Source organism: Streptomyces sp. NPDC096105 (assembly GCF_044763335.1).
In the GTDB taxonomy this organism is placed as follows: domain Bacteria; phylum Actinomycetota; class Actinomycetes; order Streptomycetales; family Streptomycetaceae; genus Streptomyces.
The window spans coordinates 1-225,210 of sequence record NZ_JBIWGC010000007.1; the positions used below are offsets into that span (position 1 = coordinate 1).

The 225,210-nt window shown below is 74.5% G+C and carries 204 protein-coding genes and 9 pseudogenes (1 of these 213 only partly in view); 117 read left to right on the plus strand and 96 right to left on the minus strand.

Annotation, left to right across the window (positions count from 1 at the left end):
- Positions 1-418: pseudogene (locus tag ACIQ8B_RS13565) on the plus strand (hypothetical protein); the annotation flags it as partial.
- A gap of 11 nt (positions 419-429) precedes the next feature.
- Positions 430-1,020 (plus strand): hemerythrin domain-containing protein, encoded by a 591-nt coding sequence (locus tag ACIQ8B_RS13570; protein ID WP_403546785.1) that lies wholly within the window; start codon positions 430-432, stop codon positions 1,018-1,020.
- Positions 1,021-1,260: 240 nt separating this feature from the next.
- Here ACIQ8B_RS13570 and ACIQ8B_RS13575 read toward each other — a convergent pair whose 3' ends face one another.
- Together ACIQ8B_RS13575 and ACIQ8B_RS13580 are read right to left on the minus strand one after the other, a co-directional pair.
- The gene (locus ACIQ8B_RS13575) at positions 1,261-1,860 is read right to left on the minus strand and encodes a hypothetical protein (RefSeq protein WP_403546786.1); all 600 of its coding nucleotides are present in this window, start codon (positions 1,858-1,860) and stop codon (positions 1,261-1,263) included.
- Positions 1,861-2,217: 357 nt separating this feature from the next.
- A complete protein-coding gene (locus ACIQ8B_RS13580) occupies positions 2,218-2,475 on the minus strand; it encodes a hypothetical protein (RefSeq protein ID WP_106411748.1) in 258 nt (85 codons plus the stop codon).
- A 392-nt stretch (positions 2,476-2,867) separates the two neighbouring features.
- Between ACIQ8B_RS13580 and ACIQ8B_RS13585 the strand changes: the two genes are divergently transcribed.
- From ACIQ8B_RS13585 to ACIQ8B_RS13600, 4 genes and pseudogenes are all read left to right on the plus strand, one after another.
- Positions 2,868-3,287 (plus strand): hypothetical protein, encoded by a 420-nt coding sequence (locus ACIQ8B_RS13585; protein ID WP_403546787.1) that lies wholly within the window; start codon positions 2,868-2,870, stop codon positions 3,285-3,287.
- Positions 3,288-3,411: 124 nt separating this feature from the next.
- A complete protein-coding gene (locus tag ACIQ8B_RS13590) occupies positions 3,412-3,864 on the plus strand; it encodes a DUF1360 domain-containing protein (protein ID WP_403547093.1) in 453 nt (150 codons plus the stop codon).
- Between the two features lie 348 nt (positions 3,865-4,212).
- A complete protein-coding gene (locus ACIQ8B_RS13595) occupies positions 4,213-4,626 on the plus strand; it encodes a hypothetical protein (protein ID WP_403546788.1) in 414 nt (137 codons plus the stop codon).
- Between the two features lie 92 nt (positions 4,627-4,718).
- Positions 4,719-4,892, plus strand: a pseudogene (locus ACIQ8B_RS13600) (transposase); the annotation flags it as partial.
- A 16-nt stretch (positions 4,893-4,908) separates the two neighbouring features.
- Here the strand turns inward: ACIQ8B_RS13600 and ACIQ8B_RS13605 are convergent.
- The 3 genes and pseudogenes from ACIQ8B_RS13605 to ACIQ8B_RS13615 form a co-directional block, all read right to left on the minus strand.
- The gene (locus ACIQ8B_RS13605; RefSeq protein ID WP_365415680.1) at positions 4,909-5,361 is read right to left on the minus strand and encodes a DUF4383 domain-containing protein; all 453 of its coding nucleotides are present in this window, start codon (positions 5,359-5,361) and stop codon (positions 4,909-4,911) included.
- Between the two features lie 318 nt (positions 5,362-5,679).
- Entirely contained in the window at positions 5,680-6,243 is a 564-nt protein-coding gene (locus ACIQ8B_RS13610) for a hemerythrin domain-containing protein (RefSeq protein WP_403546789.1), read from the minus strand.
- 642 nt (positions 6,244-6,885) lie between these two features.
- Positions 6,886-7,124: pseudogene (locus ACIQ8B_RS13615) on the minus strand (transcriptional regulator); the annotation flags it as partial.
- Positions 7,125-7,412: 288 nt separating this feature from the next.
- Between ACIQ8B_RS13615 and ACIQ8B_RS13620 the strand changes: the two are divergent.
- Positions 7,413-7,787 carry a hypothetical protein gene (locus ACIQ8B_RS13620; RefSeq protein WP_403546790.1) on the plus strand — a complete coding sequence of 125 codons (375 nt, stop codon included), beginning with the start codon at positions 7,413-7,415 and terminating at the stop codon, positions 7,785-7,787.
- Between the two features lie 209 nt (positions 7,788-7,996).
- The gene (locus ACIQ8B_RS13625) at positions 7,997-8,362 is read left to right on the plus strand and encodes a helix-turn-helix transcriptional regulator (RefSeq protein WP_106411752.1); all 366 of its coding nucleotides are present in this window, start codon (positions 7,997-7,999) and stop codon (positions 8,360-8,362) included.
- 39 nt (positions 8,363-8,401) lie between these two features.
- On the opposite strand, the gene ACIQ8B_RS13630 is transcribed toward ACIQ8B_RS13625, so the two are convergent.
- The 5 genes from ACIQ8B_RS13630 to ACIQ8B_RS13650 form a co-directional block, all read right to left on the minus strand.
- Positions 8,402-10,936, minus strand: coding sequence for an SWIM zinc finger family protein (locus ACIQ8B_RS13630; protein WP_403546791.1), 2,535 nt, complete (start codon positions 10,934-10,936; stop codon positions 8,402-8,404).
- The gene (locus tag ACIQ8B_RS13635) at positions 10,933-13,899 is read right to left on the minus strand and encodes an SNF2-related protein (RefSeq protein ID WP_403546792.1); all 2,967 of its coding nucleotides are present in this window, start codon (positions 13,897-13,899) and stop codon (positions 10,933-10,935) included. Before ACIQ8B_RS13635 ends, ACIQ8B_RS13630 begins: the two co-directional genes overlap by 4 nt.
- Positions 13,900-13,985: 86 nt before the next feature.
- Positions 13,986-14,600 carry a sugar kinase gene (locus ACIQ8B_RS13640; protein WP_290009083.1) on the minus strand — a complete coding sequence of 205 codons (615 nt, stop codon included), beginning with the start codon at positions 14,598-14,600 and terminating at the stop codon, positions 13,986-13,988.
- Positions 14,597-15,745: an ROK family glucokinase gene (locus tag ACIQ8B_RS13645; RefSeq protein WP_290009082.1), complete on the minus strand. Its 1,149-nt coding sequence runs from the start codon at positions 15,743-15,745 to the stop codon at positions 14,597-14,599. The genes ACIQ8B_RS13640 and ACIQ8B_RS13645 overlap by 4 nt, the downstream gene beginning before the upstream one ends.
- 200 nt (positions 15,746-15,945) lie before the next feature.
- Complete coding sequence (locus tag ACIQ8B_RS13650; protein ID WP_403547095.1) at positions 15,946-16,683, minus strand: GntR family transcriptional regulator; 738 nt, start codon at positions 16,681-16,683, stop codon at positions 15,946-15,948.
- Between the two features lie 128 nt (positions 16,684-16,811).
- On the opposite strand from ACIQ8B_RS13650, the gene ACIQ8B_RS13655 reads away from it, so the two are divergent.
- Entirely contained in the window at positions 16,812-17,834 is a 1,023-nt protein-coding gene (locus ACIQ8B_RS13655; protein ID WP_403546793.1) for a Gfo/Idh/MocA family oxidoreductase, read from the plus strand.
- A 41-nt stretch (positions 17,835-17,875) separates the two neighbouring features.
- On the opposite strand, the gene ACIQ8B_RS13660 is transcribed toward ACIQ8B_RS13655, so the two are convergent.
- The 3 genes from ACIQ8B_RS13660 to ACIQ8B_RS13670 form a co-directional block, all read right to left on the minus strand.
- The gene (locus ACIQ8B_RS13660) at positions 17,876-18,076 is read right to left on the minus strand and encodes a hypothetical protein (protein ID WP_403546794.1); all 201 of its coding nucleotides are present in this window, start codon (positions 18,074-18,076) and stop codon (positions 17,876-17,878) included.
- Positions 18,077-18,351: 275 nt separating this feature from the next.
- Positions 18,352-19,026, minus strand: a complete 675-nt coding sequence (locus ACIQ8B_RS13665) for a response regulator (protein ID WP_403546795.1) — start codon at positions 19,024-19,026, stop codon at positions 18,352-18,354.
- 78 nt (positions 19,027-19,104) lie between these two features.
- Positions 19,105-20,355, minus strand: a complete 1,251-nt coding sequence (locus tag ACIQ8B_RS13670) for a sensor histidine kinase (protein ID WP_403546796.1) — start codon at positions 20,353-20,355, stop codon at positions 19,105-19,107.
- 179 nt (positions 20,356-20,534) lie between these two features.
- Between ACIQ8B_RS13670 and ACIQ8B_RS13675 the strand changes: the two genes are divergently transcribed.
- On the plus strand, positions 20,535-20,738 hold the full coding sequence (locus tag ACIQ8B_RS13675) for a hypothetical protein (RefSeq protein WP_403546797.1): 204 nt from the start codon (positions 20,535-20,537) through the stop codon (positions 20,736-20,738).
- Positions 20,739-21,133: 395 nt separating this feature from the next.
- Entirely contained in the window at positions 21,134-21,886 is a 753-nt protein-coding gene (locus tag ACIQ8B_RS13680) for an SDR family NAD(P)-dependent oxidoreductase (RefSeq protein WP_403546798.1), read from the plus strand.
- 57 nt (positions 21,887-21,943) lie between these two features.
- Here ACIQ8B_RS13680 and ACIQ8B_RS13685 read toward each other — a convergent pair.
- Positions 21,944-22,472: pseudogene (locus ACIQ8B_RS13685) on the minus strand (allantoicase); the annotation flags it as partial.
- A gap of 129 nt (positions 22,473-22,601) precedes the next feature.
- On the opposite strand from ACIQ8B_RS13685, the gene ACIQ8B_RS13690 reads away from it, so the two are divergent.
- Positions 22,602-23,405, plus strand: coding sequence for an IclR family transcriptional regulator (locus ACIQ8B_RS13690; protein WP_290009070.1), 804 nt, complete (start codon positions 22,602-22,604; stop codon positions 23,403-23,405).
- A 182-nt stretch (positions 23,406-23,587) separates the two neighbouring features.
- On the opposite strand, the gene ACIQ8B_RS13695 is transcribed toward ACIQ8B_RS13690, so the two are convergent.
- Entirely contained in the window at positions 23,588-23,890 is a 303-nt protein-coding gene (locus ACIQ8B_RS13695; protein ID WP_403546799.1) for a DUF5955 family protein, read from the minus strand.
- A gap of 216 nt (positions 23,891-24,106) precedes the next feature.
- Between ACIQ8B_RS13695 and ACIQ8B_RS13700 the strand changes: the two are divergent.
- Together ACIQ8B_RS13700 and ACIQ8B_RS13705 are read left to right on the plus strand one after the other, a co-directional pair.
- A pseudogene (locus ACIQ8B_RS13700) lies at positions 24,107-24,705 on the plus strand (NTP transferase domain-containing protein).
- The gene (locus tag ACIQ8B_RS13705) at positions 24,702-24,833 is read left to right on the plus strand and encodes a hypothetical protein (RefSeq protein ID WP_403546800.1); all 132 of its coding nucleotides are present in this window, start codon (positions 24,702-24,704) and stop codon (positions 24,831-24,833) included. The pseudogene ACIQ8B_RS13700 and the gene ACIQ8B_RS13705 overlap by 4 nt, the downstream one beginning before the upstream one ends.
- A 73-nt stretch (positions 24,834-24,906) precedes the next feature.
- Here ACIQ8B_RS13705 and ACIQ8B_RS13710 read toward each other — a convergent pair whose 3' ends face one another.
- From ACIQ8B_RS13710 to ACIQ8B_RS13720, 3 genes are all read right to left on the minus strand, one after another.
- Positions 24,907-25,836 carry a HipA family kinase gene (locus tag ACIQ8B_RS13710; protein WP_403547097.1) on the minus strand — a complete coding sequence of 310 codons (930 nt, stop codon included), beginning with the start codon at positions 25,834-25,836 and terminating at the stop codon, positions 24,907-24,909.
- A 498-nt stretch (positions 25,837-26,334) separates the two neighbouring features.
- The gene (locus ACIQ8B_RS13715; RefSeq protein WP_290009062.1) at positions 26,335-27,336 is read right to left on the minus strand and encodes a TerC family protein; all 1,002 of its coding nucleotides are present in this window, start codon (positions 27,334-27,336) and stop codon (positions 26,335-26,337) included.
- A 103-nt stretch (positions 27,337-27,439) separates the two neighbouring features.
- Positions 27,440-28,984: an IucA/IucC family siderophore biosynthesis protein gene (locus ACIQ8B_RS13720; RefSeq protein ID WP_290009060.1), complete on the minus strand. Its 1,545-nt coding sequence runs from the start codon at positions 28,982-28,984 to the stop codon at positions 27,440-27,442.
- A gap of 109 nt (positions 28,985-29,093) precedes the next feature.
- On the opposite strand from ACIQ8B_RS13720, the gene ACIQ8B_RS13725 reads away from it, so the two are divergent.
- From ACIQ8B_RS13725 to ACIQ8B_RS13735, 3 genes are read left to right on the plus strand one after another with little or no spacing between them, the layout of a single operon-like run.
- On the plus strand, positions 29,094-30,608 hold the full coding sequence (locus tag ACIQ8B_RS13725) for an IucA/IucC family protein (protein ID WP_403546801.1): 1,515 nt from the start codon (positions 29,094-29,096) through the stop codon (positions 30,606-30,608).
- Between the two features lie 45 nt (positions 30,609-30,653).
- Positions 30,654-31,928 carry a VWA domain-containing protein gene (locus ACIQ8B_RS13730; protein WP_403546802.1) on the plus strand — a complete coding sequence of 425 codons (1,275 nt, stop codon included), beginning with the start codon at positions 30,654-30,656 and terminating at the stop codon, positions 31,926-31,928.
- Positions 31,928-32,728, plus strand: a complete 801-nt coding sequence (locus tag ACIQ8B_RS13735; RefSeq protein ID WP_403546803.1) for a hypothetical protein — start codon at positions 31,928-31,930, stop codon at positions 32,726-32,728. The genes ACIQ8B_RS13730 and ACIQ8B_RS13735 overlap by 1 nt, the downstream gene beginning before the upstream one ends.
- A 603-nt stretch (positions 32,729-33,331) precedes the next feature.
- Here ACIQ8B_RS13735 and ACIQ8B_RS13740 read toward each other — a convergent pair.
- Positions 33,332-33,958: a winged helix-turn-helix transcriptional regulator gene (locus ACIQ8B_RS13740; RefSeq protein WP_403546804.1), complete on the minus strand. Its 627-nt coding sequence runs from the start codon at positions 33,956-33,958 to the stop codon at positions 33,332-33,334.
- A gap of 81 nt (positions 33,959-34,039) precedes the next feature.
- Between ACIQ8B_RS13740 and ACIQ8B_RS13745 the strand changes: the two genes are divergently transcribed.
- From ACIQ8B_RS13745 to ACIQ8B_RS13755, 3 genes are all read left to right on the plus strand, one after another.
- On the plus strand, positions 34,040-35,248 hold the full coding sequence (locus tag ACIQ8B_RS13745; RefSeq protein ID WP_290009051.1) for a pyridoxal phosphate-dependent aminotransferase: 1,209 nt from the start codon (positions 34,040-34,042) through the stop codon (positions 35,246-35,248).
- Between the two features lie 109 nt (positions 35,249-35,357).
- Positions 35,358-35,633 carry an ankyrin repeat domain-containing protein gene (locus ACIQ8B_RS13750; RefSeq protein WP_403546805.1) on the plus strand — a complete coding sequence of 92 codons (276 nt, stop codon included), beginning with the start codon at positions 35,358-35,360 and terminating at the stop codon, positions 35,631-35,633.
- A gap of 143 nt (positions 35,634-35,776) precedes the next feature.
- Complete coding sequence (locus ACIQ8B_RS13755) at positions 35,777-36,061, plus strand: hypothetical protein (RefSeq protein WP_403546806.1); 285 nt, start codon at positions 35,777-35,779, stop codon at positions 36,059-36,061.
- 107 nt (positions 36,062-36,168) lie between these two features.
- Here the strand turns inward: ACIQ8B_RS13755 and ACIQ8B_RS13760 are convergent, their stop codons facing one another.
- Positions 36,169-36,969, minus strand: a complete 801-nt coding sequence (locus ACIQ8B_RS13760; protein ID WP_403546807.1) for a GNAT family N-acetyltransferase — start codon at positions 36,967-36,969, stop codon at positions 36,169-36,171.
- Positions 36,970-37,174: 205 nt separating this feature from the next.
- On the opposite strand from ACIQ8B_RS13760, the gene ACIQ8B_RS13765 reads away from it, so the two are divergent.
- On the plus strand, positions 37,175-39,346 hold the full coding sequence (locus tag ACIQ8B_RS13765) for a TerD family protein (protein ID WP_403546808.1): 2,172 nt from the start codon (positions 37,175-37,177) through the stop codon (positions 39,344-39,346).
- A gap of 154 nt (positions 39,347-39,500) precedes the next feature.
- Here ACIQ8B_RS13765 and ACIQ8B_RS13770 read toward each other — a convergent pair whose 3' ends face one another.
- Both ACIQ8B_RS13770 and ACIQ8B_RS13775 read right to left on the minus strand, forming a co-directional pair.
- Positions 39,501-40,403 carry a GNAT family N-acetyltransferase gene (locus tag ACIQ8B_RS13770; protein ID WP_403546809.1) on the minus strand — a complete coding sequence of 301 codons (903 nt, stop codon included), beginning with the start codon at positions 40,401-40,403 and terminating at the stop codon, positions 39,501-39,503.
- A gap of 128 nt (positions 40,404-40,531) precedes the next feature.
- Positions 40,532-40,837 (minus strand): hypothetical protein, encoded by a 306-nt coding sequence (locus ACIQ8B_RS13775; RefSeq protein WP_403547099.1) that lies wholly within the window; start codon positions 40,835-40,837, stop codon positions 40,532-40,534.
- 14 nt (positions 40,838-40,851) lie between these two features.
- Here ACIQ8B_RS13775 and ACIQ8B_RS13780 point away from each other — a divergent pair.
- A pseudogene (locus ACIQ8B_RS13780) lies at positions 40,852-41,310 on the plus strand (MBL fold metallo-hydrolase); the annotation flags it as partial.
- A gap of 24 nt (positions 41,311-41,334) precedes the next feature.
- The gene (locus tag ACIQ8B_RS13785) at positions 41,335-42,111 is read left to right on the plus strand and encodes an aminoglycoside adenylyltransferase family protein (protein ID WP_403546810.1); all 777 of its coding nucleotides are present in this window, start codon (positions 41,335-41,337) and stop codon (positions 42,109-42,111) included.
- Positions 42,112-42,316: 205 nt separating this feature from the next.
- Here the strand turns inward: ACIQ8B_RS13785 and ACIQ8B_RS13790 are convergent, their stop codons facing one another.
- Positions 42,317-42,778: a pyridoxamine 5'-phosphate oxidase family protein gene (locus ACIQ8B_RS13790; RefSeq protein WP_403546811.1), complete on the minus strand. Its 462-nt coding sequence runs from the start codon at positions 42,776-42,778 to the stop codon at positions 42,317-42,319.
- Between the two features lie 128 nt (positions 42,779-42,906).
- Between ACIQ8B_RS13790 and ACIQ8B_RS13795 the strand changes: the two genes are divergently transcribed.
- The 6 genes from ACIQ8B_RS13795 to ACIQ8B_RS13820 all read left to right on the plus strand — a co-directional run bounded on the left by ACIQ8B_RS13795 (position 42,907) and on the right by ACIQ8B_RS13820 (position 46,456).
- The gene (locus ACIQ8B_RS13795; protein ID WP_403546812.1) at positions 42,907-43,212 is read left to right on the plus strand and encodes a Scr1 family TA system antitoxin-like transcriptional regulator; all 306 of its coding nucleotides are present in this window, start codon (positions 42,907-42,909) and stop codon (positions 43,210-43,212) included.
- Positions 43,209-43,400, plus strand: a complete 192-nt coding sequence (locus tag ACIQ8B_RS13800; RefSeq protein WP_403546813.1) for a DUF397 domain-containing protein — start codon at positions 43,209-43,211, stop codon at positions 43,398-43,400. Before ACIQ8B_RS13795 ends, ACIQ8B_RS13800 begins: the two co-directional genes overlap by 4 nt.
- Entirely contained in the window at positions 43,397-44,047 is a 651-nt protein-coding gene (locus tag ACIQ8B_RS13805) for a hypothetical protein (protein ID WP_290009037.1), read from the plus strand. The genes ACIQ8B_RS13800 and ACIQ8B_RS13805 overlap by 4 nt, the downstream gene beginning before the upstream one ends.
- A gap of 58 nt (positions 44,048-44,105) precedes the next feature.
- Positions 44,106-44,528 carry an acyl-CoA thioesterase gene (locus ACIQ8B_RS13810; protein WP_403546814.1) on the plus strand — a complete coding sequence of 141 codons (423 nt, stop codon included), beginning with the start codon at positions 44,106-44,108 and terminating at the stop codon, positions 44,526-44,528.
- A gap of 286 nt (positions 44,529-44,814) precedes the next feature.
- Complete coding sequence (locus ACIQ8B_RS13815; RefSeq protein WP_403546815.1) at positions 44,815-45,699, plus strand: lysozyme; 885 nt, start codon at positions 44,815-44,817, stop codon at positions 45,697-45,699.
- Positions 45,700-45,802: 103 nt separating this feature from the next.
- Entirely contained in the window at positions 45,803-46,456 is a 654-nt protein-coding gene (locus tag ACIQ8B_RS13820; RefSeq protein ID WP_403546816.1) for a peptidoglycan recognition family protein, read from the plus strand.
- 135 nt (positions 46,457-46,591) lie between these two features.
- On the opposite strand, the gene ACIQ8B_RS13825 is transcribed toward ACIQ8B_RS13820, so the two are convergent.
- The 3 genes from ACIQ8B_RS13825 to ACIQ8B_RS13835 all read right to left on the minus strand — a co-directional run bounded on the left by ACIQ8B_RS13825 (position 46,592) and on the right by ACIQ8B_RS13835 (position 48,783).
- Positions 46,592-47,971 carry an 8-oxoguanine deaminase gene (locus tag ACIQ8B_RS13825; protein ID WP_403546817.1) on the minus strand — a complete coding sequence of 460 codons (1,380 nt, stop codon included), beginning with the start codon at positions 47,969-47,971 and terminating at the stop codon, positions 46,592-46,594.
- A gap of 237 nt (positions 47,972-48,208) precedes the next feature.
- Positions 48,209-48,547 (minus strand): helix-turn-helix domain-containing protein, encoded by a 339-nt coding sequence (locus ACIQ8B_RS13830; RefSeq protein ID WP_403546818.1) that lies wholly within the window; start codon positions 48,545-48,547, stop codon positions 48,209-48,211.
- Complete coding sequence (locus tag ACIQ8B_RS13835) at positions 48,544-48,783, minus strand: hypothetical protein (RefSeq protein ID WP_403546819.1); 240 nt, start codon at positions 48,781-48,783, stop codon at positions 48,544-48,546. The genes ACIQ8B_RS13830 and ACIQ8B_RS13835 overlap by 4 nt, the downstream gene beginning before the upstream one ends.
- Positions 48,784-49,017: 234 nt before the next feature.
- Here ACIQ8B_RS13835 and ACIQ8B_RS13840 point away from each other — a divergent pair, with 234 nt between their 5' ends.
- The 5 genes from ACIQ8B_RS13840 (at position 49,018) to ACIQ8B_RS13860 (ending at position 52,260) form a co-directional block, all read left to right on the plus strand.
- Positions 49,018-49,254 carry a hypothetical protein gene (locus ACIQ8B_RS13840; RefSeq protein ID WP_106411784.1) on the plus strand — a complete coding sequence of 79 codons (237 nt, stop codon included), beginning with the start codon at positions 49,018-49,020 and terminating at the stop codon, positions 49,252-49,254.
- Positions 49,255-49,418: 164 nt separating this feature from the next.
- On the plus strand, positions 49,419-50,099 hold the full coding sequence (locus tag ACIQ8B_RS13845; RefSeq protein WP_290009024.1) for a TIGR04222 domain-containing membrane protein: 681 nt from the start codon (positions 49,419-49,421) through the stop codon (positions 50,097-50,099).
- Positions 50,100-50,517: 418 nt separating this feature from the next.
- Positions 50,518-51,192 (plus strand): hypothetical protein, encoded by a 675-nt coding sequence (locus tag ACIQ8B_RS13850; protein WP_403546820.1) that lies wholly within the window; start codon positions 50,518-50,520, stop codon positions 51,190-51,192.
- A 43-nt stretch (positions 51,193-51,235) separates the two neighbouring features.
- Positions 51,236-51,781: a GNAT family N-acetyltransferase gene (locus ACIQ8B_RS13855; RefSeq protein WP_403546821.1), complete on the plus strand. Its 546-nt coding sequence runs from the start codon at positions 51,236-51,238 to the stop codon at positions 51,779-51,781.
- Positions 51,778-52,260 carry a GNAT family N-acetyltransferase gene (locus ACIQ8B_RS13860; protein ID WP_403546822.1) on the plus strand — a complete coding sequence of 161 codons (483 nt, stop codon included), beginning with the start codon at positions 51,778-51,780 and terminating at the stop codon, positions 52,258-52,260. The genes ACIQ8B_RS13855 and ACIQ8B_RS13860 overlap by 4 nt, the downstream gene beginning before the upstream one ends.
- Before the next feature lie 7 nt (positions 52,261-52,267).
- On the opposite strand, the gene ACIQ8B_RS13865 is transcribed toward ACIQ8B_RS13860, so the two are convergent.
- Together ACIQ8B_RS13865 and ACIQ8B_RS13870 are read right to left on the minus strand one after the other, a co-directional pair.
- A complete protein-coding gene (locus ACIQ8B_RS13865) occupies positions 52,268-53,860 on the minus strand; it encodes an AMP-binding protein (RefSeq protein WP_290009019.1) in 1,593 nt (530 codons plus the stop codon).
- Complete coding sequence (locus ACIQ8B_RS13870) at positions 53,857-55,530, minus strand: AMP-binding protein (RefSeq protein ID WP_403546823.1); 1,674 nt, start codon at positions 55,528-55,530, stop codon at positions 53,857-53,859. Before ACIQ8B_RS13870 ends, ACIQ8B_RS13865 begins: the two co-directional genes overlap by 4 nt.
- A gap of 158 nt (positions 55,531-55,688) precedes the next feature.
- Here ACIQ8B_RS13870 and ACIQ8B_RS13875 point away from each other — a divergent pair, with 158 nt between their 5' ends.
- The 3 genes from ACIQ8B_RS13875 to ACIQ8B_RS13885 all read left to right on the plus strand — a co-directional run bounded on the left by ACIQ8B_RS13875 (position 55,689) and on the right by ACIQ8B_RS13885 (position 59,930).
- Complete coding sequence (locus ACIQ8B_RS13875; RefSeq protein WP_403547101.1) at positions 55,689-56,519, plus strand: response regulator transcription factor; 831 nt, start codon at positions 55,689-55,691, stop codon at positions 56,517-56,519.
- 153 nt (positions 56,520-56,672) lie between these two features.
- Positions 56,673-59,483 carry an ATP-binding protein gene (locus tag ACIQ8B_RS13880; RefSeq protein WP_403546824.1) on the plus strand — a complete coding sequence of 937 codons (2,811 nt, stop codon included), beginning with the start codon at positions 56,673-56,675 and terminating at the stop codon, positions 59,481-59,483.
- A gap of 303 nt (positions 59,484-59,786) precedes the next feature.
- Positions 59,787-59,930: a hypothetical protein gene (locus ACIQ8B_RS13885; protein ID WP_403546825.1), complete on the plus strand. Its 144-nt coding sequence runs from the start codon at positions 59,787-59,789 to the stop codon at positions 59,928-59,930.
- A 109-nt stretch (positions 59,931-60,039) separates the two neighbouring features.
- Here the strand turns inward: ACIQ8B_RS13885 and ACIQ8B_RS13890 are convergent, their stop codons facing one another.
- Entirely contained in the window at positions 60,040-61,158 is a 1,119-nt protein-coding gene (locus ACIQ8B_RS13890; protein WP_290009013.1) for a winged helix DNA-binding domain-containing protein, read from the minus strand.
- A 188-nt stretch (positions 61,159-61,346) separates the two neighbouring features.
- On the opposite strand from ACIQ8B_RS13890, the gene ACIQ8B_RS13895 reads away from it, so the two are divergent.
- From ACIQ8B_RS13895 to ACIQ8B_RS13905, 3 genes are all read left to right on the plus strand, one after another.
- Positions 61,347-61,763, plus strand: coding sequence for a hypothetical protein (locus tag ACIQ8B_RS13895; protein WP_403546826.1), 417 nt, complete (start codon positions 61,347-61,349; stop codon positions 61,761-61,763).
- A gap of 83 nt (positions 61,764-61,846) precedes the next feature.
- A complete protein-coding gene (locus ACIQ8B_RS13900; RefSeq protein WP_403546827.1) occupies positions 61,847-62,776 on the plus strand; it encodes a polysaccharide pyruvyl transferase family protein in 930 nt (309 codons plus the stop codon).
- Positions 62,777-62,838: 62 nt separating this feature from the next.
- Positions 62,839-63,180 carry a DUF3040 domain-containing protein gene (locus tag ACIQ8B_RS13905; protein WP_290009007.1) on the plus strand — a complete coding sequence of 114 codons (342 nt, stop codon included), beginning with the start codon at positions 62,839-62,841 and terminating at the stop codon, positions 63,178-63,180.
- Between the two features lie 227 nt (positions 63,181-63,407).
- Here ACIQ8B_RS13905 and ACIQ8B_RS13910 read toward each other — a convergent pair whose 3' ends face one another.
- From ACIQ8B_RS13910 to ACIQ8B_RS13940, 7 genes are read right to left on the minus strand one after another with little or no spacing between them, the layout of a single operon-like run.
- Positions 63,408-64,304 (minus strand): glycosyltransferase family 2 protein, encoded by an 897-nt coding sequence (locus tag ACIQ8B_RS13910; protein WP_403546828.1) that lies wholly within the window; start codon positions 64,302-64,304, stop codon positions 63,408-63,410.
- Complete coding sequence (locus ACIQ8B_RS13915; protein WP_403546829.1) at positions 64,301-65,176, minus strand: glycosyltransferase family 2 protein; 876 nt, start codon at positions 65,174-65,176, stop codon at positions 64,301-64,303. Before ACIQ8B_RS13915 ends, ACIQ8B_RS13910 begins: the two co-directional genes overlap by 4 nt.
- The gene (locus ACIQ8B_RS13920) at positions 65,173-66,132 is read right to left on the minus strand and encodes a glycosyltransferase family 9 protein (protein WP_403546830.1); all 960 of its coding nucleotides are present in this window, start codon (positions 66,130-66,132) and stop codon (positions 65,173-65,175) included. Before ACIQ8B_RS13920 ends, ACIQ8B_RS13915 begins: the two co-directional genes overlap by 4 nt.
- The gene (locus ACIQ8B_RS13925; protein WP_290009001.1) at positions 66,129-67,079 is read right to left on the minus strand and encodes a glycosyltransferase; all 951 of its coding nucleotides are present in this window, start codon (positions 67,077-67,079) and stop codon (positions 66,129-66,131) included. The genes ACIQ8B_RS13920 and ACIQ8B_RS13925 overlap by 4 nt, the downstream gene beginning before the upstream one ends.
- The gene (locus tag ACIQ8B_RS13930; protein ID WP_290009000.1) at positions 67,076-68,065 is read right to left on the minus strand and encodes a glycosyltransferase family 9 protein; all 990 of its coding nucleotides are present in this window, start codon (positions 68,063-68,065) and stop codon (positions 67,076-67,078) included. The genes ACIQ8B_RS13925 and ACIQ8B_RS13930 overlap by 4 nt, the downstream gene beginning before the upstream one ends.
- Positions 68,062-68,718, minus strand: a complete 657-nt coding sequence (locus ACIQ8B_RS13935; protein WP_403547103.1) for a D-glycero-alpha-D-manno-heptose-1,7-bisphosphate 7-phosphatase — start codon at positions 68,716-68,718, stop codon at positions 68,062-68,064. Before ACIQ8B_RS13935 ends, ACIQ8B_RS13930 begins: the two co-directional genes overlap by 4 nt.
- Positions 68,715-69,722: a glycosyltransferase gene (locus ACIQ8B_RS13940; protein WP_403546831.1), complete on the minus strand. Its 1,008-nt coding sequence runs from the start codon at positions 69,720-69,722 to the stop codon at positions 68,715-68,717. The genes ACIQ8B_RS13935 and ACIQ8B_RS13940 overlap by 4 nt, the downstream gene beginning before the upstream one ends.
- 466 nt (positions 69,723-70,188) lie before the next feature.
- Between ACIQ8B_RS13940 and ACIQ8B_RS13945 the strand changes: the two genes are divergently transcribed.
- Entirely contained in the window at positions 70,189-70,629 is a 441-nt protein-coding gene (locus ACIQ8B_RS13945; RefSeq protein ID WP_290008996.1) for an SRPBCC family protein, read from the plus strand.
- Between the two features lie 21 nt (positions 70,630-70,650).
- On the opposite strand, the pseudogene ACIQ8B_RS13950 reads toward ACIQ8B_RS13945, so the two are convergent.
- A pseudogene (locus tag ACIQ8B_RS13950) lies at positions 70,651-70,836 on the minus strand (hypothetical protein); the annotation flags it as partial.
- A 354-nt stretch (positions 70,837-71,190) separates the two neighbouring features.
- Here ACIQ8B_RS13950 and ACIQ8B_RS13955 point away from each other — a divergent pair.
- On the plus strand, positions 71,191-72,882 hold the full coding sequence (locus ACIQ8B_RS13955) for a PucR family transcriptional regulator (RefSeq protein WP_403546832.1): 1,692 nt from the start codon (positions 71,191-71,193) through the stop codon (positions 72,880-72,882).
- A 157-nt stretch (positions 72,883-73,039) separates the two neighbouring features.
- A complete protein-coding gene (locus ACIQ8B_RS13960) occupies positions 73,040-73,807 on the plus strand; it encodes a hypothetical protein (RefSeq protein ID WP_198602701.1) in 768 nt (255 codons plus the stop codon).
- A gap of 129 nt (positions 73,808-73,936) precedes the next feature.
- Here ACIQ8B_RS13960 and ACIQ8B_RS13965 read toward each other — a convergent pair whose 3' ends face one another.
- On the minus strand, positions 73,937-74,791 hold the full coding sequence (locus ACIQ8B_RS13965) for a GntR family transcriptional regulator (protein ID WP_290008993.1): 855 nt from the start codon (positions 74,789-74,791) through the stop codon (positions 73,937-73,939).
- A 167-nt stretch (positions 74,792-74,958) separates the two neighbouring features.
- On the opposite strand from ACIQ8B_RS13965, the gene ACIQ8B_RS13970 reads away from it, so the two are divergent.
- Together ACIQ8B_RS13970 and ACIQ8B_RS13975 are read left to right on the plus strand one after the other, a co-directional pair.
- Positions 74,959-75,831: a (2Fe-2S)-binding protein gene (locus tag ACIQ8B_RS13970; protein WP_403546833.1), complete on the plus strand. Its 873-nt coding sequence runs from the start codon at positions 74,959-74,961 to the stop codon at positions 75,829-75,831.
- Between the two features lie 337 nt (positions 75,832-76,168).
- Complete coding sequence (locus ACIQ8B_RS13975) at positions 76,169-77,215, plus strand: DUF2637 domain-containing protein (protein ID WP_403546834.1); 1,047 nt, start codon at positions 76,169-76,171, stop codon at positions 77,213-77,215.
- A gap of 53 nt (positions 77,216-77,268) precedes the next feature.
- On the opposite strand, the gene ACIQ8B_RS13980 is transcribed toward ACIQ8B_RS13975, so the two are convergent.
- Both ACIQ8B_RS13980 and ACIQ8B_RS13985 read right to left on the minus strand, forming a co-directional pair.
- Positions 77,269-77,682 carry an ATP-binding protein gene (locus tag ACIQ8B_RS13980; RefSeq protein ID WP_403546835.1) on the minus strand — a complete coding sequence of 138 codons (414 nt, stop codon included), beginning with the start codon at positions 77,680-77,682 and terminating at the stop codon, positions 77,269-77,271.
- Between the two features lie 216 nt (positions 77,683-77,898).
- Positions 77,899-78,549, minus strand: a complete 651-nt coding sequence (locus ACIQ8B_RS13985; protein WP_403546836.1) for a hypothetical protein — start codon at positions 78,547-78,549, stop codon at positions 77,899-77,901.
- Positions 78,550-78,808: 259 nt separating this feature from the next.
- Here ACIQ8B_RS13985 and ACIQ8B_RS13990 point away from each other — a divergent pair, with 259 nt between their 5' ends.
- The gene (locus ACIQ8B_RS13990) at positions 78,809-80,353 is read left to right on the plus strand and encodes a helix-turn-helix domain-containing protein (protein ID WP_403546837.1); all 1,545 of its coding nucleotides are present in this window, start codon (positions 78,809-78,811) and stop codon (positions 80,351-80,353) included.
- Positions 80,354-80,359: 6 nt separating this feature from the next.
- On the opposite strand, the gene ACIQ8B_RS13995 is transcribed toward ACIQ8B_RS13990, so the two are convergent.
- Positions 80,360-82,105 carry a pyruvate dehydrogenase gene (locus ACIQ8B_RS13995; protein WP_403546838.1) on the minus strand — a complete coding sequence of 582 codons (1,746 nt, stop codon included), beginning with the start codon at positions 82,103-82,105 and terminating at the stop codon, positions 80,360-80,362.
- 66 nt (positions 82,106-82,171) lie between these two features.
- On the minus strand, positions 82,172-83,122 hold the full coding sequence (locus ACIQ8B_RS14000) for a protein phosphatase 2C domain-containing protein (RefSeq protein WP_403546839.1): 951 nt from the start codon (positions 83,120-83,122) through the stop codon (positions 82,172-82,174).
- A gap of 852 nt (positions 83,123-83,974) precedes the next feature.
- Here ACIQ8B_RS14000 and ACIQ8B_RS14005 point away from each other — a divergent pair.
- A complete protein-coding gene (locus ACIQ8B_RS14005) occupies positions 83,975-84,457 on the plus strand; it encodes a DUF456 domain-containing protein (protein WP_106411814.1) in 483 nt (160 codons plus the stop codon).
- A gap of 8 nt (positions 84,458-84,465) precedes the next feature.
- Here ACIQ8B_RS14005 and ACIQ8B_RS14010 read toward each other — a convergent pair whose 3' ends face one another.
- Both ACIQ8B_RS14010 and ACIQ8B_RS14015 read right to left on the minus strand, forming a co-directional pair.
- Complete coding sequence (locus tag ACIQ8B_RS14010) at positions 84,466-84,969, minus strand: methylated-DNA--[protein]-cysteine S-methyltransferase (RefSeq protein WP_403546840.1); 504 nt, start codon at positions 84,967-84,969, stop codon at positions 84,466-84,468.
- A 5-nt stretch (positions 84,970-84,974) separates the two neighbouring features.
- A complete protein-coding gene (locus tag ACIQ8B_RS14015) occupies positions 84,975-86,360 on the minus strand; it encodes a bifunctional transcriptional activator/DNA repair enzyme AdaA (protein WP_403546841.1) in 1,386 nt (461 codons plus the stop codon).
- A gap of 143 nt (positions 86,361-86,503) precedes the next feature.
- On the opposite strand from ACIQ8B_RS14015, the gene ACIQ8B_RS14020 reads away from it, so the two are divergent.
- Both ACIQ8B_RS14020 and ACIQ8B_RS14025 read left to right on the plus strand, forming a co-directional pair.
- On the plus strand, positions 86,504-87,211 hold the full coding sequence (locus tag ACIQ8B_RS14020; RefSeq protein WP_403546842.1) for a HEAT repeat domain-containing protein: 708 nt from the start codon (positions 86,504-86,506) through the stop codon (positions 87,209-87,211).
- A gap of 7 nt (positions 87,212-87,218) precedes the next feature.
- Positions 87,219-88,223, plus strand: coding sequence for a HEAT repeat domain-containing protein (locus ACIQ8B_RS14025; protein WP_290008975.1), 1,005 nt, complete (start codon positions 87,219-87,221; stop codon positions 88,221-88,223).
- Positions 88,224-88,270: 47 nt separating this feature from the next.
- On the opposite strand, the gene rsgA is transcribed toward ACIQ8B_RS14025, so the two are convergent.
- The 3 genes from rsgA to ACIQ8B_RS14040 form a co-directional block, all read right to left on the minus strand.
- Positions 88,271-89,374: a ribosome small subunit-dependent GTPase A gene (rsgA, locus tag ACIQ8B_RS14030; protein WP_403546843.1), complete on the minus strand. Its 1,104-nt coding sequence runs from the start codon at positions 89,372-89,374 to the stop codon at positions 88,271-88,273.
- A gap of 688 nt (positions 89,375-90,062) precedes the next feature.
- Positions 90,063-90,374, minus strand: coding sequence for an STAS domain-containing protein (locus tag ACIQ8B_RS14035; protein ID WP_403546844.1), 312 nt, complete (start codon positions 90,372-90,374; stop codon positions 90,063-90,065).
- Positions 90,375-90,822: 448 nt separating this feature from the next.
- Positions 90,823-91,323, minus strand: coding sequence for a MarR family winged helix-turn-helix transcriptional regulator (locus ACIQ8B_RS14040; RefSeq protein ID WP_290009104.1), 501 nt, complete (start codon positions 91,321-91,323; stop codon positions 90,823-90,825).
- Between the two features lie 257 nt (positions 91,324-91,580).
- On the opposite strand from ACIQ8B_RS14040, the gene ACIQ8B_RS14045 reads away from it, so the two are divergent.
- From ACIQ8B_RS14045 to ACIQ8B_RS14055, 3 genes are all read left to right on the plus strand, one after another.
- On the plus strand, positions 91,581-91,955 hold the full coding sequence (locus tag ACIQ8B_RS14045) for a DUF1330 domain-containing protein (RefSeq protein ID WP_403546845.1): 375 nt from the start codon (positions 91,581-91,583) through the stop codon (positions 91,953-91,955).
- Between the two features lie 481 nt (positions 91,956-92,436).
- Positions 92,437-92,823 carry a DUF1622 domain-containing protein gene (locus ACIQ8B_RS14050; protein WP_290008968.1) on the plus strand — a complete coding sequence of 129 codons (387 nt, stop codon included), beginning with the start codon at positions 92,437-92,439 and terminating at the stop codon, positions 92,821-92,823.
- Positions 92,823-93,098, plus strand: coding sequence for a hypothetical protein (locus ACIQ8B_RS14055; RefSeq protein ID WP_403546846.1), 276 nt, complete (start codon positions 92,823-92,825; stop codon positions 93,096-93,098). The genes ACIQ8B_RS14050 and ACIQ8B_RS14055 overlap by 1 nt, the downstream gene beginning before the upstream one ends.
- A gap of 151 nt (positions 93,099-93,249) precedes the next feature.
- Here the strand turns inward: ACIQ8B_RS14055 and ACIQ8B_RS14060 are convergent, their stop codons facing one another.
- From ACIQ8B_RS14060 to ACIQ8B_RS14070, 3 genes are all read right to left on the minus strand, one after another.
- Positions 93,250-93,639 (minus strand): four-helix bundle copper-binding protein, encoded by a 390-nt coding sequence (locus ACIQ8B_RS14060; RefSeq protein WP_290009102.1) that lies wholly within the window; start codon positions 93,637-93,639, stop codon positions 93,250-93,252.
- Positions 93,640-94,299: 660 nt separating this feature from the next.
- Positions 94,300-95,811 carry a cellulose binding domain-containing protein gene (locus ACIQ8B_RS14065; RefSeq protein ID WP_403546847.1) on the minus strand — a complete coding sequence of 504 codons (1,512 nt, stop codon included), beginning with the start codon at positions 95,809-95,811 and terminating at the stop codon, positions 94,300-94,302.
- Positions 95,812-96,051: 240 nt separating this feature from the next.
- The gene (locus tag ACIQ8B_RS14070) at positions 96,052-97,374 is read right to left on the minus strand and encodes a radical SAM protein (protein WP_106411826.1); all 1,323 of its coding nucleotides are present in this window, start codon (positions 97,372-97,374) and stop codon (positions 96,052-96,054) included.
- A 154-nt stretch (positions 97,375-97,528) separates the two neighbouring features.
- Here ACIQ8B_RS14070 and ACIQ8B_RS14075 point away from each other — a divergent pair, with 154 nt between their 5' ends.
- Positions 97,529-98,782 (plus strand): FAD-binding protein, encoded by a 1,254-nt coding sequence (locus ACIQ8B_RS14075; protein ID WP_290008963.1) that lies wholly within the window; start codon positions 97,529-97,531, stop codon positions 98,780-98,782.
- A gap of 40 nt (positions 98,783-98,822) precedes the next feature.
- Here the strand turns inward: ACIQ8B_RS14075 and ACIQ8B_RS14080 are convergent, their stop codons facing one another.
- Both ACIQ8B_RS14080 and ACIQ8B_RS14085 read right to left on the minus strand, forming a co-directional pair.
- Positions 98,823-99,353, minus strand: a complete 531-nt coding sequence (locus ACIQ8B_RS14080; protein ID WP_403546848.1) for a hypothetical protein — start codon at positions 99,351-99,353, stop codon at positions 98,823-98,825.
- The gene (locus ACIQ8B_RS14085; protein WP_403546849.1) at positions 99,335-101,074 is read right to left on the minus strand and encodes a PHP domain-containing protein; all 1,740 of its coding nucleotides are present in this window, start codon (positions 101,072-101,074) and stop codon (positions 99,335-99,337) included. Before ACIQ8B_RS14085 ends, ACIQ8B_RS14080 begins: the two co-directional genes overlap by 19 nt.
- Before the next feature lie 215 nt (positions 101,075-101,289).
- Between ACIQ8B_RS14085 and ACIQ8B_RS14090 the strand changes: the two genes are divergently transcribed.
- Complete coding sequence (locus ACIQ8B_RS14090; RefSeq protein WP_290009101.1) at positions 101,290-101,868, plus strand: TetR/AcrR family transcriptional regulator; 579 nt, start codon at positions 101,290-101,292, stop codon at positions 101,866-101,868.
- A gap of 18 nt (positions 101,869-101,886) precedes the next feature.
- Here the strand turns inward: ACIQ8B_RS14090 and ACIQ8B_RS14095 are convergent, their stop codons facing one another.
- Both ACIQ8B_RS14095 and ACIQ8B_RS14100 read right to left on the minus strand, forming a co-directional pair.
- The gene (locus ACIQ8B_RS14095; RefSeq protein ID WP_403546850.1) at positions 101,887-102,669 is read right to left on the minus strand and encodes an isocitrate lyase/phosphoenolpyruvate mutase family protein; all 783 of its coding nucleotides are present in this window, start codon (positions 102,667-102,669) and stop codon (positions 101,887-101,889) included.
- Positions 102,670-102,737: 68 nt separating this feature from the next.
- Positions 102,738-103,574: a class II glutamine amidotransferase gene (locus tag ACIQ8B_RS14100; RefSeq protein WP_290008957.1), complete on the minus strand. Its 837-nt coding sequence runs from the start codon at positions 103,572-103,574 to the stop codon at positions 102,738-102,740.
- A 151-nt stretch (positions 103,575-103,725) separates the two neighbouring features.
- Between ACIQ8B_RS14100 and mmuM the strand changes: the two genes are divergently transcribed.
- The 3 genes from mmuM (at position 103,726) to ACIQ8B_RS14115 (ending at position 107,104) form a co-directional block, all read left to right on the plus strand.
- Positions 103,726-104,646, plus strand: coding sequence for a homocysteine S-methyltransferase (gene mmuM, locus ACIQ8B_RS14105; RefSeq protein WP_403546851.1), 921 nt, complete (start codon positions 103,726-103,728; stop codon positions 104,644-104,646).
- A 320-nt stretch (positions 104,647-104,966) separates the two neighbouring features.
- A complete protein-coding gene (gene rho / locus ACIQ8B_RS14110; RefSeq protein ID WP_403546852.1) occupies positions 104,967-106,124 on the plus strand; it encodes a transcription termination factor Rho in 1,158 nt (385 codons plus the stop codon).
- Between the two features lie 149 nt (positions 106,125-106,273).
- Positions 106,274-107,104: a nucleotidyltransferase domain-containing protein gene (locus ACIQ8B_RS14115; RefSeq protein WP_403546853.1), complete on the plus strand. Its 831-nt coding sequence runs from the start codon at positions 106,274-106,276 to the stop codon at positions 107,102-107,104.
- Positions 107,105-107,189: 85 nt separating this feature from the next.
- Here the strand turns inward: ACIQ8B_RS14115 and ACIQ8B_RS14120 are convergent, their stop codons facing one another.
- Positions 107,190-107,723, minus strand: coding sequence for a hypothetical protein (locus tag ACIQ8B_RS14120; protein WP_403546854.1), 534 nt, complete (start codon positions 107,721-107,723; stop codon positions 107,190-107,192).
- Positions 107,724-107,764: 41 nt separating this feature from the next.
- Positions 107,765-108,289: a 2'-5' RNA ligase family protein gene (locus tag ACIQ8B_RS14125; RefSeq protein WP_241911192.1), complete on the minus strand. Its 525-nt coding sequence runs from the start codon at positions 108,287-108,289 to the stop codon at positions 107,765-107,767.
- 170 nt (positions 108,290-108,459) lie between these two features.
- On the opposite strand from ACIQ8B_RS14125, the gene ACIQ8B_RS14130 reads away from it, so the two are divergent.
- From ACIQ8B_RS14130 to ACIQ8B_RS14140, 3 genes are all read left to right on the plus strand, one after another.
- On the plus strand, positions 108,460-108,909 hold the full coding sequence (locus tag ACIQ8B_RS14130) for a hypothetical protein (RefSeq protein ID WP_403546855.1): 450 nt from the start codon (positions 108,460-108,462) through the stop codon (positions 108,907-108,909).
- A gap of 49 nt (positions 108,910-108,958) precedes the next feature.
- Entirely contained in the window at positions 108,959-109,528 is a 570-nt protein-coding gene (locus ACIQ8B_RS14135) for a DinB family protein (protein ID WP_403546856.1), read from the plus strand.
- Between the two features lie 178 nt (positions 109,529-109,706).
- Positions 109,707-109,844, plus strand: coding sequence for a hypothetical protein (locus tag ACIQ8B_RS14140; protein WP_403546857.1), 138 nt, complete (start codon positions 109,707-109,709; stop codon positions 109,842-109,844).
- 16 nt (positions 109,845-109,860) lie between these two features.
- Here ACIQ8B_RS14140 and ACIQ8B_RS14145 read toward each other — a convergent pair whose 3' ends face one another.
- The gene (locus ACIQ8B_RS14145; protein ID WP_403546858.1) at positions 109,861-111,411 is read right to left on the minus strand and encodes a carboxylesterase/lipase family protein; all 1,551 of its coding nucleotides are present in this window, start codon (positions 111,409-111,411) and stop codon (positions 109,861-109,863) included.
- Between the two features lie 388 nt (positions 111,412-111,799).
- Between ACIQ8B_RS14145 and ACIQ8B_RS14150 the strand changes: the two genes are divergently transcribed.
- On the plus strand, positions 111,800-112,963 hold the full coding sequence (locus ACIQ8B_RS14150) for a LacI family DNA-binding transcriptional regulator (protein ID WP_403546859.1): 1,164 nt from the start codon (positions 111,800-111,802) through the stop codon (positions 112,961-112,963).
- Here ACIQ8B_RS14150 and ACIQ8B_RS14155 read toward each other — a convergent pair.
- Positions 112,938-113,588, minus strand: coding sequence for a ThuA domain-containing protein (locus tag ACIQ8B_RS14155; RefSeq protein ID WP_290008943.1), 651 nt, complete (start codon positions 113,586-113,588; stop codon positions 112,938-112,940). The genes ACIQ8B_RS14150 and ACIQ8B_RS14155 overlap by 26 nt on opposite strands.
- Positions 113,589-113,811: 223 nt before the next feature.
- Here ACIQ8B_RS14155 and ACIQ8B_RS14160 point away from each other — a divergent pair, with 223 nt between their 5' ends.
- On the plus strand, positions 113,812-114,216 hold the full coding sequence (locus tag ACIQ8B_RS14160) for a VOC family protein (RefSeq protein WP_290008942.1): 405 nt from the start codon (positions 113,812-113,814) through the stop codon (positions 114,214-114,216).
- Here ACIQ8B_RS14160 and ACIQ8B_RS14165 read toward each other — a convergent pair.
- Positions 114,213-114,926: a helix-turn-helix domain-containing protein gene (locus tag ACIQ8B_RS14165; protein WP_403546860.1), complete on the minus strand. Its 714-nt coding sequence runs from the start codon at positions 114,924-114,926 to the stop codon at positions 114,213-114,215. The genes ACIQ8B_RS14160 and ACIQ8B_RS14165 overlap by 4 nt on opposite strands.
- A 10-nt stretch (positions 114,927-114,936) precedes the next feature.
- The gene (locus tag ACIQ8B_RS14170; protein ID WP_290008937.1) at positions 114,937-115,875 is read right to left on the minus strand and encodes an AraC family transcriptional regulator; all 939 of its coding nucleotides are present in this window, start codon (positions 115,873-115,875) and stop codon (positions 114,937-114,939) included.
- Between the two features lie 81 nt (positions 115,876-115,956).
- On the opposite strand from ACIQ8B_RS14170, the gene ACIQ8B_RS14175 reads away from it, so the two are divergent.
- Positions 115,957-116,796 carry an NmrA family NAD(P)-binding protein gene (locus ACIQ8B_RS14175; protein WP_403546861.1) on the plus strand — a complete coding sequence of 280 codons (840 nt, stop codon included), beginning with the start codon at positions 115,957-115,959 and terminating at the stop codon, positions 116,794-116,796.
- A 48-nt stretch (positions 116,797-116,844) separates the two neighbouring features.
- Here ACIQ8B_RS14175 and ACIQ8B_RS14180 read toward each other — a convergent pair whose 3' ends face one another.
- On the minus strand, positions 116,845-117,993 hold the full coding sequence (locus ACIQ8B_RS14180; protein WP_290007521.1) for a YihY/virulence factor BrkB family protein: 1,149 nt from the start codon (positions 117,991-117,993) through the stop codon (positions 116,845-116,847).
- Positions 117,994-118,083: 90 nt separating this feature from the next.
- On the opposite strand from ACIQ8B_RS14180, the gene ACIQ8B_RS14185 reads away from it, so the two are divergent.
- From ACIQ8B_RS14185 to ACIQ8B_RS14255, 15 genes are all read left to right on the plus strand, one after another.
- Positions 118,084-119,718, plus strand: a complete 1,635-nt coding sequence (locus ACIQ8B_RS14185) for an acyl-CoA dehydrogenase family protein (protein WP_403546862.1) — start codon at positions 118,084-118,086, stop codon at positions 119,716-119,718.
- A gap of 250 nt (positions 119,719-119,968) precedes the next feature.
- Complete coding sequence (locus ACIQ8B_RS14190) at positions 119,969-121,246, plus strand: GAF domain-containing protein (protein ID WP_403546863.1); 1,278 nt, start codon at positions 119,969-119,971, stop codon at positions 121,244-121,246.
- Between the two features lie 198 nt (positions 121,247-121,444).
- The gene (locus ACIQ8B_RS14195; protein ID WP_403546864.1) at positions 121,445-122,719 is read left to right on the plus strand and encodes a hypothetical protein; all 1,275 of its coding nucleotides are present in this window, start codon (positions 121,445-121,447) and stop codon (positions 122,717-122,719) included.
- 73 nt (positions 122,720-122,792) lie between these two features.
- Complete coding sequence (locus tag ACIQ8B_RS14200; protein ID WP_290007525.1) at positions 122,793-123,365, plus strand: GNAT family N-acetyltransferase; 573 nt, start codon at positions 122,793-122,795, stop codon at positions 123,363-123,365.
- A 127-nt stretch (positions 123,366-123,492) separates the two neighbouring features.
- Positions 123,493-123,576 carry a putative leader peptide gene (locus ACIQ8B_RS14205; RefSeq protein ID WP_310887545.1) on the plus strand — a complete coding sequence of 28 codons (84 nt, stop codon included), beginning with the start codon at positions 123,493-123,495 and terminating at the stop codon, positions 123,574-123,576.
- Between the two features lie 160 nt (positions 123,577-123,736).
- Positions 123,737-125,452: a nitrite/sulfite reductase gene (locus ACIQ8B_RS14210; protein WP_403546865.1), complete on the plus strand. Its 1,716-nt coding sequence runs from the start codon at positions 123,737-123,739 to the stop codon at positions 125,450-125,452.
- On the plus strand, positions 125,449-125,628 hold the full coding sequence (locus ACIQ8B_RS14215) for a hypothetical protein (RefSeq protein ID WP_106411849.1): 180 nt from the start codon (positions 125,449-125,451) through the stop codon (positions 125,626-125,628). Before ACIQ8B_RS14210 ends, ACIQ8B_RS14215 begins: the two co-directional genes overlap by 4 nt.
- Positions 125,625-126,335 (plus strand): phosphoadenylyl-sulfate reductase, encoded by a 711-nt coding sequence (locus ACIQ8B_RS14220; protein ID WP_403546867.1) that lies wholly within the window; start codon positions 125,625-125,627, stop codon positions 126,333-126,335. The genes ACIQ8B_RS14215 and ACIQ8B_RS14220 overlap by 4 nt, the downstream gene beginning before the upstream one ends.
- Before the next feature lie 5 nt (positions 126,336-126,340).
- Positions 126,341-126,910 (plus strand): adenylyl-sulfate kinase, encoded by a 570-nt coding sequence (gene cysC, locus ACIQ8B_RS14225; protein WP_290007531.1) that lies wholly within the window; start codon positions 126,341-126,343, stop codon positions 126,908-126,910.
- On the plus strand, positions 126,907-127,845 hold the full coding sequence (gene cysD, locus ACIQ8B_RS14230) for a sulfate adenylyltransferase subunit CysD (protein WP_290007533.1): 939 nt from the start codon (positions 126,907-126,909) through the stop codon (positions 127,843-127,845). The genes cysC and cysD overlap by 4 nt, the downstream gene beginning before the upstream one ends.
- A gap of 2 nt (positions 127,846-127,847) precedes the next feature.
- Entirely contained in the window at positions 127,848-129,182 is a 1,335-nt protein-coding gene (locus ACIQ8B_RS14235; RefSeq protein WP_290007535.1) for a sulfate adenylyltransferase subunit 1, read from the plus strand.
- Positions 129,183-129,287: 105 nt separating this feature from the next.
- Positions 129,288-130,391: an ABC transporter substrate-binding protein gene (locus ACIQ8B_RS14240; RefSeq protein WP_403546870.1), complete on the plus strand. Its 1,104-nt coding sequence runs from the start codon at positions 129,288-129,290 to the stop codon at positions 130,389-130,391.
- Between the two features lie 29 nt (positions 130,392-130,420).
- Positions 130,421-131,209: an ABC transporter ATP-binding protein gene (locus ACIQ8B_RS14245; protein WP_290007537.1), complete on the plus strand. Its 789-nt coding sequence runs from the start codon at positions 130,421-130,423 to the stop codon at positions 131,207-131,209.
- Positions 131,196-132,086, plus strand: a complete 891-nt coding sequence (locus ACIQ8B_RS14250) for an ABC transporter permease (RefSeq protein ID WP_290007538.1) — start codon at positions 131,196-131,198, stop codon at positions 132,084-132,086. Before ACIQ8B_RS14245 ends, ACIQ8B_RS14250 begins: the two co-directional genes overlap by 14 nt.
- Before the next feature lie 10 nt (positions 132,087-132,096).
- Entirely contained in the window at positions 132,097-132,837 is a 741-nt protein-coding gene (locus ACIQ8B_RS14255; RefSeq protein ID WP_403546873.1) for a sirohydrochlorin chelatase, read from the plus strand.
- A 10-nt stretch (positions 132,838-132,847) separates the two neighbouring features.
- Here ACIQ8B_RS14255 and ACIQ8B_RS14260 read toward each other — a convergent pair whose 3' ends face one another.
- Complete coding sequence (locus ACIQ8B_RS14260; protein ID WP_403546875.1) at positions 132,848-133,396, minus strand: DUF1697 domain-containing protein; 549 nt, start codon at positions 133,394-133,396, stop codon at positions 132,848-132,850.
- Between the two features lie 402 nt (positions 133,397-133,798).
- Between ACIQ8B_RS14260 and ACIQ8B_RS14265 the strand changes: the two genes are divergently transcribed.
- Positions 133,799-136,054, plus strand: a complete 2,256-nt coding sequence (locus tag ACIQ8B_RS14265; protein ID WP_403546877.1) for an MMPL family transporter — start codon at positions 133,799-133,801, stop codon at positions 136,052-136,054.
- Between the two features lie 101 nt (positions 136,055-136,155).
- On the opposite strand, the gene mgt is transcribed toward ACIQ8B_RS14265, so the two are convergent.
- From mgt to ACIQ8B_RS14285, 4 genes are all read right to left on the minus strand, one after another.
- Positions 136,156-137,355 (minus strand): macrolide-inactivating glycosyltransferase, encoded by a 1,200-nt coding sequence (gene mgt, locus ACIQ8B_RS14270; RefSeq protein ID WP_290007546.1) that lies wholly within the window; start codon positions 137,353-137,355, stop codon positions 136,156-136,158.
- A gap of 201 nt (positions 137,356-137,556) precedes the next feature.
- A complete protein-coding gene (locus ACIQ8B_RS14275) occupies positions 137,557-138,855 on the minus strand; it encodes an ABC transporter substrate-binding protein (RefSeq protein ID WP_403546879.1) in 1,299 nt (432 codons plus the stop codon).
- A complete protein-coding gene (locus ACIQ8B_RS14280; RefSeq protein ID WP_290007548.1) occupies positions 138,855-139,688 on the minus strand; it encodes a carbohydrate ABC transporter permease in 834 nt (277 codons plus the stop codon). The genes ACIQ8B_RS14275 and ACIQ8B_RS14280 overlap by 1 nt, the downstream gene beginning before the upstream one ends.
- On the minus strand, positions 139,685-140,623 hold the full coding sequence (locus ACIQ8B_RS14285; RefSeq protein WP_403546882.1) for a carbohydrate ABC transporter permease: 939 nt from the start codon (positions 140,621-140,623) through the stop codon (positions 139,685-139,687). Before ACIQ8B_RS14285 ends, ACIQ8B_RS14280 begins: the two co-directional genes overlap by 4 nt.
- 169 nt (positions 140,624-140,792) lie before the next feature.
- Here ACIQ8B_RS14285 and ACIQ8B_RS14290 point away from each other — a divergent pair, with 169 nt between their 5' ends.
- Positions 140,793-141,656, plus strand: a complete 864-nt coding sequence (locus ACIQ8B_RS14290; protein ID WP_106411862.1) for a phosphotransferase enzyme family protein — start codon at positions 140,793-140,795, stop codon at positions 141,654-141,656.
- A gap of 55 nt (positions 141,657-141,711) precedes the next feature.
- On the opposite strand, the gene ACIQ8B_RS14295 is transcribed toward ACIQ8B_RS14290, so the two are convergent.
- Complete coding sequence (locus ACIQ8B_RS14295; RefSeq protein WP_403546883.1) at positions 141,712-142,434, minus strand: 3'-5' exonuclease; 723 nt, start codon at positions 142,432-142,434, stop codon at positions 141,712-141,714.
- A 145-nt stretch (positions 142,435-142,579) separates the two neighbouring features.
- A complete protein-coding gene (locus ACIQ8B_RS14300; RefSeq protein WP_403546885.1) occupies positions 142,580-143,821 on the minus strand; it encodes an SAV2148 family HEPN domain-containing protein in 1,242 nt (413 codons plus the stop codon).
- Positions 143,822-144,118: 297 nt separating this feature from the next.
- Here ACIQ8B_RS14300 and glgX point away from each other — a divergent pair, with 297 nt between their 5' ends.
- From glgX to ACIQ8B_RS14315, 3 genes are all read left to right on the plus strand, one after another.
- Positions 144,119-146,263, plus strand: a complete 2,145-nt coding sequence (gene glgX / locus ACIQ8B_RS14305; protein WP_403546887.1) for a glycogen debranching protein GlgX — start codon at positions 144,119-144,121, stop codon at positions 146,261-146,263.
- A 92-nt stretch (positions 146,264-146,355) separates the two neighbouring features.
- Complete coding sequence (gene treY / locus ACIQ8B_RS14310; protein WP_403546889.1) at positions 146,356-148,704, plus strand: malto-oligosyltrehalose synthase; 2,349 nt, start codon at positions 146,356-146,358, stop codon at positions 148,702-148,704.
- 219 nt (positions 148,705-148,923) lie between these two features.
- The gene (locus tag ACIQ8B_RS14315) at positions 148,924-150,180 is read left to right on the plus strand and encodes a M14 family zinc carboxypeptidase (RefSeq protein ID WP_403546891.1); all 1,257 of its coding nucleotides are present in this window, start codon (positions 148,924-148,926) and stop codon (positions 150,178-150,180) included.
- 169 nt (positions 150,181-150,349) lie between these two features.
- On the opposite strand, the gene ACIQ8B_RS14320 is transcribed toward ACIQ8B_RS14315, so the two are convergent.
- Together ACIQ8B_RS14320 and ACIQ8B_RS14325 are read right to left on the minus strand one after the other, a co-directional pair.
- Positions 150,350-150,772 (minus strand): SSI family serine proteinase inhibitor, encoded by a 423-nt coding sequence (locus tag ACIQ8B_RS14320; RefSeq protein WP_403546893.1) that lies wholly within the window; start codon positions 150,770-150,772, stop codon positions 150,350-150,352.
- A gap of 277 nt (positions 150,773-151,049) precedes the next feature.
- The gene (locus ACIQ8B_RS14325) at positions 151,050-151,601 is read right to left on the minus strand and encodes an FHA domain-containing protein (RefSeq protein ID WP_403546895.1); all 552 of its coding nucleotides are present in this window, start codon (positions 151,599-151,601) and stop codon (positions 151,050-151,052) included.
- Positions 151,602-151,837: 236 nt separating this feature from the next.
- On the opposite strand from ACIQ8B_RS14325, the gene treZ reads away from it, so the two are divergent.
- Entirely contained in the window at positions 151,838-153,583 is a 1,746-nt protein-coding gene (gene treZ, locus ACIQ8B_RS14330) for a malto-oligosyltrehalose trehalohydrolase (RefSeq protein ID WP_403546897.1), read from the plus strand.
- Positions 153,584-153,670: 87 nt separating this feature from the next.
- Here the strand turns inward: treZ and ACIQ8B_RS14335 are convergent, their stop codons facing one another.
- The 6 genes from ACIQ8B_RS14335 to ACIQ8B_RS14360 all read right to left on the minus strand — a co-directional run bounded on the left by ACIQ8B_RS14335 (position 153,671) and on the right by ACIQ8B_RS14360 (position 160,836).
- On the minus strand, positions 153,671-154,639 hold the full coding sequence (locus ACIQ8B_RS14335) for an aminoglycoside phosphotransferase family protein (protein WP_403546899.1): 969 nt from the start codon (positions 154,637-154,639) through the stop codon (positions 153,671-153,673).
- A gap of 132 nt (positions 154,640-154,771) precedes the next feature.
- A complete protein-coding gene (locus ACIQ8B_RS14340) occupies positions 154,772-155,899 on the minus strand; it encodes an aminopeptidase P family protein (protein WP_403546901.1) in 1,128 nt (375 codons plus the stop codon).
- Between the two features lie 284 nt (positions 155,900-156,183).
- On the minus strand, positions 156,184-156,705 hold the full coding sequence (locus ACIQ8B_RS14345) for a PDZ domain-containing protein (RefSeq protein WP_403546903.1): 522 nt from the start codon (positions 156,703-156,705) through the stop codon (positions 156,184-156,186).
- Between the two features lie 12 nt (positions 156,706-156,717).
- On the minus strand, positions 156,718-158,874 hold the full coding sequence (cyc2, locus tag ACIQ8B_RS14350; RefSeq protein ID WP_403546905.1) for a germacradienol/geosmin synthase Cyc2: 2,157 nt from the start codon (positions 158,872-158,874) through the stop codon (positions 156,718-156,720).
- A 95-nt stretch (positions 158,875-158,969) separates the two neighbouring features.
- Entirely contained in the window at positions 158,970-160,148 is a 1,179-nt protein-coding gene (locus ACIQ8B_RS14355) for a damage-control phosphatase ARMT1 family protein (RefSeq protein WP_403546907.1), read from the minus strand.
- 40 nt (positions 160,149-160,188) lie between these two features.
- Positions 160,189-160,836 (minus strand): ScbR family autoregulator-binding transcription factor, encoded by a 648-nt coding sequence (locus ACIQ8B_RS14360; RefSeq protein ID WP_403546909.1) that lies wholly within the window; start codon positions 160,834-160,836, stop codon positions 160,189-160,191.
- A 409-nt stretch (positions 160,837-161,245) separates the two neighbouring features.
- On the opposite strand from ACIQ8B_RS14360, the gene ACIQ8B_RS14365 reads away from it, so the two are divergent.
- From ACIQ8B_RS14365 to ACIQ8B_RS14385, 5 genes are read left to right on the plus strand one after another with little or no spacing between them, the layout of a single operon-like run.
- On the plus strand, positions 161,246-162,250 hold the full coding sequence (locus tag ACIQ8B_RS14365; protein ID WP_106411876.1) for a substrate-binding domain-containing protein: 1,005 nt from the start codon (positions 161,246-161,248) through the stop codon (positions 162,248-162,250).
- Positions 162,251-162,298: 48 nt separating this feature from the next.
- Positions 162,299-164,869: a nitrate- and nitrite sensing domain-containing protein gene (locus tag ACIQ8B_RS14370; RefSeq protein WP_403546911.1), complete on the plus strand. Its 2,571-nt coding sequence runs from the start codon at positions 162,299-162,301 to the stop codon at positions 164,867-164,869.
- 22 nt (positions 164,870-164,891) lie between these two features.
- Entirely contained in the window at positions 164,892-165,323 is a 432-nt protein-coding gene (locus ACIQ8B_RS14375; protein ID WP_106411878.1) for a roadblock/LC7 domain-containing protein, read from the plus strand.
- Between the two features lies 1 nt (position 165,324).
- Entirely contained in the window at positions 165,325-165,678 is a 354-nt protein-coding gene (locus tag ACIQ8B_RS14380; protein WP_106411879.1) for a DUF742 domain-containing protein, read from the plus strand.
- Positions 165,665-166,264: an ATP/GTP-binding protein gene (locus tag ACIQ8B_RS14385; RefSeq protein ID WP_106411880.1), complete on the plus strand. Its 600-nt coding sequence runs from the start codon at positions 165,665-165,667 to the stop codon at positions 166,262-166,264. The genes ACIQ8B_RS14380 and ACIQ8B_RS14385 overlap by 14 nt, the downstream gene beginning before the upstream one ends.
- A 49-nt stretch (positions 166,265-166,313) precedes the next feature.
- Here the strand turns inward: ACIQ8B_RS14385 and ACIQ8B_RS14390 are convergent, their stop codons facing one another.
- The 4 genes from ACIQ8B_RS14390 to ACIQ8B_RS14405 all read right to left on the minus strand — a co-directional run bounded on the left by ACIQ8B_RS14390 (position 166,314) and on the right by ACIQ8B_RS14405 (position 169,836).
- On the minus strand, positions 166,314-167,270 hold the full coding sequence (locus ACIQ8B_RS14390) for an ABC transporter substrate-binding protein (RefSeq protein ID WP_403546913.1): 957 nt from the start codon (positions 167,268-167,270) through the stop codon (positions 166,314-166,316).
- Between the two features lie 75 nt (positions 167,271-167,345).
- The gene (locus tag ACIQ8B_RS14395) at positions 167,346-168,011 is read right to left on the minus strand and encodes an ABC transporter permease (protein WP_403546915.1); all 666 of its coding nucleotides are present in this window, start codon (positions 168,009-168,011) and stop codon (positions 167,346-167,348) included.
- Positions 168,008-168,706 (minus strand): ABC transporter permease, encoded by a 699-nt coding sequence (locus tag ACIQ8B_RS14400; protein ID WP_290007586.1) that lies wholly within the window; start codon positions 168,704-168,706, stop codon positions 168,008-168,010. Before ACIQ8B_RS14400 ends, ACIQ8B_RS14395 begins: the two co-directional genes overlap by 4 nt.
- Positions 168,703-169,836, minus strand: a complete 1,134-nt coding sequence (locus ACIQ8B_RS14405) for an ABC transporter ATP-binding protein (RefSeq protein ID WP_403546917.1) — start codon at positions 169,834-169,836, stop codon at positions 168,703-168,705. The genes ACIQ8B_RS14400 and ACIQ8B_RS14405 overlap by 4 nt, the downstream gene beginning before the upstream one ends.
- Before the next feature lie 290 nt (positions 169,837-170,126).
- Here ACIQ8B_RS14405 and ACIQ8B_RS14410 point away from each other — a divergent pair, with 290 nt between their 5' ends.
- A complete protein-coding gene (locus ACIQ8B_RS14410) occupies positions 170,127-170,816 on the plus strand; it encodes a response regulator transcription factor (RefSeq protein ID WP_106411884.1) in 690 nt (229 codons plus the stop codon).
- 38 nt (positions 170,817-170,854) lie between these two features.
- Positions 170,855-172,261 (plus strand): sensor histidine kinase, encoded by a 1,407-nt coding sequence (locus ACIQ8B_RS14415; protein WP_403547107.1) that lies wholly within the window; start codon positions 170,855-170,857, stop codon positions 172,259-172,261.
- 108 nt (positions 172,262-172,369) lie between these two features.
- Here the strand turns inward: ACIQ8B_RS14415 and msrB are convergent, their stop codons facing one another.
- From msrB to ACIQ8B_RS14435, 4 genes are all read right to left on the minus strand, one after another.
- Complete coding sequence (gene msrB / locus ACIQ8B_RS14420) at positions 172,370-172,777, minus strand: peptide-methionine (R)-S-oxide reductase MsrB (RefSeq protein WP_106411886.1); 408 nt, start codon at positions 172,775-172,777, stop codon at positions 172,370-172,372.
- Between the two features lie 14 nt (positions 172,778-172,791).
- On the minus strand, positions 172,792-174,180 hold the full coding sequence (gene murC / locus ACIQ8B_RS14425; RefSeq protein ID WP_403546920.1) for a UDP-N-acetylmuramate--L-alanine ligase: 1,389 nt from the start codon (positions 174,178-174,180) through the stop codon (positions 172,792-172,794).
- Positions 174,181-174,262: 82 nt separating this feature from the next.
- Positions 174,263-174,736 carry an indole-3-glycerol phosphate synthase gene (locus ACIQ8B_RS14430; protein ID WP_198602422.1) on the minus strand — a complete coding sequence of 158 codons (474 nt, stop codon included), beginning with the start codon at positions 174,734-174,736 and terminating at the stop codon, positions 174,263-174,265.
- Positions 174,737-174,953: 217 nt separating this feature from the next.
- On the minus strand, positions 174,954-175,757 hold the full coding sequence (locus ACIQ8B_RS14435; RefSeq protein ID WP_403546922.1) for a pyrimidine reductase family protein: 804 nt from the start codon (positions 175,755-175,757) through the stop codon (positions 174,954-174,956).
- Here ACIQ8B_RS14435 and zapE point away from each other — a divergent pair.
- The 3 genes from zapE (at position 175,756) to ACIQ8B_RS14450 (ending at position 180,809) form a co-directional block, all read left to right on the plus strand.
- Positions 175,756-176,904, plus strand: coding sequence for a cell division protein ZapE (zapE, locus tag ACIQ8B_RS14440; RefSeq protein WP_403546924.1), 1,149 nt, complete (start codon positions 175,756-175,758; stop codon positions 176,902-176,904). The two genes, ACIQ8B_RS14435 and zapE, sit on opposite strands and share 2 nt — an antisense overlap.
- 587 nt (positions 176,905-177,491) lie before the next feature.
- A complete protein-coding gene (locus tag ACIQ8B_RS14445) occupies positions 177,492-178,946 on the plus strand; it encodes a SulP family inorganic anion transporter (RefSeq protein WP_290007593.1) in 1,455 nt (484 codons plus the stop codon).
- 465 nt (positions 178,947-179,411) lie between these two features.
- Positions 179,412-180,809, plus strand: coding sequence for an alkaline phosphatase PhoX (locus tag ACIQ8B_RS14450; protein WP_403546926.1), 1,398 nt, complete (start codon positions 179,412-179,414; stop codon positions 180,807-180,809).
- Positions 180,810-180,867: 58 nt separating this feature from the next.
- Here the strand turns inward: ACIQ8B_RS14450 and ACIQ8B_RS14455 are convergent, their stop codons facing one another.
- The gene (locus ACIQ8B_RS14455; RefSeq protein WP_403546928.1) at positions 180,868-181,353 is read right to left on the minus strand and encodes an SRPBCC domain-containing protein; all 486 of its coding nucleotides are present in this window, start codon (positions 181,351-181,353) and stop codon (positions 180,868-180,870) included.
- Positions 181,350-181,745 (minus strand): ArsR/SmtB family transcription factor, encoded by a 396-nt coding sequence (locus tag ACIQ8B_RS14460; protein WP_403546930.1) that lies wholly within the window; start codon positions 181,743-181,745, stop codon positions 181,350-181,352. The genes ACIQ8B_RS14455 and ACIQ8B_RS14460 overlap by 4 nt, the downstream gene beginning before the upstream one ends.
- A gap of 118 nt (positions 181,746-181,863) precedes the next feature.
- On the opposite strand from ACIQ8B_RS14460, the gene ACIQ8B_RS14465 reads away from it, so the two are divergent.
- The 3 genes from ACIQ8B_RS14465 (at position 181,864) to ACIQ8B_RS14475 (ending at position 184,591) form a co-directional block, all read left to right on the plus strand.
- The gene (locus tag ACIQ8B_RS14465; RefSeq protein ID WP_403546932.1) at positions 181,864-183,390 is read left to right on the plus strand and encodes an FAD-dependent oxidoreductase; all 1,527 of its coding nucleotides are present in this window, start codon (positions 181,864-181,866) and stop codon (positions 183,388-183,390) included.
- Between the two features lie 149 nt (positions 183,391-183,539).
- Positions 183,540-184,382 (plus strand): polysaccharide deacetylase family protein, encoded by an 843-nt coding sequence (locus ACIQ8B_RS14470; protein ID WP_290007600.1) that lies wholly within the window; start codon positions 183,540-183,542, stop codon positions 184,380-184,382.
- A 17-nt stretch (positions 184,383-184,399) separates the two neighbouring features.
- A complete protein-coding gene (locus ACIQ8B_RS14475; RefSeq protein ID WP_403546934.1) occupies positions 184,400-184,591 on the plus strand; it encodes a hypothetical protein in 192 nt (63 codons plus the stop codon).
- Positions 184,592-184,710: 119 nt separating this feature from the next.
- Here the strand turns inward: ACIQ8B_RS14475 and ACIQ8B_RS14480 are convergent, their stop codons facing one another.
- The gene (locus ACIQ8B_RS14480; protein ID WP_106411896.1) at positions 184,711-185,076 is read right to left on the minus strand and encodes a gas vesicle structural protein GvpA; all 366 of its coding nucleotides are present in this window, start codon (positions 185,074-185,076) and stop codon (positions 184,711-184,713) included.
- Positions 185,077-185,195: 119 nt separating this feature from the next.
- On the opposite strand from ACIQ8B_RS14480, the gene ACIQ8B_RS14485 reads away from it, so the two are divergent.
- The 6 genes from ACIQ8B_RS14485 to ACIQ8B_RS14510 all read left to right on the plus strand — a co-directional run bounded on the left by ACIQ8B_RS14485 (position 185,196) and on the right by ACIQ8B_RS14510 (position 194,007).
- Positions 185,196-185,915, plus strand: coding sequence for a peptidyl-tRNA hydrolase (locus ACIQ8B_RS14485; protein WP_403546936.1), 720 nt, complete (start codon positions 185,196-185,198; stop codon positions 185,913-185,915).
- 69 nt (positions 185,916-185,984) lie between these two features.
- Positions 185,985-187,580, plus strand: coding sequence for an alpha/beta hydrolase (locus ACIQ8B_RS14490; RefSeq protein ID WP_403546938.1), 1,596 nt, complete (start codon positions 185,985-185,987; stop codon positions 187,578-187,580).
- A 257-nt stretch (positions 187,581-187,837) separates the two neighbouring features.
- Positions 187,838-189,898 carry a neutral/alkaline ceramidase gene (locus tag ACIQ8B_RS14495; RefSeq protein ID WP_403546940.1) on the plus strand — a complete coding sequence of 687 codons (2,061 nt, stop codon included), beginning with the start codon at positions 187,838-187,840 and terminating at the stop codon, positions 189,896-189,898.
- A gap of 200 nt (positions 189,899-190,098) precedes the next feature.
- Positions 190,099-191,412 carry a DUF692 domain-containing protein gene (locus ACIQ8B_RS14500; protein WP_403546942.1) on the plus strand — a complete coding sequence of 438 codons (1,314 nt, stop codon included), beginning with the start codon at positions 190,099-190,101 and terminating at the stop codon, positions 191,410-191,412.
- 127 nt (positions 191,413-191,539) lie between these two features.
- A complete protein-coding gene (locus tag ACIQ8B_RS14505) occupies positions 191,540-192,316 on the plus strand; it encodes a TIGR04222 domain-containing membrane protein (RefSeq protein ID WP_403546944.1) in 777 nt (258 codons plus the stop codon).
- A gap of 119 nt (positions 192,317-192,435) precedes the next feature.
- Positions 192,436-194,007 (plus strand): alpha/beta hydrolase, encoded by a 1,572-nt coding sequence (locus ACIQ8B_RS14510; RefSeq protein WP_403546946.1) that lies wholly within the window; start codon positions 192,436-192,438, stop codon positions 194,005-194,007.
- Between the two features lie 13 nt (positions 194,008-194,020).
- Here ACIQ8B_RS14510 and hemQ read toward each other — a convergent pair whose 3' ends face one another.
- On the minus strand, positions 194,021-194,752 hold the full coding sequence (gene hemQ, locus ACIQ8B_RS14515; RefSeq protein WP_106411903.1) for a hydrogen peroxide-dependent heme synthase: 732 nt from the start codon (positions 194,750-194,752) through the stop codon (positions 194,021-194,023).
- Between the two features lie 5 nt (positions 194,753-194,757).
- Positions 194,758-196,215 (minus strand): protoporphyrinogen oxidase, encoded by a 1,458-nt coding sequence (gene hemG, locus ACIQ8B_RS14520; RefSeq protein ID WP_403546948.1) that lies wholly within the window; start codon positions 196,213-196,215, stop codon positions 194,758-194,760.
- Between the two features lie 157 nt (positions 196,216-196,372).
- Between hemG and ACIQ8B_RS14525 the strand changes: the two genes are divergently transcribed.
- The 5 genes and pseudogenes from ACIQ8B_RS14525 to ACIQ8B_RS14545 all read left to right on the plus strand — a co-directional run bounded on the left by ACIQ8B_RS14525 (position 196,373) and on the right by ACIQ8B_RS14545 (position 201,347).
- The gene (locus ACIQ8B_RS14525) at positions 196,373-197,380 is read left to right on the plus strand and encodes a DUF4349 domain-containing protein (protein WP_403546950.1); all 1,008 of its coding nucleotides are present in this window, start codon (positions 196,373-196,375) and stop codon (positions 197,378-197,380) included.
- Between the two features lie 38 nt (positions 197,381-197,418).
- Entirely contained in the window at positions 197,419-198,801 is a 1,383-nt protein-coding gene (locus ACIQ8B_RS14530) for an FAD-dependent oxidoreductase (RefSeq protein WP_403546951.1), read from the plus strand.
- Positions 198,802-199,004: 203 nt separating this feature from the next.
- Positions 199,005-199,829, plus strand: a complete 825-nt coding sequence (locus ACIQ8B_RS14535; protein ID WP_290007618.1) for a rhomboid family intramembrane serine protease — start codon at positions 199,005-199,007, stop codon at positions 199,827-199,829.
- A gap of 68 nt (positions 199,830-199,897) precedes the next feature.
- Positions 199,898-200,235 (plus strand): annotated as a pseudogene (locus tag ACIQ8B_RS14540) (glycoside hydrolase family 43 protein); the annotation flags it as partial.
- Positions 200,236-200,288: 53 nt separating this feature from the next.
- A complete protein-coding gene (locus ACIQ8B_RS14545) occupies positions 200,289-201,347 on the plus strand; it encodes a LacI family DNA-binding transcriptional regulator (protein WP_403546953.1) in 1,059 nt (352 codons plus the stop codon).
- On the opposite strand, the gene ACIQ8B_RS14550 is transcribed toward ACIQ8B_RS14545, so the two are convergent.
- The 5 genes from ACIQ8B_RS14550 to hemE form a co-directional block, all read right to left on the minus strand.
- A complete protein-coding gene (locus tag ACIQ8B_RS14550; protein WP_403546955.1) occupies positions 201,336-203,105 on the minus strand; it encodes a CocE/NonD family hydrolase in 1,770 nt (589 codons plus the stop codon). The genes ACIQ8B_RS14545 and ACIQ8B_RS14550 overlap by 12 nt on opposite strands.
- Before the next feature lie 24 nt (positions 203,106-203,129).
- Positions 203,130-204,017: a carbohydrate ABC transporter permease gene (locus tag ACIQ8B_RS14555; RefSeq protein ID WP_403546957.1), complete on the minus strand. Its 888-nt coding sequence runs from the start codon at positions 204,015-204,017 to the stop codon at positions 203,130-203,132.
- Positions 204,017-205,033, minus strand: coding sequence for a carbohydrate ABC transporter permease (locus ACIQ8B_RS14560; protein ID WP_403546959.1), 1,017 nt, complete (start codon positions 205,031-205,033; stop codon positions 204,017-204,019). Before ACIQ8B_RS14560 ends, ACIQ8B_RS14555 begins: the two co-directional genes overlap by 1 nt.
- A gap of 10 nt (positions 205,034-205,043) precedes the next feature.
- Entirely contained in the window at positions 205,044-206,327 is a 1,284-nt protein-coding gene (locus ACIQ8B_RS14565; RefSeq protein ID WP_403546961.1) for an ABC transporter substrate-binding protein, read from the minus strand.
- Between the two features lie 306 nt (positions 206,328-206,633).
- Positions 206,634-207,701: a uroporphyrinogen decarboxylase gene (gene hemE / locus ACIQ8B_RS14570; protein ID WP_403546963.1), complete on the minus strand. Its 1,068-nt coding sequence runs from the start codon at positions 207,699-207,701 to the stop codon at positions 206,634-206,636.
- Between the two features lie 246 nt (positions 207,702-207,947).
- Between hemE and ACIQ8B_RS14575 the strand changes: the two genes are divergently transcribed.
- The 8 genes from ACIQ8B_RS14575 to ACIQ8B_RS14610 all read left to right on the plus strand — a co-directional run bounded on the left by ACIQ8B_RS14575 (position 207,948) and on the right by ACIQ8B_RS14610 (position 219,939).
- Positions 207,948-208,577 carry a DUF3000 domain-containing protein gene (locus tag ACIQ8B_RS14575; protein ID WP_198602423.1) on the plus strand — a complete coding sequence of 210 codons (630 nt, stop codon included), beginning with the start codon at positions 207,948-207,950 and terminating at the stop codon, positions 208,575-208,577.
- Between the two features lie 350 nt (positions 208,578-208,927).
- Positions 208,928-209,590, plus strand: a complete 663-nt coding sequence (locus tag ACIQ8B_RS14580) for a LuxR C-terminal-related transcriptional regulator (protein WP_403546965.1) — start codon at positions 208,928-208,930, stop codon at positions 209,588-209,590.
- Between the two features lie 197 nt (positions 209,591-209,787).
- Positions 209,788-211,068: a ribonuclease D gene (locus ACIQ8B_RS14585; protein WP_290007624.1), complete on the plus strand. Its 1,281-nt coding sequence runs from the start codon at positions 209,788-209,790 to the stop codon at positions 211,066-211,068.
- 395 nt (positions 211,069-211,463) lie between these two features.
- Positions 211,464-212,777 (plus strand): Trk system potassium transporter TrkA, encoded by a 1,314-nt coding sequence (trkA, locus tag ACIQ8B_RS14590; RefSeq protein ID WP_403546967.1) that lies wholly within the window; start codon positions 211,464-211,466, stop codon positions 212,775-212,777.
- A complete protein-coding gene (locus ACIQ8B_RS14595) occupies positions 212,774-214,321 on the plus strand; it encodes a TrkH family potassium uptake protein (RefSeq protein WP_403546969.1) in 1,548 nt (515 codons plus the stop codon). The genes trkA and ACIQ8B_RS14595 overlap by 4 nt, the downstream gene beginning before the upstream one ends.
- A 298-nt stretch (positions 214,322-214,619) precedes the next feature.
- Positions 214,620-216,443 (plus strand): hypothetical protein, encoded by a 1,824-nt coding sequence (locus ACIQ8B_RS14600; protein WP_403546971.1) that lies wholly within the window; start codon positions 214,620-214,622, stop codon positions 216,441-216,443.
- Between the two features lie 152 nt (positions 216,444-216,595).
- Entirely contained in the window at positions 216,596-217,813 is a 1,218-nt protein-coding gene (locus ACIQ8B_RS14605) for an acetyl-CoA C-acyltransferase (protein WP_290007630.1), read from the plus strand.
- Positions 217,810-219,939, plus strand: coding sequence for a 3-hydroxyacyl-CoA dehydrogenase NAD-binding domain-containing protein (locus tag ACIQ8B_RS14610; RefSeq protein ID WP_290007632.1), 2,130 nt, complete (start codon positions 217,810-217,812; stop codon positions 219,937-219,939). Before ACIQ8B_RS14605 ends, ACIQ8B_RS14610 begins: the two co-directional genes overlap by 4 nt.
- Before the next feature lie 432 nt (positions 219,940-220,371).
- On the opposite strand, the gene ACIQ8B_RS14615 is transcribed toward ACIQ8B_RS14610, so the two are convergent.
- A complete protein-coding gene (locus ACIQ8B_RS14615; RefSeq protein ID WP_403546973.1) occupies positions 220,372-221,391 on the minus strand; it encodes a hypothetical protein in 1,020 nt (339 codons plus the stop codon).
- A gap of 102 nt (positions 221,392-221,493) precedes the next feature.
- Here ACIQ8B_RS14615 and ACIQ8B_RS14620 point away from each other — a divergent pair.
- Positions 221,494-221,853, plus strand: a pseudogene (locus tag ACIQ8B_RS14620) (NTP pyrophosphohydrolase); the annotation flags it as partial.
- Positions 221,854-221,856: 3 nt separating this feature from the next.
- Here ACIQ8B_RS14620 and ACIQ8B_RS14625 read toward each other — a convergent pair.
- A protein-coding gene (locus ACIQ8B_RS14625) for an SDR family NAD(P)-dependent oxidoreductase (protein WP_403547109.1) crosses the window boundary here: on the minus strand, positions 221,857-225,210 show its 3' end. Its footprint extends 4,101 nt past the window's final position; the window shows 3,354 of its 7,455 coding nt (coding positions 4,102-7,455); its start codon lies off the right edge, out of view — the gene reads right to left on this strand; the stop codon is at positions 221,857-221,859.

The window sequence follows — 225,210 nt, forward strand, 5'->3', positions numbered from 1 at the left end:
GTGCTACCTGTACTACTCGTTCATGGAGCAGGAGAGCGACCCGAAGGTCAAGGCGATCTGGGAGCTGCACCTGAACATGGAGCTGGAGCACCTGCGCATCGCGTGCGACCTGATGCGCCGCCACGACGGCCGCGAACCGGCCGAGGTGCTCGCCCCCGAACTGCCCAACGTGCTCACGTTCGAGCCGAACAAGGCCTACATCCGCGAACTGCTGGACACCCAGATGGACCTCACGACCCTCGGCGCGGGCTACGTCCGCGAGGCGCACGAGCGGTTCGAGAAGATGCAGGAGCAGATCCACGGCGGGGAGAATCCGCCGAGCGACCGGGTGATGCACGAGCACCACGAGATGTTCGGCCGCGAGTACCGCCTCCAGACCGAGGGCGAGCACCCCGACCCCGCCCAGCGCGAGAAGTGAGGACGCCCCACATGCCCGAACCGCAGACACCTCAGGCCGGCGACGACCAGGCACCCGACATCGACGTAGTGGCGCTGCTGATGCGTCAGCACGGTGACATCCGCAACCTCTTCGACGAGGTCGAGCAGAGCCGGGGTGAGGAACGCCGGGACGCCTTCCGTCACCTCGTGCGCCTGCTGGCCGTGCACGAGACCGCCGAGGAAGAGGTCGTCCACCCCTTCGTCCGCAGGGCGGTCGAGGGCGGCGAGCACGTCGTCAGGGATCGCCTGGCGGAGGAGAAGTCGGCGAAGGAGACGCTGGCGGCCCTGGACGACATGGACACCGACGACCCCAAGTTCATGCCCCTGCTGATGCGGCTGCGCAAGGACGTCCAGGAGCACGCGCGGGCCGAGGAACGCTACGAGTTCGCCCATATCCGCCGCAGCACCGACGCCACCGGCCTCGCCGCCATGGCCAAGGCCGTCAAGGCCGCCGAGGCGATGGCTCCCACCCGGCCGCACCCCGGTGTCGAGTCGGCCACCGCCAACGTGGCCCTCGGCCCGGTGGCCGCACTCATGGACCGGACGAAGGACGTCATCCACAAGGCCATGGGGAAGAGCTGACCTACCAGGGAGTCGTCGAGTCCGCCGACCTCGAGATCGCCGAGGGGAGTACAGGGGCGCCACCGCCTGCGCCTCCCCGGCCGCCGCGAACCGGGCGACGCCGGCGGAGGCGGGCGGTCCGCCCACGATGGTGAAGGCACTGTGCGCGACCGCGGGCGTGCGGACGGGCTCCCGCACCGCGGTTCCGCTCGAGGGACGCCCCTCCGTCGGCTCCGGCCGGGTCCCCCTGCCCAGGCGCCCTCACTCCGGGCCGAGCTCGACCGTCGTCGTGACCCGGGTGACGGAGGGGTTCCTCGGCACCGAACCGAACCCGAAGCGCACGGGCGGCTCGACGGGTGCCATCGCCCCGAGGCCCGCGCCCTCGTAGTCCGCCGACACGGCACGGATCGGCAGCAGGTCCCGGGCGCCGTACCACTCCCGGCGGCCCCGGCCGGCGCTGCCGCGGGTGCGCACGCCGGGCAGCAGCAGGCGGGCGGGCCGCTCCGTCAGCGCGCTCCACGCCGGACGGCGGGCGAGCGCGCCGGGCACGGCCCGCAGCGCGAAGCCCGAAAGCCCTCGCCGGCCGGTGGTGAAACGCAGGCCGAGGGGCCCGGCGGTGACGGTCCAGACGCCGTCCGTGACACTCACCTCGACCGGGACGACGCGGACCGTGTCGAAGAGGTAGGTGCCGCTGATGAAGTCCGCCGTCGCGGGTGTGGGGGCCAGCAGCAGCCTGTCCCCGTCGGGCCGCTCCACCATCACGTCGCTGAACGCTCCGAAGGGTGACCGTTGCCAGTGGCCGAGCACGATCCGTGTGCCGGAGGAGGTGCCCGTGCCCGCGATCCAGCCGTCGAAGCGCACGCGCGGACGTCGCGTGGCGGTGCCGGAATCCGGGCGGGGGGTGTCAGGAGGGCTGGGGGGCGCGCTCCGGGACGCACGGCCTGGAGGTCCCGAGCCGTCCATGCCTGACTCCTTCCGGGAAGTGCGCCGAGAGCTCGCCGGGGAGGGCTCGCCGGAGGCCCGCCGCTGCGGTCAGCGTCTCCTCCAGCACACCGACGCCGGCGGGCGCACCCGCCGCTCCGCTCCGTATGCCACCACGGGCTCGGGTCCCCCGCGGACGATCGCAGGAAACCCGCGGCGCCCGGCGCGGCGGACGGAACGGCCAGATCATGAAGAGGGCCGGCACGCCGGGTGGCCGGGCGAGACGCCTCGCCCGGCTCAGGGAAGGTAGTAGGTCTGCCGCAGGAACGCGGCCGTGTCCCGCAGGGCCTGGGTGTAGCCCGCCTTGTAGCGCGCGTCCGTGTCGGTGCGCCGGTCTTCGGCCTCCGCCCACTGGTCGAGGTGCAGGGCGATGTCGAGGTGGTTGCGGTAGAGCGCGCCGTGTTCGCCGTCGAGGGCCGCTCGTGCGCGCTCCTCGTCCCAGTCCTCCAGTTCGCCGGTGTCGAAATCCAGCAGTTCCTCGTCAGGCCGCTGCACGGTTTCCTCCTTCGTTCCCCTCGAACCGATGACGAGCAGCCCCCGTCGTCCTCCCAGGTACCCTTCATCGGATCCCAGCCGCGTCCGACGACCGGCTTCCGGACGACGGGCTTCTGGTCGACGGACAGAGGGACAGGAAGCAGCGTCGCTTCTCCTCTCGGTCTGCCGCCGCACCTGGCTGAGGCCGAGTGCGCGCGCTTCGGCCGGCACGGCCTCCCTCAGCACCGGACCCGCTTCCGTGGCCCCGGTGACCGTCCCCCGGGAACAGTCGGTCCCTGCCGCCCGGCCGCGGCGGGTCCTCGCCCGCCCGCTCCTGACCCGGGGCCGTCGCAGGGGGCTCGTCCGGCCTGGTCGGCCGTTTGCGACATACGCAGGTGGGGACCCGGCTGCTCATGACCACGACGCCACGCCGTCGGATGCGGCAGAACCGGGTCCTGTGGCCGCCGGACCGCCTGGAACGAGATCACCGGGCCGACGCGGTGATCGACGCGATCGGCCGGGGTGTGCGTGCCCTGCCGTCCGGCCACGGCCGGGGCGCGCTGCACGGAAGGTGGCTGGGCCACCCCCTGCATCCGCTGAGGGTGCAGGTGCCGATCGGCAGCCGGCGGTCCGCGGCCCTGCTCGATCCACGGCCCGGCCGCTCCCGTGAAGCGGAAGTGCTCGTCGGCGTCGGCCTGACCGCCGCCGTCCCCGCGGCCCTGGCAGGCTGGGCCGACCGGGCGGAACACACGGACAACAACCGGGAGACGGAGCGGCGACCGGGCGCCGCGGAGGAGGGTGTGACCCATGGATCCCCTGACCGCCACGTCTGACGACAGGGCTGGCACCACAGGCGACGCCGCAGCCGGTGAGACGGCTGACAGCCGTCTCGCATCACGCCTGCGCGAGCTTGCCCGGCGCACCGGACGACGGTACTCCGCGGGGCACGACCGGCCGCTGGGCGGCTATCTCGCGTCCATGGCGGGGTTCGGGGCGTACACGGCGGCTTGGGCCACGGCGGTACGGCTGCGCGGGACCCCCGTGCCCGACCGGCCCCAGCCCTGGGACGTGGTCCTGACCTCGGTCGCCACCTTCCGGCTCAGCAGGCTGCTGAGCAAGGCGTCCGTCACCAGTCCGCTGCGCGCGCCCTTCACGCGGTACGTCGGCCCGCAGGGCCCCGCCGAACTGCACGAGGAGGCGGACCCGGAAGGCGGCAAGGACGCCGTCGGCGAGCTGGTGACCTGCCCGTTCTGCACGAGCGTGTGGGTGGTGTCCACCCTGACCGCCGGCCAGTTGCTGTGGCCGAGGGCGACCCGGACCGCCATGGGCGCGCTCACGGCACTGGCCGGCGCGGACGCGCTGCAACTGGCGTACGGCGCACTGGTGAGCCGGACCACCGGGGACGACTGACCTGGCCCGCGAAGTGACGGAGTGCGGCGCCCACGCCGGCCGCCGCACTCCGTCACACCCCTGTGCGCGGAGGCCCCGCCGAGCCCCGGCGGGGCTCCGTCCGGTCTGTCCAGCCGTACTCCGCGGTTCCTGACGGGACGACCGGCCGTGCGCCGCGAGAGGGCGGTTCGTAGCTTGGTGTTCGGTTCATCGCTGAGCTCGGGTGGGAGATGCCGTTCGGCCCTCCGTGCCGGAGAAGAGCGCGAGGCGGCCCGCCAGGGCTTCATCAGCAGCCTCAGTGCCGTCGCCGGTTCCCCGGCCGAGCCGCGCCCTTGACCTCAACCTTGGTTGAGGCGCAACACTCGGCGCATGGAGATCGCAAAGAGCAGCACCCTTCTCTTCCGCAACACCATGCGCATCACGGACGGTCACCTCGACGGTTTCCGGCGCGCCATCGCGCAGGCGGTGGCATTCGCCCAAGAGCACGGCCCTCAGCTCATGGTCGAGGTCTTCATCGACGAGGAGCGGATGCTGGCGCACAGCTTCCAGCTCTACCGCGACTCCGACGCCGTCCGCGCCCACTGGCGGCTCTCGGATCCCTACATCCGCGAGGTGATGAAGCACTGCACCGTGCAGCACTTCGAGATATTCGGCGCACCGGACCATGACATCGTGGCGGCCCTCAAGACCCCTGACGGCGCGTCCTTCCCCTTCGTCGTCTCGCCGCGCCTCGTCGGCTTCAACCGTCTTGGGACGCCTGGCTCGGGTGAATCACCCTCTTAGCGGGGTTCACGACTCCTTGAGTGGATCTGCTGCCGCCTGACGGTGTGGTGACGGGGCGGAACCCGCCGGTTTGCGTTTGTCGATCCGGTGAGGTGAGCGGACGCAAGCCATACCCGGGCGGCTTATCGGACGGGCAGTGGGCGTTGATCGAGCCGGTGCTCACCGCGTGGAAGGACCGGCACCGCTCGGTCAGCGTCCATCAGGGCGCCTACGACGTGCGGGAGACCGTGAACGCGATCCTCCGCCAGGGGCGGACCGGTTGCCGGCTCGGGCCGCTGTGCTTCAGCGGGCTGTCGGCGCGGCCCGGCGGGTGAGGAGGACGCCCAGGGCGATCATGCCGACGCCCAGGACGAAGTGCAGCCAGTTGTCCGCCGTGTTGACCGGCACGAAGTTCGCCGCGCTGTCGTGGTCGATGACCAGGCCGTAGATCCACAGGATCAGGTAGATCACACCGCCGCCGATGAGGAAGGCGCGGGCGGTGGAAGCCGCGCGGGCCATGACGATGCCGGCGAGGCCGAACAGCAGGTGGACGATGTTGTGCAGGATCGACACCTGGAAGATTCCCAGGAGCTTGGCCTCGGAGTGGTGCTCGGCGAACTTCATGGTGTCGTAGTCGGTCGTGACACCGGGGATGAAGCCGAGAACGCCCACCAGGAGGAATACCGCTCCGACGGCGAGCGCGGCCTGCTGGACCCTGGTCCGGCCGTCCGCGGGGGTGGTGTGGTGGGTGGTCATGACGGTGATGCTCCTTCCGACGGTGCGGCGGCCGGAGCCGCGCAGCATGATCACTGGTTGTCCTTTACCGCCCGCTTACCCCGCCTTCCCTCCTTCAGCGCACCGTTGCTTCTCAGCCTCCCGCGCCACATCCGTCCCGCGAAGCAGGGGAGCCGGACGAGCACGAAGGGGCCGCAGGCCAAGGACGTCCCACCTGCGCGAGCAACGCCCCGGCACCCCGTGCACTGCTCCGTGGTGCTGCCAGGAGCTGGGCGCGCGTTCCCGGCACGCCGCGTGCGTCTCGTGCGGCAGGTACGGCGGACACGGTCCGGTGAGTCTTCAGCCCTGTCGGCCGCGGCCGGTGAGCGCGTCGCGCAGCCGGTCGACCATGCCGACGCCGGGGGCGAGGAGTTTGTTGGCGGGCGGCGTGTCGGGTGCGGCGGGGTGCGGGCGGGTGGGCGCGGTCTCCTTGGCCGTCCGCACCTTCTCGCCCAGCTCCTGCAGGGCGTCGGCGGAACAGGCGTCGGCCAGCAGGGGGAACAGCCGGTTCTCCTCGTCGTCGATGTGTTCGGCGACGGACGTCTTCAACTGCGTGATCAAGGTGTCGAACCGGCCGTCACCGGGCTCACAGCCTTCGAGTTCCTTGAGCATGCGCTCGACTTCGCTGTGGTCGGCGATCTCCTTGTCGGCCAGATCGTCGCCCCCGTCGACGTAACGGCGCACCGCCGGGTACAGGTGTTCCTCCTCCGCCACCGAGTGGCGCACCAACTCCCTCGTCAGTTCGTCCGCCAGATCGCGCCGTCGCTGTTCACCCGTGGGCAGCGCCTCGATCTGTTCGAAGAGCGAGTCCACCTCGCGGTGGTCCGTGGTCAGTTCCTGAATGATGTTTCCGCCATGTCCCATGATCGGCCTCTCCTTCTCGGTCCCCGGGCGCGGCGTGGATCCCTGTCTTCGTCGCCTTCCGGCGGAGCCGTCCGCGTCTCGTGCGGCGTCCGGCCACCGCGGCGTCACCGCTCACCGCGCACCGCCGGCGAGCGGAACAGGCAGGAGAGCGCTTCTTCGGCACCCGACAGGGGATGAATGCCACGCGACACGCCGGTGACGCCGTGCAGCCCGCCGTTTCACTCCGACGGCCGATGCCGAGCCGCGCTCCGTGGCCGGAGCCGAAAGGCTGCCGTGGTCACGACGGCCCGGCACCGCGTGAGCCGTCCACCGGAGAACCCGGGAAGTGAAGGACACCGGGCTGCTCGCAACCGTCCGGTCCTGCCACCCCGGCACCCTGCGCCAGACGCGGTGGGCGGACGCGAAGCTGAAAGAGCCCTCCGCTCACGTCCTCGTCAGCCGACCGCGGGACGGCCGCGCACCGGTACGGTGCGCGCACAGCGCACGGACGGCGCGAGCGCACGGCGTGGACCGGCCCGCCTGCCTTCGGACGCCGCGCCACCGGGCGCCGGCGACTGCTCAGCGGTGCGTGCGTCACCGGGCACCGCCGCGCGGGTGCCGGCGTCGGGGAGGCACCCGGCGGCGGGCCTGGACGCCAGGCTCTCAGCGCGCTGCCAGTCCCTCCAGCGCGCTCACCGCCTCGGCCAGGCCCCGGGGACGGGCCGTGCCCGGGACGGGGCGGCCCGACCGGCCGGGGCCGAGGGTGTGAGGACGAGGGGGCTGCGGCGGGCGCCGCGTACGCCCCACTCCATGGTCGCCACGTGCTGGGCGAGAGGGCGGCTCGCCGTGGTGCGGAACTGGGCTCACAGGACGACCGCGGCCGGGCCGGTCCTGCGTACCGCCGTTCGAGCCCGAGCGCGGCGGCCACACCGCCAACCTCGTCGTGACGGCGGAGCCGGTGGACGCCACTTGATCGTGTGTGTCGTCGTCACGTTCGTTCGCTCGGCGCTTTTCGAACTGGTTGCGGTCACACAGCCGTTCCCGGCGCAAGCGTTCGATCAATTACGGGTCATCCCTGAAACCCGTGCCCTCCGGCACGTTCCGCCCGCCTAGCGTTCCAGCGCGGCCGAGGCGAAAGGCTTCCCCTGGAGGCCGCCGCGGCCCTCACATGACTGGAGAGGGAGACGCCCGTGGCAAGTGTGGAAGTGTCGTTGAAGGACATCATGACCAATGTCGAAGGGGCTCTGGGTGCGGCCGTCGTCGACTATTCGAGCGGCATGGCGCTGGGCACGCTGGGCGGGGGGAAGGACCTGGACCTGACCGTCGCGGCGGCCGGCAACACCGATGTGATCCGCGCCAAGGTGCGCACGATGGAACTGCTGGGCCTCACCGGGCAGATCGAGGACATCCTCATCACCCTCGAGTCCCAGTACCACCTGATCCGGCTGGTCACCGGCCGCAGCGGCAACGGCCTGTTCCTGTACCTCGTCCTGGACAAGTCCCGCTCGAACCTGGCGATGGCCCGCCACCAGCTCAGGCGGGTCGAGGAACAACTGGAAGTGTGAGCTGCCCCGGGGCCCGGCCGACGCACGCCCATGATGTGAAGACTTCTTCAAGTCGCCACATGAACATGGCCCCAAGCCGCGGGCGCGCGCCGTGCCGAGCCAGCAGGATCGGCGGCGAAGGCGAAGGACCGCACATCGTGCGGCGGCGCCCGCGGAGGGTGCCGCCGCGTTCCGGAGAACATCCCCGACGCGGCAGGGAGCGCGCACCCATGCAAGTCCCCCTCTACCAGGCCAAGGCAGAGTTCTTCCGGATGCTGGGGCACCCGGTGCGCATCCGGGTGCTGGAGCTGTTGCAGCACGGGCCGGTGCCGGTACGGGACCTGCTCGCCGACATCGACATCGAACCGTCCAGCCTCTCCCAGCAGTTGGCGGTGCTGCGCCGGTCCGGCATCGTCGTCTCCGTACGGGAGGGCTCCACCGTGACGTACGCCCTCGCCGGCGGCGACGTCGCCGAACTGCTGCGCGCGGCCCGGCGGATCCTCACCGAGCTGCTGGCCGGGCAGAGCGTGCTCCTCGCGGAGCTGCGACAGGTGGACGTGCCGGTGCCGTCGGCGTCCGGGGGCGGGGAAGGGTAGGGCAGGGCGGGGCGGGACGGGAGTCTTCCCGGCCGGCCGTCAGACGTCGCCGAAGGTGTCCAGGCCGGTGAGGGCGCCGACCGGGTCGGGGTCGGGGGTGCCTCGGGGCCACCAGTCGTCCTGGCCCGGCTCGGACTCGTACGCGTACCAGAGGTGGTCGCGGCCGAGGCGGAGCTGGACGTGGCCGCGGGGGTGGGTGAGGCGGTTGCGCCAGGGCCGGAAGGCGGGGAGGTCCGCGGCGAGCAGCAGCGGGCGGGCGCGGTCGAAGCGGCCGGCCGGCGGATCCCACGGCTCCTCCAGCACGGCCAGTCCGTTCGGCCCGCCCTGCCGCCACGCGGCGACCGCGCGCGCCAGGTCGCCGGGGGTACGGCCGGCCGCCCGCGCGAGGGACGCGTACAGCGCGCGGGTGCCGGCGGTCAGCCCCGAGCCGGGGCGGGCGGCGGCCAGGCGTACGGCGTCGTGCCACAGGGTGAGCGGGCCGACCGGGTCACGGCCGGTGGTGAGCAGGGCGTGCGCGCGGGCCGCCGCGTCGGTGGCGAGCTGGTCCAGCGCGAACGGGTCCGGGCCGCCCGGGGACTCCGGGTAGGCGGGTGGCTGCTCCGGGTGCTGGGGAGGCGGCAACGGCGCGGGCAGCGGCGGGAGTTCGGGGCCGCGCCGGGACACGGCGTCGGTGGCGCGTATGCCGGGCAGCGGTTCCGGCTCCCGTCCCTGGGCGGCGCGGGCGGCGCGGGCCGCGCTGAGCCGGGACAGCGCGTCGATCACCTCGCGTTCGCCGCGCCCGCGCAGGAGGAGCAGCACGAACGGGTCGGCGTCCAGCAGCCGGGCCGTCTGGTAGCAGAGGGCCGCCGCGTGCTTGCACGGATGGCCCGAGTCGGGGCAGCTGCAGCGCGGCACGAGGTCACCCGGACCGGGCAGCAGGGGGACGCCGCAGTCGGCGAGGGACTGCGGCATCTCCTTGTCCAACAGGGCCGCGATGTGGCCGGGGCGGTCGGCGGCGGTGTCCAGGAACCGCTCCCAGTCGGCGTCGTCGAACGTCCGCAGCCGCACCTGCACCCGGTAGGGCCGGGGGCGGCTGCCCTGCACGTACGCCAGGACCAGTCCCGGCGTGACGGTGATGGCGTCCACGTGGCCCCGCTCGGCGTAGCCGCGTCCGCGGGCGAGGCGCGCGGGGTCCAGCGCGCCGTCCTCCAACGCGGTGACCCACGCCCTCCCCCACCAGGTCTCGGCGAACGCCTCGCCGTCGCCTCCCGAGGAGCGGGGCGGGAACGGCGGGAAGGTACGGCGGTGGTCGCCGTCCCGGGCGGGGGCGGCCATGGAGCGCGGGGTGACGGGGGGCGCCGCCCGTCCGGCGGCGTCATCCGGTCCCTGGCTCGCGGCGGGAGCCGGTCCCGGATCGACAGCGGAAGCGGGTCCCCCGTCGGGGACGGCAGGCCCCCCGCCCCGGGCGGGGACCGGCTCCTGGGAAGCGGGCGTGGCGGGCCCCCCGGTGCCGGGGCCGCGCCCCGGGGTGCTTACGGGCCGGGCGTTCACGTCGGCGGAGGCGGCGGGTGTCGCGTCGTCCGCCGTGTCGGGCATGCGGAAGGCGTCGGCGAGGGTCTCCCGGATCTCGCGGGCGCGGCGGTCGGCGGCGCGGTCGCCTCGGGTGGTGCGCGGGACGCGGGGCGCGGGGTCGCGGCGGGGGCGCTCGGCCGCCTCCACCTGCTCGCGGGCACGGGCCCGCGCCCGCTCCTCACGGGCGGCGCGCAACGCCTCCCGCGCGATGTCCCCGGGGCGGGGGTCCGGGTGCGACTCGGTGTCGTCGGTCGAACCGGACGCCTCGTGCCCGCCCGGGGCGGCGGTCGGTGCCCGGCCGGCCGGGTCGGCCGCGTCCCCCGTGGAGGCATGACCGGCCGCGTCCCCCGGGGTGGCGGCCGGCGCGTCGTCGTCACCGGTGGCGCCCCCGGAGCGGGGCAGCGCGTCGGGGCGCGGCGCACTCGTCGAGGTCCCGTCCGACACCGGTGCGGCTGCGTCCGCCGCGTCGGCGGAACCCTCCTCCACGCGCGGACGCGCCGCGCCGGGCGCCCCTCCCACGGCGGGCTGGACCTCGCTCACGGAGGACGGGGCCTCGCCCGCCGCGTCCCCGGAGGGCGCCTCCCCCGCGTACGGCGGCCGATCGCCGGTTCCGGCAGGCGTCCCCTCGCCGTGCCACGCCCCTTCGTCCTCCCCGGAGCGCGCCTGCTCCGCGTGCCGCGGCCCGCCGCCCGCCGCTCCCCCAGCAGCCGTGCCCGAGGCCGCCCGGGGATGGTCCACGTCCGCGCCGACCGGCGCCGCGGAGGTCTCGCGCCGCGCCCGCAGGGTGCGGCGCAGCGCCTCCCGGGCCGCGTCGGACGGGCGGGGTGTCCGGCCGGCCGGGGAAGGCGGACCGCCCTGCGCGGCCTCCTCCGCGGGGGCGGCCGGAGCGGCCGGCTCCTCCGGGGACCCCGCGTCCCCGGACAGGGCCTCCGCTCCTCCGGACAGGGCCTCCGCTCCCCCGGGCCCCCGCTCACGCGCCGCACGCAGCGCCTCCCTCACCTGCTCCGACGGCCGGGACGTCATGCCGTCCTCCGCAGGGACACCAGGTCGGACAGCTCACGGTCGGACAGTTCCGTGAGCGCGGACTCGCCCGAGCCGAGGATCGCGTCGGCGAGGGCCCGCTTGGACTGGAGCATCTCGGCGATACGGTCCTCCACCGTGCCTTCGGTGACGAGCCGGTGGACCTGGACGGGCTGGGTCTGCCCGATGCGGTACGCGCGGTCGGTGGCCTGCTCCTCGACCGCCGGGTTCCACCAGCGGTCGAAGTGGACGACGTGCCCGGCACGGGTGAGGTTCAGGCCGGTCCCGGCCGCCTTGAGGGACAGGACGAGAACGGGGACCGCGCCGCTCTGGAAGCGGTCCACCATCCGCTCCCGCTCGGGCACCGGCGTACCGCCGTGCAGCAGGTCGACCGGGACGGCGCGTTCGGCGAGGTGGCGGGTGATCAGGCGGGCCATGCCGACGTACTGGGTGAAGACGAGGGCCGAGCCGTCCTCGGCGAGCACCGTGTCCAACAGCTCGTCCAGCAGGGTGAGTTTGCCGGAGCGGGCGGCGAGGCGGTCCCCGGCCGGGGCGTGCTCCTCCTTCAGGTACAGCGCGGGGTGGTCGCAGATCTGCTTGAGCGCGGTCAGCAGCTTCAGCACCAGGCCGCGGCGTCCCATCCCCCGCGCGGTCCCGATGGCGAGCATCGACTCGCGCACCACCGCCTCGTACAGCGCGGCCTGTTCACGGGTGAGCGGCACCGGGTGGTCCGTCTCGGTCTTGGGCGGCAGCTCGGGGACGATGCCCGGGTCGGACTTCTTGCGCCGGAGCAGGAAGGGACGGACCAGGCGGGCCAGCCGCTCGACCGCCTGCTCGTCCTCGCCGTTCTCCACCGCGCGCGCGTGCCGGGCGCGGAAGGACTTCAGGGGGCCGAGGAGGCCGGGGGTGGTCCAGTCGAGGAGGGCCCACAGCTCGGAGAGGTTGTTCTCCACGGGTGTGCCGGTGAGGGCCACCCTGGCCGGGGCCGGGACGGTGCGCAGGGCCTTGGCGGTCGCCGAGTGCGGGTTCTTGACGTGCTGCGCCTCGTCGGCGACGACCATGCCCCACCGCTGCTCCGCCAGGGCGGGCGCGGCGGAGCGCATGGTGCCGTAGGTGGTGAGGACGAAGCCGCCGTCCAGCCCGTCCAGGGTGCGGTCGGAGCCGTGGAAGCGGCGTACCGGCACACCGGGGGCGAACCGGGTGATCTCCCGCTGCCAGTTGCCGAGCAGGGACGCGGGGCAGACCACCAGGGTGGGTTCGGGGCGGGCCCTTTTGAGGTGCAGGGCGATGAGGGTGACGGTCTTGCCGAGGCCCATGTCGTCGGCGAGGCAGCCGCCCAGGCCGAGGGAGGTCATGAGGTCCAGCCAGGCCAGGCCGCGGAGCTGGTAGTCGCGCAGGGTGGCGTCGAGGCCGGGCGGGGGCGCGGCGGGCCGCACGCCCGCGGTCAGGCGGTCGCGGAGGGCGGCCAGCGCCCCGGCGGGCACCGCCTCCACCGTCTCGCCGTCGACCTCCGCCTCCCCGGTGAGGGCGACGGACAGCGCGTCGACCGGGTCGAGCAGCCCGAGGTCCCGTTTGCGGGCCTTGCGGACGAGGGCGGGGTCGACCAGCACCCACTGGTCGCGCAGCCGGACGACGGGGCGGTGCGCCTCGGCCAGGGCGTCCATCTCGGCCTCGGTGAGCGGGTCGCCGCCCAGGGCGATCTGCCAGCCGAACCGCAGCAGGTCCTCGCTCTCGAGGAAGCCGGTGCCGTCGGTCGCCGAGCCGGGGGCGGGCCGGACGACCGCCGTGGCGGTGAGGTCCTGCGCGAGGTCGCGTGGCCAGTGCACGGCGACCCCGGCCGCCGCGAGCCGGGTGGCCGCCACGCCGAGCAGATCGCTCAACTCGTCCTCGGACAGCGCCAGCACGTCCGGGACGTCCTGGTCGGCGAGCCGGTCCAGCGGGGGCCAGACGCGGGCGGCGCGGCGCACCGCGAGGGCGGCGTCCACGCGCGCGCGGGGCCCGAAGCCGTGGTCGGCCTCGCCCGACCAGAGGGCCGTCGCGTCGGCCACCAGGGTGGGGTCGGAGAGGCTGTGCACCTGCACGATCGCCGCGCCCGCGCCCCGCGCGCCGCGCCCGCCGCCTGCCGTCTCCCCGGTGTCGAAGAGGTCGTGGGCGGACAGGTCCAGACGGAGCGAGATCCGCACGCCGGCGTCCATGCCGGCCGCGACCTCGGCGGCCCAGTCGCGGGCGCCGGGCAGCCGCTGGGGCCGCCGCGCGGCGAACGGCGGTCCGGAGGCGTAGGGCGCGGCGGGTGTGCGGGGCAGGGTGTCGGCGACCGCGTCCAGGAAGGCGCGCACCAGGGCTTCCGGCTGGGGCAGCCGCAGGGGACCCGGGCCGGGCAGCGGCACCGCGTGGCCCTCGTACGGAAGGGCGGCGGCCACCGCGCGCAGGTGCGCCACGTCGTCCGGCTCGAGCGGGCCGGCGCGCCAGGCGTCGTACCCCTCCGCGGTGAGGCCGGGCAGCAGGCGGCCGCGGGCGGTGAGCCGCAGGGCCTGCAGGGCGGCGGCGCCCCAGCAGGCGGTCGCGGGGTGGGCGGCCGGATCGTGCCGGGCGCGGACCAGCAGGGGCAGGGCCTCGTCCACGGGCAGGGACAGCGCGGGGACGCTGCGGCGGCGCACTCCCGCACCGTGCGGGCGGACGACGGTGAGACCGGTGCGGCGGGCGCCGGCGGCCCCCTCGGGAGGCTCGCCGTGACCCCCGGAGGACGACCCCGCCCCCTCGGGAGGCGCTCCGGCACCCTCGGAGGACAGTCCCGCCCCTTCGGGAAGCTCTCCGGCACCCTCGGGGTCGTAGAAGACGACCCGCCCGTCGCGCGGGAGAGGCGCCGGCAGGAACACGGCCGGGAGGCGCGGGGACGGGACGGGTCCGCCGGGCCCTTCGGCCGGCACGGCCCGCTCGGCCGCCGCCGTCACGGTCGCCTCGCCCATACGCCTCGTCACCTCCCCGTCCGCCTGTCGGACCAGTCGTCCCCGACTCTACGGGCGGGGTCCGACAATCGGCTCCGGCGGCCTGGTCAGGGCACGGTGCGGGCCACGACGTACACGCGGGGGTAACCGGGTTTGTCGTGGTTGACGACCACCTCGTGCGTGGGCGCGGGGTTCTTCTGCTCGTGCACCAGGCCGGACCAGGTGCCGGGGCCGTCGAAGGTCCAGCCGGTGACGTCGCGGTCGCGCTCGGCGATGGGCAGGCGGTCCTTCCTCAGGTCCTTCTCCGACATGCCCATGCTGGTGAGGAAGGCGGTCAGGCCCGCGTCGCTGGTCTCGAACTCGACGTACAGGCGGCTGGTCTTCCAGTTGTTCGTCTCGTACGAGGCGACCCACCAGGCCGGGTGCGGCACCGGCACCTCGTAGATGCGGCGCTGGAGCTTGGACGGCCAGCCCTCGGTGAGGCCGGTCGCCGAGTACTTCGCCTCCTTGTCCTTGCCGCTGGCCCGGCTCTGGTTGGCGGAGATCACCAGGTAGCCGGCCGGGATGCCGATGAGCAGGACGATGATCAGCAGGGTGAGGGCGCGGCGGCGGATCATGTGCCGGCGGTCCTCACCTGGATGCGCCCCGCCCGCGCCACCGGGGCCGCCCGTCCCGTCAGGGCGGCCGGGGCCGCCGCTCGGCGGAGGGTGCTCGGCCGTCACAGCGCCTCCGAGATGGAGCGGCGGACCTCCGTGAACCGTTCGTAGCGCTCGTACCGCTCGACACGGCGGCGCTTGGCGCGGCGGAAGCGGCGGGCGACCAGGCGGGCGAGGTCGGCGGCGCCGACCATGCCGGCCTCGGGGCCGAGCTGGGCGCGCACGATGCGGGCCTCCGGGCGGTAGCCGCGCCCGGTGAGGTGCCGCTTGAAGGCGTCCCGGGCGGGGCCGATGAGCAGGTCGTCGGCCGCGGAGACGCCGCCGCCGACGACGAAGCAGGAGGGGTCGAGGGCGGCGGCCAGGTTGGCGATGCCCACCCCGAGCCACTGGCCGATGTCCTGGAGCAGCTCGATGCACATGGCGTCGCCCTCACGGGCCAGCTCGGTGATCATCGGGCCGCTGATGTCGGCGATGTTGCCCTTGACGTGCTCGATGATCCCGTAGGCGACCGGGGAGTCGGCGGCGGCCAGCTCGCGCGCCTCGCGCACCAGCGCGTTGCCGGAGCTGTACTGCTCCCAGCAGCCGCGGTTGCCGCAGGGGCAGCGGTGTCCGCCGGGGACGACCTGCATGTGGCCGAACTCGCCGGCGACGCCGTACTTGCCGCGCTTGACCTGGCCGTCCTCGAGGATCGCGCCGCCGATGCCGGTGCCGAGGGTGATCATGACGAGGTTGTCCTCGCCGCGTCCGGCGCCGAAGCGCCACTCGGCCCAGGCGGCGGAGTTCGCGTCGTTGTCGACGAGGACCGGCACGGCGAGGCGGCCGGCGAGGCGGTCCCGCAGGGGTTCGTTGCGCCAGGACAGGTGGGGGGCGAAGAGCACCCGGTTGCGGTCGGCGTCGACCCAGCCGGCCGCGCCGATGCCGACGGCGTGCACGTCGTGCCGGTCGGACAGGTCCAGCACCAGCTCCACGATGGTGTCCTCGACGACCTTCGGGCTCTTGGACTTGTCCGGGGTCTCCGTGCGGAGCTTCTCCAGGATGTTGCCGTCGGCGTCCACGACGCCCGCCATCACTTTGGTGCCGCCGATGTCGATGCCCACGGTCGGCACCCGGGGCGCCGACAGGTGGGAGCGGCGCTCCCGCGTGCCGACCGTTCTGAGGACGGTGGCGCGCCGGGATCCGATGGGGGCGGTGAAGTCGCGGTAGCTGCTCATCGGGTGCGATTCTGCCGCACGGGCACGCCGATCGCGGTACCGGGCAGGTGACGGGGTACGTCGGTTCCCGGCGCCGGAAGCGGGCGGAGGCGGTTCCCCGCCGTTCGCGTCCGCACCGGATCGGGTGTGCGCGCCCTCCGCCTGTGGACCGCGTCACATTGTCCGGACAATGCGACGATCACGCGCGCGAGTGGCCCGGTTCAGTTCCGTACGAGCAGCTGGAACTCGAAGGAGTACCGCGCGGGCCGGTAGGTGTGCGTGCCGTACTCCACGGCGCGGCCGGTGTCGTCGAAGGTGACCCGCTGCATGGTGAGCAGCGGGGCGCCGGGCTGTTCGCGCAGCCGCTCGGCCTCGACGGCGGTGGCGGCCCGCGCGCCGATGGTCTGGCGGGCGCTGTGCAGGGTGATCCCGGCGGCCCGCATCAGCCGGTACAGGCCGGTGGCCTCGAGCTGGCCGGTGTCCAGGTCGAGCAGGCCGGGCGGGAGGTAGTTGCACAGGTGCGCGATGGGCTCGCCGTGCGCGGAGCGCAGCCGCTCGATGCGGTGCACTTCCCCGCCCTCGGTGACCCCGAGCGCGGCGGCGACCTCGGCGGACGCGGTGACCATGGTGTTGACCAGCACGGTCGTGGTGGGGCGCTGGCCGGCGGACTCCAGGTCGTCGTAGAGGCTGCTCAGCTCCAGCGGGCGTTTGACCTGGCTGTGCACGACCTGTGTGCCGACGCCGCGGCGGCGCACCAGCAGGCCCTTGTCGACGAGCGACTGGATGGCCTGGCGGACCGTCGGACGGGACAGGCCGAGGCGCCCGGCCAGCTCGATCTCGTTGCCCAGCAGGGTGCCGGGGGTCAGGGCGCCGTGCTCGATGGCGGACTCCAGCTGCTGGGCCAGCTGGAAGTACAACGGCACGGGGGAGCCGCGGTCCACGCTCAGCTCCAGCTGCACGGTCGGGTCCATTTCTGGTTTCGGCACGGAGCGAGCGTATCGGCGTGGGCTGTTGACGGGAAGTCGGGTAGTTCGGTTGTCCGGACATGCGCGTTGACAGGGAGCGGTGCGAGCCCCACTTTGTTTCCATGCGCATCGGGGTCATCGGTACGGGCCGTATCGGCACCATTCACGCCCACACACTCAGCAGACACCGCGAAGTGGGTTCCCTCATCCTCACGGACGTCGATCCGGCGCGGGCCCAGGCCCTCGCCCACCGGCTCGGCGAGACGGCGGCGCCGGGAGTGGACGAGATCTACACCTGGGGGGTCGACGCCGTGGTGATCACCGCGGCCACCTCCGCCCACGCGGACCTGATCGCGCGGGCGGCGCGCGCGGGTCTGCCGGTGTTCTGCGAGAAGCCCATCGCCCTGGACATCGCCGGCACGTTACAGGCGATCACGGAGGTGGAGACCGCCGGGACGGTGCTGCAGATGGGCTTCCAGCGGCGGTTCGACACGGGCTACACGGGCGCCCGTGAGGCGGTACGGGCGGGCAGGCTGGGGCGGCTGCACACGGTGCGGGCGATGACCAGCGACGCGCAGCCGCCGGACGCCGGGCACCTGGCGCAGTCGGGCGGGCTGTACCGGGACACGCTCATCCACGACTTCGACATGCTGCGCTGGGTGACCGGCCGCGAGGTCGCCGACGTGTACGCCACCGGGTCGGACGCGGGGCCCCCGGTGTTCCGCAAGACCGGGGACGTCGACACCGGCGCGGCGCTGCTCACCCTCGACGACGGGACCCTCGCCACGGTCACCGGGACCCGGATGAACGGCGCCGGCTACGACGTGCGCATGGAGCTCGCCGGGGAACGCGACCAGATCGTGGTCGGCCTCGACGACCGTACGCCCATCGCGTCCACGGAGCCGACCGGGCCGCCCGCGGCGGACAAGCCGTGGACCGGCTTCCTGGAGCGGTTCGCCCCCGCGTACGAGGCCGAACTGATCGCGTTCGTCGAGGTGGTGCGGGGCGAGCGCCCCAACCCCTGCGACGGTCGTGAGGCCCTGCGGGCCCTGCTGATCGCGGAGGCCTGCGAGCGGTCCCGCCGGGAACGCCGGCCGGTCCGCCCGGCGGAACTGCTGAGCAGCGCCCAGGAGGCGCTCACGTGAGACACGGGGGGCGGTGCGCCGGGCGGCGCCCCGCCCCGGTTTCACGGGGTCCGGACCGTCACCGGGAGGACGGTCCCCTGCGCCACCGCGCGCAGCGTCTCCTCGTCGTCCTCCGTCACCGTGAGGAGGTCGCGGCGGGCGACGGCCTGGCGTCGGCCCGCGGGGACGACGGTCGCGCGGGCGCGGAGGGTGCGGCCGGTGGCCGGGCGGAGGCACGGGACGGAGGGACCGCCGGTCGGCACGGACGGGCCGAGGACCGCGCCGGCGGAGGACCCCGTCGGCGGCGGAGGTGAGCGCGTCGCCGGCGGCGTGGGCGAGGATCCCGCCGTGCGGGAAGCCGTTCCGCTGCCGGAGGCCTCGCGGACGCCGGTCCCGGGGGCGCCCCGCCGCCGCCGAAGGCGGTGGGCCGGGCGCCGAGCAGCCGGCGGAAGGGCCGCGCGGCCGGCGGTTTCCGTGCGGCGGCGAGGTCGGGCACGGGCGACGGGGTCGTACGGCAGGCGTCCTCGAAGCGGGGGAGTCAAGGGCTGTCAGTGCCCTCCAGCAGCCCCGCGTCATGGGCGAGCAGCGCGATCTGGACGCGGTTGCTGAGGTCGAGCTTGGCCAGGACGCGCGAGACGTGCGTCTTGACGGTGGCCACGCTCATGTACAGCTCGGCGGCGATCTCCGCGTTGGCGAGACCCCGGCCGACCGCCACGGCGACCTCGCGTTCGCGGTCGTTGAGGGCGGCGACGCGGTCACGGGCGCGGGCGCGCCGGGTGTCCCCCGCGTCACCGGCCGCGTGGGTCATCAGCTGCCGGGTGACCGCGGGCGACAGCACCGGGTCGCCGGCCGCGACGCGCCGCACCGCGGCGACGATCTCGGCGGGCGGGGTGTCCTTGAGCACGAACCCGGCCGCGCCCGCGCGGAGCGCGCGCAGCACCTGGTCGTCGGCGTGGAAGGTGGTGAGCACGACGACCTGCGGGGCGTCCTCGCGGCGGCGCAGCGCCTCGGTCGCGCTGAGCCCGTCGACCGACGGCATGCGGATGTCCATGAGGACGACGTCCGGCCGGGTGCGGTCGACGAGCGTCTCGACCTCGCCGCCGTCGGCGGCCTCACCGACGATCTCGATGTCGTCGGCGCCGCCCAGCATCAAGGACAGCCCGGCCCGCACCAGCGGGTCGTCGTCGACGAGGAGCACTCTGATCGCAGTCATGGGCGGTACGTAATCACGGCCGGGCGGGGCGGGGACACACCGAGGGCGGGGACGGGGCGCACCGGGGTTCCGGGGTGTTCATCGCCACGGCAGCCGCGCCCTCACCTCGAAGCCGCCGTCGGGAGTGGGACCGTGTTCCAGGGCGCCGCCTGCCAGGGTGGCCCGTTCGGTGAGGCCGATCAGACCCTGTCCGGCGCCGGGCACGGCCGGTACGTCCCCTTCCGGGGCGGGGTTGCGCACGGTCACGGTGAGGTCCTCCCCCGGGCCGCCGGCGACGGACACGGTGACCTCCGTGCCGGGGGCGTGCTTGCGGGCGTTGGTCAGGCCCTCCTGGGCGATGCGGTAGGCCGTGCGGCCGACGGAGGCGGGGACGGAGCCCGCGTCCGTGACCCGCTGCTCCAGGGTGACCCTCGTGCCCGCCCGGCGGGACTCGGCGACGAGGGTGTCGAGCGCCGCGAGCGTCGGCTGCGGGCGGCCCGCGTCCTCGCTCTCGCCGGCCCGCAGCACCCCGATGATCTCCCGCAGGTCCTGGAGCGCCTCGTGGGCGCTCTCCCGGATCACACCGGCCGCCCGCGCGATCTCGTCGCGTGGGGCGTCGGGCCGGAACTCCAGGGCGCCCGCGTGCACGCTGAGCAGGGTCAGCCGGTGCGCGAGCACGTCGTGCATCTCCCGCGCGATGGCCTCGCGGGCGAGCCGCTGCGCCTGTTCGGCCCGCAGCCGCGCCTCCGTCTCGGCCCGCCGGGCCCGGTCCCGCAGGCTGAGCATGAGCTGCCGCTTGGACCGGACGAACATGCCCCAGCCGACGACGGCGACCGTCAGCACCACGAACAGGACGACGACGGCGGCGTACGGCAGATCGGGGTCGGGGCGCCACCAGAAGTACAACGGCACGAGTACCAGTTGGGCGCCGGCCACCCAGGCCACGTACCGGAACGGCCGGTGCACGGCGAGGGTGAACAGGGCGATGACCGCGACCCCGCCGGAGGTCTCGGAGACGAAGCTGACCGGCCCCATGGCGGCGGCCAGGCCGAGCGGCCATCGCCGGCGCAGCCAGACCACCGCGCACGACAGCGCGCCGAGCAGCTGGTCGACGACGGCGACGGCGTGCGGGAGGTCGGTGTTGTCGCGCAGCGCCTCCGCGCCGAGCACTCCGATCAGGACGGCGAGCAGGAAGCAGGAGAAGTCGACGACCCAGTCACGGGCGGTGCGCCGGGGCCGGCGGCCGGAGCGGCTCGCGTCGGGGTCGAGCTCATGGATGAGGGCGGACGGGAAGAACCACCGGGGGCCGGTGTACACCGGGGCGGTCCTCACCGCCTTGTCATCAGTCACAGCCGACCAATCTAGGCAGGGGGCGCCCGGTGCGGCGCCCCGCGGGCGGGATCGTCGACCGAAGTCGCACGACCGCAGACTTTCGGCGTCCCGGCCGGCCCCGGCCGTCCACCTCGGTCGGAAAGGGCTCGTCCCGCGGCCGATGCGGGTGGGTGGTCCGCGGGGCGAGAGTCGGTGACATGAGACGACTGCTGGAAGTGCTGGGGTTCGTGGCCGTGCTGCAGGGCGTGGCGGGTCTGGTGACGGAGTTCACCGGCCGGCACTGGGGCCTGGTGCGGCAGGCAGGGTTCCTCGACGGCCACGGGCTCTACGCGAGCGTCGCCCTGCTGGTGCTGGGCGTCGCCCTGTTCGCCGTCGCGGAGGCCGGGAAGCGCGGCGAGTGACCCGGATGCGGGGCAGGTGACCCCGCCGGGCGGCCGGCCCGGCGGCCACCGCCGCCTCTGTCCCCGCCCCCGTCCCGTCGCGCCACGTCCCGCGGCGCGGTCAGCAGGAGGGGCCGAACAGGCCGAACGGGACGTGGTGGCCGGCGGTGCGGTGGTCCTCCCGGTGCTCCTCACCGGTGACGACACGGCGGGCGCCGCGGGTGGGGGACCGGGCGTGATCACCGTGGGCTCGTGGCAGCAGCCGGTCCGCCGGCCGGGCCGGACGCCCTCCCGGTTCTGGAGGACCGTGCCGTCCCGCTCGGACGGGAACGGGCCGCCCGGGCCGGGTGACGGTGCGGCAGGTCGACGTCCGATCGCCGCCGGCGTCGCGGCGCCCCGGCCGCTGGGATGGACGCATGACCACTCACACCATGGAGAAGACCCTGCTCGGCCGGACCGCGCTGGTGACCGGCGGCAGCCGCGGCATCGGCGCGGCGACGGCGCTGCGGCTCGCCCGGGAGGGCGCGGACGTCGCGGTGACGTACGTGAACGGGAAGGAGACGGCGGACGACGTCGTGCGGGCCGTCGAGGCGCTGGGGCGCCGCGCGGTGGCCCTCCGCGCGGACGCCGGCGACCCGGAGGAGGCCGCCTCGGCGGTGACCGCGGCCGCCCGGGAACTGGGCCGGCTGGACGTGCTGGTGAACAACGCGGGCGTCGGCCTGCTCGGCCCGCTGGAGTCCCTCTCCCCCGCCGACGTCGACCGGGTGCTCGCGGTGAACGTGCGCGGTGTCTTCCTCGCCTCGCGCGCGGCGGCCTCCGTCATGCCGAGCGGGGGCCGGATCATCACCGTCGGCTCGGCTCTGACACAGCGGGTGGCCGGCCCCGGCGCCACGCTCTACGCCATGAGCAAGGCGGCGCTGGTGGGGCTGACCAAGGCGCTGGCGCGGGAGCTGGGCGAGCGTGGGATCACCGCGAACATCGTCCATCCGGGTCCCACCGACACGGAGATGAACCCGGCGGACGGCCCGTACGCGGCAGGCCAGGCGGCGGCGACCGCGCTGGGCCGGTTCGGCACGGCCGCGGAGGTGGCGGAGATGATCGTCCACCTGGCGGGCGCGGCGTACGTGACCGGCGCGGAGTTCACGGTGGACGGCGGGCACGCGGCCTGAGGCCTTCGCGGAGGGCGCTCGGCGTCCCCTCCCCGGGGGCCGGGCGCGCTCCCCGCGTCAGCCCTCGAGCTCCCGCCGCCGTGCCTCCGGGGCGGCCGCCCCCGGTCCGCCAGGGAGCCGAGGAGGCGCAGGCGGGAGATGCCGCCGCCGGGGCGGACGTCCATGCGCGCGTGGGCGCCCGCCGCCGGTTCCGGGAGGACGAACCGGTGGCCGGTGTCGGGCTGGAGGCGGGTGCGGGGCAGGATCTCCCGCCAGCCGCCGTCCTCGCCGTCCCGCACGGACACCGAGGCCCGGCCGGCCGCGTCGCCCTTCAGGCAGGCGGTGTCGATCTCCACGGCGCGGACCTGGGCCCGGGCGGGAAGGCGGTACGTGATCCAGTCGTGGCCGTGGTCGCGGCGGCGCCGGGGCTCCCGGCCGTCGTCCGTCCTCCGGGAGCGGCCGGGCCGGATGGTGGGGCGGCGGGCGGGTGGAAGCGGTCGGAGGCGTCCTCGGCCCGGCCGCCGTTCCCCAGGGCGACGACGTCGAAGGTGCCGAGCGCCGTGAGCCACGCCGGGTCCGGGACGCCCTCGCCGTGGCCGCGCGACCGTCACGCCTGGGCGATTCCACGAGACGGAGTCGTGCTTCCGTCACGCAGAACGCGGATCCGTACGAGCGGGCCGCCGACCGGCCGCCGGGTAGGCTTCTGACCTCCTGCCAGTCCCGAAAGGAACGCGCCGTGCCGACGTCCAGCGCCAGCACCACCGACTCCGCCCGGCCCGCCGCCAGTGGGGGCGTGCAGTCCCTCGAGCGCGCCTTCGACCTGCTGGAGCGGATGGCGGACGCGGGCGGCGAGGTCGGCCTGAGCGAGCTGTCCGCCGGCAGCGGCCTGCCGCTGCCGACGATCCACCGCCTGATGCGCACCCTCGTCGCCTGCGGCTACGTGCGCCAGCAGCCCAACCGGCGGTACGCGCTCGGCCCGCGCCTGATCCGCCTCGGCGAGTCGGCGTCCCGGCTGCTCGGCGCCTGGGCGCGGCCGTACCTGGCGCGGCTGGTGGAGGAGACCGGTGAGACGGCGAACATGGCCCTGCTGGACGGGGACGAGATCGTGTACGTGGCGCAGGTGCCGTCGAAGCACTCGATGCGGATGTTCACCGAGGTGGGGCGGCGGGTGCTGCCGCACTCCACGGGGGTGGGCAAGGCGCTGCTGGCCGGGTTCCCGCCGGAGGAGGTGCGGGCGCTGCTGGGCCGCACGGGCATGCCGGCGGCCACGGAGAAGACCATCACCACCCCGGAGGGCTTCCTCGCCGCCCTGGAGGAGGTGCGCCGGCAGGGGTACGCCGTCGACGACAACGAGCAGGAGATCGGCGTGCGCTGCCTGGCGGCGCCGGTGCCGGACGCCCCCACGGCGGCGGCCGTCTCCGTCTCCGGTCCGGCGGGCCGCCTCACGGAGGCGGCGACGGAGCGGATCGTCCCGGTGCTGCGGCAGGTCGCGGCGGAACTCTCCGAGGCCCTGACGACCCCGGGCGGACCGGCCGCCTGAGGCCGCTCCGCCCGCCCACGGCCATCACGTCCGGCTCCGGAGGCCGCCAGGCGCCTCGGACCGGACGGAGGCGGCGTCGTCAAGGCGAAGGATCCGCGTGTCCGAGCGGGCAGGCATCCGCCCTGGGGCCGGATCGCGCCGGAAGGATCACCCGCGGGGCCGGCGCCTCGTACACCTGCGCGTCAGGGGCGGGACGACGGACCGAAGAGGTCGACCGCCTCGCGGAGCTGACGCAGGCCGTCCCCCAGGGCGCTCACCGAGCCGATGGCACCGGCGACGAGCAGGAGGGAGCGCCGCAGCATCGGTATGTCGGGGCGGTCGGCGGCGGCCAGTCCGGCCAGTGTGGCGAGCGCCTCCTCCGCGATGCTCCGGTCCCGGAAATCGGCACGGTGGGCGGCAAGTTGGCGGCGCAACCGGGCCACGGCGGAGCGCAGCTCCGTCACGCGCGGGTCCACCTGGCTGCCGGGCACACACCTCTGGTCCACGCCTCGCACCACAGTCCTCCCCCTGGCAGGTCGTCGCGCGCCTCCCCTGACCGGTCCAACGCGCCCCCGCGGACCGGTGCGCGCCAGTAAACGCCACCTCGGGGCCTTTGCGCCAGTCCGCTGCGTCATCGGTTTGTTCCACAGCGTGACACCGCGGCCCGAGGCGCCCTCCGGCACAGGGCGGCCGGACGGGCGGACGTGGGGTATGCGGAACCCATGACGGACGAGGACGGCCGGGTGGCCGGCCTGCTGCTGGCCGCGGGCGGCGGACGCAGGCTCGGCGGACGCCCCAAGGCCCTGCTCCCGCACCGGGGACGGCTCCTCGTGGAGCACGCGGCGGAGGCGCTCCGCGCGGGCGGCTGCGCGAGCGTGCACGTGGTGCTCGGGGCGCGCGCCGAGGAGGTGCCCGCCCGCGTCGCGCTGCCGGGCTGCGTGCTGGTGGACAATCCTGACTGGGAGCAGGGCATGGGCGCCTCCCCGCGGGCGGGGCCGGACTCGCCGGCGGGCACGGACGCGCGGGCCGCGCTCGTCCTGCTGGTGGGCCAGCCGGGGATCGGCCCCGAGGCGGTCGCCCGGGTGCGGCGCGCGTACCGGTCGCCGCACTCGCTGGTCCCGGCCGCGTACGACGGCGCACGCGGCCATCCGGTGCTGTTCGGCGCCGCGCACTGGGCGGGGACCGCCGCAACCGCCACCGGCGACCGAGGGGCCCGCGCCTGTCTCAGGGAGCACGCGGCCGGCGTGGAACCGGTCGAGTGCGGTGACATCGCGCAGCCGTACGAATCGACACGGAGGCCGATCCGGCGCGTCTTGAGTGAGCCGGAACCTCCCCGGCGCACAGGGCAGGCACCGCGCGCGGGCGCACGACCTGCCGCTGAAGGCCGCCCTCGACGAGGACGGCGCCGGCTTCCTCACCCCGCCGGCGCACGAGCGGCTCAAGGGCTGAAGCGGCCGGCACGTCCCGGCGGCCCGCGAGCCGTCCGGGACGCCTGCCGCCGGCGCGTCTCCGGCTCGGATCGCTAGGGCTGTCGCCCCAGGTGCACCGACCAGTCCTGTTCCACCGCCGGTTTGCCGTGCAGGTCGGGGACGCGCTTCAGCCAGTCGGGGCGCCCCCGCTGCGTCAGCGCCGCCCGCCGGGCGTTCTCCTCGTCGAGTTCCCGCGCCGAGGGGAAGTCGGTGGGCAGCCAGGACGCCGAGGACCGCGCGCGGGCGTGCAGATACGCCACGTACGCCTCCCGGACCTCGTCCGGCGTGCTGAACCGGGAGTCGTCCGCGAGCCACGCGTCCGGGACCTCGGCCGCGACCGACCGCAGCAGGTCCTCGGTCACCTTCGGCGCCAGCTCGTCGTCCGCCGCGCGGACGTCGGGCCCGTACCGGCCGAGGGCGTGGTGCCGGAAGTCGTACGCCTTGGCCGGGTCGGACCCCTCCCAGCGGTGGTGGAAGACGAGAGCGGCGCCGTGGTCGATGAGCCACAGCCTCGGCGGTGCGACTCCGAGCGTCGGCCACACCACCAGGTTGGAGCTGTGGACGGTCCGGTCCACGTTCACCGTCAGCGCGTCGAGCCAGACGATCCGCCCGGCCTCCAGCGCGTCCACCGGGAAGACCTCCGCGACCTCGGGGGTGAAGTCCCGCGCTCCCGGCAGATAGTCCATGCCGAGGTTGATCCCGGCGCTGGAGTCGTGCAGTTCGCGCACCTCCTGGTGGGGTTCGGCGTCGGCGACCGCCGGATCGAAGTGCGCCAGCACCAGCTCGGGGAAGCGCAGTCCGAGCGCCCGCGCCAGCTCCCCGACGATCACCTCGGCGACCAGCGCCTTGCGGCCCTGCGCCGACCCGGTGAACTTGACCACGTACGTCCCGAGGTCGTCGGCCTCGAAGACCCCGGGGACGGACCCTCCGGAGCGCAGGGGCGTGACATAGCGCGTGGTGGTCACATGTCTCAGCCCGTCGATCACGGTGCGCCCCTTACCTGCCGGCCTCCGGCACGAAATGAGCATAGTAACCGAGCGTGACAGCGGCTCCCGCGGCCCCGCCCGCGCCCCGGACCGACGGCGCGGGCGCCCCACGGGTCGGTGAAGGGGCGCGGCAGGTGGGAGGACGGCGCGTGGACCGGCCGGTCCGCGACACGCTGACGGGCGACCGGCTCGACGCCGCTGCCGACCAGCACGGCAAGGGCGGTCTCACCGCCCGTCAGGCGGGTGGTCCGGGCTCCTTCCGGCGCTCCACCGCCCGGGGACGGAGGGTGTCCGCCGGCGCCGTGCCGGGGACGTGGTCCTCGCAGCCGGGGCTGCGGCGGGGCCCCGCCCGTCGGCGGGGGACGTGGACGCTCATGGTCCTGTGCCGTCCGACGACGGTCTCCACCGGTTCTCCGCACGAGCCGCACCGCGGCTCGGCGGGCCGCCTCCCGTCGCGCTCGCGGTGGCGGCCCATCCGTCCGCTCGACGCCCGCTTCACATGGGTTTGTCAGATCGTTGCCCGGACTCCCCCGGCTCCCCCGGCTTCCCATCGCCGGCCTTCTCCACCGGGGGCCGCGCCATGCTGACCCCGATCGACACGGCCAGGACGACGACGATGACGGCGAGGCTGACCAGGGACGGGATCTCGGGGACGGCGGTGCTGACGGTCTTGTGGGCCGCCTGGAGGACGAGCTTGACGCCGATGAAGCCGAGGATCACCGCGAGGCCGACGCTGAGATAGTGGAAGCGGTCGAGCAGCCCGGCCAGCATGAAGTACAGGGCGCGCAGGCCGAGGATGGCGAAGGCGTTGCTGGAGTAGACGATGAAGATGTCGTCGCTGACGGCGAGGACGGCGGGCACGCTGTCGACGGCGAAGACGAGGTCGGCGGCCTCGATGGCGACGACGACCGCGAGCAGCGGGGTCGCCACCCGCCGGCCCGCCTCCTTGACGAAGAAGTGCGGGCCCTCGTACTCGTCCCGTACGGGAATGACCTTGCGCAGCAGCCGGACCGCGAGGCTCTTCCCCGGGTCGAAGCTCTCCTCCTCGCCTTTGAGGATCTTGTAGGTGCTCCAGAAGAGGATCGCGGCGAAGACGAACAGCACGGCGGTGAAGCGGCTGACCACGGCCACGCCGGCCGCGAGGAACAGGCCGCGGAAGACCAGGGCGCCGAGGACGCCGAGGAACAGCACGCGGTGCTGGTAGGCGCGGGGCACCTTGAAGTAGCCGAAGATCAGCGCGAAGACGAAGAGGTTGTCGACGGACAGGCTCTTCTCCAGCAGCCACGCGGTGGTGTACTCCACGCCCGCGTCGGTGCCGACGACGAGGAAGACGACGCCTCCGAAGAGGATGGCCAGGCCGATCCACCCGGCGCTCCAGGCGGTCGCCTCGCGGAATCCGATGACATGGGCCGCGCGGTGCGCGACGAGGTCGATCGCGAGGGACACCACCACGGTGACGCCGAACGCGATCCAGAGCCAGAACGGCACGTCATGCACGGGCCCGCCTCCTCGGGGCACGGTCGGGCGGCGGTCGCCCTCGTCCCGAGTCTGGGGCATGCGGGCGGCCGTCGCCTCTTGTCGGCCCCTGTTCGGGACGCGCTCACCGGCCGGACAGCGGGTTGGGCAGCGGGCGGTAGCGGGCGGCGGCGCCGTCGGCCGCCGTCCAGCGAAGGAGGAGGTTGGTCTTGGCGGGCAGGGCGGGGGCGGTCAGCAGGGCGGGGATCTCGGGGAGGTCGTGCCGGGCCAGTTCGCGGCGGACCGCGGGCCAGGGGTCGAGGCCGGGGTGGTGCTCGGCGAGGGCGGCGGCGATCTCCATGAGGTGGTTGACGACCAGGCAGTACACCAGGCGTTCCCACCCGGCCTCCCGGGTCACCGTCGGCACGTCGTGCGGGCGGTGCGGGGACGGGAGCAGCTTCACCCCCTCGGCGTCGCGGTAGAGGGCCTGCACCGGCATGCCGTCCCCGTCGACGGCGATCAGCGTGTTCTGCAGGTGCGCCTCCAGGACCACGCCGTGCCGGTGGAAGGCGGCGAGGGCGGGGGGGACGACCCGGGACAGGTAGGCCTCCCACCAGGCGTCCGGGCGGGCGGCGGCGGCGAGCGGATCGCCGTCGAAGCCCTCCACCAGGGCGGCGGCCAGGCAGGGGGTGGCGCCCGGCGCCAGGTGGCCGCGGAACCCGTCGCGGACCACGACGGCCAGTTGCTCGACGGCGAAGTCCGCGGTGCGGTGCCCCCGGTCGCTCAGCCAGGCCCCGCCCGCCGGACCGCCGTCGAAGGCGTCCCGGACGGCCGTGTCGGTGGCACGCAGGCGTGCCAGGTCGTGGCGCCACAGCCGGCGGATGTCGTTGGTGATGCGCACGTCGAGGCTGAACTTGAGGAAGAGGTCGTCGCCGGGCGCGTAGACGGTGCGGACGGCGGCCGTCGGCCACACCGGCCAGGGCGTCTCCCCGAGCCGGACCAGGCGGCCGTCGGCGAACGCGGGGGCGAGGTCGCCGGCGGCGAGGTCGAGCTGCCAGGGGTGGGCCGGCAGCAGCCGGTAGCCGGGCGGGGCGGCGCCCAGGCGGTCCAGGGCCGCGGTGTCGCCCTCGTCCACCACGGTGTCCTCGCGCACGCCCAGCAGGGTCAGCGGGAAGCGGGCGTACGCCTCGGGCGCGTACGGCAGCCAGGCGGCCGCGGGGCCGCCGCCGCGGGCCTTCGGGGCGGGGTGGTGGGTGTGGCCGGTGACCAGGGACTGCTCCGAGCGCAGGTACGGGTCGTCGGGCGGGTCGGCCCGGTCGCGGGCGGCGAGCAGCGCGGCGACCGCGTCGCGGCTGTCGAGCATCTCGGCGGGCAGTTCGTGGGGGGAGCGGCCGGTGTGCCGGCGCAGTTCCTCGGCGACGAGTTCGACCAGTTCGGTGTGGGTCAGCCGGTGCCAGGCCCCGGCCGTGTGCACCTCGGGCGCGGCCGGGCGGCGGGCGCCGCGCACGCGCAGCAGCCGGCGCGTGCGGGGCAGGCGGTAGGTCCGGGGGCCGTCCGGGCGGGCGGGCCCGGGCAGGGGTTCGGCCACTTCGCGCAGGAGGCAGTTCAGCAGCGGGACGGCCGCGTGGGCGTCGGCGCGCCCTGCCAGGCCGGCGCGGCTCGCCGCGTCGTCGTCTGCGTGCGGGGGCATGAGGTCCACGCGTTCTGGTTCCCTACGGTCTGTCCGGCGGAGACGATCAGTATGTCTGGCACCGTCCCTCCGGACGTCCCGCCTTTCCGCCGATGCGAGGAGCGTGTCCGTGCAGCGTCCCCCCACCGCCGAGGCCGGCATCGCCGAGGAGCTGGCCGTCGTACGGCCCGCTCTGCTGCCGGCGTACACGGGGGCGCTGCCCGGTGCCCGCGCGGCGGTGCTGACCCGGCTGTGGCGCGGGCTGACGCACGACCCGCTGCCGTGGGTGACGGGCCGGGCGGAGGGCCGGTCCGGGGTGGTCCTGCGGCTGGCGGACGGGCGGCGCCTGGAGGGGCCGTCCGTGGACCCCTACGCGACGGACGCCCACGTGACCGCCGTACGGCTGGACGGGAGGGCGTACGACGAACCGGCGCGGCTGATGACGGATCTCGCGGTGCCGCACTCGGCCTCGTTCGCCGCCGAACTCGCGCACGGGACGGCGTCGTTGGCCCTGTCACGGGCGGGACAGCAGGACGTCGGGGGTCCGGCGCCGGTGCGGGACTGGGAGTGGGAGCAGCGGGTGGTCGACGGGCACCCCTTCCACCCCGCCTGCCGTTCCCGGCCCGGCTTCTCGGTGGCCGAACAGCTCGCGTACGGGCCCGAGCACCGGCCGGTGGTGGAGCTGGTGCTGCTGCCGGTGCCGGCCGGGGAGTGCCTGGTGTCGGGGGTGTGGCCGGGGTGGCTGCGGGAGGGGGGCCGGGTGCTGGTGCCGGCGCACCCGTGGCAAGCGGCGCACGTGCTGAAGCGGGCGGGTGAGGGGGCGCTGGCGGCGCATCCGCTGATGGCGCTGCGCACCCTCGCGCTGCCGGACGGGCCGCACGTCAAGACGGCGCTGAGCGCCCGGCTGACGTCCTCGGTGCGGGACATCTCGCTCGGGTCGGTCGCCGCCTCGGCGGTGCTGTCGGACTTCGGACAGGTCGTGGCGGCGCGTACGGGCGGGCTGCTGCACATCACCCGCACGCTGGGCGCGGTGGCGGCCGGTTCGCCCGATCTGGCGGCGCTGCTGCGCGAGTCGCCGGAGGAGTACGCGGGGCCCGGGGAGCGGGTGGTGCCGGTGGCGGCGCTGGCCACCACGGAGCTGCCCCGCTCCCCCGCCCGCCTGGCGCGGCTGGCGCGGCTGGCGCGGCTGGCGCTCACGGCCGGGCTGCGGCTGCTGGAGCTGGGGGTGGCGCTGGAGGCGCACGGGCAGAACCTGCTCGTGGTGCTGTCGCCGAACGGGGAGCCGGTGCGGCTGGTCTACCGGGACCTGGCCGATCTGCGGATCTCTCCGGCGCGGCTGGCCCGGCACGGCGTCCCGGTGCCGGACGTGCCGGACCGCATGATCACGGACGACGCGGGCGCCCTGCGCTGCAAGCTGTTCGGCTCGCTGGTGGCGGGCGCGCTGGCCGGGACGGCGGGGTCCGGCGAGGCGCTGCGGACGGCGCTGGAGAACGTCGTACGGGATCTGCCGCGCACCGGCGACCTGGCGGCGCTGCTCGGTGAACCGCTGCCGGCGAAGGCGCTGACGCTGATGCGGCTCTCGCCGGGCACGGCGGGCGACCAATGGGCGGAACTGCCCAATCCCCTGCGATTCGGGTCCGGTTGACAGCCCGTTTTGGAGGGCGGCGCTCCCGGTCAATAGGATCCGCCGATGATCAGAAGAACACGGCCGGTCGCAGGCGCGATAGCCCTGCTCGCCGCCCTGACGGCCGGGATCGCCTTCCCGCCCGGGGCCGCCGCCGGTGAACCCACGGGCGAGGACGCGCCCAAGGTCGACCTCGTCCTCGACGTGAGCGGCTCGATGCGCGCCAAGGACATCGACGGCCAGTCCCGGATGGCGGCGGCGAAGCAGGCGTTCAACGAGGTGCTGGACGCGACGCCGGAGGAGGTGCGGCTCGGCATCCGCACCCTCGGCGCGGACTACGCCGGCGACGACCGCAAGGAAGGCTGCAAGGACACCGCGCAGCTCTACCCGGTCGGCCCGCTGGACCGCACCGAGGCGAAGACGGCGGTGGCGACCCTCGTCCCGACCGGCTGGACCCCGATCGGCCCGGCGCTGCTGAAGGCGGCCGACGACCTCGACGGCGGCGACGGCTCGAAGCGGATCGTGCTGATCAGCGACGGCGAGGACACCTGCGCCCCGCTCGACCCGTGCGAGGTGGCCCGCGAGATCGCGGCCAAGGGCATCGGCCTGACCATCGACACGCTGGGCCTGGTGCCGAACGCCGAGCTGAGCCGGCAGCTCAGCTGCATCGCCGAGGCGACCGGCGGCACCTACACCTCCATCAAGCACCAGGACGAACTGACCGACCGCGTCAACGAGCTGGTCGACCGGGCGGCCGAGCCGGTGGTGACCCCGGTCGCCACCGAGGGGGCCGGCTCGTGCGCGAGGGCGCCCGAGCTGACGTCCGGTCTCTACACCGACCGCGAGGAGTTCGGCCAGCAGCGCTGGTACCGCGTGGAGCTGCTCGCCGGGCAGGAGCTGCGCGCCTCGGTGAGCGTCGCCGCGGACCGCGCCGTGCGCCCCGACCACGGGATCCTGATGCGCGCGGTCACCGCGCACGGCCGGGAGATCGTGCGCGGCGAGGCCACGGGCCACGGCCGTACGGACGTGGTGTCCACGGGTCTGCGCTACCCCAAGCCGGAGCGGGACGACGACGACAGCGGCAAGCCGGCGACGGAGACGGTGTGCCTCGGGGTGACCACCTCCTTCTCGGCGGACGCCGGGGTGAAGACCACGCCCGGTCTGCCGCTGGAGCTGACGGTCGACGTCGTGGACGGCCCGGACGACGCGAACGACGTCGCCTCCTTCGGTCTCGGCCGGGGCTGGTGGCTGCTCGGCGCACTGGTCGTGACCGGCTTCCTCGCCGGTCTCGTCTGGGGCTGGCTGTCCCGCTGGCGGGTCGCTGTCTGGAGGACCGGCTGATGCGCGCCGTACGTGTACTGAGTGCCGCCCTGCTGACGCTGGGCCTGGCCGCCGCGCCCGCCGCGGCCGACTCCTCACCGTCCCCGGAAGCCTCCGGCGACGGCGGCGGGCCGACCCGCGCGGGGACGTCGTTCCGCACCGCGACGGAGGTCGAGCAGGGGCAGACCGCCACGGCGCGGGCCTCCACGGGTGACTACCTGTACTGGTCGTTCCCCGCGGACGCCGGGCAGCGGCCCACCGTCCGGGCGACGGTGAAGCTGCCGGAGAGCCACGCCGCCGAGACGTGGCAGGTCGACGTGTACGACGGGCTGCGCCGCCGCCAGGCCTGCCAGTACGGCGCGCAGACCCGCACCGCCGGGGCGGGCACGAGGAGCGTGGAGCTGGCCTGCGTGCTGCGCACGGTCCGCGCCTGGTCGGAGCCGTGGGCCGACGACCCGCTGCCCGGCACGTACTACGTGCGCCTGACGGCCCTGAAGCTGTCGGCGGACGACCTGGGCCAGCCGGTCGACGCCGAACTGCGCGTCGAGTCCAAGGACATGGGCGGCGCGGCGGCGGTCGACGGCGCGCTGTCCGAGCCGCTGGTGCCGGGCATCGCGTCCCGGCCGGAGGAGGAGTCGGACGATTCGCCGTCCGCCGTCCTGGCCGGTCTGGAACCGGAGGACGGCTGGACGTCCGGCTGGTGGTCCGACCGCTGGATCTGGACGGCGGCGGGCGGCGCGCTGGCCGCCCTGGCGGGCGTCTTCGGCTACCGCCTGACGCGGGGTCCGGGGCGGCCGCGGCATGTTCCGCCGGGGGCGTAGCCATTTAGCCGGCGTCTGGTGGGAAGGCCCGCTTCGTGCGGGCCTTCCGTCCGTCCAGCGCCTGCCTTCGGGTACGGGCCGGTGTTGGTATTCCCTCCGGGGTGAACGACCGGCTGAAGGTGAAGCGTTGGGACGTGGAGCCGTGGTGGTGGAGGCGCTCCGGCTCGTCCGCGCCCCCTGCCAGGTGGGTGCCACGCCCTCGGGGACCCGCCGGACCGCGTGAGTCGGGTGCCGTGACCTCTCGTACCAGTCGTGGCGACTGGGCAGCGCCTCGCGGTGGCGACCGGTGCGGACGGCGTCGCGGACGGACCGCAGGGCGGTCCGGCGGGAGAGGGCCGCCGCCGGGGCGGTGGTGTCCGGGGTGCGGCTGAGACGACCACCGGGGGCGGGGTACGCGTGCCCTGCGCGACGGCCTCGCCGCGGCCGGACAGGGTCACCTGCCTGGCGTGCCGGAAGCACGCGCGGCACGAGCGTCTTCGCCTCACGGAGCGGGCCGAGCGTCCGGCCGGTGTGCCGGGGGCCGCGGCCAGCCCGGGGCAGGCGAGGCGGGCCGCGGCTCGGCATCGCGGGTTCGCGGCGAGGTTCGCGGAGGCGTGGCGCCCCTCACGCCTCCCTGAGCTGCTTGGCGAGGGGGCTGTCGCCGGTCACCTCGACGCGGCCCGCGCGGATCGCTTCCGCGAGCGGCAGGTCGCCTCGGCTGACGGCGATGCAGGTGGGGGTGTCGAGGGCCAGGACGGCGTCGGGGCCGGCGGGGGCCGGGCCGTCGCCGTAGACGGGGCCCTCCACCGCGCCCGCGTGGACGTGGAAGCGGCCTTCGTTCAGCCGTACTTCGACGAGTCCCTCGCCCTCCAGCGCCCGCAGCAGCGGCAGCGCGAACCAGTGGGCACGCACCGCGTCCGTCGGCCGGCGTTCGCCCAGCTCCGCCTGGCCCCAGGCGCCGAGCGCCTGGAGGACGGGCAGCAACTCACGTCCGCGAGGGGTGAGTTCGTAGACGTAGGCCGCGCCGGGCGGGGGGAGGCGGCGGCGGGTGGCGAGGCCGTCGCGCTCCATGTCCTTCAGCCGTGAGGCCAGTACGTCCGTGCTGACGCCCGGCAGGTCCGCGTGCAGGTCGGTGTAGCGGCGCGGGCCGGCCAGCAGTTCCCGGACGATCAGCAGGGTCCAGCGGTCGCCGACGACGTCGAGCGCGCGGGCGGCGGAGCAGTACTGGTCGTAGCTTCGGCGAGGTGGCATGCCCCGCAGTCTAGACATGTCGTTGGACTTTCCAAGCAGCCACTTGGTAAAACCAAGCAACACCAGAAACCGGAGGGACGCATGGAGTTCCGGCAGTCGAGCAAGCTCAGCGAGGTCTGTTACGAGATCCGCGGCCCGGTGATCGAGCACGCCGACGCGCTGGAGGAGGCGGGGCACAGCGTGCTGCGCCTCAACACCGGCAATCCGGCCCTGTTCGGCTTCGAGGCGCCGGAGGAGATCCTCCAGGACATGATCCGGATGCTTCCCCGGGCGCACGGGTACACCGATTCGCGCGGCATCCTCTCCGCCCGCCGCGCGGTGGCCCAGCGCTACCAGACGCTCGGCCTGGAGGTCGACGTCGACGACGTCTTCCTCGGCAACGGCGTCTCCGAGCTGGTGTCCATGGCGGTGCAGGCCCTGCTGGAGGACGGCGACGAGATCCTCATCCCCGCACCGGACTTCCCGCTGTGGACGGCGGTGACCACCCTCGCCGGCGGCACGGCGGTGCACTACCTCTGCGACGAACAGGCCGGCTGGTACCCGGACCTGGACGACATGGCCGCGAAGATCACCGACCGCACCAAGGCCGTCGTCGTCATCAACCCCAACAACCCGACGGGCGCGGTGTATCCGAAGGAGGTCGTCGAGGGCATCCTGGACCTGGCCCGCCGGCACGGCCTGATGGTCCTCGCCGACGAGATCTACGACCAGATCCTGTACGACGACGCCGTGCACCACTCGGCCGCCGCGCTCGCCCCCGACCTGGTCGTGCTGACGTTCTGCGGACTGTCCAAGACGTACCGCGTGGCGGGGTTCCGCTCCGGCTGGCTGGTGGTCACCGGTCCCAGGCAGCACGCGAAGGACTACCTCGAGGGCCTGACCATGCTGGCGTCGATGCGGCTGTGCGCCAACGCGCCCGCGCAGTACGCCGTCCAGGCCGCGCTGGGCGGCCGGCAGTCCATCCGGGACCTCACCGCGCCGGGCGGCAGGCTGCGCGAGCAGCGGGACGTGGCCTGGGAGAAGCTGAACGAGATCCCGGGCGTGAGCTGTGTGAAGCCGAAGGGCGCGCTGTACGCGTTCCCGCGGCTGGACCCGAAGGTGCACAGGATCCACGACGACGAGAAGTTCGTCCTGGACCTGCTGCTCCGCGAGAAGATCCAGGTCGTCCAGGGCACCGGCTTCAACTGGCCCTCCCCCGACCACTTCCGCATCCTCACCCTCCCCCACGCGGAGGACCTGGAGGCGGCGATCGGCCGCATCGGCCGCTTCCTGAGCGGGTACCGGCAGTAGGCCACGGGGCTGCCCGGCCCGGAAGAACCCTGTTCGTGTCCGGTGCCGGGCGGGTCGGCATCCCCCGGGCCGGCAGAACGGGGGGGACAGGGGCGACGGCACGGAACCGGTGGCGGCGGTCGGACGGGGCGACGAACAGGACGTACGGCGGCTCCTGGAGGCAGGCGCGGATCCGGACACGCTCACGGAAGACGGACTGCCGGTGCTGTGCCGTGCGATCGCCGCCCACGACGCCGACGCCCTGGTCGAAGCGGGTGCCGACCCCGACCGTGGACTTCCCGACGGCACCACGCCGTTGGGGCGGGCGGTGGACGGCGGCTCACCGGCGGTGGTGACGGCCGCCCTGGGGCGCGATCCCATGCTTCGGCCTGGTCCTCCGGGGTGACGGTCCGGCCGCCCTGGCGAACCGGGAGGCAGGTGCCGCGCTGCTGGAACCCGCGGCCGACGAGGACGGGGGCGTGCGCGCACGGGCCGGCGCGGCCCCGGGCGCGGTCCTCGACGATGTCGGCCCGGGGCTCACGGACGCCGGTGGTCGTTCTGCCGGGAGACCCGGTCCCGGAGACGCGGGCGGCGGTGGCGGAAGCGGTCGCGGGCCGCACCGTCCGTGCACCCGCCGTCGCCGACGCGCTGGACGCCCTGCTCGACGCGGAGGACTTCGTGACCCGGCTGGACGCCACGTACGGCCTCCTGCGCCGCCAGGACCCGCGCACGGAGGAGGCCGTGACCCGCCTGGGCACCGTCCCGCCCGGTCACGAGGACGACCACCGCGTCCGCGCGGTCTGGCGCCGGGAGTGGGAACGGGAGCGTCCGTGACGTCACTGCCGCGCGACTCCGGCACACGGCGCCGGGCGCGCACCGGGGGCCCGCCCGCCCGGGCCGCCGGGGGTCGTGCACCGGCCCGCACCTGCGAGCCGGTCGGATCAGGGCGCCGGCGTGTAGAAGCGCATCGGGGAGTTCGGGCGGAAGCCGATGCGGGGGTACACGGGCGCGCCGGCGGCGGTCGCGTGCAGGGTGGCGCGGGTCGCTCCTGTGGCGCGGGCGCCCTCGTACAGGGCCTTGCGCGTCACCGCCTCCCCGTAGCCCCGGCGCTGCCACTGCGGATCGGTGGCGACGAGCAGGACGAAGAGGCGGCCCTGCGCCTCCACCGTGGCGGCGCAGGCCACGGGCGTGCCGTCCCGTACGCCGAGGTAGGCGTGCACTCCGTCCTTCCACAGCGTGGAGCGGGCGAGGCCGTCACGGCCGTCCTCGAGCGGGAACCCGTAGGCACGTGAGTTGATGTCCGCGTAGGCCTGAAGGTGCTCCTCGGTGGTCACGCGCACGAACGTCAGATCGGGGTGGTCCGGTGCGGGGAGGGGCAGCAGGTCCCCCGCCATGCCCGTGCCGGGGAAGGCGTACGCGAGACCGGCCCGCTCGGCCGCCGTCCCCAGCGTCGCGCGCGCCTCGTCGTCGAGGAGGTCCTCGAAGACCCAGAGGAAACCCGGACGGCTCTTCGCACGCATGATCTCCGCCGCCTCCTTCAGGCGCCGCTCCATGAGACCGGCGCCCGTGCCGACGCCGGTCAGGGTGACGCAGTTCCAGAAGGCGAACCGGCAGTCGGCCCAGCGGACGGCGATCCCGGGGAGGTCACGGACGTCCGCCTCCGGGTCGCGGTCGAGCACCATGGTCCGCCAGACGGCGGCGAGCTGTTCCATCGATTCGACCGAGTCCGCGAGATCGTGCACAGGTGTTCCCCTCCGGTCGCCGGGTGTGCTGGAGTCCTCCCAGCGCGATATCAGTTGTACACGCCGCGCCTCACGTATCGACGCGCGCGGGAGGGACAGCGGGGCGTCTCCTGGCTCTCTCCCGCCCCTTTCCGAGCTCGGGGCGTCTCACGTGCGCACGGAAACTCCCGTGCGCCGGTTCGCGCGCCTCTGCGATCATCCTCGAATGGCGCACGGTCTCGCATCACTGGTCATCCGGCACACCCACCGCATTCCCTCCCCCGAGGGCTCCGCCGGGGAAGGCGCCGCCGCCGCACGGCAGTTCGACGCGGCGCTGATGTCCGTGGGCTTCAAGCTCTCGGCGGAGCTGCTGGAGCGGTTGTCCGGACTGTCCGAGGCCGCGGTCCTGCGCACCGCCCGGCGGACACTGCCCATGGTGAGCGAGATGGCGGGCGACCACGTCCGGCACAACGCGTACTTCATCGACTTCCCGGCGAACGTTCCGGACACCGAGGAGTTCTGGACGCGGTGCGTGACGAAGGCGCTCGAAGACGACACGTCGCGCGAGAACGTGCTGAAACAGCTGACGCACGGGGTGCTGAACCTGCTCAGCCTCCCCGCGTACGGCCGCTACCAGCACACGTACGAGCAGCTGCTCGCGGCGCAGGACGAGCTGATCGCCTCGGCGGGCGACCGGGTGACCGTCCTGCACCTCGGACGGGACCTGGACGACGAACTCACCGATCTGTACCTGGCCCTGGCGGGCAGCACGACGCCGCTGGGCGAGGAACACCTGCGCGACCTCAAGACCCTCGCCCAGCGGTGCGCGCTCGGACCGCAGCCGGAGTCGATCCCGGTCAGGGAGAACCGGGCCGTCGTCAACGAGGCACGTCTCCTGGCCGGCGCGGACCTCCTGCTCGACACCGTCACCGATGTGCTGCGGCTGGCCTGCGCCCTGTCGGGCGGCGACGTGACGCTGCGGGAGCCGGCCCGGTTCCGGTCCCTCCCGCGGCCGGTGCGCCGTGCCCTGCTCGCGGGCCTCGACGCCGTGGTCGCGGCGGACCCCGCCAAACTGGCCGACGTGCACGCGCACCGCGAGCCCTTCAAGCGGCTCGGTGAGCGGCTCCACCCGCACGAGTACCCGCACCTGCCGCACGCGGCCGAGGTGTTCGCCGTGGCCCGCGGGGAGAAGGAGGCGCGGTCCTTCGACAGCCGTGTCGAGGAACTGCTCGACGAGTACGACGTACCCGGCGCGGTGCGGCTGCTCCGGTCCGCGCCCGGCAAACTGTTCAGGGCCCTGGACCTCCTGCTGCGCATCGCCTCCGGACAGGAGGAGAGGGACGCGGTGGTGGCCGCCGCGGTGCGGGTCGCGCCCCAGGTCTCCGGCCGGGTCGTGCTGTCGGTCCGCGAGCACTTCCAGAACCGGGAACGGGAGACCGGCGAACCCCGGATCTTCGTCAACCGGCGGGGCCGTGGATGGGCCGCTCCCGACGCCCGGCGGCCGGTGCCCGCGGCCGACCGCGACCGCCTCGTCGCCGCCCTCGACGCCGAGCTGCGCCGCCGGCTCCCGGCACCGGGCCGGCTGCTGCTCGACCCCGACGTCCTCGACGTGGCGCTTCCGCTCAGCGGCAGGGCGGCGGCGGCAGGACTCGGCGTACTGCCGCGGGGCTCGGTCTCGGCGGTCGACGGGGAACGGCTGCGCTTCTTCGTGTACTGGAAGGAGACCGGGAAACGGACCGACTACGATCTCTCGGCGCTGCTCCTCCACCCCGACTACAGCACCGGCTCCTGGCTGTCCTACACCTCGCTCAAGACCGTCGGGGGCGTCCACTCGGGAGACATCACCGAGGCGCCCGAGGGGGCCTCGGAGTTCATCGAACTGTCCCTGGACCGGGTGCGCGGCACCTTCATCGTCCCGCAGGTCAACATCTACGCCGGCGAGGGCTTCGACGAGGTCGAGGAGTCGTTCTTCGGTTTCATGCTGCGCGACGGCGAGCGGAAGGGCCGGCCGTTCGAGCCGCGCACGGTGCGGACGAAGTCGGACCTGCGCGGCACGGGCCGGGTGGCCCTGCCGATGGTGTTCCGGCGGGAGGACGACGGACGGTGGCGCGCCAAGTGGCTCCACCTGTACCTGCGGGGCATCTCCTCGGCCAACCGGGTCGAGGAGAACCAGGTGTCGGTGTCCAAGGTGGTGCGCGCCGTCGTGGAGCGCGAGTACCTGACGGTGCGGTACCTGACCGGTCTGATGTCCGACCGCGCCACGGCCGTGGAGCTGTGGGACGGCGGACCGGTCCCGGACGAGCCCGTGATGTACATCGGTCTCGAACGCCCCGAGGGGCTGCACCCGGACTCCCGGGTCGTCACCCTCGAAAACCTGCGCGACCTGATCCCGGACTGAGTGCTAGCGTTGTCCACGGCAAGGCCATGAAAGGGCTTCCTTCTCAACTCCATTCTGAAACAAGTTCTTTCGCTCTCCTTGCCCTCGGCGTCGCTCCGGGCGGACCCCGCGCTCACCGCGCGGGCGCCGCCCGGAGCTTCTTCACGGTGAGGGTCTAGGCCTGTCGGGCCGCCTCCGGGTGGAAGTTGACGCGTTCGCTGACGACGGGGAAGCCGGCCCTGGTGAAGGCGGCGGCCATGGGGGCGTTGCCCCGGTCCGTGGCCGCGCTGACGTACTCCGCGCCCTGCTCGACGAGGAAGCGGGTGCATTCCACGAGCAGGTCGTAGGCATAGCCGTGCCCCCGCTGCTCCGGGACGACTCCGACGAAGCCGATGACCGGTCCGGAGGGGTTGTGGGCCGGGACGTGGATGCCGGCCAGGTCACCCTCCGGCGTGTGCGCGGTCTGCCACCACTCGCGTGGGGAGGGGCACCAGTGGAAGAAGTCGAGTTCCTCCTGGGCGGCCTGGTCGAGGCCGCCCTCCTCCACGGCCTTGAGCGCGTGGGCGTCCAGGGTCACGGAGTGGATGCGGCGCAGGGCGTCGAAGAAGACGGTGTCGTCGGGTTCGGCGCTGAAGCGCAGGCGTCCGGGCCGCTCGGGCAGACCTCGCTCCGGGGTCCAGCGGTACAGGAAGCGTTCCACCAGGAGCTCGTACCCGGCGGCGCGTGCGGCGGCGAAGCGTGCCTCGGCGGGTGGGCGCAGGCCGGGCTCGTCCCGCCAGCCGCCGGGCAGGTTGATCTCGAGTTCGACCTGCCAGGGGGCGGAGCGCAGGAGTGCGGCCCCCGCCTCCTCCTCGCCCCCGGCCACGTCGAACCAGTTGATGGTGAGGGGCTCCGGGTCGTCGGGTCCGCCCCACCACGCGCCGCGTGCCACGACCTCGCCGTCGCGCAGGGCGACGCGCTTCCAGTCGGGGCGGAACCGGGTGCGCCGGTGGGCCTCACGGGCGCCGAGCGGGTCGGGGAGAACGTCGAAGAGGTGGGCGTCGCTCGCGGAGAGCGTACGGATGACCGGATCGGTCATGGATTCCTCCGGGATGCAGCTGCTGCTCGGAGCGCTCCCGGTCAGAACTCGTCAAGCACGCCGGGACAGCGGGGAAGGGAGCGCTGGAAAGGTGTGGACCGCACGGCACTCGCCTCCTTCCGTCCGTCTCAGGGCGTGGAGGCACACGGTACGCGGGCGCCCTCATCACGTCCACACATTGCGCCGGGTCCCGCCCCGTCCCGCGTCCGGTGGAGAGCCGTCAGGGCCGCCGCCGAGGGGGATCCGGGCTCGGCCGTGAAGGTGACCAGGGACCGGTGCGGTTCCGTCGGGACGTCGAACGTCTGCTGGGTGACGGTCAGTTCGCCGACGGCCGGGTGGGCGAGGGCGTGGACGTCGCGGCCGCAGGGGGCGACGGTGTGGGCGTCCCAGAGCGCGACGAACTCCGGGCTCCGGGAAGCCAGTTCGGCGATCAGGGCGGCTGCCGGCGGCCGAGGTGACGTACTGGCATCCCGACAACCTGCACCGCACGCGGTTCGGGCGGGGCAACCAGAACGTGTTCGAGGACAGCGTCCAGCCGGTGATCGACGCGGGACTCGTCACGACCTGGGAGGGCTCCTACGTCATCGACGGCAACCTCCGCCTCGCACCGGCGCCCGGCCACACCCCGGGTTCGTCGGTCGTCCACCTGGAGTCCGGGGGCGACCGGGCGGTCTTCGCCGGGGACCTGCTCCACGGCGCGATCCAGGTCCACGAACCGCACCTGAACAGCTGCTTCGAGGAGGACGAGGAGGGCGCCCGCGCCAGCCGCGCACGGATGTTCGCCTACGCGGCCGACCACCGCGCCCTCGTGTTCCCCGCCCACCTGCCGGGCCAGGGCGCCTTCGAGATCCGCCGCGAGGGCAGCGGCTTCGGGCTCTCCCGCTGGGCGCCGTTCTCCCGTACCTGAGCGTCGCCGGGAGACACTCGTGCGATGGATCAGGTACGAGGAGTCGTGGAGCTCGTCGCCCGTGTGCTGGGCCGGGAGGTCATCGGTGTCTACCTCCACGGCTCCTCCGTGCTCGGCGGGCTCAAGCCGGCCAGTGACGTGGACGTGCTGGTCGTCTCCCGGCGCCGGCTGGACGAGGGGGAACGGCGGCTCCTGCTCAGCGGGCTGCTCCGGATCTCCGGCATGCGGGACGGCGTCCGCCCGGTCGAGCTCACTGTCGTCGTCCAGTCCGAGGTACGCCCGTGGCGGTACCCGCCGACCTGCGACTTCCTCTACGGCGAGTGGCTGCGGGCGGAGTACGGGGCCGGGAAGGTGCCTCGCCCGGAGCCGATGCCCGACCTGGCCCTGCTGATCACCACGACGCTGGCCGGCGACCACCCCCTCACCGGCCGGCCTCCGGCACAGGTCCTCGATCCGGTCCCGCACGCCGACCTGATCCGGGCGAGCGTGGCGGGCATCCCCGGCCTGCTCGACGACCTGGACAGCGACACCCGGAACGTCCTGCTGACCCTCGCCCGCGTCTGGGCCACGCTCGCCACGGGCCGCATTCTGCCGAAGGACGCCGCCGCCGGCTGGGCACTCCCCCGTCTGCCGCCCGAACAGCGCCCCGTCCTCGAACACGCCAGGCAGCTCTATCTCAACTCCTCGTACGCGGAGGAGAGGTGGAGCGAGCCACTGCGCGCGCAGGTGCCTCTCCACGTGGACCACGTGCTCACCGAGATCGGCCGCCTGCACGGGCCGGGGCGATTCACCCTGCGGTAAGGGCCGAGGCCGGCGGCACGGGGGTGGATCCCCTGAAAGCGGTGGACCCCCTCGCCCGGTGGAGGAGAGCCATCTGGTCGCGTCGTTCACCGGCGGACGGAACGGGAACGCATCACCCGGGTCATCACCGGTCTGCAGAGGTCCCGCGCCGCCGCCCGCCCCGACGGGCGGGCGGGCCGTCGGGGCGAAGCCGCCGTCCGGGGGGTCACTCCAGCCACGTTCCGTCGCGCATGACGACTCTTCCGCGCAGTTCCGGCACGCCGCGCCATGCCCGCACGGTCCTCGGAACCACGCGTACGTACAGGTAGGGCTCCTCTTCCGCGCGCGGATCCCATCCGAACTTGGCGGCGAACGCCTCCGCCGCGTCGTCGGGCACCTCGCGGCCGGGGAAGCACTCCGCCTCGCCCTGGAGGAGCACCACGTCGAAGGTGTCCGGCAGCGCCAGACGCACACGCGGCTCCGTGCGGACGTTCCGCACGGTCGCGGACGCGGCACCGGTGCACATCCACACCGCTCGCCCGTCCCACAGGAACCACAACGGCACCTGATGCGGCCCGTGATCAGGGTGAGCCGTCGACAGCCACACGTCCCGCTCGGTGCCGAGCCGCTCGATCACGTCGCGCACGCGCTCCGCCGTACCGCGACGAGCGGCCTCCGTGGGTTCCATGAAGATCGACCTTAGGCGGCGATGCCGCACCACGCCTGAGGCGCGGGACCTACTCCCGGAGACCGAGGGGACCGTCCCGACCGCATGGGACAGAACAACCGGCCCCAGCGGGACCGGCCGGGGTGAGGGTGCCGGGGAGCGGGGGGGCTGCGGTCCGGGCGGGCGTCGGTGACCTCGATTACGGGCGGAACGCCGAGATCCAGGTCCTGCCCCTGGACTCCGAGGACAACGGCGGACTGGACGGTCCCTTCCGCCTGCTGCGGCTCAGGGACGGCGCCACCGTGGGGCACGGCGACATTCAGCTCGTCAGCCGGCTGACCCCGGACCGGCGAGAGATCCAGATCCTCGAACTGCGCTGTGGGATCATCCGGGCACAGGCCCTCACGCCTCGCACGTCACCGACCTACATCGAGAAGCTGCTGGGAGAGACATGACTGCGCAGTCCCGCACGGAGCCGACCTGGCGCGAGAGCAGCTACAGCAACCCCGACGGTGCCGCCTGCGCCGAGGTGGCCACGGCACCCCGCACCATCCACGTCCGCGACTCCAAGCACACAGGCGGCCCCCACCTCACCTTCGCCCCCTGGGCCGCCTTCCTCCCCCACGCCTCCGGACGCCGATGACCCGACCGCCCACCGCCGCCCAGCGCCGGCTGATCGAGGCCGCCGATCCCGGGACCGGGCGTCTCAAGGGGACCGAGGCCCAGCTCACCGCGCTGGTGAAGCGCGGGCTCGCCTTCCGGCATCCTCGGCCGCCGCACGACCACTTCCTCACGCCCGCCGGGCACCGGGTACGCGAGGCCCAGGACGAACCACCCGAGCCGAGCGGGCCGCAGGCCGGGGCTCAGGCGCCCGCCGTCACCGCGGGCGTCTTCAGCGCCCGCGTCGGCGGCGAGGCCGTACCCCCCGCCGAGGGTCCCGCCCGCACGCGGGAGGTCCGCAGCGCCTGGCACGGCATGCTCGAACTGCGCCGCATGACCAACCCCGACGGGTCGACCGACCGGCCCTGCGGCTGGGAGCGCACGCACCTCGTGCAGGCCGCCGCGCTCGCGCTGGAGGCGGCCGGGCACCGGCCGGCGGGAGCGGACGGTGAGGGCGGCTACCGGGTGCGGGACACCCCGCAGCCGGAGGCCGTCGCCGTGTACGCGCCGGACGCCGCCGCGTTGCGGGCCTGCGCACGGACGCTGGAGGGGGCCGGCTGGCAGCCCGGTGAGTACACGGAACCCAGGACGCGGAGGCGCTACCTCCTGGCCTCTCCGCGCCGCGTCTGAGGGGCGTGCCAGGATCGGTGGATCGGGCGACGATCCGGACAGGTGTGAAGGGGACGCAGTGAGCGAGCCGTATTCCGTCCGCGTGACCGTGCGCGGCTACGAGACCGACGTGCAGGGACATCTCAACCAGGCCGTGTACCTGAACTACGCGGAGCACGCGCGCTGGATGCTGCTCCAGGCGGCCGGGATCACCCAGTCCCGCTTGCAGTCGCACGGCGTGGGGCCGGTCGCCCTGGAGACCACCATCCGGTACCGGCGGGAGCTGCTCGCCGGTGACGAGGTGGACGTGAGCTGCGTCTTCGACTGGGGCGGCGGCAAGACCTTCACCATCGAGCAGACCGTCACCAGGACGGACGGCACGGTGGCGGCCGAGATCACGGCCGTGGGCGGTCTGCTGGACCTGGAGCGGCGCAAGCTGGTGGCGAACCCCCAGGACGTCTTCCGCGAGCTGACCGAGGATCCGGCCGCCCTGGGTCTGTAGGGCCGGCGGGCCGTCAGGAGAGGCCTCACCCACCGGGTTCCGGGACACCGGAACCCGGTTTCTGTTTTCATCCGATGAAATTTTCCTCCGTTCGGCTCCCAACTTTCCTGGCAGTCCGCTCCTACAGTGGACCAGACCACCAGAGAAGCAAGGAGACTCTTTACACGCTGTGAATCTACGTGCGTAACTAATGACGCGCGCACGTCAAGAAGCACGTAACTGCCCAGGTGGCAGCGGCCGACGTCACCTCCTTCTCATCCCCACATGTGCCAGGAGGCAAGCCCCCATGCAGGTACTCCCCCACCTCTCCCGCCTCGGCAGACGCACGGCCACCGCGCTCGGCGTCCTCGGCGCCGCACTGGCGCTCACGGCCACGTCCGCCGTCGGCGCGAACGCCGCACCCCAGCCCGACCCGCAGCCCCTCACCGTCAAGCCCGGCCAGGCGTACATGGGTGTCGGCGCCCGCATCCACGAGGGCGTCCCCGCCGCCGAGGAGCCGTCGCGAGGGCTGCTGGCGCCCACCGACGGCGTGCAGGGCATCGACGTCTCGAACTGGCAGGGAAGCATCAACTGGACCTCCGTGCGCAACGCGGGCATCCAGTTCGCCTGGATGAAGGCGACCGAGGGCACCAGCTACAAGGACCCGCGCTTCAACACCAACTACCCCGCCGCGCACGGCGCCGGCGTGATCCGCGGGGCGTACCACTTCGCGCTCCCCAACACCTCCAACGGGGCCACCCAGGCCGCCTACTTCGCGAGCAACGGCGGCGGCTGGTCGCGCGACAACCTCACGCTGCCCGGCGTGCTGGACATCGAGCACAACCCGTACGGGGCGATGTGCTACGGCCTGTCCACGACGCAGATGCGCACGTGGATCAACGACTTCTACACCACGTACAAGGCGCGCACGAGCCGGGACGTCGTCATCTACACGACGGCGAGCTGGTGGAACACCTGCACCGGCAACTGGACCGGCATGTCGGCCAAGAGCCCGCTGTGGGTGGCGCACTGGACCTCCGCCGCGTCGCCGACCATCCCCGCCGGCTTCCCCACCTGGACGGTGTGGCAGTACACCTCGACCGGGTCGGTCCCCGGCATCTCGGGCAACGTGGACCGCAACCAGTTCAACGGGTCCCGCGACCGGCTCCTGGCCCTCGCCAACAACACGTGACGGCCTGACAGTCCCGCACGCACGCGGCCACACGGAGGGGCCGGCCGTCCTCGGACGCCGGCCCTCCCCGTTCCCCCCACCCGTCCTCTCCCGAGGAGTGATCGTGCATCCCAGGAACCTCTTCCGGCGCCGCCTCCTGATCGCCGGCGCGGCCGGACTCGCCGCCGGCGCCGTGCCCGGTGTCGCGCACGCGCGCGGCCACGCCGCCGTGCAGCCGGACATAGACGGCACGAAGGTCTGGGGCGCCCGGGCCCCGCGCGGAACCATCAGCGTCCTGCAGTACCGGCCCAGCCGGATCGTGGTCCACCACACCGTGTCCGACAACTCCGCCGACCACTCCCGCGCCCAGGCGCACGCGCACGCCCACTGGGTGCAGGACCTGCACATGGACGGCAACGGGTGGGTGGACACCGGCTACACCTTCCTGGTCAGCCGCGGCGGCTGGATCACCGAGGGCCGGACCGGCAGCCTCACGGCGCTCGCCGGCGGGCGGACCTTCGTGCTCGGCGCCCACACCTCCGGGCAGAACAGCGCGGCCATCGGCATCGCCTGTGAGGGCGCGTACCACGCGGGCGCGCAGCCGCCCGAGGCGCAGTGGGAGGTCCTGGTGACCCTGTGCGCGTACGCCTGCGACCAGTACGGCATCGCGTCCACGCAGATCTTCGGCCACAAGGACTACGGCTCGACGCAGTGCCCGGGCGTCTACCACGACATGCTGCCGCAGCTCCGCGCGGAGGTGGCGGCGGCCCGGGCCTGACGGAGCACCGCCCGCGCGGTCTCACAGGGCGTCGGCGCCCCCGGCGCCGGCGTGGTGGCCAGGGCGGCGGTGCGGCGGGCGTGGGGTGCCGTCTCCGGGGCGCGCCCCGGGCGCGCCCCGGAGACGTGCGGGGGGTCAGGCGTGCCCGGCGATCCTGGCGAGGCGTCGCGCCTCGGCGCGGGTGGTGCGGGCGACGGCGTCCTCGTCGGCGGTGAGCAGCCGGCCGTTCTCGACGATCTGACGGCCGTTCACGAAGGACGCGGTGACCGGGGCGGCGGCGCCGAACACCAGGGCGGTGACCGGGTCGGCGACGGAGGCGTGGGCGAGGGTGTCCATCCGCCAGAGCACCAGGTCGGCGAGCTTGCCCGGCTCCAGGGACCCGATCTCCGCCGCGCGGCCCAGCACCCGCGCCCCGCCGTGGGTGCCGAGGCGCAGCGCCTGGCGTGCCGTGAGGGCCTTCTCACGGTGCGCGCCGAGGCGGTTGATCAGCAGGGCGTTGCGCAGTTCGGTGTGGAGTTCGCCGGACTCGTTGGACGCGGTGCCGTCCACGCCGAGGCCGACGGGGACGCCGGCCGCGAGCATGTCGGGGACGCGGGCGATGCCGGCGGCGAGGCGGGCGTTGGAGGACGGGCAGTGGGCGACGCCGGTGCCGGTGCGGGCGAAGGCGGCGATGTCGGAGTCGGTCATGTGGACGCAGTGCGCCATCCACACGTCCTCGCCGAGCCAGCCGGTGGACTCGAGATGGTCGGTGGGGCCCATGCCGAACGACTCGTGGCAGAACTTCTCCTCCTCCACGGTCTCCGACCCGTGGGTGTGCAGCCGTACGCCGAGGCGGCGGGCGAGTTCCGCGCCCTGGCGCAGCAGTTCGGTGGAGACGGTGAACGGGGAGCAGGGGGCGACGGCGACCTGGGTCATCGCGCCGGGCGAGGCGTCGTGGTGGCGGTGCACCGTCTCCTCGGTGGCGGCGAGCGCGTCGTCGAGCGTCTCGACCGCGAAGTCCGGGGGCAGCCCGCCGTCCTTCTCGCCGCGGTCCATGGAGCCGCGGGCGAGGGTGAAGCGGACACCCATGTCGCGGGCGGCGGTGGTGATCGCGCCGGAGAGGTCTCCGGAGCCGCGCGGGAAGACGTAGTGGTGGTCCACGGCGGTGGTGACGCCGCCGCGGGCCATCATCGCGAGGGATCCCTGGGCGGCCGCGTGCACCATCGCCTCGTCGATGTGCGCCCAGGTCGGGTAGAGCGCGACGAGCCAGTCGAAGAGGTTGTGGTCGGTGGCCAGGCCCCGGGTGAGCCACTGGTGGAAGTGGTGGTGGGTGTTGACCAGCCCGGGGGTCGCGAGATGGCCGGTGGCGTCGATCCGGCGGGCCACGTCCTCCAGGCCGCCGGGGGCCGGTCCGGGGCCGAGCGACTCGATGCGGTCGCCGGCGAGGACGAGGTGTCCGGTGGCGTACTCGGTGTCGGCCGCGTCGGCGGTGGCGATCGCGCAGTTCTCGATGACCGTGCGCCGGTCTGCTGCCATGGTGCGTCCTTTTCGCGTAAGGGGGGAGGGCACGGCAGGACCCCGGGGGGCGAGTGCCGTGACCGGTGGGGCCGGGTCCGGGTACCCGGCCACGGGTGCCGATGCGGGGGTGCGGCCAGAGGGTGGTGAGGTCCACCGGTGTCCGCGGCTCGCAGCCGTCCCGCAGGACCGTGGCCTCGATCAGGCCGTAGGGGCGGTCGGCGGCGACGTGCACCGCTCCGTCAGGGGTGTCGTTCTTCAGACGGTGAAGCGGCTGACGCCGGGCGCGCTCGCCACGGTCTCCACACCGTGCCGCACGACGAAGGCGCCGCGCGCCTCCAGACCGCGCACGATCTCCTGCTTCGCCTTGCGGTCCGGCTCCGCCGGCGGCATGCCCTCGCGCCGCTCCGGCGCGGCCAGGATGTGGTCGAGGGAGTCCGCGAGCCGCGGCAGCCGTACGGCGACGGCGGCGGCGCCCTCCCAGGGGAGCACCACGTCGTCGGGGCCGGCCTCGTCCGGCGGGATCAGCTCCCCGCCCACCGCGTCGACCAGCGGCTTCACCGCCGCGATGAAGGCGGCCTCGCCGGCCCCGCTCACCGGCCGTCCTCCCCGACCACGTTGATCTGCAGCGAGACGCGGGGGGCGCCGGCGGTCAGGGTGCGGCGCGGCAGGGCGTCCGCGGCGGCCGGCACCGCGTCGGCGCCGCCCTCGGCGGTGTCGCCGAACGGCCCGACGTCCACCGCGTCCAGGCCGGCCGTCTCGACGGCCTCACGCGCCACCACGGCGTGCTCGGGCGCCTCGTCGAGGCCGAAGGGCTCGGCCGTGAACTCCACTCGCAGTCGTACGGGGCCAACCCACCGGCCCCTCGGCCGCCCTTCACCGGCACGGACAATCGCCGGTCAGCGGGAGTATTACTTCGGCCTACGGAAAGCGGCGGAGGGAGCGCGGCCCGACGGGATGCGCGGACCAGTGCCTCACCGGCCGGCCGGCGCGGCGGCCGTCGCCGCGCCCCCGATCCCTCCCCCTCCCGGCGTGCGGATCCGGCCGGTGCGCAGCAGCCTGGGGGCATGGCACATCCGACGGAGCATCCGCACATCGTGGTCCACGCGCCGGCCCTGGACGGCTCCCGGCGGGTCACCTCCGACGACGAGACGCTGGGCATCGCCGCGCACGCCGACGACGTGGGCGAGATTCTGCGCCTGGCCGACCTGTACGTCACCGACGTCGAGGAGACGGACGTCATCGAGTGGCAGGGCGGCGGCCCGGACGACTGGCCGGGACTGTCCGAGCACCACGAGCCGTGAGCCCACCCGTACGGCACCGTCCTCAGGACGGCTGGGGCACCCTCAGATGAACCTCTGAAGACGGCACCCCGAGGCTTGGGCGGGCCCCGCGCGCGGGAACCATTCCCGCACACGGGGCCCGCCGGCACGGGGGCGGCGGGCCCTTTGTCCGAGGGGGTCCTGCCATGACCGACACCGCGCGCGTCCGGGGGACGCCGCACGAGATCGCCCTGCTGGCCGGGGGTCCGCGCGCCGCCGTCACGGTGGCCGTCGTGGCCCTGCACCTGCGCGGAGCCGTCGAGGCGGGCGCGCCGGGGACGGTGAGGGCGGTCGACAACGAGGCGGGGCGGGCGCTGCCGCCGCTGCCGGAGGACGGCGTCCCGGCCGAGTCGCGTGTCCTCCATCTGGAGGGCGCGGTCCACCGGCGCCTGCACGAGCCGTGCGACGTGCCGGAGGCGGCGCGTGACCCGGACGTCCGCTGGATGCTGGCCGAGCTGCGGGTGGGGCTCGCCGACGACGGCATGCTGGGACTGCCGCTGCTGCGTCCGACACGGGCGGCCCGCCGTCGCCTGCACGTGCTGCGCACCGCGTGTCCCGTCCCGGCGAGCCGGGCCGGCCTGTCCGACGAGGCGAAGCTGCTGGCCGTCGCCCTGCACGGCGAGGCGGCCCTGCGCGTCCTCGTCCCCCGCTTCGCCCTGCGCGCGGGCCTCGTCGAACGGGTCCGCCTGCGCCGCAGGCGCCCGCTGCGCCTGTCGTCACGCCACCACGGCAACGGAGGCGGCTGCACGGGCCACCTCTACTGCGGAGGCGGGGGCGGCTGCGGGAGCGGCTGCGGAGGGGGGTGCGGCGGGGGCGGGGGCCACTGAGGCGCCGTGCGAAGGGACCCGGCAGCCCTCGGCCACGGGGGACGCGCCCTCGACATGGCGCGCGAGGGTGCGGCTGGTGCCGCCGGACGCCTTGGGCGCCGCGTGGAACGGGTCGGTCGCCGCACCGGGGACACCGAACGCGACGCGCTCTCGCTCTCGCTCTCGCGGACTCGACCGCCGCGCGGGCAGCCGTCGTCCGAGTCGTGGAGTACTCCTGCCCCGGCTTCCCGGACGCGCACGCCCGTCGCGCCCCGCGATGGACCGCCTCCGTCGACGTCACGACACGGAATGCTTTCTCCGCTGTCCGGAACGGATGTGAGAGCGCTGGGCGGAAGCCGTCGAGAGAGCGGCACAACCGCCGGACACCGGCGCGCGGGAGGAGCACGATGGGTGTGCCTCGAGAACACGGGAGTGGACCATGCCCGAGAGCCTCCCGGTGCGCTGTCCCGCCTGTCGGCGCTCGCACCGCTGCACGGCACCGGCGTACCCCTGCGCCTGCGGTGCGCCCGTCGCCGCGCCGCTGGACCCCGACCGGGTCCCGGCCGCCGTCGGACACCGCTCCTGGCGGGAGGAATGGGTGACCGTGCGCTGCGGCAGCTGCGGCACGCGCGGCGAGTGGCCGCAGCCCGAACTGGGCTGCCCCTGCGGGACGGTGCTGCGCATCCCGGTGGCGGGCGAGCGGACGGGGGCGCCGGCTTCCGGCAGGACGCGGCGGCCCGCCGTCCCGGCTCCGCCGATCCGCACCGCCCGCGACGCGGTCACGGCCGCCGTGCTGTACCTGCGCCGCCTCGGTCACGACGACATCCGGCGCGCGGACCAGCGGCCGACGTCCGGCATCGGGCTGGCGGGCCGGAGCGTGCTGGCCCAGCTCGACCCCTCGGCGCGGCCGGCGACCCCGCGGGACGTGGAGTGCCTGTGGCTGACCGCCATGACGGAGTCCGCGGCCTGCCTGTACTTCTCCCTCGCCGGCTACACCGAGGAGGCCCGCGCCCGCGCCGACGCCCTGGACGTCCCGCTGTTCGTCCTCGGCCCTTCGGGCGCCGCCCGCCCGGAGAACGCCCCGGCCGTGACGCTGGACGCGGGCGCGTCCTGAAACTCGGACGACGCGCGGGCCGGGCGCGTCCGATACTCGTCGGATGCGCATCCGTCCCGCCGCCCCCGGCGACCTGCCCGCCCTCCAGGACATCGAACGGGCGGCCGGCGCGCCGTTCCGCGGCCTCGGCATGCCGGAGATCGCCGACGACGCACCGCCCGCCCTGGACGTGCTGGAGCGCTACCGGACGGCGGGCCGCTGCTGGGTCGCGGCCGGCGAGGGGGACGGCCGGCCCGTCGCGTATCTGATCGCCGAGCCGGTGGACGGCGCCCTCCACGTGGAGCAGGTGTCCGTCCACCCGGACGCGGCCCGCCGGGGCGTGGGCCGCGCACTGCTCGCCCACGCCGCCCGCCGGGCCCGCGAGGAGGGCCTGACCGCCCTGACCCTGGCCACCTTCACCGACGTCCCGTGGAACGCCCCGTACTACGCCCGCCTCGGCTTCCGCCCCCTGTGCGAGCCCGGCCTCACCCCGGGCCTGCGCCGCATCCGCACCGAGGAGGCCGCCCACGGCCTCGACCGGTGGCCACGCGTGTGCATGCGGCTCGAACTGCCGCAGGGCGACGAGACGTTCGGCAGACTGTCACGATGACGATCAGAGCGGCACGCGCGCACGACTTTCCCGGATTCCTCGGCCTGGCGGCCCAGGTGGAGCAGTGGTTCGGGCCGATGGTCGAGGAGCCCGGATTCCACGACGCCGTGCGCGAGCACATCGACGGCCGGGACGGCCGGGACGGCCGCGCGGCGCTCGTCGCCCCCTCCTCCGGGCCGGACCTCCTCGGCGGGCTGCTGTTCGGGACGGAGGGGCCGACGTACCACGTGCACTGGCTCGTCGTCTCCCGACGGGCCCGCGGCACGGGCGTCGGGCGTGCCCTGATGGAGGAGGCGGTGCGCCGCTGGGTGCGCGGACCCGGCGAGATCGAGGTGGTCACCTTCGGGGGCGACCACCCCGGTGCCGTCGCCGGCGGCGCCCGCGTCTTCTACGAGCGGCTCGGCTTCACCCCCGCCGAGGCCGCCGCTCCGGGGCCGGAGGGCGGCTCCCGGCAGGTGTTCCGGCGGACGGTCGGCTGAGCGGGGCTCAGCCCGTCGCGTACCGCTCGCGGAGTTCGATCTTGCGGACCTTGCCCGAGACGGTCATCGGGAAGGACTCCAGGAGTTCGAGGCGGCTCGGCACCTTGTAGTGGGCCAGGCGGCCGTCGCAGTACGCCTTCAGCTCGTCCAGGGTGAGCGGGTCGGCCGGGTCGCGGGGGACGACGCAGGCGAGGACCTCCTCGCCGTAGCGTTCGTGCGGGACCCCGACGACCTGGACGTCCGCGACCTTGGGGTGGCCGTGGAGGAACTCCTCGATCTCACGCGGGTAGATGTTCTCCCCGCCCCGGATGATCATGTCCTTGATGCGGCCGACGATCTCCACGTAGCCGTCGTCGCGCATCACCGCGAGGTCGCCGGTGTGCATCCAGCGGCCCCGGTCGATCGCCTCGGCGGTCTTCTCCGGCTCGTCCCAGTAGCCGAGCATCACGCTGTAGCCGCGGGTGCACAGCTCGCCGGAGGCGCCGCGCTCCACGGTGACGCCGGTGGCCGGGTCGACGATCTTCACCTCGATGTGCGGCAGCACCCGGCCGACGGTGCCGGTGCGGTGCTCCAGGTCGTCGTCCATGCGCGTCTGCAGGGACACCGGGGAGGTCTCCGTCATGCCGTAGCAGATGGAGACCTGTTCCATGTGCATCTCGGCGACCACCCGCTTCATCACCTCCACCGGGCACGGCGAGCCCGCCATGATGCCGGTGCGCAGGGAGGTGAGGTCGTACGAGGCGAAGTCGGGCAGGTTCAGCTCGGCGATGAACATCGTCGGCACGCCGTACAGCGAGGTGCAGCGCTCCTGCTGGACCGCGCGCAGGGTGGCCGCCGGGTCGAAGGACGGGGCGGGGATGACCACGCAGGCGCCGTGCGAGGTGGCCGCCAGATTCCCCATCACCATGCCGAAGCAGTGGTAGAAGGGCACCGGGACGCACACCCGGTCCTGCTCGCTGTAGGCGATCAGCTCACCCACGAAGTAACCGTTGTTGAGGATGTTGTGGTGGGAGAGGGTGGCGCCCTTGGGGAAGCCGGTGGTGCCCGAGGTGTACTGGATGTTGACGGGGTCGTCGCAGGACAGCTCCGGCCAGACGGGGTCCGGGGTGGCGCGGGCGGTCAGCGCGTCCCAGCCGGGGTCGCCGATGTACACGACCTCCCGCAGCTCGGGGCATCTGCCGCGCACCTCCTCCGCCATGGCCCGGTAGTCGCTGGTCCTGTGGCTGACGGAGGCGATGAGCAGCCGGACGCCGGACTGCTTGAGGACGTACTCCACCTCGTGCGTGCGGTACGCCGGGTTGATGTTCACCAGGATCGCGCCGATGCGGGCGGTGGCGTACTGTGCGAACACCCACTCGGGGCAGTTGACCGCCCAGATGCCCACCCGGTCGCCCTGGGCGATCCCGGAGTTGAGCAGGGCGGACGCCAGCTGATCGACCTGCGCGCCGAATTCGGCGTAGGTCCAGCGCCGTCCGGACGGGACGTCGACGAGGGCCTCGCGGTCGGGCCAGGCGGCGACCGTGCGGTCCAGGCCGGCGCCGATGGTGTCACCGAGCAGGGCCGTCCCGCTGGTGCCGTGGCTGTAGGAGAGCGCGGTCACCGGAAGTCCTCCTCGCGGTACTCGTGGTCCGAACCGGCCGCCGTCGCCTCGCGCAGTTCGATGCGGCGGATCTTGCCGGAGACGGTCTTGGGCAGCTCGCCGAACTCCAGCCGGCGGACGCGCTTGTAGGGGGCCAGCGTCTGCCGGGAGTGCTCGAAGAGCACCTTCGCGGTGTCGGGGCCGGGCTCCCAGCCCTCCGCGAGCACGACGTACGCCTTCGGCACGGCCAGCCGCAGCTCGTCCGGCGCGGGCACCACGGCCGCCTCGGCGACCGCCTCGTGCTCCAGCAGCGCGCTCTCCAGCTCGAACGGGCTGATCTTGTAGTCGGACGCCTTGAACACGTCGTCCGCGCGCCCGACGTAGGTGAGGTAGCCGTCCTCGTCGCGGGCGCCGATGTCGCCGGTGCGGTAGTAGCCGCCCGCCATCGCCTCCGCCGTGCGTTCCGGGTCGCCGTGGTAGCCCGTCATCAGGCCCACGGGCCGCTCGGACAGGTCGAGCGCGATCTCGCCCTCCGTCGCGCCGGGCGCTCCCGAGACGGGGTCGAGGAGTTCGACGCGGTAGCCGGGGCTGGGGCGGCCCATGGAGCCGGTCTTGAGGAGCTGGCCGGGGCTGTTGGAGACCTGCACGGCGGTCTCGGTCTGCCCGAAGCCGTCCCGGATGGTGACGCCCCAGACGCGCCGCACCTGGTCGATGACCTCCGGGTTCAGGGGTTCGCCCGCGGCGACGACCTCGCGGGGCGGGGTGCGCAGCCGGCCCAGGTCGGACTGGATGAGCATGCGCCACACGGTGGGCGGGGCGCAGAAGGTGGTGACGCCCGCCTTGTCCATCTCGGCCAGCAGCCGGGGCGCGTCGAAGCGGGTGTAGTTGTGCAGGAAGACGGTCGCCTCGGCGTTCCACGGGGCGAACAGGTTGGACCAGGCGTGCTTGGCCCAGCCGGGCGAGGAGATGTTGAGGTGCACGTCGCCGGGGCGCAGGCCGATCCAGTACATGGTCGCCAGGTGCCCGATCGGGTACGACGTGTGGGTGTGCTCCACCAGCTTGGGGCGGGCGGTGGTGCCTGACGTGAAGTAGAGCATCAGCGGGTCGTCGGCGAGGGTCGGCCCGTCGGGCGCGAACCCGTCGGCGGCGCCGTACGCGTCGGCGTACGGCAGCCAGCTCCCGCCGGGCTCCTCCCCCACCGCGATGCGGGTGTAGTCGCCGGGCACCTCGTCGAACTTCGCGGCGTCCGCGGAGCGCGCGATGACATGGCGGACCCGGCCGCGGCCGACGCGGTCGCGCAGGTCGGAGGGGCCGAGCAGCGGGGTGGCCGGGATGACCACGGCGCGCAGCTTCATCGCGGCCAGGGCGGTCTCCCACAGCTCCGCCTGGTTGCCGAGCATCACCAGCACCCGGTCCTCGGCGGCCACGCCCCGCTCCCGCAGCCAGTTCGCGAGCCGGTCGGAGCGGCGGGACAGGCCGGCGAAGGACAGCCGCGTCTCCCGGCCGTCCTCCTCGGCCAGGTGCAGGGCCGTGCGGTCATTGCCGTCGGCGATCACGTCGAACCAGTCCAGGGCCCAGTTGAACCGGTCGGGCCGGGGCCAGGCGAAGTCCCGGTAGGCGGTGGCGTAGTCCTCGCGGTGTTCCAGCAGGAAGTCCCGGGCCCTGCGGAACTGCTCCGTCCCCGTCGTCATGCGTCCTCCTCGGTGCCGGACCTTGCCGGGCGGCTCACCGCCATCGTGTAATCCGTGATGCAGGTCTCACTACCCCCGAACGGGGGTGTGCGCCCGCACAGGGGCCGCGGTGAAGGGGCGATCAGGTGACAGCAGACCCGACGGGGACGGGCGGGGCGGTGGAGATCCGGGGCGCGCTGGCCCGGCTGCGGCGTGCGACGGGGCTGCCGGTGGCGTTCGGCGGGCTGGTGGAGCCGGGGCGCCGGCAGGTGCGGATCAGCGAGCTGAGCGGCACCGCCACCCCGGCGCTCAGCTCGCTCGCGGTGACCCCGGGCAACGGCCTGGGCGGCAAGGCGGTGGCGCTCGCCCGGCCGTGCGCGGTGACGGACTACTCCGTCTCCCGGCAGATCAGCCACGAGTACGACGCCCCGGTCGCCGCCGAGGGCCTGCGCGCCGTGGTGGCCGTGCCCGTCGTCGTACGGCGGCGGGTGCGGGCGGTGCTGTACGGGGCGCTGCGCGCGGCCCGGCCGCTCGGTGACCGCACCCTCGGGGAGGCGGTGCAGGTCGCGCGGGACGTCGAGCAGGCCCTGCTGGTGCGGGAGGAGGCGGCGGAACTGCTGGTGGCGGCCGGCCCCGCGCCCGAGCCGGGGGCGGATGCGCGGTGGGAGCCGGGGGCGGGGGCGCACCGCGAGCGGGTGCGGGAGGCGCACGCGGCGCTGCGGGCGCTGGCCCCGCGGATCGCCGACCCCGCGCTGCGGGCGGAGCTGCTGGAGGCGTGCGCCCTGCTCACCGCGCGGGAGGCGCCGTCCGGGGCGGTGCGGCTCGCGCCCCGGGAGGTGGACGTCCTGGCCTGCGTCGCGGCGGGGGCGACGAACGGGGCGGCCGGCGAGCGGCTGGGGCTGACGGCCGAAACCGTCAAGGCGTATCTGCGGTCCGCGATGCGGAAGCTGGGGGCGCGGACCCGGGGCGAGGCGGTGGTCGCCGCCCGCAGGGCCGGGTGGTTGCCGTAGATTCGCGGTGTTCTCCCCCGGACGGCATGAGTACGAGTACACCTTTGATGTACAGGTGATCGGAACGTTGTCCTTTGCCTCACTCCACCGTCCGCCGGAATTGAGGACCCTGTTGCCTAATATTGGCCAGGACACGCCACACGGAGGGGAGCGGTGACCGTGCGACGGGACGACAAGGAGCCTGCCAGGTACCGCCCCGACCTGGTCATCGGCCGGGACGAGCTGTTCGCCGACGCCAGGGCGCAGCTCGCGCGCGGCGGCAGCGTGCTGCTCCACGGTCCCGCCGGAATAGGAAAATCGACCGTGCTGCGGGCACTCGCGGCGGAAAACGCGGCGGCGGCCTCCCGTGTGCTGCGCTGCTCCGCCACGGAGTCCGAATCCCATCTGCCGTTCCTCGCGCTGGCCGACCTGTTCGGGCTGGTGCTGGACGAGGTGTCCCCCCGGCTGCCCGCCGCCCAGCGCACCGCGCTGGAGTCGGCGCTCACCGGGCGCGGCGAGTCCACCCTCCAGCGGGACGGCCTCGCCCTGCGGCTCGCGGTGCTGTCCACGCTGCGCGCGCTGTCCGCCGAGGGCCCCGTCCTCGTGGTCGCCGACGACCTCCAGTGGCTCGACCCGGCCAGCGCCGAACTGCTCGGCTTCGCCGCCCGCCGGCTGGGCGACAGCCCGGTGCGCGTGCTGTGCGCGGTGCGCACCGAGGGCGAGGAGTACGACCGTCATCTGCGCGCCTGCCCGCCGGACACGCTGGCCGTGCGGCTGGGCCCGTTCTCCCGCACCCAGGTGTCCGCGCTGCTCGACCACCGCGGCTACACCAGCCTGTCCCGCTCCACCGTCCGGGACATCCACCGCACCAGCGGCGGCAACCCGCTGTTCGCGCTGGAACTCGGCCGCGCCCTCGCGGAGAGCCCCACCCGGCCCCGGCCCGGCGAGCCGCTGCCGGTGCCGACCTCGCTGCGGGCGCTGGTCCTCAGCCGCCTGGAGATGCTGTCCGACGAGGCCCGCCGCACCCTGCTGGTGGCCAGCGCCGGCGCCCGTCCCACCCTGGCCCTGCTGCACGCGGCCGGCCGGGACAACGCGGAGGCGGAGACCGCGCAGGCCGCCTCCCTGGGGCTGCTCATCACGGACCCCGAGGACCCGGCGCTGCGCTTCACGCATCCCCTGATCTCCGCCGCCCTCTACGCGGAGGCCCCGGCGCGGGAGCGGAGGGCCGCGCACACGGCGCTGTCCACGGCGGCCTCCGACCCGATCGAACGCGCCCGGCACCTGGCGCTCGCCGCCACCGGCCCCGACCCGGAGGTGGCGGCCCGGCTGGCCGAGGCCGCCGCGATGGCCCGCGACCGCGGGGCGCCGTCGGTCGCCGCCTCCCTGGGGCTGCTCGCCGCCCGGCACACCCCCGCCGACGGCACGCCCGCCCCCGACGAGCGGCGGCTGCAGGCCGCCGAGGACGCGATCACCGCCGGCGAGGTCGACCTGGCCCGGGACATCGCCCGCGAGGTGCTGACCCGGGCGACGGCGCCGGCCGAGCGGGTGCGGGCGTGGATGGTGGTCATCGAGGCGGCCGGGCAGGCGCTCGGCGAGGTCGACGCGGTGTTCCCGCAGGTGCTCGCCGACGCCGGCGACGACCCCCGGCTGCTCGCCCTGGTCCACTACCAGCTCGCCTGGCGCGAGGTGGTGGTCAACGGCGACTTCGCGAAGTCCCGGCAGGAGGCCGCGCACGCGGCGGAACTGGCCGCGCGCGGCGGGGACCGGCGCACCGAGCTGATGGCGCTCGCCTTCCAGTCGTCCACCGAGACCCTGATGGGCCACCCCGACGCCCCCGCCACCATCCGGCGCGCGCTCCAGGAACCCCAGGACCCCGACGTCGCCAGCCACCACAACGGCGCCGCGATGGCCCGGTTCCGCTGGCTGCTGATGAGCGACCAGCTCCCCGAGGCCCGTACGGCCATCACCGCGCTGCTGCGGGAGGCGCGGCGGCGCGGCATGGTCGAGAGCGAGGTGCACTTCTCCCGGCTGCTCGCCGACACCGAACTGCGCTTCGGGCACTGCGGGCGCGCCCTCGACCTGGCCGGGGAGAGCCTGCGGCTGGCCCGGGACTCCGGCATCGGCGAGAGCGCGTCCGCCATGCTCGCCTCCGTCGCGGAGGCGTCCGGCGGGGACGTGGACCGGGCGCTGGCCCTGGCGCGCGAGTCCGCCGACCACGCCGAGGTGGACGGCGACCAGCTCTACCTCTCCCTGGCCCTGGCGGCCCTGGGCTACGCGCAGCTGGTGTCCGGGGACGCGCAGGCCGCGGTGCGCTCGCTGCGCCGGGTGTGCGAGCTGGAACAGGGCATGGGCATCATCGACCCGGCGCGCGGCCGCTGGCAGGGCGACCTCGCCGAGGCGCTGGTGCGGATCGGCGAGCCCGGCGAGGCGCAGGAGCTGATCAACGTCACCCGGGTGCACGCGCTGCGGCTGAACCGGGCGGGCGTGCTGGCGGTGCTGGACCGCGCCGAGGCGCTGGTGCGCGCGGCGCGCGGTGAACACCAGCCCGCCATCGCCCAGTTGACGTCGGCGCAGGAACGCCTGGCCAAGCTGGGTTACGGCCTGGAGGAGGCGCGGGCCGCCTTCGCGCGGGCCCGGCTGCGCTCCCGCGGGCCCGGTCCCGCCGGGTACGACGAGGCGGCCCGGCTGTTCCGGCGGTGCCGCGCGCTGCCGTGGCTGCGGCAGGTGGACGAGGCCGTGGCGGCGGGACCGGCGGAGGCGGAGCCGGTGCCCGCGGCGACCCCGGCCGCGCTGGACGGGCTGGCCTCGATGGAGCGCCAGGTCGCCGCGCTGGTCATGGAGGGGGCGACCAACCGGGAGATAGCCGGGCGCCTGTTCATCAGCGTCAAGACCGTCGAGGCGACGCTCACCCGGGTCTACCGCAAGCTCGGCATACGCTCCCGCGTGGACATCGTGCGGCTCGCGGCGGGGCGCCGGGCGCCGTAGGTGACGCCCCGTGACCCGGGTCACGGGGCTTTCGCGACCCGGGTCACGACGGGGGCCGTCGCCCCGTGCCGCGAGGGCCTTCCGAGGGCGCCGTCATCGGCCGGGCCGGCCGGAAACGGGCCGGTCCGCGCCCGGCGACCGAGGGTTTTCCCTGTCCGGCTCCCTTAGGGGGTTCCCTCATTGGGACGGCTCCCGGACCGGTTCTAGCGTGTGACACGTGCCGATCGCCCGGGCACATCGGAACCACCCCCGATGCCCGGCCCCCCACCCCGTGCGACCCCCACCGGCCACTGGAGGAGACCCATGTCAGGGCTCACCCGCACCGAGCCGTCCGCTCCCGGACGCGCCACCGCCGCCGCGACCGCACCGGTCTCCTTCTCCCCCGTCCTCCCCGCCGCGGGCCGTGCCGCCGCCGCACCGCGCCGCCGCCCGGGGACGGCCCCATGATTTCCTGAGCACTCCTCAGGTCACGACCAGGGGGCGTTGCGGGCTTCCACGAGCAGCCCGCAACGCCCCCTGTCCAACGCCCTCAGGTGTCCGCCGGGCTCCTGCGGGCTCAGCCCCGCACCGTCCCGAAGCGGATGTCGTACGCCGTCCCCGGGTGCAGCACCCCGAGCATCCGCTCCGCCTCGGCCGTGATCCCCGCCCGTCGCGTCCGGTCGAGCCGCCCGAACGGCTCGATCACCAGGGCGTCGTCGTCCAGGCGCCACAGTCCCGCCAGGAAGCCGTCCACGAGCAGGGTGCGGTAGGCGATGTTCCCCTGCCGGTGCCGGCCCTTCAGCTCGGGCGGCACGACGCGGGTGCGGTCGGCGTGGGAGAGCAGCAGGTTGTCGAACTCGGGCAGGAAGCGGGGCGGGGCCGGGGTGTCCGGGCCGGGGCGGGGTGCGTCGGGGAGGTCGAAGAGTTCGGTGCCGGTCTCGTCACGGAAGGTGACGAGCCGGGGCCGCAGGCGCTCGAACGCCTCACGGAGCCGGGTGAGTCCCGCCCAGGTCTGCATGTCCTTCACGGACGCGGGACCGAAGGCGGCGAGGTAGCGCAGCACGGTGCCGTCCGGGGCCGGCGCGGGCTCGGCGGGGCGGCCCAGCCAGTGCTCGGCGGTGGTCAGCCGGACCTGGCCGCTGCGGCCCCACAGCCCGCGCGGGGTGACCTGCACCAGCGGCAGCGTGCAGCGGGCGGCGACGGCGAGGGCCTGCGGGTCGGCGTCCGGCCAGTCCTCCCGCAGCGCCTCGCGCAGCTCCTTCATGGTGCGCGGCTCCTCCTCGACGAGGGCGCGGGCGCGGGCCGCGAGGCGGTCCAGGCCGACGCCGGCGAGTCCCGCGCGGAAGTGGCGCAGCTCCCGGTCGCGGGCGGCCTGCACCAGGGGCCGCAGGGTCAGGCAGTCGTCGGCGGTGTGGGTGTGGATGGTCGAGCGCAGAGTGACGATGCGGACCGCCTCGCGGTCGGCCATGGGCCGGGACAGCGCCTCCGGGGTGAAGCCGTCGAGACGGGCGGCGAGGGCGTGGTAGGGCGGCTTGACGTTCTGCGCCTGGAGGCCGACCAGGTGCTCGACGGCGGCCGTCGCGGACATCGGGGAACGGCTCAGCAGCAACTGCCGTGCCAGGGTCGCCCGGTTCAGCGCGCGGGGGCCGAGGACGGGCTGCGACGGCGGGGCGGTGGTCCGCTTCGACTTCGTCATGGGAGTCACGCTAGCGAGGCAGTAGGCCGGATTCCGTCCGCTTTCCCCGCTCCGGACAGCACCGGGACAGCCGTCTCCTTCCTGGACGGAACGCGGCGAGGTGTAACGCCGTGGCACTCCGCGGCGCTGACTGTCTGGGGCCGGACTCCGGCCCCGGCAGAACGTCCCCCCACGAAGGAAAGACCCCCATGACTTCCTCCGCCCCCTCCCCCGACGGCCTTCCGGTCTACGACAGTCTCGTGCGTGAGCGCGGTGACGTCGTGGCCGAGGTCCGCGAGGTGGCCGAGCGGACCCAGCTCGAGGTCCGCCAGGCACTGGCGGGCACCGTCCGTCCCCGGCAGCCGCAGGCCGGCCTGCGTCAGCAGCAGGGCCCCGGCGGCCCGCGTCATCCGCAGGGGGGTCCGCGTCAGCCGCAGGGCGGGACCCGTCAGCCGCAGGAGTCCGGACTGCCGCAGGGGCGAGGCCAGGGTCATGGGCAGCCGCAGGGCGGCGCTCCGCAGGGTCCGGGTCCCCGTCGGCAGGAGAGCGATCTTCGGCAGGAAAGCGGTCCTCGCCAGGACGATGCCCCGCAGCAGCAGGAGGAGCGGCGGCCCGACGCCGGCTGATCGCCGGCCGGTGGCGCTGACCGTCGGCCGCTGATCCCGGGCGCGCCGATTGCCTCCCCGGCGGGCGGGGCACTCGGGGCGCCGTGCACCGGGAACGCCGTACGGGACCGCGCAGGGTCCTGCTGACCGGGTGGTTCAGCTTCCGCGACGGGGAGGCGACCGCCGGGGACGTGCTGGCCCTGCGCCGGGTCGAGACGGTCCTGCGCGGGTCCGGCACACCGTACGACGTCGTCTGGAGCCCCGGCTTCCGGCCGGACGCGCTGCACTTCGACGACGTACGGCCCCACGACTACTCGCACCTCGTGTTCGTGTGCGGGCCGCTGCACGGGACGCAGGTGGAGGAGCTGCACCGGCGGTTCGCGCGCTGCGTGCGGATCGCCGTCGGGACATCGGTGATCGACCCCGAGGGACCGGCGGTCACCGGCTTCCACCGGATCCTGGCGCGGGACGCGCCCGGCAGCGAACCCACCGAGGACCTGGCGGCCCGCGCCCCCGCGATGCCGCCGCGGCCGGTGGTCGGGGTGATCCTCACCCACGGGCAGCACGAGTACGGGGCGCAGCGGCGGCACGGAGAGGTCGCCGAGCGGGTGACGCGCTGGCTGGCGGGGAAGGACTGCGCCCGTCTCGAGCTGGAGACCCGGCTGGACACCCGGGACTGGCACCTGAGCGCGACACCGGCGCAGGTGCAGTCGGTGCTCGCGCGGCTCGACCTGGTCGTCACCGACCGTCTGCACGGGCTGGTGCTGGCCCTGCGGGCCGGCACACCGGCGCTCGCGGTGGACCCGGTGGCGGGCGGCGCGAAGGTGACGGCGCAGGCGCGGGCCTGCGGATGGCCGGCGCTGCTGGCGGCGGAGCGGGTGGACGAGCGGCAGCTCGAGCGGTGGTGGGACTGGTGCCTGACCTCGGGCCGGGTGGCCGCGCGGCAGGCCCGCGAGACGTTCCGCGAGGGCCGGCTGCCCGACGGGGCGGACCGTCTGCTGGAGGCGCTGACGTCCCGCGCCGACACCGGTTAGGGCGCACGTCCGCCGGGCACCCGGACGTCGCTTCCACCCTGGCGCTCGTTGGAGGAGAGACGGTGTCCCTCGGTCGGCTCCCTGAGCATGAACAGCACGTCCTCGACGAGATCGAGCGGTCGCTGCGGCGCGATCGCCGGCTCAACCGGCTGCTGCGGCGTCATCGCGTCCGCCGCGGCCCCGACCTGAAGCGGTTCCTGGGCCGGGTGGCCCGCTGCAACCCGCGCGGACGGACGGTCGCCCTCCTGCTCGCGGTGTCGGTGACCGTGATGGTGACCGGCATCGTCACCTCGGCGCCGTGGGCGCTCTGGACGTTCGCCGCGGTGTGGCCGGTGACGCTGTTCGCGGCGTTCCGGCTGCTGTGCCGCTGGTCGGGCGACGGGGAGCCGCCGGACGGGCGGTAGGTGTTCCGGGGGCGGCGGAGCACCCGGCCGGGCGGGGCGCCGGCACCTCACGGGTGGGGTCGCACGGGCCGTGCGCGACGGGACGCCCGCGCGCACGCGGGCCCGGGGCGAAGCACCCCCCGCGACAGGTCCGGCCGACACCCCCGGCCGAGGGACGGGACCGGGCCGTCCGCCGGGTGGCGGGGCAGCGGGCGCGGGCCGGGCCCGGTGGCCGGGCGCCGGGTGGGTCAGCCGGTGTAGCGGCGGGCCTTCGAGGCGCGTTGGGCCGGTTCCAGGAGGCGGAGGCGGGACTCGACCTCCCGGGGGAGGACGCGGCGTTCGCGCAGGACCCACGGGAGGGCGGCCGCCGCCTCCGTGAAGGCGAGGAGCGACGTCGTGTCGCGCGGCACCGTGCGGGCCAGGTCCAGGGTGCGGCGCAGGGCGGGGCCGACCGGGCGGCGGAGCCAGGTGAACCACAGGGTGTTGCGGATGCCGTGCCGGCGGCGCAGGGTCGCGTCGCGTGCCTCCGACGCCTGGTGGTGGATGGTGAGGTGGTCGGCGTAGACGAGCCACCAGCCGGCGGCGGCGAGGTCGGCGGCGAGCAGTTCCTCCTCCCCGCCGAGCCACAGCTTGGGGTGGAAGCCGCCCGCCTCCCGGAAGGCGTCCGTGCGCAGCACGGTCGCGGCGGCGAGGAAGGAGCCGAGCGCCGGACCCGGCAGCCACGGCGGCCCCGGCACGGGGGACTCCCGCAGTTCGCGGACGATCGGGTCCTCGGTGCCGTGCGGCTCGACGACGATCCGCGCGGTGACGGAGACGACGGCGGGGTGACGGTCGAGCAGGTCGGCGGCGCCGGTCAGGGAGCCGGGCGCCCACCAGGAGTCGTCGTCGCAGAAGGCGACGTAGGGCGTGGTGACGTCGCGGACCGCCAGGTTGCGGCCGACCGCGCCGAGGTTGCGGCCGGGGCGCAGCAGCCGGACCTCCGGATGGTGGCGGGCGACGGCGTCGGCGGTGCCGTCGGTGGAGCCGTTGTCGGTGACGATCACCCCGGGCCGTTCGGGGAGTTCGGCGAGCCGGCCGAGGGTGCGCAGCAGCTCCCGGCGGCGGTTGTGGGTGATGACGACGACCGTCGTGCGGGAGTCGGTCATGCGGTCGCCCCTTCCCGTTCCAGCAGGCGGGCGGCGCGTTCCACGTGCGGGGGCAGCGGGCGGCGGGCGCGCAGGGCGGCGGGCAGCCGGGTGAGCGTCTCGCGCAGGGCGCGCCGGGCCGTCGTGTCGGCGCGGGCCTCGGCGGCGAGGGCGCCGGTGCGGGCGAGGGCGTGGCGGACGGGGCGGCGCAGCCAGGCGGTGAGCACTTCGTTGCGGCGCTGCTGCGCGGGCCGGCCGGGCCGGCCCGAGGTGGCCGGGTGGTGGTGGGCGACGACGTCGGGGCAGTGGGTGACGCCCCAGCCGCGGGCGGCGAGGTCGTAGGCGAGGCAGGTCTCCTCGCCGCCGAAGAACAGCACCCGGTGGAAGCCGCCCGCGTCGAGGTAGGCGGTCCGGCGGACGACGGAGGCGCAGGCGAGGAAGCCGAGCACCTGGACGCCGGGGAGGTCGGTGGCGGGGCCGAGCGGGGAGGTGGCGAGGAGGTCGTTGAGCGGGTCGGGGGCGTTCTCGGGGCCGACGAGGGCGCGGGCGGCGATCAGCCCGAGCCGGGGGTGGGCGTCGAACAGGTCCGCGGCGCGGGCGAGCGCGCCGGGCGCCCACCAGGAGTCGTCGTCGCTGAAGGCGACGTACGGGGTGTCCAGGGCGCGGGCGCCGTGGTTGCGGGCGAGGGCGCCGTGGTTGACGGGGAGGGCGAGGACCCGTACGTGCGGGAAGGCGCGGGCGACCATGGCGCGGGTGCCGTCGGCGGAGGCGTTGTCGGCGACGAGGATCTCCGGCCGTTCGGGCAGGCCGGTCAGGCGCCGCAGGGTGACCGCGAGCCGTTCGCGGCGGTCGCGGGTGGCGATGACGACGCCGACGCGGCTGCGGCCGGTCATGACGCGGAATCCCCGGGGGCGGGCAGGCGGCACAGGGCGTCCAGCACCTCGTCGGGAGTGACGCGCAGCAGCGCCGGGTCGGGGCGCACGGCGTGCGGGTCGCCCTCGGGGCCGTGCCACAGGGCGATGTGACGGGGGTGCGCGGGCGGGCCCCAGCGGCTCGGCGGGACCGGGCCGAACAGGGTGACGGTGGGCGTGGCGTGGGCGACCGCGAGGTGGGCGATGCCGGTGTCGCCGCTGACGACCGCGCGGGCGCCGGCGACGAGGGCGGACAGCCGGGTGAAGGGCAGGCCGCCGGAGAACACGTCGGTGTCGGGCAGCCGGGCCTCCTTGGCGAGCCGGGCGACGAGGTCGTGCTCCCCCGCGCCCCCGGTGACCACGACCCGCAGTCCGCGCTCGCGCAGTGCGGAGGCGACGGCGGCGTACCGCTCGACGGGCCAGCAGCGGGCGGGCGCGCCCGCGCCGGGGTGCAGGAGGACCGCGCCGGGGGCGGGCGAGGGGGTGTGCGGGCGGGGCAGCAGCAGGTCGGCGGGGTCGGCGTCGACGCCGTACGCGCTCAGCAGCCGGCACCAGCGGTCCCGTTCGTGCTCGTCCCGGTGCCAGGGCGGGCCGTCGATCTCGGGGGTCTCCGGGTGCGCGAAGGCGAACAGCCGCAGGGGACGCAGGGCTTGCAGCAGGCGGTGGCTGGGCGGGCCGTTGCCGTGCAGGTCGACGGCGACGTCCGGGGGCGGCCCGGTCCAGTCGAGCGCGCGGGGGACCGCCCGTCCGGGCGCGGAGGCGGGCAGCAGCCGGTCGACGGCCCCGGTCGCCTCGGCGACGGGGGCGAGTCCGGCGGGGGCGGCCAGCACCGTCTCGTGGTCCGGGAACCCCCGCCGCAGCGCCCTCAGCGCGGGCACCCCGGCCAGCAGGTCCCCGAGCCCGAGCGCCCGCAGCACGAGCACACGGCGAGCCCTCATCGGGCGACCTCTTTGAGGAGGCGTTCCCAGTCGTCGAGGAAGCGGGGCAGGCCGTAGCGGGCGAGGGCGGCGGCGCGGGCGGCCTCGCCGGCGCGGCGGGCGCTCAGCGGGTCGGCGACGAAGTCCCGTACGGCGTCGGTGAGGACGTCGATCCGGTTGGAGACAACGCCGGCGCCGGGCGGCACCGCCTCGGTGACCTCGGTGGTGGCGAGGGCGACGACGGGCATGGCGAGGTGCATCGCCTCCAGCAGGGACAGGCCGAGGGAGGTCCAGCGCACCGGGTGGACGTAGACGCGGCGGCGGGCCATCTCGGCGTGCAGGCGGGCCTGGGTCAGTTCGTGGGACCGGCACCGTTCGGCGGGGAGGCCGAGGTGGCCGGCCAGTCCCCCGGTGCCCATGCCGAACACGTCCAGGGGCGCGGCGGCGGCGAACACCGGCAGCAGGTCGGTGCCGGTCGTACGGCCGCGCCGGACCGGTTCGTTGACGACGACGGCGGCGTGCGGCAGCTCCCCCGTCCACAGCGGGCCGGGGTCGACGATGCCGTGCTCGATGACGGCCGTGGGGGTCGGGCCGGCGTCCCACATCAGACGGTTGAAGTGGGTGACGTGCACGAGGGTCGTGCCGGGGATGTCCGCCGCGGGGTGCCGGGTGTCGGGGACGTCGCCGTGCGGGGCGTTGTGCTCCAGGTAGACCAGCGGCGGGCGGCGCCGCAGCCACCGGTCCACCAGGCCGATCTCGTGCGGGCGCTGCAGGACGACGACGTCGATGTCCTGCTCGGCCAGGCGTTCCGGCGGCACCTCGACGACCGTGTCGGGCCAGTCGAAGGTGCGGGCGCGGCCGAGTCCGTCGGGTCCGCGGTCCGGGGTGACGGGGACGACGTAGGTGTGCGGTCCCCGCACGAAGGCCGTGGTCCACGACCCGTGCACGTGCCACAGCAGGATCCTCATGCCACCTCCACGAGCTTGTCGACCGCGGCGACGACGTCGAGCGCGGTCACGGTGTCCAGGCAGGGATGGCCCGGTACGGGGCAGCGCCGGGCGCGGCTTCCGGCGCACGGGGCGTCCTGGTCGCCGAGCAGCAGGTAGGGCACGCCGTAGGGCCGCCACCGCTCGGCCGGGACGACCGGGGCGAACAGCGACACCACCGGGGTGCCGACGGCGGCGGCGAGATGGGCGGGGCCGGTGTTGCCCGCGACGACGCAGTCGGCCCCGGCGAGCACCCCGGCGAGCTGCGCGGCGTCGGTGCGGCCGCCCAGGTCGACGGCCCGGCCGCCGGCGACGTACGCGGTGAGGTCGCGCTCGCCCGCGCCGCCCGTGACGACGACGCGCCGTCCGGCGGCGGCCAGTTCCCGCACCGCCTGGGCGCACCGTCCGGGGCTCCAGGCGCGGGCGGGCACGCTGGCGCCGGGGTGGACGACGACGTACGGGCCGTCGCCGGTCAGCGCGCCGGCGGCGGGCGGCGGGAGGACCCGGAGGCGGCCGTCGTCGACGCGGGGGAAGCCGGCCGCCTCGGCGAGGTCGAGGGCGGCCTCGGCCTCGTGGGCGTGCGGGGCGCGGTGGTGGCGCACGTCGAGGAGGCTGCCGGGGTAGTCCTCGCTGTCGGCGGCGATGAAGGGGACGCCGGCCAGCCGCAGCAGCAGCGCGGTGGGCAGCGGCGACTGGTGGTACGAGGTGAGGACGAGCGCGGCGTCGGCGGTGACGGACGCGACGAGCCGGCCGATGTCGTCGCGGTCCACGGGCGGCGGCTGGAACCCGGTCCACGGCGCGTCCCAGACGAGCACCTCGTCCACGCCGGGCAGCAGCCGCGCCGCGGGCACCCCGTGCGGTCCGCACAGGAGGGTGACGTGGTCGGCGCGGGCGGCGACGGCCCGCACGGCGGGTCCGGCGAGCAGGACGTCGCCGAAGCTGTCGAGCCGGGTGACGAGGGCTTTCACAGGTACCTCCCGGTCCGGGGCGGCTCCGCTTCCGGGCCGGTCCGTACGCGTCCGGCGTGCCCGGCCGTCACCCGTTCGTGTGCGGCCCCGGCGTCCGGGCCGGGCGCGGGGGCGCCGCCGGGGGCCTCCCACGGCGGGCCGTCGAGGATCAGCCGTACGGCGGCGGGCAGGCTCCGCGCCACGTGCGGGGCGGCGGCGGTCTCCTCGGGGCGGGTCACGGGCGTGGGGACGAGGACGGCGTGCGCGCCGGCCCGGCGGGCGGCCTCGACGTCGGAGCCGATGTCGCCGACGACGACGCAGTGGGCCGGGTCGGCGCCGAGGCGGGCGGCGGCGTCCAGGACCATGCCGGGGCGGGGCTTGCGGCAGGGGCAGCCGTCGTCGGGGCCGTGCGGGCAGACGGCCCAGACGTCGAAGGGGCCGAGGAGTTCCTCGACGCGCGCGTTGACGCGGCGGACGTCGGTCTCGGTGAGCAGGCGGCGGGCGATGCCGGACTGGTTGGTGACGATCCCGGTGCGGATGCCGCGGGCGCGCAGCGCGTCGAGCGCCTCGCGCGCCCCCGCGACGGGGCGCACGCGGTCGGGGTCCGCGTTGTAGGGGACGTCGTGGACCAGGGTGCCGTCGCGGTCGAACAGCACCGCCCGCACGGGGCTCACCGGGTCGCCTCCCGCCAGGCGGGGGCGCGCCGGTGGCGCCAGGCGCCGGCCAGCCGGTGCCAGGTGGCGGCGGGCGGGATGACCACGCTGGTGGCGAGCACGGTCGCCACCTCGTCGGGGGTGCGCGGTCCGGGCACGATGCGGGCGCGGGCGAACTCGGCGGTGCCGGCCGCCCAGCCGGCCGCGCAGGCCGCGGCGGCCCTGCGGTGCCCGGTGACGGCGAGCGCGCAGGCGGCGGCGCCGGCGGCGGTGATCGCGGCGTGCCGGCGGATCCGGCCGCGCGGCGCGACCGCCTTGTCCCACCAGTCGGGGCCGTGCAGCCGCCGCATCAGGGCGTCGTCGGCGTTGCCGCGCTGCCGGCGGACCGACTCCCAGCGGGAGGCGGCGCGCACGGGGTGCAGGGTGGTGCGGTGGCCCCGGCGGATGCGCCAGCCGGCGTCGAGGAGCCGCAGCGCGAGGTCGGCGTCCTCGCGGTGGGCGCGGGGGAAGCGTTCGTCGAAGCCGCCGGCCCGGCGCAGGGCGTCGGTGCGGTAGGCCATGTCGGCGGTGATCCAGCGGGCGCGGGCCAGTCCCGCGGTGCCGCGTTCCCCGTCGGTGGGGCGGCGTCCGCCGGGCAGCGGCACGGTGATGACGCCCGGCACGCCCGCGGTGTCGGGCGTCGCCTCGTCGAGGTCCCGCTGGAGCTGGGCGCACCAGTGCGGCCCCACCTGGACGTCGTCGTCGACGAAGACCACCCAGGGCTCGGTGACGGCGCGCAGTCCGGTGTTGCGGGCGGCGGCGGGGCCGCGGACCTCCCCGGGCAGCACGGTGGTGCGGGCGCGCAGGTCGCCGAGGACGGTCAGCGCGTGCTCCAGGGGCGCCGGGTCGGAGACGGACGTCGGGGGGCGGTCGCCGACCAGGACGACGCGCTCCGGGCGCGGGCCGTGCGCGGCGGCCAGCGCGGCGAGGCAGTCGGCGAGGGTGTCCCGCACCAGGGTGGGGATCACGACGGCGTACGGCGTCATCGCGGCGCCCTCCGTCCGCGCCCGGCGCCCGGCCCGGTCGTGCGGCGCGGGCCGGAGGGGGTGGGGCGGCGCCCGGGGAACGGGGCGTGGTCACCGGGGTCGTGCATGGGGAGTGGGCTCCGTCCCTGTGTCGGGCTGGCACTGCGGGGAGCGGGTGCCGCACCCGTACCGGTTCCAAACCATGGGCCACGTCCTGTCCCGCTCTGCGTGTATATGCGGTGTTCTGCACCAGCGTGCACCGAGGCGGGGAAGCGCGCAGGTCGGAGAGGGAGGGCGCCGGGCGGGCGGCGGGAGGACGCGGGACGGGCGGCGGGAGGACGCGGGACGGGCGGCGGGAGGACGCGGGACGGGCGGCGGGAGGACGCGGGACGGGCGGCGGGAGGGTGCGGGGAGCGGTCGCGGAGCGCGGTTCAGCCGTTCGGACCAGCGGACGGCGGGACGCGGCGGGGTTCCCTAGGATCGGCCCGTGGCCACCTTCCAGCTCGAGCGCTCGGCGTCCCTGCCCTCCGACGAGGCGTGGCGCCGGCTCACCACGTGGTCCCGGCACGGCGAGGTGGTCCCGCTGACCCGGGTCACCGTCACCACTCCCCCGCCCACCGGCGAGGGCACCGTCTTCGTCGCCCGCACGGGCGTGGGCCCGCTGGCCTTCGACGACCCGATGGAGGTCACGGCGTGGCGGCCCCCGGCAGGCGGCTCCCCCGGGTTCTGCCGGCTGGAGAAGCGCGGCCGGGTCGTCCTGGGCTGGGCGGAGATCGAGGTCCGTCCGGGCCCCGGCGGCCGCAGCGGGGTGGTGTGGCGGGAGGACATCCGCGTGCGCTTCCTCCCGCCCGCGTGCGACGCGCTGCTGGCGCGGGCGGGCCGTGCGGTGTTCGGGCGGGCGGTCGGCCGGCTGCTGCGGCGGGACTGAACCGCGCGGAGGTCGGTCCCGGGCCGTGCCCGTGAGGTGCTCCGGGCGTACCGGGGTCCTGTTCAGCTCCAGGCCCGTCGCCGCGCGGATCGCTGCCAGGACGGCCGGGGCGGAGGACAGGGTGGGCGCCTCACCGACGCCTCGGAGGCCGTACGGGGCGTGGTCGTCGGCGAGTTCGAGGACGTCGGCCGACGTGGCCGGGGTGTCGGGGACGCCACGACCGGCTCTCTTCTCCGTCTCGTGGAGGCGTGCGGATCGAGCCGATCCGTGTGCGGCGGGCCGGGCTCGTTCATGTGCTCTTCTCGCGCGCTGCGTCCAGTACACCGCCGCGTACTCCGCCCGGGTCAGCCACGGAAACCATGAAGGAGTTGGCTGGCCAACGCAGGCATCTTGTAGATTCGTATGAACGAAGAGCTCCGGCAGTCTTCCGGTCTTCCTCCGGTGAGCCGGGGAGCCGACCGGGAGCCGGTGGACCGCGCCGGCCGGCCGGTCCCACGGGCCTCCTTCGACCATCCCCTCACCCGCCCACGGGTACCGAGACAAGGAACGGCGGCGACGAGAATGCGGCTGCGCGCACTGCTGGACACCGACGCGCTGGGCCTGAGGCTGCTCGGCGGGGAGGACGAGCTGAACCGCAGTGTGCGCGGGGTGATGACCACCGACCTGCGCGACCCCAGCCGCTACCTGTCGGGCGGCGAGCTGGTGCTGACCGGTCTGGCCTGGCGCCGCGACGCCGCCGACTCCGAACGGTTCGTACGGATCCTGGTGCAGGCCGGGGTGGCGGCGCTGGCCGCGGGCGAGGCGGAGCTGGGGGACGTCCCGGACGACCTGGTCGTGGCGTGCGCGCGGCACCGGCTGCCGCTGTTCGCCGTGCACGAGTCGGTGGCGTTCGCGACCGTCACCGAGCACGTCGTGCGGCAGGTGTCCGGCGAGCGGGCCGGGGACCTGGCGGCCGTGGTGGACCGGCACCGGCGGATGATGACCTCCGGCCCGGCGGGCGGCGGCCCCGACGTCGTGCTCGACCTGCTCGGCTCCGACCTGGACCTGCGGGCCTGGGTGCTCTCCCCCACCGGCCGGCTGATCGCGGCGCCCAAGGGGACCGCGGGGGCGCGCGGCGCCGCGCCCGCGCTGGACGCCGAGGCGTGCGCGCGGCTCGCGGCGGAGCACCTGGCGGCCGTGCGCACCGGACGGCACGGCCCGCACCGGGTGGTGCTGGACCGGACGACGTACAGCCTGTTCCCGGTGCGGGGCAGCGGGCACGGCACGGCGGAGCCGGGGGACCCGCGCGAGACGATGCTGACGGACTGGCTGCTGGCGGTCGAGGCGGACGCCGGGGACTGGGCCGAGGAGCGGCTGGACCTGCTCCAGGGCGTCACCCAGCTGATCGCCGTCGAGCGGGACCGGCGGGACGCGGCACGCACGGTGCGCCGGCGGCTCGCGCAGGAGGTGCTGGAGCTGGCGCAGACGGGCGCCGCGCCCGCGGAGATCGCCGCGCGTCTGCGGGTGGCCGCGCCGGTGCTGGTGCCCGGTCTCGGCACCGCGCCGCACTGGCAGGTCGTGGTCGCCCGGATCGAGTGGGAGGACGGGCGCCGCGACGGCGGCCCGGTCACCCAGGCGCTGCTCGAGGAGATCCTGGTCGACCCGGCGGCGACCGGACCCGAGCCGTCCGACCGGATCGCGGTGGCGCACACCGGGGACGAGGCGGTCGCCCTCCTCCCGCTGCCCTCGGTGACCGACGAGCACGACGAGGCCGGGCCCGGCGTGCCGGCCGACGCGCTGCTGGAGGCCGTGCGCGGACCGCTGACGGCGGGCCTCGACGGCGACGGGCGGCTCACCGTCGGCGTGTCCGCCGCGGTGCACTCGGCCGAGGGGCTGCGCGGCGCGCTGGAGGAGGCACGGCACGCGCGGCGGGTGGCCGCGGCGCGCCCCGGCCGGGTCTGCGCGGCCGGGCACCAGGAGCTGGCCTCGCACGTGCTGCTGCTGCCGTTCGTCCCCGACGACGTGCGGCGCGCGTTCACCGCCCGGCTGCTGGACCCGCTGCGCGCGTACGACCGCCGGCACCGCGCCGAGCTGATCCCCACCCTGGAGGCGTTCCTCGACTGCGACGGTTCCTGGACCCGCTGCGCCACCCGCCTCCACCTGCACGTCAACACGCTGCGCTACCGCGTCGGCCGCATCGAGCAGCTGACGGGCCGTGACCTGTCGCGCCTGGAGGACAAGCTGGACTTCTTCCTGGCCCTGCGGATGAGCTGACCCACGACCCGGACTCCCCGGTTCCGTCCCACGCCCCACGACTTTGTGAAATCCTTCACCCGCCCTCTTGGCCGGGCCCGGTGGTTCGTGCTGAGATGCGGCCACCACTCAACAGCTCGATGGCGTGCTCGGGGAGGGCAACGTGGCGCACACCGCCATGTCCGGTGACGGAACGACCGCCGAAGACGATCCCCTCCAGACAGCGGTGTGGCGGTTGCGCTCCCGCGCCTGCTGGGCGGACGCGGCCGCGCTGCTCGCCCCCGCCACCCCCCGGGCCGCCCTGCAACGGGCATCGCTGCTGGTGGAGCGGTGCCTGTACACCGAGACGGGGTGGGAGGACGCGGAGGACGCGCTGCGCACCGCCGAGGCACTGGCGCACACCGACGACGAGCGCGGCGCCGCCGCTTGTGAACGCGGGTACTTGGCCTACGCCGCCACGCTGTTCCAGGTCCGGGACCGGGCCGACGAGGCGCGTGCCGCGCTGGGCCGGGCCGCGGCGCTGATCGCGCCGGGGGCGCCGGGGCGGCCGCTGCTGGACTTCCGGCGGGGGCTCATCGCGGAGAACCTCACCCGCTCCCCGCAGGCGGCCCGCGCCGCCTACCGGCGCGCCCACGCAGGCGCCACCGCCCACGCCGACCCGCTGCTGCTCTCCGCCACCTGGCGGCATCTCGCCGGACTGGCTCTGCGCGAGGGCGAGTTGACGGAGGCCCGGCACGGGTTCGCGGAGTCGCTGCGGATCCGGGAGGAGCTGGGCTACCTGGTCGGCACGGCGCCCGCGCTGGTCTCGCTCGCGGACACGGAGACCGAGCCGGAGGCCTCGCGGCTGCGTGAGGAGGCCCGCCGCCTGTTCCGCCTGCTGGGCGGCGTCCCCACCTGGCTCGCCCACCGCCTGGCCCCGCCGCAGACGGACGCGGCCACGGCGTGAGGGCACGCCACGGGTGCCGCTTTCGGGTGAACCTGGGGCTCAGGGGGCGTGCGAGGGCGTGCGGGGGTGTCCGGAGGCACGGCCGGGGAGCGCCCCGAGGCATGACCGGGGGCGCTCAGAGCGCTCCCCTCACTTCGCGCCGTTGAAGTGCTCTCCCACCAGCGCGCGCACCACGTCCAGATCGCCCGCGATCAGCGCGTCGAGCAGCGCGGTGTGTTCATGCGCGTCCGCGACCAGCTCGGCGCGGCTGCCGCCGCCGGGGGCGCCGCCCACCAGCGGCCACTGCGCGCGGCGGTGCAACTCCTCGGCCACCCGGACCAGTTGGTCGTTCCCGGCCAGGGCCAGCACCGCACCGTGGAAGGCGCGGTCGGCGTCGGCGTACGTGGCGCGGCAGCCGTCGGACGCGGCGCGGACGGTGGCCTCGGCGAGCGGGCGCAGTCCGGCCCACCGCTCGGGCGGCACCGTACGGGCCAGCCGGAGCATCACCGGCACCTCGATCAGGGCGCGCACCTCGGCCAGCTCGGCCAGCTCCCGCGCGCTGCGCTCGACGACCCGGAAGCCCCGGTTCGGGACGACCTCGACGGCGCCCTCCTGGGCGAGCTGCTGCATGGCTTCGCGGACGGGCGTCGCGGAGACGCCGAAGCGCTCGGCCAGCACGGGCGCCGAGTGCACCTCGCCGGGCCGCAGGTCGCCGGAGACGAGCGCGGTGCGCAGGGCGGCGAGGACCTGGCCGCGTACGGACGACCGCTGGACGGCGGGCCGGGGACGGGGCGGGGCGGGCTCGCCGTGCGTGTGCTCACCGCGCGCGGAGCCCCGGCCGGCCCCGTCCGCGTCGTCGCGGAAGCGGTCGCGCCCGGTGTCGCGGCGCCGGTCCGCCTCCGCGGCGGCCGGCTGGGCGGGCACCCGGCAGCGGTTCCCCGCCGGCCGGGCGGCCTCGGCCGCCTCGCCCGTCGTCCCGGCGAAGCCCTGCGTGCCCTGCTTCACAAGGTCCTCCTGCGGACGTGTCGGTACTTGGGGTATTACGACGGGCCGGCGCCTGCGCGTCAAGAACCCTAAGCGCATCGGACGCCAGTTCACATCTCCGCGATGTTGGGTAAGGTGAGGCTTACCTTTTTATTGCCCGACTCCACGAGACGTGAAGGGGTGGTCCCATGGCCGTGCCCGGTTCGGCCGTCGCGGACGCGTACGCCCGCCTGGCGGAGGTCTTCCCCGCCTTCGCCGTCACCGAACTCGGCGCCGGAGAGGCGGTCCCCCGGGGCGGCGGCTGGGTCGCCGCCGCCGACCTCGCCGCAGGCGGGGACGCCCTCGAGGCCTTCCTCGCCCGGGACGACACCCAGGTGCGGCGGGACTACGGCATGCGGGCCCGCCCGGACGTCGTCGCCAGCTTCGGCCTGCACCGCTACGCCTGGCCGGCCTGCCTGCTGATCACCGTGCCGTGGTTCCTGCACCGCCGGGTCCCGCGCTACCCCGTGACGCACGTCTCGTTCGACCGCGGCGCGGCCGGGCTCGCCGTCGGCCGCATGGCCGTGCGCCCCGCCGGCTTCGCCTGCCTGCCGGACGACCCCGCCGCCGCCCTTCCCGGCGCGCGGGTCGTGCCCGACGAGGAGGCGCTGCGGGCGGAGGTGCGCGCGGCGGTCGCCGAGCACCTGGAGCCCGTGCTGGCCGGCTTCGGCCCCCGGATGCGCCGGCGCGGCCGGGCGCTGTGGGGCATGGCGACCGACGAGATCGTCGAGAGCCTCTGGTACGTCGCCCAGCTGCTCGGCGAGGAGGAGCGGGCCGTGCGCGAGCTGGAGCTGCTGCTGCCGGGCGCGACCAAGCCGTACGTCGGCGCGGCGGCGTTCCGCAGGCCGTCCGGCCCCGGCGGGGAGCCGGCCGCCGCCACCCGGGACCGGGTGAGCTGCTGCATGTTCTACACCCTGCGCCCGGCGGACATCTGTGCCACCTGCCCGCGCACCTGCGCCAAGGAACAGGCTCCGGCGCGGACCCGCGACCGGGAGAAGGAACTGGTCGCACAGGCCGGTTGACACGACGTCGAGAAGGGCGGGGCGGCCGGTGGCGTAAGATCGTCCGGACGCCCCGCCGTCCCGCCTGGCGTGAGGGGCGGCGATGCGGTGCCGCGGAGGTCACGAGCACTTCACAATGTCCTCACCGCTCGCGGCGGTTCCCCGCGGAACCATCCGTACGGGTAGTCTTATTCGAACTCAACTCCCGCTCCTCATGCGGCAGTTCGAGCATTGAGCCGCCCAGGGCACCCCCCTCGCACTTCATTGGCGGCCTCTTGCCCCGAAACCCCCTGAGGACCGCCGGGATTGGGCCACTATGGCGGGCGTTACGCCCTATCCCAATGCAAGGGACCCCTAGATGAGACTGACCGACATATCGCTGAACTGGTTGCTTCCGGGCGCCGTACTGCTCCTGGGCATGCTGGCGGCGGTGGCGGTGCTGGCGCGCGGCAAGCGCTCCTCGGTCAAGGACACGAGCGCCGACGACTCGTGGGAGCGCAGCGAGGAGCGCCGCAGGCGCAAGGAGGCCGTCTACGGCACCGTCTCCTACGTGCTGCTGTTCTGCTGTGCGGCGGTGGCCGCCGCCCTGTCCTTCCACGGCCTGGTCGGCTTCGGTGAGCAGAACCTCGGCCTGTCCGGCGGCTGGCAGTACCTCGTCCCCTTCGGCCTGGACGGCGCGGCGATGTTCTGCTCGGTGCTCGCCGTGCGCGAGGCCAGCCACGGGGACGCGGCCCTCGGCTCGCGCATACTCGTGTGGACGTTCGCCTTCGCCGCGGCCTGGTTCAACTGGGTCCACGCGCCGCGCGGCGCCGGCCACGCGGGCGCCCCGCACTTCTTCGCGGGCATGTCCCTGTCCGCCGCGGTGCTCTTCGACCGGGCGCTGAAGCAGACCCGCCGCGCGGCACTGCGCGAACAGGGCCTGGTGCCGCGGCCGTTGCCGCAGATCCGCATCGTCCGCTGGCTGCGCGCGCCCCGGGAGACCTACCGTGCCTGGTCGCTGATGCTGCTGGAGGGCGTGCGCAGCCTCGAGGAGGCGGTCGAGGAGGTCCGCGAGGACAAGGCGCGCAAGGACCAGGAGAAGCGGCGCCGGCGGGAGCAGGAGCGCATGGAGCGGGCCCGGCTCAAGGCGATCAGCCGCGGCCACCGGGGGTTCGGCGGCGGCCGGGGCGGGCGCGAACTGGAGACCACGGTGGAGCGGGACTCCGACGTGGTCGCCGCGGAGCCTGCCATAGCGGCGCCGGAGGCCCTGCCCGCACAGGCCCCGCGTCCCTCCCTGCAGCCGGTCCGCCGTTCCGGCGGTGAGGCGGTGACCGTCGATCTCACGGCCGAGGACGACACCCAGGCGCTGCCGCGTCTGGACAGCCTCGAGCGCAAGCTCAAGGATCTGGAGCAGCAGTTCGGCTGACGTCCGTACGACGACGCGACGCGGCGTGAGGGACGCGGTGGGAACCGCGTCCCTCACGCCGCGTCGGCGTCCGCCTCCGGTCCGAGCGCGAACCAGACGGACTTGCCCACCCCGTGCCTGCGGACGCCCCAGGCGTCGGCCAGGGACTCGACCAGGACCAGGCCCCGTCCGTTGGTGCCGTCGTTGCCGTCCCGCGGGCGCGGTCTGGGCTCGCGGGCGGTGAAGTCCCGTACCTCCACGCGGAGTCCCCAGGGGCCGACGTCCGCGGTGAGGACCGCCTCGCGGTCGGTGTGGACGAGGGCGTTCGTCACGAGTTCGCTGGTGAGCAGTTCCGCGACCGCGGACCGCTCCGGATCGCACCGGTGACGTAACAGCTCGCGCAGGGCGCGGCGGGACTCGGCCACCGCCCGCAGATCCGCACGCCCCAGTGTGCGCCTCAGCCGATCCGCCGAAGCCTGACTTCTCATGACCCCCGCCCGCGTGCCGATGCCGTTTCCCCCACCTGCTCGAACGCCTACACGGGAATGCTTGCCCGGTCGTTCACGCGGCAGTCATGCGGAGCGGCCGCGAGCCGTTGTTGGCCGAAGTGCAACGGCCACGCAACCGCGCGGGGCCGTCCTCCCGACCCCCGTGGCGAGAGGACGGCCCCGGCTTTCCCGCAGTGGTCGCGGAGCTCGGAAACCTCAGTGGAGCTTGGTGACCGCCTTCTTCGCGGTCTTCCCGAACGCCGCCAGGGGGGCGTCGTCGAAGTCGCCCGTCTGCCCCCAGCCGACGACGGTCACGGTGCGGCCGTCACGCCCCACGGACAGCAGGTGGACGTCCGTGGCCCCGTACGACGTCTCGGTGTGCAGGCCGTGCACCGTCGCCCCCTCCTCGACGGGCAGCGTGCCGAAGAACCGGCCCTCGGCCTCGATCTCCGGGTACGTCCGCTCCAGCCGGTCCGCGCAGGTGCGGATCTCCCGGTTCAGCCGGGCGGCCAGCGCCTCGCCCTTCGCGGCGGACCCGGTCACCACGGTGACCTGCGCGGCGCTGGTGTCCAGCTCCGTGTGGAACAGGCGGTGCCGGTGGTCGTGGGCGGGGACGCCCTCGCCCAGGCAGTACGCGAGCTGCTCCGGGAAGCCGTCGGTGACCGGCCCCGCGGTCCAGCCGGTCGGGTGCGGGGGCAGTTCGGACGCCGCCAGGAACCTGGGGGCGTCCGCCTTCCTCTGCGCGGACGCCTGCTTCTGCGCGGCCTCGCCCGGGGCGGCGCCGGCCGGTGCGGTGGCGGCCGCGCCCACGGCGAGGGCGGTGACGGTGAGCGCGGCGAGCGCCGCGGCACGGGTGCGGATGGGCATGGGTGTCCCCCGTGGGGTGTGCGTGGTGGAATGGCGAGGCGTGCACCGCGACGGCCGGGACGGCCCGTCCGGGCCATCGGGGCGGTTCGCCGTGGTCAGAGCATCCGCCGTCACGGACGACCGGCGCAAGCGCCACCGCCCGGTCCCCCGGCATGGAACCATCCCATCCCGTCCGACGTGCAGTGATACAGGGTGCCTGGGATGCCCGTCCCAGGCGCCCGGCCGGTCGGGACGGACGAGCCACGGGGAGACGGAGCCGGTGTCGGCACAGGACGAGGTGACGCGGTTCGCGGCGCTGCTGCGGGAGTTGAAGGGACGCACGGACCGCAGCTACGGCTCGCTGGCCCGCCGTCTCCACATGAACACCTCGACCCTGCACCGCTACTGCGCCGGCGACGCGGTCCCGGCCGACTTCGCCCCGGTCGAACGCTTCGCCGCCCTGTGCGGCGCGACGGACGCGGAACGCCTCGAACTCCACCGCCGCTGGCTCCGCGCGGCGGAGGCACGGCGCCGGCCTCGGGGCGGGGCGGCCCGGGACGCAAAGACCCCGGACCCGCCCGGTGCGGCACCCGGCACGGCCGGGCGGCGGTCCGGCGCCCCGGGGCACGGCTCAGGGCCGGACGTCCCGGGGAACGGCGCTCCGGCCGCCGGTCCAGGCACCACCGGTTCGGGCGCCGCCGGTTCGGGCGCCGCCGGTCCAGGCGCCACCGGTCCAGGCGCCACCGGTCCAGGCGCCACCGGTCCAGGCGCCACCGACCAGGCGAACGATTCAGGCCACCCCGAGGGGCCGAGCGGGGGTGACGGGCACGTCGTGCGGGGGCCCGCGGGCCACGGCGACGTGCCCACGGGGCGACGCCGGCGGCGGAGGCGGGCGGCCGTGGCCGCCGCTGCCGTGTGTGCGCTGCTCGCCGCCGTCGGGAGTCTGTCGTTCCTGCCGGACGACAGGCGGGCGGCGGCCGGGAGCAAGGCCCTCGGGGCGACGGAGGAGACAGCCGAAGGCGGCGCCGGCGACGGTGCGGGGTCCGCGCGGTCCGTCGCTCCGGCCGGGTCCCCCTCGGCCTCGGCGTCCGGCTCCCCCTCCCCCTCCGGGTCCGCCCCCGCCGGGCGGGGCGGGGACGGCGAGGCGTCCGAGGCGCGGCGTCCGTCCGGCTCGCCCGCCGCACCGGACAGGGCGCCCGCGGGGCCGCCGCCCCTCACCTGGTCCGCCGACTCCCACGCCTGGACGCACGGCTGCGGGCACGACTACGTGGTGGCGAAGCCGCCCGCCCGGGTGCCGCCGCCGCCCGTCCCGCAGGACGCCCGGACCTGGGCGGACGCCCAGGACGCCGTGCACGGCGGGGAGACCCTCGTCGAGCTGTCGGTGCAGGGGAGGTCCGACACGGCCGTCGTCCTCACGGCGCTGCGCGTCCGCGTGGCCGGCCGCTCGGAACCGGCGCCCGGCACCGCGTACGCGATGGACCAGGGCTGCGGCGGCGCGCTGACCCCCCGTTACTTCGACGTGGACCTGGACAAGGACCGGCCGATCGCCCGCGCGGTCGCCGGGAACGACACGGGCACACCGGTCCCGGCGGTCCGGATGCCGTACCGGGTGTCCGCGGCCGACCCCGAGGTGCTGCTGGTCACCGCCCGCACCGAGGGCTGCGACTGCCGCTGGTACCTGGAGCTGGACTGGTCCTCGCAGGGCCGCGCCGGCACGGTGCGGATCGACGACCGGGGCCGTCCGTTCCGCACCAGTGCCGTCGAGGGCCTGCCGCACTACGAGTACGACACGCTGAACCGCTCCTGGCGTCCGCGCGGCGGCTGAACACCGCTATGGGCGCGGCACGTTGCGCAGGTTGGAGCGGGCCATCTGCACCATCCGGCCGACCCCGCCGTCCAGCACGATCTTGGACGCGGACAGGGCGAACCCGGTCACCATCTCCTTGCTGATCTTCGGCGGGATGGACAGCGCGTTGGGGTCGGTCACGACGTCCACCAGCGCCGGCCCCTTGTGCTTGAACGCGGCCTTCAGCGCGCCCGCGAGCTCCTTCGGCTTCTCCACCCGCACCCCGTGGGCTCCGCAGGCGCGGGCCACGGCGGCGAAGTCGGGGTTCTTCATCGCCGTGCCGTGCGACGGGAGCCCGGCCACCAGCATCTCCAACTCCACCATGCTCAGCGAGGAGTTGTTGAAGAGGACGACCTTCACCGGCAGGTCGTACTGGACGAGGGTGAGGAAGTCGCCCATCAGCATGGCGAATCCGCCGTCGCCGGACATCGACACGACCTGCCGGCCCCGGTCGGTGAACTGCGCCCCGATCGCCATCGGCAGCGCGTTGGCCATCGAGCCGTGGGAGAACGAACCGATGATCCTGCGGCGGCCGTTGGGCGAGATGTAGCGGGCCGCCCAGACGTTGCACATGCCGGTGTCGACGGTGAAGACGGCGTCGTCGTCGGCCAGGTCGTCCAGCACGGACGCCACGTACTCCGGGTGGATCGGCACGTGCTTGTCCACCTTGCGGGTGTACGCCTTCACCACCCCCTCCAGCGCGTCCGCGTGCTTCTTCAGCATGCGGTCGAGGAACTTGCGGTTGTCCTTGGTGCGCACCCGGGGCGTGAGACAGCGCAGCGTCTCCTTCACGTCGCCCCACACCGCGAGGTCCAGCTTGGAGCGCCGGCCGATGACCTCGGGCCGCACGTCCACCTGGACGATCTTCACCTCGTCGCCGGGCAGGAAGGCGTTGTACGGGAAGTCGGTGCCGAGCAGGATCAGCAGGTCGCACTCGTGGGTCGCCTCGTACGCGGCGCCGTAGCCGAGCAGCCCGCTCATCCCGACGTCGTACGGATTGTCGTACTGGATCCATTCCTTGCCGCGCAGGGCGTGGCCGACCGGGGCCTTGATCTTCCCGGCGAACTCCATCACCTCGGCGTGCGCGCCCTTGGTGCCGGCGCCGCAGAACAAGGTGACCCTCTCGGCGCGGTCGATCATGTCGACGAGCTTGTCGATCTCGTCGTCGCCGGGACGGACGGTGGGCCGGGAGGTGACCAGGGCGGTCTCGGGCGCCTGGTCGGGGGCGGGTTCGTCGGCGAGGTCGCCGGGCAGCGAGACGACGCTGACGCCGGAACGGCTGACCGCGTGCTGGATGGCGGTGTCCAGCAGCCGGGGCATCTGCCGGGGGCTGGAGATCAGCTCGCAGTAGTGGCTGCACTCCTGGAACAACCGGTCGGGGTGGGTCTCCTGGAAGTAGCCGAGGCCGATCTCGCTGGACGGGATGTGGGAGGCGAGGGCGAGGACGGGCGCCATGGAGCGGTGGGCGTCGTACAGCCCGTTGATGAGGTGCAGGTTGCCGGGCCCGCAGGAGCCGGCGCAGGCGGTGAGCCGGCCGGTCACCTGCGCCTCGGCGCCGGCCGCGAAGGCGGCGGTCTCCTCGTGCCGGACGTGGATCCAGTCGATGGCGGAGTTGCGGCGCACGGCGTCCACGACGGGGTTGAGGCTGTCACCGACCACGCCGTACAGGCGTTTGACCCCCGCACGGACGAGGATGTCGACGAACTGCTCCGCGATGTTCTGTTTGGCCATGATGCCCGTCTGCCCCTCGGGTGCCGGAGATGCCTGACGGAATCCATGAATTCACACCGGGCGCGCTCACGCCTCCCAGACGGCCGCGACCGTACGGTCGTCGGCGTACCCCTTCACCCGAACCTGGGTATCGGCCAGATACGCCGTCAGCCCCGGGGGTTCCGGAGCCGACCACCGGTCGGCCAGGTGGGCACGGAGTCCGGGCTCACCGCGCAGGGGCTCGGCGAACCCGGTGCCGCACATCAGCAGCACATCACCCGGGCGGGCTACGGAGGTACGGAAACGGAAGGGCTCGCGGGGCGGTTCGGGCGCCGGTTCGTACGGGCTCGGGGGTGTGGGGATGCCGAGGTCCATGGTGCGGCGGTCGCCGTCCGGCGTCTCGTGCGGCGGCGAGCCGAAGCCGGGCACGGGCTCGCCCTTGACCTCGGCGACCTCCGGTTCGATGTCCTGCCACTCGCCGTCCCGCAGCCGGAACAGCCCTCCGGGGCCGGCCCCGAAGAACACCCGGGTGCGGCACTCGGGGTCGGCGGACAGCAGCAGGCAGCGCAGGGCGGCGGCGTGGTCGTCGGGGCCGAGGCCCTGCTCGGCCGCGCCGGCGCGCAGCCTGCCGAGGCTGCGGTCGGTGAGGCGGTGCAGGCCGGCCTTGAGGTCGGCGCGGCGGGCGGCCCGGATGTCGTCGGTGAGCCGCTCGTGGCTGCGGCCCACCGCCGCGCCGATCCAGCGGCAGACCTCGGCGGCGGCCCGGTGCGCGCCGGGGGCGGTCCGCAGGCCGGTGGCCAGCGCCACCAGCACCAGCGCCCGCTCCCCCGCCCCGAACCGCGCGGTCAGCAGCGCGTCGCGCCGGGGCTCGCCCCGGTACCTCGCGGAGTCCCCGCGCACGGAGGCGGCCCGCAGCGTGCAGGCGCCGTAGCGGGCGCCGTCCAGCACGGTGTCCGGGACGAGCGCGTCCAGGTCGTCGGGGTCGGCGGCGGGGAGGGCGGTGGGTTCCGCGTCGTAGGTGGGCGGACGGGCGCCCACGTAGGCGCGGGAGGGGGGCGGGGGCGGGAGGGGACCGAGCCTGGACCCGGGACCGTCCGCAGCGGCCCGGTCCTCCGGCGCGGCGGGGGTCCATGAACCGTGGGCGGGGGCGGCGGTGGGACCGGAGGGGGTGGAGGGGGGCGGCCGGTCGGGGAGCGTGGGGGCGGGAGCGCCGGGTGCCGGAGGGGAGGGCGGGGCGGCGGGCGCGGCGTCGGAGGAGGGTGGTCCTTGAGGCGGGTTCGGCGTGGCGGGCGCGTCGGCCGGCCGGCCCGGTCCCGGGGGGAAGACCCCCGGGAGCGGGGGCGCCGAGGGCGCCGATGCCTGACCGGGGGGCGGCTCCGGGGCGGGAGGCGCGTCGGCCGGGGTGTCCTGCCCCGGCGGGCAGGGCGCCGGAGGCGGGTCCGTGGGGGGCGGGCGCTCCCAGAGGGCGCGGGGTGACGCACCGGCGGAGGGTCCGGGAGGCATGGCCTCCGGCGACGGCGTCTGCCGCTGGGCCGGGACCACCGGGGTCCCGGGGACGTCCCGGGGGCCCGGGTCCGGCGGGAGGCGGGCCGCGTCGGACGGCCCGCCCGCGTTCACCGCGCCCGCCGCGGAGGCGAAACGGTCGTCCAGGGAATCGGCCGCGGGCGCCGGCCCCGTGTCGTCGGAGGCGTCGTCGTAGAGCCGGCCCCACCAGTCGTCCTCGGGACCGGGACCGGTGGGCCCGGCGGGTCCTCCCCCCTGCTGACTCATGCCCCCAATTGTCCACCGGACGGGCCGGATGAAAACGGGGCATCGGGAAAATCACCGCCCCGCGCGTGGACGCCACGCTTCCGGTCTGCGCCGTCCCGCGCCCTCCTGCACCCTGGACTGATGGGAGCGTGGGACCTCCTGCTGGCCGGACTGGTGCTCCTGCTCGGTCTGTGCGGAGTGCTGGCGCCAGGGGTGCCCGGGTCCTGGCTGGTGTGGGCCGCGGTCCTGTGGTGGGCGCTGAAGGACCCGCGGGCGGTCGCGTGGTGGGTGCTGGTGGGGGCGACCGGGGTGCTGTTCCTGTCGCAGGTGGTGCGCTGGGCGCTGCCGCCCCGCAGACTCCGGGCGGGCGGTGCGGACGCCCGGCTGCTGGCGTACGCGGGCGGCGGCTCGTTCGCCGGTTTCGTGCTGCTGCCGGTGATCGGCGCGGTCCCCGGCTTCCTCGCCGGGGTGTACGTCCACGAGCGGCTGCGCCTCGGCCGCCGCGGGGAGGCGAAGGCGGCGGTGCGCACGGTGATGCGGTCGGGCGGGTGGAGTGTGCTGACGGAGCTGTTCACCTGCCAGCTGATCGCGGCGGCGTGGATCGGCGCGGTGTTCTGGGGCTGAGCGGCCCTTCAAGGGTTCTGCGCGCGCGGCAGCGCACCCTCGTGGGTGAGCAGCCGCACCTTGCGCTCCAGTCCCCCGGCGTACCCCGTGAGGGAGCCGTCGGCGCCGATGACGCGGTGGCAGGGGCGGACGATCAGCAGCGGGTTCGCGCCGATCGCGCCCCCGACGGCCCGTACGGCGGCCCGGGGCGCCCCGATGCGCGCGGCGATCTCCCCGTAGGTGACGGTCCCGCCGTACGGCACGTCGTCCAGGGCGGCCCACACCTTCTCCCGGAAGGGGGTGCCGACGGCCCTCGTCGGCAGCCGGAAGTCCTTGAGGTCGCCCGCGAAGTACGCGGCGAGCTGCCGTTCCGCCTCCCGGAACGGACCGGGGTCGTGCGTCCAGTCGTCCCGCACCACGGTCGCCTTCTTCTGTCCGGGCACGGTGAGCGAGGTCAGCTCGCCGGTCGGGGCGGCGGTCAGCAGCAACGGCCCGAGGGGGCCGTCCACGTGCGTCCAGTACGTCGTCGTCATGAGGGTCACTCCAACTCCCCTGCGGCTCGCAGGTGGTTCAGGGCGTACGAGCGCCAGGGGCGCCAGCTGTCGGGGACGCCGGGGCCCGGCGGGGCCACGTCCGGGTCGCCGAGCGCACGGGTGCGGATCGCGGCGATCGTACGGTCGTCGAGGCCGGGCACGGCGGCGAGGGCGTCCCGCGCCGCGTCCCGGTCGGCGCCGGGTCCGAGCCGTACGGCGCCGTCGGCGAGGGCGGCGGCGAGCGCGCCCAGGGGGCCGCCGGGCTCGGCCTCGGCGAGGACGGCGGCCTCGGGGAACAGGTGGGTGAGGCTCCCGCAGGGGGCGTCGAGCCGTTTGCCGTAGCGGTGGACCAGTCCGGCGGCCGTGTCGCGTCCCGCCAGCGCCCGGACGGCCACCTCGTCGGGGTCGGCGGCGCCGGGCGAGCGCAGTCCGGGACGGGCCGCGACCAGCGGGGCGAGCCGGGGGTCGGCACCGAGGCGCTCGTCGACGGCGTAGGGGTCGGCGTCCAGGTCGAACAGCCGGCGCAGCCGCTGCACGGCGGTGGTCAGGTCGCGGAGGTCGGTGAGGTGGACGCGGGCGTCGAGCCAGCCGCCGGGACGGGCGCCGGTGCCGGTGTGCGGGCGCTCGTCGACGGCGGCGATGCCGGTGCCGTAGGGCAGGCGCAGGGTGCGCCGGTAGGTGCGCGCGCCGGGTACGCCGGTCACCTCCTCGATGCCGGGGACGGCCTCCCGTTCCAGCAGGTCGAAGACAGGCCGCGCCTGGTAGGGGCCCCGGTGGGCGAGGCGCAGGGGCACCCCGGCGGTGGGGGCGCCGGGGCGGGCCCGCCCCTTGCGGGGCGCGGCGGCGCGCAGCCCGGTGGGCGTGGTGGCGTACACGGCGCGGACGGTGTCGTTGAACTGCCGCACGCTGGCGAACCCGGCGGCGAACGCGATCTCGGTGACCGGCAGCCCGGTGGTCTGCAGCAGCACGCGCGCGGTGTGGGCGCGCTGGGCGCGGGCCAGGGCGACCGGCCCGGCGCCCAGTTCCGCGGTGAGCTGCCGCTGCACCTGGCGGGCGCTGTAGCCGAGGCGCGCGGCGAGCCCGGCGACGCCCTCGCGGTCGACCACGCCGTCGGCGATGAGACGCATGGCGCGGCCCACGGTGTCGGCCCGCACGTTCCACTCGGCGGAGCCGGGCACGGCGTCGGGGCGGCAGCGCCGGCAGGCCCGGAAGCCCGCGCCCTGCGCCGCGGCGGCGGTCGGGAAGAAGCGCACGTGGGCGCGTTTGGGGGTGATCGCGGGGCAGCTGGGCCGGCAGTAGATGCCCGTGGTCTCGACGGCGAAGAAGAACGCGCCGTCGAACCGGGCGTCCCGGCTGCGCACCGCCTCGTACCTGCTGTCCTCGTCCCTCACACGGTCCAGTGTCCACCGGCGGGGGCGGCGTGACCGGCGGGAATCGGACAGGGAATCCGGCGCCCCGTGCGGTGGTCCCGTGCGGCGGCGCTTGACCCTGACACGGTGAGAAGGTCTTCACTGGCGGGCCTGGAGGTGCTCCGATGACCACGCCCAAGGCGGAGACGACAACATCACGTGTGCTCGCGGGACTGCGGCACGACGATTCCTCGGTGCGCCTGCGCGCGGCGCTCGCGGCCGGCTCGGACCCGGACCCGGAGTTCGTGGAGCCGCTGGTGGAACGGTGCGGGGTGGAACCGGTGTTCCATGTGCGGGACATGCTGACGTGGGCGCTCACCCGGCACCCTGAGGCGTCGACGGTGCCCCGGGTGGTGGCCGAGCTGCGGTCGCCGCACGCCCGGGCGCGGAGTCAGGCGCTGCACACCCTGTCCAAGATCGGGGACCCTGGGGTGTGGCCGGCGATCACCCGGTCGCTGCTGACCGACCCGGACGACGAGGTGGCGCGGACCGCCTGGCGGACGGCCGTGCCGCTGGTGCCCGAGGGCGAGGCGGCGGAGCTGGCGGAGGTGCTGGTGTCCCAGCTCGGACGGGGTGGGAGGGAGACGCAGCTCAGTCTCAGCCGGGCGCTGATCGCTCTCGGCGAGCCGGCCGTCGCACCGGTGCGGGCCGCGGCGTCCGGCCCGGACCCACGGGTGCGGGAGCACGCGCTCGCCACGGAGCGGTTGCGGCGCGACCCTGAGGCGGGGTTCGCGTACGCGGTGGAGGAGGCGAAGCGCGTGGTGTCGCTGGGGCCGGAGGCCCGGGACCCGGACGGGCAGGACGCCGTGGGTCCGGACGGGCAGGAGGAGTGAGGCAGGGGTGCTGATCGGTGAGGTGGCGCGGCGGTCCGGGGTCAGCCCCCGGATGCTGCGGCACTACGAGTCGCTGGACCTGGTGCGGCCGTCGGGCCGTACGGCGGCCGGGTACCGCGCGTACACGGAGGAGGACATCCGGCGGATCTTCCACGTGGAGAGCCTGCGGTCGCTGGGGCTGTCGCTGCGGGACGTGGGCCGCGCCCTGGACGATCCCGGCTTCACGCCGTCCGGTCTCGTCGCGGACCTGGCCCGGCGGACACGGGAGAGGATCGCGCGGGAGACGGAGCTGCTGACGCGGCTCCAGCGGATCGACGCGGCGGAACCCGCCGACTGGCAGGACGTCCTCCAGGTCGTCGCGCTGCTGCGGAACCTGCGCTCCGGGGACCCCGGGATGCGGCAGCGGGCGGCGCTGTCGTCGGTGGACACGGTGCCGGTGCCGGTGGAGGCGCTGGTGGAGGCGGTGCTGAGCGAGGCGGACCCGCATGTCGCCGGGGCCCTGCGGTGGGCGCTGGCACAGGCGGGCGAGCGGGGGCCCGAGCTGCTGGCGGCGGGGCTGGAGTCGGCGCTGCCGGAGGTGCGCGGGCGGGCGGCGCGATGCCTGGCGGAGGTCCCGGGCGAGCGGGCGACGGCACTGCTGCGGGACGCCCTCGGCGACGCGGACCCGGCCGTACGCCGGACCGCGGCCCTGGAACTGGGGGCGCGCGGGGTGGCGGACGCGATGCCGGAACTGGTCGGCATGGTCGTCGAGGAGGCGAACGACGTCGACGCCGCCGACGCGCTGGGCACGCTGGCGGGCGACGCGGCGGTGGCGGACCGCATCGTGGCGGCGCTGGCGGACCGTCTGGCCGGAGGCGCGCCGGACCCGTCCGCGCGCCGCCGGCTGACACAGGCCCTCGCCGAGATCCCGGGCCCGGCGGCCACGGACACGCTGAGGTCCCTGACCGGGGACGGGGACCGGACGGTGGCGCTGACGGCGCGGTACGTCCTGGAACTGCGGGAGTCGGACTGAGCCGTCCCGCCGGGCGCCCCACGGGGCGCCCGGCGGGCAGGGTGTTCTTACCTCAGCCGTCCCCGCTTGGCCTCCATGGCGGCCTTGCCGAGGGCGCCCTTGCGCTTCCAGTCCTTGCGGATCTCCGCGCGGAGGCGGGCGTCGGTCTTGGCGACGATGTACTGGTTCTCCCGGAGCAGCTTGCGGTAGCTGTCCAGGCGGCGCCGGGGCAGCTCGCCGGCCTCGATGGCGTCGAGGACGGCGCAGCCGGGCTCGCTCTCGTGGGCGCAGTCGTGGAACCGGCAGCTCTCGGCGAGGTGCTGGATCTCGGAGAACACCTGGCCGACCCCGGTGCCGGCGTCCCACAGGCCGACGCCCCGCAGGCCCGGGGTGTCGATGAGGACTCCCCCGCCGGGCAGCAGGAGCAGGTTGCGGGTCGTGGTGGTGTGGCGGCCCTTGCCGTCGACGTCCCGGGTGGCCCGGACGTCCATGACGTCCTCGCCGAGGAGGGCGTTGGCCAGGGTGGACTTGCCGGCGCCGGACTGCCCGAGCAGGACCGAGGTCCCGCCGGAGACGACCGCCGAGAGCACGTCGAGCCCTTCGCCGTCCTGCGCGCTGACGGTGAGGACGGGCACGCCGGGCGCGCTGGTCTCCACGTCCTGCATGAGGTACGACCGGGTCACCGCGTCCGGCACGAGGTCGGCCTTGGTGAGCACCACGACCGGCTGCGCGCCGGACTCCCACGCGAGCGCGAGGAACCGCTCGATCCGGGCGAGGTCGAGTTCCACGGCGAGGGACACGGCGACGACCGCGTGGTCGACGTTGGCGGCGAGGATCTGCCCCTCGGACCGCTTGGAGGAGGTGGACCGCACGAACGCGGTACGGCGCGGCAGCAGCGTACGCACGTAGCGGGGGCGGGCGCCGTCGGGGTCGACGGCGGCCCAGTCACCGGTGCAGACGACCTTCATCGGGTCGCGGGGGACGACGTACTCGGTGTCGGCGCGGATCACGCCGTCCGGGGTGGCCATGTCGCACAGCCCCCGGTCGACCCGGACCACGCGCCCGGGCACCAGCCCCTGCGCGGCGTACGGAGCGAAGGCGTCCTCCCACTGCTCGTCCCAGCCGTAGGGAGCGAGGGGGTGCGAGGAGGCGGAAGGAGAGGAGAGGTTCAAGGGAGACCCTTCGAAGGGCGGCCCCGGCGGCGCGCGTTCAGGCACGCGCGAGAAGAGGTGAGGTCAGCCGGAGGCCACGGAGGTGGACGAAACGAACGACTGAGTGCGGGCACGGCCCCTCACAGAGACAGCCATCGGTCACACCTCCCAGGAACCTCGACTCGGACGAACAGCGCCCACGTGTGGAGCGCCTCGCGAACACGGCACAGCCTAGGGTCCCCGGTGATCGCGCGCCATCTCTTTTCGCGTCCCGTCGGCGCGAGTACGGCACTCAGGGAACCGGCACGGCGTGCACGCCGGTTGAACAGGAGAAACCAGCCCGGCGCGCTGGAGCGCCGCGCGCGCTCCTGCGCTTCCCGCTCTTCGCGGTCGTCCGTCCACGCGGGCGACCGCGCGGTTCGTTCCGCTGCGCTCTCGCCCCCTCACGACATCGAAACGCCCGACCCCTCTCTCCATACATCCCTCCATCAGCTTTAGACTATGCAAAAGTTTCGCCGATGAAGTGCTGGCATCGGACCGGTCCTACCCGGCCGAGACGGCGACGGGGCTTCGACCGCTTCTCGGGTCGTGGTCATGCTGCAGGTCTGCGCGCGGTGCGTACCGCGACGTGTTTCGACCGGGCGGCGGGCAGCCGGCCGCCTGCCCGCCGGTCCCCCTCGGCGGCCTCCGGTGCTTGACCGTGGACGCCTCACGGCGGTGCCGCAGGAGGCGGCTCCTCTCCGCCCCTGTCCACGTCCAGATCAGTGGCCAGTCCCGCCCTTCGCGCAGCGGTCCGAACGGCAGCACTGGGCTCCACGAGCCGCACGTCGACGCCGGCCAGCGGCAGGGTCCGGCAGATGCCCCGCAGGGTGTACAGGCTCGCCAGGTCGCAGAAGGTGACACCGGACAGGTCGAGGACCAGCGAAGCGACCGCCGAGCGCGCGGAAAGTACAGCCAGGTCGTCCCGCAGTGTGGCAGCGGTGTCCGCATCGAGCTCCCCGTCGAGGAGCAGGCGCAGCACGGACGAGGGGCCGTGGCCGGTCCCGGAACGGACACGGAGTCTTGTCGCGCCCCCCGTCCGGAACGGCTCGTGCCGACGGGGCGGGACGCCGTCGGCAGCCTTGTCGTGCGGCACGGGACGGGACGGTGGCATGGCCGGGCCTCCGGACGGTTCGCCTTGACGGACGCCGACCAGACTTCCCGGCACTCCAGGCGGGGCCACCAGGCCCAGCCGTCCGTGTAGTTTTGCATAGAGCAAAGAAATTCTCCATCGGGCCCCGGCGGCGGGAGCCCTCAGGACGGCCACGGCGGCCCGGGGGACCGGCTCGGCACCCGGAGCGGGCCGCGCCGTTCCCGGCACGTCCGCTCAGCGGCCCGGGACCGCGCGGACACGCACCGGAAGCGGCCCGCGCCCGTGGGGAACGGGAGCGCGTGCCTGCCTGCGGCGAGCATCGGTCCTTGCGCCCGCCTCACGGGGCGCCGGGCAGTTCGCCCGTCCACCCCAGCGGATGCGCCTGCGTGTCCTCGACGACCGGCGCCAAGGGCTCCGCCCCGGCCCTGTTGAAGGCGTTGAGCGCTTCGACCAGGGCCAGCCGCTGCACCGGGGTGAGTCTTTCGACGATGGCGGCGATCTCGGTACGCCGGCGAGCCGTGACGCTCTCGACCGTGCGCCGTCCCTCGGCGGTGAGCTGCAGCAGCGTCTCCCGACGGCTGTGGGGATTGGCGTGCCGGTCCGCCAGGCCGGCCGCGATCAGGCGGTCCACCATGCGCATGGCGGTGGACGGCGCCACCTGGAGCTGCTCGGCCAGCGTGACGAGCTTGGTGGCTCCCCTCGTGGCCAGCACCACCAGCATCCGGAACTGCGGCAGCGTCACCCGCTCCTCGACCTCGGCGAGGGAACGCGCGGACACCGCGACCAGCAGGCGTGACGCGGTCAGCACCGCCTGGGTCACGGCGTCCACATCGTCCATCGCCCTCGCGGGGCCCTCGCTCTCACGCACGACTCCTTTCTACCGCCCCACGATCACCGGGAGCACGTCGGCCGAGACCTGGCCCGCCCGCCACCACCGCGGTCACGGCCCGCTTCCGCGAGGGCCGCGGCCACATCCGGCCGCGCAACTCATACCGACCAGGTGGTATGCAGCTGGGTCCGTCGTCACCTACCCTCGTGCCAGCCGTCCGTCGGACGCCCCCACGCCCTCCACCCCGCGACGACAAGGAGACGTTCATGACTGTCGATCCCCACAAGGCAGTCCTCCAGGAACTCGGTGACCAGAAGCCCGGGGAGCCTTTCGTCATGCTCAACCTGCTGCGGTTCGCGCCTGACGGACGCACGTCGTACGAGGAGTACTCACGTCGTGCGGCGGTCTTCCTGCGACAGCACGGGGGCGAGCTCCTCTACGCCGGGGACGGCGACACCCCCCTGGTCGCCGGACAAGGACAGGCGTGGGACGCCGTGCTGCTCGTGCGCTATCCGAGCCGGGAGGCGTTCGTTCGCATGGTGACCGATCCCGGCTACCAGGAGATCACCCGGCTGAGGTCCCGCGCGCTCACCGAGGCCGTGCTCCAGCCGACCACCCCGTGGACGCGGCACGCGTCGTGACGGGAGCCGGACCGGCTCGCGGCGCCGCTGACGGGAGACTGCCGCGACCTCGGCCATGGCTGCCGTACTTCCGCCCGGGTGGGTGCACCGAGCCGGCCGGGGAGGAGCCGTCTGAGGCGGGCCAGGCATCGGGCAAGGGCTGCCGCGCCCCCACCGCCGCAGCCGTACCGGCCGCCGATGGGCGAACGGACACCGTCGGCTGCCAGTGCCGCAGCCGGCCGTCCAGCAGCGCGAAGCAGGCCGCGGTGTGACGCCGTGGCCGGCCGTCGTACCGGGCGGGTCCCACCGCTGCGATCTCCCCATGCGCGCATCGGACGGCCCCGGAACGATGGCGCGCGCCACGCCGCCGGAGTCCGGGCGGAGGGCAGGGCCGAGGCGCCGCCCAGGGAGTCGGACCAGAAGACCGGCCGTCCGGCGGCGACCGGGTGAGAACCGTGCCCGGCAGGCGAGCCGGCCCGCAGGACGGGGTACCGGCCTCACCATGCCCTTGTCGATGGAGCTCCTGCCCGAGTCGACGCTGCGCGACGTGATCGGGCTCCTTGTCAGAGTCGTCGAGTCCGCCGGCGCACTGATCATCTTCGTGGGAGCCGTCTGGGCATTCGCGCAGTTCCTCCTGGCCGGACTACGGCGCGACCGCAAGCTGTCCGGCTTCAACCGCATCCGCCTCAGCCTCGGACGCTTCCTCGTCCTGGGTCTGGAGTTCCAGCTCGCCGGTGACGTACTGCGGACGGCCGTCGCGCCGAGCTTCGCGGAGATCGGGCAGCTGGCGGCGATCGCCGCGATCCGTACCGCGCTCAACTACTTCCTGGGTCGGGAGATCGCCCAGGAAAGAGCCGAACTCGACGCGAGGGAAAAGACCGCGGCCTGATGACCCCCTGGCTCCACACCGCCGCCGCGCTCACCACCGTCCTGGGGCTGTTCAGCGCCTGCGTGGCCCACGTGGCCGTGGGCCGGTTCCGCACGTCACTGGGCGTGCTGCTCGACTTCCTCACCGCTGCCGGACTGATCAAGCTCGCCGACGAACCGTCGTGGGGGCGTGTCGCCGCCGCGGCCGGTGTGATCGCCGTCCGCAAGCTCATCACGACACGTCTCGGCCGGCCCTTGCTCGACGGCACGCGGAGGACGGACCACCGGCCGATATGACCGGACGCAGCCGTCGTCCGCTGCCGGTCACCGGCCACGGATCACCGCCCGGGAAGGGTGTGCCCGAAGCCGCGCAGGAGGTCACGGCCCTGCCGCACCCTGCTTTCCGGACTTCTCCCTCATGGCCCCGCAAACACACTCACCCGACCAGTCAGCCGAGGGAGGTGATCAGGTCGTTGCAGGCCTGCTCGCAACGTCGGCAGGCTTCGGCGCACACGCGGCAGTGGTCGTGCATGCCGGCGTGGCGTTCGCATTCGTCGCCGCAGGCCTTGCACACCGTCGCGCACGCCTGGAGCACGGCGCGCGTGACGTTCGCGTCGTAACCGGTGTGACGGGAGAGCACGGCGGCGGTGGCGGTACAGACGTCCGCGCAGTCCGCGTCGGTGCGGATGCACTTCGTCAGCTCGTCGACCGTCTCCTCCGACAGGCACGCGTCGGCGCAGGCCGTGCACGCCTGCGCGCAAGCCAGGCACTCCTCGATACAGCGCGCCAGCTTCTCCCTGTCCACACCGCCCAGATCGGCGGGGTAGGCACGGAGCATGTCCTTGACCACAGCAGCCACTATTACCTCCAGCAATGGTGCGTCTTGCGTGGATTGCCATGGAACGTGTATCCCTGGCGCACAGCCCGAACCCGGGCGCATCCGGGTGGGCGGCCCCGGCGCCCGCCATCGCCTCACCGGTGGGCCGGAGCACCCTCGACGCCCACGGTGTCGAGGGGTGCGGGATGCTCACCCGTCTCACGCCGGAGGACGTCGTCCGGGCCGACGGCTCGAAGGACACGGTCGATGCGGCCGTCCGGACCACCGGACACCGCCATGCCGTCCCTGCCCGGCCACAAGGGGCGCCCCGGACCCCGGCGGCCGCCCCGCTCCCGGGATCGGCTGTGCCGGCCCCGAGTTCCAGCGCGGCCTCTCCTCCGGCACTCTGCGCGGCGTCGGCCGCGATGCCACGCAGGTGCTGTCCCGACCCGGCGGTTGCCGGCGGAGGACGCGGAGCGGCGGATCGAGCTGTTGGCCGGGCGGCTCGCCGCCCTTTGACGCGACGTACGAGTGTGACGGACCCGCGTTGCGGTGAGCCCGGGCGTTCGCGCAGTCCGGCGCCCACGGGGTGCCTCCCCCCAGAGGGGGCGGCCCCCAGCGCCAGCCCTCCGCCAGACCCTTGAGGCACGCATGCCCGCCGGGCACGAGCGCGTCAACCGCTCACGCCACCCCGCAGGCCCTCCCGTCGACCGTGAAGTCCGACGCCCGGACGTCCGTGTCCCGCCTCGCCGCGACGAAGCCGAAGGCGAGTCTGCCGCCCGCGGCGACGCTCGCGTTGTAGTCGGGCGCGGTGGCGGTCACCCGCGCGCCGGACTGGTGGACCGAGGCGTCCCACATCTGGGTGACGCGCTGGCCGTCGGGGAGGGTGAAGCCGACCCGCCAGCCGTCCAGGGCGTGCCGGGTCGTCACGGTGACGGCCGCCTGGTAGCCCTCCGGCCACTGGTCGAGCACGTCGTAGTCGACCAGGCAGGCGGGCCGCGAGGGGCCGCCGTCCCCCGGCGTGGCGGCGGCGCCGGAGGACGTGCCCTGCGGCTCCGGGTCGGGCTCGGGCGTCGGGTCCGCCGTGCGGGAGGGCGGGGCGCTGCTCGGCGCGGCAGCGGCACTGGACGCGGGGACGGAGGGGTCCGGCGAACCGGACGGCGCCGTGCCCGCCGGCGGCAGTGACGGCACGGGCGCGGCCACCGGACCCCCGCGGTCGTTGTCGGGGGCGGCGGTCCCGGGATCCCCGCCGTCTCCGAACGGCATCAGCGACACCGCGAGCGCGAGCAGCGAGACGACGGCGGCCGCGGCCATGGGCCCGTGCCGGGCGACCCGCGCCCTGCGGCCGGGCCCGCCCACCGGGTCGTCGGCGTCCGGGTCGGCGCCGTCCGGGTGCCCGGCGCCCAGCCGCACCTCGGCGGCGCGGCGGCGGCGCTCCAGGTAGGCGAGGCCGCCCCAGCCGATGACGCCGCCGGCCAGCGCGCCGGGCAGGGTGCCGCCGTGCGGGCGCAGACAGGCGGCGGCCTCCGCGCACTGCCGGCAGACGGCGAGGTGCCGGGACAGGTCCTCGGGGGCGTCCGCGGCGGGCGAGCGGGTGACGGCGTCGAGCAGCCGGGCGTAGCTGCGGCACTCGGCGTCCATCGGGGAGTCGAGGTGGTTGCGGTGGCAGCGGTCCCGGAACAGGCGGCCGACCTGGGCGAGTTCGTCGGCCGCGGTGGCCGGGTCGAGACCCAGCCGGCGAGCCACCAGGGGCAACGGCAGCGCCTCCGCCTCGGCCAGCCACAGCAGTTCGGCGTCCGCCTGCTGGAGGTCGCGCAACCCCCGCAGGGCGATGGGGCGTCCGAGGGGCGGCCCGGTGTGGCGGGCGGCCTCCTCGGAGTGCAGCCACAGCCGGAGGCCGGGGTCGAGCTTGTGCCCCTGCCCCTCCTTCTCCCACCCGGCGGCCGTGTTCCGTACGGCGGTCAGCAGCAGGGGGATGCGGGGCAGCCGGGAGGAACGGCGGCCGGTCCCGCGCACGCTTCCCGACTCGGCCGCGCGCAGTTCCCGTATGCCCTCGGCGAAGGCCTCCCGGGCCAGTTCCGCGGCGGCGTCGGAGCCCGCCGTGCACAGGTCGGCGTAGGAGAGCACCGCGTCCCAGCATTCGGAGAACAGGGCCGCTTCGGCGGCGTCCTGGGGGCTCGGCAGGTCGGGCATGAGACTCCTGCATCCACGAGCGAGGTCAACTCGCCGTACCGGCGGGTGGAGTTGAGGGGAACCTCGCGGCAGTGGACGAGAGCTTCGCACGTCCCCGACACACCTGACAAGCGCCGTCTTCACTTTGTGTGGCGGTATCGCGACCCCTCGCAGGGACCATACGCAGGAAAGGCCGGAACGTCTCGGTTCCGGCCTTTCCTGTTCCGTCCTGCCTGGTCCGCCGCGGTGCGCGGCGGACGCTCAGACCGCCTCGACGGGCTCCTCCGCCGGGAGGCTGTCCATGAAGGAGCTGACGGAGAACACCGCGCGGCCGGGTCCGGGCGGGCCGTACCCGGGGGGCGAGGACAGACCGAAGTCCTCCATGGTCTGCCGGTACGCCTGGAGGAGCCGGATGTGGTATTCCAGCGGCGCGCCCTGCGGGTTGGCCTTGCCGAGCGGGGTGGTCGGCTCGGGACACCAGGTGGTGAAGCGGGGCGTGATCCCCTTCGACATGAAGAAGCGCAGGCCCTCGGTGGTGGACGCGATGGCCTCGTCGACCGTCTTGAATCCGAACGGCTCGGCCATCTCCACGCCCGCCACGAAGTTGGGGATCACGTTGCGCGCGCCGAAGATCTCCGCGGAGTCGAGGATGCGGCGGTGCCACTCGTCCCGGCCGACGTACCGCTCCTTGCCGGGGCAGTACATCTTGAACAAGTACTCGTCCCACACCTCGTAGTTGGGGTGGTAGATCTGCACGCCGTAGTCCTTGAAGCGCTGCACGTCGTCCTTGGGCAGCGCCTGGGCGACGACCTTGCCGATCCAGCGGCCGGGGAAGCGCTCCTCGATGGCCTTGGCGTAGTGGCCGTAGAAGTCGGCCTCGTCGCGGCCGGAGACGGTCTTGGTGATCGCGCCGCCGGTGAGGGTGTAGGCGGTGGACGCCTTCGCCGTGTCGTAGCGGTCGATGATCTCCAGGGCCTCGAGGACCTCCTCGACGTCCTTCACGCCGGTGTAGGGCCGGCCGGCCGCCTTGTGCTGGCGCCAGTTGTGATTGATGTCGCAGTACTGGCACTCCTCCTTGGCGCCGAAGTACTGGCAGACGCGGAAGACCGTCAGGTAGATCAGGTAGCCCCACTGGATGGTGGGGGCGACCTCCATCACGGACTTCCCGTTGGACAGCTTGTGCCGGTAGTACTCCGGCATCGGCGGCACGCCGACGTCGGAGATCCGCTTGCCGTCCAGGTAGAGGCCGAGCATGCCGTGCTCGTCGGCGGCGACCCGGTACGGGGACGACGGGTTCACGCGGACGGACACGACCGTGCGGCGCAGGTCGTACGGTCCTCCGGTGAGGATGATCTCCTCCGGCGGGCGGCGCAGCGCGGCCTCGCCCAGCTCCGGCAGGGTGCCGTGGTCGAAGGAGAAGATGAAGTACGACTTCGGTTTGACCTCGCCGCCCTCGTTGTCGCTGAGCGCGGACGCGTCGAAGGCCACACCGCCGCGCAGCAGGTCCTCCTTGAAGACGGCCTCGCGCGGCACGTGCGGGAACCGCTCCATCAGATCCTCGACCAGCGCGGTACGGCTGCCCATCGCGTGTTCTCCTCCCGGTGCCGACGTACGACTCCTCACGGTATGCCCCCGGCCGGACGTCCGGGGCGGCGGGGCCCCCCACCGGGTGCGGTTCACTCCCGAGGTAGGTTCCGTCGGGGCCCGTCCACGGGTCCGCCGGCGGGAGGGACGAGGGATGACCGAGAGCGTGACCAACTGGGCGGGCAACATCACCTACGCCGCCGAGGAGCTGCACCGGCCGCGCACGCTCGAGGCGCTGCGCGCACTGGTCGCGGGCTCCTCCCGGGTGCGGGTGCTGGGCAGCGGCCACTCCTTCAACCGCATCGCCGACGCGGGCGAGGGCGGTGTTCTCGTGTCCCTCGCCGCGCTGCCCCCGCTGATCGAGGTGGACGCCGAGGGGCGGACGGTACGGGTCGGCGGCGGGGTGCGGTACGCGGAGCTGGCCCGCGAGGTGCACCGGCACGGGCTGGCGCTGGCGAACATGGCGTCGCTCCCGCACATCTCGGTGGCCGGGTCGGTCGCCACCGGCACGCACGGCTCGGGCGTCGGCAACGGCCCGCTGTCGGCGTCCGTGCGCGCGGTGGAGCTGGTCACGGCGGACGGCTCGACGGTGACCCTCGCGCGCGGCGACGAGCGGTTCGGCGGCGCGGTCACCTCGCTGGGGGCGCTCGGCGTGGTCACCGCGCTCACCCTGGACCTGGAACCGGCGTACGAGGTGGAGCAGCGGGTGTTCACCGAGCTGCCGCTCGACCTCCTGGACTCGGGCACGTTCGACGCGGTGATGTCGGCGGCGTACAGCGTGAGCCTGTTCACCGACTGGCGGAAGCCGGGCTTCCGGCAGGTGTGGGTGAAGCACCGCACCGACCGGCCCCGCGCGGACTTCCCGTGGGCGGCGCCCGCGACGGAGAAGGCGCACCCCGTGCCGGGGATGCCCGGGGTGAACTGCACCGAGCAGTTCGGGACGCCGGGTCCGTGGCACGAGCGGCTGCCGCACTTCCGGGCGGAGTTCACGCCGAGCAGCGGCGCGGAACTCCAGTCGGAGTACCTGCTGCCCCGGGAGACCGCCGTGGACGTGCTGCGCGCCCTGGACGGCGTCCGGGAGACGGTCGCGCCGGTGCTGCAGACCTGCGAGGTGCGCACGGTGGCCGCCGAGGAGCAGTGGCTGGGCCCCGCGTACGGCAGGGACACGGTGGCCGTGCACTTCACCTGGATCGAGGACACGGCGGCGGTGCTGCCGGTGGTGCGGCGGGTGGAGGAGGCGCTGGCGCCGTTCGCGCCGCGACCGCACTGGGGCAAGGTGTTCACCGCCCCGCCCGCCGAGCTGCACGCCCGCTACCCGCGGCTGCACGACTTCCGCGCCCTGGTCCGCGAACTGGACCCGGAGGGCACGTTCGGCAACGCGTTCGTGCGGGGCGTGCTGGGCGGCTGACGGGACGCGGGCGCCCGTGGGCCCCCGCGTCCCTGCGTCCTCAGTGGTCCGCGCAGCAGGGGGTGGGGTCCGGCGCCTCGAAGGGCACCAGGGTGTCCCCCAGGGCCGGGGTGGCGGCGAGGACCAGCGCACCGCCCTGCCACTGCGGCCGTACGTGGTCGCGGGTCACCATGCGGGCGTCCGGCTCCGGCGGCAGGGGCGAGCCCAGCACCGTCACCCGGTCGATCGCGGAGCACTCCAGCAGCTCCCCGACCGTCAGGGTGCCCGTGAGCCGGGACGCCCCCGGATAGAGCACCGCGCGCCCCGACGGGTCCGGCAGTCCGGCCGAGACGGTGCCGTGCTCCCCCTCCGCGAGCCGCTCCCGCACGGTGTCCAGCAGGGACGCCGAAGGCAGGGACAGCGACACGACGACCCTCGGGCGGCCGTCCCGCACCAGGTGGGTGCAGCCGACGGTGTCCGCGGGCAGGGCGAGCCGGTCCGCCAGCCGGTGCAGCAGGTGGTCCGCCGTCCGCAGGTCCCGCGCGCCCGCGTCGACGGTGAGCGCGTACGCCGTCACGACGGCAGCACCCATACGGGGTTGGAGTAGAACCACAGGTCGCGCCAGGGGTCGGCGTCGCCCACGACGTCCAGGGCGGGACCGGCCGGGTCGGTCTTCGCGCCCATGACCCCGACGGCGGACCGGTTGCCGTCGGTGCCGCGCAGCCGCAGGTACACGGGACGGTCGACCCGCCCCAGGTCGAAGGTGAGCCGCACACTGCCCGCGGACTTCCCGATCTCGTACGACCGGACGACGGCCGCCGTCGGCGCGGTGAACGTGTCCCGGTCGGACACCGGGCCGGTGACGTCGCCCTGGATGACGTCGACGCGGGCCAGTGCGGGCGTGAACCCGGCCCAGTTGGGGCCGCCCGCGAGCGCCACGTCGGCGGTCAGCGTGACCTTCGTCCCCTTGCGGACGTGCAGGGCGCCGCCGAGCGTGGCCCAGCGGCCGCCTCCGGACACCCGGACGTCGAGGCCGCTGATGAGCTGCCCGTGGTCGACCCAGATGCGGCCGGCGCGGATGCCGTCCATGACGGCGGCGTAGGAGAAGCCGTCGGCGCCGACGTGGGTGCGGCTGTACTGGCCGGGCCAGAAGTCGCCCTGCCGGGTGTCGATCTTCCCGGCGTACACCGGGTCGCCGTGGCGGCCGTCGGTGGCGAAGTCGCCGGCGCCGCGGGCGGTGGTGTCGGCGTACACCTGGTGGGAGTCGGAGTTCGCGGTGATCCACCAGGGGCGGCCCTCGGCGAGGAGGCTGTCCCACAGGCCGCCGACGGTGGCGGTCATCCAGTCGAAGCCGCCCCAGGTGCGGTAGCTCTCCAGCGGGTAGCCGGGGAAGGAGTTCGGGCCGGGGCTGCCGTCGTAGATGCCGCGGGCGCCGCCCGGGCCGAGCGGGCCGGGCAGTCCGGCGGCCTGGTGGCCGGGCGCGCCCTCGAAGCCGACGGCGATCTGCCGGTCCCGGCCGGTGGCGTCGCGCCAGGCGCGGATCTCGTGCGGGGAGTCGATGCCCTTGCGAGAGGGGTGGTTGGCGAGCATCAGCACGTCCTCGACCTTGCGGCGCCGCACCTGCTCGGCGAGGAACCGGAGGCCGGCCACGGCGAGGGCCTCGTTGGCGGGGGTGGAGTCGCCCGCGCCCTTCACGCCGCCGTCGTAGTCGTTCTCGAACTGCTTGAGCACGGCGACCTCGTTGCGTCCGGGGTGGACGAAGACGGTGCCGTGCTCGGCGGCCGGGATGTTCCACTCCAGGCCCTGGAAGACGAGGGTGTCCCGGTGGGCGGCGCGCGCCTGCCTGATGTCCGGGTTGACCTTCTCGACGCCGATCCTGGCGTGCGTGGCGCTGCCGTGGTCGGTGATCACCAGCCAGTCCATGCCGTGCCGGGCGCCCTGGCGCACCTGGTCGACGACGCGGTACTTGCCGTCGCTGCTGTACTGGGTGTGGATGTGGTGGTCGCCCGCGAGCCACAGGAAGCCCTTGGCCGGGCCTCTGCCGCCGCCTCTGCGGTCGCCCGCCGCGGGTGCGGGTGCGGCGGGCGTGGCCGCGGCGGTGCTGCCGGACAGCACGGTGCCCGAGGCGAGGCCCGCGCCCAGCAGTCCGGCCCGGCGCAGCAGGGCGCGGCGGGACGCCTGCCCGGGGTCCAGTGCCTCGTCGGGCACGGAGGTGTCGAAGGCGGCGGGCAGGGGCGCGGTCGCGCCGTGCCCGTGGTCGTGCCCGTGGTCGTGGTGATGGTGGTGCGGTCCGTGTGCGTGCCCGTGACCCATGACTGGCCTCCTCGTCGTACTGCGCCGCAATGGAGGATCCGGGGGGCGCGTGAACCGGGTGCGTCCGCGGGGTGACCGGTGCGTGCCGCCGGCACGACGGCTGCGGGCCGTCGGGGACCGGCCGCCACCACGGATCAGCCGCAGGCGGGCCACCATCCCGCTCGGGTCGGCTACATTCACCTGTCCGAAGCCCGCCCGACCCTCCGGAGGCCCGCATCCCCCGCGCCGGACTCACCGCCGACCGCCTCGTGGCGGCGGCCGTCGACCTCGCCGACGAGGCCGGCTACGAGAACGTCACCCTGTCCGCGCTGGCCCGGCGTTTCAACGTCAAGGACGCGAGCCTGTACGCGCACGTACGGGGGCTGCGGGACCTGCGCACGCGGATGGCGCTGCTGGCGGGCGGCGAGATGACCGACCGGATCGCGGCGGCGGTCGAGGGCCGCACCGGCAAGGAGGCGCTGGCCGCGTTCGCCGGCGCGTACCGCGGCTACGCCCTCGCCCACCCCGGACGGTACGCGGCCGCCCAGATCCGCCTGGACGAGGCCACGGTGACGGGCTCCCCCGCGCTGCGCCGCACCGCCGAGGTCGCCTACGGCCTGCTCCGCGCGTACGGCCTGGAGGAACCCGACCTCACCGACGCGGTACGGCTGTTGCGCAGCTCCTTCCACGGCTACTGCGCCCTGGAGTCCGCCGGCGCGTTCGGCGCCCCGCGCGACCTGGAGGCGTCGTGGGACCGGATGATCGACGCGCTGCACCTGACGCTGCGGAACTGGCCCCGCCGGGCGGCGGGCTGACCCACGGCGGGGGCGCCGTCACCCGGCGAGCCGCCGCACCTCCTGGCAGGCCGGCACCGTGCCCGCCCCCGGCGCCCGCCCCTCCCGCACCGCGTCCACCGCGTCCAGGGCCGCGCCGAGGGCCCGCCGGTACAGCAGCGAGCCGAAGCTGACACCACGGCGCACGCCGAGACCGGCGAGCCGGGCGAGGGACGGACCGCCGGGCGCGTGGAGGACGTTGAGGGGACAGCCGTCCAGGGCGCGCACCAGGACGGCGAGGGCGCCGGGATCGGTGAGGCCGGGCACGAACACGCCGTCCGCACCGGCGTCGCGGTAGGCCAGGACCCGGTCCAGGGTGCCCTCGCCGTCGCCGAGCCAGTACGTGTCCGTCCGGGCGTTGACGAAGAGACCGGGTGCGGCGGCGCGCACGGCCTCGATCTTCGCCACGTGGCGGTCGACGGGCCCGAGCCCGTCCTCCAGGTTGGTCCCGACCACGCCGCGTGCTTGCAACTCCCGCGCGAAAGCGGCTACTTCACCGGGATCGTCGCTGAAGCCGTCCTCCGCGTCGACGGAGAGGAGGAAGGGCAGCGCGCCGAGGGCGCCCGCGAGCCGCAGCGTCTCCTCGCGGGTGGCCCGGGCCCCGTCGGGCAGCCCGGCCGCCGCGGCGGCCCCCAGGCTCGTGGTGCCGGCGGCGGGGAAACCGTGGGCGTGGAGGAGAGCAGCGGAGGCGTGGTCCCAGGCGTTGGGCAGCAGCAGGGGCCGGTCCTGGCGGTGCAGCGCGGCGAAGGCCTCCGCGGGGCGGCCGGAGTGGTCGTCGGTCATACGGGCCACGCCAGGGCCGGGACCGTTCGGCGCCGGCCGAACCGTCGGCGGGTCGCCCCGGTCGCGCCTCACGCCGGCTGCTCCGGCGCGAACGCGTGCATCTCGTCCCCCTCCGGCTGCACCACCCCGCACGTGCTCTCCGGGACGGCGTTCCAGGCTCCGGGGAGGTCGCCCAGGGGTTCGGAGACGATGAGGCGGGCGTCGTCCGCGATGTCGCGCAGGAACGCCACGTCGGGGTGGAGGGACTTCAGCGTCTCGACACGCGTGCTGTAGAAGAGGGACCGGGACTGGTGCTGCGTGGAGTAGCGGAACGCCCACAGCCGCTCGCCGTCGGTCACCGCGACCGTCATCTGCAGGGGGTGTTCGACGCCGTGCGCGTGGCCGGTGCGCTCCACCAGGCCCGCCATGCGGGCGACGGCGCCGCGCGGGTCGTCCTCCAGGCCGAAGGTGAGCGCCAGGTAGAACATCATCTCGGAGTCCGTGGACCCCTCGATGTACGGGAACAGGTCCGGACGGACGGCCAGGGCGAGGTCACGCCGCAGCAGGGGGAAGCCGTCGATCGCCCCGTTGTGCATCCACATCCAGCGGTCGTACCGGAACGGATGGCAGTTGGTCTGCTGCACCGCCGTGCCGGTCGAGGCGCGGATGTGGGCGAAGAACAGCGGGGAGACGACGTGCCCGGCGATCTCCCGCAGATTCCGGTCGCTCCAGGCCGGACCGATGTCCCTGACCACGGCGGGACTGTCCTTGGCCGGCAGGTACCAGCCGATCCCGAAGCCGTCGCCGTTGGTGGTCTCCACGCCCATCCGGGCGTGCAGGCTCTGGTCGATCAGGGAGTGCACCGGCCGGTAGAGCAGGTTCTCGAGCAGGATCGGGGTGCCCGAATAGGCGAGCCAACGGCACATGTCCACCGCCTTCCCGGTCGGGACCGAACCGCGTGCGCCGCCCGGCGGGCGCGAGCAGGATGCTCGCGCCCGCCCGGACACCGCACGCTCCCGCCCCGGGTACCCCTCGCGTGTGGTGCGACGCGGTGCGCGCCTCGGTTAGCGTCGCCGTATGAGCGGCAGCACCACGGGATCCCTCGTCTCGGCCCTGGCGGACGGCACGGTCGTCCTGGACGGCGGCATGTCCAACCAGCTCGCGGCGGCCGGCCACGACCTGAGCGACGGGCTGTGGTCGGCGCGGCTGCTCGCGGAGGACCCGGAGGCGGTCACGGCGGCGCACCTCGCGTACTTCGAGGCGGGCGCGGACGTGGCGATCACGGCGAGCTACCAGGCGACGTTCGAGGGGTTCGCGCGCCGCGGGATCGGCCGGGACCGGGCGGCGGAGCTGCTGGCGCTGAGCGTGGAGTGCGCCCGTACGGCGGCCCGGCGCGCCTCGGACCCGCCCCGCCCGCGGTGGGTGGCGGCCTCCGTCGGCCCGTACGGCGCGATGCTCGCGGACGGCTCCGAGTACCGGGGCCGCTACGGACTGTCGGTCGCGGAGCTGGAACGGTTCCACCGCCCGAGGGCGGAGGTGCTGGCCGCCGCCGCCCCGGACGTCCTCGCCCTGGAGACGATCCCCGACACGGACGAGGCGGAGGCCCTGCTGCGCGCGGTGCGCGGGCTGGGTGTGCCCGCCTGGCTGTCGTACTCGGCGGCCGGGGGCCGTACGCGGGCGGGCCAGCCGCTGGAGGACGCGTTCGCGTTCGCCGCGCGGGCGGACGAGGTGATCGCGGTCGGCGTCAACTGCTGCACCCCGGAGGACGCGGACCACGCGGTGGCCGTCGCCGCCCGTGTGACCGGCAGACCGGTGGTGGTCTACCCGAACAGCGGCGAGCGGTGGGACGCGCGGGCCCGCGCCTGGACCGGCGCGCCCACGTTCTCGGCGTCCCGGGTGACGGGCTGGCGGGAGTCGGGGGCGCGGCTGATCGGGGGGTGCTGCCGGGTGGGGCCGGAGACGATCACGTCGGTCGCGCGGACGCTGCGGGGCGCGTAGCGCGGACGCTGCGGGGCGCGTAGCGCGCCCGCGGGGCTCTCTTGCCCCGGGCCCGCACCGTGGTACGGTGCCATGAGTGCCGTGCAGCGCCCCGTCGGGCGCCGGGCCGGTCTTCACCGCCGAAACCTTCTTCACTTCGGCTTCTCACCTCCCAGCCGTCACGTCGGCCCTCGCACCGCCACGTACGGCTTTCCCCACGGTCGCACGGCGACCGCAGTGAGGTTCCCACCGCTGTGAGGCGCGCACACGCCCTCCCCGAAGACCGCGGTTCCCCCCTTCTTCGCCTTCTGCCTCTGTCCGTCCGTGAAAGGACCACTCACATGACCACCGCCCTGGACCGCCCCGCCCGTCAGACCGCCGGACGGCAGCAGCAGCCGCAGTCCGTCACCGTCACCGGTGTCCTCGACGTCGACGCGACCGGGAAGGGGCACCTGCGCGGCCCCGGCCTGGTCGCCGGTTCGTCCGACCCCGTCGTCTCCCCCGCCCTGGTGCGCCGGCACGGCCTGCGCACGGGCGACCTGGTGGAGGGCGTCCTCGGCGACCGGCGCGCGCTCACCGACGTCGCCCGCGTCGAGGGACGTACGCCCGGGTCGCTCGCGGGCCGCCCGGACTTCCGTGACCTGACCCCGGTCCACCCCCACCGGCGGCTGCGCCTGGAACACCGGGCGTCCGGGCTCGCCGGCCGCGTCGTCGACCTGCTCGCACCGGTGGGCAAGGGGCAGCGTGGACTGCTCGTGGCCCCGCCCAAGACCGGCAAGACGGTCCTCATCCAGCAGCTCGCGGCGGCTGTCGCGGGCAATCACCCCGAGTGCCGGCTGATGGTGGTGCTGCTCGACGAGCGTCCCGAGGAGGTCACCGACATGCGGCGCTCGGTGCACGGCGAGGTGTACGCCTCGACGTTCGACCGGCCCGCCAAGCAGCACATCGCGCTCGCCGAGCTGGTCGTGGAACGGGCCAGGCGGCTGGCGGAGGCCGGCGAGGACGTCGTGATCCTGCTGGACTCGCTGACCCGGCTGTGCCGCGCGTACAACAACGCGGCGGGCCCCGGCGGCCGCACCCTCAGCGGCGGCGTGGACGCGGGCGCGCTGATCGGGCCGAAGCGGTTCTTCGGCGCGGCCCGGCAGACGGAGGAGGGCGGTTCGCTGACGATCCTCGCCTCCGCGCTGGTGGACACGGGGTCGCGTGCCGACGAGTTCTTCTTCGAGGAGCTCAAGGGCACGGGCAACATGGAACTGCGGCTGAACCGCGAGTCGGCGTCACGGCGCCTGTTCCCGGCGGTGGACATCGCCCCCTCCGGGACGCGCCGCGAGGAACTGCTCCTCACCCGTGAGGAGCTGACGGCCACCCAGGGCCTGCGCCGCGCCCTGACCTCCCGCGACTCCGCGACCGACCTGGAAACCCTGCTGACCCGCCTGCGCGAGACGCCGGACAACGCGACGTTCCTCCGGCAGGTGCGGCCGACGCTGCCGAACGGCTGACGCCGGGGGCCTCGGCCGGGTCACCGCTATGATCTCGTTCATGGGCGCCTTCTCCTGAGCGGACCGCGACGGTCCACCGACATGCGCCCGGCGGGTGCCGGGCTCCGTCAGCGTGCCCGCACGCTCACCTCAGGAGACACGACCACACCATGTCCGTTCACTCCGCCCGTTCCGCCCTGGACGACCGCATCGCACGCCTGCGACAGCTCGCCCACGCCGACACCCGGCTGGAGGGCGTCCTGCTCTACGGCTCGTGGACCGTGGGCGAGGCCGACGCCCACTCCGACATCGAGGCGTACCTCTACGTCCAGGACGACCGCCTCGCCGACTTCGACGGCCCGGCCTTCCTGGCGCAGCTCGCACCGCTCCAGCTCTCCTACACCAACCTGTACGGCGTCCTCGCCGTCGTCTTCGACGACCTGATGCGCGGCGAGTTCCACCTCACCCCCGCCGGTCCCGGCATCGACGAAGTCCCCACCTGGCAGGGCATGGTGCACCTGCCCCGCCCCGACGACGCCGTCCTGCTCGACCGCACCGGCCGGCTCACCCGGGCCGCCCGGCAGCTGGCCGCCTTCCAGCCGCCCGAGCCGGTGACCACCGCCCAGCAGCTCACCAACGAGCTGACCAACTGGACCCTCATGCTCGCCCACGTCCTGGCCCGCGGCGAGATCGCCCGCGCCCACGCCCTGCTGCACACCGTCATCGCACCCCAGCAGCTCCAGCTCTGCCGCCTGTTGCGCAACAGCACGGCCCACTGGCTCACCCCCAGCCGCGCGCTCGAACAGGACCTGCCCGACACGGACCGTCATCGCTACGTCGCCACCACGGCCGCCGCCCGCGACCAGGACGTGCGCACGGCGGCCCGCAACAGCTGGCACTGGAGCCGCGACCTGGCCGCCGAGGCCGCCGACCGCTGGGCCGTCCACCTGCCGCACCGACTCCACGAACACATCAGCAACCGCCTGAACGGTCCTCGCTGACCACATCCGCCGGGGCTCCCGGACCCGTCCGGGAGCCCCGGCCCGGCGGCCCCGGCCGGCGCGCAACGCCGGCTGAGACCGCCTTTCACAGCCGCTCACCCACCGCGGGGGCCTCCGGCGGATGCGGTCCGCCGCCGTCCTTGATGTCGTCCTCGCAGGTCCGTCGGTCGTGGGCCGACTGATCGTTGGGGATCAGCAGCACCTCGGCGACCCGTTCGGGGTGGGCGACGCCGAGGTAGTAGTCGCCCGTGTAGGCGCCTTCGGGACCGGACGTCTGAGCCGAATGGACCGTCTGACAGCCCAGGACCGCGCGCTCCTTGTCCACCGCGCAGACGTCGACCGCGGGTTCGCGCCCCAGGACCCCGGCTCCGTGGAAGCGGATGTCGAAGTGGATGTGGTCGCCTTCCGCGGGCACCTGCGGGTGAGGTTCCCTGCGCCATCCGGGCACCTCGGCGGTGACGCCGACGGGCCGCCCGTTCTCGTCCTCGATCTCCACCCGCACCCCCGCCTCCCCGCGCTCCGCCGTCGTGTCGGTGCAGCTCCACAGGAGACCGCAGCCGGACAGGGTGAGCGTCGCCAGGGCCGATGACGTGCCGACGAGTATGCGTGCGAGGGCCATGAAGGACGACCTCCGGTGAGCCGGACGAGGATGAGGACGGGTCAGGGGCGGGGGTGCAGGATCTCCAGCGTCCCCGTCTCCGTGTCGAAGCTGCGCAAGGTCGTGAGGTGGGCCGACAGCGGGAGGGGCGGGAGGAGTTCGGGGACGCGGCGGCCGGCGAAGGCGCCGGGGCGGCGGGTGCGGCCGAGGGTGATGTGCGGGCTCCAGTTCCCCGGTGCGTGGAGGGGGTTGAGGGTCTCGGGCCGGTTCTCCGAGGTCACCGCGTCCCACACCTTGCGGTGCAGGCCGGCCAGCGCGGGGTCGAGTGCGAGCGACCAGGCCAGGACGGACGTGGGGCGCTCGAAGCGGATCACGCCCTCGAAACGGACCGGCAGAGGCAGTTCCGCCGCCGCCCCGGCCAGCTCCCAGCGGATGGGAGCCGTCAGCTCCGGGCAGGCGGCCAGGGTGAGATGGGGGCTGTTGGTGGGTGAGCGGTGGCGCGCCTGACTGGGCAGCCCGGCGTCCGCGAGCCGTCGCCAGGCCTCCCTGACCGCCGAATCCGCCGCCTCGTCCAACAGAAGTTCCACCGTGCGCACCCCGGCAGCCTACTTGTGCGCCGGTGCGCCTTCCGTGCATCGAACGGCACGTTGCGAGTGGGTCAAGGTCCGCGACTTCGCGCGCCTCCGCACGTTCCATGACAGGCATGGTGCGCAGAAGAGCAACGTCCCTTGCCGTCAACGCCGTCACCGCCGTTGCCGTGGTGCTTCTTTCCGTCGCCTCGTGCGCCTCCGGCGACGGCGGGGGCGGTGAGGACCGGCCCACGAGCGGGGCCGACGCCAGGGCGTCCACGTCGAGTTCCCCCGCACCGCCGCCCCCGCCCTCGCCGACCGGGCCCTGTGCCGACGGGTCGTGCGAGATCACGGTCGGCGCCGGGGACGTCGTGGAGGTTCCCGAGACGTACGGGCTCGGGCCGATCGAGGTCACGGCGGTCGCCGGGGACGAGGTCGAGATGGTCGCGCCGGTCCCCGGGTCGGGCTACAGCATCGCCGGCTGTTCCGGGGGCGGCGGCGTGACGTCGCACGGCGGCGGAGGCGTCCGGCTCCGCTGCGGTGAGGGGCCCGCGGCGACCCTGAACGACGTCATGAGCCTCGAGGTGGTCGAGGTGCGGGGCAGGACGGCTGTGCTCCGCATCGCACCCGCCCCCTGACCCCGGGGCGGCGAAAACCGTTGGCGGGTCCGTGCCGCCGCGGTCGAGCATGGGGCGCATGACCGACACACCCGCGCGATGGACCCAGGCCACCGTCCACCCCGACATGTGGACCGACCCGGACGACGACCCCCGGAACAACGAGGGGCCGGGCCCGGACGGTGAGCTGCCGACGCTCAAGGAGGTGCTGCGGGACTACCGTCTGACACTGCTCATGAAGTGCGAGGGTCTCACCCCGGAGCAGCTGGCGCGGCGGTCGGTGCCGCCGTCGACGATGTCGCTGCTCGGACTGGTGCGGCACCTCGCCGAGGCCGAGCGGGACTGGCGGAACTGGATCAGCGACGGCGAGCCGCTGCCGAAGCTGTACGGCCGGCGGGACGCGGACTTCGACGAGACCGTGGGCGAGCAGGCCGCGGTCGCCGCCGCGTACGCGGATCTGGAGCGGGAGCAGGCGGCCACCGACGTCGCCCTCGACGCGCATCCGGACCTCGGCGAGCGCCTCGGGCGGGAGAACGTCGCGGTGCGGGAGCTGCTCGTGCACCGGATCGAGGAGTACGCCCGTCACTGCGGCCACGCCGACCTGCTCCGCGAGTGCGTCGACGGCCGGGTGGGGCAGTAGCGGAGACGCTTCCGGCAGCACCGGCCCCGACGACACCGCCCCCGGCAGCGCCGGGCCGCCTGCACGCTGCGCTGCGGCATGCCGGTGGCGCACCAAGGGAGAGAGGTCCGCTTCGCCCGTGTCGTGCCGGGGTTGTGTCCGAGCACGGGCCGGTCGGGAGGCCGGGTCTGCCCCCCGCGTGGACGGCCGCCGCACGAAGTTCGTGCGGGTGCCGGCGGACCACTGCCCCAGCGACGGCCGGGACGACCTGGCCCTGCTCGCCCTGCGCGTCCCGGCCGGCACCCGCTGCCCGCGGCCGGGCCTCCCGGAGGGCTGAGTCTCCCCGGGACGCCTCAGGCGCGTCGCGGCGCGCCGCCGCGGCGCAGCCGGCGGATGACCGGGCGGACCTCGGGCGGGGGCGGCTCGTGCGCGGACCGCTCCGCGGCGGGCGGGGTCCACAGGGCCAGTTCGCGGTCGCGGGGGCCGTGGACGGTGTGCGGGGGGCCGTCGCCGTACACGTGGACCGGGTGGTGGGGGCCCCACGGTTCCCAGCCGGGACTGCCGTCGGTGACGAACCGTACCCACGCCCCGTGCAGGGCGTCGGCGAGTTCCTGCGGGGCGCCCTCGCCCGTGAGCCTGCGCGCGTCGGGGGTGCCGCCGCTGTCGAAGACGAAGCCCAGTTCCAGCGCGTGGCAGGCGCCCAGGCCGGGCCGGCCGGAGGACCAGGCGAACTCGTAGACGTACGAGGGTTCCGCGCGGCCGTCGGCGAGGCGGTGCAGGGGCGCGCGGAGCAGGTGGTCCGTGACCATCTGGCCGACGGTCTCGGCGGTGCCGGCGTCGGGACGCAGGGCGCGGTAGCCACGCGGGACCCCGCTGCCGCAGCGGCAGCGGGCCATCGCCCCGGCAAGGGCCACCGCGCCCAGGCGGTCGATGCGTTCCGTCAGGCCGCCGGGGACCAGCCAGAGCCGGTACTCGTCGCGGGTCCAGCCGGTCATCAGGGTGACGCCGGGGGCCGCGCCGCCGGTGAGGGCCTCCAGGGGATCACGCGGCACCAGGTCGCCGTCGACGACGATGCCGAAGGCGGGGCCGCCGAACAGCGGGCCGCCGAGACGGCCGACGTCGGCCTGGACGCGCAGCAGGTGCGCGCGGTCGACGGCGGCGAAGGCCTCAGCGGTGGCGGGCACCCCGAGGCGGGCGGCCATCCGGCGGACCATGCGCCGCACCTTGTCCCGGTCCGTGGACCCGGGCGGTCCGCTCTGCAGGACGGCCTGCCGTATCAGCCCCTGGGACTGCGGGGCCGCGACGAGCGCGCCCGCGCTGATGGCTCCGGCGGACTGGCCGGCCAGGGTGACCCGGCCCGGGTCGCCGCCGAACGCGGCTATCGACTCGTGCACCCACCGCAGCGCGGCGAGCTGATCGCGCAGGCCGGGGTTGGCGGGGGCGTCCGGGAAGAGACCGTACCCCTCCACGCCGAGGCGGTAGTTGAGGGAGACGAAGACGACGCCGTCGCGGGCGAAGGTGCTGCCGTCGTACACCGGGACCGCGGAGGAGCCCCTGGTCAGCGCGCCGCCGTGCAGCCACACCAGGACCGGAAGGCGGGCGTCCGGGGACGGGTCGGGGGTCCAGACGTTCAGGTTGAGACAGTCGTCGCCCTCGACGGCGGGGTCGGACAGGTACTCGGCGAAGGCCGGGGAGTACGGGGGTTTCGGCGCGGTGGGCCCGAAGGCGCCGGCGTCGCGCACGCCGTCCCAGGGCTCCGGCGGGACGGGCGGACGGAAGCGGTGCGGCCCGAACGGGGGCGCCGCGTAGGGGATGCCGCGGAACACGGCGACGCCCCGCTCCCACCTGCCCCGCACGGCGCCGTACGCCGTCGCGGTCACCGGGTCCTGCCGCTCCGCCGTCACCTCACCCACCACCCTTCGCCCGCCCGTGCGGTCGTCCGACGCACGTGCTCCGTGCGGTTCGGCCGCACCTGGAGGTCCGGTACTCCGGTCGCCGCCGGCCGGGCGCCTCCAGGCGCCGGTTCCGGCCGTCGTACCGACCGACCGTGGCGACCGGTTCCGCCCCGTCGGCCGCCCCCGGCGTCCCGGCCGCCGAACCGCCGGAAGCGCGCCGGAGCCCGACACCCGCGGCCCGGACCCACCGGTGACGACAAGAGCACCACACCGCTCACCGGCATTCCTGCCCGCACAGGGGGCGACCTCAGGCGCACGACAGGGTTCTTCCCGCCCCGCGACCGCGGTTCTACAGTAGGAAGCGCTTTCTATCCGGCGGGAGAGGTGGGTGGGCCCGATGGGCCGAACGGGGCGTGCGCGCACGGGGGCCGGACCGACCCTGGCGGTGGTGGCCCGCGAGGCGGGCGTCTCCGTGCCCACCGCCTCGAAGGTGGTCAACGGCCGGGAGGACGTCGCCCCCGAGACCCGCCGACGCGTCACGGAGGCCTTGGACCGGCTCGGCTACGTCCGCCGCCCCCGGTTCGACGAGGCGGGGGCGACGCCCCCGGTGGACCTGGTGGTGAACGCGCTCGACGACTCCGCCTCGGGCGCCGTGCTCCACGGCGCGGAGGAGGCCGCGCACGACGCCGGTCTGGAGGTCGTCGTCCGCGCCGCGCACACCCGCACCGGCTCGGAACGGCCCGGCCGCGCCTGGCTGGAACGCCTGGCGCTGCGCGGTTCGGCGGGCGTCCTGTTCCACCTCGCCGAGCCGAGCGCGGCGCAGTACGCCTGGCTGGAGCAGCACCGCGTCCCCTTCGCGCTGATCGACCCGGCGTGCGAACCGCCGCCCGGCGCGGTCTCGGTCGGCGGGGCGAACTGGCAGGGCGGGGTGACGGCGACCGAGCACCTGCTGGCGCTGGGCCACGAGCGCATCGCCGTCGTCGCCGGTCCCCCCGGCCGCACGCTGTCCGGCCGGGCCCGCCTCGCCGGTCACCGTTCGGCGCTCGCCTCGGCCGGGGTGCGCCACCGCCCCGAGTACGTGCGCCACGCCGACGGCCCGGACAGCGCCGACGAGGCCGGCGTACGCCGCCGGATGCGCGAGCTGCTCGACCTGCCGGAACCGCCGACGGCCGTCTTCGTCTGCTCCGACCGGATGGCGCCCGGGGTGTACGGGGCGCTGGCGGAGCGCGGCCTGCGGGTGCCGGACGACATGAGTGTGGTGGGTTTCGACGACCTGCCCGAGGCCCGCTGGCTCGCCCCGGCGCTGACGACGGTCCGCCAGCCGCTCGCCGAGATGGCGGCCACGGCGCTCCGTCTGCTGCTGCGCATGCGGGACGGGCACCGCCCGGAGAGCACCCGTACCGAGCTGTCGACCCGGCTGGTGGAGCGTGCGAGCACGGCTCCGCCCCCGCGTGCGAGCGCGCCCCCTCCCCCACGGCCGCCGGCCGGCCGGCCGGCGGCCGTGCTGCTCGGCGGTGCGGCGCCGTGGCGGGAGGTCAGCGGGCCACCGCGGCCCAGTTGATCCCGCCGCGCAGGTGGGCGCGGAAGAGCGGGTCGTCGTAGGCCTCGGCCGTGTGACCGAGGGCGGTGTAGAAGACACGGCCCGCGCCGTGCCCACGGCACCAGGCCAGGGGGTGGTCGTCCCCCATGGTGCCGCCGTCGTACGACGACTCGTCGGCGGAGAGCAGGACGTGCACGGCGTTCCGCGGGTTGGTGCGGAAGTCGTACCACTCGTCGGTCACCTCCCAGACGGCGGGCAGGTGCCGGGTCGCCGGGTGGCCGCGGTCCTCGACGAGCGCGCGGCCGGGCTGGATCGGGGGGTGGCTGGCGAAACGGGCGCCGAGGAGTTCGCCGTAGTAGGGCCAGTCGTCCTCGGTGCAGGCCGCCGCGTGCACGCCGACGAACCCTCCGCCGCCCTCGACGTACGCCGCGAGCCGTTCGCGGCCGGCCGGGGTGAGCACCTCACCGCTGGTGGAGAGGAACACGACCGCCGCGTACCGGTCGAGCGGCTCCTCCAGAGCCGCCGGGTCCTCGTGGGCGTGGACCTCGAAGCCGCCGAGGGTGCGCAGGGCGGCGATGCCGGCCGGGATGGAGTCGTGCCGGTAGTCGGTGGTGCGGGTGTAGACCAGGAGCGCGGGTTCGGCCATGGGCGGGAGCCTACGCGCGCGCGTGCGGCCCCTGGGCGCGGGGTTCCGCACCTCCGGCGGCCGCGGCGGCGGTTCGCCGCGGGAAGCGGGAAGGGGACTCGGAGCCGATGGACCGGCTCCGGTACGCGTACTCGCAGGACGGAGGCACCGCCCGCGGCATCGAGGGCTCACGGTGTCCGATTCGTTCAAGACACCCGGCGCCGGCCTCCCTACGGTGAGCCGCATGAACGCACGATTCGATGCCATCGGAATGGTCGTCTCGGACATGGCCGCCTCCGTCGCCTTCTACCGGCGGCTCGGGCTGTCGTTCCCGGAAGGGGCCGAGACGCAGGGACACGTGGAGGCGGAGCTGCCGGGCGGGATGAGGCTGATGCTGGACACCGAGGAGACGGTCCGGTCGTTCCACGCGCAGTGGAGGCCGCCGTCGGACGGGGGCCGTACCTCCCTGGCCGTGCGGTGCGACAGCCCGGCGGAGGTCGACGCGCTGTTCGCCGACATGCTGGAGGTGGCCGGCGCCCGCGCCGAGTTGAAGCCGTGGGACGCGGTGTGGGGGCAGCGGTACGCCGTCCTCCTCGATCCGGACGGCAACGGAGTGGACCTGTTCGCCCCGCTGCCCACGGGCGACTAGAGCTCCGTCCGGCTTCGCGCGCGCGAGTCGGGGGGCACCAGCTCCCGCAGCGACACCCCCGTCAAGCTCCGCACCTCGCGGGCCAGATGAGGCTGGTCGGCGTAGCCGGCGTGGGCCGCGGTCTCCGCGAAGGGGACGCCCGTGCGCGCCAGGGCCAGCGCGCGGCGCATGCGGAGGATGCGGGCCAGGGTCTTGGGGCCGTAGCCGAAGGCGGTGAGCGATCTGCGGTGCAACCGGCGTGCCCCGATGCCCAGCTCGTCGGCCGTCGCGGCGACCGGGCGGCCCGCGTCGAGGGCCGCGACCAGGCGGGTCAGCAGCGGGTCGGGCGGGGCGGCCGACGCGGCCAGGCCCAGGGTGACGTCCTCCAGGCCGCGCGCCGGGTGGTCCGCGGCGTGCACGCGGGCGGTCGCGCGCCGTACCTCCGCGGCCGGCCACAGGTCGGCCAGGTCCACGCGGCGGTCGCGCAGTTCGTGGGCGGGCACGCCCAGCAGGGCGGGCGCGGTGCCGGGGCGGAAGCGGACGCCGGCCCAGGCGCTCGCGGCGCCGGCGGCGTGCGCGCGGGTGTCGGGGCCGGCCACCAGCAGGCGGCCGTCGTGCCACAGCAGGTCCATGCAGCCGTCGGGCAGCACCCGGCCCGGCCCGCCGTCGCCCGACGGGACGCTGGTCCACACGGCCGCACCCGGCAGCCGTGACGCGCGCTCCCTGTACATGGGGGTCAGGTTATGCCGCGGCCCTGCCGCGCCACTCCTGCGGGCTGACGCCGAAGGCCCGCTTGAAGGCGGCGGACAGGGCGAAAGCGCTGCTGTAGCCGACCTGGCGGGCGATGGCGGCGAGGGTGTCGTCGGTGTCGCGCAGCCGGTCGGCGGCGAGGGCGAGGCGCCAGCCGGTGAGGTACGTCATCGGGGGTTCGCCGACGAGCCGGGTGAAGCGGCGGGCCAGCGCGGCGCGGGAGACGCCGGCCTTCTCGGCGAGGCCGGCGACCGTCCAGGGGCGGGCCGGGTCGTCCTGGACGAGCCGCAGCACCGGGCCGACGACCGGGTCGGACAGGGCCTCGTACCAGGCGGGCGGCTCCGCCTCGGGGCGCGCGAACCAGGCGCGCAGCGCGGCGATGACGAGGAGGTCGAGCAGCCGGTCCAGGACGACCTCCTGGCCGGGTGCGTCCCGCGTGACCTCCGCCGTCAGCAGCGGGGTGAGCGGGCACGGCCACACGTCGGCGCCGAGGGAGAGCAGCGGGGGCAGCGCGTCCAGCAGCCGGCCGCCGATCTCGCCGCGCATCCGGTAGGCGCCGATGAGCAGCACCGTCTCCCCGTCCGGACGGCCGCCCCAGGTGCGCACCCCGAGGTCCATCGAGCCGTTGAGGGGCCGCCCGTCGGGGTGGTGGCACGCGCCGCCGGGCAGGATCAGCGCCTGCGGCGCCGTGTCGGGGGCGTCGGCGCAGGTGTACGGGTCGGGGCCGCGCGCGATGGCGAGGTCCCCGGCGCGCAGCCGGATCCGTTCGCCCCGGTCGGGCAGCAGCCAGGCGTCGCCGCGTACCAGGAGCATCACCGTCAGCGGGGCGCGGTCCTCCACCCGCACCGCCCACGGCGGGTCGAAACACGCCCGGATCATGAACGCGCCCCGCGCCCGGGGCCCCTCCAGCAGACCGGTGAGTGCGTCCATGGGATCAGCGTAGACGCGGGCGTATGCGGGCGCGCCGCTCGACGATGGTTCCGCGCGCGGAACGGCGGTTGACTCGGAGGCATGAACGGGACGACGCGTACGAAGGACAGGACACTGGTGGTCACCGGGGCCTCGGGGCGTACCGGGAGCCGGGTGGCGCGGGCCGCGGAGGCGGCCGGGATGACGGTGCGGGCGGCCTCGCGCGCGACCGGTTTCGACTGGGCGGACCGGACGACGTGGGCGGGCGCGCTGCGGGGCGCCGACGCGGCCTGGCTGGCGCACCCGGCCGACGTGGGCGCGCCCGGGACCGCCGAGGCGGTGGCCGGGCTGGCGGAGGCCGCCCTGAGCCTGGGCGTGCGGCGGTTGGTGCTGCTGTCCGCGCGGGGCGAGGACCAGGCGCTGCCGGCGGAGGAGGCGCTGCGGGCGTCCGGCGCGGACTGGACGGTGGTACGGGCGGCCTGGTTCGCGCAGAACTTCAGCGAGGGGCCGCTGGCGGAGGAGCTGCGCCGCGGGGAGCTGGTGTTCCCGGCGGGGGAGGTGGCGGAGCCGTTCATCGACGTGCGGGACATCGCGGACGTGGTGGTGGCCGCGCTGGCCGACGGGGAGCGGTACGCGGGGCGGACGCTGACCGTGACCGGGCCGCGGCTGCTCACCTGGGCGGAGGCGGTGGCGGAGATCGCGGAGGCGGCGGGGCGTCCGCTGACGTACCGGGCGGTGCCGGCGGACGCCTACCGGGAGACGCTGACCGGGTTCGGGGTGCCGGACCGGGAGGCCGCCTTCCTCACCGAGGTGTTCGCGACGCTGCTCGACGGGCGCAACGCGCGCGTGGAGGACGGGGTGCGGGAGGTGCTGGGGCGGGGGCCGCGGGACTTCTCCGACGTCGTGCGGGAGGCGGCGGCGGACGGGGCCTGGAAGGAGTGACGTCGGGGAGTGACGTCCAAGAGGTCCGCCGGGTCCGCCCCCGGCGCGTCAGTCGTGGCGCTCGCCGTCCTCCCCCGGCCCGTCCCCGGTGCGGGGCTGGACGGGCTTGGCGTGGGCGCGGAGGCGGGCCGTGAGGTCCTCGGGGGGCAGGAAGCGCGACCAGCGCTCGGGGAACTCGGAGGGCATGTCGGGGTCCGCCTCCCCGGACGCGGCGGTGCGGGCGACGTACTCGGCGACCTGGGCCTGCCGCAGCCGCTCGTTGGCCTCGCGGGCCGCGGCGGTGGCCGCGGCCGGCCACACCCGGTCGATGGCCGCGTTGACGGCCGCGCCGACCAGCACGGCGAACGCGGACACGCCGATCCACAGCAGCACGGCCACGGGCGCCGCGAGGGAGCCGTAGATGGTGGGGCCCTCGACGGTGTTGGTCAGGTAGATGCGCAGCAGGAAGCTGCCGAGCACCCACATGGCGAGGGCGACCAGCGCGCCCGGCATGTCCTCGATCCACGGGGAGCGCACGGGCACGGACACGTGGTACAGCGTGGTCAGGAAGACCACGGACAGCAGGATCACGACCGGCCAGTAGAGGATCTGCACGACCGTCGTCGACCACGGCACGACGTCCACCACCGCGTCGGGTCCCGCGACCATCAGCGGCAGCGCGACCGAGCCGATCAGCAGGGCCACGATGAACAGCAGGAAGGCGAGCAGCCGGGTCTTGACGATGCCCCGGACGCCGTCGAGGCCGTACATGACGGTGATGGTGTCGATGAAGACGTTCACCGCGCGGGAGCCCGACCACACGGCGATCAGGAAGCCGAGGGAGATCACGTCGGGCCGGCCGCCCTTGGTGACGTCCCGCAGGATCGGCTCCGCGATCTCCGACACGCCCCGGTCGGACAGCACCGTGCGGGAGGCGTCCAGGAGGTTGCGCTGCACGCTCTGGATGGTGTCCGCGCCGGTCCACGCGTCGACGTAGCCGAGCAGGCCGATCAGGCTGAGCAGCAGCGGAGGCACCGACAGCAGCGTGAAGAACGCCGCCTCGGCCGCCAGGCCCAGGATGCGGTACTCCATGCACGAGTTGACGGTGTCCTTGAGCAGCAGCCAGGCCGTCCTGCGTTTGGAGACGTTCCGGTACAGGGCGCGTGCCCGGTGGAGCCGACCGGAGGGCGCGTCTGGGGATTCACTTGCTGGCTGCACGAACCAAAGGTATCCGCCACGCCCGGCGGCACTCACCCACAGGCCCGGTCCTCGCGTGAGGCGGGGCGGGGGCCGGGGTAGGTTCGCCTCATGGCAGGCACCACGCACACCGTGACCAACCAGGCCCCGCCGCTCGTCCAGTACGACGTGTTCGGCTCGGACCGGGCCCTGGTGGGGGCGGTCGAGCGGCACCTGGCGCCCGAGGCGCGGGAGGCCGGGCTCGCGGAGCTGTCGGCGCTGGGACACACGTGCGGGTCCGCCCAGGTGCAGGAGTGGGGCGCGCAGGCGAACGAGAACCCGCCGCGGCTGCGCACCCACGACCGCTACGGCCACCGGATCGACGAGGTCGACTTCCATCCTGCCTGGCACCGGCTGCTCGGCAAGGGCGTCTCGGCGGGGCTGACGGCGGCCTGGGGGCGGCCCGGCGGGCACGTGCGGCGGGCGGCGGCCTTCCTGATGTGGACGCAGGTGGAGGCGGGCAACTGCTGCCCGCTGTCGATGACCCACGCGGCGGTGCCCGCGCTGCGCACCGACCCGGAGCTGGCCGCCGAGTGGGAGCCCCGGCTGACGTCGGTGATCTACGACCGCGCCCTGCGGGCCCCGGGGCAGAAGCCCGGCGCGCTGTTCGGGATGGGGATGACCGAGAAGCAGGGCGGCAGCGACGTACGGGCGAGCACGACGGCCGCGCGGCCGCTGGCCGAGGACGGCGCCTACGCGCTGACGGGGCACAAGTGGTTCTGCTCGGCGCCGATGTCGGACGCCTTCCTGGTGCTGGCGCAGGCGCCCGGCGGGCTGACGTGTTTCCTGGTGCCGCGGGTGCTGGAGGACGGCAGCCGCAACGCGTTCCTGATCCAGCGGCTCAAGGACAAGCTGGGCAACCGCTCCAACGCCTCCGCCGAGGTCGAGTTCGACGGGACGTGGGCGCGCCGGGTCGGCGAGGAGGGGCGCGGGGTGCGCACCGTCATGGGGATGGTGGCGGCGACCCGGCTGGACTGCGTGCTGGGCTCGGCGGGGCTGATGCGGCAGGCCGTGGCGCAGGCGGTGCACCACTGCGCGCACCGGGAGGCGTTCGGCGGGAAGCTGCTCGACAAGCCGCTGATGCGCAACGTGCTGGCCGATCTGGCGCTGGAGTCGGAGGCGGCGACCACGCTGGCGCTGCGGCTGGCGGCGGCGTACGACGACGGCGGCGAGCAGGAGCGGGCGCTGCTGCGGATCGCGGTGCCGGCGGCGAAGTACTGGGTGACCAAGCGGTGCGCGCCGGTCGCGGTGGAGGCGGCGGAGTGCCTGGGCGGCAACGGGTACGTCGAGGAGTCGGGGATGCCCCGGCTGGTGCGGGAGTCGCCGCTGAACTCGATCTGGGAGGGCGCGGGCAATGTGCAGGCGCTCGACGTGCTGCGGGCGCTGCGCCGGGACCCGGGTGTGCTGGACGCGTACCTGCGGGAGGTCGGGCGGGCGCGCGGGGCGGACCACCGGCTGGACGCGGCGATCAAGGACCTGCTGACCGGGCTGGCGGACCTGGAGGGCGTCGAGGGACGGGCGCGGCGGCTGACCGAGCGGCTGGCGCTGGTGCTGCAGGGGTCGCTGCTGGTGCGGTACGCGCCGCCGGAGGTGGCGGACGCGTTCTGCGCGGGGCGGCTGGGCGGCGACGCGGGCGCCGCGTTCGGCACGCTGCCGCCCACCCTGGACCTGGCGTCGGTCGTGGAGCGCGCCCGGCCGGGGCTCTGAGGACGTCATGACACGGGGGTGGTGCTGCGCCGACACGGCACCACCCCCGCCGCCACGGCTCCCGAAGAGCCGTGCACGCCGCTCGGAGCGGCGTGGCTCGAGTCTCAACCGGTGAGCGGTCGTGTCACCAGAGTTGCAGGGGGTTGCAACGTACTGTTCCCGTACCGGTACTGAGCGTCCTCGTCCGGGGCAGACGGCAGTATGTGGTTCCACAGTGTGCGGTTCCACAGGTTTTCTTCCGGGAGGTCCGGTGGCGCTCTCGCCGATGGACGTGTCGCATCTGGCCGCCGTGGACACAGCGCGCGCGGCGCGGGTGCTCGACGAGGTCCGTTCCGCGGCGCTGTCGGGGCGTCCGGCGCCCGTCGCTCCCCGCCCGGTGATCGGGCAGTCCTGGGAGCGGATGCTGCGCAGCGGCGTGGACCCCGACCACGGCTGCCGCAGCGGGCTGCTGCCGATGGACGAGGTGCGGCGGCGCCGGGAGGCCTCGCCGCTGCGCCATGTGCTGCCGGTGCTGCGCGAGGGGCTGCTGTCGGTCGCGGACGTCGCCCGTCACATCATGGTGGTGGCCGACGAGGAGGGCCGGGTGCTGTGGCGGGAGGGCAGCGCGCCGGTGCTGCGCAAGGCGGACGGGCTGGGCTTCGAGATCGGTGCGGACTGGCGCGAGGACGTCGTCGGCACCAACGGGGTGGGGACGCCCGCGGTGACCGGGCGCCCCGTGCAGGTCTTCGCCTCCGAGCACTTCGTACGGTCGCACGCCACCTGGACGTGTGCGGGCGCGCCCCTCACCGATCCGCGGGACGGGCGGCTGATCGGTGTGGTGGACGTGAGCGGGCCGCTGGAGACGATGCACCCGGCGACGCTGGCCTGGGTGGACTCGGTGGCGAAGCTGGCCGAGGCGCGGCTGCGGGAGAGGCACGTGCGGTCGCTGGAACGGCTGCGCGCGGTGGCGGCGCCGGTGCTGTCGCGGATCGACGGGCGGGCGCTGGTGGTGGACCGGCACGGCTGGACGGCGGCGGTGACCGGGATGCCCTACACGGAGCGGCTGGCGCTGCCCAAGTCGGTGTCGGCGGGCCAGCGGTGGCTGCCGGCGCTGGGGCGGTGCTCGCTCGAACCGCTCGCCGGGGGGTGGCTGGTGCGGGCGGCGGCGGAGCCGTCGGCGCGTCCCGCCGCGCGGATCGTGCTGGACCTGGGCGGGCGGCACCGCCGTTCGGTGCGGGTGTCCGACGGGGCCGGCTCGTGGACCCGGGAACTGAGCCCGCGGCACGCCGAGTTGCTGTATCTGCTGGCGGTGCACCGCGCGGGCCGCAGCGCCGCCGACCTGGCCCGTGACGTGTTCGGCGACCCGGCGCGCACGGTGACGGTGCGCGCGGAGATGTCCCGCGTGCGGCGCTATCTGGGGGCGCTGCTGGAGCACCGTCCGTACCGGTTCACGGAGTCCGCCGAGGTGGAGGTGGTGCTGCCGGACGACCCCGGGGACCTCTTCCCGCGCACGGCGGCGTCCGTGGCACTGGTGCGCGGGTCGGGCTAGCATCTGGCCGGAAACCGCCGCGCCGACGGGGTACACATGTACGTGAGCGCGTACGGGTGGGCGGTCCGTGCGTGGAATTGCGGGGTCTTCGTCCCGTCCGGCGGCCGGCTGTCGTAGCATCCGGGGACGGGCCGTCCCATCTGCTCCACGGTCAACCCGGGGATCACCGGACGCAGTTGGCTCGCTCGGGAGGACGTCATGAAGCATCGCGGCAGACACCGCCGGCGCCGCAGAGGCAGGGCGCTGCGCGCCGCGCTGACCGGTACGGCCCTGGCGCTCACCGCGGCCGCCACCATGATCAGCACCTCGCAGGCCACCGACGCCGACGACCCCGGCGCGCTGCGCCCGCTCACCGCGACCGCCGACACGGCGCCGCTCCGGCTGACCGAACACGCCGTCCCGGGCGCCGAGCTGAACCGTCTCACCGCGTCGATGGGCCCGGCCGTGGGGGTGGGCGCGGTGCTCGCCGACCCGGACGGGGCGCTGGAGGACGCCGAGGGGTGCACGGACGACGACCGGCGCGCGCTGCCCGTCGAGCCGGCCGCGTCCCGGGCGTACTGCTGGCCGGAGCGGGACACCGACGGCTGGCGGCCCGGCGCGGTCACCACCTCCGGGGACGCCGACGAGGACGGCCGCTGGGGCGCGCACCGGGTGGTCCTCTCCGGCTGGACCCGCGGCACCGGCACGCCCGCCGGGCAGGGGCTCGCGCGGGTCGCCTTCGTGGCCGCCGACGACGACCGGGCGCCGCGCTACACCTGGGCGCTGCTCGCCGTGCCGGTGGACGGGGGCCGGGACTTCCGCGGGCTGGGTTCCGACGTGTCCGGCATGGTCTGGTACGGGGACAAGCTGCTCGTCACCGCGGGCCGGGGCGAGGGCGGCGCGCTGTACGTGTACGACCTGGACCGGGTGCAGCGGGCCACGGTGGACGCGGACGCCGTGGGGCGGGTGCCCGGCGGCTGGTCGGCGGCGGGCGCCCGGTACGTGCTCCCGGCGGTCGCCTCCTACGGGACGGCCGGCGCCGGCGCGCCGCGGCCGGGCGGGATCGCCCTGGACCGCAGCACCGCGCCGGACAGTCTGGTGGTGCACGAGGCGGCGCCCGCGGACGAGGAGGGGCCGACCCGGCTGTGGCGGTACGCGTTCGGCGCCCGTCCGGAGCGGGCCGGGCTGCTGGAGGCGGAGCCGGTCGCGGTGTACGAGACGGAGCTGACGCGGGTGCGCGGGGTGCTGGCGCACCGGTCGGAGTGGTACCTGAGCCGGGCCACGGGTGCGCCGGAGGAGCGCGGCACGCTGTGGCGGCAGGACACCGAGGGGGCGCGCCCGGTGCGCTGCGGGGCGGACGAGACGTACCGCTGCTGGAGCGGTCCCGCGACGTCCCTGTCGTACTGGCAGGCGACCGGGGACGTGTGGTCGCAGTCGGGGCGGATGCTGTTCGCGCTGCCGCTGGCGTCGATCGAGGAGTCGCTGGAGCGGTAGCCGGACCAGGGGGGTGCCCGGCCTCTGGTCAGGCGTTCGACAGGGGTGTGTGCCGGATGGTTGTCTTTCGGCCATGACGACCCTCTCCGTGACCACCTGGTCCCTGGAGCAGACCGCGCCCACCGATCTCCGTCCGGCCGCCGTGCCCGAGGGGGACGTGCGGGTGGTCCGCTCCGAGGTGCCCTCCCCCGAGTTCAGCCGGTTCCTGTACGCGTCGGTGGGCGGCGACATCCGCTGGACCGACCGGCTGGGCTGGACGTACGCGCGGTGGCGGGAGCATCTGGAGCGGCCCGGCGTGGAGACGTGGGTCGCCCACGACCGGGGCACGCCGGCCGGGTACGTGGAGCTGGAGGCGCAGGACGAGGGGGTCGTGGAGATCCTCTACTTCGGGCTGCTGCCCGCCTTCCGCGGCCGGCGCATCGGCGGTCATCTGCTGTCGTACGGCGTGGCGCGCGCCTGGGACCTGGCGGACCGCTGGCCCGGGGTGAAGCCGACCGCGCGGGTGTGGCTGCACACGTGCAGCAAGGACGGCGAGCACGCCCTGGACAACTATCTGCGCCGGGGATTCCGGCTGTTCGACACCACGGTGGAGGACGAGCCGGAGAGGGCCGCGCCGGGCCCGTGGCCGGGCGCTTACCCGGCCTGAGCGGTTTCGGCAAGACCGCTCGCACCGCTTGTGACCAAGGACACCCTTGTCTTGCATGACGAGACAAGGGTGTCCACATTTCGGATAATGGTGGACTGCCTCCAGATCGCCGTGCCAGGCTTCCGCCATGCCTGGAACTGGAATCGCCTTGGTGAGTCGGCGGCACGTCGACCTCGGCCGCATGTCCAGCGCCATCTGTCCGGCGCGCTGAGAGCACCCAGCAGCGCCCGACACCCTTCCCTCCTCCTTTCCTGCGCAAGGACGCGCACGCCTCTGCCCGCATGCGCGTAAGCGCAGGTCAGAGTCGTTCCCCCGGCGCGGCGCCCCGCGCCGAGAGACCATCCACCGCTGTCCCGAAGGACGTATCAACCATGGCCGCCACCCCGCAGAAGCCTGCCGCCGCGCAGAAACCTGCCACCGCGACCCCCCGCCGCAGGGCGAGCCGTCACCGCGGAGAGGGACAGTGGGCCGCGGGGCACTTCACCCCGCTCAACGGCAACGAGCAGGTCAAGAAGGACGACGACGGTCTCAATGTGCGGACACGCATTGAGACGATCTACTCCAAGCGGGGCTTCGACTCGATCGACCCCGCCGACCTGCGCGGCCGGATGCGGTGGTGGGGCCTGTACACCCAGCGCAAGCCCGGGATCGACGGCGGCAGGACCGCGGTCCTCGAGCCGGAGGAGCTGGACGACACGTACTTCATGCTGCGGGTGCGCATCGACGGCGGCGCGCTGACCACGCGGCAGCTGCGGGTCGTCGGTGAGATCTCGCAGGAGTTCGCGCGCGGGACCGCCGACATCACCGACCGGCAGAACGTCCAGTACCACTGGATCCGCATCGAGGACGTGCCCGAGATCTGGGAGCGTCTCGAAGCCGTCGGCCTGTCCACGGTCACCGCCTGCGGCGACACGCCCCGCGTGATGATCGGCTCCCCCGTCGCGGGCATCGCCGAGGACGAGATCATCGACGGCACCCCGGCGCTGGAGGAGATGAAGCGCCGCGTCCTGGGCAACAAGGCGTACTCGAACCTGCCCCGCAAGTTCAAGACGGCCATCTCCGGCTCGCCGGTGCTGGACGTGGTGCACGAGATCAACGACGTGGCGTTCGTCGGCGTCCGCCACCCCGAGCACGGGCCCGGCTTCGACCTGTGGGTCGGCGGCGGCCTGTCCACCAACCCCAAGCTGGGCGTGCGGCTCGGCGCCTGGGTGCCGGTCGAGGACGTGCCCGACGTCTACGAGGGCGTCCTGTCCATCTTCCGCGACCACGGCTACCGCCGGCTGCGCAACCGCGCCCGGCTGAAGTTCCTGGTCGCCGACTGGGGCGCGGAGAAGTTCCGCCAGGTGCTGGAGGACGAGTACCTGGGGCGCAGGCTGACCGACGGTCCGGCGCCCGCCGAGCCGGTGTCGCACTGGCGCGACCACATCGGGGTGCACCGCCAGAAGGACGGCCGCTTCTACGTCGGCTTCGCGCCGCGCGTCGGCCGTGTCGACGGCGCCACCCTCACCAAGATCGCGGACGTCGCCGAGGCGCACGGCTCGGGCCGGGTGCGCACCACCGTCGAACAGAAGATGATCGTCCTCGACGTCGAGGAGTCCCAGGTCGACTCCCTCGTCGAGTCCCTGGAGGCGCTGGACCTCAGCGCCCGCCCCTCGCCCTTCCGGCGCGGCACCATGGCCTGCACCGGCATCGAGTTCTGCAAGCTCGCCATCGTCGAGACCAAGGCGCGCGGCGCCTCGCTGATCGACGAACTGGAGCGCCGCATGCCGGACTTCGACGAGCCGGTCACCATCAACCTCAACGGCTGCCCGAACGCCTGCGCCCGTATCCAGGTGGCGGACATCGGCCTCAAGGGCCAGCTCGTGCTGAACGACCAGGGCGAGCAGGTCGAGGGCTACCAGGTGCACCTCGGCGGCGCGCTCGGCCTGGAGGCCGGCTTCGGCCGCAAGGTGCGCGGCCTGAAGGTCACCGCCGACGAACTGCCGGACTACGTGGAGCGGGTGCTGAAGCGTTTCCAGGAGGAGCGCGAGGACGGCGAGCGGTTCGCCTCCTGGGTCACCCGCGCGTCCGAGGAGGCCCTGTCGTGAGCGAGCGCGCGGCGCCGTTCCACTGCCCCTACTGCGGCGACGAGGACCTGCGCCCCAGCGAGGAAGGGCACGGCGCATGGGAGTGCGCGGCCTGCAACCGCGCCTTCCGGCTGACGTTCCTCGGGCTGCTGGCCCGGGGTCTGGACCGATCCGACACGGGAGGGGACCCGGCATGACGGCCGTATCGGACGAGCGCGGCGCCGTCGAGTTGCGGGAACTGGCCGAGCAGGCGGGCCGGGGCCTGGAGGACGCGTCCGCACCGGACATCCTCCGCTGGGCGGCCGACACGTTCGGCAGGCGCTTCTGCGTGACGTCCTCCATGGAGGACGCGGTGGTCGCCCACCTCGCCTCCCGGGCCCTGCCCGGGGTGGACGTGGTGTTCCTCGACACCGGCTACCACTTCCCCGAGACCATCGGCACCCGGGACGCCGTGGAGGCCGTGATGGACGTCAACGTCCTCACGCTCACCCCCCGGCAGACGGTCGCCGAGCAGGACGCCGAGTACGGCCCGAGGCTCCACGACCGCGACCCGGACCTGTGCTGCAGGCTGCGCAAGGTGCAGCCGCTGGAGGAGGGCCTGAAGGACTACCTGGCCTGGGCGACCGGCCTGCGCCGCGACGAGTCCCCGACCCGGGCGAACACCCCGGTGGTCGGCTGGGACGAGAAGCGGCGGAAGGTGAAGATCTCCCCCATCGCCCGGTGGTCCCAGGAGGACGTGGACGCCTACGTCGCCGAACACGGCGTCCTCACCAACCCGCTGCTGACGGACGGTTACGCCTCCGTGGGGTGCGCCCCCTGCACCCGCCGCGTGCTGGAGGGCGAGGACGCCCGCGCCGGCCGCTGGGCGGGCCGCGCCAAGACCGAGTGCGGACTGCACGGCTGACCCCCATGACCGCGCCTTCGACGAACCAGGAGAACCACGTGACGACCGGAGCCACCGTCTGGCTCACGGGTCTGCCGAGTGCGGGCAAGACCACCATCGCGCACGAACTCGCCGCCCGGCTGCGCGAACAGGGCCGGCCCACCGAGGTGCTCGACGGCGACGAGATCCGCGAGTTCCTCTCGGCGGGCCTCGGCTTCAGCCGCGAGGACCGGCACACCAACGTCCAGCGCATCGGCTTCGTCGCCGAACTGCTCGCCCGCAACGGCGTGCTGGCGCTCGTCCCGGTGATCGCCCCGTACGCCGACAGCCGCGAGGCCGTCCGCGCCCGCCACGAGGCGAACGGCACGCCGTACGTCGAGGTGCACGTGGCGACGCCCGTGGAGGTGTGCTCCGTGCGTGACGTGAAGGGCCTGTACGCCAAGCAGGCGGCGGGTGAGCTGACCGGGCTCACCGGCGTCGACGACCCGTACGAGGAGCCCGAGAAGCCCGATCTGCGCATCGAGTCGCAGCACCAGACCGTGCAGGAGTCCGCGGCGGCCGTCCACGCCGTGCTCAGCGAAAGGGGACTGGCATGACGACCGTCGCCACCACCGTCGAGGAGGGTACGGACAGCCCGTACGCCCTCTCGCACCTGGACGCCCTCGAGTCGGAGGCCGTGCACATCTTCCGTGAGGTGGCGGGTGAGTTCGAGAAGCCGGTGATCCTGTTCTCCGGCGGCAAGGACTCCATCGTCATGCTGCACCTGGCGCTGAAGGCGTTCGCGCCCGCGCCGGTGCCGTTCGCGCTGCTGCACGTGGACACCGGGCACAACTTCCCCGAGGTCCTCGACTACCGCGACCGCACGGTCGCCAGGCACGGGCTGCGGCTGCACGTCGCCTCCGTGCAGGACTACATCGACCGCGGCGTCCTCAAGGAGCGCCCGGACGGCACCCGCAACCCGCTGCAGACGCTCCCGCTCACCGACACCATCCGCGAGCAGGGCTTCGACGCGGTGTTCGGCGGCGGCCGCCGCGACGAGGAGAAGGCCCGCGCCAAGGAGCGGGTGTTCTCGCTGCGCGACGAGTTCTCCCAGTGGGACCCCCGCCGCCAGCGCCCCGAGCTGTGGAACCTCTACAACGGCCGGCACGCCCCCGGTGAGCACGTGCGCGTGTTCCCGCTGTCCAACTGGACCGAGCTGGACGTGTGGCAGTACATCGCCCGCGAGGACATCGAACTGCCGGAGATCTACTACGCGCATGAGCGCGAGGTGTTCAAGCGCAGCGGGATGTGGCTGACCGCGGGCGAGTGGGGCGGCCCGAAGGACGGCGAGACGGTCGAGAAGCGCCTGGTGCGCTACCGCACCGTCGGCGACATGTCCTGCACCGGCGCGGTCGACTCCGACGCCGACACCATCGAGAAGGTGATCACGGAGATCGCCGCGTCCCGGCTCACCGAGCGCGGCGCCACCCGCGCCGACGACAAGCTGTCCGAGGCCGCGATGGAAGACCGCAAGCGCGAGGGGTACTTCTAAGCATGAGCACGATCACGACCGAGGAGCTCTCGGCCACCACCCTGCTGCGGTTCGCCACCGCCGGCTCCGTCGACGACGGCAAGTCCACCCTGGTGGGCCGGCTGCTGCACGACTCCAAGTCCGTGCTCGCCGACCAGCTGGAAGCGGTCGAACGCGCCTCGGCCGTCCGCGGCCAGGACACCCCCGACCTCGCGCTGCTCACCGACGGGCTGCGCGCCGAACGGGAGCAGGGCATCACGATCGACGTGGCGTACCGTTACTTCGCCACGCCCCGGCGGCGGTTCATCCTCGCCGACACCCCCGGCCACGTGCAGTACACGCGGAACATGGTCACCGGCGCCTCGACCGCCGAACTGACGGTGATCCTGGTCGACGCCCGCAACGGCGTGGTCGAGCAGACCCGCCGGCACGCGGCGATCGCCGCGCTGCTGCGGGTGCCGCACGTGGTGCTCGCCGTGAACAAGATGGACCTGGTGGACTACCAGGAGCCCGTGTTCGCCGCGATCGCCGAGGAGTTCACGGCGTACGCCACCGAGCTGGGCGTCCCCGAGGTCACCGCCGTCCCGATCTCGGCGCTCGTCGGCGACAACGTGGTGGAGCCGTCCGCCCACATGGACTGGTACGGCGGCCCCACCGTGCTGGAGCACCTGGAGACCGTGCCGGTCAGCCACGACCTGACCCGCTGCCACGCCCGGCTGCCCGTGCAGTACGTGATCCGGCCGCAGAGCGCCGAGCACCCCGACTACCGGGGCTACGCCGGGCAGATCGCCGCCGGCACCTTCCGGGTCGGCGACGAGATCACCGTGCTCCCGTCGGGCCGCTCGACCACGGTCACCGGCATCGATCTGCTGGGCGAGCCCGTCGACGTGGCCTGGACGCCGCAGTCGGTGACGCTGCTGCTCGCCGACGACATCGACATCTCCCGCGGCGACCTGATCGTGCCCAGCAAGGACGCGCCGGCCACCACCCAGGACCTCGAGGCGACCGTCTGCCACGTCGCCGACGAGCCGCTGACGGTCGGCCACCGCGTGCTGATCAAGCACGGCACCCGCACGGTCAAGGCGATCGTCAAGGACATCCCGTCCCGGCTGACGCTGGACGACCTGTCCCTGCACCCGCACCCGGGCCGGCTCACCGCCAACGACATCGGCCGGGTGACCCTCCGCACCGCCGAACCGCTGCCCGCCGACACCTACGCCGACTCCCGCCGCACCGGGTCCTTCATCCTGATCGACCCCGGCGACGGGACGACGCTGACCGCGGGCATGGTCGGCGAGTCCTTCGCCTCGCCCGGCCCGGTCGTCGACGAGGCGGACGACGACGGGTGGGACTTCTGACCGCCCGCCGGCCTCCCGCCGCCTCCGTACTGCCCTGAGCCCGCCGACGGCCCGGCCGCGCGACCACCGCGTGACCGCCGGCCGCCACCGAGAGGAACGTCCCCCTTGCCTGCCACGACCGCCCTGCGCCGCGCCCTCGCGGTGACGGCCATGCTGCCGTTGCCGGCTCTGGCCGCCTGCGGTTACGGGTCCCAGGCCAAGGACACCGACACCGCGCAGGTCGCCTCGGGTCCGAGGACCGACGGTCTGGACTCCGTCCGCATCGGCTACTTCGGCAACCTCACCCACGGCACCGCCCTGGTCGGCGCCCAGAAGGGGTTCTTCCAGAAGGAACTCAAGGGCACCGAGGCGACGTACGCGGTGTTCAACGCGGGCCCGTCGGCGATCGAGGCGCTCAACTCCGGTTCCCTGGACGTCGCGTTCATCGGCCCCTCCCCCGCGGTGAACGGCTGGACCAAGGCGGAGGGCAAGAACCTGCGCATCGTGGGCGGTTCGGCGTCCGGCGGCGTGAAGCTGGTCGTGAACCCCGACAAGGTGAAGTCCGTCGAGGATGTCGAGGGCAAGCGGATCGCGACCCCTCAGCTCGGCAACACACAGGACGTGGCGTTCCTCAACTGGGCCGCCGAGCAGGGCTGGAAGGTCGACCCGCAGAGCGGCAAGGGCGACGTCACCGTGGTGCGCAGCGACAACAAGGTCACTCCCGACGCCTTCAGGTCCGGTTCCGTGGACGGAGCCTGGGTGCCCGAGCCGACCGCGTCGCGGCTGGTCGCGCAGGGCGGCAAGGTGCTGCTGGACGAGTCGTCGCTGTGGCCGGGCGGCAGGTTCGTGATCACGAACATCGTCGTCCGCCAGGAGTTCCTCGACAAGCACCCCAAGGCCGTCGAGGCGGTGCTGCGGGCGTCCGTCGAGTCCAACCGGTGGATCAACGCCCACCCGGAGGAGGCCAGGGAGGCCGCCAACGCGCGGCTCGCGGCCGACACCGGCAAGCCGCTGCCCGCCGAGGTGCTCGACCCGGCCTGGGAGTCGATCACGTTCCTGGACGACCCGCTGGCATCCACCCTCAAGGCGCAGGCGGGCCACGCCGTCGAGGCGGGCCTGCTGGAGCAGCCGGACCTGAAGGGGATCTACGACCTCTCCCTGCTCGGCAAGGTCCTCCGGGCGGCCGGCCGGCCCGCCGTCGACGACGCCGGACTCGGCGTCCAGCCCTGACCCCGCACGCTTCCCAGGAGGTGACGACCATGGCCACGACCCTCGCCAAGGCCGCCGACGGCACGCAGTCGGCCACGCACGCGGCCCGCATCGAGCACGTCTCGAAGTCCTTCGCGGGCCCCGCGGGGCAACAGCTCGTGCTGGACGACATCAGCCTCGACGTCGCCCCCGGCGAGTTCGTCACCCTCCTCGGCGCCTCCGGCTGCGGCAAGTCCACCCTGCTCAACCTCGTCGCCGGCCTCGACCGGCCCTCCGCCGGCGCCATCACCACCGACGGCCGCCCCGCCCTGATGTTCCAGGAACACGCCCTGTTCCCCTGGCTCACCGCCGGCAAGAACATCGAACTCGCCCTGAAACTGCGCGGCGCGCCCAAGAACGAACGGCGTGAGCGCGCCGAACAGCTGCTGGAGCTGGTCCGCCTGGGCGGCGCCCACGGCAAGCGCGTCCACGAGCTGTCCGGCGGCATGCGCCAGCGCGTCGCCCTCGCCCGCGCCCTCGCCCAGGAGAGCCGGCTGCTGCTGATGGACGAGCCGTTCGCCGCGCTCGACGCCATCACCCGCGACGTCCTGCACGACGAACTCACCCGCATCTGGCGCGAGACCGGCCTGTCGGTCCTGTTCGTCACCCACAACGTCCGCGAGGCCGTCCGCCTCGCCCAGCGCGTGATCCTGCTGTCCTCACGCCCCGGCCGCATCGCCCGGCAGTGGACCGTGGACATCCCGCACCCGCGCCGCATCGAGGACACCGCCGTGGCGGAGCTGTCCGTCGAGATCACCGAGCAACTCCGTGGGGAGATCCGCCGACATGGCCAGCACTGACACCACTCCCAAGGACACCGGCGATCTCGCCGGACTGGAAGCGGGCCTGGACGCACTGGAGACGGTGCAGACCACCCGCAAGCCGCTGCGGCAGACCCTCACCCAGAAGGTCCTCCCCCCGGTCGTCGCCGTCGCGCTCGTGCTGGCCGTGTGGCAGTCCCTGATCACCTTCAAGGTCGTCGACGACCCCACCAAGCTGCCCGCGCCCGCCGACGTCTGGCGCGTGCTGGAGAAGGCCTGGCTGCAGGGCGAACTCCTCGGCTACATCTGGACCTCGGTCTCCCGCGGCCTGCTCGGCTTCTGCCTCGCCCTGCTCATCGCCACCCCCCTCGGTCTCCTCCTCGCCCGCGTCAGACTGATCCGCGCCGCGATCGGCCCGATCCTGTCCGGTCTGCAGTCCCTGCCCTCGGTCGCCTGGGTCCCGCCCGCCGTCATCTGGCTCGGCCTGAACAACCAGATGATGTACGCGGTCATCCTCCTGGGCGCGGTCCCCTCCATCGCCAACGGACTGCTCTCCGGCGTCGACCAGGTCCCGCCCCTGTTCCAGCGCGCCGGCCGCACCCTCGGCGCCACCGGCCTCAAGGGCACCTGGCACATCACCCTGCCCGCCGCCCTCCCCGGCTACGTCGCCGGACTGAAGCAGGGCTGGGCCTTCTCCTGGCGCTCCCTCATGGCCGCCGAGATCATCGCCTCCTTCCCCGACCTCGGCGTCGGCCTCGGACAGCTCCTGGAGAACGGCCGCAACGCCAGCGACATGGCCATGGTCTTCGAGGCGATCCTGCTCATCCTCACCGTCGGCATCGCCATCGACCTGCTGATCTTCAGCCCCCTCGAACGACGGGTCCTGCGCACCCGCGGACTCCTGGTGAAGAGCTGAGGTGCGGATGATGCTGCGTCGTCCTGTCCTTCTCGTCGTCGCCCACGGCAGCCGTGACCCGCGGCACGCCGCGACCGTGCACGACCTGGTGCGCCGGGTGCGCGCCCAGCGGCCCGGCCTGCGGGTGGAGACCGGGTTCCTGGACTTCAACGTGCCGTCCGTCGGCGCGGTGCTCGAGTCCCTGGACGCGGAGGGGGTGCGTGACGTGGTCGCGCTGCCGCTGCTGCTGACCCGCGCCTTCCACGCCAAGGCGGACATCCCCGCGGTGCTGGCCGAGGCCCCGCCGCGGCTGCGGATCCGCCAGGCCGAGGTGCTGGGCCCGTCCCCGATGCTGCTGGCGGCCCTGGAGCGCCGGCTGTACGAGGCGGGTCTGACGCCCGCCGACAAACCCTCGACCGGGGTCGTGCTGGCCTCGGCGGGGTCCTCCGACCCGGAGGCGATCGCAGTGATCGCAGACGTCGCGCGGGAGTGGCGGCACACCGGTTGGTGCGCCGTGCGGCCTGCGTTCGCCTCCGCATCCCTTCCCCGCACCGAACAGGCGGTGCGGGAACTGCGGGAACTCGGCTGCCCCCGCGTCGCCGTCGCGCCGTACGTGCTGGCGCCGGGCCGGCTGCCGGACCGGATCGCCCGGGGCGCGGCCGGCGCGGACGTCCTGGCGGACGTGCTGGGCCCGTCGCCGGAGGTCGCCCGGGTGCTCCTGGAGCGCTACGACGCGGCGCGGACGCCGTCGCTCCAGACGCTGGGCGCCTGAGCCGGGCGGCTCAGGTCCCGGTCATCTCCACCAGCCTGCGCACCGTGTTCCAGTTGCGGCTGGTGGCGACGACGCCCTTGCTCAGACGCGGCTTGGACAGGTGGCCGGCGAGCTCGGAGCGGCCGAGGCCGTCGGGGACGTACAGGTAGAGAGCGCGGTCGCCGAGGCGGAACTCCTCCGGGAGGTACGCCTGCCGGTCGATCTCCGCGAACCGCTCGCCGGTGACGGGCGCGGAGAAGTAGGTGACGTGGAGCTGCTTCGGCTCCAGCTCGCCGGCCGGGAAGGGGCAGGCCTCGACGACGCCCTTCAGATAGGCGTGGTCGCGCACGATCACGTCCACGTCGAAGCCGAACCGCCGGGCGAGCGCCCCGGACAGCTCGGCGGCCAGCGACTCCTCGTCGCCGTGGCCGGCGGTGAACGCGGCCTGGCCGCTCTGCAGGTACGTGCGCACGTCCTCGTGACCGAGGCTCTCCAGCAGGCCGCGCAGCTCGGCCATCGGGACCTTCCGTCCGCCGCCCACGTTGATGCCGCGCAGCAGCGCCGCGTATCTCGTCGCCATGGTCCCGACTGTAGTGGGGCCGTCGTGCCCCGTGGGGGCGGGCACGACGGCCGGGGCCCGCGCACGGCGGGCCCCGCCGCTCCGGCCGGCGGGGCCGGGCCCGGAGCAACCCGAAGACGCTGCTGTGACGTGGCGACGCGGGATCCGGTGCCGCACGCGCGGCCCTCACCGGCTCCGATGTCCGGTCCCCGGCCCCGGCCCTGATCCACCGTCCCCCGGTGTCCCGGACATGTGTAGGGGGCCACGTCCTCCCCAGTGGGGAGGGGGGCCGGGCCGGTGGGATGAGTGCGGGCCCCGCGGCTTCACCGGACAGCACGACGAGACGCGCCCGCCCGGCCCATAGCTTCGGAACGTCAGGTGGCGGCAGGGGGTCGCTGCCGCACACGAGGGAGCGAACCCGTCATGGGGAACGGAGACGCGCGGGTACGGGGGCTCGCCGCCCGGGCCGGCGGCTGGAGCGCCCGGCACCGCTGGGCGGCCGTCGGCATCTGGGTGCTGTTCGTGGTGCTGGCGATGGGGCTCGGCTCGGCCGCGGGCCGGGTCGACGTCGAGGAGAGTGAGCAGCTCAAGGGGGAGACCAGCACCGCGGCCCGCATCGTCGAGGAGGCCGGGATCGAGGAGCCGGCCTCGGAGACCGTGCTCGTCCAGGCGAAGGACGGCGGTCTCACGTCCACCGACGCCGCGTTCCGGTCGGCGGTCGCCGCGGTCGTCACGGCCGTGGAGGGGACCGGCGAGGTCACGGACGTCACCTCGCCGTACGAGAGCGGCACGGTCTCGAAGGACGGGCGCAGCGCGCTGGTCCAGTTCGACGTGCGGGGCGACCCGCGGACGGCCGGTGAGCGGATCCAGCCGGTGCTGGACGCGGTGGCGGACGTCCAGAAGGAGCACGAGTCGCTGCGGATCGAGGAGATCGGCGGCGCCAGCATGATGAAGACGTTCGACGACGCGTTCGGCGACGACTTCAAGAAGGCCGAGTACTCGGCCGTGCCGGTCGCCCTCGGCATCCTGCTGATCGCGTTCGGCGCGCTGGTGGCGGCGCTGCTGCCGGTCGCGCTGGCGATCACCGCGATCATCGCGACGATGGGCCTGATGGGCCTGGTGAGCCACCTCCAGCCGATGAGCGACACCGCCAACTCGGTGATGCTGCTGGTGGGTCTGGCCGTCGGCGTCGACTACTGCCTGTTCTACCTGCGCCGGGAGCGCGAGGAGCGGGCGGCGGGACGGGACGCGCGGACGGCGCTGCGGATCGCCGCCGCGACCAGCGGCCGGGCGATCGTCGTCTCCGGTGTCACGGTGTGCGTGGCGATGGCGGGCATGCTGTTCACCGGGATCGCCGAGTTCGAGGCGATGGGCCTGGCCTCGCTGATGGTGGTGGGCGTGGCGATGGTCGGCTCCGTGACCGTCCTGCCGGCGCTGCTGTCGCTGTTGGGCGAACGGGTCGAGAAGGGCAGGGTGCCGTTCCTGCGCCGGCGGACGGGCGCCGGCAACGACAGCCGGTTCTGGTCGGCCGTGCTGAAGCGGGTCCTCGCCCGGCCGGTGCTGTCGGTGGTCGTGGCGACCGGCGCCCTGCTCGCGGTGGCCGCGCCCGCGCTCGGCATGAAGACCGAGAACCTGACCCTGGACCAGGAGTTCGGCGACTCGCTGCCGATCGTGCAGACGTACAACCGGGTCAACGAGGCGTTCCCGGGCGGTTCGGAGCCGGCCGAGGTGGTCGTCAAGGCGGACGACATCAACGCGCCGGAGGTGAAGGCGGCGCTGGCCGACTTCCGTGAGCAGGCGGTCGGTTCGGGCGCCTCGCGCGGTCCGGTCGAGATCAAGCTGCACGACCGGCAGAACCTGGCCTTCGTCTACGTGCCGCTGGTCGGCGGCTCCGACCAGGACGCGGCGGGCGCCAGCCTGGAGAAGCTGCGCGACGAGGTGCGGCCCGCGACGCTGGGCGAGGTCGACGGGGTCGAGGCGCCGATCACCGGTCAGGTGGCGGGCAACAAGGACTTCAACGACCAGCTCGTCGGCTCGGTGGTCCCGGTGTTCGCGTTCGTGGTGGTGTTCGCCTTCGTGCTGATGCTGCTGTCGTTCCGCTCGCTGACGGTCGCGGTCACCTCGATCGTGCTGAACCTGCTGTCGGTGGGCGCCGCGTACGGCATCCTCGTGGCGGTCTTCCAGCACGGCTGGGGCGCGTCCCTGGTGGGCGCGGAGGGCGTGGGCGCCATCATCAGCTGGCTTCCGCTGTTCCTCTTCGTGATCCTGTTCGGCCTGTCGATGGACTACCACGTGTTCGTGGTGTCCCGGATCCGTGAGGCGCGGGCGCGGGGCCTTCAGACGCGGGACGCGATCCGGCACGGGGTGGTCACCACGGCCGGCGTGGTCACGAGCGCCGCGGTCATCATGGTCGCCGTGTTCGCGATCTTCGGGACGCTGTCCATGCAGTCCATGAAGCAGATGGGCGTGGGCCTGGCGGCGGCGGTGCTGATCGACGCGACGGTCATCCGGGGCGTGCTGCTCCCGGCGGTGATGGCGCTGCTCGGCGAGCGCAACTGGTACTTCCCGAAGTGGCTGCACCGGCTGCCCGACCTGACCCACGACGAGGCGCCGGCGGCGCCCGCGCCGACGCCGACGCCGCGGGCGAGGGACGACGAGGGCGAGAAGGTGCCGGTCTGACCGGCGCGGACACGAACCGGGGCCCGGCGGCTGCCACCGCCGGGCCCTTCCCGTGCCGTCGGGTCCCGTGCCGTCAGCTCCGTGCCGTCGGCCCCGTGCCGTCAGCCGCGTCCGGGCAGCTCGGCCTCGATCAGGTCGGCGGCCCTGCGGGTGCCGCCCTCCTCGGCCATCTCCGCCTGGACGCTCTTGAGGCGGCGGGCGACCTCCGGGTCGTCCACCAGGGCGAGGGCGGCGGTGCGCAGCGCCTCGGCGGTCGCCTCCTCGGCGGGCAGGTGCCGGGCCACGCCGAGCGCCTGGAGCATGTCCGCGTTGCCGAACTGGTCCACGGCCTGCGGCACGGCGATCATCGGGGTCGCGGTGGCCAGACCCTCCTGGCTGCCGCCCGCACCGGCGTGGGTGACGAACAGGTCGGCCTGCTTGAGGACGGCGAGCTGCGGCACCCAGGACCGCACCTCGACGTTCGGCGGTACGTCGCCGAGCTCGGCGGGGTCGACGTGCTTGCCGATCTGCAGCACCAGGTGCCAGCCGGGCAGGCGGCCGAACGCCTCGACGCACTCCCGGTAGAAGGCGGGCCGTTTGGTGAAGGACGAGCCGAGCGACACCAGGACGACCTTCTCCGCCCCGGCGGGCCGCCGCCAGTCGCCCTCGGCGCTCCGGTCGCCCTGGCAGGCGCCCACGAAGGAGTACACGCGCTCGTCGACCCGGTCGGCGTGCGGCTGGAGCGCCTTCGGGATGAGCACGAGGGAACGGTCCGGGCGTCCCACGAAGTCGTCCGGGTGCAGGCTGATCCCGTTCTCCTCCAGCCACGCCCGGAAGCGGGCGTAGTACGCCTTGCCGCGTTCGGTCTTCTTCGGCTCCTCCCACAGCGGTTCGGCGATCTCCTTCTCGTAACCGTCCCAGGCGACGAGGTTCGGTGAGAGGGAGACGGCGGGCACGCCCCAGCGGTGGGCGAGCACGCGGGCCGGGTAGGCGGTGATGTCGTACAGCACGAGGTCGGGGGTGTCGCCCTCGTACGCCTCGATGAGCTGCGGGAGCGCCTGCACGGCGTCCGCGAGGAAGGGCTCGACGTTGTCGAGGAGGGTGGTGCCCCAGGCCTCGGGGTCGTCGTCGGGGCCGGGCAGGGTGGAGTTCCACAGCTTGGGCTCGGCGCCGGTCCCGGCGACCTTCTCGGCGAAGAGCGGCGGGATCGCGTAGGTCACCCGGTGTCCGCGCGCCACCAGCTCGCGGATCACCTCGAGGCTGGGGTTCACGTGCCCGTGGGCGGCGATGGAGAACATGGCGATGTGCGCGGGAGCGGTCATACGGCGACCGTAGGCAAGACGGCACGTCTCGTGCAACTCGTTGTCGCCCTCGCCGTCGGCGTGATCGGCGCGCGAGCCGTGCCGGGCGGCCCGGACGACTCGCACCGGAGCGGTACGCCGCGCTCACCGGTCCGTTCACCGCCGCCCGGGCCGCCGTGCCCGCGCATCCCGCCGGCCGGGCGGCGACCTCGCGGGGAGGGCTCAGCGCTGGTAGCGGGCGAGGACCAGGTTGCCGTCCTTCTCCAGGCGTTCCCGCAGCTCGCCGAGGCCGATCGCGCCGCTGTAGTACTCCTGGAGCGCCGGGGTGGCGACCTTGTCCTTCCACTCCGGGTAGCCCCGGACGGACCGGGCCGGCGCCGGGCGCAGGTGGGCGGCGAGCGCCGTGCCGGTGGCCCAGCCGTGTTCGGGGGCGCGCAGGGCCGGGTCGGCGAGGGCCCGGCGGCCGGTGGGCAGCATCCAGTCGCCGAGCGCGAGACGCACCATGTTCCGCGGCTGGAGCAGGAAGTCCAGGAAGGCGACCGCCTCCCTCTTGTGGGGGCAGTCCTCGGCGACGGACAGGGTCTGCGGGCTGACGCCCTGGGCGGGTCCGGCGGCCCCGGCCGGCGCGGGCAGCACCTGCCACTCGAAGCCCTCCGGCGCCTGCTGGACGATCTGCTGGCGGTAGGAGAAGCCGAGCGGCACCATCGCGTACTTCCCCGCGAAGAGGCCGGGCAGGGTGTCGGAGCCGCCGCTGCCGAGGGTGGTGGGCGAGGCGCTGCGGTCGGTGTTCACCTGCTCGTGGATCGTGCGCGGGACGACCTCGTCGCCCTCCTCGAACCGCACGGTGACCTTCCCGTCGGCGCCCCGGTGGAAGAGCCGGCCGCCCGCGGAGAGGGAGAGGTTGAGGGTGGCGGACACCGGCTCCTTGAGGGGCCAGGCCACCCCGTACCCGCCGTCGCCGGACAGTTCCTTCGTCACCTCGCGGAACTCCGCCCAGCTCCACGGGTGCGCGGGGGTCGGGACGCGGACGCCGGACTCCTTCAGGCGGGCGGCGTCGGCGACGAGGACGCGCGGCTCCTGGAGGAAGGGGACGCCGTAGACGCCGTCGCCGAAGGTGACGGACTCCCAGGCGAGCGGCGGGATGTCGGAGGTCAGCCGCTCGGGCAGCAGCTCCGTGAGGTCGGCGAGGTGGCCGCCGTACGCGAAGTCGGCGAGGTCGTCGGCGGCGTCGTGGACGATGTCGGGGGCCTCGCCGCCCTCGAAGGAGGTGAGGAGCTGGTCGTGGACGCTGTCCCAGCTGCCCTGGACGTACTCCACGCGGACGTCGGGGTGGGAGGCGTTCCACTCCTCGACCAGGTCCTTGGTGGCCTCGACCGACTCCTGCTGCCAGGCCAGGGACTGGAAGCGCAGGGTGATCCGGCCGTCCTCGCGGGCGCCGCCGGAGGAGCAGCCCGCGAGGAGCAGGGCGAGGACGAGGGCCGCGACGAGGACGCGGGCCCGGGAAGGCGCCGTCCGTGTCATCAGCCCTTCACCGCCCCGGCGAGCAGGGAGCCGGTGATCCGGCGCTGGATGAGCGCGAACACCAGCAGCGAGGGCAGCGTCGCGAGGAACGCGGCGGCTGCCAGCGGGCCGAGGTCGGCGACCCCCTCGGCCCCGATGAAGCGGGTGAGGAGCACCGGCAGCGTCTGCTGTTCCGGCGTCTTCAGCAGGACGAGGGCGAAGAAGAACTCGTTCCACGCGGTGACGAAGGCGAACAGCGCGGTCGCGGCGATGCCCGGCGCGAGCAGCGGCGCGGTCACCGACACCAGGGTGCGCAGCCGCCCGGCCCCGTCCACGGCCGCCGCCTCCTCCAGCTCGGCCGGCACGGCGCGGACGTACCCGGTGAGCATCCACAGGGCGAAGGGCAGCGCCCAGACGACGTGGACCAGCACCAGACCGGGCAGCGAGTCGATCAGCCGCAGGTTCTTCAGCACCAGGAACAGCGGGATGATCAGCAGCACGAACGGGAACGCCTGGCTGACCACCACCCAGCCGGTCACCGCCCGCACGAGGGCGCCGCGGTGGCGGGCCATGACGTACGCCATCGGGGTGGCCACGGCGACCGCGACGACGGCCGCGGCGGACGCGGTGAGCAGGGAGTTGAGGGCGGCCCGCAGCAGCGGCTGCTCGTCGAAGGCCTGGCGGAAGTTGGCGAGGGTGGGGTCCTGCGGGATCCAGGTGGGGTGCAGTCCGGCCAGCTCGGTGGGCGGCTTGAACGCGGTGGACGCGAGCCAGACGAGCGGGAAGGCCAGGAAGACCAGGTACGCGAGCAGGGCCGCGTACTGGCCGGCGCGGGCGGCGGGACGGGTCCTCACGGCGCGTCACCTCCCTTCAGCCGGCCGGCGAGGAACACGGCGAGCAGGACCGAGACCGCGGCGACCATCACGCAGCCCATCGCCGCCGCGTAACCGAACTGGCCGTAGCGGAAGGCCTCCTCGTAGGCGAACAGCATGGGCAGGCGGGTGCGTCCGCCGGGGCCGCCGCTGGTCAGCACGTAGACGAGGGCGAAGGAGTTGAAGTTCCAGATGAGGTTGAGCGCCGTGATGGCGAGGGCGACGGGCCGCAGCGCCGGCCAGGTGACCGTGCGGAAGCGGCGCCAGGCGCCGGCGCCGTCCACGGCGGCGGCCTCGTGCAGCTCGCGCGGGGTGTTCTGGAGTCCGGCGAGCAGCGCCACCGTGGTCTGCGGCATGCCCGCCCACACGCCGACGACGATCACCGCGGGCAGGGCGGTGGCGAGTCCGCTCAGCCAGTCCCGGTCGCCGCCGAACCCGAGGTCGCGCAGGGTCTCGTTGAGGATGCCGGCGTCCGGGTTGTACGTGAGGCGCCACATGATGCCGACGACCACCTCGGGCATCGCCCAGGGCACGATCGCCAGGGCGCGCGCCGCCCAGCGCAGCCGCAGGTCCTGGTCGAGCAGCAGGGCGAGGCCGAGCGCCAGCAGGAACTGCGGGACCGTCACGCCGACCGCCCACACCAGCCCGATGCGGAACGACTCCCAGAACAGGGTGTCCTGGAGCAGGTCCTGGAAGTTCAGGGTGCCGATCCAGCGGGTCGGCTCGGTACGGCCGGACTGGGCGTCGGTGAAGGCCAGCAGGGCGCCGTGGAGCAGCGGGCCGACGCTGAGCACCAGGATCGGGATCAGCGCGGGCAGCACCAGGAACCACGGGCCGTGGTCGACGGCACGCCGCGCGGGGCGGCCCGGGCCGGGCGCGCGGGACTCCGATCTCCTCGCCTCGGTCACCGACGCCACGGCATCAGCCCCTTCGCACGGTGGGAGTGGGCCCGGTCATGGTCGTGAACGCGGCACCGCACGTCAAGGGCCCACGCGCACCACCCGACCTGTGCGAATGCGAGACTGACCGCGAACGGCCGGACGGCGGCGCCCGGCGGGGCCCGAGACGGACACGGAGGCGGAAGCGATGGACGAGGCGCGGGCGCGGGAGGTTCTGGACACCGCGGGGGTGCTGCCCCGGGGTGCCGGGGACGCGCGGCTGCTGGCGCTCGGGGAGAACGCGGTGTTCGCCGCCGGGGACCTGGCCGTCAAGGTGGGCCGGGACGCCGAACTGCTGGAGCGGGCCCGCCGCGGGCTGGCGGTCGCCGGGTGGCTGGCGGAGCAGGGTGTGCCCGCCGTGCGGCCGGCCGTGTCCGAGGCGCTGCTGGTCGAGGGGCATCCGGTGACCGTGTGGCACCGGCTGCCGGAGCCGGTGCGGCCCGCCGAGCCGAAGGACGTGGCCGTGCTGCTGCGGCAGGTGCACGCGCTGCCCCCTCCCCCGTTCGTCCTGCCGCCCCGCGCGCTGCTGGACGGCGTGGAGCGCTGGCTGCGGCTCGCGGGCGACGCCATCGACCCGGCGGACGCGGCGTATCTGCGCGAGCGGCGCGACGGCTTCGCGGCGGCCGCCGCCGCGCTGACGCCCCGGCTGCCGCGCGGGCCCGTCCACGGCGACGCGCTGCCGCGCAACGTGCACGTCGGGCCCGACGGCCCGGTGCTGATCGACCTGGAGACCTTCTCGTCGGACCTGCGGGAGCACGACCTGGTGGTGATGGCCCTCGCCCACGACCGCTACGGGCTGCCGGACGAGGCGTACGCGTCCTTCACCGGGACCTACGGCTGGGACGTGCGGGAGTGGGAGGGCTGTGCGGTGCTGCGCGGGGCGCGGGAGACCGCCAGCTGTGCCTGGGTCGCCCAGCACGCCCCGGGCAACCCCCGGGCGCTGGCGGAGTTCCGCCGCCGGGTGGCGTCCTTGCGGGACGGGGACGAGACCGTGCGCTGGTACCCGTTCTGAGCCGTCCCCGCGGACCCTGGGAGCAGGGCCTGGGAAGCGAGGTCAGGGGGCCGGGTCAGACGGGCTCGCCCGCCGGTTCGCGCAGCGGCCAGGTGCCGTCGACCAGGGCGGCCGGGTCGCCCTTGCGGCGCAGGAAGCTCTGGAAGTCCGCCGCCCAGGCCGCGTGCCACTCGATCTGACGGCGGTGCAGCTCCGTCGGGCCGAGGGCCGCGACCTTCGGGTGGCGGCCGGCTATCGCGCAGGCCAGCCGGGCGGCGGCGAGGGCGTCGGCCGTCGCGTCGTGCGCCGCGTCGAGGGGGACGCCGTACTCCGCGCAGACCGCTTCGAGGGTGCGCTTGCCGCGGCGGTAGCGGTCGACGGCGCGGTCGATGGTGTACGGGTCGATGACCGGGGCCGGGTCGGCGCCGCCCAGACGGTCGCGCAGGGACGGCAGTCCGTACCGCCGCAGCTCGGCGGAGAGGAGGCTGAGGTCGAAGGAGGCGTTGTAGGCGACGACCGGGACGCCGGTCCGCCAGTGGGCGGCGAGGACGCCGGCGATGGCGTCGGCCACCTGGCCGGCGGGGCGCCCCTCGGCGGCCGCCCGCTCGCTGCTGATGCCGTGGACCGCGACCGCGTCCTCCGGGATCGGCACGCCCGGGTCGGCCAGCCACTCCTGGCGCCCCAGCGGCTCCCCCTCCCGGAGCTCGATCACGGCTCCCGTGACGATCCGCGCCTCGCGCGGGTCCGTCCCCGTCGTCTCCAGGTCGAAGCCGATCAGCAGCTCCCGGTGCCAGCCCATGGGCTGCCCCCCTTCTGTGCGGTGCGTTCCCCCAGTGGCTTCCACCCTCGCACGCGCCACTGACAACCAGAGGATCGCATTCCGTTTGCCGGGCGGATCAGACGGCCCCGGGACGGGTGGCACCGGTCCGCACAGGTGCGGGCGTTCAGGACACCGGCCGCGAATCCGCCCACATCTGCTCGAACTCCTCGCGGTAGGTGGGGAAGAGACCGCCCTCCTCGGTCTCGCCCGGCTTGACCACCTTCGTCCCGTTGCGCAGCACCAGCACCGGCGCCTCCATGCCGCGGGTGCGCCGCAGGTGGTTCTGCACCACGGCGACGCCGTCGGAGCCGTCGCCGTCCACCAGGTAGGCCGTGCAGCGCGGCGTCTCGTCGTAGACCTGGATCTCGAAGGCGCCCGGGTCGCGCAGCCGGGACCGCACGCGGCGCATGTGGAGGATGCTCATCTCCACGGACCGGCCCAGCTCGCCCCGCTTGATGCCCAGTTCGCGCTCGCGCCGCTTGACCGCGCTGGAGGCCGGGTTGAGGAACAGCAGCCGGACCCGGCAGCCGGACTCGGCCAGCCGCACCAGCCGGCGGCCGGAGAAGTTCTGCACGAGCAGGTTCAGGCCGATGCCGAGGGCGTCGAGGCGGCGGGCCCCGCCGAATATGTCCTCGGCCGGGAACTGGCGCAGCAGCCGCACCCGGTCCGGGTGGACGGCGACCACATCCGCGTACCGGTCACCCACCAGGTCCTCGACCGCGTCCACCGGCAGCCGGCGCGCCGAGGGCACGTCGCCGCCCGCGCCGAGCATCTCCAGCAGCCGCGCGGAGGCCCGCTCCGCCTGGTTCAGCACCGCCTCGGACAGCGCCCGGTTGCGGGAGACCACGTTGCGGGTGACCTCCAGCTCGTCCAGGGCCAGCTCGACGTCCCGGCGGTCGTCGAGGTACGGCTCGAAGCACGGCCAGTGCTGCACCATCAGCTCGCGCAGCTGCGGCAGGGTGAGGAACGACAGCACGTTGTCGTCGGCCGGATCGAGCAGATAGCCCTTGCGGCGGCTGACCTCGCGCACGGCGACCGCGCGCTGCACCCACTCCTGTCCGGCGGGCCCGGCGGCGGCGACCACCCAGTTGTCGCCGTGCACGGGCTCGTAGACCGGACGCAGCACGGCGGCGACGACCGCGCGCAGCCGCTGCTCGACCAGGTTCAGCCAGATGTAGGCCCGGCCGGCCCGCTGCGCGCGCGTGCGCACCTCGCGCCACGCGTCCGCGCCCCAGTCCAGCTCCGGTCCGATCGAACCCGCGTCCATCGGCCGTGCCAGGGACACCGCACCGGGCGGGACGTCCGTGGAGCCGCTCCTCTCGTGACCCTCGTCACCAGGGGGCAGTTCCAGCCCTCCCGAGCCCACCCGCGCACCGCCTTCCGATCCCCCGAGCACTCCCCGTCCGACGATCAAGGAGAGTACTCCGCATGCGGTGCGCGATGCAGCCCGATGCACAGGGTCGTTTCCCAACTTCCCCCGACCACGCGACCGTTCCGCCCTCCTCGGGGCGGGGAGTGATCATGTTCATAGTGGATTCACGAGGTGCGCGGTCGTCCGTCGGGGGCATGGGTACCCCATGGACCCCGCCCTTTCGGGGAGACACGGGGACACGTGGAGCCAAGGCGCCCCCACCGGCGCCGTACACCTGAAAGAGTCGTGTCCATGCAGGTCTGGCCTGGCGAGGCGTATCCGCTCGGTGCCACGTACGACGGCGCCGGAACGAACTTCGCGGTCTTCACGGAGGCCGCGGACCGAGTAGAGCTGTGTCTGCTGCACGACGACGGCTCCGAGACCGCGGTCGAACTGCGGGAGAGCGACGCGTTCGTGCGGCACGCGTACCTGCCCGGGGTCATGCCCGGGCAGCGGTACGGCTTCCGTGTGCACGGGCCGTACGCACCCGAACGGGGGCTGCGCTGCAACTCCGCGAAACTGCTGCTCGATCCGTACGCGCGTGCGATCAGCGGCTCCGTCCAGTGGGGCGAGGAGGTGTACGGCTACCACTTCGACGACCCCGGACGGCGCAACGACCTGGACTCGGCGCCGCACACGATGACGTCGGTCGTGGTCAACCCCTACTTCGACTGGGGGGACGACCGGAGCCCCCGGACGGAGTACCACCACACGGTGATCTACGAGGCCCACGTCAAGGGCCTCACCATGCGCCACCCGGCGCTGCCCGAGGAGCTGCGCGGCACCTACGCGGGCCTGGCGCACCCCGCGATCATCGAGCACCTGACCGAACTGGGCGTCACCGCGCTGGAGCTGATGCCGGTGCACCAGTTCGTCAACGACCACCGGCTGGTCGACATGGGCCTCAACAACTACTGGGGCTACAACACGATCGGCTTCTTCGCCCCGCACAACGCCTACGCGTCCTGGGGCGACCGGGGCCAGCAGGTGCTGGAGTTCAAGTCGGCGGTGAAGGCGCTGCACGAGGCCGGCATCGAGGTGATCCTCGACGTGGTCTACAACCACACCGCCGAGGGCAACCACCTGGGCCCCACCCTGTCCCTCAAGGGCCTCGACAACCCCTCGTACTACCGGCTGGCCGACGACCCGCAGTACTACATGGACACCACGGGCACCGGGAACTCGCTGCTGATGCGGTCCCCGCACGTGCTCCAGATGATCATGGACTCGCTGCGGTACTGGGTCACCGAGATGCACGTCGACGGCTTCCGCTTCGACCTCGCGGCCACCCTGGCCCGGCAGTTCCACGAGGTGGACCGGCTGTCGTCGTTCTTCGACCTGGTGCAGCAGGACCCGGTGGTGTCCCAGGTGAAGCTGATCGCCGAGCCCTGGGACGTCGGCGAGGGCGGCTACCAGGTGGGCAACTTCCCACCGCTGTGGACCGAGTGGAACGGCAAGTACCGCGACACCGTGCGGGACCTGTGGCGGGGCGAGCCGCGCACGCTCGCGGAGTTCGCGTCCCGGCTCACCGGTTCCTCCGACCTCTACCAGGACGACGGACGGCGCCCGCTCGCCTCGATCAACTTCGTCACCTGCCACGACGGCTTCACCCTGCACGACCTGGTGTCGTACAACGAGAAGCACAACGAGGCCAACGGCGAGGACAACCGGGACGGCGAGAGCCACAACCGGTCCTGGAACTGCGGGGCCGAGGGCGACACCGACGACCCGGACGTGCTGCGGCTGCGGGCCCGGCAGATGCGGAACTTCATCGCCACGCTGATGCTCTCCCAGGGCGTGCCCATGATCAGCCACGGCGACGAGCTGGCCCGCACCCAGCGCGGCAACAACAACGCCTACTGCCAGGACAGTGAGCTGGCCTGGGTCGACTGGCCGGACGAGGACGCCGAGGGGGACGAGGGGGACGAGGGGGACCTCCGCCGGCAGCTGCTGGAGTTCACCCGCGCGATGGTGTGGCTGCGCAAGGACCACCCGGTCTTCCGGCGGCGCCGCTTCTTCCACGGCCGGCCCGTGGAGGGCACCCACGACGACCTCTCCGACATCGCCTGGTTCACCCCCGAGGGCGGCGAGATGACCCAGCGGGACTGGGAGTCGGCCCGGGCGTCGGCGCTGACTGTGTTCCTCAACGGCAACGCCATCTCCGAACCGGGGCAGCGCGGGGAGCGGATCACCGACGACTCGTTCCTGCTGATGTTCAACGCCTCCCCCAGGCCGCTGGACTTCGTGGTGCCGGTGGACCACGGCGCGCAGTGGCAGGTGGTGGTGGACACCGCCCGCGCGGACGGCGTGCCGCCGGGCACGGGTCCGAAGGTCTCCGCGGGCACACGGCTGACGCTCGCCGACCGGAGCCTGACGGTGCTGCAACGGCCGGCGTGACCGCGCCTCCCGGGTTCACCCGTCCGGGCGACGGGTGACCCGGTGGGGCGAGCGGGCGCACGAAAGGCGGCGAGGCGGGTACGTAGCTAGCCATGACCCCTGAGCGTCCTGACCCGGCGGTGCCCACGGCGACCTACCGGCTGCAGCTCCAGCCCGGCTTCCCGTTCGCGGCGGCGGCCGAGGCCGTGCCGTGCCTGGCCTCGCTCGGCGTGTCCCATCTGCATCTGTCGCCCGTCCTGGAGGCGGTGCCCGGCTCCCAGCACGGCTACGACGTGGTGGACCACGCGCGCGTACGGGAGGAGCTGGGCGGTGAGGAGGGGCTGCGGGAGCTGTCCCGCACCGCGCGGCGGCACGGCCTGGGGCTGGTGGTGGACATCGTCCCGAACCACATGGCGATGTCCCCGCGCCACAACCCGGCGCTGTGGGAGGTGCTGCGCGACGGGCCGTCCTCGCGCCGCGCCCGCTGGTTCGACATCGACTGGGAGGCGCAGGACGGGCAGGTACTGCTGCCGGTGCTCGGCGGACCGCTCGGCGAGGAGGCGGACCGGCTGAAGGTCGACGGGGACGTGCTGCGCTACTACGACCACGTCTTCCCCCTGCGCGAGGGCACCGCCTCCCTGCCGTTGCCGCAACTGCTGGACGCGCAGTGGTACCGGCCGGTGTGGTGGCGGCTGGCCCGCACGGAGCTGAACTACCGGAGGTTCTTCAGCATCTCCGAGCTGATCGGGGTGCGGGTGGAGGACCCCGAGGTGTTCGAGGCGACGCACGCGAAGATCCTCGAGCTGCTCCACGAGGGCGTGGTCGACGGGCTGCGCGTCGACCACCCGGACGGGCTCGCCGAACCCGGCGGCTATCTGCGGCGGCTGCACGAGGCGACGGGCGGCCGCTGGACGGTGGTGGAGAAGATCCTCGCCGACGGCGAGGCCCTGCCCGCCTCCTGGCCGGTCGCCGGCACCACCGGCTACGACGCCCTGCGTCACGTCGACGGGCTGTTCACCGACCCGGACGGGTCCGGGGCGCTGCTGGACCGCTACCGGGCCTTCGCCGCCCCGCGGACCGACCTGGGCGGCGACTGGGAGGCCACGGTGCGGCGGGCCGCGTACCAGGTGCTCACGCACGAGCTGGCCGCCGAGACCGACCGGCTCACCCGGGTGGCGAGCCGGCTGTGCGCGACCGCCCCGGAGACCGCGCTGCGCGACCGCGCGCCCTGGGCGCTGCGCACCGCCCTGACGGAGCTGCTGGTGCGGCTGGAGGTGTACCGGCCCTACTCCCCCGAGGACGCGGCGTCGGTGGTGACCGAGGAGGCCGCGGCTCAGGCCCGGCGCGCGTTCGCCGTCCCGGAGGAGGCGGGCGCGGTGGACGTCGTACGCGATCTGCTGCTCGGGCGGTACGGGGACGGTCCCGCGCACGTGGAGTTCCGCACCCGGTTCGCGCAGACGGCGTCGGCGCTGCGGGCCAAGTCCGTGGAGGACACGGCGTTCTACCGCTACGTGCCGCTGCTGTCGGCGACGGAGGTGGGTGGCGAACCGGGCGACCCCGCGGTGCCGCCGGAGCGGTTCCACGCGTACTGCGCGCGCGTGCAGCGCGACTGGCCGGCCACGGGGACGGTGCTGTCCACGCACGACGCCAAGCGCAGCGCCGACGTGCGGGCGGCGCTGCACGTGCTCACCGAGTGCCCGGAGCGCTGGGCCGACGTCCTCACGGACGTGACCCGCGCCGGGGAGGACGTGGCCGACCCGCAGCTCGCCTGGGCGGCCTGGCAGACGGTGTTCGGGCTGGGTCCCGCCGACGAGGAGCGGGTGCAGGCGGCGCTGCTGAAGCATGTGCGCGAGGCGGGTCTGTTCACCAGCTGGACCGAGCAGCAGCCGCCGTACGAGGAGGCGGTGGCGCGGTTCGTGACGGCGGGGCCGTGCGGGGTGCCGGGCCGGAGGGCGGCGGAGCTGCGTGAGGCGCTGGAGCCGCACATCCGGGCGAACGTGCTGGGCGCGGCGCTGGTGCACCTGACGATGCCGGGCGTGCCCGACCTCTACCAGGGCACCGAGCACGAGTACCGGGCGCTGGTGGACCCGGACAACCGGCGGCCCCCGCGGTTCGGCGAGGACGGCGGCGACAAGGAGGCGGTGACCCGGGCGGCGCTGGCCCTGCGGGCGCGGCGGCCGGAGGTCTTCGGCACGACGGCGTCGTACGAGCCTCTGACCGCCGAGGGTCCGGCGGCGGACCACTGCCTGGCGTTCTCCCGCTCGGGCGAGGTGATCACCGCGGTGACCCGCCTCTCCCTGCGCCTCGCGGAGACGGGCGGCTGGCGCGACACCCGGCTGCCGCTGCCGCCGGGGCGGTGGGCGGATGTGCGGGAGCCGGGGCGGGAATTCGGCGGTGAAGCGCCCGTGGCGGAGCTGTTCGCGTCGCTGCCGGTGGTTCTGCTGGAGCGGTTGCCGGACTGAGGACGGTTCCGCCTGCGGGGACGCTGTGCGGGGTCGGCGCCCGGTCGACGCACGGTCGGTGCGGACGCCCGCGACGTGCGGCGGACTCGGGGCGGCCGACGTGCGGGGAAGAGGGCCGTGGTGTGCCTCCGAGCGCCCCCTGGCGGCTCCCCGCACTGCCTTGACACCACCTTCCGGCCGTGGGGTACTGCGCAGTGCGGATGCCGGCGGTGACGGGGGGTGGGTCCGCTGCGGGAGTCGCGCTATCCGACGGTGGCCGAGCTGGTCCTCTCCGCCCGGGGGCTGGCCGTCCAGTGGCCGGGGCTGTGCGTGCTGCGACAGGTGGGGGTGTCCCGTGGGGGACGGCCGCTGCACCTGCTGTCCGTCGGGCGCGCCCGGCACGCCGTGCTGGTCGTGGCGGGCGCCCACGCCAACGAGCCCACGGGCAACGGGACGCTGCTGGCGCTGGCCCGGCGCGCCCTGCTCGAGCGGGAGCTGCGGGACGGCGTCTCCTGGCACTTCCTGCTGTGCGCGGATCCCGACGGGGCGAGCCTGCACGTCACACCGGCGCCGCGCAGCCTGTACGACTACCACCTCGGATTCTTCCGCCCGGCCGGCCCCGAGCAGCCGGAGTGGGCGCCCTCGGTGCTGCCCGCCGACCGGCTGCCCCCGGAGACGCGGGCGCTGACCGGGGTGATCGACGAGCTGCGGCCCTTCCTCCAGGTGTCCCTGCACGGCACCGATCTGGGCGGCAGCTGGGTGCAGTTGACCCGGGACGTGCCCGGACTGGCGGAACCTTTCGCCAAGTCGGCGGCCGAGCTGCACATCCCGGTGGAGACGGGCTCCTCGGACGCGGCGGGCTGGCCCGCGTCGGGGCCCGGGGTGCACGTGATGCCCGCGCCGGAGACCGCGCCCGCCTACCCGAGCCTGACCGACGACGCCCGGCACAGCACCTGGTACCACGCGCACCGGTACGGCGGTCTGACCGCGGTGGTCGAGGTGCCGATGTGGGCGAGCGACCTGGTCGACGACCCGGCCCCGCATCCGGCGCCGGACACCGCGATGCACGCGCTCGCGCAGCGGCTGCTGCGGGACGCCGGCGAGGTGCGGCACGTGCTGGAGGACGCACGGTCCTGGCCACCGCCCGCCGAGGCCGACGGCCCGCTGCTGCGGGCGGCCACCTGGGTGCTGGAGCTGGTGCCGGGACTGGCCGCCGATCTGGTCCGCACCCCGCCGGCGGACGGCACCCGCGCCTACGTCGGCAGCGTGGACGCCTTCGCGCGGCGGGTGCCGCTGCGGGCGGCGGCGATGCTGCGACGCGCTCTGCGCGACACCGACGCCGAGGCGGCGGCCCGCCTGGACCACCTGGTCGCCCACTGGAGCGACGCCTTCGCGACCCGCTTCCGGGCCCGGTGGGTCCCGGTGCGGCACCAGGTGGAACACCAGTCCCGCACGGTGGTGGCGGCGGCGCGGCAGGCGCGGGCGGGGTTGATGTGAGGGGGGGCTCAGGGGACGCCTCCGGGGCGCTGCGGGCCCGTCCCGGCCGGGGTGGGGGGCGGGCGGTCGTCACGCCCCCCAGGGGCAGGAGGGCCCGCAGGCCGGCGCGCCGGCTGCGGCGGGCGCGCCGTGGCGTCGCGGCGCGCCCGCCGGACGGCAGGGAGGCGGCTCAGGTCCCGTCCAGCGCGAACACTGCCCCGGTGCGGGCACGCAGCGTGCACGTGTTCGGGAAGGTCTCCGACCAGCTGACCGGGCGGCCGCGCCACATGCCCTGCGCGTGGGCCGTGACCGGGGCGTGGATCATCGGGCAGAGGGCGTCCTCCGCGGGGAGGGCGGTGATGCGGCCGTCCGCCGCCGTCAGGTCCGCACAGGCCTGTTCCGCGTGCGGGTGGCTGCCGCCGGGCGGGTCGCACCGCAGCAGCGTGCCGCCCTCCGCCCCGGCCGGGGCGCCCCCGTGGCTGACGCCGAGCATCAGCCAGTTCCCGGACTCCGGCGCGGTGTCCGCGTGGGCCGTGGGTGTCGCGCCGGCGAGGAGGAGGAGCGCGGCGGCGGACAGCCCCGCCCCTGCCGTCTTCATCGAGATGTGTGTCATTCCCGGTGCATCGGCACGGTGGGCCCCGGACCCCAGCCCGGCTCACCCGAACGGGAGGCTCCGGGTGTCCGCCGTCCCGCGAGGGCGCCCACGGTGAGGACCACCCGGGCCTGGTACTCCGTCCTCAGCCGGTTCCACCGGACGTACAGGCCGTGCGGGAAGCACGGGGAGCACGGGCCGTGCGGGAAGCACGGGGAGCGCGAGGCGCCCCTGTGGTCAGTCACGGCAGCCGGGGCCGCGTCACCACCGTCACGCGTCGACCATCCCTGCGGAGTCGTCAGTTGGCGGCGAGCCGGTAGGTGATCCGGCCGAAGCCCACCTGGTCGCCCTCGCGGACGACGGCCGCGCCGACGACCCGACGGCCGTTCACCGTCGTGCCGTTGGTGGAGCCGAGGTCGCGCAGCACCCACAGGCCGCCCTGGTGGGTGAGTTCGGCGTGCACGCGGGAGACCGTCTCGTGGGCGAGCCGCAGCCCGTTGGCCGGGTCACGCCCTATCCGCAGCGGGTGGCCGTGCACGGGGTGCGGCAGCAGCAGCTTGGGCAGCTTCTCGGCCCGCCAGGCCCGGCGCAGCCGGACGGTGAACCCGGAGACCGCCTCCACCGAGCCGAACACCACGCGCGAGAAGCGGCTCTCGCGCGGGAGGTCGGCGGTGAGCGCGGCGAGTTCGTCGGCGCGCCGCGCCACGAGCGCCAGTTCCATGCGCCGGATGAACGTGTCGTGGGACAGGCGGCCCTTGGCGACGCCGTCCCGCAGCACGCTCAGCGCCTTGTCGCGCTCCGCGTCGGAGAGCCGCGCGGGGTACGTGGAGAACTCGAAGGACGACGTCACGCTGGTGATTGTCGGTCAGCGGGAGGTGGGCTGTCCAGAAACCCGGTAAGCGGAAGACCCACCCCCGCCTGCCGCCGTGCGCCGGAGCGTCCCCCACCCCACGCGGTCCCCGGCCGCCCGGCACGCACGCCTCGGGCGACACCCGCCGCAAAACGGCGGATCCCCCGGCGAATTGATCTCCGATGCCGCACGATGGAGGCGCTTCATCACGGTGAGCAGACGAAGGGGAACCGTCCGTGCAGTTCGAGGTGTGGGCACCACAGGCCGGCCGGGTGACGCTCCGGTGCGACGGCGTCACGCGCGCGTTGGAACACGATCCCGAGCGGGAGGGGTGGTGGCGGGGGGAGGCCGAGGCGCACGACGGCTCCCGGTACGGCTTCGCGCTGGACGAGGGCCCGGTGCTGCCGGATCCGCGGTCGCGCCGTCAGCCGGACGGGCCCGACGGGCTCAGCGCCGTCGTCGACCACAACCGTTTCGAGTGGCGCGCCGAGTGGCGCGGGCATCCGCTGCCCGGCGCGGTGCTCTACGAGATGCACGTCGGCACGTACACCCGTGAGGGCACCTTCGACGCCGCCGCCGGACGCCTCGGCCACCTCGTCGATCTCGGCGTCACCCACGTGGAGTTGATGCCGGTGTGTCCGTTCCCGGGCCGGCACGGCTGGGGGTACGAGGGCGTCTCGCTGTGGGCCGTGCACGAGCCGTACGGCGGGCCCGAGGGGCTGAAACGGTTCGTCGACCGGGCGCACGCGCTGGGGCTCGGCGTCGTCCTGGACGTGGTGCACAACCACCTCGGCCCGTCGGGGAACCACCTGCCGCGGTTCGGCCCGTACTTCACCGACACGCACCACACGCCGTGGGGCGCGGCGGTCAACCTGGACGCGCCCGGCTCGGACGAGGTGCGCGCGTATCTCGTGGAGAGCGCGCTGGCGTGGCTGCGCGACTACCGGATCGACGGGCTGCGTCTGGACGCGGTGCACGCGCTGGTGGACACCCGCGCGCGCCACTTCCTGGAGGAGCTGTCGCAGGCCGTGGACGACCTGGCCGCCGACACCGGCCGGCCGCTGTTCCTGATCGCCGAGTCCGACCTCAACGACCCGCGGGTGATCACCCCGCGCGAGAACGGCGGCCTCGGCATCCACGCGCAGTGGAACGACGACTTCCACCACGCCCTGCACACCGCGGTGACGGGCGAGTCGCAGGGCTACTACGCCGACTTCGCGCGGGCCCCGCTGGCGGCCCTGGCCAAGACGCTCACCGGGGGCTTCTTCCACGACGGCACGTACTCCAGCTTCCGGGGCCGGCGCCACGGGCGCCCGCTCGACCGCACCCGGGTGGCCGCGCACCGCCTGCTCGGCTACAGCCAGACGCACGACCAGGTCGGCAACCGCGCCCAGGGCGACCGGCTGGCCGCGCTGGTCTCCCCCGGGCTGCTGGCCTGCGCGGCGGCGCTGACGCTGACCGCGCCGTTCACCCCGATGCTGTTCATGGGCGAGGAGTGGGCGGCGGGCACGCCGTGGCAGTTCTTCACCGACCACACCGACCCGGGGCTGGCGAGGGCGGTCAGCGAGGGCCGGCGCCGGGAGTTCGCGGCGCACGGCTGGGCGGAGCAGGACGTCCCGGATCCGCAGGACCCGGCCACCCGTGACCGCTCCTGCCTGGACTGGTCCGAGCCGGAGCGGGAGCCGCACGCGCGGGTGCTGGCCTGGTACCGGCAGCTCCTCGCGCTGCGCCGCGACCAGCCCGACCTCACCGACCCGGACCTCGCCGACACCAAGGTGGCGTACGACGAGGACCGCCGCTGGCTCGCCTTCCGCCGCGGTGACGTCCGCGTGGCCGTGAACCTCGGCACCGCCCCGGCCGACATCCCCCTGGGCTCGCGTGACGCCCGCGTCCTGGCGGCATGGGACCCGGTCGAGGCCCCGGGGCCGGACGGCCTGCTCCGCCTGCCCGGGGAGTCGGCGGTGGTGCTGCTGCAGGAGTGAGGCGTCCGCGTCCCGGGCGCGGGGCGGGGTCACCGGCCCCGCCTCCGGGACGCCTGTGGCGCCTCGCCCCTGCGGGGCGGCCGTGCCCTACGGGGCCGCGTCGCTGTCGCGCAGGTCGGTGACGCGTTCCAGCATGATCGGCTCCCAGGCCCGGCGGAGGCGGGCGCGGTACAGGGGGAGCGACGCGGTGGCGTTGTGGACCAGGGCCTCGGCAAGCTGGACGACGCAGTCGCAGCGGGCCAGCCACAGGCCGCGCAGACAGGGGCGGGCGCCGTAGCCCGCCAGCGTGGCCGCGCGGACCGCGGCGGGGGCGCCGACGGCCCGGGCCAGGCCCGCGATGTCCTCGGCCGGGTCGCCGACCACCGCCGCGTCCCAGCCGAGCACCCCCCGCACCCGGCCGTCCGCCCCGACGACCAGGTTCTCGCCGGTGAGGGCGTGATGGACGAGCACCACCGAGCCGGCCTGCGCGGCGAGCTGCGCCGTCGCCGTCCGGGTGAACTGACGCAGCCTCGCCGCCTCGAACTCGTCCTCCTTGTCGAGCAGCGCGACGGCCTCCCCGGCGGCCCGCCGCAGGGTCTCCAGCGAACGCGGGGGCACGCGGGGCACGCCCAGCGCCTCGGCCTGCCGTACCGGCACCTGGTGCAACCCGGTGAACAGGCCCGCCAGGTCGGTCTCGCCGACGGCGGACACGGTGTTCTCCTCCGCCGTGCCGCCGGGCAGCCGGGTGTCCAGCGTGCACAGCAGCCCGGGCGCCCACTCGCCCTGCGCGACCCCGACGGGCAGCGCGACCGGGACGTGCGGGCGCACCAGCTCCCGCAGCCGCAGCTCGCGCCGCCACCGCGTGCCGGTCGCGCGGTCCGGGGCGAGGTGCAGCACATACCGGGTGCCGACCCACCAGGCGGTGGGGCCGGCGCCCTCGGCGGCGGGCCGTACGTCGAGGGCCGACCGCACGTCGGGGTCGGCGGAGGACGCGCCGGCACCCTGCCCGCTGTCCTCGAGCAGGGACCGGGCCAGTCGGCGGACGGTGTCAACGGTGGGTGTCGGTGCCTGGGTCATGGTCGCGCCATTGCCGTTCGGGAGAGGCAGGGAGGGACGGGCGGGAAAGGCAGGGAGGGACGGGCGGGAAAGGCAGGGAGGGACGGGCGGGAAAGACGGGGAGGGACGGGCGGGAGGCAGCGGCGGGGCCGCTCAGTCCACTATGACCAGTTCCCGCTCGGTGTCGTTCAGCCGCCGCCCGCCGTCCTCCGTGACGGTCACGATGTCCTCGATCCGCACCCCGAACCGCCCCGGCAGGTACACGCCCGGCTCGACGGAGAAGCACATGCCGGGGACGAGCGGCTGCTCCTCGCCCTCGATCATGTACGGCGGCTCGTGCGTGGTGACGCCGATGCCGTGCCCGGTGCGGTGGATGAAGTACTCGCCGTACCCGGCGTCGGCGATGACCTCCCGGGCCGCCCGGTCGACGTCCTGGCAGGCGGCCCCCGGCCGCACCGCGCGGAAACCCGCCTCCTGCGCCTCGCGCACCAGGTCGTGCACCCGGCGCTCCTCCTCGGACGGTTCGCCGACGTGCACCGTGCGGGAGGTGTCGGAGCCGTAGCCGTCCTTCAGACCGCCGAAGTCCAGGACGACCATGTCGCCGCACTCGATCCGGCGGTCACCCGCCTCGTGGTGCGGGTTCGCGCCGTTCGGTCCGGAGGCGACGATGGTGAAGTCGACCTGGGAGTGGCCGAACCGGCGCAGCAGGGCGGCGAGGTCGGCGGCCACCTCGGACTCCCGGCGGCCGGAGAAGCGCACGTGCCTGATCTCCTCGAACGCGGCGTCGGCGGCGGCACCGGCCGCGGCGAGCCGCTCCAGTTCCGCGGCGTCCTTCACGGCGCGCAGCATCGGCAGCGCCTCGGTGAGGGAGACGTACGAGGTGCCGGGGAGCGCCTGTTGCAGTGCCAGCAGGTGCAGCGCCCAGGCGTTGTCGCTGACGCCGAGCCGCCCCCGGGCGTCCAGCAGGGCGGCGGTGAGGGCGTAGGGGTCCTTGCCGTCGGTCCAGTCGCGCAGAGTGAGGGCGGGCGCGCCGGTGGCCCGCTCGGCGTCCGGGGCCTCCAGGGCGGGGACGACGAGCACGGGTTCCCGGCCGGCGGCCAGGACCAGCAGGGTGAGGCGCTCGGTGACGGCGGGCGGTGTGTAGCCGGTGAGCCACACCAGGTCCGGTCCCGGTGCGACGAGCAGCCCGGCGAGTCCGGCGTCGGCGGCCTGCCGCGCCGCCCGGTCCATGCGGGCCTTGTAGTCGTCGGCGGTGAAGGGCACGGGCGCGGTGCCGGTCATCCGGGGTGCCTCCCAGGGCGGACGTCGGGGCTACGGGCAGCATCCTGCCCGCCGAACGGGTGCGGCGCGAGCCGGTTGCCGGGGTTGCCCCCCGGAGATGTCCCCCACGGGGACGGGATCCCCGGCTCCGCCGCTCCGGAACTCCAGCACTCCAGTACTCCGGCACTCCGGCGCGAGGCATCCACGCCCCGCCCTGCGTCCCGCGGCACGCGCCCCGAGCCGCGCGTCCGCATCCACGCACCCCGCCACGCGTCCACAGCGTGCCGGGACGTGCCACGGAGCCGCTACGTGAGGATCCCGGGGACCGCCGTCAGCTGCCCGTACCCGCCCGTGCGGTGCCGGACGGTCAGGCGGACCTCCGTGCCCGGCCGGGTGCCGGCCACGGCGCGCGCCAGGTCCGCGGCCGAGTCGACGCGGGTGGTGCCGAAGGCGAGCAGCAGGTCGCCCTCCCGGAGGCCGGCCGCGAAGCCGGGGCCGGGCACGTGCACGCCGACCACCAGGGCCCCGGGTCCGCCGGCATCGGCCACCTCCACCCCGAGCCGGGCGGCGGCGGGCGCGGACGCGGTGACCGCGCCCGCCGGCCACCCCGGCCCCGTGAGCGCGGCGCCGAGCACGCCCAGGCCGACGCCGGACAGCAGCAGTACCAGCCCCGCCGCGGCGGCGAGCAGCGCGGTCGCCGCCCGGCGCGCCCGCGACCGCCCGGAGGGCGGCACCTCGGTGGCGGCGGGACGGACCGGACCGGGGCCCGGCCGCGTGCCGGCAGGGGCGCCGGGCATCGGCCGGGGGCGGAGAGCTGCGGGTTCCATGACGGCCGGCCGTCAGACGAGAACGGGTGGCGCCGGGGGCCGGTGCGGCAGGAAACCGTGCACGCGCCCGGACAGGTACTCGTCCTTGTACCGGTCGACGCTGCGGTGCCAGTTGAGGATGCCCGCCATCCAGTTCTGCAGGTCGGTCACATAGCCCCGCATGACCGCCCGCGCCTCCTCCGACAGCTGGAAGTCGTCGTACACGACGGGCAGTTCGTGCTCCACGACATGCTCGAACTGGCGCATGCGCTGGTTCATCAGGTCCGCGACGACGGACAGCGCGGTCGGGTAGTCGATGGTGAAGAAGTTCTGCACGACGAGGACCGCGTTGTGCATCTCCCCCTCGAACTCGATCTCCTTCTGGTACGAGAACACGTCGTTGAGCAGGCAGGCGTAGTCGATGGCCGCGTTCTCCAGGGAGCGGACGGGGCCGCTGCGGTAGACCTCGGGCGGGACCGCGGGGCCGTGCCCGGCGCGGCACAGCCCGAGGGTGAGGTCGGAGCCGAAGGTGGCGCGGCGCATCTCCAGGTAGTCCACCGGGTCCGGGACGCGGTTCTGGATCTGGTTGGACAGCTCCCACACCCACGACTCGGTCATCGTGTCCACGGCCGTCCGCAGGGGGCGGCGCTGCTCGGGCGTCATGCCGGCCGTGGTGCGGGCCCACAGGTCGGTCAGGGACCGCTCCATGGCGTTGGCCGGGGGCGGGACCTCCTCGCCGTCCAGCGGCATGCAGGCCGACAGGCGGGCCGTGGTCAGCCGGGCGGCGGCCAGGTCGCGGCGGTGGCCGTGGACCAGCGGGTAGTAGTCGTCCCCGTAGGTGCCGAAGGCCAGCCAGCCGGAGGCGAGATCGAGCTGCTCCTGGGTGGCGTCCGGGTCCAGGCCCGCCGCGCACAGCGGCAGGTCGCAGCTGGCGAGCTTGTCCTCGTCCCAGACGCCCTCGCTGAGCATGCCCATGCGGTGCGACCACTCCAGCAGGTGCCGCCGGGACCCTTCCAGGGCCGGGCTGAGGCTCAGCGGGAACGGCATCCGGATGTCAGGGATGATCGACGGCCCGACCTTCCGGTACGGCACGTGCCGGTACGGGCGCAGCCGCTCGGCGCCGGCCCTCGCGAGCAGCGCGCCGACGTCGGCGGCGGACGTGCCGGGACCGGTCAGGGTCTGCCAGGAGGCGCCGGGCCGGGCATTCTCGTTCATGTAGCGGCTGGAACGCAGGTGCCATTCGTGGCCGCCCGCCTGCCAGTCCTGCAGCCCCTTGGCGTACGCGGCGACGGCGGCGGTCCCGGCGGGGGTGAGCCCCTTCTCCAGGGCCACGGCGGGCACCTCGGTGAAGGCGGTGTGCTCGAACTGGTGCAGCCGTGAGGTGAGGACGTCGTTGACCAGGTCGGCGGCCTCCTGCGTGGTGCAGCCGAAGAAGGTCTCCAGGACGAGGACGCCGTTGCTGAGCTCGCCCTCGTCCTCGACCTCCCGCTGGTAGGAGAACAGGTCGTTGCGCAGGTGCACGGCGTCGGAGAACGTCTCCATGAGCACCCGCAGCGGGCGGGTCCCGGCGACGGCGGCCGGCACCTCGGCGGTGGCGTACTCGACGAGCCCGGCCGACCAGGGGGCGCCGCCCACCTTGCGGCGCATCTCGATGTACTCGACGGGGTTGGCGATGCGCCCCTCGTTGATGTTGGACAGCTCCCACAGGGACTCGTTGAGGAGGTGCTCGGTGGCGACGGCGAACCGGCGGCGCCAGTCCGCGGACATCGCCGGCACGGTCCGCGCCCACAGGTCCGCCAGGCCCGCCTCGACCGGGTTCTCCGGCTCGGGCACGGGCGTCCCCGGCTCCAGCGGCATGAACAGCGGCAGCCGGTCCAGGTGGGCCTTGCCGCCGACGCGGTCCTGGGTGCGCTTGTACTTCTCCAGGAAGTGGTCGTCGAAGAAGAACACCCACACGTACCAGTCGGTGATGAGGGACAGCGCGGGGCCGTCGCAGTCGGGGTGCGTGTAGGCGCAGAGCAGGCCGTAGTCGTGCGCGTCGAGGTCGGCCTGCTCCCAGACCCCGCTGCCCTCCAGCATGCCCATCTCGCGCGCCCAGGCCGTGGAGTGGGCCCGGGCCTGGTCCACGTGCGGATTGAGGCGCGCGGGGTGCGGCATGTAGAAGTGCGGGAGTTCGAAGGGCTGCGTCATGGGCGGGGGCTACCCGCGCCGCTCCGGCCGCATCCGCCGGCCGCCGCGTGATCACACCTTCGCGTGAACCCTCCCCGGAAACGGGAGTTGAGGGGTCAGGTCCGTACCTGGACCAGGGCGTGCGTGCCGCTCGTGCGCCAGCGCCCGCCTTCCTCCGCGTCCAGCGCCGCCTCGGTCCGCGGGGTCAGTCCGGTGATCACGTCGGACTTCAGGGTGCGCAGGGCGGCGACCGGGCCCGGGAAGCAGGCGGTGACGTCGGCGAAGGGGGTGGTCGGGGGCCAGTACCGGTCGCCCACGAGGCGGCGGTAGTTGAGGTCCCCCTTGAGGACGGTGAGGGTCGCCCCGGCGAAGTCGGCGCGCAGGTCGTCCGGCATGTCGCTGTACGGCAGGGGCGCGCAGGAGAAGGGGTGCGCGCGCAGGTCGAGCCGCCCGTCGGTGAGGGCGGCGCGCAGGGTGCGTCCGTACGCCCCGGCGGCGCCCTCGGCGGCGGTGAGCCGCCGCACGGCGTCGAGGACGTCGGCGGTGGTGGCGTCGGAGACGTAGTACGGGTGCGGTTTGACGTGCAGGACGGCGCGGGTGATACCGCCGTGGGCCAGCAGGTGGGCGGTCAGCAGGAGGTCCGGGACGAGTTCGCGGCCGGCGTTGTCGGCGACCAGGCAGAGGGTGCCGGGCGGGGAGCCGTCAAGCAGGGACCACAGGCGCTCGCTGTCGTCGGCCACGAGGGCGGGGACGGCGGCGGTCTCCTCGGCGCCCTCGGCGGACATGCGGAAGCCCAGGTCGGCGCGGTTGCCCCAGAGGGAGCCGTGCAGCAGTGCGCGGGCCCGTTCGTCCTCGGGGCGGTCCTCGAGGCCGTCGAGCGCGGCGAGCTCCTCGTCCGTGGCGGGCGCGTCGAGTTCGGCGAGCTTGGCGGGACGGAAGGGGTCGATGCCCTGCCAGGGGCCGGGCGTGAAGTAGTCGACCGCGTCCAGGAGCCGGCGGTAGAACCAGCTCTCCGCCCACAGCCAGGGCACGTCGTGCCAGGAGCGGCCGGCGTGGGCGTCCATGCCCCAGGCGGCCCAGCGGTCGTGGTCGTGGGCCTCGCCGGGCAGCGGGATGATCACGCCCTCGGTGCACTCGGTGCGCAGGGCGTCGAGCGCGCGGCGCTGCCGCGGGCCGTAGGGGGTGTCCTCGGCGACCTGGCGGACGATCGCGGGGTGCCGCTCGGCCAGCACGCCGTACGGGAAGGTGCCGGGCTCGTCGGCGACGATCACGGGGGCGGCGTGGGTGTCGGGCATGGGGCTCACCGTAACCCGCCACGCCGCCGCGCGCCGTGCGTCACAGCGGCGCGGTCTCCCGTTCCAGCCGTGCGGCCAGGGAGAGGTAGCGGGCGCGGCGGGTCACGGGGACCAGGCCGCGGATGAGGAGCTGCCACATCTCGGCCGTGCGGCGGGGCTGCCGGGTGACGGGTTCGCGGACACGGCCGACGACCCGGGTGCCGACGAAGAAGCAGACCAGGGAGTGGGCGACGACGTCGATGTCGGCGTCCGGGTGGACGTCGGACTCCTCGACGGCGCCCGCCAGCCGGGCCGTGACGATGTCGAGCCACTCGGTGAAGGGGTGGCTGAGCGGCGGGCGCGGCCGGGTGGTGCCGGTGGCCAGGCGCAGGCCGGCCCGCAGCACCGGGTCCTCGGCGGACGCCCGGGCCATGCAGAAGGTGAGGCGCATCAGCGCCTCCAGGGAGGTGCGGCCGCGCGCTCCGGTGTCGCGGGCCAGCCGGCGGCAGGTCGCGGACTGCAGTTCCAGGATGGCGTGGGCGAGGTCCTCCTTGGCGGCGAAGTGGAAGTAGAGGGCCCCTTTGGTGACGCGGGCGTGCGCGACGATGTCGCTGAGACTGGTCGCCTCGTAGCCCTGCCGGTCGAACAGGTCGGCGGCGGCCGTGATGATCGTCGCGCGGGTCTTCTCGGCGCGTACCTGCCTTGCCATCGACTGCACTCCTGTGGCCGGAAAGCAACGGTCCATGCCGTTTGTCGTAACGCCCCGTACACGATAACTCACTGTGTGCGGGCGTTCATCACCCCTGCGGGCGGGCCCGGTTGAACAGACGGGACACAAGGGGCGTGCGCCGTGTGGCGGAACAGCGCGTCAGGCGTCCGCACGCGCGCCCCCGCGTGCCGCACGGAGCGTGCGCGTCCGTCCCTTTCGTCCTCACGGTTCATCACAATGCGGCAGCGGCGCCTCACTTCACGTGGCTGTTCACTTGACGACCGGTGGTTCCACGCGGTTGGCTCCGGCCAGCGAGAGTCACCCGGACGGCCGTACGCCGTCGTGGCCCGGATCCGTCGGTGTCTCTCCTCCGCACTTGCTCTGCCGCACAGCGAGGTCCGCGCTCCTCATGAACACTCGTTCCCCGTCCCGCCGTATCCCGAGACGCCGCACGGCGGTCCTGGCAGCCGCGATCGGTCTGCTCGTGGCGGGCTGTTCCGCCTCCGGCGGGGACGAGGGGGACGGGGACACGAACGCGGCGCGCGGCTCCGGGGGGATGCGGGTCGCCCTCGTCACGCACGGCAGCGAGGGCGACGTGTTCTGGGACCGGGTGCGCAAGGGCGCCGAGGCGGCCGCCGCCCGGGACGGCGTCGAACTGACCTACCTCAGCGACCCGGACGGGGCCGGACAGGCCGACCTGGTGCGCGAGGCGGTCCGGGACGGCGTCGACGGCATCGCGCTCACCCTGGCCAAGCCGCAGGCCATGAAGGGCCCGGTCAACGAGGCGCGGGCCGCCGGCATCCCCGTGGTCGGCCTCAACTCGGGCCTCGACGCGTGGCAGAAGGCCGGGCTGCTGACGTTCTTCGGCCAGGACGAAAGCCTGGCCGGCCGGGCCGTCGGCGAGAAGCTGAACGAGCTGAAGGCCCGGCACGCGCTGTGCGTCGTGCACGAGCGGGGCAACGTCGGCCTGGAGGCCCGCTGCGCCGGCGTGAAGAAGACGTTCCGCGGCACCACCGAGAACCTGTACGTGGACGGCACCGACGAGCGGGCCGTCTCCGGGATCCTCGCCGCCCGGCTGCGCCAGGACTCCACCATCGACCAGGTCGTCACCAACGGGGCCGACGTCGCGCTCACCGCGGTCGACGCGGCGGCGGAGGCGGACAGCGACGCGGACGTCGCCACCTTCGACCTGAACAAGGAACTGGTGGAGGCCGTGCGCGGCGGCAACGTGCGGTTCGCCGTCGACCAGCAGCCCTACCTCCAGGGTTACCTCGCCGTGGACGCGCTGTGGCTGTACCGGACCAACGGCAACGTCAGCGGCGGCGGGGTCGCGCCCGTCCTCACCGGGCCGGCGTTCGTCACGAAGGCGGAGGCGGACTCGGTCGCCGGGTTCGCCGCCGCCGGAACCCGCTGACGGCCGCCGTGCGTACCGTCCCCACCACCCGACCGCTCTAGGACCACGATGCCTCCACGGACAGGTGCCCGGCGCCGTCTCGGCTCCATACGCCTCTCGCTGATCCTGCTCGCCCTGGTGCCCTGTGTCACGCTCGCCGGGCTGTGGGGCCTGACGACGATCCGCATGTTCTCCGAGGGGCTGGAGCTGCGGTCCCAGACCCAGCTGAGCCGGTCCACCGGCGCGATGGGCACGCACGCCGCGCTCGACCTCCAGCGGGAGCGCGCGCTGACCGCCGACTGGCTCGCCGGGCCGGACGGTTCACGGTCCGCCCTGGTCGCCCAGCGGCGCGCCACCGACCGTTCCGTGGCACGGCTCATGGGACAGGCCGACGCGATCGCCGAGGCGCCGGCGCGCATCTCGGACCGGCTGTACTCGGTGCTCGGCTCGGTGGGCAGCCTGGAGTACTACCGCGACCAGATCGACAACCCCCGCGACATCACCGCCGAGGAGGCGCTGGAGCAGTACACGTCGGTCATCGACGACCAGATCCACGCCTTCCAGGAACTGTCCCAGGTCGACGACGGCGACCTCACCTCCCAGGCGCAGCCGCTGGTGGCGCTGGAGCACGCGGTGGAACTGGTCTCCCGGGAGGACGCGTTGCTCACCCTCGCCTGGCCGTCCGGCCGCCTGGACTCCGAGCGCCGGCAGGAGTTCGCCGCGCTGGTGCACACCCGGCGCTGGCTGGTCGGCGACCAGATCGTGCCGTTGCTGAGCGGTGACATCAAGACGCAGACCGAGCGGATCCTGCAGAGCCCCGAGTGGCGCGCGCTGGAGGCGGTCGAGGACCAGGTGCTGGCCACCCCGGCCGAGGGGGAGGCGCGCGAGGTGGAACTGCCGGACCTGCGGGACCGGTGGGACGCGGCCATGGCCGAGGTCGCCCCGCAGTACAGCGAGATGATCCGGCAGCAGACCGACGCGCTGCTCGCCCGCAGCGCCGACGAGGCGCGCGGCCTGCTGGTGACGGCCGCCTCGCTGAGCGCGGCGGGACTGCTCGCGCTGCTGCTGTGCGTGGGCCTGTCCTGGCGGATCACCCGCTCGCTGTCGCGCAGGCTGCGCGGGCTGCGGCTGGCCACCCTCAGCCTGGCGCAGGAGCGGCTGCCGGACGTGGTGGCCCGGCTGGAGCGGGGCGAGAAGGTCGACCCGGAGTCGGCGACCACGCCCCTCGACTACGGGCACGACGAACTCGGCCAGGTGGCGCAGGCGTTCAACACCGCGCAGCGCACGGCGGTCCTCACCACCGTCGAACTCGCCGACACCCGGCGCGGCTTCCAGAAGATCATCCTGGGCATCGCGCGGCAGAGCCAGAACCTGGTCAACCTCCAGCTCAGCAAGCTGGACACGCTGGAGCGCCGGCACACCGACCCCGAGGTCCTCAAGGGTCTGTACGAACTCGACTCCGTCGCCAGCCAGTTGCGCCGGTACGAGGAGAACCTGGTCATCGTCAGCGGGGAGCGCCCCGGCCGCAGCTGGAGCGAGCCGGTCGCGCTGATCGACATCCTGCGCAGTGCGGTGGGCGAGGTCGCCGAGTACCAGCGGGTGGAGGTGTTCGTCGACGAGGAGGTGTCCCTCGCCCCGCCCGCGGTGGCCGACGTGATCCATCTGCTCGCCGAGCTGATCGACAACGCCACGGTGTACTCGCCGGCGCCGAGCCCCGTCACGGTGCGGGCGGCCATGGTCGCGAAGGGCCTCGCCGTGGAGGTCGAGGACCGGGGGCTCGGCATGCCGGAGGAGGACTACGCCTCCCTCAACGCCCAGTTGGCCGAGCCGCCGCAGTTCGACGTGGTGGCGCTCGCCGACGACCTGCGCCTCGGCATGTTCGTGATCTCCCAGCTCGCGCACCGGCACGGCATCGCGGTCACCCTGCGCCCGTCGCCGTACGGCGGGACGACGGCGATCGTGCTGCTCCCGCACGAGGTCGTCGTCTCCGACGGACAGCCGGACGCGGCGCGGGGGGCGTCCGCCTCCCCCACCGCCACGGAGGCGGACACGCCGAGCGCCGCCCCGCTCCGTCCCCTTCCGGCGCGGGACCGCCCGGACGCCGCGCGCAGGGCTCCGGCGAGCGCGCCGGGGGACACCGCGAGCGCGGGGGCGCAGGACGCCCCGGCCGCGGGGGAGGACGCCGGGGGCGCTCAGGACGGCCGCGGGGCCACGGAGGACCTCCCTGACGCGACCCGGGCCGGCTCCGGTCCCGGAGATCCGCGTCGCGAACCCGCCGCGTCCGCACGGAACCGCTCCGAGGCCGCCGCCGTCGCACCGGGCCCCCACGGCCCCGCGCCCCGCAAGGGCGGCCTCGCGCCCCTCCCCCGGCGCGTGCCGCAGACCAGCCTCGCCGCCGAGCTGCTCGAGGATCCCGCCGCCGCGGACTCGTGCGACGACGACTTCACCGCCGAGCGGGCCGCCTCCTCCCTGTCCTGTTTCCAGCAGGGCACGTTCCGGGCCCGGGACGCCGTCGGGGACGTGCCGGAGAGGGACGTGCCCGAGGACGACGACGCCGGCCCCACCGTCCCGGACGGGCCACCGCGCGTCCCCGCCCCCTCCTCCGGGCACCCGACACCGACCGCTGACGCCGACCGCTGAACGCCGACGAAGGAACACCGCCATGACACGCCCCCTGCCCGCCACCCACACCCAGCTGGACCAGTTGCTGACCGGACTCGTGGAACGGGTCGCCGACGTGAACCAGGCCGTGGTGCTCTCCGAGGACGGCCTGGTGGTCAGCAAGTCCACCGGCTTCCTGCGCGACGACGCCGAGCGCCTGGCAGCGACCGCTTCCGGTCTGATGAGCCTGAGCAAGGGCGTCAGCATGGACTTCCGCGGCGGCCCGGTGCGCCAGGCGCTCATCGAGATGGCGCACAGCTACCTGATCCTCACCTCGGCGGGGCCCGGCGCCCACCTGGTGGTGCTGACCGGCCCGAAGGCGGACGTCGGCGTGGTCGCGTACCAGATGAACATGCTGGTGAAGAAGATCGGCGAGCACCTCAGCGCGGCCCCGCGGGACACCAGCGGTGCCGCCGACGACCCAGGCGTGTGAGATGGGCGGCAGCGACTCGGCGGGCCGGCTGGTACGGCCGTTCACCCTGACCGGGGGCCGCACCCGGCCGAGCCGCGCCGACTTCACGCTCATCACGACGGTGACGGCGGCGGACCCGCAGCCCGAGACGGCCGCCCGGCCGCAGCCCGAGCACACGCGGATCCTGCGGCTGTGCGCCCGGCCGATGGCGGTCGCCGAGCTCGCCGCGCGGCTCGACCTGCCGGTGAGCGTGGTCGTCATCATGCTCTGCGACCTGCTGGAGGCGGGCCGGATCACCGTCCGTGCGCCGCGTCCCGTCACCACTCCGGATCCGGACCTGCTGCAGAAAGTGAGGGAAGGCCTTGGCCGGCTCTGACACCGGTGCCCGGGCATCCGCCGACCGCGGGGCGCCCGACACGGTCAAGATCCTGATCGCCGGCGGTTTCGGCGTGGGCAAGACGACCATGGTCGGCTCGGTCAGCGAGATCAGGCCGCTGCGCACCGAGGAGCCGCTGACCGTGGCGGGCCTGGACGTCGACGACCTGGACGGCGTCGAGGAGAAACGTGTCACCACGGTGGCCATGGACTTCGGCCGGATCACCGTCTCGGACGACCTGGTGCTGTACCTGTTCGGCACGCCGGGACAGCAGCGGTTCTGGTTCATGTGGAACGACCTGGCCGTCGGCGCGCTGGGCGCGGTGGTCCTGGTGGACGTGCGCAGGCCGAAGTCGAGTTTCGCCGCGATCGACTTCTTCGAGCGGCGGGGCATCCCGTTCGTGGTGGCCGTCAACGGCTTCCACGGTGAGCACCCGTACCCGGTGGAGGACATCCGGGAGGCGCTGACGCTGCCGGCGGGGGTGCCGGTGCTGCTGTGCGACGCGCGGGAGCGGGAGTCCTCGCGGGACGTGCTGATCGCGCTGATCGACCTGCTGATCGCGCAGGCGACCGCCGTCGCGGGGTGAGCCCGCGGGGTGCGGCGGGCCGGGCCGCCGCACCCTGTGCGGCGGCCTCTCAGCCCAGACCGGCGGACGCCAGCCAGGCCTTGGCCACGTCGAGCGGGTCCTTCTTCTCCAGCTGCACCTGGGCGTCCAGGTCGAGCAGCGTCTTCGTGTCCAGCTTCGCGGAGACCGCGTTCAGCGCCTCGACGCCCTCCTCGGGCAGCCCGTCCTTGCGGACCAGCGGGGTGACGTTGGCGAACCCGAAGAGGTTCTCCGGGTCCTTCAGGACGACGAACTTCTCCTTCACGATGGCCGGGTCCGTGGTGAACACGTCCGCCGCCTGCACCTCGTTCTGCGTGAGGGCCGCCTGGGTCAGCGGGCCGCCCGCGTCCAGTGCCTTGAAGGTCTTGAACTTCAGCCCGTAGACGGCCTCGAGGCCCTTGAGACCCTGCTGCCGGGTCTGGAACTCGGGCGAGCCGCCGATCACCAGCTCGGGCGCGATGTCCTTGAGGTCGGCGAGCGTGGACTCGGCGGTGAGGCCGTGCTTCCTCGCCGTCGCGGCGTTGACGCCGACCGAGTCCTTGTTCTCGGCCGGGGACGACTCCAGCAGGGTGAGCTGCTGGTCCAGCCTGGCCCTGACCGCCTCGTTGACCGCCTCGGCGGAGGTCTGCTCCGCCTCCGGGTCGAGGTGGGCGAGGAGGGAGCCGTTGTACTCCGGCAGGACGGTCACCGAGCCGTTCTTCATCAGGCCGTAGGTCGTCTCACGGCTGCCGATGTTGTGCTTGTAGGTGACCTTCAGGCCCTTGGCGCGCAGCGCCTCGCCGTAGATGTCGGCGAGCAGGGTGCTCTCGGCGAAGTTGTTCGAGCCGACGACGACGGTGCCCGCCTCGGCCTTCCCGCCGTCGAGCGGGTTGTCGGAGGTGTCGCCGGAGGAACAGCCCGTGAGCAGCGCCGCCGCGGCGGTGAGCGCGACCGCCGCCGCCCCGGTGTTCCTCGTCCTCGATCTGCTGCTCTGCGCCGTGGAAGTCATCCACCGATCCAATCCAGCCGTTTCGGGCCCGGTCAAGAACGTCAGGGCCACATTTGCCGCACAACTGATCGAATGTCAGCGGCGGCGCACTCCGGGCGACACCGCGAGCCGATCCAGGACCCAGAACAGCGCGAGGGTGACGAGGGCGAGGACCGCCACCAGCGTCGCGCCGCCGGTCACCTTCTCGTAGTCGCGCTGGTAGAGCCCGTCGACGATGTACCGGCCCAGCCCGCCGAGGCTGACGTAGGCGGCGATGGTGGCCGTGGACACGATCTGGACGGCGGCGGACCGCAGGCCGCTGAGGATCAGCGGGAGCGCCACCGGCACCTCCACCCGGAACAGGATCCGCGACTCGCGCATGCCCATCCCGCGGGCCGCGTCCACCGGGGCCGGGTCGACGGTGCGGACCGCCTCGTACGTGGTCACCAGGATCGGCGGCACGGCGAGCACGACCAGCGGGATCATCACGGGCAGCAGGCCGAAGCCGATGAGCAGCACGGCCAGCACCAGCAGACCGAAACTGGGCAGTGCGCGGGCGGCGTTGGCGACGAGGGCGATCGCGTTGCCGCCGCGTCCGGTGTGTCCGGTCAGCAGTCCGGCGGGCAGTCCGATCGCCGCGGCGACGGCGAGGGCCAGCAGCGTGTACCGGACGTGCTCCAGGAAGCGTGTGGGGATGCCGTCGTAGCCGTGCCAGTGGGCGCTGTCGCCGAAGAACGCCTGGACGAAGTGGAGGACGTTCACCGGGCGCCGCCCTTCGTGAGGAGCTCCTCGCGCGGGGCGGCGGTCCGCCGCCGTCCGGAGGGAGGCATCCAGGGCGTCAGCACCCGGCGCAGGGCGACCAGCGCGACGTCGCACAGCAGCGCCAGGGCCGCCGTCGTCAGCACGGCCGTCACCGCGAGTTCGGGCCGGTCGTACTTCTGCGCGGCGGCCATCAGATTGCCGAGGGCGCCCTGGTTGCCGATCAGGGCTCCGACGCTCACCAGCGAGATGCTGGACGCGGTGGCGACCCGCAGCCCCGCGATGATCGCGGGCGCGGCGATCGGCAACTGCACCTGCAGATAGCGCCGTACGGGGCCGAAGCCCATGGCGGTGGCCGCGGCGAGGGTCTCGTCCGGCACCGCGCGCACGCCGTCGACGATCGCCGGGACCAGCACCACCAGGCTGTAGAGGGCCAACGGGATCATCACGGTCAGCTCGGTCTGGCCGGTGTAGTCGATGAGGACGACGAAGAACGCCAGGGACGGCACCGCGTACAGCACGGTCGCCACGCCGAGCACCGGCGGGTACAGCCGGCGGAACCGGCCGCACAGCAGGGCCAGCGGCAGGGCGAGCAGCAGCCCGGCGGCCACCGGCAGCAGGGCCTCCCGCAGGTGCAGCCCGACCAGGCCGGCCCAGCTGTGCTGGAGGTCGCTGGGGACGTCGAAGAAGCCGCTCATCCGGAGGCCTTCCCGTCCCCGCCGCGCGCCGGGGCGGGTTCCGGGCCGGCCGCCGTGTGGGCGGCCCGGATCGCCTCGCCGATGGTCTGCTGGGAGACCACGCCGGTCACCCGGCCGTCCGCGTCCACGGCGACCGCCCAGCCGGTGGGCGAGAGGACCGCGCAGTCGAGCGCGGCCCGCAGCGAGTCCGTACCGGGCACGAACGGCCGTCCGTACGGCAGGAGTCGCCCCGGGTCGCCGGTGCTCCCCCGCTCCCGCCAGCCGAGCGGGCGGCCGCCGGCGTCGGTCAGCAGCAGGTACGGCGCCCCGGTGGCGGTGAGGCGTTCGGCGGGCGCGTCGGCCGGGACCACCGCGTCGGTGGTCAGCTCCAGCGCGTCCGACGTGAAGAAGGACAGCCGTCGGATGCCCCGGTCGGCGCCGAGGAAGTCCTCGACGAAGGCGTCCGCGGGGTGCGACAGCAGCTCGGCGGGCGGGGCGTACTGGGCGAGCCGGCCGCCCTCGCGCAGTACGGCGACCATGGTGCCCAGCTTGATCGCCTCGTCGATGTCGTGGGTGACGAAGACGATGGTCTTGCCCAGCTCGTCCTGGATGCGCAGCAGTTCGTCCTGGAGTCCCTTGCGCACCACCGGGTCGACGGCCGAGAACGGCTCGTCCATCAGCAGCACCGGGGGATCCGCGGCGAGCGCCCGCGCCACGCCGACGCGCTGCTGCTGGCCGCCGGAGAGCTGGTACGGGTACCGCTGGGCGAGGGAGGCGTCCAGGCCCACCCGTTCCATGAGCTCCGCCGCCCTCTCCCGGGCGCGCCGCTTGCCCCAGCCGAACAGGCGGGGGACGGTCGCGATGTTGTCGGCGACGGTGCGGTGCGGGAAGAGGCCCGCGTTCTGAATGACGTAGCCCATGGAGCGGCGCAGGGTGGTCACCGGCTGCCGCCGGACGTCCTCGCCGTCGAGGAGGATCGTGCCCTCGGTGGGCTCGACCATCCGGTTGATCATGCGCAGGGTGGTCGTCTTGCCGCAGCCCGAGGGGCCGACGAGGACGGTGATCGAGCGGTCGGGGATCTCCAGCGACAACCGGTCGACCGCCACCGTGCCGTCCGGGTACCGCTTCGTGACTGAGTCGATCCGTATCAAGACGTCGCTTGCCCTTCGGGTGGCAGAGGATGGCCGGCCGGGGTCGCCCGCGCCGGGTGCCGGTCGAGTGTAGACGCCGAAGCCGGCGGGGCCCGGACGTCGCGGGACCCCGGAGGCGGGGCGACCGGGGTCCATGCCGCCGCCTGCCCAGGCCCCCGGCGCGGCAAACCGTCCGCCGGGACCGGACCGTCCGGCGGCCGCCTGTCGCTTCGCTGTCGGTTCGCTGTCGATCGGGTTCCGGTCGTGCACCGCCCTCGGGCGGGAGGGACGCGGTGGAGCAGTATGGGCGGGTGGACAGAGTGCGACTGCTCGTGGTGGACGACGACCCTCCGATAGCCGACCTGGTGGCGACGGTCGCCCGGTACGAGGGCTGGGAGGCGGTCACCGCCCACTCCGGTGCGGAGGCGCTGCGCCGGGCCGACGCGTTCCGCCCGGACATCGTGGTGCTGGACCTGATGCTGCCGGACGTCGACGGGTTCGGGGTGCTGGACGGGCTGCGCCGCTCCGGACGGATGGTGCCGGTGGTGTTCCTCACCGCGCGGGACGGGGTCGCCGACCGGGTGGCGGGGCTGACCCGGGGCGGGGACGACTACCTGGTCAAGCCGTTCGCCGTCGAGGAGTTGATGGCGCGGCTGCGGACGGTGCTGCGGCGTAGCGCGGGCCCGGACTTCCAGCGGTCGGTGCTGCGGGTGGGCGACCTGACGCTGGACGAGGACACCCGGGAGGTGCGGCGCGGGGAGCACCTGCTGGCGCTCACCCCGACCGAGTACGAGGTGCTGCGCTACCTGATGCGCCGCTCGCCGACCGTGCTGACGAAGGCGCAGATCCTGGACCACGTCTGGGAGTACGGCTTCGGCGGCCGGTCCAACGTGGTGGAGCTGGTGGTCAGCCGGCTGCGGCGCAAGCTGGACGCCACCGGCGCGCCGCTGATCCGGACCGTGCGGGGCTTCGGGTACGTGATCCGGCAGGCGGCGGAGTGAGGGCAGCGGCCCGGCGGCTGCGGGACACCTACCGGCGGATGCGGCTGGGCACCCGGCTGGCGCTGGGCCTCGGGGCGCTGTCGCTGGCGGTGTTCGCGGTCGTCGGCACGGCGCTCACCGCGTACATGCGGGACTACCTCGAACAGCAGCTGGGCGAACAGCTGAAGCTCATCCAGACCGTGCAGGCCAAGGACGCGGCGGCCCACGGCACGGTACGGCGCAAGCCGTACTACGGCTGGTACACGGCGGTGTACGACGTCAGCGGCGGCGGGGTCACGCTGCGCAGGCCCGCCGACGTGCCCGGCGACACCCGCCCGCTGGCCGACCTGGCACGGGCGATGGCGCGCTCCGACACCGAGCTGATGCGCACCGCGCGGATCGACGGGGAGGGCACGTACCGGCTGCGCGGCTGCGAGGTGGAGCCGGGGGTGGTGCTGGTGAGCGCCGCTCCGGTGGAGGACGTGGAGAAGACCGTCGAACGGCTGGTCACCGTGCAGGTGGTGGTGTTCGCGCTGGCGCTGACGGCGCTGGTGGTGCTCGGACGGCGGATGCTGCGGCGCGGGCTGAAACCGCTGAGCGACATGGCGCACACCGCCCACGGCATCACCTCGCACGACCTGACCGAGTCGGCGGCCCGGCTGCCGCTGCGCGCGGACGGACGCGACGGCGGACGCGAAGTGGCCGAGCTGCGCACGGCGTTCAACAGGATGCTGGAGCACATCGACGACTCCCTCGCGGTCCGCGCGGAGGCGGAGCTGCGGCTGCGCCGGTTCGTCGCGGACGCCTCGCACGAACTGCGCACCCCGCTGATGTCGGTGCGCGGCTACGCGGACCTGTTCCAGTACGCCGCCGCGAACGAACCCGCCGAGCGGGAGAAGCACTTGGGACGGCTGCGGGCCGAGGCGGCACGGATGGGCGTCCTGCTCGACGACCTGCTGCTGCTCGCCCGGCTGGACGCGGCCGAGGTCGAGGCGCCGCTGCGGACGGCCGACACGGATCTGACGGAGCTGGTGCAGCAGGCGGCGGACGCGTTCCGGGCGGGCCGCCCGGCGCACCCGCTCACCGTGACGGTGAGCGCCTCCGCCCCCCTGTTCCTCCGCCTCGATCCGCAGCGGATACGGCAGGTGCTGGACAACCTGCTCGCCAACGCCGCCGTGCACACCCCGCCCGGCACCCCGGTGTCCGTCGAGGTCGCGGCCGTCGGCGGCACGGCCCTGGTGCGCGTCGCCGACGCGGGTCCGGGCATCCCGGCGGACCACCGGGAGCGGGTCTTCGACCGCTTCTACCGCGTCGACAAGGCCCGCACCCGCGACCGCGGCGGCAGCGGGCTGGGCCTGGCGGTCGCCCGTTCCCTGGCCCGCGCCCACGGCGGCGACATCGACCTGACGAGCCGGCCGGGCGCGACGGTGTTCACGGTGCGGCTGCCGTCGCGGGGGGTGCGGTGAGAACGCGCGTGCCGCCCGGTCCGCGCGGCCGGCTCGCCGGGCGGGCCGCGGCGGCCCGGCTCCTCGGCCACCTGGCGCCGGCCGGGTGGCGAGGAGCGGGCCGGCGGATCAGGACTCGGCGGGCCGCAGGCGCAGCGAGATGCTGTTGATGCAGTACCGCTGGTCCGTGGGCGTCGGATAGCCCTCGCCCTCGAAGACGTGCCCGAGGTGCGAGCCGCAGCGGGCGCAGCGCACCTCGGTGCGCACCATGCCGTGCGAGCGGTCCTCGACCAGCTCGACGGCGTCGGTGTCCTTCGGGTCGTAGAAGGACGGCCAGCCGCAGTGCGACGCGAACTTCGTGTCCGAGGTGAACAGCTCCGCGCCGCAGGCACGGCAGGAGTAGACGCCCTCGGTCCTGGTGTCGGTGTACTCACCGGTGAAGGCCGGTTCCGTCGCCGCCTGGCGCAGAACCGCGTACTCGGACGGCGACAGCTCCGCGCGCCACTGCTCGTCCGGCTTCTCCACGTCGTACGGCATGAGGTTCCAGCCCCTTAGTTCGACAGACGGTCCAGGATGCGCGGGCCGAGGTCGGTGACGTCGCCCGCTCCCATGGTGAGAACCAGATCGCCGGGCCCGGCCATTCCCGCGACCGCCGCGGGGACCTCCGCCGCGTCGTGGACGGCCGTCACGTCCGCGCCGGCCGCGCGGGCCGCCTCGATGATCAGCTCGCTGGTGACGCCGGGGACCGGGTCCTCACGGGCCGGGTAGATGTCGAGGACCAGCGAGGCGTCGGCGAGGGCGAGGGCGTGGCCCATCTCCTTGCCCAGCTCGCGGGTGCGGGAGAACAGGTGGGGCTGGAAGACGACCAGGATGCGGGCGTCCCCGGCGGCGGAACGCATCGCCTCCAGGTCCGCGGTCATCTCGGTGGGGTGGTGCGCGTAGGAGTCGACGACCTGGACGCCGGCCGCCTCGCCCTTCAGCTGGAGGCGGCGCTTGACGCCGGTGTACGCGGCCAGCGCGGGGGCCAGCTCGGCGGCCGGGACGCCCAGCGCGGCGCCCGCGGCGAGGGCGGCGACCGCGTTGTGCGCGTAGTGCCTGCCGGGCACCGACACGGTGAAGGTGAGCGGGGCGCCGTCCAGCTCGACGGTCACCTCGCTCCTCAGCCCCTGCGGGACGACCGACAGCACCCGCACGTCGGCGTCCGCGGACTCGCCGTACGTGACGGTCCGCACCGAGCCGTCCAGGCGGCGGGTCAGCTCGCGGGCGCCCTCGTGGTCGGCGGAGATCACCAGGGTGCCGCCGGGGACGATCCGGCCGACGAACGTCTCGAAGGACTCGTGGATCTCCTCCATCGACGCGTAGTTCGCGTGATGGTCCAGCTCCACGTTGAGGATGATCGCGACCTCGGGCGCGTACTTGTGGAAGCTGCGGTCGGACTCGTCGGCCTCGGCGACGAAGATCTCGCCCGTGCCGTGCAGCGCGTTGGAGCCGGGGGCGTCGAGGTCGCCGCCGACGGCGTACGACGGCTCGCGGCCCAGCTCGGTGAGGGCGACCGCCAGCATGGAGGTGGTGGTGGTCTTGCCGTGGGTGCCGGCCACCGCGATCGGGCGCAGGCCGTCCATCAGGGCGGCGAGGGCGTCGGAGCGGTGCACCACGGGGATGCCCAGCTCGGCGGCGCGCCGCAGCTCGGGGTTGTCCTCGCGGATCGCGGAGGAGACCACGACGCAGCTGGCGTCGTCGGCGAGGTGCCCGGCGGCGTGCCCGATGTGCACGGTGACGCCGAGGCCGCGCAGGGCGTCGGCGGTCGCCGAGTCCTTGGCGTCGCTGCCGGCCACGCTCGCGCCGCGCTGCGCGAGGATCTTGGCGATGCCCGACATCCCGGCGCCGCCGATGCCGATGAAGTGCGGTCGGTCCATGGCGGTGGGAAGGCCGGGTGCCATGCGTGTTCTCCCAGTGGTGCGACGAGCGGGACGACGGTCTTCGCGCCCTCGCGTGCCGAGCTCGGGAGAGCGCGGCCCCAGCCTATGCCTTGCTGTGGGAGAAGAGTTTCAGCACCGGCACGCCGACCTTGTGGCGGGCCCGGGAGGCCCAGTCGCGGTGGAAGAACTCCTCCACGTAGTGCGGGTCGGTCAGGACGATCACCTCGTCCGCGCCGACCTCCTCGACCAGCTTCTTCAGCGCGTCCAGCGGGTGGTCCGTGACAAGGCGGCCCTCGGCGGTGTCGCCGGTCGCGCGCAGCGCCTGGAGGGAGACCGCGAGCGCCCGCTCGCCCATGGAGCGGGCCTCCTCGCCCTCGGGGGTCTCGCCCTCGCGCACGGCCTCGTCGAGCTCGCCGAGCGCGACGTCGTCGATGGCTCTCAGCAGCCGGTCGGCCTGTTCGCCGCGCGGCTGGAGCAGGACGTGGAAGGCGACCGGCTCGTCGCCGTGCAGGGTGGTGACGAACTCGACGTCGGCGGACGTCAGGGCCTTCTCGATCATCAGTACGCTGGTGAACACCAGGCGCCCCTTACTCCTCGGAGGACCCGCGGGCCCTCTGCTCGTGGGCCGAGCCGGGCCCCCCGGGGATCATCCTTCCCCGTGCGGGCGCGAGTACGGCCGGGATCCAGTCTCGCCCGTCACCGTGCGGGACGGGCGCGTCGTTCCGCCGATCGCCGGACCGGCGGTGTCGCACCGCTTGTCCTCCCTCCGGACTTCCACACCCGGCCGGGCCCGGTCAGGCCCGCCGGTAACGCGTGAACAGGAATCCGTCCTCCTCCAACACCGACGACAGCGCGTAACGCCGCGGAAGTGTCACTGAGGGTCCACCGGCGATGCGCTGGGCGTCACCGGCCGTGAGCATCGGCGAGACGGTGAGGCACAGTTCGTCCAGCACCCCGGCGGCGATCAGCCGGCCCAGCAGCCGGGGACCGCCCTCGGTCAGCAGCCGGGTGTGCCCCAGCCCGGCGAGGGCCCGTACGGCCCGCTCCGGGTCCACCCCGGTCCCCTCGCCGGCGAGGACCACGCGGGCGCCCGCCTCCTCGGCGGCGGCCACGCGCTCCGGGTCGGCCCCGGCGCCGGTGAGGACCAGGGTGGGCACGACCGGGGAGGTGAACAGGGGCAGCGAGAAGTCGAGGTCCAGGCTCGCCGTGACCACCGCGATCGCGGGCGCCGGGGCCTGCCCGGCGGCCTCGCGGGCCGCCGCGAACTCGGCGCGGGCGCGGGCCGGGCGGTAGCCCTCCTGCCGAACCGTTTCCGCGCCGACCACGACGACGTCCGCCAGGGCCCGCAGCACGCCGAAGATCCGCATGTCGGCCGGGCAGGAGAGGGGCTGCGAGCGGCCCTCGTGCTGGGCGGCGCCGTCGAGGGTGGAGACCATGTTGCCGCGCAGCCACGGCTCACGGCCCTCCGGGCCGGGCCCGGGGTAGGCGTAGGCGGCGGCCAGCTCGGCCAGGCTCCACTCACGGCCGTCCGCCCCGCCGGCGGCTGCGGTCGCGTCGGTCACGTCGGTCACGTCGGTCACGGGGAACAGGCGTCGCATGTCAGGCAGTCTTCCACGCCCCGTACGATGGGGGATCGTGTCGTCCTCCGCAGCCTCCCGTCCCGGTCCGGCAGCCTCCGTGGCTCCGCTCTCCCTGTGCGTCCGCGAGCCGCACGTCCCCGCGGACCGGCTCGTCGCCGAGATGGTGCCGCCGCCGCGGTTCGACGCCGTCCGCTTCGACACGTACATCCCCGACCCGGACCAGCCGAGCCAGACCGAGGCCGTGCGCGTCCTCGAGGGCTTCGCTGCGGGCCTCGGCGGGAAGCCGGCCGGTGACTCGGGCCGGCGCCGGCTGTTCGGCTTCGGCAAGGCGCCGAAGAAGGCCCCGTCCGGGCCGCGCGGCGTCTACCTCGACGGCGGTTACGGCGTCGGCAAGACGCATCTGCTGGCTTCGCTGTGGCACGCCACCCCGGCCGAGCCGGCGCTCAAGGCGTTCGGCACGTTCGTGGAGCTGACCAACCTGGTGGGCGCGCTGGGCTTCCAGCAGACCGTCACGACCCTCTCCGGGCACCGGCTGCTGTGCATCGACGAGTTCGAGCTGGACGACCCGGGCGACACCGTGCTGGTCTCCACCCTGCTCGGCAAGCTGGTCGAGGCGGGCGTCGCACTCGCCGCCACTTCCAACACCCTGCCGGGCAGGCTCGGCGAGGGCCGGTTCGCCGCGGCGGACTTCCTGCGCGAGATCCAGGGTCTGTCGGCGCACTTCCGCGCCCTGCGGATCGACGGCGAGGACTACCGGCACCGGGGGCTGCCCGAGGCGCCGCCGCCGTACTCCGACGACCTGGTGACCCGGGTGGCGCACGCCACCGAGGGGGCGTCGCTGGACGCCTTCCCCGACCTGCTGGACCACCTCGCGCGGGTCCACCCCAGCCGCTACGGCGCCCTCACCGACGGCATCGGCGCGGTGTGCCTCACCGGCGTGCGTCCGGTGCCGGACCAGTCGACCGCCCTGCGGCTCGTGGTCCTCGCGGACCGGCTGTACGACCGTGAGGTGCCGGTGCTCGCGTCGGGGCTGCCGTTCGACCAGCTGTTCAGCGAGGAGATGCTGAAGGGCGGCTACCGCAAGAAGTACTCCCGCGCGATCTCACGCCTCACCGCACTGGCCAGGGACGCCAAGCGGCTCGCGGACACCGTGGACACCGTCTGACCCGGGCGGCACCGGATCGCCGCACGCATGCCCGACACTCGAACGGACCATCGGCGGTCACGGGAGTGATCGCGCCAACCCACGTGTTCTTTTCGGGCTGACTGCGGCACAACCCTTCGATGAGACGGTGCAAACGGCCACGCGGGGGTTAACGTGTCTCTTGACCAACCGTTGACCATCCGCTTACCTGTGGTGCCGGGTGCGAACCACCGTGTCAGGTACGGGTGTTACGAGGTCGGGCGACTGATGGCCGCACTCCCGGGCCTTGCCGTCGCTTTACCTCGGCCACCCCGTACCGCGACTCCGCGGCCTTCGCATCCGCGCACACGGTCCGGCACACTGCGGGCCAGTGATCAGCGGGCCGGTCCTCGTCGTGCAGTCCGACGCGTCCCCACACGCGCCAGGAGGAGACAGATGCACCGCCCTTTCGCCGACCGCCCCCGCTCGCCCGGCCGGCGCCCTGAACCGTCCGCCCGCCGCGCCGGCGCCCTCACCCGCCTCTCCGTACCGTTTCCCGTCGCCGTGCCGTCCTCCGCCGTCACCGAGCGCGCCGCCGTCCGCGCGTGCCGGACCCGGTGAGGGCACGCGTGCTCCGCTTCCCCCATCTGCGGCAGGACGTCGCCGCCTCGCTCGTCGTGTTCCTCGTCGCCCTCCCGCTGTGCGTGGGCATCGCCGTCGCCTCCGGGGCCCCCGCCGAACTCGGTCTCGTCACCGGCATCGTGGGCGGTCTGGTGACCGGCCTGCTGCCGGGCAGCAGCCTGCAGGTGTCCGGCCCGGCCGCCGGGCTCACCGTGCTGGTCTACCAGGCGGTCGACTCCTACGGGCTGCCCGCGCTCGGCGTCATCGTGCTCGCCGCCGGGCTGCTCCAGCTCGCCATGGGGGCGCTGCGGCTCGGCCGCTGGTTCCGGGCGATGTCGTTGTCCGTGATCGAGGGCATGCTGGCCGGCATCGGCCTGGTCCTCATCGCCGGCCAGCTCTACGCCGTCGCCGGCCTCGAGGCGCCCGCCGGCGGCATCGACAAGCTCCTCGGACTGCCCGGGGCCGCCGCGGACGCGTTCGCCGGCCGGGAGGCGCTCGCCTCGCTGGCGGTGGGCGCGGGCACGGTCGTGGTGATGGTGCTGTGGCGGAGGCTTCCGGCGCCGGCCGGGGCCGTGCCGGGCGCGCTCGCCGCGGTGCTCCTGGCGACGGCGGTCACGGCGGCGTTCGCCGTGCCGGTCGCCACGGTCGAGGTACGGGGGCTGTTCGAGTCGGTCCAGCCACCCGGCGTGGGCACCTTCGGCGTCCTCGCGGACGTGGGCGTGCTGGGCACGATCGTCGCCTTCGCCCTCATCGCCTCCGCGGAGAGCCTGTTCAGCGCGGCCGCGGTGGACCGGCTGCACACCGGGCCGCGCACCCGCTACAACAAGGAGCTGGTGGCGCAGGGCGCGGGCAACACGGTCTGCGGGCTGCTCGGCGCGCTGCCGATGACCGCGGTCATCGTGCGCAGCTCGGCCAACGTCCAGGCGGGCGCGAGGACCAAGGCGTCCCGGGTGCTGCACGGCGTGTGGCTGCTGCTGTTCGCCGCGCTGCTGCCGTCCGCGCTCGCCCTGATCCCGCTGCCCGCGCTGGCGGGCATCCTGATCCACGCGGGCTGGAAGCTGATCCCCTTCCGGGGACTGGCCGCCCTGTGGCGCGGCCAGCGGGGCGAGGCGCTGGTCCTGGTCGTCACGGCCGTGTCGATCGTCGCGGTCAACATGTTCGAGGGCGTGCTGATCGGGCTGGCCCTGTCGGTGGTGAAGACGGCCTGGGAGTCCTCGAAGGTCAAGCTGGAGGTCATGGACAAGGGCGCGGGCCCCGTCCAGGTCCACCTCTCGGGCAACGCGACGTTCCTGCGCCTCCCCAAGATCCTCGACACCCTGGAGTCCCTCCCCCAGGACCGCCCGGTCGAACTCGACCTCACGGCCCTCCATCACCTGGACCACGCGTGCAGCACGGCGCTGAACCACTGGGCGGAACGGCACAGCGCGTCGGACACGCCGCCGGTGCGGCTGACGACGCGGTGACGTGCCCGGCGGGCGACGGAGGGGCGCGCCCGGCGGGCGGTGCCCGGCGCCCGCCCACCCGGCGGCTCGGGCGGCCGGTCCGGCGGCCCGAGCCCCGGGTGCGCAGCCGGCCCGGCGGTCCGCTCCGGATCCGCGGCGGCCCGGTGGTCCGGGGAAGCCGAGTGGCCGGTCGGCCCGGCGGCCGGGCGACCCGGCGACCCGGCGGCCCGGCGACCGGGAGGCCGGGCGCCCCGGCCGTTCCGGCGGTTCCCGCGGTTCCCGCGGTTCCGGCGTCTCAGGACACCGGAGGGTCCCTCAGCGGGCCTGGGGCGTCCCCCAGCGGGCCGGGGCCCGGGACGGACTGCGGGTCCGCATGGACGGGGCCGCCCCGCGGGACACGGGCGGCTCGCGTGGTTCACGGGATCGGCGGCAGGTGATAGACACGGCGGGGTCACAGTTCCTGTCCGCCAGCAGGAAGGTTTCCCCATGCCAGAAAACGGGTCCCCCCACGGCTCCACGGCAACAACCCGACGCCAGATGCTCGCCCGTTCCGGCGCCGTGGGTGTCGGCATCGCCTTCACCGGCGCCCTGTCCGAGCTGTTCACCGGCACCTCCGCCGCTCAGCACCTCGGCCACACCGGCTACGGCGACCTGGTCCCCGACCCCGACGGACTGCTCGACCTGCCCGAGGGCTTCCGCTACACGGTGCTCTCCCGGGAGGGCGACCCGCTGAGCTCCGGCGAGGGTCCCGTCCCCTCCAACCACGACGGCATGGCCGCCTTCGCCGGCCGGCAGGGCCGTACCCACCTGGTCCGCAACCACGAGAACCGCGTCACCGGCAGAGTTCCGGTCCCGGTGGTCGACGGGCTGACGTACGACCCGGAGGGCAAGGGCGGCTGCACCGCCCTGACCCTCGACCGGAGCGGCCGGGTGGTCTCCGAGCGGGTGGCGATCGCCGGTACGGCCGTCAACTGCGCGGGCGGGCCCACCCCGTGGAACACCTGGCTGACCTGCGAGGAGACCGAGGACAAGGCCGGCACCAACGGCTACGCCAAGGACCACGGCTTCATCTTCGAGGTCGACGGCGCCGACCCCCGCCGCACCGGCGCCGTACCGCTGACCGCGATGGGCCGCTTCCAGCACGAGGCGGTCGCGGTGGACCCGCAGCGGGGCGTGGTCTACGAGACGGAGGACGCCTTCCAGCGCCCCTTCGGCCTGTTCTACCGCTTCCTGCCGAGGAAGCCGCTGGGCGGCACGGGCTCGCTGCGCGCGGGCGGCAAGCTCCAGGCGATGCGGGTGCCGGGGGTCCCGGACCTGTCCTCGGTCCAGGAGATCGGCGCCCGTTTCGACGACATCGAGTGGGCCGACGTACCGGACCCGCTGGCCGTCGAGACCCCCATCCGGTTCCAGGACTTCGGTCCGAAGGGCATCACCCACGCGCAGAAGCTGGAAGGCTGCTACTGGGGCGGCCGCTCCGTCTACTTCGTGTCGTCCTTCGCCCGCGCCGCCGACGGCTCGGCCGCCGACCACTACGGGCAGATCTGGCGCTACGACCCGGACCGGCGCCGCCTCACCCTGGTGATCGTCTTCGGCCCGGACACCGACATCCAGCTGCCCGGCGAGTCCCCGGACAACATCTGCCTCGCGCCCAGCGGCGGCCTGATGGTGTGCGAGGACGGCGGCGGCGCCCAGCACGTCTACGGCGTCACCCGGCGCGGCGAGGTCTATCCGATGGCCCGCAACCGCCAGAACACGGGCACGGCCGAGGACCCGGAGTGGGGCGAGTTCGCCGGCGTCACGTTCTCCCCGGACGGCCGGACGATGTACGTCAACGTCTACGACCCGGGCACGACGTTCGCCGTGACCGGGCCCTGGCGCCGCTGACACGGGGGCGCGGAGGGCGGGCGCGGCACCGCCCGCCCTGGCGCCCCCGTTCCGCCGTTCAGCCCTCCAGCAGCGCGTCCATCTGGCCGACGGCCTGGCTCATGCCCTCCACCATGCCCATCTCGGCCAGCTGCTCCATCTGCTCCCGGCTGTCGAACACGGACCGCAGTTCCATCCGCGTCCCGCCCTCGCGCCCGGTGAGCGTCATCCGGACCGTGGTGACCGGCATCTCCGGGTCCGGCCGCCCGTCCTGGCCGGCGAAGCCGTCGGTGAACTCCAGGGCCGTCGGCGGCGCGACCGAGGAGACCCGCCACCAGCCGCCGAACTTGTCGCCCTCCGGTCCGGTCATGTAGTACGTCACGCCGCCGCCCGGGGTGAGGTCGTGCTCCTCGACGGTCGCCGGGTATCCGGGCGGGCCCCACCAGCGCTCCAGCAGCCGCGGGTCGGCCCACAGCTGCCAGACCCGCTCCACCGGTGCGGCGAAGTCCGCGACGAGGGTGAGCGTGAGGGTGTCGACGTCCTTGTCGACACGGGTGACAGTCATCCGTCCGTTCCTTTCCTGTCGCTTGGTGCGGGGGGCCGGCCGGCGTCCCGGCCGTCCTCCTCGGAGAGCAGGCCGGACATCCGGTCCACCCGGTCCCGCCAGGCCGACTCCAGCGCGTCGAGCGCCTGCCGCGCGCGGGCCACCGCCTCGAAGTCGGTGCGCACGAGCTGCTCCCGTCCGCGCCGCTCCTTGGTGACCAGCCCGGCCCGCTCCAGCACCGTGACGTGTTTCTGCACCGCCGCGAAGCTCATCGGGTACGCGGCGGCCAGCCGTGACACGGACAGCTCACCGCGGACACAGCGGCGGAGCATGTCGCGACGCGTCGCGTCGGCCAGCGCGTGGAACAGCCGGTCCACGGCCCGGTCGGCCTCATCGATCCCATCTACAACCATCTGGTTGTACGTTACGCCCTCGCCCGCACGCCCACAACCGCACCGCCCGCACCGTCCGGACGGGTCACCGCGGAACCCGCTCGCCGTGAAGCCCCGACACCGGGGTACCCGCCCCCGCATGACGGAGAAGCAGCACTCGGGTGGCTCGTACTGGCTGAACACCGCGCCCGGCGGGGAGCGCCGCCCCGCACTGGACGACGACCTCGACGTGGACGTGGCGGTGATCGGCGGCGGCATCGCCGGTCTGTGCACGGCCTGGGAGCTGGCCCGGGCCGGGCGCAGCGTCGCCGTGCTGGAGGCCGGCCGGATCGCGGCGGGCGTCACCGGGCACACCACGGCGAAGATCACCGCGCTGCACTCGCTGGTCTACGACAAGCTGCGCCGCACCCGCGGCAGCGAGGGCGCGCGGCTGTACGCCAGGTCGCAGGCGGAGGCCATCGAGCGGACCGCCGGGGTGGTGGCGGAGCTCGGCGTCGACTGCGCGTGGGAGCGCCGCAGCGCGTACACCTACGTCACGGACGCCGAGCGGGTGGACGAGGTGCGCGCGGAGGCGCGGGCCGCGCGGGAGGCGGGCCTGCCCGCGTCCTTCGTGACGGAGACCGGGCTGCCGTTCCCGGTGGCGGGGGCGGTGGAGGTGACGGACCAGGCGCAGTTCCATCCGCGCAAGTACCTGCTGGCGCTCGCCGACGACATCGAGGCGCACGGCGGCCGTCTGTACGAGGACACCACGGTGCTGGGCCTGGAAGAGGGCGAGCCGTGCCGGCTGTCGACGGCGACCGGGGCCTCCGTCACGGCCCGGGACGTCGTGGTCGCCACCCACTACCCGCTCTTCGACCGGGCGATGCTGTTCACCCGCCTCTCCCCGCGCCGCGAACTGGTCGTCGCCGGCCCGGTCCCGGCCGGGCTGGACCCGGACGGCATGTACATCACCCCCGAGGAGGGCACCCGCTCGGTGCGCACCGCGCCCTACGGCGACGACGCCTCCCGCCGGCTGCTGGTGGTCACCGGCGAGCACTTCACGCCCGGCACCGGCGACACCCGCGCCCGCTTCGACCGGCTGGCGCAGTGGGCCCGCCGGCACTTCCCCGGCGTGGAGCTGACCCACTTCTGGGCCACCCAGGACAACGACCCCACCGACACGGTGCCGCTGGTCGGGCCGCTGCACCCGGGCGCCCGGCACGCGTACGTCGCCACCGGATTCGGCGGCTGGGGCATGAGCGGCGGCATGATGGCGGGCCGGCTGCTCGCCGCGCAGATCACCGGCGGGGAGTGCGCCTGGGCCGGGCTGTACGACCCGCGGCGCCTGGCCTCCACCGTGCGTGAGGCGCCGGCCTTCCTCAAGCACCAGGCGCAGGTCGCCAAGCACTTCGTCGGCGACCGGCTGCGCCCGTCGCCGCCGGTGGAGGCGCTGCCGCCGGGCGAGGGCGCGGTGGTGCGCACGGAGGGCGGCCGGCTGGCGGTCTACCGGGACGACGACGGCGCCCTGCACGCGGTCTCCGCCCGCTGCACCCACATGGGCTGCCTGGTCGACTTCAACGCGGCCGAGCGCGCGTGGGAGTGTCCGTGCCACGGGTCCCGCTTCGACACGGACGGCAAGGTCGTCCAGGGTCCGGCGACCAAACCGCTGGAGCGGCGGGACATCTGAGCCTGCTTTCCGGAGGGGGCGGCCCCCCGCCGACCGGGCCGTCACCGCCCCGGCTCCCATCGGCCCGGTTCCCGCCGACCGGGTGAGCGCGCCGTCCCCTCCGCCCGAGCCGCGGCGACCCCCGCCGCGGACCGCCCTATTGTCATACGGTGATCACACTTTCACGTCGTGTCATCGCCGTCTGTGCCCTCGCCGCCGCCCTCACCGCCTGCGGCGCCACCGCCGGCCCCGCCGCGCGGCCGCCCGCCCCCGCGCCCTCCCCCGCCGCCCCGTCGGCTCCTCCCACGCTCGCCGCGGGACCCGCGGGCCTCACCCCGGTCTTCGAGCACGGCCCCCGGGACGCCGGGAAGACCGTCGCCCTCACCTTCGACGCCGACATGACCGCCGACCAGGGCCCGCGGGCCGCGGCGGGCGAGCGCTTCGACCACCCGCGGCTGATCGAGACGCTGCGCGCGCTGGAGGTGCCGGCGACGGTGTTCATGACGGGCCGGTGGGCCGAGGAGTACCCGGACCAGGCCCGTGCCATCGGCCGGGACCCGCTCTTCGAGGTCGCCAACCACTCGTACAGCCACCACGCCTTCACCGGCGACTGCTACGGCCTGCCCACGGTGCCGGAGGAGCGGATGCGGGCCGACGTGGAGCGGGCGTACCAGGTGTTCCGGGCGGTGGGCGTGCCCGATCCGATGCCGTACTTCCGCTTCCCGGGCGGCTGTCACGACCGGCGGGCGCTGAAGGCGCTCATCCCGGCCGGCGTCACGGCCGTGCAGTGGGACGTCGTCGGCGGCGACGCCTTCGCCACCGACGCGGACGCGGTGGCCCGGCAGGTGCTGGACGGGGTGCGGCCCGGTTCGGTGGTCGTCCTGCACTGCACCCGCAGCGCCGCCCCGACGACGGAGGAGGCGGTGCGGACGGTCGTCCCGGAGCTGCGCCGCCAGGGGTACCGCTTCGTCAAGGTCTCCGAGCTGATCGGCGCCGCGAACGGCCGCGGCTGACGTCCTACGCTGGAGGCATGAGCGACGACGCGACCGGCCGCGACCACTGCCTCGTCGGCACGGACCGCCCGCCGAAGGCGGACGGCCCGCCGTACGCGGCGTGCGTCCAGTGCCAGGAGCCGACGGAGTACCCGGAGACGTACAAGGGCGTCACGCTGTGCCCGGTCTGCGAGTGGCGGGAGGCGGAACGCACCTCCTGCTCCGGCTGACCGGCCCCGCGGTCGCTCCGGCAGGCAGGCGCCTCACGGGTGGGGCCGCCCCGGGCGAGGGCCGGGAGCGGCCCCCATGGACGGCCGGGACCTTCTGCCGGTAGGGGGCACGGCCCTCGCTACTTCCGCCTCGGCTCCTCGCGCGCCTGCTGGAAGGCCTCGGAGACGGTCTCCAAGGCACCGGACAGCAGCCCCTTGGCCGCTCCTCGGGAGCCCGATTCGCGCATCTTGTCCGGGAGTTCGGTCAGCCCGGCGGGCTTGCGCGGTCCGGACTCCAGATCGAGCCGGTTGCACGCCTCGGCGAAGCGCAAGTAGGTGTCCACGCTGGCCACCACGATACGGATGTCGATCTTGAGTATCTCGATACCGACCAAGGACACCCGCACGAACGCGTCGATCACCAGCCCTCGGTCGAGGATCAGCTCCAGTACGTCGTAGAGACCGCTGGATCCTCCCCCGCCACGCTGCGGCACCACCTGAGTCATCGCCCATCAGCCCCTTCCCCCCGTCCTGGTGCCCGCTCGGCGCCCCTTGATGTCCCTCCGTGCCGGGCCCGGCCGGATCCGCCCGGCGGCGCCCCCGTCCCGCTTGGCACACTGGCCGGGTGAACGACGACCGGACGACACCCGCCCCCGACAGCCCCTTCCGACCCGACCCGGGCGACCGTGACGCGGCGCCGCAGTTCGTGCTGCCCCTGGTGGTCCGTATCGAGCGGGCCGCGCCGCCCGCCCGTACCGACGCCCTGGAGACGGCGGCCCGCGCGGTTCTGGCGATGCTGACCGACGAGCGGTCGGTGGGCGAGGGCGAATGGGCGCAGGCGGTGCGCGACTGGCAGGACGCCCGTATCCGCAAGGTGGTGCGGCGGGCGCGCGGCGCGGAGTGGCGGCGCGCGGAGGCGCTCCCCGGGATCACCGTGACCGGGAAGTCGGCCGAGGTGCGGGTCTTCCCGCCGGTGCCGCTGGACGGCTGGCCCAAGGACCTGGCCCGGCTCCAGGTGTCCGGCACCGACCTCGACGACCCCGGTCCGGTGTCCCCGGCGGACCCCGGCGTGCCGACGCTCTGGATGAACCCGGACCTGGAGATGTCGGCCGGCAAGGCGATGGCCCAGGCCGGTCACGGCGCTCAACTCGCCTGGTGGGAGCTGTCGGACGCGGCCCGTGAGGCCTGGCGGGCGGCCGGCTTCCCGCTCGCCGTGCGCACCGCCGGCCCCGCCGACTGGCCCGCGCTGACCGGCGGCGGCCTGCCCACGGTGCGCGACGCCGGCTTCACGGAGATCGCCCCCGGCTCGTGCACCGTCGTGGCGGACCACCCGGCCCTGCGCTGACCCCCAGGCGCGTCCCCCGGATGGACGCGCGGCCGTGCGGCGGCCGTTGGACGGCCGGAGGCTGGGCGCATGCCGATACGACGTACGACAGCCGCTGCCCTGCTGTCCGGCGCCGTCCTGCTCTCCGCCTCCCTGGCCGCCTGCGGCCCGGTCGGCGAGGGCGGGGCCGCGGGCGGAGGCGGCGAGGAGGACGACCGCGGACGGATATGGGCGCAGTCCCTCGACTGGAAGGACTGCCCCGCACCGTCCCCCCTGCAGGGCGGAGGAGAGGCGCCCGATCCGCTGCCGGACGGCACCCGCTGGCAGTGCGCCGGCATGCGGGCGCCGCTGGACTGGGACAGACCGGACGGCGAGACCATCGACATCGCCCTGATCCGGGCGGCGTCCCGCGCGGACGCCGCCGACCGCGTCGGTTCGCTGCTGTTCAACTTCGGCGGGCCCGGCGAGTCCGGTGTGACCGCCCTGCCCTCCCTCGCCCCCGACTACGAGCAACTCCGTTCCCGTTACGACCTGGTGAGCTTCGACCCGCGCGGGGTCGGCGCGAGCGCCGGGGTCGCCTGCCTGGACGCCGAGGCGGCACAGGCGAGGGCCGAGCAGGACGACACCCCCGACGACGGGGACGACGAGGTGACCGCCCTGCTCCAGGCGCGGCAGCGGCACGCGGACGCCTGCGCACGGGAGTCGGGCCGCGTGCTGCCGCACGTGGGCACCGAGGACGCCGCCCGCGACATGGACCTGCTGCGTCATCTGCTCGGTGACGAGAAGCTGCACTACTTCGGGATCTCCTACGGCACCGAACTGGGCGGCGTCTACGCCCACTTGTTCCCCGGGCACGTGGGCCGTGCCGTCCTGGACGGCGTCGTGGACCCGACGCTGGACCAGATGGAGGGCGCGCTCGCGCAGGCGGGCGGGTTCCAGCTCGCGTTCGACCACTTCGCCCAGTGGTGCGTGGATGCCGGCTGCGCGCTCGGCGACAGCCCGGAGGAGGTCATGGTGCTCGTCATGGGACTGGAGGAGACCCTGGACGACGAGCCGCTGACCGTCGGCGGGGACAGGGTGCTCACCGGTTCCCAGCTGATCGACGCCGTCGTCCGGGCGCTCCACCTGGAGACCGCGTGGCCCGCCCTGGAGGTGGGGCTGCAACTGCTCGCCGCCGACGAGGGCGAGACCCTGCTCGGCCTCGCGGACGCGCTCAACGGCCGTCACGCCGACGGCTACAGCGGTCGGCAGGACGCCCGGACCGCCATCACCTGCGCCGACCGCAGCGACCGCTACACCGTGGACGACGTGCGGGAACAGGCCGCCGCGTTCGAGGAGGCCTCCCCCCTCTTCGGTGACGCCCTGGTGTGGGGCGCGCTGCAGTGCGCCGACTGGCCGGTGCCGGGCAGGGCCGAGCACCCGGACGTGAGCGCGCCGGGCGCGCCGCCGGTCCTGCTCGTCGGCACCACCGGTGACCCGGCGACGCCTTACGAGGGCGCCGCGCGGATGGCGGAGCGCCTCGGCGAGGGCGTGGGCGTGCAGCTCACCTACGAGGGCGAGGGCCACGGCGCGTACGGCTCCGGCAACACCTGTGTGCGCGAGGCCGTGAACGCGTACCTGCTGGACGGCACGGTGCCGGCCGCGGGGACCGTGTGCGAGCGGGAGCCGCTCCAGGGCAAGGGGTGACGCCGCCCCCGGAACGGCGGGAGCCGGCCCGGTGGGTCCGCGATCGGCGGACCGGCCGGGCCGGCTCCGTCGTGTCCGCGGTGTGCGCGTCACCGTGCCGCTCCCGTCGCGGGGCCGGCCGCCGTGCCGGCCCTGCTCCGGCCGCGCACATCCTCTTGCCGTGTTCATGGCAGGCGGTGTACCAATGAAGCGCGCGGAACGTGAATGTTGTTCATGTTCCGCCCGCCCGGAGGCCGACCGAGCCTGAGGAGCAGCGTATGACCGCGGAACGTCCTCCCTTGCGCGACCGCCGGACCGTCCTGAAGGCGGGGGCCGCCACCGGCCTCGGGCTGGCGGGCGCGCACCTGGTCTCCCCGGGCGCCGCGGCCGCCGCGGGAGGCGGCGGCGGTTATCTCGTCGGCCGGGGGATCTCCGACGCCACCGGCGAGGTCGCCGAGGTCGGCATGATGGGGTACGGCCGGTTCGACCAGCAGGCGGCGGGGCTGCACACCCGTCTGCGGGCGCGGGCGTTCGCCGTGGTCGAGGAGGCGAGCGGACGCCGCGTGCTGCTGATCGTCGCCGACTCCCCGATGATCTTCGAGAGCGTGCACCGGGCGGTACTGCGACGGCTGAAGCAGGCGTACGGCGGTCTGTACACCGAGCGGAACGTGCTCATCACCGCCACCCACACCCACGCGGGACCCGGCGGCCACTCGCACCATCTCCTCTACAACACCACGACGTTCGGCTTCCACCGGGCGACCTTCGAGGCGGTGGCGGACGGCCTGTTCGAGGCGGCGCGCAACGCGCACGACGACCTGGCCCCGTCCGAACTGCTCCTCAGCCACGGCACGTTGACCGGTGCGAGCGTCAACCGCTCGCGGGCCGCCTTCGACCGCAACCCGAAGGCCGACCGGGACCACTTCCCGGACGGCGTCGACACCCTCACCACCCTGCTACGGGTGGAGCGCGGGGGCCGCACGGTCGGGGCGGTCAACTGGTTCCCGGTGCACGGCACCAGCATGTCCGGCGACAACCGCCTGATCAGCGCCGACAACAAGGGCTACGCGGCCTACCACTGGGAGCGCGAGGTCCACGGCGTCGACTATCTGGCCGACGGCTCCCCGGCGTTCGTCTCCGCGTTCGCCCAGACCAACAGCGGCGACATGTCGCCCAACCTGGACCTGGTGCCGCCCACGACGCCCGCCGACTTCGAGGCCACCCGCGCCAACGGGCTCCGCCAGTACGAGGCGGCCGCGGCCCAGGCGGGGAAGCCCGGCACGCGGCTGTCCGGGCCGGTCGACTCGCGGATGGTGTACGTGGACCTCTCCGACGTCACCGTGCGCCCGGAGTTCACCGGCGACGGGCGGACGCACCGCACGTCCACCCCGTGCGTCGGCGCGGCGATGGCGGCGGGCAGCCTGGAGGACGGCCCGGCCTTCCCCGGCTTCGACGAGGGCGAGAACCCGTTCTGGGACGCCGTCTCCGACTCGATCGTCTACACGGTGTCCCCCGAGCTGAAGCGGGCGCAGGCGCCGAAGGACGTCTTCGTGCCGATCGGGGAGATGAACCGCGTCTACCCCTGGGTGCAGGAGCGGGTGCCGGTGATGCTGGTGCGCATCGGCGGCCTCTACCTGATCGGCATCCCCGGCGAGGTCACCGTCTGCGCGGGCCTGCGGCTGCGGCGCACGGTCGCCGGGATCGTCGGCGCGGCCCTCGACGACGTCCTCGTCGCCGGTTACAGCAACGCGTACGTCCACTACGTGACCACGCCGGAGGAGTACGACGCCCAGCACTACGAGGGCGGCAGCACCCTCTTCGGGCGCTGGCAGCTCCCGGCGCTCCAGCAGACCGCGGCCGAGCTGGCGGTGTCCCTGCGCGACGGCACGGACCTGCCGCTCGGCCCCGAGCCGCCGGACCTGTCCGGCACGGTGCTCTCGCTCCAGCCCGGCGTGGTGCTGGACGCGCCGCCCCTGTTCCGGACGTTCGGCGACGTGCTGGTGCGGCCGCGGGAGAACTACCGGACGGGGGAACGCGTCGAGGTCGTCTTCGCGGGCGCCCACCCGGGCAACGACCTGCACCGCGGTGACACGTACCTGCGGATCGAGCGGCGGGACTCCGGCGGAGCCTGGCGCACCGTCGCCGACGACGGGGACTGGGCGACCCGCTTCCACTGGGCCCGCGACGGGATCGCCGCGTCCAAGGTCACGATCACCTGGGACATCCCCCAGGGCACTCCCCCGGGCGCCTACCGCGTCGTCTACCACGGCGACGCGAAGAGCCTGGGCGGGAAGGTCTCGTCGGTCACGGGTGTGTCGACGGCCTTCCAGGTGCGCTGAGAGGCGCACAGACGGCACCCCTCCGGCGACGGGTCAACGGGCCGGGCGGCCGTCGTGACGGCCTGCCCCAACCTCAAATGTTCCTCTGAAGGCGGCCGCGGGACGGTTCGCGCGCGGAGCGCCGGGTCATATCCCCGGCACGCCCGGTGCGGGCGTGCCGGGGGCCGGGCGGGAACGCCGGGGTGCGGGAGGGGACGGGGATGACGACGGTGCGGCTGGGGACCGGGATCGGGTGGCGCCCGGAGATCGCGGACGCGGTGGAGGCCATGCCGGGCATCGACTGGGTCGAGGTGGTGGCCGAGAACGTCTGCCCCGGGCACCTGCCCGACTCGCTGCTGCGGCTGCGCGAACGCGGCGTGACCGTCGTGCCGCACGGCGTCTCCCTGGGGCTCGGCGGCGCCGAACGGCCCGACGAGGGGCGCCTGACCGCGCTCGCCGAGCGGGCCGCGGCGCTCGGCTCGCCCCTCGTCACCGAGCACATCGCGTTCGTGCGCGCGGGCGGGCCGCTGACCGCCACCCCCGGCGTCGAGGCCGGGCACCTGCTGCCGGTGCCGCGCACCCGCGACGCCCTCGCGGTGCTGTGCGAGAACGTCCGCATCGCCCAGGACGCGCTCCCGGTGCCGCTCGCCGTGGAGAACATCGCCGCGCTGTTCTCCTGGCCCCGCGAGGAGATGACCGAGGGGCAGTTCCTGTACGAACTGGCCGACCGCACCGGCGTACGGCTGCTCATCGACGTCGCCAATCTGCACACCAACCACGTCAACCGCGGGGAGGACCCGGCCGAGGCGCTCGCCGGCCTGCCCCTGGAGGCCCTCGCCTACGTGCACGTCGCGGGCGGGTTCGAGCGGGACGGCGTGTGGCACGACAGCCACGCCCACCCCGTGCCGCGTCCGGTGCTCGACATCCTCACCGGCCTCGCCTCCCGCGTCTCGCCCCCGGGCGTGCTGCTGGAGCGGGACGAGAACTTCCCGCCCCCGGCGGAGCTGGAGCGCGAACTGGACGCGATCCGCGGGGCGGTGGAGGCGGGCGCCCGCAGCCGGTCCGAGGCCCCGGCCGCGGAGGGCGTGCGGGAGCCCGCCCCCGTGGAGGCCGCGGACGGGTCCGCGCGGGAGCGGCTGGCGCTCGCGCAGACGGCGGTGCTGTCCGCGCTGGTCGCGGGGACGCCGGTGCCGGAGGGGTTCGACCGGACGCGGATGCGGGTGCAGGCGCGGGCGCTCGCCGCCAAGCGCGCGGACGTCGTCGCGAGGGTGGCCCCGGAACTGCCGGTGATCCTCGGCGACGGCTACCGGCCGGCCTTCCTCGCGTACGCGCAGACCCGGCCGATGACGGGCGGCTACCGGCACGACGCGATGGCCTTCGTGGAGCGGTTGCTGTCGGCCGGACGCCCCGAGGACACGCGGGCGCGGCGCGAGCTGCGCGCGTGGTGGCTCGACCGGTCGGGTCCGCGCCCCCGGTCGCACCGGCCCGTGGTCCGCCTGGCCCGGGCCACCCGCCGCGCGCTGCTGCGCCGCTGAGGCCCCTCCGGGACGCCCGCCGGGGACGCCCGCGCGCGTCAGGCGGAACGTCGCCTGCCCGCGACACCGCGTCCGGATGGTGAACAAGGCATGGTGCTTTCGCGACTGCGTCCCTTACAAACGGTCCATGTTCTGGGTTCCTCTCCTGCTTCTGGCCTGGGCGATCGCCGGTGTCGCGGGGCTGCGGCTGTGTCGTGCGGCGGTGCGTGAGGCGGCCGCGGGCGGTGAGGGCGAGGGACGGGGTCTGACGCTGTACGAGGCGGCGTTCCTGTCCGGCGGCCCCGTCCGGGTCGCCGACGTCACGCTCGTCGCGATGGCCCGTCAGCGGCGCCTGCTGCTGGCCCACACCGGCTGGGCCACCGTCGTCGACCCGCGCGGGCGGAACGACATCGAGCGCACGGTGATAGGGGCGATCGGACCGGACGGGCAGTCGCCCATAGCGCCGGTGCGGAAGGCGGCGGCGACCGCGGAGACGGTGCGCGCGCTGGCGGACCGCCTGGTGTGCGCCGGGCTCGCGGTGCCGGAGGGCGACGGGCGGACCGTCGCGGAGGCGCTGCGCCGGACGCGGCTCGCGGTGCCGGCCGTGGCCGGGCTGGCCGCCGCCGCGCTGCTCGTGCCCACGCCGTCGCAGATGCCGCGCTCGCTGGTCGCCCTGTGGTTCGCGTTGCCGCTGGTGTTCACGCTGGGGTGTCTGGCCATCGCACGGTTCGAGCTGAGCCCCGCCTCGCGCTGGGCGTCCCCCGCGGGTCAGCGGCTGCTGGCCTCCGTGCGGCGTGCGGCGGCCGGCGACCCCGACGACGACCGCGCGTATCTCACCTCCGTCGCGGTGCGCGGGGTGCGGGCGGCGGGCGGACCGCAGGTGCGCGCGGCCTTCGCGCACCGGGAGCCGCACCCGGAGGGCTGACCGGGCGGTGGCTCCGGGGCGGTGAACCGGCCGCCGACACCAGGCGGTCGGTCCTTGCCCGGCCCCACGCGGGCCGAAAACATCCCTTCTGTCGCCGCAGCGCTCCGAAGGGACCACCGATGAGAACCGCCGCCGTCCTGGTGACAGCCGGGTCCTTGCTCCTCACCGCCCCGGCGGCCGCCGCCCGGCCCCCGGCGTCCGCGTCCGAGGCGCGCGGCACCGCGGTGGCCGCCGCGCGCGCCGCTTCCGCGGGCATCGACTTCGGCCCGTGCGCGAAGGAGCAGGAGCTGCCGCCCACCGTGGAGTGCGGCACGCTGCGCGTCCCGCTCGACTACGCCCGCCCGGACGGCGAGCGGATCCGGCTGACCGTCAGCCGCTCCCGGGCCACCGGGAAGGACCCGGCGACCGGGCGCGCGGTGCCCCGGCAGGGCTCCCTGGTGCACAACCCGGGCGGGCCGGGCGCGAGCGGGATGCACTTCCCGATGACGGGCGTGGTCCCGGGCTGGAAGCGGCTCGCGGCGGCCTACGACCTGGTCGGTTACGCGCCGCGCGGGGTGGGCCGTTCCGCCCCGCTGTCGTGCGTCGACCCGAAGACGTTCCACCAGGGTCCCGCGCCGGCGCCCCGGCACCCCTCGGCGGAGGTCAAGCGGGAGCACGCGGCCCGCGCGGCGGCGTACGCGCGGGGGTGCGCCGAGCGGTCCGGCGACGCGCTGCGGCACTACACCTCGCTGAACAACGCCCGTGACCTGGACGTGCTGCGCGCCGCGCTGGGCGAGACCCGGCTGACGTTCCTCGGCTCGTCGTACGGCACGTACATCGGGGCGCTGTACGCGACGCTGTTCCCCTCGCACGTGCGGCGGATGGTGTTCGACTCGGCGGTGAACCCGGCGCCGGAGCGGATCTGGTACCGCAACAACCTCGCCCAGTCGGCCGCGTTCGAGGGCCGCTGGGCGGACTTCCGGGCCTGGGCGGCCCGCCACCACGACGTGTACGGGCTGGGCGACACCGCGCGGAAGGTGCGGGACAGCTACGACCGGGTGCGCGAACGGCTGGCGCGGGAACCGGCGGGCGGGAAGGTCGGACCGGCGCAGCTGCACACGGCGATGCTCGGGGCGGCGTACTACGACGACCACTGGCCGCAGCGCGCGCACGCCCTGTCGGCGTACCTGAGGGGCGACCCCGGGCCGCTGGTCGAGCAGGCCGAGGAGCACCCGGAGGCGGCGGCGGAGGCGGAGAACACGCGCGCGGTGTACCTGGCCGTGGAGTGCAACGACGCCCCCTGGCCGACGGACTTCGCCGTGTGGGACCGGGACAACACCCGGCTCGCGCGCCGGGCGCCGTTCGGGACCTGGCACAACGTGTGGACCAACCTGCCCTGCGCCTACTGGCCCGCGCCCCGGCAGCGGCCGCTGGACGTGCGCGCCGGGAAGGGCGCGCTGCCGCCGACGCTGATCCTGGCGGCCGAGCGGGACGCGGCCACCCCGTACGACGGGGCCCTCGAGCTGCACCGGCGGCTGGCCGGGTCCGCCCTGGTGACGGAGCGGGACGCCGGCAGTCACGGACTGGCGGGCGGCGCCGGCGCGTGCGTGAACGAGCACCTGACGGCGTATCTGCTGGAGGGCCGGGTGCCGGGGCGGCGCGCGTCCTGCGCACCGCACCCGGCGCCCGAGCCGGCGCCGCCCGCGGCCTGAGGCCGGGCGGGCGTCAGGCCAGGCCGGCGACCAGGTCGGCGACGTCCTTGCGGCGGCCGGTGAAGAACGGGATCTCCTCACGGACGTGCATGCGGGCCTCGGAGCCGCGCAGGTGACGCATCAGGTCGACGATGCGGTGCAGTTCGTCGGCCTCGAAGGCGAGGATCCACTCGTAGTCGCCGAGGGAGAACGAGGCGACCGTGTTGGCGCGCACGTCCGGGTAGCCGCGGGCCATCTTGCCGTGGTCCGCGAGCATCCGGCGGCGGTCCTCGTCCGGCAGCAGGTACCAGTCGTAGGAGCGCACGAACGGGTAGACGCTCACGTAGTCGCGGGGGGTCTCGTCGGCGAGGAACGCCGGGATGTGCGAGCGGTTGAACTCGGCGGGGCGGTGCAGCGCCATGTTCGACCAGACCGGCTCGAGCGCGCGGCCGAGGCGGGTGCGGCGGAAGAGGTTGTAGGCCTCCTGGAGCTGGTCGGCGGTCTCCGCGTGCCACCAGATCATGAGGTCGGCGTCCGCGCGCAGGCCCGACAGGTCGTAGGTGCCGCGGATCGTGACGTCCTTGGCGGCGAGCTGGTCGAACAGCTCCTGGACCTCCTCGGCGTAGCCGGCGCGGTCCTCCGGCAGGACGTCCTTCAGCTTGAACACGGACCACAGGGTGTAGCGGATGACCTCGTTGAGGTCCTTGGCCAGCTTGCCCTTGTTGGGGATCCGTTCGGGCGCGGGGGTGGTGGCGTCGTCACTCATGTCCCTTATTCTCCTGCTCCTCGGTGAAGGCTCTGCACCGGGTGCGCGGTGAGCTCTTCCGCACCGCGCAGGTCACCCTGGATCCGGTCGGCGGCGGCGTACGCGCTCGCGATGCACGCGGGGACGCCGACGCCGTCGTACGCGGCGCCGCACACGGCCAGCCCGGACAGGCCCGCCAGGTGCGCGCGGACGCGGTCCACGCGGGCGTGGTGGCCGACCGGGTACTGGGGCAGGCCGTCGTCCCAGCGGGTGACGCGGGCGGCGACCGGGGCGGCGTCCAGGCCGGTGGCCGCCTTCAGGTCGTGCCGGGAGAGCTCCACCAGCTCGTCGTCGTCGCGGTGCAGGATCTCCGTCTCGCCGTGGCGGCCCACGGAGGTGCGTACGACGGTCAGGTCCGGGTTCTCCTCGGCGATCCAGCCCCACTTGCGGGAGGCGAAGGTGGACGCCTTGATGGAGCGGCCCTCCACGGGCGGCACCAGGAACCCGCTGCCCTCGGGCAGCCGTGCCTCGTCGCGCCGGTAGGCGAGGGTGACGAGCGCCATCGAGGCGTACTCGACGGCGGACAGCTCGGCGGCGGCGCCCGGCGCCTCGGCGCGCAGCAGTCCGGCGGCGGCCGGGGCGGGCACGGCGACGACGACCGCGTCGGCGTGCAGCACCTCGCCGCCGGCGACGAGCCGCCAGCCGTCGTCCGGTTCGCGGCGCAGTGCGGTGACCGGGGTGCCGGTGAGGATGCGGGCGCCGCGGGAGCGCAGGGAGTCGGCGACCGCGAGCGGCAGGGTGCCCACGCCGCCCGCGACGCCCGTGAAGACGGGTCCGCTCCGCCGGTCGGCGGCCGTCCTCGCCTGCACGGCGCGGACCGCTTCGGCCAGGGTGGCGTGCGCGCGGGCGGCCTCGAAGAGCTGCGGGACGGCCGAGCGCATCGAGATGCGGTACGCGTCCCCCGCGTACACCCCGCCGAGCAGCGGCTCGACGAGCCGGTCGACGACCTCACGGCCGAACCGTTCGGCGACGTACTCGCCGATCGCCACGTCGTCGCCGACCTCGGCGGGCGGCAGGTCGGCCTCCCGCTCGATCCGGGCGAGGCCCTCGTCGGACAGCACCCCGGTGAGGGCGGCGGCGGTGCCGGGGACGCCCATGACGTGCCCCTTCGGCATGGGGCGCAGGGCGCCGCGGGTCCACAGCGCGGCGGAGGCGGTGGCGGGCGGCTGGAGCCGGTCGGACAGCCCCACGGCGCGGGCGAGTCCCACCGCCTCGGGCCGGCGGGCCAGCAGCGACTCCGCCCCGAGGTCGACGCGGGCGCCCGCGATCTCGCCGGGCAGCAGCTTGCCGCCGACCCGTTCCGAGGCCTCCAGGACGGTGACCCGCGCCCCGTGCTCCAGCAGCCGGTGCGCGGCGGCCAGTCCGGCGATGCCCGCTCCGACGACGACGGCGTGCCCGCCGCCGCCCCTGTGTGATCCGCTCATGCCTCCCACCTTCTCAGATGCCGCACGCCGGTCCGACAGGGCCGTGTGGCCCCCTCGAGTCCCTACCGTGACCCCCTTGCGACCGTCCGGCCCGAACGCCCGCCCCCCTTACGGCGTCTCAGGGATGTCAGCCGTCAGGACACGAGGGGGAACCCGCATGCGCACACGACGATCCGCACGATCCGCCCACGCCCTCGCCGGGGCCCTGCTGGCGGCGGCCCTCGCGGTCACCGGGTGCGGCGCGTCCGGCGACAGCGCCGACAGCGAGGCCGGAGCGGGGAAGGGGGTGGCGGCGGACGAGGGGGCGGCCGTGGACGCCGCGCCCGAGTCCGGGAAGCAGGGCGCGCCGGGCGGCGCGGCGGACCGGTCCGCGGCCTCCGCGCCCCAGGTGGCGGCGGATCACATCATCCGCACCGCCTCCCTGACGGTGCGCGTCGAGGACGTGCCGACGGCGCTCGAGGAGGCCCGTGCCGCGACCGCGACCGCGGGCGGCTACGTCGGCGACGAGACCACCCGCCGGGACGGGCGGGGTCATGAGCGCACGCGCGTGGTGCTGCGCGTGCCCGTCGACGCGTACGAGGAGGTGCTGGCCGAGCTGGAGGGCACGGGCACCCTCGTCGAGCGCAGCGCGCAGGCGGAGGACGTCACCGGCCAGGTCGTCGACGTGGAGAGCCGGATCCGGTCGCAGCGGGCCAGCGTGGCGCGGATCCGCGAGCTGATGGACCGGGCGGCCGAGCTCAGCGACGTGGTGACGCTGGAGGGCGAGCTGAGCAGCCGCCAGGCGGACCTGGAGTCGCTGCTCGCCCAGCAGGCCTCCCTGAAGGACCGCACGAGCCTCGCCACCATCACCCTCACGCTGTCCGAGACACCCGTGAAGGAGGCGGAGAAGGACGACGACCCCGGCTTCCTGGACGCGCTCGCGGGCGGCTGGGACGTCTTCCTGACGATGCTGCGCTGGCTGACGGTGGCGCTGGGCGCGGTCCTGCCGTTCGCGGCGGTGGCGGCGGCGGTCGTCCTGGTGGGGAGCAAGCTGATCGCCCCCCGGCTGCGGCGCCGCCCGCGGCCCGGACCCACGACCGGCGGTCCGGGCCCGGGCCCGGACTCGCCGCCCGTCGCCCCGCCGGTCCCCGGGCGCGCCCCGGACGCCGGGAACGGCGACGCCTGAGGGACGGTCCCGGACCCTCTCCCCGTAGCGTGGGCGGCATGGACAAGAGCGCTGTGAGGGAACGGCTGGTCGTGATCGGCGGCGACGCCGCGGGCATGTCCGCGGCGTCGCAGGCCCGGCGGATGAAGGGTCCGGACGAGCTGGAGATCGTGGCGTTCGAACGCGGCCACTTCACCTCCTACTCCGCCTGCGGCATCCCCTACTGGGTGGGCGGCGACGTCGAGGACCGGGACCTGCTGATCGCGCGCACCCCCGAGGAGCACCGCGCCCGGGGCATCGACGTGCGGCTGCGCACCGAGGTCACGGAGATCGACCTGGACCGGGGGCGGGTGCGCGCCCGCGACCTGGAGTCCGGCGCCGAGTCGTGGACGCCGTACGACAAGCTGGTCATCGCGACCGGTGCGCGGCCGGTCCGCCCGGAGCTGCCCGGCATCGACGCGCCCGGGGTGCACGGGGTGCAGACGCTGGACGACGGGCAGGCGCTGCTGGACACGCTGGCCGGCACCGGCGGGCGCCGCGCGGTGGTCGTGGGGGCGGGCTACATCGGCGTGGAGATGGCCGAAGCGATGATCAGGCGCGGCTACGAGGTGACGGTCGTCAACCGGGGCCGGGAGCCGATGGCGACGCTCGACCCCGACATGGGCCGGCTGGTGCACGAGGCCATGACCGGCCTGGGCATCACGATGGTGAACGATGCCACGGTGACCGCGCTGCCCACCGGCGACGACGGCCGGGTACGGGCGGTGGCCACCGCGGACGCCGAGTACCCCGCCGACGTCGTCGTCCTGGGCATCGGCGTACGCCCCGAGGCCACGCTCGCGCGGGACGCCGGACTGCCCCTCGGCGCGCACGGCGGGCTGCTCACCGACCGGTCGATGCGGGTGCGCGGGCAGGGGAACGTGTGGGCGGGCGGCGACTGCGTGGAGGTGCTCGACCTGGTCTCCGGGCAGTCGCGGCACATCCCGCTGGGCACCCACGCCAACAAGCACGGCCAGATCATCGGCACGAACGCCGGCGGCGGCTACGCCACCTTCCCGGGGGTGGTCGGCACGGCGGTCAGCAAGGTGTGCGACCTGGAGATCGCGCGCACCGGACTGCGGGAGAAGGACGCCCACCGCGTGGGCCTGCGCTTCGAGGCGGTGACGATCGAGTCGACCAGCCGAGCGGGCTACTACCCGAACGCCTCCCCCATGACGGTGAAGATGCTGGCGGAGCTGGGCACGGGCCGGCTGCTCGGCGTCCAGATCGTCGGCCGCGAGGGCGCGGGCAAACGCGTGGACATCGCGGCGGTGGCCCTCACGGCGGGCATGACCGTCCACCAGGTCGCCGCACTGGACCTGGGCTACGCCCCGCCGTTCTCCCCGGTGTGGGACCCGGTCCAGGTGGCGGCACGGAAGGCGGCGGCGAAGGTCGGGCGGTAAGGACAGGGGGGCGGGGCGGGGTGAGCGCGCGCTGCGGGCGACGGGCGTGCGCTCACCTGCCGTCGCCGGTCACGCCGTCCCGTTACGTCGGGCCCGCGGCGCCTTCCCCGCGCCGCGGGCGGTCGAGGAGACATACGCACGGCGGGCGGGCGGCGTTCAGGGGGCCGTTGATTCACCGGCGGCCGTCCGGGCACTAGGGGGGTGTGGTCATCCCCGTCCATGACGTGAACCCCGCGCGGCGCACCCCCTGGGTGACGTACGCGCTGATCATCGCCAATGTCGTCGTCTTCGTCGCGTTCACGCCCGGTGTCGCGGGCTCCCTGACCGGGGGCGGCGGCAGCCTGGCCGACCTGTGTCACCTCCAGGCGTTCCTGGAGCGGTGGGCGGTGGTGCCCAGGGAGCTGATCCACCACCGGCTGCCGGATCTCGTGCCGACGGGCGGGACCGGCGTGGGCCCGCAGGGTCCGGGGTGCGTGATCGGGCCGCCCGGTTACGAGAAGTCGCCGGAGCTGAGCGTGCTGACGGCGATGTTCCTGCACGGCGGCTGGCTGCACCTGCTGGGCAACATGCTGTTCCTGTGGATCTTCGGCAACAACATCGAGGACCGCATGGGGCACATCCGCTTCCTGCTGTTCTACCTGCTGTGCGGCTACGCGGCCGCGTACGGCTTCGCCCTCCTGAACAACGGCTCGGGCGAGCCGCTGATCGGCGCGTCCGGCGCGGTCGCCGGGGTCCTCGGCGCCTACCTGGTCCTCTATCCGCGGGCGCGGGTCTGGGTGCTGGTGCCGTTCCTGATCTTCCTGCCGCTGCGGCTGCCCGCGTGGATCGTGCTGGGCCTGTGGTTCGTGCTCCAGGCGCTGTACTCGGCCGGGCAGGGCGTCACGGACGCGGGCACGGTGGCGTACGCGGCGCACGTCGTCGGCTTCGTCGTCGGCATGCTGCTGGCCTGGCCGCTGAAGCCGGGCACTCCCCCGCCGCCCGAGCCGCGCGGCATGCTCTTCGGCCGGCGCGCGCGGGCGGGCTGGTAGACGACCACCCGCTTGACCGCCCGCGGGCCTCGGCTCCCCGCAGCAACCCGCCGTTCGAAGCGGAGGACGATGCCCGCGTCGTCGCCCGGATCGGACCGCTGCGCCAGACCGTGGCCCAGCGCTCCGTCCCGGCCGGGCCGGTGACCCTCACCGTGACGGTCCGGACGACGGACCAGGTGCCCGCGACTCCCTCGCTCACCGACGACCGCGTCACCGGCCCCGACACCCTCGCCTTCCGGCCGGGCGGTCCCACCGCCCCGGGCGCCCACCCGCTCGCCGAACCGGACGGGCGCCACCTGTCCGCCGAGGCCGCCTGCGGCTCCACCGCCGCGTCATCGGCATGTACGCCACCCAGGGCACGGCCGCCTCCGACTGGTTCGAGTACGTCCCGACGTCTGCCGTGTGAGGGGCGGCCCGCGTCCGGAGGGCGTCCACGCCGGTTCGGCTAATCTGTCCCCCATGCCACCCCGACCAGCCGGAACGCGTCCCACCCTGTCCCTGGTCGCCAAGACCGCCGGCACGAGCGTGCCGACCGTGTCGAAGGTGCTGCGCGGCGGGACCGACGTCTCGGCGGAGACCCGCGCACGGGTCATGGAGGCCGTGCGGGCCGTCGGCTACACCCGCCGGGCGGGGGCCAGGGGCGAGGGCGCACGCGAGGAGAGCGGCTGGTCCAACGTCCTCGACCTGGTGGTCACCCACTTCGAGGGGTCGTGGGCGAACCTCCTCATCGCAGGCGTCGGCCGGGAGGCGGCCGCGGCGGGGCTCGACGTGGTGCTGACGCTGGCCGAACCACACGGCGACTGGGTGTCGCGGGTCCTGCGGAGGCGCACCCTCGGCGTGGTCGGCACGCTGGTCGACCCCGCGTCGCCGCAGTTCGGGGCGCTCTTCGCGGCGGGCGTCCCCGTGGTGCTGATCGACCCGATGACCGCACCGCCGCCGGGAGTGACGAGCGTCGGTGTGGCCAACTGGGAGGGCGGCCGCATGGCCGCCGAGCACCTGCTGTCCCTGGGCCACGAGCGGATGGGCGTGGTCGCCGGGCACGCCCGCCATCTGTTCAGCCGGGCGCGCGTCGACGGTTTCCGCGCGGCGGCCGACACCGGGACCGCGGGACGGGCCAGGGTGACGGTGACCCACGGCGGCTGGAACCGCGCCAAGGCGGCGACCGCCGCCCACGCCCTGCTCGACGGCGACCCGGGGATCACGGCGGTCTTCGCCTGCGCCGACTCGATGGCGCTCGGCGTCTACGACGCGCTGAGCGCCCGGGGCCTGCGGGTCCCCGACGACATCAGCGTCATCGGCTTCGACGACCTCCCGGAGGCGCAGTACATCACCCCCGGGCTGACGACGGTCCGTCAGCCCAGCACCGAGCTGGGCGCCGCGGCGGTCAAGCTGCTGCTCGACCTCTCACGCGGCGAGGACGGCGGGACCCGGCCCCCGGCCCGTATGGAGCTGGCCACCGAACTGGTCGTCCGCGCCTCGACCGGACCCGTGGCCAGGGGTGCCGCGTCAGGCCGGTGACGCGGGGGCCGGTCCCGGAGTCGCGACGACCTGGAGGACGAGGCGGCTCGGGTGGCCGGCGCCCTGGAGGACCGTGTGCTCCGCCGTGACGGGCCGCGTGAACTCCCCTGCCGGCGCGAAGGTGTTGGTACCGACGTCCCAGCGGGGCGACGAACTGGGTGCGATGTCGACGCGTATCCGGTGGTCGGGCAGAAAGGTGTGCGCCGTCGACCAGAGGTCCACGACGAACTCATGCACCCGGCCCGGCTCCAGCGGGCGCCGCTCCCCCAGGCCGGTCACCGGGTCGACGGACCGCGCCGATCCCCGCTGTACGCCGTCGGTGACGACGTGGCTGGTGCCGTCGGGGTGTTCGTCGCACAGCCGGACCACCACGTCCGCGTCCGTACCCGTGGTCCGGAGGCTGACGACGGCGTGGACCGCACCCATCACCGTGAGCTCCGCCTCCAGCGGCTCGGTGCGCCAGGAGACGACGTCCTGCCGCGCCTCGGCCTCCGTCTGGTCGGCGGGTCCCGCACCGAACGGCGCGCAGAGCAGGACCGCCCCGCCGCACGTCGGCACCGGGGACGCCGGATCGCTGACGAGCCGCCGGCCTCCGCTTCCGTCCGGTTCGGGCGCGAGGGCGCCCCCGGCGTTCAGATACAGCTCGAGCGTCCGCGCGTCGCGCGGCGGGAACTCGGTCGCCGCCACCCAGCGGTCGGCGCCCATCAGGAAGACCCGCACCGGCGGCAGCTCCGCCGCGCCCCCGCGCAGGACCGCGTCGAACCACCGCAGGTGCAGCGCGGTGAGGCCCCCGCCGTCGCCGGGGGCGTCGGCGGACGCCTCCGGTCCGAACTCCAGGCCCGCCGCCCGGCCCGACAGGTCGTCGTGCGTCCACGGGCCCACCACGAGCCGGGGCGCCGGCCCGCCCGTGTCCTCCGCCCGGCGCCGCAGCCGCCGGTACAGCTCCAGGGTCGGCCCGAGGAACACGTCGAACCAGCCGCCGGTCAGCAGGACCGGCACGTCAACCGCGTCGATCCGGTCGACGATCTTCCCCTCGCGGTGCCGCGCCGAATCCAGCGGCTCCCGCAGTCGGTCCAGGCCCCACCGGACGATCCCCTCGACGTCCCGTCCGGTGTGCAGGGCCCCGGCGCGGTACGCCTCGCCCGTCGTGATCGCGCGCTCGGTCGCCTCCCAGCGCCGCCGTTCGGCCTCCCGGTCGCGGGCGGAGGCGATACGGGCGATCGTGTCGGGGGCGATGGCGTAGTGCGTCCACGCGAGGGTGCTGCCGAGCTCCGGCACCCCGCCGCGGAAGCGGAACCCGTCGAGCGCCGACAGCGCCGGCGTCATGGCCGGGGCGACCGCCCGCAGCGCCGGGGCGCCGCCGAGCAGCGCGGCGAACTGGGTGTCGGAAGCGTAGGACGCGCCCCACATGCCCACGGTGCCGTCGCACTCCGGGCGCGCGGCGAGCCAGGCCACGGCGTCGGCGCCGTCCGTCTCCTCCTGGGCGCACGGGTCGAAGACTCCCTCGGAGCCGAAGCGGCCCCGCACGTCCTGGAGCGCGACCAGGTAGCCGGCGGCGACGAGGCGTCCGACGTCCAGGTAACCGTCGTCCTCCTCCCGGGTCACGTCGTAGGGGTGGCGGGTGAGCAGGGCCGGCCAGGGGCCGGTGCCGTGCGGGAGGAGCAGAAGAGTCCGCAGCCGTGTCCCGTCACGCATCGGGCAGGTCACCTCCCGGCGTTCGGCGGCCGGGTCCGGTGTCTGCCGGGAGGTGACGGGCACGGGCGCGGTCCCTTCCTTCCCTTGTCAGCCCTTCACCGCACCGGTGAGGCCGCCGACGATGCGCTTCTCGAAGACCGAGAAGAAGACCAGGGCGGGCAGCATGGCGAGCGAGGTGAAGGCGAGCACCTTCGCGGTGTCCGTGGAGTACTGCGAGGAGAACACCTGCACGCCCAGCGGCAGGGTGAAGTTGGCCTGCGAGTTGAGGACGTACAGGGGCAGCAGGTAGTTGTTCCAGCTGCCGACGAAACCGAGGATGCCGACGGTGACCACGCCGGGCAGCGACAGCGGGACCACCATGCGGAAGAAGAACCCGAGCCGGCTCATGCCGTCGAGCGCGGCGGCCTCCTCGATCTCGTTCGGGATGGCCCGCAGGAACGGCACGAGGATGATGACCGTCGTCGGCAGGCCGAAGGCGATCTGCGGGACGATCACGCCGAGCAGGTTGTCGACGAGCCCGAGGTCCTTGATCACCAGGTACAGCGGAGTGATCGCGATGACCATCGGGAACATCAGGCCCGCCGCGAACAGGGAGTACATCGCGCCCTTGAACCGGAAGTCGTAGCGGGCGATGACGAAGCTGACCATCAGCCCGAGCGCGACGATGCCGGCGGTGCTGGCCACCGCTACGATCAGGGAGTTGGCGAACTCGCCCCAGAACACGGACGACTCGAGGACGCCCAGGTAGTTGCCGGCCACCCAGGGGTCGGGCAGTGCGGCCGGTTCGGTGGTGATCTGCGCGTTGGTGCGGAAGCCGCCGAGCACGATGTACAGCACCGGCGCGACGCAGACGCCGACGAAGAGCAGCGCGACGAAGTAGGTGACCGGGCTGCCCCAGGTCTGCTGCGGGCCGCTGCGCCCCGCGGACTTCCCGGAGGTGACGGGCGTCCGGGAGGCGGAGGTCGTCGCGCTCATCACACGGTCCCTTCGGTGACGGCGCCCCTGAGGTCGCGGCGCAGGACGAAGCGCTGGTAGACGAGCGCGACGGCCAGCGAGATCACGAACATCACGACGGCGACGGCGCTGCCGTAGCCGTAGTTGCCCGCGTTGCGGCCCTGGGCGAGCAGGTAGATCGCCATGGTGGAGGTCCCGGCGGTGCCCGAGACGTACTGGCCCCAGATGATGTAGACGAGGTCGAACAGCTGCAGCGAGCCGATGATCGACAGGAAGGCCCAGATGCGGATCGTCGGTCCCAGCAGCGGCAGGGTGATGCGGCGCTGGATCTGCCAGTAGGAGGCGCCGTCGATCTGCGCGGCCTCGAAGATCTCGTCCGGGATCGACTGCAGACCGGCGAGCATCAGGATCACCGCGAATCCGATGTACTTCCACGTGATGATGGCCATCAGCGTCCAGATGGCCAGATCCGGGTCGGCGATCCAGTCGGCCTCCAGCGAGCCCAGGCCGATCGCGCGCAGCAGGTCGTTGACGGCGCCGTCGCTCTGCAGCATCAGGCTCCAGCCGGTGCCGACGATCACCTCGGAGACGATGTACGGCACGAAGACCAGGACGCGGATCGCCGAACGGCCGCGGATCCGCTGGTTGAGCAGCAGGGCGAGACCGATCGCCAGCGGCCCCTGAATGACCAGGGACAGCACCAGGATCAGGCCGTTGTGCCACAGGACGTCGTGGAACGCGGGGTCGGTGAGGATCAGCTTGTAGTTGTTCAGGCCGACCCAGTCGGTGGGCTCTCCGTAGCCCTTCCACTGGTAGAAGCCGTAGTACGCGGCGAGTGCGACCGGGAAGATCACGAACGCCAGGAACACGATGACCGCCGGTGCGGACAGGACGGCGATCTCCAGTCGCGTCCTGCCCCGACGGCGTGCGGCCGCCCGCGGCGGGGACGGGGGCACGGCCGCGGCCGCGTCCCCGGCCCCGGGCGCGCCCCGCGGCGTGCGGCCGTCGGCCGTGCCGGTGCCCAGGGTGTCGCTCATGTCTGCCCGGTCAGCCCTTCTCCGCGGCGGCCTTGACGTCCTTGACGATGTCGGCGGCGGAGCCCTTGCCGGCCAACAGGTTCACGACGGCGATGTTCATGGCGTTGCCGACGTTCTGGCCGTACACGGTGTCGAGGAACTGCATCGAGTAGGCGGCCTCGTTGAAGGCCTCGAGCGCCGAGATGTTGTACGGCTCGGTGACGACGCCCTGGGCCTCCTTGTTCACCGGGATGGTGTCGAACGCCTCGGCGTAGGCCTCCTGTTGTTCCTTGGTCACCACGAACTGGAGGAAGCCGAGGGCCTCCTCCGGCGCGTTCCTGGAGAGGGAGTAACCGCCGGCGCCGCCCATGATGGCGGTGGGGTCGCCCTGGCCGCCGGGGACGGCCGGGAAGGGGAACCAGCCCAGGTCGGGGAGCGGCTTCTTGTCCGGGGTCAGGTCGGCGATGACTCCGGGGTTCCAGTTGCCCATGAGCTCCATGCCCGCCTTGTGGTTGGCCATCAGACCCGCGGACGAGCCGGCGCCCTGCTGCGAGGTCGCCGTGAGGAAGCCCTTCTGGAAGGGGTCGGTCCCCAGGAGGTCCGCGAGGTCCTCGCCGGCCTTGGTCCAGCAGGGGTCGTCGAAGGTGAGCGACTTGGCGGACTCCTGCAGGGTCTCCTGACCGCACTCACGCAGGGCGAAGTTGTAGTACCAGTGTGCGGCCGGCCAGGCGTCCTTGGCGCCGACCGCGATCGGCGCGACCTTGATCGCCTTGAGTTTCGCGACGGCGTCCTTGAGTTCGTCCATCGTCGTCGGCGGTGCGGTGATGCCGGCCTTCTTGAAGAGTTTCTTGCTGTAGTAGATCCCTTCGGGCTGCGTGTCGAGCGGCATCGCGTAGACCTTGCCGTCGATGGAGGAGCCCTCGAGTGCCGCCTCGCCCACGTTGGCCCGGTCGGTGTCGGTGAGCGCCAGCTCCTGGATCTGGCCGGCGTCGACCATGGCCCGCATCTTGCCGCCGCCGCGCTGCAGGAAGACGTCGGGCGCCGATCCCGAGTTGAGGGCGTTCTGCAGCTTGCCGTCGAGGTCCTCGTTCTGCACCGACTGGATCTTGATCGTGACGTCGGGGTGCAGCTCCTGGTACTCCTTCGCGGCGTTCTGCCAGAACACCAGGCCGCGCCCCTCCATCGCGTTCGTCCAGACGGTCACCGTGCCCTCGCCGCCGGCTGCGCCGTCGTCGCCACCGGCGCAGCCGGCGGCGGCGAGGGCGAGACACACGCCGATCGCGGCAGCCGTCGCGCTGCGGGTCTTCTTCGTCATCGTGGAGCTCCTGATCTGTCGTCAGTGATCCAAAAGCTGATTAGTTTGCGCAAACTAATGGGCCATCCGCGAAGTAGGGCAAGGTGTATCGCCGAAAATGACGGACGAGCAACAAAGAGTTTTCGCAAGTTGCGCAATCGTTACCGATATGGCGATCGCTGTTCGAGATGACGAACAGAGGGCACGACGGAAAGGCGGCGGAGGGGACGCTCAGGAACGCGTGAAGCCGGTGCGGCGCGCGGAGGCGCGCCGCACCGGCTTCACCGACGGCCCGCGGGCCGCCTGCGGATGATCAGCTGTGTACCGTCAGCGGGCGGTCGTCGTGTGGACGTACTCCACCAGCCGCGTCAGGGCGTCCGCGTCGGTGGACGGCATGACGCCGTGGCCGAGGTTGAAGATGTGGCCCTCCAGACCGGCCGCCGCGTCCAGCACCTCCCGCGCCTTGGTCTCGACGGCCTCGCGGCCGGCGAACAGCACCGTCGGGTCCAGGTTGCCCTGGAGCGCCTTGCCGGGGCCGACGCGGCGGACGGCCTCGTCCAGCGGGACGCGCCAGTCGACGCCGACGACGTCCGCGCCGGCCTCGCCCATCAGCCCGAGCAACTCGCCCGTGCCGACGCCGAAGTGGATGCGCGGGACCTCGTAGGAGGCCACCGCGTCGAACACCTTCGCCGACGCGGGCAGCACCGAGCGGCGGTAGTCGGCGGGGGCGAGCGCGCCGGCCCAGGAGTCGAAGAGCTGGACGGCCGAGGCGCCGGCCTCGATCTGCACCTTCAGGAAGGCGGCCGTGATCTCCGCGAGCCGGTCGAGCAGGTCCGCCCACAGCTCCGGGTCGCCGTACATCATCGCCTTGGCGTTCTCGTACGTGCGGGACGGGCCGCCCTCGACGAGGTAGCTGGCGAGGGTGAAGGGGGCGCCCGCGAAGCCGATCAGCGGGGTCGCGCCCAGCTCCCGGGTCAGCGTCCCGATCGCCTCGGTGACGTACGGGACGTCCTCGGGGGTCAGGTCGCGCAGCCGGTGCAGGTCGGCGCGGGTGCGCACCGGCTGCTCGACGACCGGGCCGACGCCCGGCTTGATGTCGAGGTCGATGCCGATGGCCTTGAGGGGCACGACGATGTCGCTGAAGTAGATGGCCGCGTCGACCTGGTGGCGGCGCACCGGCTGGAGCGTGATCTCGGTGACCAGGTCGGGGCGCATGCAGGAGTCGAGCATGCCGATGCCCTCGCGCACCTTGCGGTACTCCGGCAGGGAGCGCCCGGCCTGCCGCATGAACCACACCGGGGTGTGCGGCACCGGCTCACGCCGGCACGCCTTGAGGAAGGCACTGTCGTACGTCGAAGTCGGCTGGCTGCCCGTCGGGCTCACGTTGGCGCTCACACCGGCCAGTCTCGCATGTCGCCGGAACGGTCCCGGCCGCCGGGGATCCCGGGTGGCGGGGGTCACCCTCGCCGCCCGCCCGGCCGCCGGGCCGCTCACCGGGAGCGGGGGCGCGCGGCGGGGATGCGGTGCGATCCGGACACCCCCGGGCGGCACGGGTGTCCCTCCCTGCGCCGACGGCCCGTTCCGCTTAACCTTCCCCGCATGGGTGCGGCTCAGGGACGACTGTCGGACGGCGCTGGCGGAATGGACGAACCGAAGGAGGGGGGCGACACCGGACCCGGGGGTGCGTCCCCGCTGCCCTTCCGGGCCGCTGTCGACGCGTTGCGCGGCGCGCGGCTGCGGCCGCAGATCGAGGTCGAGCCCACCCCCGCGCCGAAACGGCTCGCGCCGTACGCGCACGCGCTGGAGGCGGCGGTCGTGGACGGCGAGGAGGACCTCGCCGACGGCCGGCTGGTGCTGCTGTACGACCCGGCCGGGCACGAGGCCTGGCGGGGCACGTTCCGGCTGGTGACCCTGGTCCGTGCGGAGCTGGAGCCGGAGATGGCGGCGGACCCGCTGCTGCCGGAGGTGTGCTGGTCCTGGCTGACGGGTGCGCTCACCGCGCGCGGGCTGGCGTTCGGCGAGCCCAGCGGGACGGTGACGCGGGCGAGCTCCCACTACTTCGGCGGGCTGTCCGAGCGCCCGGCCGCCTCGCAGATCGAGATCCGCGCCTCCTGGACGCCGCGCGAGGGGCTGGGCGGGGTGCCGGACACGGCGGCCCACCTGGTCGCGTGGTGCGACCTGCTCGCGCAGGTGGCGGGACTGCCGCCGGCCACCCCCGGTGACGCGTCGGTGGTGACGCTTCCGCAGCGGCGGGGGCCGCAGTCGCGCTGAGCGCTTCGCCGGCCGGTCGAGGCCCGCTCGAGGACCGGTCGCACGCCGGCCGGGCGCCGGTCGGTTCCGGCCACTCGTCGTGGGACGCCTCCCGGATGCCCACCGGACGCCTCACCCACCGTCTCTTTGTCGATACGGCCACATTCGGAAGCGTTGCGACGCAGACCGAAACCGTTCGATCTTCGAATGATCGATCGCGCGTCCGAATTGCCCGGATTGTCACTCACCGGATCGTGATCATTTCCTAAAGGACATCAGGTTTGCTGCCGAAGACGACTGTGACCTTGAAAGCACGGTTCGTCCCGGCTTCACTCCCACGAGCCGCCCCCGTCCCGCACCCAGGAGGCCTGGTGTCCGTTCTCCTCGAGCAGCCCTCAAGCCTGGTCGCCTACCGCCCGAACAAGCCGACCGCCATGGTGGTCGTGGCCGACCCGCGCGTCCGTAACACCGTCACCCGCCATCTGTGGGCGCTCGGTGTGCGCGATGTGATCGAGGCCTCGTCCGTCGCGGAGGCTCGTCCCCGCATCGGCAACCCCCGCGACATCTGCGTCGCCGAAGTCCATCTGCCGGACGGTTCCGGCCTCACCCTCCTCTCCGAGACCCGCGCCGCGGGCTGGCCCAACGGCCTCGCCCTCTCGGCCGCCGACGACATCGGCGCCGTGCGCAACGCGCTGGCGGGCGGGGTGAAGGGCTACGTCGTCACCGGCACGCGCACCAACCTCGGGCTCCCCACCCGACCCGGCGCCGCTCCCATCGGCACGGCCGCCGCCCGCCTCCACCGCCGTCCCCCGGGTGCCCCGAGCCACCCGGGTGGCTACCGCGAGCTGTCCGGCCGTGAGGTCGAGGTGCTGCGGCTGGTCGCGGAGGGTCAGTCGAACAAGGCGATCGGCGTCTCCATGGGCCTGTCCGCCCTCACCGTGAAGAGCCACCTCGCCCGCATCGCCCGCAAGCTCGGCACGGGCGACCGCGCCGGGATGGTGGCGGTGGCCCTGCGCACCGGCATCATCCACTGACCCCGCCCTCCGAACAGTCCGCGCCTTCCGGCATCCCGCCCCGACGCCCCTTCCCGCGCCCGCCGACGCCCCCGCGTCGGCGGGCGCCGCCGCGCGTGGCGCCGCCAGGGTCGTGCGGCGGCCTGTTCTCGCTGGTCGGCGGGGTCACCGGGCGGAGGGACGGACCGGGGACCGGCCCGTACGGATACTCTTGACAGGTGACCGACGCCCACGACACCGCAGCAGACAGTTCACTGCGCACCACCGGAGGCGCCCCTCCGGACGACGGCGGATCCTCTGCTGCACAGGCGCCGATCCCCCTGCTGGAGCCCCGCGAGGGCGTCCCGGCCGTGGTCGCCGACGAGGCCGCCCTCGCCGAGGTGGTCGCCGCGTTCGCCGCGGGCCGCGGGCCCGTCGCCGTGGACGCCGAGCGCGCCTCGGGCTACCGGTACGGACAGCGGGCCTACCTCGTCCAGCTCCGGCGCGAAGGCGCCGGCACCGCGCTGATCGACCCGGTCGCCTGCCCCGACCTGTCCGCCCTCGGCGAGACGCTGTCCGGCGTGGAGTGGGTGCTGCACGCCGCCACCCAGGACCTGCCCTGCCTGCGCGAGATAGGCATGGTGCCGACGCGGCTCTTCGACACCGAGCTGGCCGGCCGGCTGGCCGGGTTCCCGCGGGTCGGGCTCGGCGCGATGGTCGAGAACGTGCTCGGCTTCCAACTGGAGAAGGGCCACTCCGCCGTCGACTGGTCCACCCGCCCGCTGCCCGAGCCCTGGCTGCGCTACGCCGCGCTCGACGTCGAGCTGCTGGTCGACCTGCGGGACGCGCTGGAGAAGGAGCTGGACCGGCAGGGCAAACTGGACTGGGCCCGGCAGGAGTTCGACGCGATCGCCTCGGCGCCGCCGCCCGAGCCGCGCAAGGACCCGTGGCGGCGCACCTCCGGTATGCACAAGGTCCGCCGCCGGCGGCAGATGGCCGTCGTACGGGAGCTGTGGCAGACCCGGGACCGGATCGCCCGCCGCCGTGACGTGTCCCCCGGCAAGGTGCTGTCCGACGCGGCGATCGTCGAGGCCGCCCTCGCCATGCCGTCCAGCCCGCACGCGCTGGCCGCGCTGAACGGCTTCGGGCAGCGGGTGGGCCGCCGCCAGCTCGAACAGTGGCAGGCGGCGGTCGACCGGGCGAAGGCGCTGAGCGAGGACCGGCTGCCCCAGCCCGGCCAGCCGGTGACCGGTCCCCCGCCGCCGCGCGCCTGGGCCGACAAGGACCCGGCGGCCGCGGCCCGGCTGTCCGCCGCGCGAGCGGGCGTGACCGCCCTCGCGGAGCGTCTGAACATGCCCGCGGAGAACCTGATCGCGCCGGACACGGTCCGCAGGGTCTGCTGGGAGCCGCCGTCCCCGGCCACGGCCGAGACGGTCGCCGCGACCCTGACCGCCCACGGCGCCCGCGCCTGGCAGGTGGAGCAGGTGACGCCGGTGCTGGTGGCGGCGCTCACGGCCTGACCACCGCCCCGGAGGGACGCGGCCGGGCCGCGGGCCCGTCGACAGGGTCTCCGGTCGGCGGGCCGTGTCGCCCGTCGGCGGGGGCGCATCACCCGACGCCCTGCCGGCCCGCCCCCCTGACGCCTCCGGCCGGGAGACGCCCGCCCCTCGCACACACCACCCCGCCTCCCGCCACCGGGACGCCCCCGCACGGGCGGGGCCCGCGCCCCGCAGTCGGGCGAGGACGCCGAGAGCCCCTCCCGGCAGGCCTCGTCGGCCTCCGGCCGGACCGCCCGCCACGGTCGGCGGGCGCGCGGGGCCGCCTCGCGGACCGCCGTCCGCGAGGCCGCTCGCGTGCCCGTGTCGCCCGGCGTCGGTGCCGGGCGGTACCCCGGCCCCCGTGCCACGATGCCTGCATGCGGGTTGTCGTGGTGGGGGCCGGGCAGGTGGGCGGGACCGTGGTCAAGTCGCTCGCCGAGGCGCACGAGTGCACGGTGATCGACGTCGACCGGGCGCGGCTGGAGGCCGTGTCGCACGCCTACGACGTACGGACCGTGCACGGCAGCGGCACCCGGCGCGAGACGCTGCTGGAGGGCGGCGTCGCCGACGCCGACCTGGTGATGGCGTGCACCTCGCGGGACGAGGTCAACCTGGTCACCGCCATGCTCGCCCGCCGGCTGTCGTCGGCGCGGACGGTCGTACGGGCCACCGGGACGGACTACCTCCAGGCGTGGCGGGCGGGTGACCTGGACGTGGACCTCCTCGTCTCGACGGCGTTCGAGACGGCGAACGCCGTCGAACGCGTCCTGCACGTGCCGGGCGCCCGGCACGTGGACTTCTTCGCCCACGGCGAGGTGGTCGTCATCGGCGTCGACGCCCGCGGGACGGCGGCCGCGCGGCTCGTCGGACGTCCGCTGCGGGACGCGGGACTGCCCGCCGCGTCCCGGGTGGTCGCCCTCGTACGCGACGGGGACTGGACCGTGCCGGGCGCGGACGAGGTCGTACGGGAGGACGACTGGATCATCGCGATGGCGTCCCCCATGGCGGCCCGCGCCTGGAGCCGGGTGGTCACCGGCGCCGACCCCGTCGACGACGTGGTGATCTACGGCGCGGGGCGCATGGGCACCGCTGTGGCGCGGGTGCTGCTCGACCGGGGCGTCACGGTGCGGATCGTCGAACCGGACGCGGCCCGCGCCCGCGAGGCCGCCGCCACGCTGGACCGGGCGCGGGTGTTCCGCACGAGGGGCCTGGACCCGGCGTTCCTGCACCGCGAGCGCATCGGCACGGCGGGGGCGGCGGTGCTGGCGGCGAAGGACGACTCGCGCAATCTGCACGCGGCGGTGCTGGTGAAACTGCACGGGGTGCGGCTGGCCCTGACGGTTCTCGACGACCCCGCCGCCGCCGAGGTCTTCAAGGCGGCCGGCGTCGACGTGACGATCGACCCGGGCGACGAGACCGCCGAGAAGATGGCCCGCTTCACGTTCGGGGAGCGCACCCGCCAGATGGCGATGCTGGGCGACGACCGTTTCGAGGTGCTGGACGTCACCGTCCGGCCCGGCAGCCGGTTCGCGCACCGTCCGGTCGGCGCCGTGCCCGGCGCGGCCGTGGGCGCGATCGTGCGGGACGGCACGGTGTCCTTCCCCGGCGACGGGGACGAACTGCGGCCCGGGGACCGGGTCGTCGTCCTCACCGAGCCCGACCGCGTCCCCGCGATCGAGCACGACCTGTGAGGCCGCCGCGTCCGCTGCCGCACCGTCGCCGGTGGTTCGCGCGCGGGCGGACCGGCGTCGACGTGCGGACGGCGCTGGGCGTCGTCGGCGCCCTCCTCGCCTGGTTCGCGCTCGCGTTCGTGCCGCCGGCGGCCGTGGCGCTCGCGGCCGGCGAACCCCCGTGGCCGTTCCTGGTCCCCGGGTTCGCCGTGGCGCTGACCGGCCTGGCGCTGAAGCGGCTGACGGGGCCGCGGCCCCCGCTGGGCGTGCGGGAGGGGTTCCTCGTCGTCGTCGCCGTGTGGCTGCTCGCGCCCGCGTTCGGCGCGGTGCCGTTCCTGCTCGGCCGTGTCCCCCAGCTCGACCGCCCGGTCGACGCCTGGTTCGAGGCGATGTCGGGGTTCACCGCGACGGGGGCGACCGTCGTCGGCGACCTGGACGCGCTCGGGCCGGACATGCTGTTCTGGCGCCAGTTCACCCACTGGCTGGGCGGCGCAGGCATCATCGTGCTGGCGCTCGCGGTGCTGCCGCGGCTGCGCATCGGCGGCCGTGAGCTGCTGCGGTCCGAGCTGCCGGGGCCCGTGGAGATGGAGACGCTCGGCGCGACCGTGCGGGGCACGGCCCGGCGGCTGTGGAAGGTGTACCTGGCGGTGACGGCGGCCGGCGTGCTGGTGCTGGCCGCCCTGGGGTGGTCCGGGCTCGACCGGCGGATGGGCCTCTTCGACGCGTTCTCCTACGCGACGTCCGCCGTGTCCCTCGGCGGGTTCGCCCCGCACGACGACTCGGCGCGCGGTCTCGCGCCGGTGACGCAGTGGGTGCTGTGCGGGCTGATGGCGGTGGCGGGGGTGAACCTGCTGCGGCTGTACCGTCTCGCCGCGCTGCGCCAGGTGCGGGCCGCCGCGCGTGACGAGGAACTGCGGCTGTACGCCGTCCTGCTCGTCGTCAGTTCCTGCGTCGTGGCGGCCGAGCTGTGGGCCTCCGGTGCGGCGGGCGGACCCGACGGCCTCCGGCACGGGGCGTTCCAGGCGGTGTCGGTGATGACCACCACCGGCTTCGCCACGGCCGACTGGGCGGAGTGGGGCACGGTCGCCACGCTCACCCTGCTGGGGCTGATGTTCGTCGGGGCGTGTGCCGGGTCGGCGAGCGGTTCGGTCAAGGTCGTCCGCCATCTCGTGCTCTTCCGCTTCACCCGGCGCGAGCTGGAGCAGGCCGTGCACCCGGACGCGGTCCTGCCGGTGCGGGTGAGCGGCCGGGTGGTCGGCACGCAGGCGCTCCGCTCGGTGCTGCTGTTCGCGCTCCTCTACGTCCTCACCCTGGCGCTGGGGACGTTCGGCCTGACCCTGGACGCCGGGGCGGAGACGGGCGGCGGCGGTGTGTTCACCGCGCTGGGAGCCGCCGCGGCCTGCCTCGGCAACGTCGGCCCGGCCTTCGGGGAGCTGGGCCCGTCCGGCTCGTACGCGCCGCTGGGGCAGGCGTCGAAGGCGATCCTGGGCGCGCTGATGCTGCTCGGCCGTATCGAGATCGTGCCGCTGGCGGTGCTGCTCGGCCGCGGCTACTGGCGCGCGTGAGCACGCACGGCGCCCCCGCGGCCCGGCCGGCGGGCGGTGCCGGACAGGCGGGGAAGTCCCCTGTGGCGCGGGGCACTTGACCCGGGTTCCGGCGTGCCGTCCGCATGCGTCGCGGGTGCCCGGGAATACGCGGGACGAGGCACAGGGCCGCCTCTCGCTCCGCGGCGGGGGGATGGGTTAGCCTCGTCCCGGCTGCTCTTCCTGCGAAAACGCCCGTAGACCACGTCGGAGGAGTTTCCTGCGGAGCGGCCCGAACTCCGAACGGAAAATCTCTGACAGGAACAAGGGGCACCATTTCATGGAACCCACCCAGGTCCGCCCGGTCAACCCGCAGCATTCGGACACGCTCCCCCACACGTCCGAGAACTACAGGACAGCGACGATCCGCACGCCCGAGATACGTGTGGAGAAATACGGCAACTGGGAGATCGAGTACGAATTCACGCCCGCTGCGGGCGACCACGGCAACCTGCTCGTGGTGTTTTCCTCCGTGGGCTCGAAGTACGGATTCGGCGCCGCCCTTTCGGGCGTCCAGTGCAACGTGCTGAGAATCCGCGACCGGTTCGACGGAGGCCCGTCGTACTACGTGGCACGGGCGATGGACTTCTCCGTTTCGGAGGCCGTCGAGGAACTGATCACCCATTACCGGGAAAAGCTGGGACTCTCCCGCGAGACGGTGGTGCTGGCCGGTTCCTCGAAGGGCGGAAGCGCCGCCATCTACTACGCCCTGAAGTACGGCTACCGGAACATCGTCGCCTCCACGCCGCAGTACTTCATCGGCAGCTACTCCCAGGGGCACGGCGTGCTCGGCGAGTGGGTCCTCGGCGAGGGCCAGCCGCAGGAGAACGTGGACCGGCTCGACTCGGTGCTCCCGGAACTGCTGGCCGAGACCACCGACCTGGACCGCAACATCTACCTGTTCTCCTCGACGAAGGACTACCAGTACGAGGAACACGTCGTCCATTTCCTCCCGGCCCTGCGGAAGTACTCCAACTTCAACTTCTTCATGGTGGAATCCCCCGCCCTGGTGAAGCACGCGGAGGTGACGCGGCAGGGCCTCTCGGTGATCCTCAGCGTCATCTACGCGCTGACCGAGGGGACGGTGCCGCGGTTCGGGGAGGTGCAGGTCGGCTCCAACGAGGTGGACGAGCCCACCGCGACCGAGCACCTGGCGGACCTGCGGGCACGGGACACCGCGGCGGGCGTGCTGACCGCCGCGCAGCTCACTCCCGAGCGGGCCACGCTGTCCGGGCACGCCTTCCTGCCCGGTGTCTCCGCGGAGCAGGGCGAGGAGGCCGGGGCGCGGGAGACCAAGCAGCTCGTGCTGGTGCGGGACGAGCAGGCGTGGGTGGCGGACGCGAAGACCGTGCCGGTGGACCAGCTGTACCTGAAGTACTTCGACACGCACTTCGCGTCCTACAAGGACGGCGGCTTCACCTGCGAGGCGCGTGAGCTGTTCGACGCGCTGCCCGACGGTGTGTACGACGTGTTCGCGCGAGTGACCAGCGAGAGCGAGGACATCGACCGCAGGGTGCCGCTGGTCGCGTACCGGGCGATCGACCGCCGCGCCGCCTCCCGGGGGCACGAGGTGGTCCTGCGGGGTGACGCGAAGAGCGTCCGGGTGATCAAGCGCGACCTCACCGCGGCCGGCCCCGGCGGGTCCGTGTTCGCGCTCAAGCGGTTCGCGATGGAGGGCCCGAGGCTCCGGGTGTACGGCGTCTTCTTCCTCCCCGGGCGCAACGCCGACCGCGCGACCCACTCGACGTACTACCTCACGCTGCGCGGCGCGGACTCCACGCACACCGTCGCCCTGAAGGCGGTCAGGCGGGAGGAGCAGGTGCGCCCGCACCTGGCGCCGGGCGACTTCGGTTCGTACGCGTTCGGGTTCTTCACCTCGCTGGACAAGGAGGGCGTCGACCTCTCCGACGTCCCGCCCGGGACGTACACGGCGGAGGTCGCCATGAGCACCGGCGGCGGGCTGTTCGCGCACCAGGCCGGTGAGCTGGAGGTGCGCGAGGACCGGGCCGCCTCGGTGGCCCGCCGGGCCTCCGGCCGCAACGAGCGGGTCAGCACCGGGACGCGGCTGCGCCGGGGCCTGCGCACGCGGCTCCGGCGGTCGTAGGGCCGGCGCGGGACGCTGGACCGGCCCCCTCCGCGGGGGCCGGTCGTGTGATGTTCGCCGCTCCGGCCCGCGGGGGTGGGCAGTTACGTTACCCGCAAGTAGCATGGGGCGTAAGCAAGCGCTCAGCATCCCGTACCTGGAGGAGAGCCATCGTGCCTCGTACCGTCAGGGACGTCGTCTTCGTCGACGGCGTCCGTACCCCGTTCGGCAAGGCGGGCCCGAAGGGCATCTACCACGAGACCCGCGCCGACGACCTGGTCGTCAAGGCGATCCGGGAGCTGCTGCGCCGCAACCCGGGCCTCGACCCGAAGAAGATCGACGAGGTCGCCATCGCCGCGACCACGCAGATCGGCGACCAGGGTCTGACCATCGGCCGCACGGCGGGCATCCTCGCCGGCCTGCCGCAGTCGGTGCCGGGCTACTCCATCGACCGCATGTGCGCCGGCGCGCTGACCGCCGTCACCACGGTGGCCGGCTCCGTCGCCTTCGGCGCGTACGACGTCGCCATCGCGGGCGGTGTCGAGCACATGGGCCGCCACCCGATGGGCGAGGGCGTGGACCCCAACCCGCGGTTCGTCTCCGAGAAGCTGGTCGACGAGTCCGCCCTGTTCATGGGCATGACCGCGGAGAACCTGCACGACCGGTACCCGCAGATCACCAAGCTCCGCGCCGACGAGTACGCGGTCCGCTCCCAGGAGAAGGCCGCCAAGGCGTACGCCAACGGCAAGATCCAGGCTGACCTGGTGCCGGTCTCGGTGCGCCGCACCAGCCCCGAGGGCGGCGAGACCGGCTGGGGCCTGGTCACCGCCGACGAGCCGATGCGTCCGGGCACCACGCTGGAGAACCTGGCGACCCTCAAGACGCCGTTCCGCGTCCACGGCCGGGTCACCGCCGGCAACGCGGCCGGTCTGAACGACGGCGCCACCGCCTCCGTCATCGCCTCCGAGGACTTCGCCCGCGAGAACGGCCTGCCGGTCAAGATGCGCCTGGTCGCCTACGCCTTCGCCGGCGTGGAGCCCGAGGTCATGGGCTACGGCCCGATCCCGGCCACGGAGAAGGCGCTCGCCCAGGCGGGCCTGTCCATCTCCGACATCGGCCTGTTCGAGATCAACGAGGCCTTCGCCGTCCAGGTCCTCGCGTTCCTGGACCACTACGGCATCGCCGACGACGACGAGCGCGTCAACCAGTACGGCGGCGCCATCGCGTTCGGCCACCCGCTGGCCTCCTCCGGCGTCCGCCTGATGACGCAGCTGGCCCGCCAGTTCGAGGAGCAGCCGCACGTCCGCTACGGCCTGACCACCATGTGCGTCGGCTTCGGCATGGGCGCGACGGTCATCTGGGAGAACCCGCACTTCGAGGGGGACAAGTGAGCACCACCGCAGAGCTTCTGAAGGGTGCGGCCGAGCTGTTCCCCGGCGAGGTCGTCACCAGCGCGCACGTACGCCACTTCGACCTGCCGCTGGGCGCGGGCCGGTTCGCGCTGATCACGCTGGACAACGGTCACGACCACACCAAGCCGACCACGCTCGGCCCGCAGTCGCTGGCGAACCTGGACGCCGCGATCGACCAGGTCGAGAAGGAGGCCGCGGACGGCGAGATCGTCGGCGTCGGCGTCACCGGCAAGCCGTTCGTCTTCGCGGTCGGCGCCGACCTCAAGGGCGTCGAGCTGCTGAAGCGCCACGAGGACGCGCTGGCCATCGGCAAGGGCGGCCACGACGTCTTCAAGCGGCTGTCGAAGCTGGCCGTGCCGACCTTCGCGTACTACAACGGCGCCGCCATGGGCGGTGGCGTGGAGATCGGTCTGCACTGCACCTACCGCACGGTGTCCGCGGCGCTGCCCGCGTTCTCCCTGCCCGAGGTCTTCCTCGGCCTGGTGCCCGGCTGGGGCGGCTGCACCCTGCTGCCGAACCTGATCGGCGCGGAGAGGGCCGTCTCGGTCATCATCGAGAACAGCCTCAACCAGAACAAGCAGCTCAAGGGCAAGCAGGTCTACGAACTCGGCATCGCGGACGCGCTGTTCGAGGGCGCGGACTTCCTGGAGCAGTCGCTGATCTGGACCGCGTCCGTCCTCAAGGGCGAGATCGCGGTCGAGCGCCCGGCGATCGACCGCGGCGAGGCCTGGGACCAGGCCGTCGCCAAGGGCCGCTTCGTCGCCGATTCCAAGGTGCACGGCGCGGCCCCGGCCGCCTACCGGGCCCTGGACATCATCGCCGCCGCCAAGGACGGCGACCTGCAGAAGGGCTACGACGCCGAGGACCAGGCGCTCGCCGACCTGATCATGGGCGGTGAACTGCGCGCCGGCATCTACGCGTTCAACCTGGTGCAGAAGCGCGGCAAGCGTCCCGCGGGCGCCCCGGACAAGAACCTGGCGCGCCCGGTCACCAAGGTCGGCGTCGTCGGCGCCGGTCTGATGGCCTCCCAGCTCGCGCTGCTGTTCCTGCGCCGCCTCGAGGTGCCGGTCGTGCTGACCGACATCGACCAGGAGCGCATCGACAAGGGCGTCGGCTACGTGCACGCCGAGATCGACAAGCTGCTCGGCAAGGGCCGGATCAACCAGGACAAGGCCAACCGCCTCAAGGCGCTGGTCACCGGTGTGCTGGACAAGGCCGAGGGCTTCGCGGACGCCGACTTCGTCATCGAGGCGGTCTTCGAGGAGATGGGCGTCAAGCAGCAGGTGTTCGCGGAGGTCGAGGCGGTCGCCCCGGCGCACGCGATCCTCGCGACCAACACCTCCTCCCTCTCGGTGACCGAGATGGCGTCGAAGCTGCAGCACCCCGAGCGGGTCGTCGGCTTCCACTTCTTCAACCCGGTCGCGGTCCTGCCGCTGCTGGAGATCGTCCGCGGGGAGAAGACCGACGACGCGGCGCTGGCCACGGCGTTCGGCGTCGCCAAGAAGCTGCGGAAGACCGCGGTGCTGGTGAAGGACGCCCCGGCGTTCGTCGTGAACCGCATCCTGACCCGCTTCATGGGCGAGATCCAGAACGTCATCGACGAGGGCACGCCCGTCGAGATCGCGGAGAAGGCGGTGGAGCCGCTCGGCCTGCCGATGTCCCCGCTGGTCCTGCTGGAGCTGGTCGGCCCGGCCATCGGCCTGCACGTCTCCGAGACGCTGCACCAGGCGTTCCCGGACCGCTTCACGGTCTCCCCGAACCTGAAGGCGGTCGTCGGGGCCGGCAAGCGCGGCTTCTACGTCTACGACTCCGGCAAGCCGGAGCTGGACCCGGAGGTCGCCGCGCTGCTGCAGCAGGGCGACACCGTCCTCACCGAGGAGCAGGTCCGCGAGCGGGTGCTGGACGCGGTGGCCCAGGAGATCGGCCTGATGCTCGACGAGGGCGTCGTCGCCGAGGCCCAGGACATCGACCTGTGCCTGATCACCGGCGCCGGCTGGCCCTTCCACCTGGGCGGCATCACGCCGTACCTGGACCGCGAGGGCGTCTCCGAGCGGGTGAACGGCAAGCGGTTCCTGGAGCCGGGGGTGGCGTCGGTTCCGGCGTGACGGCCGTACCGGTCATCGACGGAAGGCCCCGACACCCGCGAGGTGTCGGGGCCTTCCCCGTCACGGCGCCCCGCACGCCCGGCGCGCGGTGCCGGACGTCCGGCCGTTCCCCACGTCCCGGCGAACGGCAGGTGCTCGCGCTTCTCGCCGCACGGTTCGCGCGAGGTGACGGAGGTCCTGACCCCGCTGTCGTCCGGAAGGCCGTGGATCCGCAGGGTCGGCCGGGCCGGCCGGGAGCGGAGGGCGCTGAACACCGGGACGAACTCCGCCTCGTACCGGCCGGGCTTCCAGTCGTGCGGGTGGCGCACGCTCCACGTGCCGCCGGCCCGCACCGGCGCCTCGGCGATCGGACCGCCGCCCTCCAGCACCATGACCCCGGAGACGCCGGGGCCGACGGTCCCGGAGACAGGAAGTGCCCGCCGCCCGGCCCGCTCAGACCTCCCGCCACCCCTCCAGCGCCAGCCCCGCCTCCTCCTTGCGCCGGGTGACGCGGAGGGTGGCGGTGGCCGGGTCGAGGGTGGCGGCGACGAGGGCGCCGAGGGCGTCGACGGCCAGGCCGACCAGCGCGCCGGACGGGAGGGGCGGGCCGGACTCGGTCCACCAGGCGCCCGCCTGCTCCTGCTCCGTGGGGTACGCGGCGAACGCCACCCGGCCGCTCGCCGAGCGCTGGGCGAGCACCGTGCAGTCGTGCCCGTCGATCTCGCAGCGCACGGCCGCGGCCGGGCCGGGGCCCGCCGCCCGGAGCAGCGGCACCGGCTTGCCGCCGGGGCGCCAGGCGCACAACTCGCCGTCCTGGTCGGTGAAGAAGAGGGTGGTCCGCTCGGCGGACGTGCGCAGCGCGCGCAGGGTGCCGGGGCGGGCGGCCGCCTCGGCCGTCTCGTCCCGCGTGGGCGTCCTGCCGGGCTCCTCCTGACGCCAGTGCAGGATCCGGTCGGGCGTGGCCGCGTACACCTCGACCATTCCGGACTCCCGGCTGGCGGCGGCGAGTTGCTCCTGGACGCCGGACCCCCTGAGGTCCCGCCACGGGTACCAGCCGCCCCGCTCCTTCTGCACCAGGAGGCTGACCCCGCCGCCCGCGTTGCGCACGAAGACGTACGCGCGCCTGCGGTCGTCGACGGCCACGGCGGGCGTGCCCGTGCGGTCGCCCCTGCCGTTGGGGTGGCCGACCGGGGACCAGTCGAGCGGGGCGAGCAGCGGGCGGAAGTGGGTGGAGTGCACCAGGCGGGACTCCCCCGGCCCGGCCGGCCGCCAGGCGGCCAGGTGGGCGTACCCGTCGGCGCCCTGTCCCACGGCCGCGGGTCCCTGCCGGAGCCCCAGGTCGCCGCCGGCCCGGCGGAAGGGCTCCCAGGAGCCGCCGGGGGCGAGTTCCGCGCGGCACAGGACGGCGTCGTCCGATTGCAGATAGACGGTGAGGCGGCCGTCGCGGCCGCGGAGAAGCCAGTCGCCGTTCACCTGTTCACCTTACGCACCGCGGTCCGCGCCGCGGACGCGGGGATCCCGCCGTACGGCCTCCCCCGCGGGGGATCGCCCGGGCTTGCGTGGGACCCTGACCGTATGGAAGAGGCCGGTTCCCTGCTCGTGATCGTCGACGCCGCGAACGTCGTCGGGTCGGTGCCCGACGGGTGGTGGCGGGACCGCCGGGGGGCGGCGGAGCGGCTGCGGGACCGGCTGGCGGCCGACGGGCTGCCCGGCCTCCCGGACCCGGTGGAGATCGTCCTCGTGGTGGAGGGCGCCGCCCGGGGCGTGGAGTCCGTGCCCGGCGTGCGGGTCGACCAGGCTCCCGGCAGCGGGGACGACCGGATGGTGGACCTCGTGGCGGCGGCGGGCGGGCGTCCGGTCCTCGTCGTCACCGCCGACCGTGAGCTGCGCCGCCGGGTGACGGCGCTGGGCGCCGACGTCACCGGGCCGCGCTCCCGGCTACTCCCCCGGCCGCTCCTCGCCGGCCCCGAGGCCGAGGCGCTGGTGCACCAGGCGGGCGAAGTGCCCGAGGGTGCGGCCGGTGGCCAGGTCGGCCGGGGCGAGGCGGACGTCGAACAGGTCCCTCGCCTGGACCAGGAACTGCATGCCGAGCAGTGAGTCCAGGCCGTAGTCGGTGACGTTGTGCGCCGCGTCCAGGCCCGACGGGTCGGTCTGGAGGACCGTCGCGAGGAGCTGGGTGAGCGTCTCGGTGATCTTCTCCACGGCCTCTTCGGCGGACAGCCCTGCCAGGGTGCGCAGCAGCTCGTCGCGGGCGTCCGGGGAGGCCACGCCGGTGGCCGGGGCCAGCCGGGCGAACCGGGGGGTGGCCAGCGCGGGCAGCAGGTGGCGTGCGGCTCCCCAGCGGTAGCGGCCCACCCCCGCGACGTCGGTCCCGGCGGCCAGCAGGCGTCCGGCCGCGTCCAGGGCCTCGCCGGGGGCGAGGAGTTCGAGGCCGCGTCCGGTCATCGCGGACTCCATCCCGGTGCGCGCGACGTACCCGGTGCCGCCGATCGGCCCCCAGGCCAGGGCCGTGCCCGGCCGGCCGGCGGCGCGGCGGGCCCGGGCGAGCGCCTCCAGGTACGCGTTGGCCGCCGCGTAGGCGGCCTGCCCCGGATTGCCGATGGCGGCGGACACGGACGAGTGGGCGAGGAACAGGTCCAGGTCGCGGCCCGCGGTGAGGCGATCGAGGAGGGCCGCGCCACCCGCCTTGGGCGCCATCACGGCGGCGAACCGCTCGTCGGTGAGGTCGGCGAGCGCCGCGTCGTCCATGTGCATGGCCGCGTGCACGACACCGCGCAGGGGGTGCCCGCCGGCGTCCACCGCGTCGACGATCCGGCGCAGCGCGGCCTCGTCGGTGACGTCGGCTGCGTGGACGGTGGTCCGTACGCCCCGTTCGGTGAGGTCCCGGAGCAGGGCGGACGCCTCGGGCGCTTCGGGGCCCCGGCGGGAGACGAGGGCCAGGTGCCGGGCGCCCAGGTCGGCGAGCCGGCGGGCGGTGGCGGCGCCGAAGCCGCTCGTGCCGCCGGTGACCAGGTAGGTGCCGTCGCCGTCGAGGCGGGGGGCGCCGGGCGCGGGCTCCACCGGGACGGGTTCGTCGAGCGGGTCGAAGGTGACCACGACCTTCCCGGTGTGCCGGGAGTGCTGGAGGAGGTGGAACGCCTCGTCGACCCGGGCGGCGGGGTGGGCCGTGTGGGGCAGCGGGCGGTAGGCGCCGGCGTCGACCAGGGCGCCGAAGTCCTCCAGGAGCCGGGAGCGCAGGGCCGGGGAGCCGATGACGGCGTCGAGGTTGAAGCCGATGAAGGTGAGGCTGCGGTCGAACGGGCGCAGTGTGAGCGGGTTGTTGCGGAAGATGTCCCGCTTGCCGAGCTCGATGAAGCGGCCGTTGGGGCGGAGCAGGTCGAGGCCGCGGGCGATGGCCTCGCCGCTGAGGGAGTTCACCACGACGTCCACGCCCCGCCCGCCGGTGAGTTCGCGCACCCGCGGGACGAAGTCCAGGCTGCGGGAGTCGAGGACGTGGTCGGCGCCGAGCGTGCGCAGCAGGTCCCGCTTGGTCTCCGTGCCCGCGGTGGCGATGACACGGGCGCCCTGCCGGCGGGCACACTGGAGGACGGCGAGGCCGACCGCCCCGGCGCCGCCGTGCACGAGGACGGTCTCGCCTTCCGTGAGGCGGGCCTGGTGGACCAGGGTGTGGTGGACGGTCAGGAAGGCGACGGGGAAGGTGGCCGCCTCCGCGAAGCTCATCGCGTCGGGGATGCGGACGACGGCGGCCGCGGGGGTCGTCGTGTGGGAGGCGAGGGCGGCCGGCATGAGGCCGGTGACCCGGTCGCCGGGCCGCAGTCCGCGCACGCCGGGTCCGACGGCGTGCACGATGCCCGCACCGTCGGTGCCGAGCCCCCTCGCGAGGGGGCTGCCCTCCACCGCCTCGGGCGGCAGCAGGCCGTTGGCGCGCATGGGGTCGCGGTAGTTCAGGGCCACGGCCCGCAGCTCGACGGTCACCTCACCCGGTCCCGGCACCGGCAGCTCCGTCTCGCGCCAGACCAGCCGCCGGTGCAGGCCGGGGTCGCGGACCTCCAGGACGTACGGCGTGCCGGCCGGGACGGCCGGGGCCTCGCCCGCCGGGTGCTGCGTCTGCCGGGGGACGAACCGTCCTCCCCCGGTCAGCACGACCTCGTCCTCGCGGGCGCCCGGGTCGTCGTCGCCGGCGGCGAGGAGTTCCCCGGCGAGGCGCCGGGCGTCGGCGGCGGGGTCGCCGGTGCGGTGGCAGGACAGGCGCCGCAGGCTCAGGTCGGGCCGCTCGTTGGCGAGGGTGCGGCAGGCCGCCCAGACGGCCGCGTCGCCCGGGTGGGCCGGCTGCTCGGGGGCCGGGAACAGGCCGGTGGGCCGCGTGACCAGCCACACCTGGGGCTGCGTGCGGCCCTCGGCGGACGCGCAGGCGGCGGCCAGGGAGCGCAGCAGGGCGGCGCGGCGGACGGTCCGCGGGACGGTGTCGTCCGGGCCGGGCTCCGCGAGCAGCAGGACGACGCGCGGGCCGGTGCCGGCGGGGAGCGTTCCGCGCCAGGCGGCGGGGTCGTCGGGTGCGGTGACGACGGCGGCCCCGTCGAGCAGGGCGGCCAGTTCCCGCGCGGTCGCCGTCTCGGTGCCGTCCTCGACGGCGATCACCCAGGGAGCGGCGCCCGCGGGCGTACGGGGCGGCTCGGTGGCGGCCTGCGCCGCGTCCCTCACCGTCCGGGACGCCTCGACGGCGGCCTCGGACGCGTCGTCACCGCCCGGTGCAGCGGCCTCCCGCTCCCGAGGCGCGGCGGCGAGGAGCAGGCTGCGGTCCTCCGGGCCGTGCTGGACGACGCCGGTGAAGCCGCACTCCTCCAGCAGCGGCGCCCACCGGTCGCGGGGCAGGACGCGGCAGGCGGGGCGCAGCGCGCGGTCGTCGCGCTCCCAGAAGTCGTTCAGCATGCCGGACCGCAGCGCCTGCAGCACGGCATCGTGGGGTTCGGCTGCCAGCAGGTGGCCGCCGGGGGCGAGCACGGTGCGCAGCCGGCGCAGGGTCGCGGCGACGTCGGTGGTGGTGTGCAGGGCGTCGCCCGCGAGGACGAGGTCGAAGCCGCCGCGCGACAGACCCTGGGCGAGGAGGTCGCTGTCCGGGTCCAGGGTGCGGTACCGGGTGAAGTCGTAGCGGGCGAAACGGTGTTCGGCGCGGGCGAAGCCGCTGCCGTCGGGAGCCGTGCAGACGTACCGCGTGCGGTCGGCGGGGAGCACGGGCAGGGCCGCGGCGGTCAGGGCGCCGGTGGTGGCGCCGATCTCCAGGACGCGCAACGG

Coding starts and splice junctions, on each gene's coding strand:
- ACIQ8B_RS13885 (WP_403546825.1), top strand. CDS start 59,787: ATGTCAGGGCTCACCCGCACCGAGCCGTCCGCTCCCGGACGCGCCACC.
- ACIQ8B_RS14530 (WP_403546951.1), top strand. CDS start 197,419: ATGGACAAGAGCGCTGTGAGGGAACGGCTGGTCGTGATCGGCGGCGAC.
- ACIQ8B_RS13895 (WP_403546826.1), top strand. CDS start 61,347: ATGACTTCCTCCGCCCCCTCCCCCGACGGCCTTCCGGTCTACGACAGT.
- ACIQ8B_RS14600 (WP_403546971.1), top strand. CDS start 214,620: ATGGAACCCACCCAGGTCCGCCCGGTCAACCCGCAGCATTCGGACACG.
- hemQ (WP_106411903.1), bottom strand. CDS start 194,752: ATGAGTGACGACGCCACCACCCCCGCGCCCGAACGGATCCCCAACAAG.
- ACIQ8B_RS14435 (WP_403546922.1), bottom strand. CDS start 175,757: ATGCGACGCCTGTTCCCCGTGACCGACGTGACCGACGTGACCGACGCG.
- ACIQ8B_RS14295 (WP_403546883.1), bottom strand. CDS start 142,434: ATGGGCTGGCACCGGGAGCTGCTGATCGGCTTCGACCTGGAGACGACG.
- ACIQ8B_RS14480 (WP_106411896.1), bottom strand. CDS start 185,076: ATGACTCAGGTGGTGCCGCAGCGTGGCGGGGGAGGATCCAGCGGTCTC.
- ACIQ8B_RS14290 (WP_106411862.1), top strand. CDS start 140,793: ATGGACGAGGCGCGGGCGCGGGAGGTTCTGGACACCGCGGGGGTGCTG.
- ACIQ8B_RS13825 (WP_403546817.1), bottom strand. CDS start 47,971: ATGGCAGCAGACCGGCGCACGGTCATCGAGAACTGCGCGATCGCCACC.
- ACIQ8B_RS13585 (WP_403546787.1), top strand. CDS start 2,868: ATGACCACGACGCCACGCCGTCGGATGCGGCAGAACCGGGTCCTGTGG.
- ACIQ8B_RS14175 (WP_403546861.1), top strand. CDS start 115,957: ATGAACGGGACGACGCGTACGAAGGACAGGACACTGGTGGTCACCGGG.
- ACIQ8B_RS14045 (WP_403546845.1), top strand. CDS start 91,581: ATGACTGTCGATCCCCACAAGGCAGTCCTCCAGGAACTCGGTGACCAG.
- ACIQ8B_RS13785 (WP_403546810.1), top strand. CDS start 41,335: ATGGATCAGGTACGAGGAGTCGTGGAGCTCGTCGCCCGTGTGCTGGGC.
- ACIQ8B_RS13915 (WP_403546829.1), bottom strand. CDS start 65,176: ATGACCGGCCGCAGCCGCGTCGGCGTCGTCATCGCCACCCGCGACCGC.
- ACIQ8B_RS14250 (WP_290007538.1), top strand. CDS start 131,196: ATGGCCAGCACTGACACCACTCCCAAGGACACCGGCGATCTCGCCGGA.
- ACIQ8B_RS14235 (WP_290007535.1), top strand. CDS start 127,848: ATGAGCACGATCACGACCGAGGAGCTCTCGGCCACCACCCTGCTGCGG.
- ACIQ8B_RS14275 (WP_403546879.1), bottom strand. CDS start 138,855: ATGACACGGACGGCGCCTTCCCGGGCCCGCGTCCTCGTCGCGGCCCTC.
- ACIQ8B_RS13805 (WP_290009037.1), top strand. CDS start 43,397: ATGACCCGACCGCCCACCGCCGCCCAGCGCCGGCTGATCGAGGCCGCC.
- ACIQ8B_RS14360 (WP_403546909.1), bottom strand. CDS start 160,836: ATGGCAAGGCAGGTACGCGCCGAGAAGACCCGCGCGACGATCATCACG.
- ACIQ8B_RS14065 (WP_403546847.1), bottom strand. CDS start 95,811: ATGCCCGACCTGCCGAGCCCCCAGGACGCCGCCGAAGCGGCCCTGTTC.
- ACIQ8B_RS14075 (WP_290008963.1), top strand. CDS start 97,529: ATGACCGAGAGCGTGACCAACTGGGCGGGCAACATCACCTACGCCGCC.
- ACIQ8B_RS13610 (WP_403546789.1), bottom strand. CDS start 6,243: ATGGGACATGGCGGAAACATCATTCAGGAACTGACCACGGACCACCGC.
- ACIQ8B_RS13625 (WP_106411752.1), top strand. CDS start 7,997: ATGCAAGTCCCCCTCTACCAGGCCAAGGCAGAGTTCTTCCGGATGCTG.
- ACIQ8B_RS14255 (WP_403546873.1), top strand. CDS start 132,097: ATGCTGCGTCGTCCTGTCCTTCTCGTCGTCGCCCACGGCAGCCGTGAC.
- ACIQ8B_RS13925 (WP_290009001.1), bottom strand. CDS start 67,079: ATGAGGATCCTGCTGTGGCACGTGCACGGGTCGTGGACCACGGCCTTC.
- ACIQ8B_RS14050 (WP_290008968.1), top strand. CDS start 92,437: ATGCCCTTGTCGATGGAGCTCCTGCCCGAGTCGACGCTGCGCGACGTG.
- ACIQ8B_RS13940 (WP_403546831.1), bottom strand. CDS start 69,722: ATGACGCCGTACGCCGTCGTGATCCCCACCCTGGTGCGGGACACCCTC.
- ACIQ8B_RS14005 (WP_106411814.1), top strand. CDS start 83,975: ATGGGAGCGTGGGACCTCCTGCTGGCCGGACTGGTGCTCCTGCTCGGT.
- glgX (WP_403546887.1), top strand. CDS start 144,119: ATGCAGGTCTGGCCTGGCGAGGCGTATCCGCTCGGTGCCACGTACGAC.
- ACIQ8B_RS14085 (WP_403546849.1), bottom strand. CDS start 101,074: ATGGGTCACGGGCACGCACACGGACCGCACCACCATCACCACGACCAC.
- ACIQ8B_RS14355 (WP_403546907.1), bottom strand. CDS start 160,148: ATGCCCGACACCCACGCCGCCCCCGTGATCGTCGCCGACGAGCCCGGC.
- ACIQ8B_RS14340 (WP_403546901.1), bottom strand. CDS start 155,899: ATGACCGGCACCGCGCCCGTGCCCTTCACCGCCGACGACTACAAGGCC.
- ACIQ8B_RS14575 (WP_198602423.1), top strand. CDS start 207,948: ATGGACGAACCGAAGGAGGGGGGCGACACCGGACCCGGGGGTGCGTCC.
- mgt (WP_290007546.1), bottom strand. CDS start 137,355: ATGACCGCTCCCGCGCACATCGCCATGTTCTCCATCGCCGCCCACGGG.
- ACIQ8B_RS14525 (WP_403546950.1), top strand. CDS start 196,373: ATGCGCACACGACGATCCGCACGATCCGCCCACGCCCTCGCCGGGGCC.
- ACIQ8B_RS14245 (WP_290007537.1), top strand. CDS start 130,421: ATGGCCACGACCCTCGCCAAGGCCGCCGACGGCACGCAGTCGGCCACG.
- ACIQ8B_RS14265 (WP_403546877.1), top strand. CDS start 133,799: ATGGGGAACGGAGACGCGCGGGTACGGGGGCTCGCCGCCCGGGCCGGC.
- ACIQ8B_RS14115 (WP_403546853.1), top strand. CDS start 106,274: ATGTCCGTTCACTCCGCCCGTTCCGCCCTGGACGACCGCATCGCACGC.
- ACIQ8B_RS13630 (WP_403546791.1), bottom strand. CDS start 10,936: ATGACGTCCCGGCCGTCGGAGCAGGTGAGGGAGGCGCTGCGTGCGGCG.
- ACIQ8B_RS13735 (WP_403546803.1), top strand. CDS start 31,928: ATGCGCGCCGTACGTGTACTGAGTGCCGCCCTGCTGACGCTGGGCCTG.
- ACIQ8B_RS13845 (WP_290009024.1), top strand. CDS start 49,419: ATGACCGACACCGCGCGCGTCCGGGGGACGCCGCACGAGATCGCCCTG.
- ACIQ8B_RS13570 (WP_403546785.1), top strand. CDS start 430: ATGCCCGAACCGCAGACACCTCAGGCCGGCGACGACCAGGCACCCGAC.
- cysC (WP_290007531.1), top strand. CDS start 126,341: ATGACCGCGCCTTCGACGAACCAGGAGAACCACGTGACGACCGGAGCC.
- ACIQ8B_RS14205 (WP_310887545.1), top strand. CDS start 123,493: ATGCCTGGAACTGGAATCGCCTTGGTGAGTCGGCGGCACGTCGACCTC.
- ACIQ8B_RS14055 (WP_403546846.1), top strand. CDS start 92,823: ATGACCCCCTGGCTCCACACCGCCGCCGCGCTCACCACCGTCCTGGGG.
- ACIQ8B_RS13770 (WP_403546809.1), bottom strand. CDS start 40,403: ATGACCGATCCGGTCATCCGTACGCTCTCCGCGAGCGACGCCCACCTC.
- ACIQ8B_RS14335 (WP_403546899.1), bottom strand. CDS start 154,639: ATGACCCAGGCACCGACACCCACCGTTGACACCGTCCGCCGACTGGCC.
- ACIQ8B_RS13745 (WP_290009051.1), top strand. CDS start 34,040: ATGGAGTTCCGGCAGTCGAGCAAGCTCAGCGAGGTCTGTTACGAGATC.
- ACIQ8B_RS14185 (WP_403546862.1), top strand. CDS start 118,084: ATGGCAGGCACCACGCACACCGTGACCAACCAGGCCCCGCCGCTCGTC.
- ACIQ8B_RS13680 (WP_403546798.1), top strand. CDS start 21,134: ATGACCACTCACACCATGGAGAAGACCCTGCTCGGCCGGACCGCGCTG.
- ACIQ8B_RS13995 (WP_403546838.1), bottom strand. CDS start 82,105: ATGGCCAAACAGAACATCGCGGAGCAGTTCGTCGACATCCTCGTCCGT.
- ACIQ8B_RS14565 (WP_403546961.1), bottom strand. CDS start 206,327: ATGACGAAGAAGACCCGCAGCGCGACGGCTGCCGCGATCGGCGTGTGT.
- ACIQ8B_RS14200 (WP_290007525.1), top strand. CDS start 122,793: ATGACGACCCTCTCCGTGACCACCTGGTCCCTGGAGCAGACCGCGCCC.
- ACIQ8B_RS14170 (WP_290008937.1), bottom strand. CDS start 115,875: ATGGACGCACTCACCGGTCTGCTGGAGGGGCCCCGGGCGCGGGGCGCG.
- ACIQ8B_RS14450 (WP_403546926.1), top strand. CDS start 179,412: ATGCCAGAAAACGGGTCCCCCCACGGCTCCACGGCAACAACCCGACGC.
- rho (WP_403546852.1), top strand. CDS start 104,967: ATGACCACCGCCCTGGACCGCCCCGCCCGTCAGACCGCCGGACGGCAG.
- ACIQ8B_RS13730 (WP_403546802.1), top strand. CDS start 30,654: ATGATCAGAAGAACACGGCCGGTCGCAGGCGCGATAGCCCTGCTCGCC.
- ACIQ8B_RS13870 (WP_403546823.1), bottom strand. CDS start 55,530: ATGACGACGGGGACGGAGCAGTTCCGCAGGGCCCGGGACTTCCTGCTG.
- cyc2 (WP_403546905.1), bottom strand. CDS start 158,874: ATGACGCAGCCCTTCGAACTCCCGCACTTCTACATGCCGCACCCCGCG.
- treY (WP_403546889.1), top strand. CDS start 146,356: ATGACCCCTGAGCGTCCTGACCCGGCGGTGCCCACGGCGACCTACCGG.
- ACIQ8B_RS14080 (WP_403546848.1), bottom strand. CDS start 99,353: ATGGGTGCTGCCGTCGTGACGGCGTACGCGCTCACCGTCGACGCGGGC.
- ACIQ8B_RS13910 (WP_403546828.1), bottom strand. CDS start 64,304: ATGACCGACTCCCGCACGACGGTCGTCGTCATCACCCACAACCGCCGC.
- ACIQ8B_RS14560 (WP_403546959.1), bottom strand. CDS start 205,033: ATGAGCGACACCCTGGGCACCGGCACGGCCGACGGCCGCACGCCGCGG.
- ACIQ8B_RS14210 (WP_403546865.1), top strand. CDS start 123,737: ATGGCCGCCACCCCGCAGAAGCCTGCCGCCGCGCAGAAACCTGCCACC.
- ACIQ8B_RS13605 (WP_365415680.1), bottom strand. CDS start 5,361: ATGACCACCCACCACACCACCCCCGCGGACGGCCGGACCAGGGTCCAG.
- ACIQ8B_RS13740 (WP_403546804.1), bottom strand. CDS start 33,958: ATGCCACCTCGCCGAAGCTACGACCAGTACTGCTCCGCCGCCCGCGCG.
- ACIQ8B_RS14150 (WP_403546859.1), top strand. CDS start 111,800: ATGGGCCGAACGGGGCGTGCGCGCACGGGGGCCGGACCGACCCTGGCG.
- ACIQ8B_RS13850 (WP_403546820.1), top strand. CDS start 50,518: ATGCCCGAGAGCCTCCCGGTGCGCTGTCCCGCCTGTCGGCGCTCGCAC.
- ACIQ8B_RS13720 (WP_290009060.1), bottom strand. CDS start 28,984: ATGCCCCCGCACGCAGACGACGACGCGGCGAGCCGCGCCGGCCTGGCA.
- ACIQ8B_RS14040 (WP_290009104.1), bottom strand. CDS start 91,323: ATGGACGATGTGGACGCCGTGACCCAGGCGGTGCTGACCGCGTCACGC.
- ACIQ8B_RS14260 (WP_403546875.1), bottom strand. CDS start 133,396: ATGGCGACGAGATACGCGGCGCTGCTGCGCGGCATCAACGTGGGCGGC.
- ACIQ8B_RS14545 (WP_403546953.1), top strand. CDS start 200,289: ATGCCACCCCGACCAGCCGGAACGCGTCCCACCCTGTCCCTGGTCGCC.
- ACIQ8B_RS13635 (WP_403546792.1), bottom strand. CDS start 13,899: ATGGGCGAGGCGACCGTGACGGCGGCGGCCGAGCGGGCCGTGCCGGCC.
- mmuM (WP_403546851.1), top strand. CDS start 103,726: ATGAGCGGCAGCACCACGGGATCCCTCGTCTCGGCCCTGGCGGACGGC.
- ACIQ8B_RS13960 (WP_198602701.1), top strand. CDS start 73,040: ATGTCCGGTGACGGAACGACCGCCGAAGACGATCCCCTCCAGACAGCG.
- ACIQ8B_RS14380 (WP_106411879.1), top strand. CDS start 165,325: ATGGGCGGCAGCGACTCGGCGGGCCGGCTGGTACGGCCGTTCACCCTG.
- ACIQ8B_RS13790 (WP_403546811.1), bottom strand. CDS start 42,778: ATGGAACCCACGGAGGCCGCTCGTCGCGGTACGGCGGAGCGCGTGCGC.
- ACIQ8B_RS14155 (WP_290008943.1), bottom strand. CDS start 113,588: ATGGCCGAACCCGCGCTCCTGGTCTACACCCGCACCACCGACTACCGG.
- ACIQ8B_RS14070 (WP_106411826.1), bottom strand. CDS start 97,374: ATGGGCAGCCGTACCGCGCTGGTCGAGGATCTGATGGAGCGGTTCCCG.
- ACIQ8B_RS14400 (WP_290007586.1), bottom strand. CDS start 168,706: ATGAGCGGCTTCTTCGACGTCCCCAGCGACCTCCAGCACAGCTGGGCC.
- ACIQ8B_RS13665 (WP_403546795.1), bottom strand. CDS start 19,026: ATGACTGCGATCAGAGTGCTCCTCGTCGACGACGACCCGCTGGTGCGG.
- trkA (WP_403546967.1), top strand. CDS start 211,464: ATGCGGGTTGTCGTGGTGGGGGCCGGGCAGGTGGGCGGGACCGTGGTC.
- ACIQ8B_RS14375 (WP_106411878.1), top strand. CDS start 164,892: ATGACACGCCCCCTGCCCGCCACCCACACCCAGCTGGACCAGTTGCTG.
- ACIQ8B_RS14415 (WP_403547107.1), top strand. CDS start 170,855: ATGCGGCTGGGCACCCGGCTGGCGCTGGGCCTCGGGGCGCTGTCGCTG.
- ACIQ8B_RS14095 (WP_403546850.1), bottom strand. CDS start 102,669: ATGACCGACGACCACTCCGGCCGCCCCGCGGAGGCCTTCGCCGCGCTG.
- ACIQ8B_RS13645 (WP_290009082.1), bottom strand. CDS start 15,745: ATGAGCAGCTACCGCGACTTCACCGCCCCCATCGGATCCCGGCGCGCC.
- ACIQ8B_RS13970 (WP_403546833.1), top strand. CDS start 74,959: ATGGCCGTGCCCGGTTCGGCCGTCGCGGACGCGTACGCCCGCCTGGCG.
- ACIQ8B_RS14010 (WP_403546840.1), bottom strand. CDS start 84,969: ATGACGACGACGTACTGGACGCACGTGGACGGCCCCCTCGGGCCGTTG.
- murC (WP_403546920.1), bottom strand. CDS start 174,180: ATGGCACCCGGCCTTCCCACCGCCATGGACCGACCGCACTTCATCGGC.
- zapE (WP_403546924.1), top strand. CDS start 175,756: ATGTCAGGCAGTCTTCCACGCCCCGTACGATGGGGGATCGTGTCGTCC.
- ACIQ8B_RS14195 (WP_403546864.1), top strand. CDS start 121,445: ATGAAGCATCGCGGCAGACACCGCCGGCGCCGCAGAGGCAGGGCGCTG.
- ACIQ8B_RS13860 (WP_403546822.1), top strand. CDS start 51,778: ATGACGATCAGAGCGGCACGCGCGCACGACTTTCCCGGATTCCTCGGC.
- ACIQ8B_RS14165 (WP_403546860.1), bottom strand. CDS start 114,926: ATGTACAGGGAGCGCGCGTCACGGCTGCCGGGTGCGGCCGTGTGGACC.
- ACIQ8B_RS14100 (WP_290008957.1), bottom strand. CDS start 103,574: ATGTGCCGTTGGCTCGCCTATTCGGGCACCCCGATCCTGCTCGAGAAC.
- ACIQ8B_RS13800 (WP_403546813.1), top strand. CDS start 43,209: ATGACTGCGCAGTCCCGCACGGAGCCGACCTGGCGCGAGAGCAGCTAC.
- ACIQ8B_RS14390 (WP_403546913.1), bottom strand. CDS start 167,270: ATGACTTCCACGGCGCAGAGCAGCAGATCGAGGACGAGGAACACCGGG.
- cysD (WP_290007533.1), top strand. CDS start 126,907: ATGACGACCGTCGCCACCACCGTCGAGGAGGGTACGGACAGCCCGTAC.
- ACIQ8B_RS13955 (WP_403546832.1), top strand. CDS start 71,191: ATGCGGCTGCGCGCACTGCTGGACACCGACGCGCTGGGCCTGAGGCTG.
- ACIQ8B_RS13595 (WP_403546788.1), top strand. CDS start 4,213: ATGGAGATCGCAAAGAGCAGCACCCTTCTCTTCCGCAACACCATGCGC.
- ACIQ8B_RS14555 (WP_403546957.1), bottom strand. CDS start 204,017: ATGAGCGCGACGACCTCCGCCTCCCGGACGCCCGTCACCTCCGGGAAG.
- ACIQ8B_RS13890 (WP_290009013.1), bottom strand. CDS start 61,158: ATGACGAAGTCGAAGCGGACCACCGCCCCGCCGTCGCAGCCCGTCCTC.
- ACIQ8B_RS14135 (WP_403546856.1), top strand. CDS start 108,959: ATGGGGCGCATGACCGACACACCCGCGCGATGGACCCAGGCCACCGTC.
- ACIQ8B_RS13765 (WP_403546808.1), top strand. CDS start 37,175: ATGGCGCACGGTCTCGCATCACTGGTCATCCGGCACACCCACCGCATT.
- ACIQ8B_RS14160 (WP_290008942.1), top strand. CDS start 113,812: ATGAACGCACGATTCGATGCCATCGGAATGGTCGTCTCGGACATGGCC.
- ACIQ8B_RS14465 (WP_403546932.1), top strand. CDS start 181,864: ATGACGGAGAAGCAGCACTCGGGTGGCTCGTACTGGCTGAACACCGCG.
- ACIQ8B_RS14220 (WP_403546867.1), top strand. CDS start 125,625: ATGACGGCCGTATCGGACGAGCGCGGCGCCGTCGAGTTGCGGGAACTG.
- ACIQ8B_RS14475 (WP_403546934.1), top strand. CDS start 184,400: ATGAGCGACGACGCGACCGGCCGCGACCACTGCCTCGTCGGCACGGAC.
- ACIQ8B_RS14345 (WP_403546903.1), bottom strand. CDS start 156,705: ATGGAACCCGCAGCTCTCCGCCCCCGGCCGATGCCCGGCGCCCCTGCC.
- ACIQ8B_RS13840 (WP_106411784.1), top strand. CDS start 49,018: ATGGCACATCCGACGGAGCATCCGCACATCGTGGTCCACGCGCCGGCC.
- ACIQ8B_RS14460 (WP_403546930.1), bottom strand. CDS start 181,745: ATGGTTGTAGATGGGATCGATGAGGCCGACCGGGCCGTGGACCGGCTG.
- ACIQ8B_RS14495 (WP_403546940.1), top strand. CDS start 187,838: ATGACCGCGGAACGTCCTCCCTTGCGCGACCGCCGGACCGTCCTGAAG.
- ACIQ8B_RS14500 (WP_403546942.1), top strand. CDS start 190,099: ATGACGACGGTGCGGCTGGGGACCGGGATCGGGTGGCGCCCGGAGATC.
- ACIQ8B_RS14490 (WP_403546938.1), top strand. CDS start 185,985: ATGCCGATACGACGTACGACAGCCGCTGCCCTGCTGTCCGGCGCCGTC.
- ACIQ8B_RS13920 (WP_403546830.1), bottom strand. CDS start 66,132: ATGAGGGCTCGCCGTGTGCTCGTGCTGCGGGCGCTCGGGCTCGGGGAC.
- ACIQ8B_RS13985 (WP_403546836.1), bottom strand. CDS start 78,549: ATGCCCATCCGCACCCGTGCCGCGGCGCTCGCCGCGCTCACCGTCACC.
- ACIQ8B_RS14320 (WP_403546893.1), bottom strand. CDS start 150,772: ATGACACACATCTCGATGAAGACGGCAGGGGCGGGGCTGTCCGCCGCC.
- hemG (WP_403546948.1), bottom strand. CDS start 196,215: ATGAGCGGATCACACAGGGGCGGCGGCGGGCACGCCGTCGTCGTCGGA.
- ACIQ8B_RS14365 (WP_106411876.1), top strand. CDS start 161,246: ATGAACACTCGTTCCCCGTCCCGCCGTATCCCGAGACGCCGCACGGCG.
- ACIQ8B_RS14370 (WP_403546911.1), top strand. CDS start 162,299: ATGCCTCCACGGACAGGTGCCCGGCGCCGTCTCGGCTCCATACGCCTC.
- ACIQ8B_RS14510 (WP_403546946.1), top strand. CDS start 192,436: ATGAGAACCGCCGCCGTCCTGGTGACAGCCGGGTCCTTGCTCCTCACC.
- ACIQ8B_RS13815 (WP_403546815.1), top strand. CDS start 44,815: ATGCAGGTACTCCCCCACCTCTCCCGCCTCGGCAGACGCACGGCCACC.
- msrB (WP_106411886.1), bottom strand. CDS start 172,777: ATGCCGTACGACGTGGAGAAGCCGGACGAGCAGTGGCGCGCGGAGCTG.
- ACIQ8B_RS14505 (WP_403546944.1), top strand. CDS start 191,540: ATGTTCTGGGTTCCTCTCCTGCTTCTGGCCTGGGCGATCGCCGGTGTC.
- ACIQ8B_RS13675 (WP_403546797.1), top strand. CDS start 20,535: ATGAGACGACTGCTGGAAGTGCTGGGGTTCGTGGCCGTGCTGCAGGGC.
- ACIQ8B_RS14120 (WP_403546854.1), bottom strand. CDS start 107,723: ATGGCCCTCGCACGCATACTCGTCGGCACGTCATCGGCCCTGGCGACG.
- ACIQ8B_RS13655 (WP_403546793.1), top strand. CDS start 16,812: ATGCGCATCGGGGTCATCGGTACGGGCCGTATCGGCACCATTCACGCC.
- ACIQ8B_RS14455 (WP_403546928.1), bottom strand. CDS start 181,353: ATGACTGTCACCCGTGTCGACAAGGACGTCGACACCCTCACGCTCACC.
- ACIQ8B_RS13855 (WP_403546821.1), top strand. CDS start 51,236: ATGCGCATCCGTCCCGCCGCCCCCGGCGACCTGCCCGCCCTCCAGGAC.
- ACIQ8B_RS13975 (WP_403546834.1), top strand. CDS start 76,169: ATGAGACTGACCGACATATCGCTGAACTGGTTGCTTCCGGGCGCCGTA.
- ACIQ8B_RS14060 (WP_290009102.1), bottom strand. CDS start 93,639: ATGCTCCGTGCCTACCCCGCCGATCTGGGCGGTGTGGACAGGGAGAAG.
- ACIQ8B_RS14020 (WP_403546842.1), top strand. CDS start 86,504: ATGACCACGCCCAAGGCGGAGACGACAACATCACGTGTGCTCGCGGGA.
- ACIQ8B_RS13980 (WP_403546835.1), bottom strand. CDS start 77,682: ATGAGAAGTCAGGCTTCGGCGGATCGGCTGAGGCGCACACTGGGGCGT.